General features: G+C 55.3%; 210 protein-coding genes and 44 pseudogenes (1 of these 254 cut by a window edge). 124 read left to right on the top strand and 130 right to left on the bottom strand.

Annotated elements, in window-relative coordinates; translation table 11 throughout:
- From RAE19_RS19175 to RAE19_RS19155, 5 genes and pseudogenes are all read right to left on the bottom strand, one after another.
- A protein-coding gene (locus tag RAE19_RS19175) for an ATP-binding cassette domain-containing protein (protein ID WP_313876424.1) crosses the window boundary here: on the bottom strand, positions 1-1,230 show its 5' portion. Its footprint begins 885 nt before the window's first position; only the first 1,230 of its 2,115 coding nucleotides appear in the window; it begins with the start codon at positions 1,228-1,230; the stop codon falls past the left edge of the window.
- Entirely contained in the window at positions 1,230-2,678 is a 1,449-nt protein-coding gene (locus tag RAE19_RS19170) for a TolC family protein (protein WP_313876423.1), read from the bottom strand. Before RAE19_RS19170 ends, RAE19_RS19175 begins: the two co-directional genes overlap by 1 nt.
- Positions 2,679-2,737: 59 nt before the next feature.
- Positions 2,738-2,934, bottom strand: a pseudogene (locus RAE19_RS19165) (transposase); the annotation flags it as partial.
- A 242-nt stretch (positions 2,935-3,176) separates the two neighbouring features.
- A pseudogene (locus RAE19_RS19515) lies at positions 3,177-3,383 on the bottom strand (integrase core domain-containing protein); the annotation flags it as partial.
- A gap of 626 nt (positions 3,384-4,009) precedes the next feature.
- Positions 4,010-10,372, bottom strand: a complete 6,363-nt coding sequence (locus RAE19_RS19155; protein WP_313876421.1) for an Ig-like domain-containing protein — start codon at positions 10,370-10,372, stop codon at positions 4,010-4,012.
- Positions 10,373-11,459: 1,087 nt separating this feature from the next.
- Here RAE19_RS19155 and RAE19_RS19150 point away from each other — a divergent pair.
- Together RAE19_RS19150 and RAE19_RS19145 are read left to right on the top strand one after the other, a co-directional pair.
- The gene (locus RAE19_RS19150; RefSeq protein WP_313876420.1) at positions 11,460-11,645 is read left to right on the top strand and encodes a hypothetical protein; all 186 of its coding nucleotides are present in this window, start codon (positions 11,460-11,462) and stop codon (positions 11,643-11,645) included.
- 724 nt (positions 11,646-12,369) lie between these two features.
- A pseudogene (locus RAE19_RS19145) lies at positions 12,370-13,456 on the top strand (IS3 family transposase).
- A gap of 60 nt (positions 13,457-13,516) precedes the next feature.
- Here RAE19_RS19145 and RAE19_RS19140 read toward each other — a convergent pair.
- The gene (locus RAE19_RS19140) at positions 13,517-14,209 is read right to left on the bottom strand and encodes a hypothetical protein (RefSeq protein WP_313876419.1); all 693 of its coding nucleotides are present in this window, start codon (positions 14,207-14,209) and stop codon (positions 13,517-13,519) included.
- Positions 14,210-14,797: 588 nt separating this feature from the next.
- Between RAE19_RS19140 and RAE19_RS19135 the strand changes: the two are divergent.
- A pseudogene (locus RAE19_RS19135) lies at positions 14,798-15,164 on the top strand (VapC toxin family PIN domain ribonuclease).
- Between the two features lie 423 nt (positions 15,165-15,587).
- On the opposite strand, the gene RAE19_RS19130 reads toward RAE19_RS19135, so the two are convergent.
- The gene (locus tag RAE19_RS19130; protein WP_313876418.1) at positions 15,588-16,511 is read right to left on the bottom strand and encodes a hypothetical protein; all 924 of its coding nucleotides are present in this window, start codon (positions 16,509-16,511) and stop codon (positions 15,588-15,590) included.
- A gap of 260 nt (positions 16,512-16,771) precedes the next feature.
- On the opposite strand from RAE19_RS19130, the gene RAE19_RS19125 reads away from it, so the two are divergent.
- A complete protein-coding gene (locus RAE19_RS19125) occupies positions 16,772-16,978 on the top strand; it encodes a hypothetical protein (protein ID WP_313876459.1) in 207 nt (68 codons plus the stop codon).
- A 130-nt stretch (positions 16,979-17,108) separates the two neighbouring features.
- Here RAE19_RS19125 and RAE19_RS19120 read toward each other — a convergent pair whose 3' ends face one another.
- The 5 genes from RAE19_RS19120 to RAE19_RS19100 form a co-directional block, all read right to left on the bottom strand.
- Entirely contained in the window at positions 17,109-17,909 is an 801-nt protein-coding gene (locus RAE19_RS19120; RefSeq protein ID WP_313876417.1) for a hypothetical protein, read from the bottom strand.
- A gap of 28 nt (positions 17,910-17,937) precedes the next feature.
- On the bottom strand, positions 17,938-18,882 hold the full coding sequence (locus RAE19_RS19115) for a CesT family type III secretion system chaperone (protein ID WP_313876416.1): 945 nt from the start codon (positions 18,880-18,882) through the stop codon (positions 17,938-17,940).
- A gap of 331 nt (positions 18,883-19,213) precedes the next feature.
- Complete coding sequence (locus tag RAE19_RS19110; RefSeq protein WP_313876415.1) at positions 19,214-19,630, bottom strand: hypothetical protein; 417 nt, start codon at positions 19,628-19,630, stop codon at positions 19,214-19,216.
- Between the two features lie 202 nt (positions 19,631-19,832).
- Complete coding sequence (locus RAE19_RS19105; protein ID WP_313876414.1) at positions 19,833-20,141, bottom strand: hypothetical protein; 309 nt, start codon at positions 20,139-20,141, stop codon at positions 19,833-19,835.
- A gap of 201 nt (positions 20,142-20,342) precedes the next feature.
- Positions 20,343-20,609 carry a hypothetical protein gene (locus RAE19_RS19100; RefSeq protein ID WP_313876413.1) on the bottom strand — a complete coding sequence of 89 codons (267 nt, stop codon included), beginning with the start codon at positions 20,607-20,609 and terminating at the stop codon, positions 20,343-20,345.
- A 425-nt stretch (positions 20,610-21,034) separates the two neighbouring features.
- Between RAE19_RS19100 and RAE19_RS19095 the strand changes: the two genes are divergently transcribed.
- Both RAE19_RS19095 and RAE19_RS19090 read left to right on the top strand, forming a co-directional pair.
- Positions 21,035-22,690: a hypothetical protein gene (locus tag RAE19_RS19095; protein WP_313876412.1), complete on the top strand. Its 1,656-nt coding sequence runs from the start codon at positions 21,035-21,037 to the stop codon at positions 22,688-22,690.
- 102 nt (positions 22,691-22,792) lie between these two features.
- Positions 22,793-23,889: pseudogene (locus tag RAE19_RS19090) on the top strand (IS3 family transposase).
- 331 nt (positions 23,890-24,220) lie between these two features.
- Here the strand turns inward: RAE19_RS19090 and RAE19_RS19085 are convergent.
- Both RAE19_RS19085 and RAE19_RS19080 read right to left on the bottom strand, forming a co-directional pair.
- Positions 24,221-25,207 carry a hypothetical protein gene (locus RAE19_RS19085; RefSeq protein WP_313876411.1) on the bottom strand — a complete coding sequence of 329 codons (987 nt, stop codon included), beginning with the start codon at positions 25,205-25,207 and terminating at the stop codon, positions 24,221-24,223.
- A gap of 11 nt (positions 25,208-25,218) precedes the next feature.
- Entirely contained in the window at positions 25,219-27,519 is a 2,301-nt protein-coding gene (locus RAE19_RS19080) for a hypothetical protein (RefSeq protein ID WP_313876410.1), read from the bottom strand.
- Between RAE19_RS19080 and RAE19_RS19075 the strand changes: the two genes are divergently transcribed.
- Complete coding sequence (locus tag RAE19_RS19075) at positions 27,518-27,892, top strand: hypothetical protein (RefSeq protein ID WP_313876409.1); 375 nt, start codon at positions 27,518-27,520, stop codon at positions 27,890-27,892. The genes RAE19_RS19080 and RAE19_RS19075 overlap by 2 nt on opposite strands.
- Positions 27,893-28,018: 126 nt before the next feature.
- On the opposite strand, the pseudogene RAE19_RS19070 reads toward RAE19_RS19075, so the two are convergent.
- From RAE19_RS19070 to RAE19_RS18945, 26 genes and pseudogenes are all read right to left on the bottom strand, one after another.
- Positions 28,019-28,314 (bottom strand): annotated as a pseudogene (locus RAE19_RS19070) (IS6 family transposase); the annotation flags it as partial.
- Between the two features lie 49 nt (positions 28,315-28,363).
- On the bottom strand, positions 28,364-29,413 hold the full coding sequence (gene sctU / locus RAE19_RS19065) for a type III secretion system export apparatus subunit SctU (protein WP_313876408.1): 1,050 nt from the start codon (positions 29,411-29,413) through the stop codon (positions 28,364-28,366).
- Complete coding sequence (sctT, locus tag RAE19_RS19060; RefSeq protein WP_313876407.1) at positions 29,410-30,195, bottom strand: type III secretion system export apparatus subunit SctT; 786 nt, start codon at positions 30,193-30,195, stop codon at positions 29,410-29,412. The genes sctU and sctT overlap by 4 nt, the downstream gene beginning before the upstream one ends.
- 6 nt (positions 30,196-30,201) lie before the next feature.
- Positions 30,202-30,474: a type III secretion system export apparatus subunit SctS gene (gene sctS / locus RAE19_RS19055; protein ID WP_313876406.1), complete on the bottom strand. Its 273-nt coding sequence runs from the start codon at positions 30,472-30,474 to the stop codon at positions 30,202-30,204.
- Between the two features lie 36 nt (positions 30,475-30,510).
- Complete coding sequence (gene sctR / locus RAE19_RS19050) at positions 30,511-31,158, bottom strand: type III secretion system export apparatus subunit SctR (RefSeq protein ID WP_313876405.1); 648 nt, start codon at positions 31,156-31,158, stop codon at positions 30,511-30,513.
- Positions 31,155-31,688: a type III secretion system cytoplasmic ring protein SctQ gene (gene sctQ / locus RAE19_RS19045; protein WP_313876456.1), complete on the bottom strand. Its 534-nt coding sequence runs from the start codon at positions 31,686-31,688 to the stop codon at positions 31,155-31,157. The genes sctR and sctQ overlap by 4 nt, the downstream gene beginning before the upstream one ends.
- Before the next feature lie 661 nt (positions 31,689-32,349).
- Positions 32,350-32,958, bottom strand: coding sequence for a hypothetical protein (locus RAE19_RS19040; protein WP_313876404.1), 609 nt, complete (start codon positions 32,956-32,958; stop codon positions 32,350-32,352).
- Positions 32,955-33,419 (bottom strand): hypothetical protein, encoded by a 465-nt coding sequence (locus tag RAE19_RS19035; protein ID WP_313876403.1) that lies wholly within the window; start codon positions 33,417-33,419, stop codon positions 32,955-32,957. Before RAE19_RS19035 ends, RAE19_RS19040 begins: the two co-directional genes overlap by 4 nt.
- On the bottom strand, positions 33,416-34,780 hold the full coding sequence (gene sctN / locus RAE19_RS19030; RefSeq protein WP_313876402.1) for a type III secretion system ATPase SctN: 1,365 nt from the start codon (positions 34,778-34,780) through the stop codon (positions 33,416-33,418). The genes RAE19_RS19035 and sctN overlap by 4 nt, the downstream gene beginning before the upstream one ends.
- The gene (locus RAE19_RS19025) at positions 34,774-35,793 is read right to left on the bottom strand and encodes an FHA domain-containing protein (RefSeq protein ID WP_313876401.1); all 1,020 of its coding nucleotides are present in this window, start codon (positions 35,791-35,793) and stop codon (positions 34,774-34,776) included. Before RAE19_RS19025 ends, sctN begins: the two co-directional genes overlap by 7 nt.
- A gap of 18 nt (positions 35,794-35,811) precedes the next feature.
- Positions 35,812-37,920: a type III secretion system export apparatus subunit SctV gene (gene sctV / locus RAE19_RS19020; protein WP_313876400.1), complete on the bottom strand. Its 2,109-nt coding sequence runs from the start codon at positions 37,918-37,920 to the stop codon at positions 35,812-35,814.
- A gap of 13 nt (positions 37,921-37,933) precedes the next feature.
- The gene (locus tag RAE19_RS19015; protein WP_313876399.1) at positions 37,934-38,260 is read right to left on the bottom strand and encodes a tetratricopeptide repeat protein; all 327 of its coding nucleotides are present in this window, start codon (positions 38,258-38,260) and stop codon (positions 37,934-37,936) included.
- A gap of 4 nt (positions 38,261-38,264) precedes the next feature.
- Positions 38,265-38,432 carry a hypothetical protein gene (locus RAE19_RS19010; RefSeq protein ID WP_313876398.1) on the bottom strand — a complete coding sequence of 56 codons (168 nt, stop codon included), beginning with the start codon at positions 38,430-38,432 and terminating at the stop codon, positions 38,265-38,267.
- A gap of 266 nt (positions 38,433-38,698) precedes the next feature.
- Positions 38,699-39,049 carry a hypothetical protein gene (locus tag RAE19_RS19005; protein WP_313876397.1) on the bottom strand — a complete coding sequence of 117 codons (351 nt, stop codon included), beginning with the start codon at positions 39,047-39,049 and terminating at the stop codon, positions 38,699-38,701.
- Positions 39,018-40,142, bottom strand: coding sequence for an HrpJ domain-containing protein (locus RAE19_RS19000; protein WP_313876396.1), 1,125 nt, complete (start codon positions 40,140-40,142; stop codon positions 39,018-39,020). The genes RAE19_RS19005 and RAE19_RS19000 overlap by 32 nt, the downstream gene beginning before the upstream one ends.
- A 154-nt stretch (positions 40,143-40,296) precedes the next feature.
- Positions 40,297-41,229 (bottom strand): hypothetical protein, encoded by a 933-nt coding sequence (locus RAE19_RS18995; protein WP_313876395.1) that lies wholly within the window; start codon positions 41,227-41,229, stop codon positions 40,297-40,299.
- 58 nt (positions 41,230-41,287) lie between these two features.
- Entirely contained in the window at positions 41,288-42,394 is a 1,107-nt protein-coding gene (sctE, locus tag RAE19_RS18990; protein ID WP_313876394.1) for a type III secretion system translocon subunit SctE, read from the bottom strand.
- Positions 42,391-42,849 (bottom strand): hypothetical protein, encoded by a 459-nt coding sequence (locus RAE19_RS18985; RefSeq protein ID WP_313876393.1) that lies wholly within the window; start codon positions 42,847-42,849, stop codon positions 42,391-42,393. Before RAE19_RS18985 ends, sctE begins: the two co-directional genes overlap by 4 nt.
- A 13-nt stretch (positions 42,850-42,862) precedes the next feature.
- Complete coding sequence (locus RAE19_RS18980; RefSeq protein WP_313876392.1) at positions 42,863-43,483, bottom strand: hypothetical protein; 621 nt, start codon at positions 43,481-43,483, stop codon at positions 42,863-42,865.
- 738 nt (positions 43,484-44,221) lie between these two features.
- A complete protein-coding gene (gene sctC, locus RAE19_RS18975) occupies positions 44,222-46,168 on the bottom strand; it encodes a type III secretion system outer membrane ring subunit SctC (RefSeq protein ID WP_313876455.1) in 1,947 nt (648 codons plus the stop codon).
- A gap of 146 nt (positions 46,169-46,314) precedes the next feature.
- On the bottom strand, positions 46,315-46,779 hold the full coding sequence (locus RAE19_RS18970; protein ID WP_313876391.1) for a CesT family type III secretion system chaperone: 465 nt from the start codon (positions 46,777-46,779) through the stop codon (positions 46,315-46,317).
- Between the two features lie 16 nt (positions 46,780-46,795).
- Complete coding sequence (locus tag RAE19_RS18965) at positions 46,796-47,074, bottom strand: hypothetical protein (protein WP_313876390.1); 279 nt, start codon at positions 47,072-47,074, stop codon at positions 46,796-46,798.
- Between the two features lie 29 nt (positions 47,075-47,103).
- Positions 47,104-47,337, bottom strand: a complete 234-nt coding sequence (locus tag RAE19_RS18960) for a hypothetical protein (protein WP_313876389.1) — start codon at positions 47,335-47,337, stop codon at positions 47,104-47,106.
- 29 nt (positions 47,338-47,366) lie between these two features.
- Positions 47,367-48,140 (bottom strand): type III secretion system inner membrane ring lipoprotein SctJ, encoded by a 774-nt coding sequence (sctJ, locus tag RAE19_RS18955; protein WP_313876388.1) that lies wholly within the window; start codon positions 48,138-48,140, stop codon positions 47,367-47,369.
- Positions 48,137-48,547, bottom strand: coding sequence for a hypothetical protein (locus RAE19_RS18950; RefSeq protein WP_313876387.1), 411 nt, complete (start codon positions 48,545-48,547; stop codon positions 48,137-48,139). Before RAE19_RS18950 ends, sctJ begins: the two co-directional genes overlap by 4 nt.
- Positions 48,544-48,879 carry a hypothetical protein gene (locus tag RAE19_RS18945; RefSeq protein WP_313876386.1) on the bottom strand — a complete coding sequence of 112 codons (336 nt, stop codon included), beginning with the start codon at positions 48,877-48,879 and terminating at the stop codon, positions 48,544-48,546. The genes RAE19_RS18950 and RAE19_RS18945 overlap by 4 nt, the downstream gene beginning before the upstream one ends.
- Positions 48,880-49,047: 168 nt before the next feature.
- On the opposite strand from RAE19_RS18945, the gene RAE19_RS18940 reads away from it, so the two are divergent.
- The 3 genes from RAE19_RS18940 to RAE19_RS18930 are packed head-to-tail and all read left to right on the top strand — an operon-like array spanning position 49,048 to position 50,512.
- On the top strand, positions 49,048-49,650 hold the full coding sequence (locus tag RAE19_RS18940) for a hypothetical protein (protein WP_313876385.1): 603 nt from the start codon (positions 49,048-49,050) through the stop codon (positions 49,648-49,650).
- On the top strand, positions 49,647-50,282 hold the full coding sequence (gene sctL, locus RAE19_RS18935; protein WP_313876384.1) for a type III secretion system stator protein SctL: 636 nt from the start codon (positions 49,647-49,649) through the stop codon (positions 50,280-50,282). Before RAE19_RS18940 ends, sctL begins: the two co-directional genes overlap by 4 nt.
- Positions 50,279-50,512: a hypothetical protein gene (locus tag RAE19_RS18930; RefSeq protein WP_313876383.1), complete on the top strand. Its 234-nt coding sequence runs from the start codon at positions 50,279-50,281 to the stop codon at positions 50,510-50,512. Before sctL ends, RAE19_RS18930 begins: the two co-directional genes overlap by 4 nt.
- Positions 50,513-50,660: 148 nt before the next feature.
- Here the strand turns inward: RAE19_RS18930 and RAE19_RS18925 are convergent.
- A pseudogene (locus RAE19_RS18925) lies at positions 50,661-50,834 on the bottom strand (transposase); the annotation flags it as partial.
- Between the two features lie 15 nt (positions 50,835-50,849).
- On the opposite strand from RAE19_RS18925, the gene RAE19_RS19510 reads away from it, so the two are divergent.
- On the top strand, positions 50,850-51,053 hold the full coding sequence (locus RAE19_RS19510; RefSeq protein ID WP_430962587.1) for an integrase core domain-containing protein: 204 nt from the start codon (positions 50,850-50,852) through the stop codon (positions 51,051-51,053).
- Positions 51,054-51,402: 349 nt separating this feature from the next.
- Positions 51,403-52,232: pseudogene (locus RAE19_RS18920) on the top strand (IS3 family transposase); the annotation flags it as partial.
- 25 nt (positions 52,233-52,257) lie between these two features.
- Here the strand turns inward: RAE19_RS18920 and tnpC (RAE19_RS18915) are convergent.
- The 3 genes from tnpC (RAE19_RS18915) to RAE19_RS18905 form a co-directional block, all read right to left on the bottom strand.
- Positions 52,258-53,859, bottom strand: a complete 1,602-nt coding sequence (gene tnpC, locus RAE19_RS18915; RefSeq protein WP_313872998.1) for an IS66 family transposase — start codon at positions 53,857-53,859, stop codon at positions 52,258-52,260.
- A gap of 69 nt (positions 53,860-53,928) precedes the next feature.
- Positions 53,929-54,276 (bottom strand): IS66 family insertion sequence element accessory protein TnpB, encoded by a 348-nt coding sequence (gene tnpB / locus RAE19_RS18910; RefSeq protein WP_313873004.1) that lies wholly within the window; start codon positions 54,274-54,276, stop codon positions 53,929-53,931.
- Positions 54,276-54,614: a hypothetical protein gene (locus RAE19_RS18905; RefSeq protein WP_313873005.1), complete on the bottom strand. Its 339-nt coding sequence runs from the start codon at positions 54,612-54,614 to the stop codon at positions 54,276-54,278. The genes tnpB (RAE19_RS18910) and RAE19_RS18905 overlap by 1 nt, the downstream gene beginning before the upstream one ends.
- An 88-nt stretch (positions 54,615-54,702) precedes the next feature.
- Between RAE19_RS18905 and RAE19_RS18900 the strand changes: the two are divergent.
- Positions 54,703-54,960: pseudogene (locus RAE19_RS18900) on the top strand (integrase core domain-containing protein); the annotation flags it as partial.
- 57 nt (positions 54,961-55,017) lie between these two features.
- Here RAE19_RS18900 and RAE19_RS18895 read toward each other — a convergent pair.
- The 6 genes and pseudogenes from RAE19_RS18895 to RAE19_RS18870 all read right to left on the bottom strand — a co-directional run.
- A pseudogene (locus RAE19_RS18895) lies at positions 55,018-55,524 on the bottom strand (IS5 family transposase); the annotation flags it as partial.
- A 557-nt stretch (positions 55,525-56,081) separates the two neighbouring features.
- Positions 56,082-57,458 (bottom strand): HD-GYP domain-containing protein, encoded by a 1,377-nt coding sequence (locus tag RAE19_RS18890; protein WP_313876382.1) that lies wholly within the window; start codon positions 57,456-57,458, stop codon positions 56,082-56,084.
- A gap of 179 nt (positions 57,459-57,637) precedes the next feature.
- Positions 57,638-57,994, bottom strand: a complete 357-nt coding sequence (locus RAE19_RS18885) for a response regulator (protein ID WP_313876381.1) — start codon at positions 57,992-57,994, stop codon at positions 57,638-57,640.
- A 16-nt stretch (positions 57,995-58,010) separates the two neighbouring features.
- Positions 58,011-58,685 (bottom strand): hypothetical protein, encoded by a 675-nt coding sequence (locus tag RAE19_RS18880; protein ID WP_313876380.1) that lies wholly within the window; start codon positions 58,683-58,685, stop codon positions 58,011-58,013.
- A gap of 506 nt (positions 58,686-59,191) precedes the next feature.
- Positions 59,192-59,569: pseudogene (locus RAE19_RS18875) on the bottom strand (transposase); the annotation flags it as partial.
- Positions 59,570-59,584: 15 nt separating this feature from the next.
- Positions 59,585-60,484: pseudogene (locus RAE19_RS18870) on the bottom strand (IS3 family transposase); the annotation flags it as partial.
- A gap of 113 nt (positions 60,485-60,597) precedes the next feature.
- On the opposite strand from RAE19_RS18870, the gene RAE19_RS18865 reads away from it, so the two are divergent.
- Positions 60,598-60,936 (top strand): hypothetical protein, encoded by a 339-nt coding sequence (locus tag RAE19_RS18865; protein ID WP_313873005.1) that lies wholly within the window; start codon positions 60,598-60,600, stop codon positions 60,934-60,936.
- 28 nt (positions 60,937-60,964) lie between these two features.
- Here the strand turns inward: RAE19_RS18865 and tnpC (RAE19_RS18860) are convergent, their stop codons facing one another.
- The 9 genes and pseudogenes from tnpC (RAE19_RS18860) to RAE19_RS18820 all read right to left on the bottom strand — a co-directional run bounded on the left by tnpC (RAE19_RS18860) (position 60,965) and on the right by RAE19_RS18820 (position 66,905).
- On the bottom strand, positions 60,965-62,566 hold the full coding sequence (tnpC, locus tag RAE19_RS18860) for an IS66 family transposase (protein WP_313872998.1): 1,602 nt from the start codon (positions 62,564-62,566) through the stop codon (positions 60,965-60,967).
- A gap of 69 nt (positions 62,567-62,635) precedes the next feature.
- Positions 62,636-62,983 carry an IS66 family insertion sequence element accessory protein TnpB gene (gene tnpB, locus RAE19_RS18855; RefSeq protein ID WP_313873004.1) on the bottom strand — a complete coding sequence of 116 codons (348 nt, stop codon included), beginning with the start codon at positions 62,981-62,983 and terminating at the stop codon, positions 62,636-62,638.
- Positions 62,983-63,321 (bottom strand): hypothetical protein, encoded by a 339-nt coding sequence (locus RAE19_RS18850; protein ID WP_313873005.1) that lies wholly within the window; start codon positions 63,319-63,321, stop codon positions 62,983-62,985. Before RAE19_RS18850 ends, tnpB (RAE19_RS18855) begins: the two co-directional genes overlap by 1 nt.
- A 51-nt stretch (positions 63,322-63,372) precedes the next feature.
- Complete coding sequence (locus RAE19_RS18845; RefSeq protein WP_313876379.1) at positions 63,373-63,750, bottom strand: IS66 family transposase; 378 nt, start codon at positions 63,748-63,750, stop codon at positions 63,373-63,375.
- A 27-nt stretch (positions 63,751-63,777) separates the two neighbouring features.
- Positions 63,778-64,152 carry a hypothetical protein gene (locus RAE19_RS18840; RefSeq protein WP_313876378.1) on the bottom strand — a complete coding sequence of 125 codons (375 nt, stop codon included), beginning with the start codon at positions 64,150-64,152 and terminating at the stop codon, positions 63,778-63,780.
- A gap of 156 nt (positions 64,153-64,308) precedes the next feature.
- Positions 64,309-64,653, bottom strand: a complete 345-nt coding sequence (gene tnpB / locus RAE19_RS18835) for an IS66 family insertion sequence element accessory protein TnpB (protein ID WP_313876377.1) — start codon at positions 64,651-64,653, stop codon at positions 64,309-64,311.
- Positions 64,654-64,927: 274 nt separating this feature from the next.
- Positions 64,928-65,113: an IS66 family insertion sequence element accessory protein TnpA gene (gene tnpA, locus RAE19_RS18830; RefSeq protein WP_313876376.1), complete on the bottom strand. Its 186-nt coding sequence runs from the start codon at positions 65,111-65,113 to the stop codon at positions 64,928-64,930.
- A gap of 406 nt (positions 65,114-65,519) precedes the next feature.
- Positions 65,520-65,846, bottom strand: a pseudogene (locus tag RAE19_RS18825) (transposase); the annotation flags it as partial.
- Positions 65,818-66,905, bottom strand: a protein-coding gene (locus tag RAE19_RS18820; protein ID WP_313873731.1) for an IS3 family transposase whose coding sequence is annotated in 2 segments (ribosomal slippage) — positions 65,818-66,644 and positions 66,644-66,905 — 1,089 coding nt in all. Because the reading frame shifts where the segments join, the coding sequence is not laid out codon by codon here. The gene RAE19_RS18820 and the pseudogene RAE19_RS18825, both read right to left, overlap by 29 nt.
- Positions 66,906-67,005: 100 nt before the next feature.
- Between RAE19_RS18820 and RAE19_RS19505 the strand changes: the two genes are divergently transcribed.
- The 6 genes and pseudogenes from RAE19_RS19505 to RAE19_RS18795 form a co-directional block, all read left to right on the top strand.
- A complete protein-coding gene (locus RAE19_RS19505; RefSeq protein ID WP_430962586.1) occupies positions 67,006-67,332 on the top strand; it encodes a type II toxin-antitoxin system MqsA family antitoxin in 327 nt (108 codons plus the stop codon).
- 275 nt (positions 67,333-67,607) lie between these two features.
- Positions 67,608-67,940, top strand: a complete 333-nt coding sequence (locus RAE19_RS18815) for a hypothetical protein (RefSeq protein ID WP_313876374.1) — start codon at positions 67,608-67,610, stop codon at positions 67,938-67,940.
- A 291-nt stretch (positions 67,941-68,231) separates the two neighbouring features.
- Complete coding sequence (locus RAE19_RS18810; protein ID WP_313876373.1) at positions 68,232-68,810, top strand: Panacea domain-containing protein; 579 nt, start codon at positions 68,232-68,234, stop codon at positions 68,808-68,810.
- Positions 68,811-68,823: 13 nt separating this feature from the next.
- On the top strand, positions 68,824-69,225 hold the full coding sequence (locus RAE19_RS18805; RefSeq protein WP_313876372.1) for a hypothetical protein: 402 nt from the start codon (positions 68,824-68,826) through the stop codon (positions 69,223-69,225).
- A 184-nt stretch (positions 69,226-69,409) separates the two neighbouring features.
- Positions 69,410-70,051 (top strand): glutathione S-transferase family protein, encoded by a 642-nt coding sequence (locus tag RAE19_RS18800; RefSeq protein ID WP_313876371.1) that lies wholly within the window; start codon positions 69,410-69,412, stop codon positions 70,049-70,051.
- A 162-nt stretch (positions 70,052-70,213) separates the two neighbouring features.
- Positions 70,214-70,609, top strand: a pseudogene (locus RAE19_RS18795) (IS110 family transposase); the annotation flags it as partial.
- On the opposite strand, the gene tnpB (RAE19_RS18790) reads toward RAE19_RS18795, so the two are convergent.
- Positions 70,606-70,935 (bottom strand): IS66 family insertion sequence element accessory protein TnpB, encoded by a 330-nt coding sequence (gene tnpB / locus RAE19_RS18790; protein ID WP_313876370.1) that lies wholly within the window; start codon positions 70,933-70,935, stop codon positions 70,606-70,608. The pseudogene RAE19_RS18795 and the gene tnpB (RAE19_RS18790) sit on opposite strands and share 4 nt — an antisense overlap.
- Positions 70,935-71,273, bottom strand: coding sequence for a hypothetical protein (locus RAE19_RS18785; RefSeq protein WP_313873005.1), 339 nt, complete (start codon positions 71,271-71,273; stop codon positions 70,935-70,937). Before RAE19_RS18785 ends, tnpB (RAE19_RS18790) begins: the two co-directional genes overlap by 1 nt.
- Positions 71,274-71,347: 74 nt before the next feature.
- Here RAE19_RS18785 and RAE19_RS18780 point away from each other — a divergent pair, with 74 nt between their 5' ends.
- Positions 71,348-71,944, top strand: a complete 597-nt coding sequence (locus tag RAE19_RS18780) for a Mu transposase domain-containing protein (protein ID WP_313876369.1) — start codon at positions 71,348-71,350, stop codon at positions 71,942-71,944.
- A 21-nt stretch (positions 71,945-71,965) separates the two neighbouring features.
- Positions 71,966-72,757 (top strand): IS21-like element helper ATPase IstB, encoded by a 792-nt coding sequence (istB, locus tag RAE19_RS18775; protein WP_313873002.1) that lies wholly within the window; start codon positions 71,966-71,968, stop codon positions 72,755-72,757.
- A 65-nt stretch (positions 72,758-72,822) separates the two neighbouring features.
- On the opposite strand, the gene RAE19_RS19500 is transcribed toward istB (RAE19_RS18775), so the two are convergent.
- The 5 genes and pseudogenes from RAE19_RS19500 to RAE19_RS18750 all read right to left on the bottom strand — a co-directional run.
- Entirely contained in the window at positions 72,823-73,068 is a 246-nt protein-coding gene (locus RAE19_RS19500) for a transposase (RefSeq protein ID WP_430962585.1), read from the bottom strand.
- Between the two features lie 180 nt (positions 73,069-73,248).
- Positions 73,249-73,572: a helix-turn-helix domain-containing protein gene (locus RAE19_RS18770; protein WP_313876368.1), complete on the bottom strand. Its 324-nt coding sequence runs from the start codon at positions 73,570-73,572 to the stop codon at positions 73,249-73,251.
- The gene (locus RAE19_RS18765; RefSeq protein WP_313876367.1) at positions 73,544-73,933 is read right to left on the bottom strand and encodes a type II toxin-antitoxin system RelE/ParE family toxin; all 390 of its coding nucleotides are present in this window, start codon (positions 73,931-73,933) and stop codon (positions 73,544-73,546) included. Before RAE19_RS18765 ends, RAE19_RS18770 begins: the two co-directional genes overlap by 29 nt.
- A 160-nt stretch (positions 73,934-74,093) precedes the next feature.
- Positions 74,094-75,437: pseudogene (locus tag RAE19_RS18760) on the bottom strand (transposase); the annotation flags it as partial.
- Positions 75,438-75,549: 112 nt separating this feature from the next.
- Positions 75,550-75,809 (bottom strand): annotated as a pseudogene (locus RAE19_RS18750) (transposase); the annotation flags it as partial.
- A gap of 237 nt (positions 75,810-76,046) precedes the next feature.
- On the opposite strand from RAE19_RS18750, the pseudogene istA (RAE19_RS18745) reads away from it, so the two are divergent.
- The 4 genes and pseudogenes from istA (RAE19_RS18745) to tnpC (RAE19_RS18730) form a co-directional block, all read left to right on the top strand.
- Positions 76,047-77,102 (top strand): annotated as a pseudogene (gene istA, locus RAE19_RS18745) (IS21 family transposase); the annotation flags it as partial.
- 74 nt (positions 77,103-77,176) lie between these two features.
- Complete coding sequence (locus RAE19_RS18740) at positions 77,177-77,515, top strand: hypothetical protein (RefSeq protein WP_313873005.1); 339 nt, start codon at positions 77,177-77,179, stop codon at positions 77,513-77,515.
- Complete coding sequence (tnpB, locus tag RAE19_RS18735) at positions 77,515-77,862, top strand: IS66 family insertion sequence element accessory protein TnpB (RefSeq protein ID WP_313873004.1); 348 nt, start codon at positions 77,515-77,517, stop codon at positions 77,860-77,862. Before RAE19_RS18740 ends, tnpB (RAE19_RS18735) begins: the two co-directional genes overlap by 1 nt.
- A gap of 69 nt (positions 77,863-77,931) precedes the next feature.
- A complete protein-coding gene (gene tnpC / locus RAE19_RS18730) occupies positions 77,932-79,533 on the top strand; it encodes an IS66 family transposase (protein ID WP_313872998.1) in 1,602 nt (533 codons plus the stop codon).
- Positions 79,534-79,565: 32 nt separating this feature from the next.
- Here the strand turns inward: tnpC (RAE19_RS18730) and RAE19_RS18725 are convergent.
- The 3 pseudogenes from RAE19_RS18725 to RAE19_RS18715 form a co-directional block, all read right to left on the bottom strand.
- Positions 79,566-80,708: pseudogene (locus tag RAE19_RS18725) on the bottom strand (IS30 family transposase); the annotation flags it as partial.
- A 58-nt stretch (positions 80,709-80,766) separates the two neighbouring features.
- A pseudogene (locus RAE19_RS18720) lies at positions 80,767-81,015 on the bottom strand (transposase); the annotation flags it as partial.
- Positions 81,016-81,209: 194 nt separating this feature from the next.
- Positions 81,210-81,344, bottom strand: a pseudogene (locus RAE19_RS18715) (transposase); the annotation flags it as partial.
- Positions 81,345-81,408: 64 nt separating this feature from the next.
- On the opposite strand from RAE19_RS18715, the pseudogene RAE19_RS18710 reads away from it, so the two are divergent.
- Together RAE19_RS18710 and RAE19_RS18705 are read left to right on the top strand one after the other, a co-directional pair.
- Positions 81,409-81,573 (top strand): annotated as a pseudogene (locus RAE19_RS18710) (transposase); the annotation flags it as partial.
- Between the two features lie 175 nt (positions 81,574-81,748).
- Positions 81,749-82,210 (top strand): hypothetical protein, encoded by a 462-nt coding sequence (locus tag RAE19_RS18705; RefSeq protein ID WP_313876366.1) that lies wholly within the window; start codon positions 81,749-81,751, stop codon positions 82,208-82,210.
- A 234-nt stretch (positions 82,211-82,444) separates the two neighbouring features.
- Here RAE19_RS18705 and RAE19_RS18700 read toward each other — a convergent pair.
- Positions 82,445-83,097: pseudogene (locus tag RAE19_RS18700) on the bottom strand (IS3 family transposase); the annotation flags it as partial.
- A gap of 99 nt (positions 83,098-83,196) precedes the next feature.
- Between RAE19_RS18700 and istA (RAE19_RS18695) the strand changes: the two are divergent.
- Both istA (RAE19_RS18695) and istB (RAE19_RS18690) read left to right on the top strand, forming a co-directional pair.
- Positions 83,197-84,270: an IS21 family transposase gene (gene istA / locus RAE19_RS18695; RefSeq protein ID WP_430962508.1), complete on the top strand. Its 1,074-nt coding sequence runs from the start codon at positions 83,197-83,199 to the stop codon at positions 84,268-84,270.
- On the top strand, positions 84,267-85,094 hold the full coding sequence (gene istB / locus RAE19_RS18690; protein ID WP_313873548.1) for an IS21-like element helper ATPase IstB: 828 nt from the start codon (positions 84,267-84,269) through the stop codon (positions 85,092-85,094). The genes istA (RAE19_RS18695) and istB (RAE19_RS18690) overlap by 4 nt, the downstream gene beginning before the upstream one ends.
- Before the next feature lie 105 nt (positions 85,095-85,199).
- Here the strand turns inward: istB (RAE19_RS18690) and RAE19_RS18685 are convergent.
- The 3 genes and pseudogenes from RAE19_RS18685 to RAE19_RS18675 form a co-directional block, all read right to left on the bottom strand.
- A pseudogene (locus tag RAE19_RS18685) lies at positions 85,200-85,394 on the bottom strand (IS3 family transposase); the annotation flags it as partial.
- A 96-nt stretch (positions 85,395-85,490) separates the two neighbouring features.
- The gene (gene istB, locus RAE19_RS18680) at positions 85,491-86,282 is read right to left on the bottom strand and encodes an IS21-like element helper ATPase IstB (RefSeq protein ID WP_313873002.1); all 792 of its coding nucleotides are present in this window, start codon (positions 86,280-86,282) and stop codon (positions 85,491-85,493) included.
- A gap of 21 nt (positions 86,283-86,303) precedes the next feature.
- The gene (locus RAE19_RS18675) at positions 86,304-86,771 is read right to left on the bottom strand and encodes a hypothetical protein (protein WP_313876365.1); all 468 of its coding nucleotides are present in this window, start codon (positions 86,769-86,771) and stop codon (positions 86,304-86,306) included.
- 111 nt (positions 86,772-86,882) lie between these two features.
- Between RAE19_RS18675 and RAE19_RS18670 the strand changes: the two genes are divergently transcribed.
- The 3 genes from RAE19_RS18670 to tnpC (RAE19_RS18660) all read left to right on the top strand — a co-directional run bounded on the left by RAE19_RS18670 (position 86,883) and on the right by tnpC (RAE19_RS18660) (position 89,239).
- Complete coding sequence (locus tag RAE19_RS18670; RefSeq protein ID WP_313873005.1) at positions 86,883-87,221, top strand: hypothetical protein; 339 nt, start codon at positions 86,883-86,885, stop codon at positions 87,219-87,221.
- Positions 87,221-87,568 (top strand): IS66 family insertion sequence element accessory protein TnpB, encoded by a 348-nt coding sequence (gene tnpB / locus RAE19_RS18665; protein WP_313873004.1) that lies wholly within the window; start codon positions 87,221-87,223, stop codon positions 87,566-87,568. The genes RAE19_RS18670 and tnpB (RAE19_RS18665) overlap by 1 nt, the downstream gene beginning before the upstream one ends.
- 69 nt (positions 87,569-87,637) lie before the next feature.
- Positions 87,638-89,239, top strand: a complete 1,602-nt coding sequence (tnpC, locus tag RAE19_RS18660; RefSeq protein WP_313872998.1) for an IS66 family transposase — start codon at positions 87,638-87,640, stop codon at positions 89,237-89,239.
- On the opposite strand, the gene istA (RAE19_RS18655) is transcribed toward tnpC (RAE19_RS18660), so the two are convergent.
- A complete protein-coding gene (gene istA / locus RAE19_RS18655; RefSeq protein WP_313876364.1) occupies positions 89,176-90,348 on the bottom strand; it encodes an IS21 family transposase in 1,173 nt (390 codons plus the stop codon). The two genes, tnpC (RAE19_RS18660) and istA (RAE19_RS18655), sit on opposite strands and share 64 nt — an antisense overlap.
- A 286-nt stretch (positions 90,349-90,634) precedes the next feature.
- Here istA (RAE19_RS18655) and RAE19_RS18650 point away from each other — a divergent pair, with 286 nt between their 5' ends.
- The 5 genes and pseudogenes from RAE19_RS18650 to RAE19_RS18630 all read left to right on the top strand — a co-directional run bounded on the left by RAE19_RS18650 (position 90,635) and on the right by RAE19_RS18630 (position 93,710).
- The gene (locus RAE19_RS18650) at positions 90,635-90,973 is read left to right on the top strand and encodes a hypothetical protein (protein ID WP_313873005.1); all 339 of its coding nucleotides are present in this window, start codon (positions 90,635-90,637) and stop codon (positions 90,971-90,973) included.
- On the top strand, positions 90,973-91,320 hold the full coding sequence (tnpB, locus tag RAE19_RS18645; RefSeq protein ID WP_313873004.1) for an IS66 family insertion sequence element accessory protein TnpB: 348 nt from the start codon (positions 90,973-90,975) through the stop codon (positions 91,318-91,320). Before RAE19_RS18650 ends, tnpB (RAE19_RS18645) begins: the two co-directional genes overlap by 1 nt.
- A gap of 69 nt (positions 91,321-91,389) precedes the next feature.
- Positions 91,390-92,991: an IS66 family transposase gene (tnpC, locus tag RAE19_RS18640; protein ID WP_313872998.1), complete on the top strand. Its 1,602-nt coding sequence runs from the start codon at positions 91,390-91,392 to the stop codon at positions 92,989-92,991.
- 54 nt (positions 92,992-93,045) lie between these two features.
- Positions 93,046-93,303: pseudogene (locus RAE19_RS18635) on the top strand (IS21 family transposase); the annotation flags it as partial.
- 20 nt (positions 93,304-93,323) lie between these two features.
- Positions 93,324-93,710: an ATP-binding protein gene (locus RAE19_RS18630; protein WP_313876363.1), complete on the top strand. Its 387-nt coding sequence runs from the start codon at positions 93,324-93,326 to the stop codon at positions 93,708-93,710.
- Here RAE19_RS18630 and RAE19_RS18625 read toward each other — a convergent pair.
- The 4 genes and pseudogenes from RAE19_RS18625 to tnpA (RAE19_RS18600) all read right to left on the bottom strand — a co-directional run bounded on the left by RAE19_RS18625 (position 93,680) and on the right by tnpA (RAE19_RS18600) (position 96,748).
- Positions 93,680-94,270: a plasmid pRiA4b ORF-3 family protein gene (locus RAE19_RS18625; protein ID WP_313876362.1), complete on the bottom strand. Its 591-nt coding sequence runs from the start codon at positions 94,268-94,270 to the stop codon at positions 93,680-93,682. The genes RAE19_RS18630 and RAE19_RS18625 overlap by 31 nt on opposite strands.
- A gap of 51 nt (positions 94,271-94,321) precedes the next feature.
- A pseudogene (tnpC, locus tag RAE19_RS19495) lies at positions 94,322-95,922 on the bottom strand (IS66 family transposase).
- Positions 95,923-96,008: 86 nt separating this feature from the next.
- Positions 96,009-96,356 (bottom strand): IS66 family insertion sequence element accessory protein TnpB, encoded by a 348-nt coding sequence (gene tnpB / locus RAE19_RS18605; protein WP_313876361.1) that lies wholly within the window; start codon positions 96,354-96,356, stop codon positions 96,009-96,011.
- Positions 96,353-96,748 carry an IS66-like element accessory protein TnpA gene (tnpA, locus tag RAE19_RS18600; protein WP_313876360.1) on the bottom strand — a complete coding sequence of 132 codons (396 nt, stop codon included), beginning with the start codon at positions 96,746-96,748 and terminating at the stop codon, positions 96,353-96,355. The genes tnpB (RAE19_RS18605) and tnpA (RAE19_RS18600) overlap by 4 nt, the downstream gene beginning before the upstream one ends.
- 109 nt (positions 96,749-96,857) lie before the next feature.
- On the opposite strand from tnpA (RAE19_RS18600), the pseudogene RAE19_RS18595 reads away from it, so the two are divergent.
- Positions 96,858-97,322, top strand: a pseudogene (locus tag RAE19_RS18595) (ATP-binding protein); the annotation flags it as partial.
- 181 nt (positions 97,323-97,503) lie between these two features.
- Here RAE19_RS18595 and trfA read toward each other — a convergent pair.
- The 4 genes from trfA to RAE19_RS18575 all read right to left on the bottom strand — a co-directional run bounded on the left by trfA (position 97,504) and on the right by RAE19_RS18575 (position 103,880).
- Positions 97,504-98,544 (bottom strand): plasmid replication initiator TrfA, encoded by a 1,041-nt coding sequence (gene trfA / locus RAE19_RS18590; protein WP_313876359.1) that lies wholly within the window; start codon positions 98,542-98,544, stop codon positions 97,504-97,506.
- A 1,823-nt stretch (positions 98,545-100,367) separates the two neighbouring features.
- On the bottom strand, positions 100,368-101,309 hold the full coding sequence (locus RAE19_RS18585) for a ParB/RepB/Spo0J family partition protein (RefSeq protein ID WP_313876358.1): 942 nt from the start codon (positions 101,307-101,309) through the stop codon (positions 100,368-100,370).
- A 109-nt stretch (positions 101,310-101,418) separates the two neighbouring features.
- Entirely contained in the window at positions 101,419-102,111 is a 693-nt protein-coding gene (locus RAE19_RS18580; protein WP_313876357.1) for an AAA family ATPase, read from the bottom strand.
- 1,361 nt (positions 102,112-103,472) lie between these two features.
- Entirely contained in the window at positions 103,473-103,880 is a 408-nt protein-coding gene (locus tag RAE19_RS18575; RefSeq protein WP_313876356.1) for a hypothetical protein, read from the bottom strand.
- A gap of 784 nt (positions 103,881-104,664) precedes the next feature.
- On the opposite strand from RAE19_RS18575, the pseudogene RAE19_RS18570 reads away from it, so the two are divergent.
- The 5 genes and pseudogenes from RAE19_RS18570 to tnpC (RAE19_RS18550) all read left to right on the top strand — a co-directional run.
- Positions 104,665-105,026, top strand: a pseudogene (locus tag RAE19_RS18570) (transposase); the annotation flags it as partial.
- 189 nt (positions 105,027-105,215) lie between these two features.
- Complete coding sequence (locus RAE19_RS18565) at positions 105,216-105,995, top strand: DDE-type integrase/transposase/recombinase (protein WP_313876355.1); 780 nt, start codon at positions 105,216-105,218, stop codon at positions 105,993-105,995.
- Positions 105,956-106,294, top strand: coding sequence for a hypothetical protein (locus RAE19_RS18560; protein WP_313873005.1), 339 nt, complete (start codon positions 105,956-105,958; stop codon positions 106,292-106,294). The genes RAE19_RS18565 and RAE19_RS18560 overlap by 40 nt, the downstream gene beginning before the upstream one ends.
- Positions 106,294-106,641, top strand: a complete 348-nt coding sequence (tnpB, locus tag RAE19_RS18555) for an IS66 family insertion sequence element accessory protein TnpB (protein WP_313873004.1) — start codon at positions 106,294-106,296, stop codon at positions 106,639-106,641. The genes RAE19_RS18560 and tnpB (RAE19_RS18555) overlap by 1 nt, the downstream gene beginning before the upstream one ends.
- Before the next feature lie 69 nt (positions 106,642-106,710).
- Entirely contained in the window at positions 106,711-108,312 is a 1,602-nt protein-coding gene (gene tnpC, locus RAE19_RS18550; RefSeq protein ID WP_313872998.1) for an IS66 family transposase, read from the top strand.
- On the opposite strand, the gene tnpB (RAE19_RS18545) is transcribed toward tnpC (RAE19_RS18550), so the two are convergent.
- From tnpB (RAE19_RS18545) to RAE19_RS18535, 3 genes are all read right to left on the bottom strand, one after another.
- On the bottom strand, positions 108,249-108,623 hold the full coding sequence (gene tnpB, locus RAE19_RS18545) for an IS66 family insertion sequence element accessory protein TnpB (RefSeq protein WP_313876354.1): 375 nt from the start codon (positions 108,621-108,623) through the stop codon (positions 108,249-108,251). The two genes, tnpC (RAE19_RS18550) and tnpB (RAE19_RS18545), sit on opposite strands and share 64 nt — an antisense overlap.
- Entirely contained in the window at positions 108,623-108,961 is a 339-nt protein-coding gene (locus RAE19_RS18540) for a hypothetical protein (RefSeq protein WP_313873005.1), read from the bottom strand. Before RAE19_RS18540 ends, tnpB (RAE19_RS18545) begins: the two co-directional genes overlap by 1 nt.
- 250 nt (positions 108,962-109,211) lie before the next feature.
- Positions 109,212-111,302 carry a phage integrase family protein gene (locus RAE19_RS18535; RefSeq protein ID WP_313876353.1) on the bottom strand — a complete coding sequence of 697 codons (2,091 nt, stop codon included), beginning with the start codon at positions 111,300-111,302 and terminating at the stop codon, positions 109,212-109,214.
- Between the two features lie 188 nt (positions 111,303-111,490).
- Here RAE19_RS18535 and RAE19_RS18530 point away from each other — a divergent pair, with 188 nt between their 5' ends.
- Together RAE19_RS18530 and RAE19_RS18525 are read left to right on the top strand one after the other, a co-directional pair.
- Positions 111,491-111,829 (top strand): hypothetical protein, encoded by a 339-nt coding sequence (locus tag RAE19_RS18530; protein ID WP_313876352.1) that lies wholly within the window; start codon positions 111,491-111,493, stop codon positions 111,827-111,829.
- A 72-nt stretch (positions 111,830-111,901) separates the two neighbouring features.
- Complete coding sequence (locus RAE19_RS18525; RefSeq protein ID WP_313876351.1) at positions 111,902-112,723, top strand: DUF6710 family protein; 822 nt, start codon at positions 111,902-111,904, stop codon at positions 112,721-112,723.
- An 11-nt stretch (positions 112,724-112,734) separates the two neighbouring features.
- Here RAE19_RS18525 and RAE19_RS18520 read toward each other — a convergent pair whose 3' ends face one another.
- The 4 genes and pseudogenes from RAE19_RS18520 to RAE19_RS19490 all read right to left on the bottom strand — a co-directional run bounded on the left by RAE19_RS18520 (position 112,735) and on the right by RAE19_RS19490 (position 115,450).
- Positions 112,735-113,271, bottom strand: a complete 537-nt coding sequence (locus RAE19_RS18520; RefSeq protein WP_313876350.1) for a hypothetical protein — start codon at positions 113,269-113,271, stop codon at positions 112,735-112,737.
- Positions 113,272-113,670: 399 nt separating this feature from the next.
- Positions 113,671-114,056 (bottom strand): annotated as a pseudogene (locus RAE19_RS18515) (IS30 family transposase); the annotation flags it as partial.
- A 252-nt stretch (positions 114,057-114,308) separates the two neighbouring features.
- Entirely contained in the window at positions 114,309-115,136 is an 828-nt protein-coding gene (gene istB, locus RAE19_RS18510; protein ID WP_313873548.1) for an IS21-like element helper ATPase IstB, read from the bottom strand.
- Complete coding sequence (locus tag RAE19_RS19490; RefSeq protein ID WP_430962584.1) at positions 115,133-115,450, bottom strand: hypothetical protein; 318 nt, start codon at positions 115,448-115,450, stop codon at positions 115,133-115,135. Before RAE19_RS19490 ends, istB (RAE19_RS18510) begins: the two co-directional genes overlap by 4 nt.
- Before the next feature lie 99 nt (positions 115,451-115,549).
- Here RAE19_RS19490 and RAE19_RS18500 point away from each other — a divergent pair, with 99 nt between their 5' ends.
- The 3 genes from RAE19_RS18500 (at position 115,550) to tnpC (RAE19_RS18490) (ending at position 117,906) form a co-directional block, all read left to right on the top strand.
- A complete protein-coding gene (locus tag RAE19_RS18500; protein WP_313873005.1) occupies positions 115,550-115,888 on the top strand; it encodes a hypothetical protein in 339 nt (112 codons plus the stop codon).
- Complete coding sequence (gene tnpB / locus RAE19_RS18495) at positions 115,888-116,235, top strand: IS66 family insertion sequence element accessory protein TnpB (RefSeq protein WP_313873004.1); 348 nt, start codon at positions 115,888-115,890, stop codon at positions 116,233-116,235. The genes RAE19_RS18500 and tnpB (RAE19_RS18495) overlap by 1 nt, the downstream gene beginning before the upstream one ends.
- A gap of 69 nt (positions 116,236-116,304) precedes the next feature.
- Positions 116,305-117,906, top strand: a complete 1,602-nt coding sequence (gene tnpC, locus RAE19_RS18490) for an IS66 family transposase (RefSeq protein WP_313872998.1) — start codon at positions 116,305-116,307, stop codon at positions 117,904-117,906.
- Here tnpC (RAE19_RS18490) and istA (RAE19_RS18485) read toward each other — a convergent pair.
- Positions 117,906-118,685 (bottom strand): annotated as a pseudogene (gene istA, locus RAE19_RS18485) (IS21 family transposase); the annotation flags it as partial. The gene tnpC (RAE19_RS18490) and the pseudogene istA (RAE19_RS18485) sit on opposite strands and share 1 nt — an antisense overlap.
- Before the next feature lie 114 nt (positions 118,686-118,799).
- Here istA (RAE19_RS18485) and RAE19_RS18480 point away from each other — a divergent pair.
- Positions 118,800-119,261, top strand: coding sequence for a hypothetical protein (locus tag RAE19_RS18480; protein WP_313876349.1), 462 nt, complete (start codon positions 118,800-118,802; stop codon positions 119,259-119,261).
- Between the two features lie 73 nt (positions 119,262-119,334).
- Here the strand turns inward: RAE19_RS18480 and RAE19_RS18475 are convergent, their stop codons facing one another.
- Both RAE19_RS18475 and RAE19_RS18470 read right to left on the bottom strand, forming a co-directional pair.
- Positions 119,335-120,399: an IS110 family transposase gene (locus RAE19_RS18475; protein WP_430962590.1), complete on the bottom strand. Its 1,065-nt coding sequence runs from the start codon at positions 120,397-120,399 to the stop codon at positions 119,335-119,337.
- 195 nt (positions 120,400-120,594) lie between these two features.
- Positions 120,595-121,989, bottom strand: a complete 1,395-nt coding sequence (locus tag RAE19_RS18470; protein ID WP_313876347.1) for a DEAD/DEAH box helicase family protein — start codon at positions 121,987-121,989, stop codon at positions 120,595-120,597.
- Between the two features lie 291 nt (positions 121,990-122,280).
- Here RAE19_RS18470 and RAE19_RS18465 point away from each other — a divergent pair, with 291 nt between their 5' ends.
- A complete protein-coding gene (locus tag RAE19_RS18465) occupies positions 122,281-122,640 on the top strand; it encodes a hypothetical protein (protein WP_313876346.1) in 360 nt (119 codons plus the stop codon).
- A gap of 124 nt (positions 122,641-122,764) precedes the next feature.
- Here the strand turns inward: RAE19_RS18465 and RAE19_RS18460 are convergent, their stop codons facing one another.
- The 14 genes from RAE19_RS18460 to RAE19_RS18395 form a co-directional block, all read right to left on the bottom strand.
- Positions 122,765-123,091, bottom strand: coding sequence for an XRE family transcriptional regulator (locus RAE19_RS18460; protein ID WP_313876345.1), 327 nt, complete (start codon positions 123,089-123,091; stop codon positions 122,765-122,767).
- Entirely contained in the window at positions 123,072-123,449 is a 378-nt protein-coding gene (locus tag RAE19_RS18455; protein WP_313876344.1) for a type II toxin-antitoxin system RelE/ParE family toxin, read from the bottom strand. The genes RAE19_RS18460 and RAE19_RS18455 overlap by 20 nt, the downstream gene beginning before the upstream one ends.
- 80 nt (positions 123,450-123,529) lie before the next feature.
- Positions 123,530-125,242, bottom strand: coding sequence for a phage integrase family protein (locus tag RAE19_RS18450; RefSeq protein ID WP_313876343.1), 1,713 nt, complete (start codon positions 125,240-125,242; stop codon positions 123,530-123,532).
- Positions 125,243-125,617: 375 nt separating this feature from the next.
- Complete coding sequence (locus RAE19_RS18445) at positions 125,618-126,055, bottom strand: hypothetical protein (RefSeq protein WP_313876342.1); 438 nt, start codon at positions 126,053-126,055, stop codon at positions 125,618-125,620.
- A gap of 164 nt (positions 126,056-126,219) precedes the next feature.
- Complete coding sequence (locus RAE19_RS18440) at positions 126,220-126,621, bottom strand: type II toxin-antitoxin system MqsA family antitoxin (protein ID WP_313876341.1); 402 nt, start codon at positions 126,619-126,621, stop codon at positions 126,220-126,222.
- A gap of 2 nt (positions 126,622-126,623) precedes the next feature.
- Positions 126,624-126,926 (bottom strand): type II toxin-antitoxin system MqsR family toxin, encoded by a 303-nt coding sequence (locus tag RAE19_RS18435; RefSeq protein WP_313876340.1) that lies wholly within the window; start codon positions 126,924-126,926, stop codon positions 126,624-126,626.
- 294 nt (positions 126,927-127,220) lie between these two features.
- Positions 127,221-128,429, bottom strand: coding sequence for a Tn3 family transposase (locus RAE19_RS18430; RefSeq protein WP_313876451.1), 1,209 nt, complete (start codon positions 128,427-128,429; stop codon positions 127,221-127,223).
- Between the two features lie 29 nt (positions 128,430-128,458).
- The gene (locus RAE19_RS18425; protein WP_313876339.1) at positions 128,459-129,442 is read right to left on the bottom strand and encodes a hypothetical protein; all 984 of its coding nucleotides are present in this window, start codon (positions 129,440-129,442) and stop codon (positions 128,459-128,461) included.
- A 111-nt stretch (positions 129,443-129,553) separates the two neighbouring features.
- A complete protein-coding gene (gene istB / locus RAE19_RS18420; protein WP_313876338.1) occupies positions 129,554-130,327 on the bottom strand; it encodes an IS21-like element helper ATPase IstB in 774 nt (257 codons plus the stop codon).
- A gap of 137 nt (positions 130,328-130,464) precedes the next feature.
- Entirely contained in the window at positions 130,465-132,066 is a 1,602-nt protein-coding gene (gene tnpC, locus RAE19_RS18415; protein WP_313872998.1) for an IS66 family transposase, read from the bottom strand.
- Between the two features lie 69 nt (positions 132,067-132,135).
- Positions 132,136-132,483, bottom strand: coding sequence for an IS66 family insertion sequence element accessory protein TnpB (tnpB, locus tag RAE19_RS18410; protein WP_313873004.1), 348 nt, complete (start codon positions 132,481-132,483; stop codon positions 132,136-132,138).
- Positions 132,483-132,821, bottom strand: a complete 339-nt coding sequence (locus RAE19_RS18405) for a hypothetical protein (protein ID WP_313873005.1) — start codon at positions 132,819-132,821, stop codon at positions 132,483-132,485. The genes tnpB (RAE19_RS18410) and RAE19_RS18405 overlap by 1 nt, the downstream gene beginning before the upstream one ends.
- On the bottom strand, positions 132,782-134,359 hold the full coding sequence (gene istA / locus RAE19_RS18400) for an IS21 family transposase (RefSeq protein ID WP_346432767.1): 1,578 nt from the start codon (positions 134,357-134,359) through the stop codon (positions 132,782-132,784). Before istA (RAE19_RS18400) ends, RAE19_RS18405 begins: the two co-directional genes overlap by 40 nt.
- A 158-nt stretch (positions 134,360-134,517) precedes the next feature.
- Positions 134,518-135,381: a DUF4158 domain-containing protein gene (locus RAE19_RS18395; protein WP_313876337.1), complete on the bottom strand. Its 864-nt coding sequence runs from the start codon at positions 135,379-135,381 to the stop codon at positions 134,518-134,520.
- 123 nt (positions 135,382-135,504) lie between these two features.
- On the opposite strand from RAE19_RS18395, the gene RAE19_RS18390 reads away from it, so the two are divergent.
- Entirely contained in the window at positions 135,505-136,035 is a 531-nt protein-coding gene (locus tag RAE19_RS18390) for an IS3 family transposase (protein WP_430962583.1), read from the top strand.
- 214 nt (positions 136,036-136,249) lie between these two features.
- Here the strand turns inward: RAE19_RS18390 and RAE19_RS18385 are convergent, their stop codons facing one another.
- Positions 136,250-136,480, bottom strand: a complete 231-nt coding sequence (locus tag RAE19_RS18385; protein WP_313876336.1) for a hypothetical protein — start codon at positions 136,478-136,480, stop codon at positions 136,250-136,252.
- Between the two features lie 92 nt (positions 136,481-136,572).
- On the opposite strand from RAE19_RS18385, the pseudogene RAE19_RS18380 reads away from it, so the two are divergent.
- A pseudogene (locus RAE19_RS18380) lies at positions 136,573-136,821 on the top strand (transposase); the annotation flags it as partial.
- Positions 136,822-136,879: 58 nt separating this feature from the next.
- A pseudogene (locus RAE19_RS19485) lies at positions 136,880-137,122 on the top strand (IS30 family transposase); the annotation flags it as partial.
- A 190-nt stretch (positions 137,123-137,312) separates the two neighbouring features.
- Here RAE19_RS19485 and tnpC (RAE19_RS18375) read toward each other — a convergent pair.
- The 3 genes from tnpC (RAE19_RS18375) to RAE19_RS18365 form a co-directional block, all read right to left on the bottom strand.
- Entirely contained in the window at positions 137,313-138,914 is a 1,602-nt protein-coding gene (gene tnpC / locus RAE19_RS18375; RefSeq protein WP_313872998.1) for an IS66 family transposase, read from the bottom strand.
- Positions 138,915-138,983: 69 nt separating this feature from the next.
- Positions 138,984-139,331 carry an IS66 family insertion sequence element accessory protein TnpB gene (gene tnpB, locus RAE19_RS18370; protein WP_313873004.1) on the bottom strand — a complete coding sequence of 116 codons (348 nt, stop codon included), beginning with the start codon at positions 139,329-139,331 and terminating at the stop codon, positions 138,984-138,986.
- Complete coding sequence (locus RAE19_RS18365; protein WP_313873005.1) at positions 139,331-139,669, bottom strand: hypothetical protein; 339 nt, start codon at positions 139,667-139,669, stop codon at positions 139,331-139,333. The genes tnpB (RAE19_RS18370) and RAE19_RS18365 overlap by 1 nt, the downstream gene beginning before the upstream one ends.
- Before the next feature lie 91 nt (positions 139,670-139,760).
- Between RAE19_RS18365 and tnpC (RAE19_RS18360) the strand changes: the two genes are divergently transcribed.
- Complete coding sequence (gene tnpC, locus RAE19_RS18360) at positions 139,761-140,579, top strand: IS66 family transposase (protein ID WP_313876335.1); 819 nt, start codon at positions 139,761-139,763, stop codon at positions 140,577-140,579.
- 187 nt (positions 140,580-140,766) lie between these two features.
- Entirely contained in the window at positions 140,767-141,045 is a 279-nt protein-coding gene (locus RAE19_RS18355; protein WP_313876334.1) for a hypothetical protein, read from the top strand.
- A gap of 374 nt (positions 141,046-141,419) precedes the next feature.
- On the opposite strand, the gene RAE19_RS18350 is transcribed toward RAE19_RS18355, so the two are convergent.
- Entirely contained in the window at positions 141,420-141,650 is a 231-nt protein-coding gene (locus RAE19_RS18350) for a hypothetical protein (RefSeq protein WP_313876333.1), read from the bottom strand.
- On the opposite strand from RAE19_RS18350, the gene RAE19_RS18345 reads away from it, so the two are divergent.
- The 33 genes and pseudogenes from RAE19_RS18345 to RAE19_RS18185 all read left to right on the top strand — a co-directional run bounded on the left by RAE19_RS18345 (position 141,649) and on the right by RAE19_RS18185 (position 179,514).
- On the top strand, positions 141,649-143,853 hold the full coding sequence (locus RAE19_RS18345; protein WP_313876332.1) for a type I secretion system permease/ATPase: 2,205 nt from the start codon (positions 141,649-141,651) through the stop codon (positions 143,851-143,853). The two genes, RAE19_RS18350 and RAE19_RS18345, sit on opposite strands and share 2 nt — an antisense overlap.
- A 35-nt stretch (positions 143,854-143,888) precedes the next feature.
- Complete coding sequence (locus RAE19_RS18340) at positions 143,889-145,370, top strand: HlyD family type I secretion periplasmic adaptor subunit (protein WP_313876331.1); 1,482 nt, start codon at positions 143,889-143,891, stop codon at positions 145,368-145,370.
- Positions 145,367-145,984 (top strand): hypothetical protein, encoded by a 618-nt coding sequence (locus tag RAE19_RS18335; protein WP_313876330.1) that lies wholly within the window; start codon positions 145,367-145,369, stop codon positions 145,982-145,984. The genes RAE19_RS18340 and RAE19_RS18335 overlap by 4 nt, the downstream gene beginning before the upstream one ends.
- Before the next feature lie 291 nt (positions 145,985-146,275).
- A complete protein-coding gene (locus RAE19_RS18330) occupies positions 146,276-146,824 on the top strand; it encodes a hypothetical protein (RefSeq protein ID WP_313876329.1) in 549 nt (182 codons plus the stop codon).
- Between the two features lie 665 nt (positions 146,825-147,489).
- Complete coding sequence (locus RAE19_RS18325; RefSeq protein ID WP_313876328.1) at positions 147,490-148,833, top strand: hypothetical protein; 1,344 nt, start codon at positions 147,490-147,492, stop codon at positions 148,831-148,833.
- A gap of 86 nt (positions 148,834-148,919) precedes the next feature.
- The gene (locus RAE19_RS18320; RefSeq protein ID WP_313876327.1) at positions 148,920-149,123 is read left to right on the top strand and encodes a hypothetical protein; all 204 of its coding nucleotides are present in this window, start codon (positions 148,920-148,922) and stop codon (positions 149,121-149,123) included.
- Between the two features lie 70 nt (positions 149,124-149,193).
- Positions 149,194-149,868 (top strand): hypothetical protein, encoded by a 675-nt coding sequence (locus RAE19_RS18315; RefSeq protein ID WP_313876326.1) that lies wholly within the window; start codon positions 149,194-149,196, stop codon positions 149,866-149,868.
- Positions 149,852-151,123 carry a hypothetical protein gene (locus RAE19_RS18310; RefSeq protein WP_313876325.1) on the top strand — a complete coding sequence of 424 codons (1,272 nt, stop codon included), beginning with the start codon at positions 149,852-149,854 and terminating at the stop codon, positions 151,121-151,123. Before RAE19_RS18315 ends, RAE19_RS18310 begins: the two co-directional genes overlap by 17 nt.
- Positions 151,098-152,185 (top strand): IS3 family transposase gene (locus RAE19_RS18305; protein ID WP_313873000.1). Its coding sequence is split into 2 segments (ribosomal slippage): positions 151,098-151,359 and positions 151,359-152,185, totalling 1,089 coding nucleotides; the frame shifts between segments, so codons are not numbered across the junction. The genes RAE19_RS18310 and RAE19_RS18305 overlap by 26 nt, the downstream gene beginning before the upstream one ends.
- Before the next feature lie 27 nt (positions 152,186-152,212).
- Positions 152,213-152,782 carry a hypothetical protein gene (locus tag RAE19_RS18300; protein ID WP_313876324.1) on the top strand — a complete coding sequence of 190 codons (570 nt, stop codon included), beginning with the start codon at positions 152,213-152,215 and terminating at the stop codon, positions 152,780-152,782.
- Between the two features lie 363 nt (positions 152,783-153,145).
- Positions 153,146-153,568 carry a hypothetical protein gene (locus RAE19_RS18295; protein ID WP_313876323.1) on the top strand — a complete coding sequence of 141 codons (423 nt, stop codon included), beginning with the start codon at positions 153,146-153,148 and terminating at the stop codon, positions 153,566-153,568.
- Positions 153,569-154,132: 564 nt separating this feature from the next.
- Positions 154,133-155,650, top strand: coding sequence for a calcium-binding protein (locus tag RAE19_RS18290; RefSeq protein ID WP_313876322.1), 1,518 nt, complete (start codon positions 154,133-154,135; stop codon positions 155,648-155,650).
- Positions 155,651-155,886: 236 nt separating this feature from the next.
- Entirely contained in the window at positions 155,887-156,330 is a 444-nt protein-coding gene (locus tag RAE19_RS18285) for a hypothetical protein (protein WP_313876321.1), read from the top strand.
- Positions 156,331-156,775: 445 nt separating this feature from the next.
- Positions 156,776-159,055 carry a calcium-binding protein gene (locus tag RAE19_RS18280; RefSeq protein WP_313876320.1) on the top strand — a complete coding sequence of 760 codons (2,280 nt, stop codon included), beginning with the start codon at positions 156,776-156,778 and terminating at the stop codon, positions 159,053-159,055.
- A complete protein-coding gene (locus tag RAE19_RS18275; protein ID WP_313873005.1) occupies positions 159,016-159,354 on the top strand; it encodes a hypothetical protein in 339 nt (112 codons plus the stop codon). Before RAE19_RS18280 ends, RAE19_RS18275 begins: the two co-directional genes overlap by 40 nt.
- Entirely contained in the window at positions 159,354-159,701 is a 348-nt protein-coding gene (gene tnpB / locus RAE19_RS18270; protein ID WP_313873004.1) for an IS66 family insertion sequence element accessory protein TnpB, read from the top strand. Before RAE19_RS18275 ends, tnpB (RAE19_RS18270) begins: the two co-directional genes overlap by 1 nt.
- Positions 159,702-159,776: 75 nt before the next feature.
- Positions 159,777-160,640: pseudogene (locus RAE19_RS18265) on the top strand (IS66 family transposase); the annotation flags it as partial.
- A gap of 97 nt (positions 160,641-160,737) precedes the next feature.
- Positions 160,738-161,811 carry an IS21 family transposase gene (gene istA, locus RAE19_RS18260; protein ID WP_430962508.1) on the top strand — a complete coding sequence of 358 codons (1,074 nt, stop codon included), beginning with the start codon at positions 160,738-160,740 and terminating at the stop codon, positions 161,809-161,811.
- The gene (gene istB / locus RAE19_RS18255; protein ID WP_313873548.1) at positions 161,808-162,635 is read left to right on the top strand and encodes an IS21-like element helper ATPase IstB; all 828 of its coding nucleotides are present in this window, start codon (positions 161,808-161,810) and stop codon (positions 162,633-162,635) included. Before istA (RAE19_RS18260) ends, istB (RAE19_RS18255) begins: the two co-directional genes overlap by 4 nt.
- Positions 162,636-162,743: 108 nt before the next feature.
- Positions 162,744-163,478, top strand: a pseudogene (gene tnpC, locus RAE19_RS18250) (IS66 family transposase); the annotation flags it as partial.
- A gap of 3 nt (positions 163,479-163,481) precedes the next feature.
- Positions 163,482-166,214, top strand: coding sequence for a calcium-binding protein (locus RAE19_RS18245; RefSeq protein ID WP_313876450.1), 2,733 nt, complete (start codon positions 163,482-163,484; stop codon positions 166,212-166,214).
- Between the two features lie 8 nt (positions 166,215-166,222).
- Positions 166,223-166,795, top strand: coding sequence for a toxin-activating lysine-acyltransferase (locus tag RAE19_RS18240; protein ID WP_313876319.1), 573 nt, complete (start codon positions 166,223-166,225; stop codon positions 166,793-166,795).
- Between the two features lie 52 nt (positions 166,796-166,847).
- Positions 166,848-168,035 (top strand): beta-ketoacyl-[acyl-carrier-protein] synthase family protein, encoded by a 1,188-nt coding sequence (locus RAE19_RS18235; RefSeq protein WP_313876449.1) that lies wholly within the window; start codon positions 166,848-166,850, stop codon positions 168,033-168,035.
- A 1-nt stretch (position 168,036) separates the two neighbouring features.
- On the top strand, positions 168,037-168,312 hold the full coding sequence (locus tag RAE19_RS18230; protein ID WP_313876318.1) for an acyl carrier protein: 276 nt from the start codon (positions 168,037-168,039) through the stop codon (positions 168,310-168,312).
- Positions 168,313-168,384: 72 nt separating this feature from the next.
- Positions 168,385-170,262 (top strand): hypothetical protein, encoded by a 1,878-nt coding sequence (locus tag RAE19_RS18225; protein ID WP_313876317.1) that lies wholly within the window; start codon positions 168,385-168,387, stop codon positions 170,260-170,262.
- 578 nt (positions 170,263-170,840) lie between these two features.
- A complete protein-coding gene (locus RAE19_RS18220; protein ID WP_313876316.1) occupies positions 170,841-171,671 on the top strand; it encodes a hypothetical protein in 831 nt (276 codons plus the stop codon).
- Between the two features lie 75 nt (positions 171,672-171,746).
- A complete protein-coding gene (locus RAE19_RS18215) occupies positions 171,747-172,676 on the top strand; it encodes a hypothetical protein (protein ID WP_313876315.1) in 930 nt (309 codons plus the stop codon).
- Between the two features lie 67 nt (positions 172,677-172,743).
- A complete protein-coding gene (locus RAE19_RS18210; protein ID WP_313876314.1) occupies positions 172,744-173,712 on the top strand; it encodes an IS5 family transposase in 969 nt (322 codons plus the stop codon).
- Positions 173,713-174,331: 619 nt separating this feature from the next.
- Positions 174,332-174,562 (top strand): annotated as a pseudogene (locus RAE19_RS18205) (transposase); the annotation flags it as partial.
- 96 nt (positions 174,563-174,658) lie between these two features.
- Complete coding sequence (istA, locus tag RAE19_RS18200; protein WP_430962508.1) at positions 174,659-175,732, top strand: IS21 family transposase; 1,074 nt, start codon at positions 174,659-174,661, stop codon at positions 175,730-175,732.
- The gene (gene istB, locus RAE19_RS18195; RefSeq protein ID WP_313873548.1) at positions 175,729-176,556 is read left to right on the top strand and encodes an IS21-like element helper ATPase IstB; all 828 of its coding nucleotides are present in this window, start codon (positions 175,729-175,731) and stop codon (positions 176,554-176,556) included. Before istA (RAE19_RS18200) ends, istB (RAE19_RS18195) begins: the two co-directional genes overlap by 4 nt.
- Before the next feature lie 134 nt (positions 176,557-176,690).
- A pseudogene (locus tag RAE19_RS18190) lies at positions 176,691-177,524 on the top strand (IS3 family transposase); the annotation flags it as partial.
- Positions 177,525-178,962: 1,438 nt separating this feature from the next.
- Positions 178,963-179,514, top strand: a complete 552-nt coding sequence (locus RAE19_RS18185; RefSeq protein ID WP_313876313.1) for an RNA polymerase sigma factor — start codon at positions 178,963-178,965, stop codon at positions 179,512-179,514.
- An 804-nt stretch (positions 179,515-180,318) separates the two neighbouring features.
- Here the strand turns inward: RAE19_RS18185 and istB (RAE19_RS18180) are convergent.
- Positions 180,319-180,861: pseudogene (gene istB, locus RAE19_RS18180) on the bottom strand (IS21-like element helper ATPase IstB); the annotation flags it as partial.
- 87 nt (positions 180,862-180,948) lie between these two features.
- Between istB (RAE19_RS18180) and RAE19_RS18175 the strand changes: the two are divergent.
- From RAE19_RS18175 to RAE19_RS18150, 6 genes and pseudogenes are all read left to right on the top strand, one after another.
- Positions 180,949-181,287, top strand: coding sequence for a hypothetical protein (locus RAE19_RS18175; RefSeq protein ID WP_313873005.1), 339 nt, complete (start codon positions 180,949-180,951; stop codon positions 181,285-181,287).
- Entirely contained in the window at positions 181,287-181,634 is a 348-nt protein-coding gene (gene tnpB / locus RAE19_RS18170; protein WP_313873004.1) for an IS66 family insertion sequence element accessory protein TnpB, read from the top strand. Before RAE19_RS18175 ends, tnpB (RAE19_RS18170) begins: the two co-directional genes overlap by 1 nt.
- A gap of 69 nt (positions 181,635-181,703) precedes the next feature.
- Positions 181,704-183,305 carry an IS66 family transposase gene (gene tnpC / locus RAE19_RS18165; protein ID WP_313872998.1) on the top strand — a complete coding sequence of 534 codons (1,602 nt, stop codon included), beginning with the start codon at positions 181,704-181,706 and terminating at the stop codon, positions 183,303-183,305.
- A gap of 20 nt (positions 183,306-183,325) precedes the next feature.
- A pseudogene (locus RAE19_RS18160) lies at positions 183,326-183,829 on the top strand (IS3 family transposase); the annotation flags it as partial.
- 39 nt (positions 183,830-183,868) lie between these two features.
- Positions 183,869-184,058: pseudogene (locus RAE19_RS18155) on the top strand (IS5/IS1182 family transposase); the annotation flags it as partial.
- A gap of 233 nt (positions 184,059-184,291) precedes the next feature.
- Positions 184,292-184,525: pseudogene (locus RAE19_RS18150) on the top strand (IS3 family transposase); the annotation flags it as partial.
- Between the two features lie 15 nt (positions 184,526-184,540).
- Here RAE19_RS18150 and RAE19_RS19480 read toward each other — a convergent pair.
- Entirely contained in the window at positions 184,541-184,804 is a 264-nt protein-coding gene (locus RAE19_RS19480) for a transposase (RefSeq protein WP_430962589.1), read from the bottom strand.
- 276 nt (positions 184,805-185,080) lie between these two features.
- Positions 185,081-185,794 carry a sensor histidine kinase gene (locus RAE19_RS18145; protein ID WP_313876312.1) on the bottom strand — a complete coding sequence of 238 codons (714 nt, stop codon included), beginning with the start codon at positions 185,792-185,794 and terminating at the stop codon, positions 185,081-185,083.
- 604 nt (positions 185,795-186,398) lie between these two features.
- Here RAE19_RS18145 and RAE19_RS18140 point away from each other — a divergent pair.
- The 8 genes and pseudogenes from RAE19_RS18140 (at position 186,399) to RAE19_RS18110 (ending at position 191,269) form a co-directional block, all read left to right on the top strand.
- Positions 186,399-187,073, top strand: coding sequence for a response regulator transcription factor (locus tag RAE19_RS18140; protein ID WP_313876311.1), 675 nt, complete (start codon positions 186,399-186,401; stop codon positions 187,071-187,073).
- 454 nt (positions 187,074-187,527) lie between these two features.
- Positions 187,528-187,676: pseudogene (locus RAE19_RS19475) on the top strand (IS5/IS1182 family transposase); the annotation flags it as partial.
- Between the two features lie 366 nt (positions 187,677-188,042).
- Positions 188,043-188,596 (top strand): annotated as a pseudogene (locus tag RAE19_RS18135) (TOTE conflict system archaeo-eukaryotic primase domain-containing protein); the annotation flags it as partial.
- Positions 188,593-189,219, top strand: coding sequence for a hypothetical protein (locus tag RAE19_RS18130; RefSeq protein ID WP_313876309.1), 627 nt, complete (start codon positions 188,593-188,595; stop codon positions 189,217-189,219). The pseudogene RAE19_RS18135 and the gene RAE19_RS18130, both read left to right, overlap by 4 nt.
- Before the next feature lie 134 nt (positions 189,220-189,353).
- Positions 189,354-190,136, top strand: a complete 783-nt coding sequence (locus RAE19_RS18125; RefSeq protein ID WP_313876308.1) for a DEAD/DEAH box helicase — start codon at positions 189,354-189,356, stop codon at positions 190,134-190,136.
- Between the two features lie 95 nt (positions 190,137-190,231).
- Complete coding sequence (locus RAE19_RS18120; RefSeq protein ID WP_313876307.1) at positions 190,232-190,792, top strand: KilA-N domain-containing protein; 561 nt, start codon at positions 190,232-190,234, stop codon at positions 190,790-190,792.
- Positions 190,793-190,814: 22 nt separating this feature from the next.
- A complete protein-coding gene (locus RAE19_RS18115; protein WP_313876306.1) occupies positions 190,815-191,066 on the top strand; it encodes a hypothetical protein in 252 nt (83 codons plus the stop codon).
- A complete protein-coding gene (locus RAE19_RS18110) occupies positions 191,063-191,269 on the top strand; it encodes a hypothetical protein (protein ID WP_313876305.1) in 207 nt (68 codons plus the stop codon). The genes RAE19_RS18115 and RAE19_RS18110 overlap by 4 nt, the downstream gene beginning before the upstream one ends.
- A gap of 87 nt (positions 191,270-191,356) precedes the next feature.
- On the opposite strand, the gene tnpC (RAE19_RS18105) is transcribed toward RAE19_RS18110, so the two are convergent.
- From tnpC (RAE19_RS18105) to RAE19_RS18095, 3 genes are all read right to left on the bottom strand, one after another.
- Complete coding sequence (tnpC, locus tag RAE19_RS18105) at positions 191,357-192,958, bottom strand: IS66 family transposase (RefSeq protein WP_313872998.1); 1,602 nt, start codon at positions 192,956-192,958, stop codon at positions 191,357-191,359.
- Positions 192,959-193,027: 69 nt separating this feature from the next.
- Positions 193,028-193,375 (bottom strand): IS66 family insertion sequence element accessory protein TnpB, encoded by a 348-nt coding sequence (gene tnpB, locus RAE19_RS18100; RefSeq protein ID WP_313873004.1) that lies wholly within the window; start codon positions 193,373-193,375, stop codon positions 193,028-193,030.
- Positions 193,375-193,713, bottom strand: coding sequence for a hypothetical protein (locus RAE19_RS18095; RefSeq protein ID WP_313873005.1), 339 nt, complete (start codon positions 193,711-193,713; stop codon positions 193,375-193,377). Before RAE19_RS18095 ends, tnpB (RAE19_RS18100) begins: the two co-directional genes overlap by 1 nt.
- Positions 193,714-193,960: 247 nt before the next feature.
- Here RAE19_RS18095 and RAE19_RS18090 point away from each other — a divergent pair.
- A pseudogene (locus tag RAE19_RS18090) lies at positions 193,961-194,455 on the top strand (Tn3 family transposase); the annotation flags it as partial.
- A 134-nt stretch (positions 194,456-194,589) separates the two neighbouring features.
- On the opposite strand, the gene RAE19_RS18085 reads toward RAE19_RS18090, so the two are convergent.
- From RAE19_RS18085 to RAE19_RS18075, 3 genes are all read right to left on the bottom strand, one after another.
- Positions 194,590-194,871 carry a hypothetical protein gene (locus tag RAE19_RS18085; RefSeq protein WP_313876304.1) on the bottom strand — a complete coding sequence of 94 codons (282 nt, stop codon included), beginning with the start codon at positions 194,869-194,871 and terminating at the stop codon, positions 194,590-194,592.
- Between the two features lie 146 nt (positions 194,872-195,017).
- Positions 195,018-195,518 carry a hypothetical protein gene (locus tag RAE19_RS18080; protein ID WP_313876303.1) on the bottom strand — a complete coding sequence of 167 codons (501 nt, stop codon included), beginning with the start codon at positions 195,516-195,518 and terminating at the stop codon, positions 195,018-195,020.
- Positions 195,519-195,529: 11 nt separating this feature from the next.
- The gene (locus tag RAE19_RS18075) at positions 195,530-195,928 is read right to left on the bottom strand and encodes a hypothetical protein (protein WP_313876302.1); all 399 of its coding nucleotides are present in this window, start codon (positions 195,926-195,928) and stop codon (positions 195,530-195,532) included.
- A 430-nt stretch (positions 195,929-196,358) separates the two neighbouring features.
- Between RAE19_RS18075 and RAE19_RS18070 the strand changes: the two are divergent.
- Positions 196,359-196,496, top strand: a pseudogene (locus RAE19_RS18070) (IS5/IS1182 family transposase); the annotation flags it as partial.
- 200 nt (positions 196,497-196,696) lie between these two features.
- Here RAE19_RS18070 and RAE19_RS18065 read toward each other — a convergent pair.
- Together RAE19_RS18065 and tnpB (RAE19_RS18060) are read right to left on the bottom strand one after the other, a co-directional pair.
- The gene (locus tag RAE19_RS18065) at positions 196,697-196,831 is read right to left on the bottom strand and encodes an IS66 family transposase (protein WP_313876448.1); all 135 of its coding nucleotides are present in this window, start codon (positions 196,829-196,831) and stop codon (positions 196,697-196,699) included.
- Positions 196,832-197,055: 224 nt separating this feature from the next.
- A complete protein-coding gene (gene tnpB, locus RAE19_RS18060) occupies positions 197,056-197,328 on the bottom strand; it encodes an IS66 family insertion sequence element accessory protein TnpB (protein WP_313876301.1) in 273 nt (90 codons plus the stop codon).
- A gap of 318 nt (positions 197,329-197,646) precedes the next feature.
- On the opposite strand from tnpB (RAE19_RS18060), the gene RAE19_RS18055 reads away from it, so the two are divergent.
- The 5 genes from RAE19_RS18055 (at position 197,647) to RAE19_RS18035 (ending at position 202,650) form a co-directional block, all read left to right on the top strand.
- A complete protein-coding gene (locus RAE19_RS18055; protein ID WP_313876300.1) occupies positions 197,647-198,582 on the top strand; it encodes a DNA-binding protein in 936 nt (311 codons plus the stop codon).
- A gap of 703 nt (positions 198,583-199,285) precedes the next feature.
- Positions 199,286-199,624 carry a hypothetical protein gene (locus RAE19_RS18050; RefSeq protein WP_313873005.1) on the top strand — a complete coding sequence of 113 codons (339 nt, stop codon included), beginning with the start codon at positions 199,286-199,288 and terminating at the stop codon, positions 199,622-199,624.
- The gene (gene tnpB, locus RAE19_RS18045) at positions 199,624-199,971 is read left to right on the top strand and encodes an IS66 family insertion sequence element accessory protein TnpB (protein ID WP_313873004.1); all 348 of its coding nucleotides are present in this window, start codon (positions 199,624-199,626) and stop codon (positions 199,969-199,971) included. Before RAE19_RS18050 ends, tnpB (RAE19_RS18045) begins: the two co-directional genes overlap by 1 nt.
- Positions 199,972-200,040: 69 nt before the next feature.
- Complete coding sequence (tnpC, locus tag RAE19_RS18040; RefSeq protein WP_313872998.1) at positions 200,041-201,642, top strand: IS66 family transposase; 1,602 nt, start codon at positions 200,041-200,043, stop codon at positions 201,640-201,642.
- A gap of 108 nt (positions 201,643-201,750) precedes the next feature.
- Positions 201,751-202,650, top strand: coding sequence for a tyrosine-type recombinase/integrase (locus RAE19_RS18035; RefSeq protein ID WP_313876299.1), 900 nt, complete (start codon positions 201,751-201,753; stop codon positions 202,648-202,650).
- A gap of 68 nt (positions 202,651-202,718) precedes the next feature.
- On the opposite strand, the gene RAE19_RS18030 is transcribed toward RAE19_RS18035, so the two are convergent.
- From RAE19_RS18030 to RAE19_RS18005, 6 genes are all read right to left on the bottom strand, one after another.
- Positions 202,719-203,960, bottom strand: a complete 1,242-nt coding sequence (locus RAE19_RS18030; RefSeq protein ID WP_313876298.1) for a cytochrome P450 — start codon at positions 203,958-203,960, stop codon at positions 202,719-202,721.
- Complete coding sequence (gene bioB, locus RAE19_RS18025; protein WP_313876297.1) at positions 203,957-204,991, bottom strand: biotin synthase BioB; 1,035 nt, start codon at positions 204,989-204,991, stop codon at positions 203,957-203,959. Before bioB ends, RAE19_RS18030 begins: the two co-directional genes overlap by 4 nt.
- Positions 204,992-205,018: 27 nt before the next feature.
- Complete coding sequence (bioD, locus tag RAE19_RS18020) at positions 205,019-205,744, bottom strand: dethiobiotin synthase (RefSeq protein ID WP_313876296.1); 726 nt, start codon at positions 205,742-205,744, stop codon at positions 205,019-205,021.
- Positions 205,741-206,970, bottom strand: coding sequence for an 8-amino-7-oxononanoate synthase (gene bioF / locus RAE19_RS18015; protein ID WP_313876447.1), 1,230 nt, complete (start codon positions 206,968-206,970; stop codon positions 205,741-205,743). The genes bioD and bioF overlap by 4 nt, the downstream gene beginning before the upstream one ends.
- Positions 206,936-208,312 carry an adenosylmethionine--8-amino-7-oxononanoate transaminase gene (gene bioA, locus RAE19_RS18010; protein WP_313876295.1) on the bottom strand — a complete coding sequence of 459 codons (1,377 nt, stop codon included), beginning with the start codon at positions 208,310-208,312 and terminating at the stop codon, positions 206,936-206,938. The genes bioF and bioA overlap by 35 nt, the downstream gene beginning before the upstream one ends.
- Before the next feature lie 128 nt (positions 208,313-208,440).
- Entirely contained in the window at positions 208,441-211,374 is a 2,934-nt protein-coding gene (locus tag RAE19_RS18005; protein WP_313876294.1) for a Tn3 family transposase, read from the bottom strand.
- 697 nt (positions 211,375-212,071) lie between these two features.
- On the opposite strand from RAE19_RS18005, the gene RAE19_RS18000 reads away from it, so the two are divergent.
- Positions 212,072-212,719: a hypothetical protein gene (locus tag RAE19_RS18000; RefSeq protein ID WP_313876293.1), complete on the top strand. Its 648-nt coding sequence runs from the start codon at positions 212,072-212,074 to the stop codon at positions 212,717-212,719.
- Positions 212,720-213,374: 655 nt separating this feature from the next.
- On the opposite strand, the gene RAE19_RS17995 is transcribed toward RAE19_RS18000, so the two are convergent.
- Together RAE19_RS17995 and RAE19_RS17990 are read right to left on the bottom strand one after the other, a co-directional pair.
- Entirely contained in the window at positions 213,375-214,514 is a 1,140-nt protein-coding gene (locus RAE19_RS17995) for a hypothetical protein (protein WP_313876292.1), read from the bottom strand.
- 613 nt (positions 214,515-215,127) lie between these two features.
- Positions 215,128-216,078: pseudogene (locus RAE19_RS17990) on the bottom strand (IS5 family transposase); the annotation flags it as partial.
- 133 nt (positions 216,079-216,211) lie between these two features.
- On the opposite strand from RAE19_RS17990, the gene RAE19_RS17985 reads away from it, so the two are divergent.
- The 13 genes from RAE19_RS17985 (at position 216,212) to tnpC (RAE19_RS17925) (ending at position 230,658) form a co-directional block, all read left to right on the top strand.
- On the top strand, positions 216,212-216,490 hold the full coding sequence (locus RAE19_RS17985) for a type II toxin-antitoxin system Phd/YefM family antitoxin (protein ID WP_313876291.1): 279 nt from the start codon (positions 216,212-216,214) through the stop codon (positions 216,488-216,490).
- Positions 216,490-216,810, top strand: a complete 321-nt coding sequence (locus RAE19_RS17980; protein WP_313876290.1) for a type II toxin-antitoxin system RelE/ParE family toxin — start codon at positions 216,490-216,492, stop codon at positions 216,808-216,810. The genes RAE19_RS17985 and RAE19_RS17980 overlap by 1 nt, the downstream gene beginning before the upstream one ends.
- Positions 216,811-217,085: 275 nt before the next feature.
- On the top strand, positions 217,086-219,677 hold the full coding sequence (locus tag RAE19_RS17975; protein ID WP_313876289.1) for a type I restriction-modification system subunit M: 2,592 nt from the start codon (positions 217,086-217,088) through the stop codon (positions 219,675-219,677).
- A 1-nt stretch (position 219,678) separates the two neighbouring features.
- Positions 219,679-220,860, top strand: a complete 1,182-nt coding sequence (locus RAE19_RS17970) for a restriction endonuclease subunit S (RefSeq protein ID WP_313876288.1) — start codon at positions 219,679-219,681, stop codon at positions 220,858-220,860.
- Between the two features lie 24 nt (positions 220,861-220,884).
- Complete coding sequence (locus RAE19_RS17965) at positions 220,885-221,889, top strand: virulence RhuM family protein (RefSeq protein WP_313876287.1); 1,005 nt, start codon at positions 220,885-220,887, stop codon at positions 221,887-221,889.
- An 8-nt stretch (positions 221,890-221,897) separates the two neighbouring features.
- Positions 221,898-222,203 (top strand): hypothetical protein, encoded by a 306-nt coding sequence (locus tag RAE19_RS17960; RefSeq protein WP_313876286.1) that lies wholly within the window; start codon positions 221,898-221,900, stop codon positions 222,201-222,203.
- A gap of 82 nt (positions 222,204-222,285) precedes the next feature.
- A complete protein-coding gene (locus RAE19_RS17955) occupies positions 222,286-222,624 on the top strand; it encodes a hypothetical protein (protein WP_313873005.1) in 339 nt (112 codons plus the stop codon).
- A complete protein-coding gene (tnpB, locus tag RAE19_RS17950) occupies positions 222,624-222,971 on the top strand; it encodes an IS66 family insertion sequence element accessory protein TnpB (protein WP_313873004.1) in 348 nt (115 codons plus the stop codon). Before RAE19_RS17955 ends, tnpB (RAE19_RS17950) begins: the two co-directional genes overlap by 1 nt.
- A 69-nt stretch (positions 222,972-223,040) precedes the next feature.
- On the top strand, positions 223,041-224,642 hold the full coding sequence (gene tnpC, locus RAE19_RS17945) for an IS66 family transposase (RefSeq protein WP_313872998.1): 1,602 nt from the start codon (positions 223,041-223,043) through the stop codon (positions 224,640-224,642).
- 16 nt (positions 224,643-224,658) lie between these two features.
- Positions 224,659-227,508, top strand: a complete 2,850-nt coding sequence (locus RAE19_RS17940) for a type I restriction endonuclease subunit R (RefSeq protein ID WP_313876285.1) — start codon at positions 224,659-224,661, stop codon at positions 227,506-227,508.
- 79 nt (positions 227,509-227,587) lie between these two features.
- A protein-coding gene (locus RAE19_RS17935) for an IS3 family transposase (protein ID WP_313873731.1) occupies positions 227,588-228,675 on the top strand; the annotation gives its coding sequence in 2 pieces (ribosomal slippage) (positions 227,588-227,849 and positions 227,849-228,675; 1,089 coding nt in all).
- 27 nt (positions 228,676-228,702) lie between these two features.
- Positions 228,703-228,987, top strand: coding sequence for an IS66 family insertion sequence element accessory protein TnpB (tnpB, locus tag RAE19_RS17930; protein WP_313872999.1), 285 nt, complete (start codon positions 228,703-228,705; stop codon positions 228,985-228,987).
- A gap of 69 nt (positions 228,988-229,056) precedes the next feature.
- A complete protein-coding gene (tnpC, locus tag RAE19_RS17925; protein ID WP_313872998.1) occupies positions 229,057-230,658 on the top strand; it encodes an IS66 family transposase in 1,602 nt (533 codons plus the stop codon).
- The last annotated feature ends 28 nt before the right edge of the window (positions 230,659-230,686 follow it).

The following is a 230,686-nucleotide window of genomic DNA, read 5'->3' as shown; positions in this document are numbered from 1 at the left end:
AACTGCTATAAGTCCACCTTGCGTTAAATCACCTTGGCCGACCACAAGTGCGCCAGCGGCAATTATAAGAACATATGACAGTTGATGAAATGTTGAGGCAACATGTTGATACCACTCAGTCGATTTCTTGATTGAAAACTCAGAATTTTGAGAATCAGCAGTTACCTTTAGCCATCGCGACAGCATTCGCCACCCACCCTGGCCGGCCTTTATTGTTTCAGCTCCTTCGACAGTCTCAACTAGTAGGCCCATCTTCTGATTCGTCGCTTGATATCCAATATGTGCCATTCGTGTACTCTCGTTAGACGACACAACCCCAAGGACAAGAGAAATGATTAAGAATGTGAGCGGAATGAAGACAAGTTTTCCACCAATAATCAGAATTGAAATAGCAAATACTAGGATGAAGGGCAGGTCAGTTAGTAACTGGGAGGATGTTCCTGTAAAAAATGTACGAACGCTCTCATAACCACGAAGCTGAGAAGCTAGCCCCCCAACGCTCTGAGGCAGTTGGTCTAGGCGTAGCGAGAGAAACCTGTTGTAAACATCTTTTGCTAGAGCTGAATCAATATCTGATGCCAATTCGGTGAACAAGTTAGACCTCACGTGTCTAACTATAAGCTCCAATATAATAGAAGCACAAACGCCTATTGTTAAAACTAATAATGTTGAGCTTGCACCAGTTGGTACCACACGATCATAGACATGCATGCTATACAGCGAAGTTGCAATAACAAGCACGTTAATTGTTAGCCCGGCAATTAAAAGACTGACAACCGATTTCTTGTTTTCTTTTAGCTTTTCACATACGAGTCTAAAAACACTACTCTTAGGTTTATCAATTTTGCTAATTTTTTCAAACAAAAAGCTCTTGAAAGATTTTTCATCGCTATAGCTGTTTAATGTCCAATTGTTAGATTGGAGTTCAATACACTCGACTATCCAATGGCCAATAGAATTGCGGCCTCTCAGTATTCCCCAACTGCCATCATTTAACTTGACTAAAAGTGGGACAAGCGTCTGATCTGGTTTTGGGATTAAACGTATTGATCCAAAGCCCATCCCATTTCCAATTGCACTAAGAAGGCTAGTTGGATCTCGCATCGTTTGATCCGTAAATGACTTTGAAACAACTTCTGTGAGTGCTACCGCATCAACCTCTACCTGCATGAGGTAGTACAGGCGCAACAAGGTGGGCAATAGTTCGCGGGGCATCTCTTCAACACGCATTATTTCTCTCCAAGTATGACCGCTGGTAAGCCATAAGTATTTACTGCAAGGCGCCACGAAAGGAGTGTTTGTGCCGCTTCGATTTCTGAACCTTGAGATTGATATTGCGCAGTCTCACGAGCGGCATTCATAACTTCTATCCATGACTTCCGGCCAGCTAAAAACTGCCGGGTATATGAATCCAATATACTTTCAGATATGATGATGGATGACCTAACTGCATTTAGACGTTCGGTCAACATACTTAATTGCAAAGAGTCATTCACTACCTCTTCTTGCACTAACAATTTGTGAGCATTTATCTCTTCACGAGCTGCTTCTCGCTGTGCTAATGCACCATTTATTGCAGCTTTATTTGATAGCCCTGGGTTTAATGAGCTCGAAAATCCGAGGAATGTACGTGTTGATGGGTCGGCATGAGGTATTGAATAGTTTCCAAACTGTCGCTCTATTCTTAAATAAACTTGAGGCCATAACTCTGCTTTTTTTTCTGCAACTGTTGCACTTATTATTTTCTCTTGTGCTTGCAAGCGTTCTAGTGTTGGGGAATTCATTACTGCTAATTGTTGAATAGCAGATACCGAGTCATATATAGGATAGGGTGAACTGCTAACAGCTTCCAATTCGGTGTTTTGTATTTCGCGGCCAAGTGCTAAAGAAATCTTGCTTTTTGCAGAATTAATTTGGCCTTTTATCATCGCTGCCTCTGCAGAGAGTGAATTCAGGCGTACTGAAACGACCGATCGATCACTTTCAGCGGAAGCCCCCAACTCCACACGTCGAATCAACTGCTTTTCGAGATTCTCGTGAATTTTGTAGCTTTGATTTACCACCTTTAGGCGCAGGTCTGCTGAAACCCAATCGCTGAACGCCTGTATGAGCTTCAAAGAAAGCTGCTTGCGGACCTCCTTTTCACTGGCCTTTGCTTGGGACATAGATGCCTCTGCTTTTTCAACACCTGCGCCAATTTTGCCCCCGGTCCAGACTGGCTGCTGTATTCGTAGTGTCGTGACTCGTTCATCACCTTGGTATGAGTAGTCTTTCTTTGCAGCACTAACGCCCTCAACCGAGAGTGAAGGCGTTGGGAAATACTGCCATTTAGCTATTTCAACGCCTGAACTACTACTCTCCAAGCTGGCACGCTGTGCCAGCAGAGCTGGGTGTTGAGATAATGATTCAATAATCAGCGCCTGCAAAGTTTCGGCTTGTGCTGTTGATACACTGAGAATCCATAAAGCTATTGCAGAATATTTCATATAGACACTCAAACCTTTTTCAGTATTTTCCCATCCACGCCGCTCAATTCCTTGCATAGTCTTGCATTTCGCTATGCAATAGCCCCTATAGAATTCATCACAAGCCAGCGCCCAGCGCTGATCTGCGTTTTGCAGACAGTTGAGGCTGTGGATTTCGGCCAATTTCTCAAATAAGATCGCAAAACCGCTCACCTCTAGCAGTCACAACAAAAGGTTAAGGCCTTTTTTGACGATCATCAGCGGCAGGCAGCGATGTTGTAACCTGCGGAGCGCAGCACCGCGTGCAGCGCATCTCCCTCTGTACCGATGAGATGGCACCGCTCCGTCCTGTGGTATTCCATCAGGTGCCCGATGATCGGCTCGATCGCTTGGCGGCGTTTGAGCAATCTGCACTCCTCATCAGTTGCCTCTTATCCTTGCCTCGGTGTTTGGTCTCGTCGTTCGGGCTCCATTTGGCTCGCAATGCGTGCAACTATGGTGCGTTGTCTGCAGCAACTTCGAATCCGTGGGGTGTTTGATGGCCTTGGTCTGCACCGTAGAGTCCACCACCACAGCGGCAAGTTCCTTTGGCGAGATCAGTTTCATGTTCACGGCCGCCGTGATGGTCTGGGCCAGCAACTCCTCCACACCGTCCTTATCCGACAGGCCACGGAATTTGACCAGGGTGGTAGATCGCGCGGGCGGTATACGTCTCACCCTGCTGTGGGGTCTGACATCGTTGTAGTCCTGCAACCAGATGCAGACAGCCGGGCACGCCTGCCGCAGCGTCTCAAACCGTTGATCGTTTAGGCTGTCGCTCCTGAACTTGCAGTTGAAGCTCTCGGTGTAGCCGTTTTGCATCGCCCGCCCTGGCCAGATCAAGATATTCCGGGTGCCGTAGTTGTTCGCCCGGACCATGAACGCCCGCTGGTGAGCTCTAGACCGTTGTCGGTGCATACCGCTTGCGGATAGCCCGACAAGCCTGCATGCGAGCCGCGCACTCAAATCGCATCGCTGGATCATCACATTCACAGGCGCCCGCCTGACTTGCGGTGCTAGTGCCTTACCCCGTAAGCGGTGTGCAGCGCGTGGATGTAAAGGTGCAACTCGACCAGCAGATTCTTGAGCTTGTTTTTTCTGTCACCAGCTGACGCACCCGTCTGGCATCGGGCAGGTCCAATCTGCCTTACTTGGCCCGCGAGATTGTAGAGCATGACCTCGCTGAAGCCCCCTTTTTGCGGCACAGCTTCTTGGCTAGATCGCTTCTTCACATCCAAATACCCTGGCGTTGTGAATCTGACTCTTAAGTAAGGTCCTATTCAAGTCTTGGTGACTCTGGCGAGGCGATGAAGCAAATTTATAGATTCCTAAAAATCCCGAACAACCCAAACTCCAATGTAAATCTTATATTTATACGCACACACATATAAATCGATAATAAATAGCAAGAGCCTAGATAACCGACCCCAACAGGAATCTGTCGGGCCGCATTCAACAAACTTTGAGGATGGCAACACACAACATATTATGCCCCGTGCGTCGCTTCACAACACCTGCAGAAAAACTACACCCTCCTTATAGTCATCGGGTGCATAATCGACCCCATAGTATCCCACGATATTGTGCGTATTATAATTAAGTCCAACAGTCGATGAGAGATATTGGCTGTAATCCCACATCCCTGCAACCCTGGGCATCCCCGCACTAAGTCTTAAATTATTGAGCGTACTCGACGAAATCATCTGGACGTTAAGGCCATCGATATTAAACATCGAATTTGAGTCGCTTATCACTGCGCCAGCACTACTACCAAAGAAGGTTTGCTCGATCCAATCCATTGATATGTTATCGTTACCTGCCGCTCCATCACCAGAGCGGTCCCAATAATAATAATTTCTACCTCCCAATTCTCTAATCAATTTTCCGTAAATTCCTAAATCAATCAATGGGTCACCGGCTTTAGGCATGGTAATCGTCACGGTGTTGCTTGAGGCTACAGACAAGTTGCCCGCACTATCTACCGTGTACAACTTATAGGAGCCATCAGACAAGCCAGCAGCAGCCAAGTTGGTGTTGCTGGCTGCTGCAGCAATGCTCACGCTGTTCCATAGGTTGTCTGCTGCACCGGTGATGCTTGAGAGGCCACTCACCGACACGGAGGTGTTGACCAAATAGGCTGTACCTGCTTCGCTGCTTTGTACAACTGCGGAACTTTTGTTGGACAGGGTAGCTGTTGTGACGCTCGCGATGGGGGCTGTCGTGTCGACCAAGTAGCCGGCGTTGTTAGCGACCGAAGTATGGCCAAGCGTAGCGCTGTTGCCCGCCGCATCCAAGATGGTGCCGCCGTTGAGAGCCAGGCTGTCGGCCGCAATGCTGATGCCGTCGGCATCGGTCTGCCCTGCCAAGATGGTGTAGGTGAAGGTCAGGCTGTTGGTGCCCGAGCCGCTTGCGTAGTTGGCCTGCACCGTGGTGCCGCCTATGTTGAGCCCTAACTGCGGTGTGCCCGTGACGGTCACCGCTTCACTGAGTCCCATTGTTACCGTGACTACATCACCGGCGTTGAGGGTGCTGTTTTGAATACCCGTGGAGGACGTGATCGCCACGCTGCTGACCGTGGGGGCTGTCGTGTCAATCTTCACGGCGTTGCTTGAGGCTACAGACAAGTTGCCCGCACTATCTACCGTGTACAACTTATAGGAGCCATCAGACAAGCCAGCAGCAGCCAAGTTGGTGTTGCTGGCTGCTGCAGCAATGCTCACGCTGTTCCATAGGTTGTCTGCTGCACCGGTGATGCTTGAGAGGCCACTCACCGACACGGAGGTGTTGACCAAATAGGCTGTACCTGCTTCGCTGCTTTGTACAACTGCGGAACTTTTGTTGGACAGGGTAGCTGTTGTGACGCTCGCGATGGGGGCTGTCGTGTCGACCAAGTAGCCGGCGTTGTTAGCGACCGAAGTATGGCCAAGCGTAGCGCTGTTGCCCGCCGCATCCAAGATGGTGCCGCCGTTGAGAGCCAGGCTGTCGGCCGCAATGCTGATGCCGTCGGCATCGGTCTGCCCTGCCAAGATGGTGTAGGTGAAGGTCAGGCTGTTGGTGCCCGAGCCGCTTGCGTAGTTGGCCTGCACCGTGGTGCCGCCTATGTTGAGCCCTAACTGCGGTGTGCCCGTGACGGTCACCGCTTCACTGAGTCCCATTGTTACCGTGACTACATCACCGGCGTTGAGGGTGCTGTTTTGAATACCCGTGGAGGACGTGATCGCCACGCTGCTGACCGTGGGGGCTGTCGTGTCGACCAAGTAGCCGGCGTTGTTAGCGACCGAGGTATGGCCAAGCGTAGCGCTGTTGCCCGCCGCATCCAAGATGGTGCCGCCGTTGAGAGCCAGGCTGTCGGCCGCAATGCTGATGCCGTCGGCATCGGTCTGCCCTGCCAAGATGGTGTAGGTGAAGGTCAGGCTGTTGGTGCCCGAGCCGCTTGCGTAGTTGGCCTGCACCGTGGTGCCGCCTATGTTGAGCCCTAACTGCGGTGTGCCCGTGACGGTCACCGCTTCACTGAGTCCCATTGTTACCGTGACTACATCACCGGCGTTGAGGGTGCTGTTTTGAATACCCGTGGAGGACGTGATCGCCACGCTGCTGACCGTGGGGGCTGTCGTGTCGACCAAGTAGCCGGCGTTGTTAGCGACCGAAGTATGGCCAAGCGTAGCGCTGTTGCCCGCAGCATCCACGATGGTGCCGCCGTTGAGAGCCAGGCTGTCGGTGGCAATGCTGATGCCGTCGGCATCGGTCTGCCCTGCCAAGATGGTGTAGGTAAAGGTCAGGCTGTTGGTGCCCGAGCCGCTTGCGTAGTTGGCCTGCACCGTGGTGCCACCTATGTTGAGCCCTAACTGCGGTGTGCCCGTGACGGTCACCGCTTGACTAAGTCCCATTGTTACCGTGACTACATCACCGGCGTTGAGGGTGCTGTTTTGAATACCCGTGGAGGACGTGATCGCCACGCTGCTGACCGTGGGGGCTGCCGTATCCACCACAACGCTCAGGTCGGCAGAGGAATCAGATACATTGCCCGCCGCATCGGTGGCTTTGACCGTGAGGGTGTGCGTGCCATTGACCAAGGCGCTGCCCGGGGTGGTGCTCCATTTGCCATCGCCACCGGCTTGGACCTCAGCTACTACGATGCTGCCGTCGTACAGCTCGACTCTGCTGCCGGCTTCGGCTGTGCCGCTGATGGTGGGGGTGTCGGCGTTGGTGATGCGGTCACTGTTGCTGATGCCCGTGTCCGAGGCTGCATCCAGCACCAGGGTGGGTGCCGCAGGTGCGGTGTTGTCCAGGGTGTAGGTCTGCGCGCTGCTGTAGCCGCCAACCAGCTCGATGCCTTTGAGGTTTTTGATGCCCGTGCCGCTGGCCTTGACGTCCAGGCGCACCGTGCCGTCACCACTGATTCCATTGATCACCACGATGTAGCCTGCATTTGTAGCTCCAGCGCTGACGCTAACGATGCTGGCGGCCGCGCTGCCGGTTGTGGTGAGCACGAAGTCGGCCACATCCACGCCGGTGACGGCTTCGCTGAAGTTGACGGTGTAGCTGAGCTGCGTCGCGCCTTTGGCAACAGTCTCAGAGGCGTTGTCTGCACGCACGATGCTGCTGACCGACGGCGCATTGACGACTTCAAAGCTCAGTGCCTGCAGCGCTTCGTTGCCCGCAGCGTCGGTGGCTTTGACGTTGATGTTGTAGGTGCCAGCACTCAGACCGGCACCGTCTTTGACTTTGAGGTCTGCGCCCACGATCTCGAACTGGCTGTTGTGCTCCCCGCCCGCAGCCAGTGTGTAGCTGATGGCTTGGGTGTCGCTGGCGCTCAGGCTGCCTACTGTGGCGCCGGTGGTGGCCGCCAGGGTGGCTATGATGGTTTTGCTCAGGGCCACCGCAGTGGGGCGTTCTGTATCTACCACAACGCTCAGGTCGGCAGAGGAATCAGATACATTGCCCGCCGCATCGGTGGCTTTGACCGTGAGGGTGTGCGTGCCGTTGGCCAGGGCGCTGCCCGGGGTGATGCTCCATTTGCCGTCGCCACCGGTCGTGGCGCTGCCCACTTGCGTGCTGCCGTCATACAGCTTGACGCTGCTGCCGGCTTCAGCCGTGCCGCTGATGGTGGGGGTGGCGTCGTTGGTGATGCGGTCGCTGTTGCTGCTGCCCGTGTCCGAGGCTGCATCCAGCACCAGGGTGGGTGCCGCAGGTGCGGTGTTGTCCAGGGTGTAGGTCTGCGCGCTGCTGAGGTATTGACTACCATCTTGCTTGGTCAGCCTGAATACTATGTTGTTGACACCGGAATTCAGAGTCACGCCCGTCCAAGTGATGGCGCGATCAGTGACCATGCTGTTTATTTTTTCCCAGGTAGCGCCGCTATTCACAGATCCTTCCAATGTGTCACCAGCAGAGATAACGGTGCTGAGCTTTGCACTGATGGTCTGGTTATTGACCGTTGTTACATAATCTGTGGAGAAACTGCCGGTGTCGTTTGACAATTGGACATCGCTTGCAGAAAACGCTGCGCCAGATACCAAGGTTTGAAGTTTGCTCAGACTGTTGATGGCGCTGCCATCATCAGCGCTGTTAGCGATTGCTTGACGCACTACCGCCAAGTTGTTGTCGGTGACGTCTTTGATGCCCAGCAGTTCCAGCTGCGCTTTGCTCAGCGTACTGGTGCCGCCCGCAGGCAGGGCCGCTGCCGTAAGCACGGCCTGCGCTGCATCCGCCAGCGCTCGCAGTTCGGCCACGCTGTCCACCGCGGCCAGGTTTTTGGCGTCGATCACGCTACCCAGCAGTGCCGCCTGAGTGACGGTAGTGACTTCGCTCACGCCTATCTTGCCGTAGTCCGCTAGGCTAGGTAGATTGGCAGCGTCTGTGTTGCCTGCCACCGCATCGGCCACGGCCAGCACTTTGCGGTAGGCATCGACAATGCCCTGTACTTCAGCGGCCGTGTCCTTGTTCGCACCGGGCAGTCCCTTGAGGGCATCGTTGATCGATGCAATGTTGCCCGCATCCACCCCCGTGACTGCCAGGTCTTTGTAGGTCTGCGTCGTAGGTGCGCTCTGTCCGTTAGCGCCGCTGTAGCTTTGCAAACCAGTCAGCACGCTTGCGACTTGCGTTGTCGTTGCACTCACCACGCTTTGCAGCTTGCTCAGGCTGTTGATGGCGCTGCCATCATCGGCGCTGTCAGCTATTGCTTGACGCACTGCTGCCAGGTTGTCCGCCGTAACGCCCTTGATCCCCAGCTGCTCGAGCTGGGCCATGCTCAGCGAGGCTCCATTGGCCGACGCTGCCGCCTCCAATACGGCATTGGATGCAAGCGCCAACGCCTTGATCTCTGACACCGTATCCGCATCAACCTTGTTCTTGCCGTCGATCACGCTGCCCAGCAGCGCTGCCTGAGTGACGGTAGTGACTTCGCTCACGCCTATCTTGCCGTAGTCCGCTAGGCTAGGTAGATTGGCAGCGTCTGTGTTGCCTGCCACCGCATCGGCCACGCCTAGCACTTTGCGGTAGGCGTCGACAATGCCCTGCACTTCAGCGGCCGTGTCCTTGTTCGCACCGGGCAGTCCCTTGAGGGCATCGTTGATCGATGCAATGTTGTCCGCATCCACCCCCGTGACTCCGATGTCCTTGTATGTCTGAGTCGTAGGTGCGCTCTGTCCGTTAGCGCCGCTGTAGCCTTGCAAACCAGTCAGCACGCTTGCAACTTGCGTTGTCGTTGCACTCACCACGCTTTGCAGCTTGCTCAGGCTGTTGATGGCGCTGCCATCGTCGGCGCTGTTAGCTATTGCTTGACGCACTGCTGCCAGGTTGTCCGCCGTAACGCCCTTGATCCCCAGCTGCTCGAGCTGGGCCATGCTCAGCGAGGCTCCATTGGCCGACGCTGCCGCCTCCAATACGGCATTGGATGCAAGCGCCAACGCCTTGATCTCTGACACCGTATCCGCATCAACCTTGTTCTTGCCGTCGATCACGCTGCCCAGCAGCGCTGCCTGAGTGACGGTAGTGACTTCGCTCACGCCTATCTTGCCGTAGTCCGCTAGGCTAGGTAGATTGGCAGCGTCTGTGTTTCCTGCCACCGCATCGGCCACGGCCAGCACTTTGCGGTAGGCGTCGACAATGCCCTGCACTTCAGCGGCCGTGTCCTTGTTCGCACCGGGCAGTCCCTTGAGGGCATCGTTGATCGATGCAATGTTGTCCGCATCCACCCCCGTGACTGCGAGGTCTTTGTATGTCTGCGTCGTAGGTGCGCTCTGTCCGTTAGCGCCGCTGTAGCTTTGCAAACCAGTCAGCACGCTTGCAACTTGCGTTGTCGTTGCACTCACCACGCTTTGCAGCTTGCTCAGGCTGTTGATGGCGCTGCCATCATCGGCGCTGTTAGCTATTGCTTGACGCACTGCTGCCAGGTTGTCCGCCGTAACGCCCTTGATCCCCAGCTGCTCGAGCTGGGCCATGCTCAGCGAGGCTCCATTGGCCGACGCTGCCGCCTCCAATACGGCATTGGATGCAAGCGCCAACGCCTTGATCTCTGACACCGTATCCGCATCAACCTTGTTCTTGCCGTCGATCACGCTGCCCAGCAGCGCTGCCTGAGTGACGGTAGTGACTTCGCTCACGCCTATCTTGCCGTAGTCCGCTAGGCTAGGTAGATTGGCAGCGTCTGTGTTGCCTGCCACCGCATCGGCCACGCCTAGCACTTTTCGGTAGGCGTCGACAATGCCCTGTACTTCAGCGGCCGTGTCCTTGTTCGCACCGGGCAGTCCCTTGAGGGCATCGTTGATCGATGCAATGTTGCCCGCATCTATCCCCGTGACTCCGATGTCCTTGTATGTCTGAGTCGTAGGTGCGGTTCCGCTATTACCCGCTCCCCCTCCTATCAACTTAAAGCTATCTTGTGCTCCTGGCAAAGAAGCGAGCGCTTCAGAAGACAGGTTACGAATCAGACCAGACCCAACAAGTGCATCAATTTGGACGGTTGAAAGAGACGCAGCTTGAGTTGCAGTCATGCCCGATATGCCCGCTCCAATAGACAACAGTTTCGAACTGGACAAGCTTGACATTGCAACAGGGGGGATCCAACCAATTTGTTGCGCAGTCATCAGTGAAAGCTGAGTTGACGTGAGGCCCGCAACATCTTTCGGCAAAGCTGAGACCAAATCTTGCTGCCCAAGAGATTTAACATCACCAGCCCAACCGGGGGCAGAAGTGCTAGAAGCTTCAGCGAAATTAAACTGGGGCCTAACCACGTTGTAAATGTCAAGCCCTAACTTCGCCCCGACTGTATCTGCTCCTTGAAGCAAAATCCTCTGCACATTGTTGCTCACCGTCGGAACGACACTAGAGGAAATACCATTTGCAACCGCCGCTACTGTAGCCTCCATTCCTACCAAGTTTTGATCGGCTCCGGAAAGAGCGGCAAGTGCATATCCGTATTTTTTTGACTCGGCCTCTGCTGAGGAAAAATTAACATCATTAACAGCTACCGGCTTTACCCTCACAATATCAGTGAGACCAAAAACTGTTGCAACCCTTGAGTTTATAGAGTTGACTGAAGCTACATCCAACCCCGAACCCCCCGGGGCTTTACTTTCAGTAAACAACTGGCGGACAGCGATTTCTGTAATCGGGGTAATAACCAACGTGTGCTGCCCAGCCCCGTTGATAACCGCTGCCGCACGTAAATTCACCGACAAATCGATTGGCAGCTTACTTGCTTCATCCAAATAGTCCGCTCCGGCATCATCGCTATCAATAACCTTAGCAATCACCACACCTGTGTAATTCGCATCAAAGCGAACAGAAAAAGTGCCATCACTATTCACCTTTACTCGAGCCAATTCGCCATTATTATCGGCTCTCGACACCACAACTGTGAGTTGATTTCCAGCTACGACAGGTCCAGCAACGATAGAACCATTAAGAGTAACGACTCCTGATGCCGACTCAGCTGTGGATGGCGTATTCTTTGTGGCATTCATCACAACAGCGGTCGCTGAAAGAATACCTAAGCCACCGGATAAAATACCTAGGCCTGAGGAGGCATTAGAAACAACATTGCTAGCAATTTCTAGAGAATCTATTTCTGAAGCAATATTTGGAATAGCAGCAATTGGAGATGAGCCAGCGCTTGATGGAGAGGCCTCCATCATTTGACCAAAGCTTTCTGTATTACCTTGATCATCAATTGATAAGATGGGATCCGATTTTGCGGGAGTACCCAACTGGCTATACGACTCAAGATGGTTAGAAGTTACAGCTTCAGTCTCTAGATTTGCGCTACTATCTAAAGCGGCTCGCTGGTCTGCGGCAGAATATTCTGGGGGGTCGAGTTCAGCGTTTCTACCAAACTCCAAAGGCTCAAGATTTTCTCGATGAGCATCTTCATTCTGTAAGTTGCGTTCACTCTTTTTATTTCGTATCCGCCGATTTCCAAGTTGGACCAAGTCTTGAGCATTTTTATCAATCGCTGCATCAATATGATTTGTTGAAGGTTTTGCCTTTGCCGAATTCAATTTTTTCATATTAGCGCTCCTAGATATTTACGGCTTAATAGTAGCCTTGTTGCGAATAAATTCCTTTCAATTCCTTGCTTTTTTTGCGTTCATCAAAGGCAATGAAATATTTATGCCTATCACGATTTCCTCAATTTTTTCGAATGCAACTCCTCACGAGGCTGACGTGTGGTCAGGCCAGTTGTGACGAGGGAATACCCCATCTGATTCTGTGAGGCCGGCACGTGATTTCTGCCTGTCGCTCGCTATTGGGCAAAGACCGATTGCGCATGTGATTCAGAATCAGACGGGCGTGTTCTCGGGTAATCCTCCCCTAGAACCCAAGGGCTAAGAAGTAGAATTTTTTCCAACGGAAGAGGTTCTACATGAGGAAGTCAAAGTTCACCGACAGCCAGATCATGGATGCGGTCAAACGGGTCGAAGCGGGCTTTGCGGTGCCCGACATTTGCCGGGAGCTGGGCATCAGCACCGCGACGTTTTACAAGTGGCGATCCAAATACGGCGGCATGGACGTGTCGATGCTGGCGCGCATGAAAGAGCTGGAAGACGAGAACCGGCGGCTCAAGAAGATGTACCTTGAGGAAAAGCTCAAGGCCGAGATCGTGGCGGAGGCGCTTGAAAAAAAGTGGTGAGGCCATCTCGCAGACGGGAGATGGCCCAAAAGGCTGTGACAGAACGCGGTGTGTGTATACGGGTGGCGTGCCAGGCGTTTGGCATCAGCGAATTGTGCTACCGCTACGAGCGCAAGCTCGATGCCGAGAACGCCGAGGTGGCCAGTTGGCTGATGAGGCTAACAGACAACCACCGCAGTTGGGGCTTTGGCCTGTGTTTCCTGTACCTGGGCAACGTCAAGGGCTTCAAATGGAGCCACAAGCGTGTGTACCGCATCTACAAGGATCTGGAGCTCAATTTGCGGATCAAGCCCCGCAAGCGGCTGGTGCTGGAGAAACCTGAGGCGCTGGCGGTGCCACAGGGCATCAACCAGGTGTGGACGATGGACTCTATGCACGACCAGCTCGAAGACGGCAGAACATTTCGGTTGTTCAATGTCATTGACGACTTCAATCGCGAGGCCATTGGGATAGAGGTCGATTTCTCTCTGCCCTCGGAGCGGGTGATTCGGGAACTCAAGCAGATCATCTCGTGGCGCGGCAAGCCGCAGGTGATTCGGTGTGACAACGGCCCGGAATACATCAGCTCAGCGATCCAAAACTGGGCGATTGAATGGGGCATCAGACTGGAATACATCCAGCCGGGCAACCCACAGCAAAATGCTTATGTTGAGCGGTTCAACAGGACGGTCAGATACGAATGGTTGTCACAGTACTATTGGCATGACTTAGCAGAGTCCAGGACTTTGCAACGAAGTGGATGTGGTCTTACAACCATGACCGACCCAATATAGCCTTGGGCGGATTTACACCAAAGCAGCGACTGGCCATGACTGTGTAACGTTTCTACTTCTGCGATCTCCTGCAAAAGAGGGGGGTGACCTATACCTCTCGTAGTTTATCAAAAATTTTGAAAATTTGAAGAGGTTGCTTGCAAGCCTATAAACTTGAATTCAGATTGGACTGATAAAAATGCACTGCATAGTGATGGATCAATGGACTCGCCAAAGGCTGCCATAACACCATCTACAGCATTTTTGTGACGTACTTCTATTGAGCCAAACCCCTCTCTGAAAATATCATCATAACAAACTAGCATTGGAAACAATGCTGCAAGTAAGTGCATACTTTGCCTTTCAGATTCCTTCAAATTAATAGAGTATTTAAAACTACCACGGACAGCGTGCAACGCATGAAGTGCAACTGAACAATGCTTGTTCAAATCAACTTCCGCGCCCTGTTTAATTTGAACTTGACTGCTAGATTCATCATACTGTAATTTCGAATTATCCAAGGGCAAGTCGATAGACTTCGGATAAGAGCAGCTCGTTAACAGAAAATCTAAGCGCAAATCATGAATTAATGCCATCCTTCCTATATTTTCCACTGAAGCATCTAAACAATCTTGAGAGTCAATATTGAGTACTGATAGGATCGAGCGGGTGTACTGCCTGATACGGTCTGCCCGACATACAGTCGAAGACCGATCTGGAAATAATACAGCGAACAATAGTTTTTCCAAAAACCGGTCATGCTTGATTAATTTCTGGGTATCGAAACTATCAGCATTGAAATCAATATTTATGTTTTGCATTATATGACTTCCAATATAAATTTTATTTACATTGAAAATATTAAGCGGAATGACTGTAAGTTATCTTTCAAAAGCTTTCATTTTGTGATTTGAATTGGCTTTCGCGTAGATATTCAGACCATATTCAAGATTCATTTATATATGATAATTGCTCATTCCTAGATTCTATTTTCTCACAAATGGCCACTGTATTGCAGTAAATTTGGATCTATGGATGCACGGCGGATTTGACGATGAGCAGTTCATCGGGTTTATCAAGCAGGCAGGAGTCGACATGTCATTGGCCCATTATTCAAGCGGCAGCCATACCGATCGCCAGTACCCGCAAGCGCTGCTGCGTACCCGACCTGAAGTTTGTTGACATGACCGACGACTGCTTCCAGCCCATCAGAGACATTCACGGGCGAGGTCCAGCCAGCCGTTTCAATCCCCCAATGAGTAGGCCAATTCAGTGGCATTGACTGATTGCTGACCTGGCGGGTTTGTATTGGATTTACTGGCCTACTTTGGGCTGGAATGAATGGTCGGGTTTGGATTGGAATGGATGGCGGCATTCGCCGGAATACGCAATCCGTTAAAATTTGATCGATGCTCTTCGATAGCAACGTCGTTTCCTAAGCGATAAACCAGAGCTGCACCTGTCCGTGCGGGCCTGGCTGACAAGCAAGCCGCTGCATCGCTGTACCAGTCCAGCGTGACGCTAGCCGAGCTGTTATTTGGCATCGCTGCACTTACGGCTTGCAAGCGCAAAGACGTGCTGGCACAAACCCTAGACGGTCTGATGGGGTTTTGCAGTGATCGGGCCGTGATGGCAAAGAACTGCGGCCGGGGATTTCCAACACCCGACAGCTACATTGCAGCGATTGCGGCCTCGCGGGGCTTCATCGTGGCATGGCGCGACACTGCCCCCTATGAGGTAGTAAGTGTATCCGTTATCAATCCGTGGGCAGTGTGAGCAATACATATCGATTGAGAACTCTCTATCTGGATGTAGCGCCCGCGGTATGGCGCCGCTTCGACACCTATGCAACGTAAAACTCTCCCAGTTGCAATGCTACATCCAGGGAGTTATGGGCTTGGAACTGATGCACTTGTTCTCGTACCAGGACGGGCGCGGCAGCAGCTGCAAGATCGACAGCACGTCGCGGTTGAGCGATGTCTGCCGCGTCGGCGCGGCGCTGACCTAAACCTATGACTTTGGCGGCAAATGGGAGCACTTAGTGAGGGTCGAGGAGGGCTGATCAACAGGCCGACTCCGTAACTCTTTTTAGCCTCGGCTCCACTATCGCAACAAAAACGGTGTTCCGGATTTCGAGAAAACGGTGTAGGTGGAAGATCTGCCGATGCCGGAATGAATTGCGACCGCTTCGCGGCATTGTCAAAACTTCGGGCGCATCGAAGCCGTCTTGGACGAAGGAGTTGCTTGGCTAGCGGGACTGACATCCCACCGTTCGAGATCGCCCCAACTCTTGCCAACTGACAGAAAGCCTTTAACCAATTGGCCTTGCGGGAGATTTTCCAAATCAAATTTGGTCCCGTTATGCGTGAAATACCTGTATTTGTCGAAGGTCTCATCGCCAAAGATATCGTTCATCAACTCTTTGAACACGTGAGGCACAGTCGGGGCAGTGTTCATCTCCGTTAGCTTGCCTTGCACTGCGTTATGTACGGCCTGAGTTACAGAAAAGCAGGTCAGGGCGTGAAACCCCTCAGAGTCGGCCTTCCCATCAAATCCGTAAGGATGTTCACAGCTCTCATCGCTAAGCGATGCCGCCATTCTTACATTTTCGGGAGACGGGCAGGTCCGTAAGGCCACGTTCGGCAAGCCATATTTCAACATTGATTGAAGAACGGGTGGGGGTTTTCCGTTGAATTCCGCACGACTGTCGAAAGTATCAAACACTCTTCCTCGACTCTCCTTTCCACGTGGGATGCTTTCCTGATGTGCAAACCCAATATTCAGCACTCCATTCTGCCCGCGCCAAACCGTGGCCAGAGCAACATGATTTACGTCACCATATGCTTTGCGAAAACGAAAGATTAATTCACACCCAGTATGGGACTTCGGCAAATCCGCGATCTTATCGTTGATGGCTACGGTCAAATCCAGAGCCCATCGATCGTTCTCTTTTGCTTGCAGGCCTGAATGCGTCGAGTCGAAGTATTCGCGAAAGACAGAATCCTTCTTGAACGCGCCAATGACTTCGTCGACCGTTACAGGGGTAAGCGGCCCAAGTGAAGACTCAGATGTTGTTACGGCAACATTAACAAGTTGATTTTTAATCAACGAAATGCTGTTCATAGTACGTAAGCCCTTTTTCCTTTCCCCAATCAATGACCTTGCCCTCGTTTCGTGTAGCTCTTAGCCCGACGATTGCGCAGCCTTTTTACGCTGTGCCTCGTAGCAGCATTGCTCGAACTGCATCGGGTGGGATAGCCCCGCGACGAATGCAGCCGGCAGAAATTCTAGACTGCCATCTAGACCATGACAGCCTGTCTGGCCTGCACCCTTTTAAGAGCCCCGTATCCAGCAGCGCACCGACAAGTCCCTCAAGTGCATGCATGCGCTGGACTTTGCTCAAGGACACGGCCAAGCTCAAGTCCGAGGCGGCTGCCGATCCGGACGCGCTGATCGCCAAGATGATCCGCACTCTCCTGGAGGCAATCAACGGCCTTTTCCAGGCCGCCAAGCGCCACGCTCGCGGCTTCACCTGCATCGCCACTATAAGAACGGTCAACATCCTGGACCAGTCAGCCAATACAACTTAAGTACGGGATAAAGGGCCTTGAATTGCATTGAATAAACTTCAAAACATTACCCACTCGAGCGGCGAACTCAGCGCGAGAGTTCTCGCGCTGAGCTCTCATAGCTCATTAGCGGCTGTATTTCTTGCTCAAGTTAATCAATAACATTTAAATCTTCGGGTGCACTGTTGCGCTCAGTATTAAATCGTGGTGGATTTGTAGCCTGATTGTCTAACTTGGCGTCATGGTTTTGTTTGTTAAGGAATTCCTGGCTACTTTCATAAAGATTATATCCGGAAGCCATTATCCCCACCACTACGGTATAGGGCACCATAATTGCCATGGCAGCCAATTCGAAAGTTGATAATTCACCTTTTGCTAGCAAACTGGCATTAACACCCATCAGTACTTTCGTTAATCCCCACCCTCCAATTCTTTTGGCGATTTCGCCTTTGCCACACGCCTGCGAGATGAAGGCTGCGCCCATCAAAAAAGGAGTAATAATCATATTGCCTAGGGCGATAAAAGGAGTTGCAAAAATTGTAACTATGGCACCAAATAAGGCCGAGAGAAAAGGATGCCGTTGAGTAAATGGAAGCTGTGTCGAGCCACAGACACTCGAAGCAAACTCGTTGCTAATTTGATTATTATTTTTCAGGAGGGAATCTGATTTCCCATTTTCTACGATCGATTGTTTGTGCACTTTAATATCAACCCGATCTGCATCGATCGACGAATCTTTCAATTCCTTGTTATTGCCAATATGTCTCGCTTGTAAATAATTTCGTTGACGTATAACAAAACGAATAGAGTCATTAATGCTCTCGCAAACTTCAACATTCTCGTTACTGCGATTTGGGCTTCTCGTAATAAAGGCATCGCCAGCAGAAACATCTTGGTTGGGCTCTGGAACTTGAGGTAAGCTAACCAGCACCGGATTAAGTGTCGTTGACATCATAATAATCCTTTTAAAGTTAAAAAAATCATCCAACCGATCTCTGGCGCACCTTTGATGCGCCGCTATGAGGTGGACCTTTCTGTAGCGCTGCTTCAGCTCGCCCAATCGCAGCACGCGCCTCGCTCCAAAAATTCTTCGCATTCCCGGCGATAGCTTGCAGCAACTCGACAAATTCCTCAGCGTTCACCTCGGCGGGAAGATCCTGCTGCAATGTCAGCACCACCGCATCCCGATCGGGATGCACACTGAACAACACCCGGCCAGTCAACCCCACCACAAAGTTATTCCACAACAACCCTTGCCATAGCGTTTCGCGCGAGGTAACGATATCCATGCCCAAATCGATTCGCACTTCGAAGCGCCCGGCTGCGGCTTTGTCATGCCGCAACAGCATGTCGACACCGTCAACGGCCAACATATCCCCGTCATTGAGCAAATGATCTCGCTCCGTCAAACCGACATGAGTGCAAAATGCCTCGATCAACGCCTCCCAACTAGCCGCCTGCGGCTGAGCAGGTAACACGACACGCTGTAGCGAAACCAGCGACAGTATTTCGGCAACCGGTCGACGTGAGGGCAGCACCCGCCAATACGCCTCGGTACAGGCAACGAGATTGCGCAACCAGCTTGCCAATGCCGCGCCGGTGGTTTGCACATCATAGGGATATTGCGCAGTGACAGTGACATGGTCCCCTTCGGGCGTCAGGCTCCAGCCCACGGTGCCGTTCGCTCCCCATTCAAAGTTACTGACCAGCAGTCGATACCACATCCATTCCCGCTGATCCTTGTCTAGCGCGCCCATATCCAGACGTGCCTGAATGACGTCCGATTCGGACATTTCGTCGTAGTGCAGCAGCAGGTCATGTCCGCCGACGCGCAGCAAGCCCGTCTCAAGCAGTGTCGCGGCATCAGGCAGGCCAAGGTGCTCGCACATCTGTTTTAGTAGTCTGGCGTATTCCAATTGCTTCATGTCATGCTTTCTTTTGGTACCGTGAGTGAACCCTCCGGCCTGAAAAGTTCAGAAAATCTGACCGAAGGTGACTCAAGCAGCAATGTCAAGACGCTGGTGCAGATTTCTCCGGCCTCATATCCTGCTCAACGTCGGCGCGTGTCAAGGTAGCTGTCGCCTCAGTCATGCAGCCCTCTGCTGAATATGTTGATCGCTGACATTCATGTTGACGACCGCCTCCCGCTCAGGGCTGCATGACTGAGACGATAACTACCTTGACATGCGCCGAGTCGGGCGCTCTTCTTTCGGAGCTTTTTTAAGGTTGTCAGTATTTTCAACAGTCCCGCCATTGTCAGTGGCGGTTTTGCATTTTGTCGAAAGCTTTCTTTGCTGCGTTCACTCCCATGTGTACGGGACCGAAGAATGGTATTGCCATGACAGCCATTTCCCCACTTGACATGTTATCTTTTTCCATTTCATCGGCAAGGTAACCCGCCAGGTATTTCATGAACGGAAGGGCTCCAATCCGTTTGGCGAGTTCGCCTGAACCACACGCCTTCGAGACGATGGCTGCGCCTATTAAAAATGGAGCAACAACATTATTGGCTGCGAATGCAACAACTCCAACGAAACCACTCAATAATCTCGCAATAACAGGATGCCGTTGGGTAAATGACTGACTTGCAGCCTTTTTGACCACCTGAGCAAACTTAATGCTAGGGTTATTGCTATTCTCCATTTTTTGCCTCTTCCCGCCCAGAATTGCCATTGGAATTTTATTGTTAATATTATTCCTTAACTCGGCGGGACATCTAAAAGAATTACCCGGTTTGTTTTCGTTGTTACTTGAAAATTTAGGGAAGTTACTCCCCTCTGCTCCTGTAGGTTCAAATAGCGATCTCTGAAGATTTAATTTACTTCCTGATGAAAACCTATGTAGACTCATTCAAATCCTTATTTTTAAAATAAAATCATCCAACCGATCTCTGGCTCACCTTTGATGCGCCGCTATGAGGTAGGCCTAGCTGTAGCGCTACTTCAGCTCGCCCAAACGCAGCACGCGCCTCGCTCCAAATATTCTTCGCATTCCCGGCGATAGTTTGCAGCAACTCGACAAAATCCTCAGCGTTCGCCTCGGCGGGAAGATCCTGCTGCAATGTCGGCACCACCGCATGCCTATCGGGATGCACACTGAACAACACCCGGCCACTCAACCCCAGCACAAAGTTATTCCACAACAACCCTTGCAATAGCTTTTCGCGCGAGGTAACGATATCCATGCCCAAATCGATTCGCGCTTCGAAGCGCCCAGCGCGAAACCAGCGACAGTATTTCGGCAAGCGGTTGCTGTGAGGGCAGCACCCGCCAATACGCCTCGGTACAGGCAACGAGATTGCGCAGCCAGCCCGCCAATGCCGCGCCGGTGGTTTGCACATCAAAGGGATATTGCGCAGTGACAGTGACATGGTCCCCTTCGGGCGTCAGGCTCCAGCCCAAGAGCCGTTCGCTCCCCATTCAAAGTTACTGACCAGCAGCCGATGCCACATCCATTCCCTCTGTTCCTTGTCTAGCGCGCCCATATCCAGACGTGCCTGAATGACGTCCGGTTCGGACATTTCGTCGTAGTGCAGCAGCAGGCCATATCCACCGACGCGTAGCAAGCCCGTCTCAAGCAGTGTCGCGGCATCAGGCAAGCCAAGGTGCTCACGCATCCGTTTCAGCAGTCTGGAGGATTCCAATTGCTTCATGTCATGCTTTCTTTTGGTACCGTGAGTGAACCCTCCGGCCTGAAAAGTTCAAAAACTCTGACCGAAGGCGACTCAAGCAGCGATCTCAAGACGCTGGTGCAGATTTCTCCGGCCTCATATCCTGCTCAGCGGACACTATGCGTCGCCGACCGACGACAAGACCATCGATCCCGACGCTATAAGCGTTGTAACCACATAAGGGATGTAAGCCACGCAGTATGAAAAGAGCCGATAAAATGCACATAGACCGTGTCCTGAGATACGGGGGCAAGATCATCAATCCCCAATCAGCACAGAAATCAGTTGACCTTAAACCCCGGACTTCATCAATTTGATTGGTACGGCAGAAGGAGGGAGGTCAACTTTACTAAATATAAAAAAGGTGTGCGCAAACTCGAGCCCGCGCCGAAGTCTACGGAAAAGAAATGAACCGCATTAACTCCAGCCTGCCTATTCGCTTGCCCTCGTCGCATGCGCCGTTGACCCTTCAAGGCAGGGATGATGTTTACTATGCCATCATGAAGGAATTAGAGAACTTCATTAGCACAACGAGCGGACTCCGTCAAGGGCTGCAGGACAATTGCAACATTGACTTGTGGCTTGCCGAAGTTCCAGCGCTACCTAATGAACAGATCCATAGTTTGGCCGAGAAGCTTCTAAAAAAAATTGATGAAATACCAGAAAGCAGTAAGAGCAACATGGTGGATATCAAGCTCAAGCTCGCTGAAGTCGAGAAGAAAACACAAGCGCCGCTGGATCCGCAAAGCCCAACCGAGGTAAATAATGTTATCCAGATGACTATAAAACGTCACAAACCTGATTTCTTAGCGATTCGCAAGTGTTTTGGGGACGAGAATCGGAAAAACGCCGATGCCAACGAAAATGACCACCAAAAAATAGAATGGGTTGCCACGAAGCCAGCCCAAAAAAGCGAAAGTCCTCTAGTTCTGGTGCCCCTGGAGAAAAACTCCTACCCCCGATCACTTTCGTCGAAAACAGAGGCACTGCTGAAGCTATGGCCGAGGGAGATAAAAAACCTCGAAAAACTCGCCGACTTCATCACACCTATCGCCACCGATATCAAATTGCTACTGCAAATCAAGCCCCGCTTTGAACAGGACAACCTCTTCTCTGAACTGGACACATTCATAGAAAAAATCGAAAAACTGTCTGAGAAAAACCCGATTCAATATAACAAGCTTCGGTCAGAGATAAGCGAAAAAATCGGTCTTCAAGAATTTTTGAGATGGCTCTCGGATCCATCGAAAAGAAAGAGAGATATTGCCAAGTCTATTTTCATGCCATGTCCTAAAATGAGTACTGCGTTCTTTCAACACTGTATCGATCTGGCAAAAGACAGAAATAAATTCCAAGAACTAAGAGAGCTCTTTTCCTCATTCAAAGGATTGTTCTCGTACTATAAGTTCGAGGACCAAGACCTGAAATTTTCGCATCGCTTAATTCAAAAATTGAAGGACTCGGGATGCTTTTCAGAGGGAGAAACGGCTAATATATTGAATGCACTGCGTGCATTTGTAGTGACAATGGACTTTTACAATTGTGCTGCTGGAGCTCCCGAATCTACGAAAAGCGAATTCTTAGAGTCATTCCCGTTACTAAAAGAGATAAGCGAAATTCCTGACCACTATAGCAAAACGGACATTTTTGGCTGGCTCCACTTGAGCGTCCTTTCCGTCAAGGGCGAAAATGAGGAAACCGACAAGGGCATCGACGTTTTGTTAAAGATAATTCGATCACGTGGACCGATTCAAACTGGAATACTTTTGGGAGCCATGCAGAAACCCTCTATAGAATTATTTTTCGGAAAGGAGGCCCCATCGGAGAGAACGATTGTCGCACTCAAAGACATCATTTGTTCAAAGGATTCAAACGACGTTTTTCAAGCACTCAAAAACACGTTAAATCATTTTCCCGAAGTAAAAGATGCCGTGCTCGATGACCGCGGCGGCCTGTACACAATAGCGAGACTTGCGTTGGAGGTCTGGATCCAGCATGAGCCAATCAAAAGCAAGGCCAAGCCCGGGAAATCATACTTTCACGGCGTCCTAATAGATGCTTGAATATCTCGGGAAAAGCCGACTCAATGCCGTTTAGACTGTGAAGCCTCCTTGAAAGCTTGAGCCACTCAGAAGTAGAGAAAATCCCCCTAACGGAGTCTCTACGTGAAGAAATCAAAGTTCAGCGAAAGTCAAATCGTCGGCATCTTGAAAGAGGTCGAACTGGGAGCCAAGGTCGGTGAGACTTGCAGGAAGCACGGCGTCAGCGAACCCACCTACTACAAGTGGAAGAATCAGTTCAACGGGATGACCGTCCCGCATCTTTCTCAGTTGCGAGAGCTGCAGGAGGAGAACGCCAAGCTTAAGCGCATGTATGCCGACCTTGCACTCATGCACCATGCGTTGAAGGACGTCGTTGACCGAAAGCTCTGACCCCGCAGCGTCGGATTGATGTGGTGCAAACGCTCATGGCCGACCATGGCATGAGCCAACGCAAAGCCTGTGTTGCCAGTGGCATTGCCCGCTCCACACTGCGCTATTGCCACAAGCAAATCGATGACTCCGGGGTCATCCAGTTCATGCAGACCTATATGGCTACCAATCCACGGCATGGTTTTGGCCTGCTTTACGCAAGCGCCCGCCATCAGAACCAGCCCTAGGGCAAGACAGTGTTGTGGCGGGTGTATTGCCAGCTCCATCTCAACCTACCACGGCGAGGCAAGAAGCGGCTGCCTGCGCGCATCCGCCAGCCTCTGGAGGCGGGAAAGCAGCCCAATCAGGGTTGGAGCTGTGACTTCATGTCCGATGCTTTGTGGTCGGGCCGCAGGTTCCGCACCTTCAATGTCATCGATGAGTTCAACCGGGAAGCGTTGCGAATCGAGATTGACACCAGCTTGCCCGCTGGGCGGGTCATACGGGCTTTGAACGAGTTGGTGGAGGTGCGTGGTGCGCCGCTGTCTATCCGCATGGACAACGGCCCGGAGTTCATTGCCCATGCGCTGGCCGATTGGGCCAAGACCAGAGGCATCGTCCTCAATCACATCCAGCCTGGAAAGCCAACCCAGAATGCCTATGTGGAACGATTCAACCGGACGTATCGCACCGAAGTACTGGACTGCTATGTCTTTGATTCCTTGCAAGAGGTCAGGGACATGACGGCGGACTGGCTGCATCGCTACAACCACCACCGGCCCCATGAAGCCTTGGGGTCAGTTCCTCCAGTTGAATACCGTGTGACAAAATTCCCCAACCTCTACTTCTGAGTGGTTCAGGAATTCGAGGAGGCTTCAACTGGAACTCGACCTCACACAAGATGCAGGATAACACCAAAGCGATTGCAATGATTACCGATCGCACAGGGATGCGCTGGCGTACATTCGCTATCGTGTGATGCGGCACGTCAGCTCCGGCGGGGGGCACCCGAGTAGTGGCACCCCTTCGGCCGAGGATGTTGCCGAAGTGGGCCCCTCCCGCAGGCGCTGGCCTACAATTTGGCGGGGCTACTCAATCGAGCAGTGCCGTGTATCAGGCGGTGTCGCTCAGAGCATTAAGGAATCGATGGACGATTGCCGTTTTCAGCTGTGAATCTAGCCGTTAAGCCGAGACCATTTTTGGCAAACTATCCAAGATCTTATTATTCAGCTTATCCCAAAAGGCCTCATCCCGTATCTTCGCAATTTTTTCCAGAAGACTGAGATCTCCATTCTTCGCTACATTTTTCAGAATAATCAGCGTCTCAAGGGTGGGTTTTTCCAGGCCGTAGGTCACGAACTGGTTATAAATCCAATAGTCCCCAACTGGATCATTCTTCTTGAGAGCGCTGGTCAGGCGTGATGTATTCATGGAAGCTATCTCATTGACCTTCTTCACGAACGACTTGTAAGAATCTGCTTTGCTCAACCAGTCATAACGCTTTTCCATTTCTTTGAAAACCTCAGTCCGCAACTCAGTTCGAGAATTCAGAAACTTTGCCGACCAGAAGGGGTTAGCGGCCAATTTATTACCTGTCTTCAGGTTATCGAACTCCCATTTAATGGCCCTGATGTTTTTGGCACGTGCCTTTTTATTATTGTATTCAAGCGCAGCGCGATAATGATCAAGCCGATCTTTCAATTCAAGCGGCAACCCCAGCTCCATTACATTGACCTCTATATTGTAATTGCGCGCGATTTTTTCCAGCGAGAAAAATTCTGTCAGTTGCGTGACGAAGCGTGAAGAGTCATCTTCCCTCCACTTTGTGTGGTCTTTCAGAACAGATGCTGTGCTTTTCAATTCCTCTTTCGCGACATTCAGCCTATAGTTAAGACAAGTCATCTCTGGGCCATCGGCTGAGAGATCATTGCGTTTGAGTGCCGTCTCCAGTTTCCCCGGCGTTCGATACAAGTCAAGCCTATCCGCAAGTTTCGACAGATTGGTCTCTTCTCCTGTGCCAATGAGCTTGTTCGTCCAATAGGTGAGTGCAGCAATATAAGCTGGTTCGTTGCTGTGATTGGCGCGCAATTGCTTGGCCATGGAGGCCGAAAACGAGTTGATGGGTGAACCTTGGCCCAGACACCGTTTCACCAGCTCTTCGACGATCACGCCTTTCTCGTTCAGGTAGTAACCAAAAAAGCCGAGCACGCCCCCCCTTTGCCGGGTCCAAGTCCGCGTTCGTGCAATTTCCTGCGCGAGAGCTCTTTGGCCAGCGCCAGGGTATGCTTAACATCTTCGGGATTGCCAAGACTGCATCTGATTCGCAGTTCGCGGAGAGCCGCGAGCTGGACAACGTCGTGTGGGTAGCTGCCATTGGTAGGGTACTTATGCAGAGAAGCAATCACTTTTGTCAGTGTCTGGCCCTGAAGCTTCTTAGAGACGAGCAGAAACTTATGAACCTTTCCCAGGATCGCATCCATTTCTTTGGCCGAGAGCGAACGGAAATCGCCTGTGACGTCGAGCATCTGATTGAATTTTTTTTGCTCTTCATTATTCATTTGATCGTGGGTCTTCTGCAGGAAATCATTCATCACATTGAGAAGCGGGGCTTTGTCCTGCTCCAAAGTTGCCTTGTAAACCGCCATAAAATTCCCGATGGTATTGACGTCCAAGGTAGTTTTGCTCACGTGGTCCCGTAAAGCTGCCTTGATGCCCTCTTTGTGCTTGCAATTTTCATCAATCGCAAAGCGGACTTTGAGTACATCTTTGCACGCAAGTGTCATTGGATCCTTCTTGAGAGAATTCAGACATCTCTGGATAGCGTCAACCTTCATTCCATTGATCAAGGCGGCAACGGCCGCACTCGCCTTCTCCTGCGTCATCGTAGTCTCGCGTCGTGATTTCAACAGTCTCCATGCATCATCCGGCCCAGAAAGTGGCACACCATCCTCGAGATTCAGTGACTTCTGCATGTAAGACTTGAACCCTTGTTCATCCCAGAGCTCACGTATGAGCTCCAGCGTCAGCTTGGATTTGCCAGGATCACCCATGTCTGAGCCCGTTTTCAGGTGTCTGCTCCAGTGCGGCAGATCCTTAACGGTTTTTTTGGCGATATGTTCAACACTAAGTTCTTTCAGCTCCTTGTGATCCAACCACGCTTGTACAACGCGCAGCCTCTCCTCCGCAGTTTTGGACTGTGCATAAACGTTGCTCAACGCAACCTGATCTGGCACCGTGATGCCGCGGGAAGGTACGAGGTATTTGGCCAGCTCATTGACATCAACGGGTTCCGAATTGACAACGCCGTCGGGAATGCCCAGTTTCACCAACATTTCAATTGTTTCTCCTCTTGTAACTGGGTTATTGAGCTTTACAGAGAAGTTTTGGGCGATCTCCTGGATCGATGGAAGGCTTTTATCCGTAGGAAGTCCGGGAATACCACTCGGATTATCGTTGACGGCGCTTATAGCTCTATACGTCTTGTCGAATGTATTCTGTGCATTCCGCACGAGGGTGGCACGAATATTGGCCCACAGCAGAAATGCACCCCCAGTCAGCCCTGCAACAAGATATGCGATACCCGCGGAAGCGCCTCCTGCGACAATGATCAATGCAGCCACAGCCGCCCCCAAGCCAATGCATCCGTTTCCCAGCCTGAAGCCGCCATGCAATTTGAGTAATTTGGCAAGATCGAGCTGTAAGTCTCGCAAGTTTTGGCGATGCCTGATCAATGACTCCAACTCCGGAAATTTATTGAAATAATCCGCAAACACATGCTTATCAAAATCCTCAGCCTCCTTCAAGGCTTTCGCGGCATTCGTCCCATCAATAAGCTCGGCAACCCCTTGAACGAAGCCCGTAATGCCAGAGATCGCGCTTAAAGTCCCGCCGATAAATGGAACAACCTCGACGAAATTTTTGGCGGTGGACAGCAGCTTTGTCTTGTCACCGAGGATGAATTTCGCCAATACAATTAACGCATGACCAGTACCCACAACTCCCCCGCCCACATCGCGCACTAACGCCATCCACTCCCGAATCTTTAATTTATCGGGAAGGAGGTTTAAGAACGTTTCACGCTTTTCTTTCTCCAAGGCTTCAACTATTGATATAGCGCTCTTAATCTCATTAATCTCCTCTTGGCTGAGATCAGATTCCTTGACAGATTCCTTGAGCTCCGTAAGTGCACATTTTGCCCATATAGCATTCAAGTAAACGAGGCAGTCTGACCGTTCATTATCTTTTATCTTGCCAGCTTTGATGTAGTCTTGATAGGTAAGAATGCCATCAAAAATCCGTGCGTGCCCAACGATCCAAGGAAAAATTGATGTTGCTGATGGAGGTTCATTCCCTGCCCATAATACGTCTGATGAAGATAAAGTCCCTGGAAGCGAGGCCAAACCCCAGGCCCCGTAAAAGGGTTGTGGAGGCATAAACAAGTCCGATGTGCTTTTCACATCAGGTTGGCGGACGTGTCTCATGATCAGATTCACTTTATCCAAGATAGTGGACGGTACTACTTGGGAAGGTACTACTTGGGAAGGTACTACTTGGGGAGGTACTACTTGGGGAGGTACTACTTGGGAAAGTAATCTCCCTGGGTTGAACTTGCGTGAGCTTGGAAAAAATTCCTTGGCTTTTTTTGCCCCTGAGAATGGGTCTGGATCATTTTTAATGTCTGAAACATTTTTAAAGTTTATTTCGTCATTTCCCGGCTCATCTGGTATTTCGCTATTAACAGGTCGCAACTCAACTGCAGATCGCGGCCTCGGCATTACGTTGATCGTGGAGCATGGAAAGTATGTGCTAGGGCTTATTGAACGTGGCATGAATTGTCCTTTGATTAGACATTAGGATGTGTGAGTCTTCGAGATTAGTGGAGATGGTTCGTCCACAAGTTCATTGGTAGACATGAGTGTTTACCCCGATCAGAGATACACCGATCTATCCACGAGACAATGAAGGCACTGGTAGATGAGCCTGGCCTGAAACCTTGATGCAGGCTTCGTCCATGCGCCAGCTTCTACCCACGGGGCGCTTTCGTCGGGGGAACATGGCGTCCAGAACTGGCAGCACATTGATCGCCCAGCGGTGAACCGTGACGTGATCCACAAAAACACCGCGCTCCAGCAGCATGTTCCTCGATATGACTGAGGCTCAGCGGGTAAGCCGCATTCCAGCGCACACAGGTCAGCATCATCCTAAGATGGGTAGTGCAACCGTTTGAGCAACTTGCGCAGGGTGCTGCTGATCAGACCTTGGCAAATATCAAGCATGGGCAAGATAGTCGTTTGCGCTTATTGCGGCAGTGCCGCACTTTACGCGTCATGGCTGAGGCCGTTCGGCTGGCGCAACGTCTTTCACCGCCTTCAGCACGTCGATCACCAATTCAAAGAGGTGTGCGGGCACGAAGTCGTCCACATCCACCTGGGCCGTCAGCGCTCGGGCCAGCGGAATGTGCTGGATGATGGGCACGCCTTCGCGGCGGGCCTCGGCAACAATGGCCTGGGCATTCAGGCCCGCGCCCTTGGCCAGTACCTGGGGCAGTGGGGTTTCGTCCTCCACGTACAACAGCGCCACGGCCAGGTGCGTGGGGTTGGTCACCACCACCGAGGGCTTGCGTTTTCCTCCGGGGCCGTTCACGATCTCCTGGTGGAACGAGCGCCGCTCGCTCTTTATCTCGGGCGCGCCTTCGGACTCCTTGTGCTCGCGCTTGACTTCGTCCTTGGTCATCATCTGTTGGCGGGTGAACAACCTGCGCTGGATGATCATGTCGAAACCCGCGATGACGGTAAAAACAATGGCCGTTGACATCAGCAGCGACTTCATCAGCAGGCCAAAACCCGCCATCACGGGGTGAATGCCGGCACCAGCCAGCAGCATAAGCGTGCCGAGGTTGTCGTGCACCAGCTTCCATACAACCCCGGTAAGGAGCAGCACCTTGACGATGGATTTCAACCCTTCGATGGCATTGCGCGCGGAGAAAATATTCTTTACGTTGGCGATCACATCCATCTTCTGGAAGCTGAACTTCATCTTCTCCGGCGCAAAGATGGGACCCGCCGTCATGAACTCGCCAAAGATGCCGACCACGATGACCACCAGCATCCATGGCAACAACACGGCAATGAGCTGGCTGGCAGCCAGCCGCAAGAAGTCGGGAAGCACTTCGCGAAACGGGCCATTCACGTGCGCACCTGACCACTCGAGCATGAAGAGAATCGAATCGATCAGCTCTTTCGCAGAAAACAACAGGTAGCCTGCACAGGCCCAGATCATCAGGGCCTTGGCCGCATCTTTGGAATGGGCAACGTCGCCCTTCTCGCGCGCATCGGTCAGGCGCTTTTTGGTGGGCTGTTCGGTTTTTTCACTCACCGCGCCAGCCTGCCGAGATCGGGAAGAATCACCGCCATTGCGCGCGCATGGTCGCCGAGGTACCCCATGAGCGTGGCGAGGTACAGCGTCAGCACGAACAGCGCAATACAGGCTTTCACGGGCATCGCAAGAAAGAACACCGGCAACTGCGGCGCAAACATGCTGACGATGGCCAGGCCAATTTCGGCCAGCAACATGGCGATCATCGCGGGCGCAGCCAGCATCACCGACAGGCGCATCATTGCGTCGAACAGCTTCAGCCAGTGCTCCGGAAAGCCAGCGTCCAGCGTGGGCCAGGTCGCCGCCAGCGGCCACACGGTGTAGCTCGCGTAATATGTATCCAGCACCGCGTTAGCGCCGCCGTGCAACAGGAACAGCACCAGATACAGCTGCAGCAGGATAACGCCCAGGGGCGACGTCTCGTTGCCCGTGATCGCATCGGTCGAGTTGCCCACGGTGGCGCCGTATTGGTTGGAGATGATGAAGCCGATCGCCTCCGCCGCCCAGAACGGCAGTGCAATGGCCCAGCCTATGCATAAGCCGATGAAGACTTCCTTGAAAAACAGCCCGAGAAAGAGGGTGTCGGCTGAAATGTTCTGGCTGTACTGCGACATGAGCATGGGCAGCGCCGGAAAGGTGAACGCCATGGCGATTGCCACGCGCATCAGCGCTGAGCTGGCCTGTTTGGAGTAGTAGGGCAACAGGGACAGCAGCGCCACGAGGCGGGCCATGCCAAGCATCAGCCCGAGAACGGCCCCTTGTACCTCTTGCATGCCCAGCATACAGCCCTACCTTCCTATGACCGGGATAAGGTCGAACAACTGGCGCGTGTACTGCAGGAGTTCACTGCCGATCCAGTTCAGCGTGAGCGCAAGCGCCACGGCGGTGGCAATCAGCTTCACTGCATAGCCCAAGGTCTGCTCTTGGATCTGTGTCAGGGCCTGAATCACTGCCATCAGGGTGCCAACGATGGCGGCGGCGGCCACCATCGGCATCGACAACACCAGACTGAGGTAGAGCCCCTTGACGGCGAGGGCAACCAAGTCAGCAGCTTGGATCATGTGGCCTCCGCGGCTATTGCGGCGATGAAGGCGAGCCTAGGCATACGACAGCACCAGTCCATGCAGCAGACGCGTCCAGCCGTCCACCATGACAAACAGGAAGAGCTTGAGCGGCAGCGAGATTGTAGAAGGCGACACCATCATCATGCCCAGCGCCAACAGCACGTTGGAGACGATCAGGTCGATCACCACGAACGGCAGGTACAGCAGAAAGCCTATCTCGAACGCCGAAGTGAGTTCCCCCACGACGAAGGCTGGCAGCAGGATCAGGAAATCAGTATCGCGCACGCGCGCGGCCTGCCCGGGCGGCCACATCTTCTGCGTGGCCTGCAGGAAGAAGGCCCGCTGGTCGGGCTTGCTGAATTTAACCAGGAACTGACGCATCGGCTCCGAGCCGACGTCTGCCGCTCTGATCATGGCCCCGATGTTGGCCAGCGGCGCTTTCTCGCTGCGCAGCCGGTCGGCAGTGTCTTGCACGACAGGCGCCATTACGTAGAGGGTGAGAATCAGCGACAGCCCATACAGCGCCACATTGGGTGGTACCTGCTGCACGCCCAGTGCATTGCGCACCAGCAGCATGACTGTGGAGATCTTCAGGAACGCTGTGCCCACCACCATCAGCAGCGGCACAACTGACAGCATCGCCACTAGGACGACGAGCGATAGCGGATCAGAGCCGTTCATACGCGGGGCGGAACGATTCGCGTCACGGCAACCCCGATGCGTCCGTCGATCTCGACAATTTCCCCTTCGCCCACGCGCAGCCCGTTCACCCGCAAGTTCACGCTGCCCTGTGGCGAAAGCCCCAGGTCGAACACATAGCCGGCGCTGATGGTGGTGAGTTCCTGCAGCGTGAGGCTGTGCTCGCCCAGATCGAAAGTGAGGCGCACCGGCAGGTCACCAAATTCACCTACATTCCATGACCCGGCACCGGGGGCACCACCTGTCGCTGGATTGACGTCCAGATCATTTTCATCGCTGAGTCCGCCCCCACTGAATGTCTCTTCCGGTAGATTCTGTTCCATTTTTTGCAGTCCTTTCACCCTAATGTGTTGGTTCTCTTCGTCGAGTACACCTTCGTAGCCCAAGCGAGAGCCCCCATGTGACCCCACACGCACACTGACGCGGCTTTTCGCCTTCTGCGCCCACCAGCAATCAGGCAGCAAAACGTCCTCATTCCTGAGGTCCCGTAGCTCGCTGAGTGGAAGATCCACCCAACCAAGTTCAAATGCAACCGGCACTGGCAGCCCCCCCACTTCGCCAGTTGGCTCCACGTCATCTCATTGCGCGCCGGTGAAACACTCAGCGGAGAGAAGTTTCCCGGGTCGACTCCGTCGGCGTTCACCAGCCAATCGAGACAGTTCACCTCGCCACCGTCTTCGAGCGTGACGCTCAACCTCACCGCGAACAGAGGCCCAGCGAGCGCCCGAGCGTCTTGCATCGCCTGAAACCGGACAGGCCCGAGGTGTGTATTCGCAGGCGCCTTGCTCAAACGGTCTGTAGCGTCCTGCAACAAGGCCAACGCCACCGCGGGCGGCAGGGCCTCCCATAACACCACACCGTGGTGACCGCCCAGCGCGGCTTCTGCCCCCAGGTAGGTCAGACCGAGATAACCTGCCACCCCGCGCCAGTGCATGCTGGCGAGCAGGTCGTAATGGCATGACGCGGATTTGTCGACCCATTGCACCCCGGCGACGCGCACCTGTGCGGACACGCCGAACCAGTCTAGCCCCCATGGGGGTTGCCCGCCAAGCGCATTGGCCAGGGCCACCGCGCGCGCGTTCAATCGGCGCACGTTCAACCGATGCTCAACAGACGCCCTTCCGCCTCGATCCTGCGGAGCAGGCACCAGGTCGTTCGGCGCATCCAGCGTGGTCAAACCAAAGGCTCCTGAATGTCCAGCTGCACGTCACGCCCGGTGAGTCCAGATATGCGTCCAACGAGCGCCTCGTGGTTACGGCCGAACCATTCACGCTCGGAAGCGCTGTCGCTCTCGCAACGCACCTCGAGCCGATGGTTGTCGCCCGTGCGCACCCGCAAGCGCGTGCGCACAAAAAATGTGGAACCCAGCTCCACCTGGTATTCGCTGCTGCCTTGGGTCATGCTGGCCTTCAGCCCAGCATCCACTGCTGCACGGGCCAGCGTGTCCAGACGCACGCTGTCCTGCATCCGTGCCTGAACGGCGTCCGCATCCACCACGGGCTCACTGGGCAGGGTGCGGGCCAAGGCGTCCGTGGGCAAAGCATTGTCCTGACAGATCATCGGGGCGGCCGCCTGCAGCGCAGGTTCCGGCTCCCTCTGGCGCAGCAGGTCCATCAACTCGAAGGCCCCGCCGATTGCGGTCTGCGCCAGCATCTCTTCATCATGGCGGCGCTGCAGCTGCTTCTTGAAACTGCGGGCCTTGTCATCGTCGGCGACGTCGCGCTGATGCAGTTCGCGCGCTCGCTGGGTGCGGGCCTCGGTGCGTTGCGCCTCAACTTTCATGTTCTTCTCCTTGGAATGTCTTCCAGCTCAAGCTCTTCGCGGTAGAGCAACTCAACGTTTCGCTCTTCGCGCTTGAGTTGCACGATGATGTCGAACTTCTCCACCTGGGCGGCTTGCATACGCCATGCCCGCACAGCCTCTTGCGTGCGCAGGGTAGCCGCAGCCACATCGATCTCGGCAGCAACCACAGCCTCCCTGGCTGCAACCACGGCTTCCTTGGCCGCAATCAGTTGGTGCTGTGCGCGCCCAATTTCGGGGCGTTTCACCGCACTCGCGAACAACACCGCATCGACGTCGCGTTTGACCTGCAGCCCGTGCTCACGCGCTTGCACCTCCGCACGTTGTTGCTCAAGCAGCACCGTTTCGAATTGCGTCTGCGCAGCGCGCGCGTCCTTCAACGCGGCCTCCCGTGTGCTCAGCCGACGCCGATGCAGTTTGTCGATTTCAAAGAGTTTCTTCATGCTGCGGCCGCTCCCAGCTGCCTGAGCATTTCGGCGGCGCTGGTGTACTCGGAAGGACGCTGGCACAGGAACGCCCGGATGTCGGCCATGCGATCAATGGCATGGTCGGCCAGCGCGTCGGAACCCCGCTTGTACTCGCCCAGGCGTACCAGCAGTTCGACCTCGTCATGCTTGGCCATCAGTGCACGCACGGCCTCCGCCCCACGGCGGTGGTGTTCGCTGATTACCGAGTTCATCACACGGCTCACGCTGGCCAGTACATCCACCGCTGGATATTGCCCCGCAGCCGCCAGCTTGCGCGACAGCACGATGTGACCGTCCAGGATGGATCGGCTCTCATCCGCCACCGGCTCGTTCATGTCGTCGCCTTCCACTAGCACGGTATAGATGGCGGTGATAGAACCACGCTCGTTCATGCCCGCGCGCTCCAGCAGACGGGGCAACATCGCAAACACCGATGGGGGAAAGCCTCGGCGTGTGGGTGGCTCACCAGCCATCAGGCCGATCTCGCGCTGCGCCCTTGCAAGTCGTGTCAGCGAATCCATGAGCAGCAGCACGCGCATGCCTCGGTCGCGGAAGTATTCGGCGATCGCGGTGGCCACGAAACCCGCTTTCAAGCGCTCCATCGGGGCTTTTTCGGAGGTGCTGCACACCACGACCGCGCGCTTCATCCCCTCAGCCCCGAGTTCGCGCTCAACAAACTCACGCACCTCACGACCGCGCTCACCGATCAAAGCAATCACGGTGACATCCACCTCGGCATTTTTCGCCAACATGCCCATCAGCGTGCTCTTACCACAGCCCGCGGCCGCAAATATGCCAAGGCGCTGCCCCTCACCACAGGCAAGCATGCCGTCCAGCACCCGTACACCCATGTGCATCGGGCGGTCAATCATGCGCCGCTGTAAGGGGTGTGGTGCATCAGCATAGACGGGGTAGAAGGCCTCTGCTTGTGGCAGGCTTCCCCCGTCTAAAGGGCGACCGAAGCCATCGACAACCCGACCCAGCAAACCCATTCCCACGCTCACCTTGTGGGCATGACCAGCCGGTATGACAATTGTGCTGGACGACACGCCGCGCATGTCGCCCACGGGCGCCGGCAATGCGTCACCATCACTGAAACCGATGACTTCCGCTTCCAGGCGAAAGACCTCGCCAGGCGTGTGCAGCACGCACATCTCACCGATGCGGGCGCTGGAGGCCGTCGCACGAATGACTGTACCCAGCACTTCCTTTACGCGGCCGCGCACACTGACGATTGAGGCCGTCTCCAGAGCGTCATTGAGCGACGCAGCAAATGCCAGAGGCTTTCGCAAGAGCGAATTCGCATGGACCCGTTCTGCATCGGAGCCATTCAGCATGGTAATTCGACGTCATAGCGCCCCCGCAGTCGCAACCGATTCGCAGATACTCTTTCGAGTTTGTAGCCCATTTGACTCGCACCTTCGAAAAACTTGATGCCCTTTTCGGTGGTGATGCTGGACAGGTTTCCACACGCCACTTGCCGGACCACGAAGGGCAATCGGGCCAAACCTTCCGCCGATGTGGTGTTGCGGTCTGGCTGTTCCGGAACATCGGTCACATGAGCTAAGGCGTGGTGAGTGTTTCTCAAGGGAAACCCCAAAGTCGGCCGATCGGGAACGGATTCAATCGACGCTGCAGCCGCAGGCGGCAACAAAAGGAGCTCCTGTGAGGGCGGCTTCAGCAGAGGTTCCACTGCAGCAACCGGCGGCGCGAAAGACGGGCTCGCATCAGGGTTCACAGACCTCGAAGCAGGGTCGAGCTGAGGATGAAAGAAAGACTCCATAGACAGCGTTCGCATGTTAGAAAAGTATTCATGGCCAAATTTGATCCAGACCTGCGACCCCAGCCCTGCGAGAACACACAAGACGACGGACGCCCCCGTCCCGATCAGCCACAGCCTCCTTCTCGAGGGGGCGTTCATCTGCACGGAAGGGCTGGGCGCTAGCACTCTTTGCTCTTCCTCCGCACCACCGATCACAGAAACATCCGGGATCATGAAACCCTGTGGCGGGACCAACCACGAGTGATTTTCCGGCCATGCACGGTTTTGATGGTCAACGACCAACCAGATATCGCCTATATGGAATGGAACGCCCGGTGCCAGCATAAAAGGCTCGCTCAAACTGTCACCGGAGGCGATGCCACAACCCGGCTGGCCGGGCTTCAGACGCAATTGCATCCCTTCCAACACGATCTCCATGGCCTGCGGATCGATACGCGGGCCGACCAGAACGATGTCGCACGCCTCGCTGCTGCCCAGCACATGCCGCCCCTCGGTAAGGGTCAGGCGTGCACCTGCCTGCAGGCCCGCCAGCACCCGAAGCTCGATCGATCCAGTCATTTCTTCCATGGGCCGGTGTTCCTGCATTTATCCGAACTCAATGCGGGCGAGCGGTTGCACGCTAATTTCCGGTGACAACTCCTGGTACGACAGCACCGCCACTTCATACAGTTCTTCTTCGATCATCTTGCGCACATAGCGCCGGATGTCCATGCTGGTCAGGATCACGGGCTTGTGGCTGATGGCGGACAGGTCGCCCACCGTCGCTCGGATGCGGTCCACGATGTCGCTAGTCACCGCTGCGTCGAGTGCCAGGTAGCTCCCCATCGAGGTCTGGCGGATACCGTTGCGGATGACATCCTCGCCTTCCGGCGAGATCAGGTACGCGGCCAGCATCAGTTGCTTGTCGGCGAACTGGTGCGAAATTTGGCGCTTGAGCGCCGTGCGCAAGTGCTCCGTCAGCAGCACCACATCACGCTCCTTGGCGCCCCACTCCACCAAAGCTTCGGCGATGGCGCGCAGGTTGCGCACCGAAACCCCTTCGCTCACCAGCCGCTGCAGCACGTCGGCCATCCGCTGACCGGGCACCACACGGTGCAGCTCAGTGATGAGGTCGGGATAGTCCGCCTGCATCTGCGACACCAGGAAATGTACTTCTTGGATGCCAATGAACTCCCGTGCATGGCGCTGGAGCGTCAGCCGCAGGTGGTGCGCCAGTATCTGCATCGTGTCCAGTGACTGGATGCCGTATTCGCGCAGCTGGGCCGCCCCTTGCGCTGGCGTCCATAGGGTGGGAATGTTGGGCAGAAACGGTGCAGCCTCCTCAATATGAATGTCCAGGGCTTCCAGATTCTCCGGGGCCTCACGCACCAGCAGATGCCCAGGACGCAACAGCCCATGCGCAGCGGAAATCTCGTGTACAAGGATCTGGTACGCGTTGCGGGCCAGGCCCTTGTTGTAGCGAAGATGCACAGCCGGCAGTGGAACGCCAAGCTCTAAATAAGTGTCTTCGCGCACTTTCTGCAGCGCGGGGATCAGCACCTTCGCGTCAAGCGTTTGCTCGAGTTCGTGTGCCAGATCCAGCACCAATGGCATGGTGGGCGTGTAGGAAGCGGCTGACTTCTCCTCGGCATCACCCTGGTCCTTGGATGCCCCCGCACGCGCAGTGGGACCGGCGGTTCGATCAGCAGGCGTTGCCACGCCATTCAGTCCACGGCGCAACAACACAAACCCGACCCCGCCTGCGAATAGGGCCAGCACCATAAACACCGAGCCCGGCATGCCCGGGATCAGGGCAAAGCCCAGCATGATGGCGCCGGCCACCAGCAGCGCATTGGGCTGTGCCAGTATCTGCTCCGCAATGTCGCGGCCCACGTTGCTTCGCCCACTGTCCTCGCTGGTCACGCGCGTCACAATCATGCCGGCGGTGATGGAAGTCAGCAGCGCCGGAATCTGGGCGATCAGTCCTTCGCCGATGGTGAGCACAGAGTAGATCGTCATGGCCTCGCTCGCCGACAGGCCGCGCTGCATAGTGCCGATCAGCAGCCCGCCTCCCAGGTTCACGACGACGATGATGATGGAGGCAATGGCGTCTCCTTTCACGAACTTCACGGCGCCATCCATGGCCCCGTAAAGCTGGCTCTCTTTCTCCAGCCGTGTGCGGCGGCGCCTCGCTTCATTCATGTCGATAGCGCCAGCACGCATGTCCGCGTCGATGGACATCTGCTTGCCGGGCATGGCGTCTAGCGAAAACCGCGCAGCCACTTCTGCCACCCGCTCGGCGCCCTTGGTGATCACGATGAACTGCACGATGGTGAGAATAAGGAACACCACCAGTCCCACCACCAGATTCCCACCTACCACGAAATTGCCAAAGGCCTCGATGATGTGCCCCGCATCGGCCTGCAGCAGGATCAGACGCGTGGTAGCGATCGACAGCCCAAGACGGAACAGGGTGGTGATCAGCAACACCGAAGGAAACGATGTGAATGCCAGCGGGCTGGGCAGGTACATCGCCACCATCAGCAACAGCGCCGACACCGCGATGTTGATGGCCACCAGCACATCGACCAGCAAAGTGGGTAATGGCAAAACCAGCATGAACACCACGGCCATGAGGATGACCGCAAGCACCAGGTCGGCGCGACGGGCAGCAACAGCAATGAAGCGCTGAAGGGATGACAGAGCGTTTTCCATGGACAACCCAGCGTCAAGGCAGTGCCTTGCGGCACTCCCTGTATTTGTTGAACGCCAGGCGAGCGTCGTCCATATGCCCCAAGCGCGCCAAAGCCCTGCCGCGCAGAAAATGGGCGACCGGATCGTGCGATGACTCCAGCACGCTGAGTGTGGCAGCGGCATCGGCTGGCCTGCCACATCCCAGCTGGGCATTCGCTAGTGCCAGCCGCAGCTCGCTGCTCGCGGGCATCAACTTCACCAGTAACTCGAACAGAATAGAAGCCTCCTGATGGCGTCCACAAGAAAGATGGCGCCATGCCAGCACAATGACGGCCTGGGCTTGCGATAGATCAAAGGTCATCACGTCACACCCCGAGCAGTGCGTTTCGTCCCTGCAAGACCACGCGGTAACCGGTCAATGCATGGCTCAGCACGCGCACGGCATCGGCCTGCACCGGGTCAGCTTCCAGCTGTGTGATCGCGGAACGCAATCCGCTGAGGTGTTCGGCCTGAGAAGCGGGCGGTCGTGACAACAGTCTGCCCTCCAGTTCCGCTAACATCCGGTCTTCGATCCAGCCTCGCCCCAGACCAGCGTCCGCCGGGCTGCCCACGGCCGACTGGCCGGCGGGCCCCTGCGCAACGCCTGGCGACACGGTAGCACGGGAATGCGCGCTCTCGGGCAGCCCGGAGGCTCTCTCCCGGCCCCTCCGCGACCCCGCGGCCAAATATGGCAACCGGGAAACGACCCAGTTGATCGCGGGACCGATGCCGACAGGGTTCGAAACGGGGCCCGTCATGTTCAGCAACAGGCTACAGCAAACCGCAGCAGATCGGCGCGCGCGCTGTCCACAGCGCTGGCCGTGAGACAGCAACGCTCGAGGCGGATGGTCAGCAGCAGTGAATCGGCACACACGCCAACGGCCACTGCGACACGCTGGGGTCCGCGCAGGTTGGCCTTTTCAAGGGCACTGCACGCCACAGCCATAAGATTTGGGGCGTTCGATATGACGCGTGTAAGAGTCAGGTCTTCATGATCGCGCGCCTCCAGAATAGTCCACCCGGCGGCATCCTCATCCAGGCGAACACAAAGCGCACCAAGAAAAAACAGATCGGGCGGTTCAGGTGGGGGACTGCGGTGATTCATCTGCATCTCCCAGAATCATGGTGTCGAGTAGGCTGGCCAGCACCTGGTCGGCATTGAGTTTGTGATCGCCGTCAGGGAACAGGCGCTCGGGCACTTGCCGCAAGATGGCCTTGAGGCCATGCAGGAACACAAGAACGCGCTCGGGCTCGTTCAGGCTGCCAGCGGCGGACAATTCCCCTGCGGACTTTTTGGCTCCATCTGACGCATAGCCAGAGGCCAGCGCATCACCGTAGGTCGAAGCGGAATGCTCCGGCTCCAGGTTCATCCCGTACTGGTACAGGAGGGATCGAACATCGCCCAGCGTCAACCACTGCGACACCCATTCGGCGAGATCGCCCAGCAGCGAAGCGCCCTCGTCTGCATCGGCTGCGCCTGCCCCATCCAGGCTGGAACGGCTGCTCTGCGGGTGACCCCGCCTGCGCAAGCGTGCACGGCGACCCAGGTCGCGGCAGTTCTTGAGGAAAGGCAACAACGCCCCCATAAGGAAGAGTTCATGCAAGATGGCTTGCAACCGTTCGGTGGGCAGCGACGGGCGGGCCGCCCCCATGTCGGCACCCAGCGCACGGCGCAAGCGCTCAACCGCAGCCTCGATGTTGTCGCCATAGCGTTCCAGCAGCAACGACAGCGTGCGCGACACCGTGCCGCCGTCCAGCACCGCATCGTGGTAAGCCTTGCGGTCCTTCGCACCGCGATCATCGGCGTCCGCGAGTGCCGGGGCGATGTTGACATCGGCACGGATTCGAACCCCATTACGCGCCCACAACACGTCGATGCGATCGCGCAGCACCTCCAGCGCGGGATTGCTCTCGCCCTGCTCTTCGCCCTGGGCCAGTGCATGTGACAGCAACAAAAACTGTTCCGTGGAGCCATTGATGGACTTCAGCGCCAGCTGCAGGGAGCCCGGATGGCGCGCAGATTCCAGCAATTGCGCGGCAAGACGGCGCGCGTCATTCTTCTTGTGCTGTGGGTCGTGCCACAGCACCTCCAGCATCGCTTCAATCTGCTCTACGCGGCGCAGCGCGGGCGATTCGTAAGGCAGTAGCGCACGCTCTTGCAGCGAACGCTCCTGCCGGCGGGCCTCAGAAAAGAATTGCGCCATCTCCTCCGCCATATTGGTGAGAGAGTCGGCCGGCGGCGTGTTAGAACCACGAGAAAGCAGGGAAGCCTGCTGAGCCAGCTCGGCAGCACGCGTCCATGAAGTGGTTAGTGAGTGAGTGCCGAGCATACCCATGGCTCCAGACTGGTCCGGCAGATCAGACGTTTTGCGCGGTGTTCATGTTGACTTGGTGTTCGCTGTCTATTTTCGACTTCAACTGATCCAGCAATTGCCTTACCATTTCGGCCAGACCGCGCTCGAACTCTTGGTTGTTTTGTTGAGCGCCTTGCAGATACTTCTCCATGGCCTCTATCAGCATCTTGTCTTTCTCTACCCCTGAAGAGTAGTACTTGCAAATACTCTCCAAGAGCTCGCCGAGATTCTTGGTAAATGCGGCCCACCCCGTCCACTTGTCAGCGTTAGCTTGACTTTCCCTGAAGTTAACGCTTTTTGTTATGTCCGATTTCTCCATGACACGCTGATTTGCCAAATCGAATTCTTGCTGGGCCTCTTTGACTTTGGCGTTGGCGTCGGCTTTTCCAGCCTCATCAGCAGCATTAGCAGCAGCACTTCTCGCATCCGTGAGCTTATTTTCGGCTGTTTTTGCATTTTCCAAGGCGGCTTTCATCCCCTGCGCTTCGGATTTCAGCGCCTGCAGGGACTTGCAAGCGCTGTACACCTGCATGCCACCCGACACAATACCCGCCCCTCCTTTTACCAGGCCGCCAATGAACTCTGCCAATGCCGAACTCAACATTTTGACTGCGGCGAGTTCCACCATGCGCATCATGCTCATCACGGTAAACGTATTGTGTTCGCGGGCGGCCAATCTGGACATGGTGAAAATTTCTAGATACTCACCCATCAAGACTTCTAGGTCCGCCATCAACTGCTGTTTGGGACTCAACCGGATGCCGGTCGCAGCACTTACGGAGGAGGCTGTTGGCTTGTCCACATAGGTCGGCGTACTTGCCGTAGCAGAACCGTTGAGACTTCCAGGCGACACACTAGGCGACACACTGGCGAGAGGTTCATTGTCACGTACCTGCGCAGTCAATGGAGGTACGAGCGTCCCGGTGATGGTGTTCATGTGGTTCCCCTAAGTCAAGGAATAAGAAATCGTGAAATCTTGGGTGATCATGGTGGGTTCACGCGGAAATGCTCTTGTTCAGCGCATCCTCGCTGCTCAGCAGCTTCTGGCGTTGCTGCAAGAAGGTGTCCAGTTCATCCCGAAAGCCCTGAAGGTCGTCAGCGTATTGCTTGGCCTTTTCTGCAAGGAAATCCAGGAAGGATTGGCTTTGCATTTCCAGGGTCTGGACCTCGGCGAGCTCCATGTTCTCTTTTGCAGAAACGATGTTTGCGCTGCCCGATGCGATGGCTGTCAGACCCGACAAGAGGGTCACGAGCGCCTGCAGAGACTTGACCACGGCGTCTGTGGAAGCCTTGAGTGCGGAGGCGGCGAAACCTCCACCAACCGCGCCCATGACCGCGGTGACGATCTGAATCGCGAGGCCCAGCCATTTTCGAACGTCTTCCACCACCTGGGCACCATGCCCAGCCTTCTTCATCATGGCCGCAACAAAGCCAGCCAAGCTGATGTCAGGCCCGCCACAATGCTGGGAAATGGAACTGGCAATTTCCATGACCGTCAGCACAAGGGCCACGATGGTCAGGACCGCCAGGCCGACCTGCCCCGTAGCCAGCAGGGCAACCGTTGACAGCACAAGGGCAACCGCAGCGAAAATCTGCGCGATCCAGCCAAAGATCTTCGAAAGGATGCCAGCGGAGGCGGCTTCGGACGCTTCCTGGATGGCCTCCTTGCGGACCTTCTGAATGCTCTCCGCCTGCATCTTCTGCTTGTCGCGGGCGTAAACCAGCCCATCCCGCACGGTTTCGATGACATCATCCTTCGTCATGGAGCCGTTGCGGAAGGCGGTAGACATCTTGAACTCCAGGGATTTCGTCAACCCCAGCAAGAAATCATTCAACGCTGAGCCCTGCGAAAGGAGTGAGGTCGAAGTACTAGCTGGCACAGGCTCGCTGGAGTTAAAGTTCTTCGCTACCGGCGCACTGAGTGCCGGCTTCGATTCGGGACTAGGGGCGAGTTTGGGCGAGGCCGGCGCATCAATGACGGTGTCGTTGGGAAGGGGGGCGGGCGTGATGCCTGCATTCACGGAGTGTTGTCCGACATCTGGGTTGTTGTTTGGCAACCGTGATGGGTTCAGGCTATTGTTGGCGTAGTTGACAGTGTTCATGGCATGGATTCCTTTGAGTGCATCTTCTTTGCTGCGGACTTGACAATACCCAGCGCTTGGCTGCGCATGTCGGCATGGGCCTCGGAACCGGCGGTTTCGTCCAGAAAGGTTTGCGCCGCCTCACTGGCCTGCATCCACCCGCCCACACCCATGAAACATTGGGCGAGGTAAAACAGAATCGTGGCGTCTTCCGGCTGAAGGCTGTAAGCGGTGGCATAGCCCATGGCAGCTTGCTGGTACTTGCCACTGAGTTGCATGCACGCTGCCACACCTTTGAAGAACCGGGCCTGTGAAGGATCGATAAATATCAACCCTAGCAAGGTCATTGCAGCCGGCATGTAACGCCCTTGCGCGTAGTCGCCCATGGCGGCGGCGTAAAGGCGTTCCACCTCCCCGACCGTTCTGGGCCGGGAAGCCAGGGTTTCTGCAGGAGTGGGAGCGAGCGGCATAGCCATTCCAGCCATTCATTCAGCCAGGGAAGTTTCTCAACACGCTGGCCCCGACGTCGTAACTGTTCTTCAGGAGCGTGGACAGGAACTGCGTCGTGCTTTCAATCTTTGAACGCAGCGACTGCAGCGTCAGGTTGTCTTGGGAAGTGATTGAATTCAGCGCTGTAATGGCCGACTTGATGGACTCCGCCTGCTGATCAAGGTAGGTAAACACCTGCTTGCCCGTCAGATTGTTGCTGCCTGCTTTAACCCGCCAGACCGTTCCTCCCGCTTTTTTCAGATCAAAGTAGGACGGTCCACCCAATTTAGGATCAGCATCAATTGAATACTCGCTTTCAGCTATTTTTTCCATATCAGGGAAAGGCGGAACAATCGAATCATCAAAGGTTATGATGGTTTTGTATTCAGCACTGTCAGAATTCGGATCTTTAATTGATCTTGCTGCGTTCTGCATCACTTTGAGTCGCTCCTTCAACACGTCGGTTTGCTTGCGATCTTTATCCATCTTGCCGAGCAGTTCGGCTTGCAAGAACTCCAGATCTTCAATGAAGGATTTTGCTAATTCGATGACAAGCAATTCATTTTTCAGCCCGATATTTCGAACTGTGCCAATGGAATTAAGAGCCGCAGCGACAGACATATAAATCTCCTTTGTATTGGTGTAAAAAAAGAACTGACTGACAGTACCACTTGGGGTTTAGACAAATCTGCGCGGGTGTCTTCGTGCTCTGATTGGCCGAGGCTTGTTGTCCGTGTCAGCTTCTTGAACGGACTGAGACCGCGCCGCACGCATGCCTTGCAACACATCCAGCTTGGCTTGCGCGTGGGCACCAGATGACACTTCGCTCATCAGTGCAAACAATTTTTCTGCATTGCGGTGCAACTCTGTTGAGCGCTTCGCGGATGCGCGAATGTAGTGATCCTCTGGCATGGCTGCAGGGTCAGCGGGCATTGGCGGTGATGTCTGGGCCATGCTTCAATCTCCAATAAGGTTGTACATGTGAGTGGGCACGCGAAATAGAAAAGTTCAGTCCATTGAGCCTATGGAAAACCCCTACCCTTTCTGTCGAGGCGCAGCAAGGGCTGCACTTTCTCCATGTTGTTTTGTTGGTTTCTGTGTCGCGACCACCAATCAGCAAGCACTGGCCTTTCAGGATCGTGGCCTGCTTCGTACTATCAAGCGCTTGATTAATGGGTAGGCCGTCCTCACAAAGCTCTTTCTCGAACGATTAGCCAGCGGCCGCCTGAGTTGCTCAACTCCAATATTTTTACGTTAGTAGCGTTGATACCGTCAGATTCATAAGACTGCTCGAATCTGACATGAGCACCTGACTGCTTCAGCTCAACCTGGAGTTGGCTTACTCGAACGCGAATGAACTTACGCTGCTCGATGCGGATGCGACGATCCTTGGCCCAGTCTTGGCGTGATTGACCGTTCAGCCGGCGTAAAGTCGGCCGAGTATGCATCCAGATAACGGGTGATATCGCGCCTGCTCCAAGCTTCAGCCCACGCGGTAATCGCGCGCCGGATGGCTGCGGTCTCCGCCTCCTGAGTGCTGTTCTCGAGCCCGTCAGCAGTGCTTGACAGGGTTGGCGTTGGCGTTGGCGTTGGCGTTGGCGTTGGCGTTGGCGTTGGCGATGGCGATGGCGATGGCGATGGCGATGGCGATGGCGATGGCGATGGTGGTAGTGATAGTGATGGTTGTGGCTCAGGCTTGGCTACCAGGGGCTGCAAGGTCATGGCCTCAGTCGGGATCTGCGCAGATCGAGCCACCGCGAGGTTGGGGGCGCCCATCGAGACAATGCGTGGCGTGATCAAAAACATGCGCTTCCTGCGCTGCTGATCCACCCGGGTGGAACGAAACAACGCGCCCAGCTTGGGTATATCTCCCAGGAGCGGGACTTTCTCCATGCTGTTTTGCTGGGTTTCTGTGTCGTAACCGCCAATCAGCAAGCTCTGGCCCTCCAGGATCGTGGCCTGCGTGCTGATGGTGGTGCGCTGAACCACGGGCAGATCCAGGCCGGTGCGGTCCACCAGAGCCCCGTCTTCGATGTCTATGACAAGCTGAATCTCTGTCTGGCCAGCCTCAGTGGTGACGATGCGCGGCGACACCTTGAGCATGACGCCCACTGTGACGGGCGTGAGATTGGCCACGCGTTCGCCAGTCACCTTTGTATAGAAGGTCTGGCTCAGGTCTATCAAGGCGCTTAGGTTGTCGGACGTGAGAATGGAGGGCTTTCCCGCCACATAGGCATCGCCTGTGGTTTCCAGGAAGCGTATGCGGGCGAGCAACGCAGACGCTTGATCGGCCACTACCGTGGTCGCTGTGGCGGCGCCCCGGTAGCCCAGCGACAGCACGCCAGGCGCTACCGGCTGAGTGGCGACGCCGAAGCCCGCGCTAACGTTGCGGAGGTTCGCGCTCCAGTCAATTCCCAGCTCTTCCAGGCGCGACTTGTTGACATCTATGGTGATGGCCTCAATCTCAACCAAGCCAACAGGCGTGTCCAGTGCAGCAATAAGGGCCTGGTAGCCTGCAATCAGATCGGCAGGGCCTTTCATCACGATCGCATTAAGTCGAACGTCGGCCTCGATGGTGACCCCCCGGCCCGAGAGCAACTGGGGCCGGCCGGGTGCTGTGGTTTCGGCGGCACTGACAGGTAGGGTGGACGTTTCGCCCTGCCCCCCTGCGGCACCCGCATCGGGGCTCGAACCGGAAGGCGGGCTTGCGGCCCCGCCGCCTCCGATGGAAGGCGCCGGCTTCAAGGACTCAAGCCGAGAAGCACTGTCCTGCCCATTCGCATTTTTCACCAGCACATCGGAGCGGCTGCCACCCAACGCTTGCAGCAAGCTCTTAATGCCAGGAATGAGGGTGGTCTTGTCGCGAACGGTGACCTGGCGGTCTTCGACGTTGGCATATTTCAACTTCCACACCACCATTTGCTGCCCGGTGGGTGCGGCCTGCACCGTGCGCATGGTTTTGGCAACCAGGTCGAGGTAAGCCGGTGGCCCTGTGACCACCACCATACCCTGTTCCGGCAAGGTAGCCCAGCCAAAGCGCTCATCCAATACCTTCAGGTCCAACAGGGCACGCTTCAGTCCTGGGATGGACTCGCGCGAAATGGCATGTGCCTGCGTGTCCCGTTCGGTCACGCGCGTCACGTGAACGGTGCCTGCGTAGTAAAACCAGTCCAGACCTGCAGAGGCCGTCACCGTGTTCAGGAACTCGGACGCTGATGATGCGCCCAGCCTGCCACTCATGCGAGTGGCAATGCCGGTGTCCATCTGAAGTTGTATGCCGAAGTTCGAACAGAACTCGGTCAGCATCTTCACGAGGGGGGTGTCATTCGCATGGTAGGCATACGAACTGCTGTCAAACGGAAGAGGTGAGGCGTCTGACCGAGGCATGAACCCCGTCGCCGCACACAGTACCAGCGCAGCCGCCAGCTTCGCGCAAAAACGGCCTTCCCCGTTCATGGTTTAAGCGCGGATCGCAATGCGGGCTGCACCCGCATGGCTTGGCGCACCGCTGTGGCCGACTTGGCTACGGGGTTGATCGCACTCCCCCAGTCATCGACCGAATTGAGGAAGTGCTCTAGCGCGGAAAGCGAGGCCGCAGGCCCTGCCCGGTCGGGCACCGCACACTGCAGGACAAGTGCATCGGCAAACAGACACAGCGTGTCGTGCCGAATCTGCATTCGCGACGTTGAAAACCGTAACGCCCTTTGGATGAGTGCGGAGCGGGCCGCGACAGATTCGGGCAAGACGGCCAGCGTTACTTCAAGCACCAGACGTCCATCTGGCAAAGCATGAATGTCCAGCCGCCGGCCACCGTCGTAGCTCAGTGAATAGCGGCCATCGGCACGGCACTGTGCCTGTGCGACGCCAAATTTCTCCAGCGCCCGAAACAGATTGGTGATGGCTTGCGTATGGCGCATTCAATGCTGCAGTGTTTCAAGCCACGTTTTTGAGCACGGAACTGACCATGTCGCGCAGCGACTTCATAAGCTCCGATGTCAGCTGGGTGGTTTCAGCCATTTCTGCCGTTTCACGCTGCACCACCAGCAAGTCCTGGCTGGACATATCACCCTGGCCTTGTATTTGCTGCAAGCGATCACGAAAACGCTCGGAAATGGTCTGCAGCATGGGCGTGAGCACGCTGTAGACAGAACCAATGTTCACGCCAGCGCCCGCAGGAGAAGTCGTGGAATCGTAGGTATTGAAAAGTGCCATGATCAAATAGTGGGTGGGTTGAAGGGGTACTACCGACGTGACGGGGCAAGGACCTGATGAGCCGCATCTATTGCAGACTTCAACAGCTTCAGCCCCATGTATTGCTTGGAATTCGCGCGCAGCATGGCGCGCTCGACCTCGAGGCTTGCATGGGCAATTTCTCGAGCCAGTTGCGCGCGGCGGCCGGGCGTCACGGGAAAAATATCTCCTGCACGCCCGGGCAATGACGGCAACAGCAGCGGGTCAGCGCGTTCATCGTCCATGGTCAAGCGTCCTCCTCTGAAACCATGCCTCATCCGTTGCGCAGGCGCATGAGCTGACGTATAGCCATGGCAACGCCGGCCACGAAGCCTGCCGCCAGCAAGCCAAGGAGCACCCAGATAGCCGTGGCCGACCCCGGGTCAACCTTCATGAACAACACCTTGGAAAAGGCGGTGCCATGCGCCTCGTTCCCCGCTTCACCATTAGCCACAGGCACCAGTGCCACGGCGACACGCTCCAGGGACAACCCCGGAATGCCGCTCGCCACCAAGGCCCGCACCGGCACCACGACGTTTTCCACCCCGTATCCCTTGCGAAACTTCAGAAAGACCGAGGCCGAGGATGGCGTGGAGGGGTCCATGGGTCCGATTCGTTCGGGCAGCACGACGTGCACACGGGCCGCGACCACCCCGTCGATTGAAGTCAGTGTGTGCTCCAACTCCTGCGCCAGCGCATACAGATACCGCGCCCGCTCCTCCAATGGTGAGGAGATGAGGTTTTCTTTCTTGAACACATCACCGAGCTTGGCACGCCGCTCGCGCGGCAAACCGTTCTGGCGCAGGATTTCCAACGCCTGCGCCACCGAGCCCGACTCAACCATGATGCCGCGCCCCGTTTTGCTGGTCGTCTTGGTGGCGGAAATGTTGGCTTCAAGCAAAAGCCCGAGCACTTCATTGGCCTCGGCGTCGTTCAGTTCGCTCACCAGATTGATGGAAGCAGAGCAAGCAGCCAGAATGCCCGCGACCGCCACCCCCAAAAGGGGCCGCGTCCAATGCGCTAGGGTCTGCCAGGCTTTTTTGATCATTGTGTGTGGGATAGCTGATCTACGGTTTTAGCGGCCTGCTTGCCCAGCAGAGAGGCATACTCGACCTGCAATGTGAACATCTGCAAATGCATTTGCCTCTGGAGCAGATCGACGCTGTTGAAACCAATGGACGGATTGATCGGCGCCAGCACGCTCTTCCAGTGATCCTCCGCGCCCCGACCCATTTGCCCTATCGACTTCAAGATGGCATCACCCATAGTGGGAGGACGGTCAGAAACAAGAGCAGTCGAAACGCCGGTGGCAGGGGAGCCCGAGCGCATGCGGTCTGCATACATGGCAGCAAACGAAACAGCATCCGCATTATTCGCACGTCTTGGTCCCGATGCTTTCTGTAACAAGTCCGAAGACGGCGCTTGATCCACAGCAGGGTTGCTCAATAGACTCATGACGAAGCTCCATTCCGCAAAACAATATCCAGCAGCTCGATCAACGCTCGACTTTCAGGCACCTTTAGCAAACCTTGCGCCACCTCGGCAGCGGCAGCTTCGAACCTCGACTGGAGCAACTCAATCAACGCTAGCCCCACGTAAGGAAACTCACTCTCCGATCGAAATTCCTTGAGCACCGAGAAAATTTGATGCGCCCTCGGCCAATCTTTTTGATCAATGGCCAGAAAGCCGACCTCAGTCAACAACCTAGCCAACCCTGGGGCAAGCACACCCGCCACGCACAATGCCTCAATGTTCCGGGTGGGATGAGCTATCTTTACGTTGTACATGAGCTGCAAAATTGAAATTCACGATGTGAGTGGGAAGGGATGAAACGAAAGTTCAGCAGGGGCGCCATTTTTTTATTTTTAGTTTCTTCTGTTGCACGGATAAACTCCAGTGTTGCAGGTAACCACTCATTTTTGAAGCCCGTTTCTAGCTCTACTTGTCACAGCTCCATGTCTCCTGCTGCCCCTCACCATATTCACGGCATTGACACCAACCGACTGAGCGAGCGCGCTCGCCAGCTGTTGTTGAAAGTCACATTTCCCGCAGAACGCGGGGCAGACACTCCAAACCTTGGGCACTCCTATGTCCTGGCCTGGACACTGCTCTCCATACCTGTAACGCGCTTGCAGCGATTCGCCGACCACGTGGGTGTATTGGGTGCGGCGGCCACCTTGCGCAAGGTGCTGGATGGAAGGCGCATGGCCATCTTCCGTGAAAAGCTGGGGCAAGAGCTGTACCTTTTCGGCATGCTGCGCGCACCCCTCGTCGGCATGTTGGCCGTTCCGCCATACTGGTTCGAAGACCCGGAGCAAGCGGGCACAGCCGTGCGCGAAGCTGGCAGGGCCGCATTGCACGCCTATTGCCATGGCATTGAATGCGACCATCCAATGCTCGCCGCGCGCTTGTCCGCCCGGCTAAATACATTCGATCGCGACGCGTCGACCCCTCGTCTACTTGTGATGGCGCCCAGTGGCGCCCTCTTGCAGCGTGTGCTGCGGGAAGCCGAGCCCATTCTGGCGGGTGCGCTCGATGCCCCCGGAGAGGCGGCATGAAATCGGGAAAGATCATTCGTCGCGAGGATGCCAGCTGCCTGCGTCTGGCATCCAGCATTTTGACCGATGCGAAAGCAGAAGCTGCGCAATTGCTGGAAGCGGCGAACCATCAGGCAACCGAGCAGGCTGAGAATATCCGCCGCGAAAGTGCAGAAGCTGCCGCCCAGGAAAAATCCCGCCTCCTATTGGAGGCCATCGCCATTCGGGATGCATACATGGCAGACATCGAGCAGGAACTCGTGAGCGTCGTCATCAATGCGGTTCGGTCGATCTTTTCTCAGTACAGCGACCATGAACGCGCCACACTGGCCGTGGGCAAGGCGCTCAAAGCCCTACGCCAGGAAACGCAGGCCACGCTGCACGTTCATCCGAACCACTACGATGCCCTCTGCGCAGCTGTCACCGACCTGCTGCGAGAATCACCGCCGCTACAAACGCTGGTTGTGGAAAGGGACTCACGCCTCAAACCCGGCGCGTTCATACTGAGTAGCGACATGGGACTGGTTGAAACAGATTTCGAATCCCAGCTGCGTGCCATCGAGAATTCGTTGACCCGCAGCGTCATAACCTCGAGCGAGGCCGGTTCTGGAATTCCGGGGCGATTCACATCGTCGGAGGATCTGAAGCGTTGATCGTTCCCGGTGTCGTCAAAGCTTGGGAGTCATTGGGTGCGTTGGCCAAACTCAATCCCAATGATCCGAAAGCAGCCTGGCTTGGGCCCTTTGAGCAAAGTCGTGAAGGCTTGGTGCTAGGTGAAGGAGCGGCATGTCTTGTGCTGGAGAGTGAGAGCCACGCGCAAGCGCGAGGTGCCCAGATACTGGCCCATTGCTTGGGCTATGCCCAGGTGAATGATCCTGACTAGGGAATCCTCCCCTTTTGCAAGGGTCGTAGAAGTAGAAACGTTACGCAGCCATGGCCAGTCGCTGCTTTGGTGTAAATCCGCCCAAGGCTATATTGGGTCGGTCATGGTTGTAAGACCACATCCACTTCGTTGCAAAGTCCTGGACTTCTTCTTTCATGCGCGCCATCATCGGCACGTCCATGCCGCCGTATTTGGCTCGCCACTTGTAAAACGTCGCGGTGCTGATGCCCAGCTCCCGGAAAATGTCGGGCACCGCAAAGCCCGCTTTGACCCGTTTGACCGCATCCATGATATGGCTGTCGGTGAACTTTGACTTCCTCATGTAGAACTTCTTCCGTTGGAAAAAATTCTACTTCTCAGACCTTGGGTTCTAGGGGACGATTACCTGCATGCCCGTGTAATCCTAGAAACCTGGAGAAAGGAATACAACGAGCAAAGACCGAAGAGCTCACTGAGCAGCCTAACACCGGTATCCTGTAGAAAAACACAACTACAGCAAACAATTAAATTAACAACGGCCTACACAGCCCAGCGCTACTGATAATGGGACGTTGACTAGACGGTGTTATGGCGCGTGTACTGCCAAGCCAAACTAAATCCGCACCCGGCTGGGTGCGAAGAAACTACACAGACCCAACAGGCAGCCCCCCTCCAAGCGAGTCAGCAGCTCAACAACGGCCAAATTGTCACTAAATGCCGAACGCGTGATGGTCAGCGGGTTGGTCTGTCACCTTCAATATTATTGACGAATTCAAACAGAAAAGTCTACGCACTGAGATTGATACCACCTTGCCCACTACTCTGGGGAGGGTCTGCACAAAAGCGACGTCCCCCCATATTTGAGTAGCAAATGATGTTGGAGTCCAATCCCATACGACAGGAGATTGGACGTGAAGAAGAGATTTACGGAAGAACAAATCATTGGCTTCCCTCGGGAAGCCGAAGCGGGTCTGGCGGTGGCGGAGCTTTGCCGCAGGCATGGCTTCTGCGGGGCCAGCTATTACCTCTGGCGCAGCAAGTTTGGCGGCATGAACGTATCCGATGCCAAACGCCTCAAAGAGCTGGAGACCGAAAACGCACGTCTAAAGAGGCTGTTGGCCGAAGCTATGCTGGAGAACGAGGTGACGAAAGAAGCCTTGATAAAAAAGTGGTGAGCGCACCGGCCAGACGTGAACTGGTGCGCCACATGGTCAGCCATGGACTGAGCGAGCGTCGCTCCTTGCGCGTTATTGGCATGAGCGCGAGTGCCTACCGTTATGAGCCAGCTCAGGATCGCAACTGCGCACTCAAGGAAAAGATCATCGCCTTGGCCCAGCGGCATCGCCGCTACGGTGCAGGCATGATCTATCTGAAGCTGCGCCAGGCCGGTGAACTGGTCAACCACAAGCGCGTGGACCGGCTGTACGCCGAAGCAGGCTTGCAAGTGAAGAAGCGCAAGCGCAAGAAGATCCCACTGGCAGATCGGCATCCATTGGAGCGCCCCACGGCAGCTAACCAAGTGTGGTCGATGGACTTCGTGTTTGACCGCACGGCAGAGGGGCGCAGCATCAAGAACCTGACGGTAGTGGATGACGCAACCCATGAGGCCGTGGCGATCGTGCCGGAGCGTGCATTGGGCGGGAATCAGCTCGTACGCATCCTGGAGCAACTGAGCACCACGCGAGGCTTACCCAAAGCAATCAGGGCCGACAACGGGAAAGAGTTCTGCAGCCGGGCCGTAACCGGTCACTGTCCGGCGTTATTGCCTACGTTACCAAACCGTGTAATGGTGAACGCAATGGATTCTCGGCGAAGTGCTGCTTCCATTGACGAGGCGTCAGTTCTGAAACTCTGGAGGCGGGGTGGTGGCCTACGCGTTGCAAGACATCAACCAGGTAGGTGTAGGGGTCAATGTCATGTAAACGGCATGTCACGATCAGGCTCTGCATGATGCCCGCGCGCTTGGCGCCCACCTCCGTCCAGCAGAATAACCAATTGCGCCTGCCCATTGGTATCGCGCGCAAGGCGCGTTCCAGATGGTTCGTATCCATGGCCACATCCGCATCGCCCAGAAACACCTGCAGTTGCGCGCGGCGCTCGCGTGCATAGGCCAATGCCTTGGTCAACGGATTGCTGGGCAGGAAGCCTTGCCGCTCGAACTGCAAATCCACCCATTCAAAGAAGTTCTGCACCAGCGGTTTGCTGTGGCTTAGACGGTGCTCTCGTTTGGCATCCCCGTAGAGGTCACGTTCACGAATGGCTTCTTCCTGGGCGTAAATCTCGCCAATTTGCTGCAGCGCCTGGCCAGCGGCCTGTGGCTCGGCCCCTAGAGCTTCAAAGAAGCCACGCCTGCAGTGCGCCCAGCATTGGGCATGCGTAATGCCGGTCTTGGCAGCGTAACGTGCATAGGCCTCATAGCCGTCAGTGAGCAACACGGCATCTGTGGCCCCTGGCAGCCCCAATGCCTGCTGTACGTGCTCGTGGCGGCGCGACTCGAAATAGGCAAAGCACACCTCATCGAGTTCGCCGTACACAGGCCAGAAGTAGGCCGCCTTCATCTTGCCGGGCCCACTGCGCCCGGCCTTGATGGGGGTCTCGTCCATTGCCTTGACCCGGCTGTTGCGGATCGACTCGAGCTGCGTGTCGTAAATCGGCTCCAGCAGGGAAATGGTCTTTTGCGCCAGTTGCGTCAGCCACGCCCGGCTGAGTTTGAAGCCCGCTTGGCTCAGGCGCTGGTGCTGCCGGTACAGCGGAATGTGCCAGGCAAACTTGTCAACAACAACGCCTGCGAGCAAGCTCACGTCAGCGCGGCTGCCCTCAATGATGCCTGTTGGCGCGCCCGCACAGTGCAGGGTTTGCGTGTCGTGGCGCTTGATGACAGAGCGCACATACTTCAGCACCACATAGGCACCGGGGCGCTGTGCCAAGCGGTGGCTGACCTTCTGGCTGACAACCTCGTACTGATCGGGCGAGAGGTCTTTGGTCTCGGGGTTGGCCAGCTCGATGGTGTGCACGGGCACCTTGGTTTCGTCAAAGAACGATGCGGGCGTGCCCTCGTCGGCAAAGTTGCTGCGGGGTTTGCGTCGCTGGTGTGCAGGGATGGTGTTGGAGTCGGAGTCGGCTTCGGGCGCATCAGTGGCAGGGAGGTCGCCCAGGAGTTGCCCCAGGTGCATTTGCTGCGCATCGGGCAAGGGTGCAAAGCGCTCGCTCTTCTTGCCAAAGAGTTGGCGTTTGAACCATTCGAGCTGCTGCTCCAGCGCGCTGATGCTGGCGGCCTGTGCTTGCAGTGTCTGCGCGATGCTCTGCGGCGACAGCCCCATGACCGTTTCGACGGTAAATGTGGGAGTGCTGGTATTGGGCATCGACATGGGCCTTATCTTGCGGCCTTTAGGGACAAAGCAAAAGAGTGCTTCTCCGGATTGAAAATGGGCACATCGTCACCTCCGCGCAGGGTGTTGGTAGCGTTTGTGGCGTCGGCGCACTTCGATGCCTTCGAGCATCAGTTTGAGCGCCGTGCAGTCGATCTCGCCACTGCCGCCTTGAACGCCTTTACGGGAGAACTTGCCGCTCTCCAAACGCTTGCACCACAGGCACCAGCCGCTGCGGTCAAAGTACAGCACCTTCATCTGTGTTTGCCGCCGGTTGATGAAAACAAACATGTGTCCGGCCAGCACATCCACTTCAAACCCCTGGCGTGCCAGAGCGTACAAGCCGTCGTAGGACTGGCGCATATCGGCAGCTTGGCCATACAGGAACACGCGAATGCGGCCCTCGGGAAAGAACATTACCGGCGTACCAGATGCAAACTCATGCCCGAGCCGAGTTCGATGCGTAACTCCATGGCTCCATTGCCGCTGCCGTGCACTCCAGCAAGGTCGCCCAGATCAACGAACGCCGCCTTCGGCACGGTGGTGGGGGCTACCTTGTTCGTTCGCAGCGGGGACGCGATTCCCCTCTGTTTATTCCTAAGCGTGCGTCGGCGAGCAAGGCTGCTGCGACTGATGCCTTCGCGGCTGCAAAATTCATCTATCGTCAATCCAGCGCGGTCAAAACGATCCAGTACCTCAGCCCAAGTCTGTTCACTCAACACTGCACGCCTGAGCACGCTCTGCGTCTCTTCCATATCCGACCCCGTCCTGTTTGTTGATCAGGGCGCATTCTTTGGTACCTGCAATCAGTTCGCAAGAACGCCGGACAGTGACCGGTTACGCCGGGCCATGCTGACATGGGCCCATGCACGGGGTGTTCAGTTATTTCTGATCGAACCCGGCAAGCCCAACCAGAACGCCTATATCGAATCATTCAACGGGCGATTCCGCGATGAATGCCTGAATGAGCACTGGTTCACCAGTCTGCCGCATGCCCGTGTGATCGTTGAAGCATGGAGGAAGGAATACAACGAGGAGAGACCGAAGAGATCACTGGGCGGACTGACACCGGCCGCCTATGCAAAAACACTGATTCAGAAACCAGTTAAATTAACCCCGGACTCCAAACCCAAGTGCTACTGAAACTGGGGGACGTCGCTTCTTGGCCTGGTGCATCTCGGGGTCTCGCTCGCCCTCTTTGTTCTTGGTCGAGCTGGGCGCGGCGATCAAGGTGGCATCGACCACCGTGCCAGTCTTGAGCATCAGGCCCTTCTTGGCCAGCGTGGCGTTGATGGCGGCCATGATCTGAAGGCTCAGATCGTGCTCTTCGAGTAGGTGGCGAAAGCGCAGGATGGTGCTCTCGTCAGGCAGGCGGCTCAGGCCCGGGTCAAGCTGGGCGAACTGGCAGTAAAGAGGCACGTCGTGCAAGGCCTCTTCCATGGCCGGATCGCTCAGGCCGAACCACTGTTGCATGAAGTGAAGGCGCAGCATGGTCTCCACGGCAAAGGGCGGCCGGCCTGTCTTGCCAGACGGCGCGTGCGGCTGGATCAGCCCCACCAATTCCGCCCAAGGAACCACCAGGTTCATCTCGTCAAGGAACTCACGCTTGCGAGTGCGCTTGGTGGCCAACTCGAAACCAGCTGTGGCAAGGCTTTGTTGTTTCATGACCGTTTAACGCATGAGCTCGCCATCGGCTGACTTATGCAGACCTTCCCTAGTCATCAGGCCATTTAACGACCTCGTAGTGTCGCGCAATGCACAGCTGAACATCCCTCAGGACAGATGCCTTTGAATTAATTGAATATGGGCTGGCAGAATAGACTAAGACCAAGTGTGTAGACCCGATCACACCCAGTCTCGCAGGCCCACACAGAACGCATATGTCGAGATATATCAACAGGATATTACAGCACAGAAGCGCTGAACGTTTGGAATTTGATTTAATGACAGCGGGAGGACCTACGACTGTAAACTGATTGCGGCGCAACAGGCACTTGGGTCAGTTGTTCGGGTCAAAGCCAATGTAACAAATTTCTAGGCGCATCCTACTGGGAATTTAAGAAATAAAAATCACTCTACCTCAGTCTAGTAAAGCGTAATTGCACGCAAGGACTCAGAGAAATTTCACATGGGGCCTCAAAATACACAAATACCAACGGTAGGATAAATACAAAAGTCAGCAGAAATGATCCGATAAAGGGCTTGATATTTTACAAATCTCATTACCGCAATCTTTGATTCAGAGCCGATGTAGGCATAAAAGCGGGAAGGTCACTCAAGAATCTCAACGCAACATTCGCGGCCCTACTATTATGGCATGCCTTAAAAATATCTAATTTGTCGAGATGCTCTTCAGTCTCAATATAGTTACTGCTATGCCTAAGATCATATAGTTCAACTAACGCTCGATGAGTCGGCCCGAAAGTTATTGGAACATCATCGGCAAGTAAAGGGAGAACCACATCCGATATCGGGCTGAATGCAGAGGATGATTCGGAAAGAATCGCCAAAATATAGGGAAGCGATTCAACATGCAAGGAATCCAGTTTTATCTTCACATCTTTAAGTAAGAGTTCTGGTTTAAAGATGATTTCATTTGATAGAAAAGACTTGCTAGCACCTTGTGAGCAGGAATTTGGATTTTCACTAAAATAGCGGATTTCGTCTTCCACTTCAATAAATGCATGAATTACTTCTGGATCGTACATTGAGCCCGAACGTTCAATTAGTACATCTAGCGCACTATCATGTGTCAAGCTTTGGCCTCTAAGGCAGCTAAAAGTCGCAATGTCATATGCTTCTGCAACTGCCAAAATTCGAGCTGTGATCGGTATAAATTCCCCACTTAAGCCAAACGGATAACCAGAGCCATCCCATAACTCCCGATGAGAACTAATAATTTCCTTTGCTAACCTAAAAAAACCTAAGTTGAAACCAAGACAACTTTCAACCTCCTCAAAAAGATCTAGCCCGAGTAGCGGATAGGTCTTCAATAGACTCGACTCGTTGGGTGTAAGCGGCTGCGTTTTATTGATAATGTCATTTGATATGCAGGCTATACCCACATTGTACAACGGAACAAGTTTAGACAAAAAATCAACATTACAAAGACTAAGAGATTCTTTATACTTCTCGTTCCCACTTAATTGATTTGCCAAAGTTTTTACATATTGCTGCAGTCTTTGATGTTTCTGGAAACAAGGATCGATGAGCAATAGAATTGAAGGTAAAAGAGCCTGTATAATTGAAGCTATCGCTTCCGCGCTTTCGCTCCAATGTGAAGTAGGTTCATTTGCAATATAGTTATTTGATGCATTTGATATACTCACCAAATAATTCTGCATTATGCGAGAGCAAATTTGCGCAGTATATATACCTCTTTCGCTTGGTTTAAAACCAAATATATTCTTGTAGCTCACTGCGTTGGAGCCCCCAACCTGACCTGTAATGCAGCCACCATAAACAGATCGATTTCGAGCGGGCAAACTCGACTTTAAATCGCGCTGATTGCCTGTATTTGGATAATCATCTTTTTTCGCATGAATTTGACTCGTAGAATTGATACTACTCGCGCCAGAGGCAAAAAATGGATCAGACATAAATAAGCTAAACAAAAAATCTTAATATGGTTGAGAACTTCCTTAAATGCAAAGGATGGCAGACTTCCCCATCATCTGAATCTTCATATTCATATTCATATTCATATTCATATTCATATTCATATTCATATTCATATTCACAGCAGAATTTTTGCATAAATATCATGATTTGTTGCGATTCAACCCGCACTTAGCCAATGAAGGATTTTTTTTGTATCAAAGGGTTTGGAGAAATAAGCATCTGCACCATATTTCTCGCCAACCTTGATATCTTTTTCTTTATCTCGTACGGTAACCATAGCAACCAATATATCTTTTAGGACTGGATCGGTTTTAATGGAGTTCAATACGTCCAAACCATCTAGCTCTCCCGTCATCATGATATCAAGCAAGACGGCGTATGGCTTTTCACGCTTAATTATTTCTAGTGCCTGAATGCCATTACACGCTTCAAATACCTCATAACCAGCCACAAGGTGAATTGAAAGGAGTTTGCGATTTATCTCTTTGTCGTCGACAAGCAGAACTTTTTTCATTTTTCCTATCCTTCCTTTAGATTTCTCGATCAGCCAGATTTAGTGCAATCTCATTTAAATACTCTATCTCTTGCCGAGATAATGAAAATGTTATAGGGAGATCCGAGTTAATACCTGAATGTACATTGACTCCACCGGTTGGTTTCAGCACGGTGTTTCTTGGCTTACTTAAAGAATCATTAATTTTCAAATAATTGCAAATTGGCAACATTAACAAAAACGAATAAATATCCGAGCGAGGACAGTTACCAACTCTACATTTGAGCACCTCAAGCTGTCCTCCATGCAGATTTGTTATCAGGCTTGCTAAATCCAGCAATATGGTGGAATTTAAGTGCGGTAACACCTGCAATTCAGGCTCACCAATTTGCTTTAGACGATCTCCTCCTCCGACATTACCGCTCAATGCAACAAATTTTTTATCGCCTGGCAGCATTTCTACGTCTATTTTAAGCGGTAGATTTCCAGTTGGAAATGAATCAAATAAAATCTGAAGAGCTATTTTCAACAAACCATATTTGCTTTTAATATAAATTGGACCATCTTGATTACAAGCACTGTGTCGGCAAAGTTTAATTTCTCTATGCCGCAACAGCTGCTCTTTAATTGCAGACTCAATCAAGTCAATCAACGAAATAGACTCGTCATAGTAATCAAAAGTTTCAAGCAAATTTAATTTTGAAAATTCCATTTTTGTAGTTTTAGGCTTCCTGCATTAATCTTTGATGCTCACACATAATTATCTGACTTACCCAAAGTCAAATTAGATCTGCCTAGATAAATTTGGGCTACTGGACATGCTGCACGCATGTGTTATAATATCATTTTTAGCCAATATAAATATACTATATTCGTCATTTTAAAGCTTGCAATTTCTTTCATTCTTTGAGATTTTAAAAGTTAATTTTTTGCCGATTTTTAAGAACTGCAAGTTTTAATTACGAGATTAATTTGTAAATTAAAATTTACATGCCGAAAGTAACTACACTGAAATCTAGGTATTTGAAAAATAATTAGCCCCGCAAAACCTCCTCAACTCGCATGGATGTTAGGGAGGGTCTGCACAACAGCCTCAGGAGCTGCCGTTGAGGGGGACTTGTTCACATGATGAAACCGCCGCCGAATTTGGCGTCAATTTCCCCTTCTACGGGCATGTTTTAGCCCCCATTCGGGCTCTTGCCCGAATTGCGGGCGCACTCATGCCTGCAGGTCCTGCAAAATTCGTTTGCCCACCATCCACAGGTTCGATAGCGCGAACAGCGTGACCAGTTGCGCTGTGTTCTTGGCCAGACCCCGGTAGCGCACCTTGACGTGGCCAAACTGGCGCTTGATCACTCGAAACGGATGCTCGACCTTGGCGCGCACGCTGGCCTTGAGCTTTTCAGCTTGCTCAAGCAAGGCACCCCAGCCAATGCTGGCCAAGGCACGACGCTTGCCCGGACGCATGGCCACTTGCCACTGGACAGCGGTGGCCTCCGGGCGCTTGCCGGCACCCTGGTAGCCCGCATCGGCAAACACCACGCTCTCCTGGCCATGCAGCAGACCATGGCCTTGTGTGACATCGCTCACGCTTGAATCGCCCCGGATTTACTAGACACCTCCGAGCCGTTGGAAATAGCGTTTCTCGAACTCTACCGGCGAGATGTCGCCAGCGGTATTGTGCCGACGCTTGGGGTTGTAAAACATCTCGATGTAATTGAAGACATCGGCCCTAGCGTCTTGCCGGGTGAGATAGATCTGACGGCGAACGCGTTCGCGCTTGAGCAACTGGAAGAAGCTCTCGGCCACCGCGTTGTCATGGCAGTTACCTCGCCGACTCATGCTGCTGATCAAGTTGTGATCGCGCAAAAAGGTTTGCCAAGCATGTCCTGTGAACCGGCACCCTTGATCTGAATGCACCAGTACCGATTCCTGGGGCTGTCGGCGCCACAGCGCCATCAAGAGTGCATTGAGCACCAAGTCTGTATCTATTCGACTGCCCATGGACCAGCCAATGACCTGTCTGGAGAATAAATCGATCACCACGGCCAAGTACAGCCAGCCTTCATGTGTACGGATGTAGGTGATGTCCGTGACCCAGGACCTATTGGGCTGATCCGGGGTGGACTGCCGATTCAGGTGATTGGGGGCAACCACAGCAGGTTTGCCGCCGCGTGCACTTGAGCGGCGCCGGTACCCTGTTTGTGAGCGTATACCTTCGCAGCGCAACAGTCGGGCAACACGGTGCTTGCCGCATTGCTCGCCCAGGTCGCGCATATCCAGCGTGAGTTTGCGATAGCCGTAAACGCAGCCGCTCTCCAGCCAAGCCTGCTTGAGTAGCCCCAGCAGGCGTTGGTCATCTCGACGCTTCTCACCGATGGGTTCACGCCTCCATGCGTAGTAGCCGCTGGGATGCACATCCATCACCGCACACATCCTGCGCACGCTATGGGCACGTTCGTGGCGCTGGATAAACGCGTACCTTACCCGGATAGCTTGGCAAAGTACGCGGCCTTGGATTCAACCGGTCATTGCAACGTAACCGGTCACTGTCCGGCGTTCTTGCGAACTGATTGCAGGTACCAAAGAATGCGCCCTGATCAACAAACAGGACGGGGTCGGATATGGAAGAGACGCAGAGCGTGCTCAGGCGTGCAGTGTTGAGTGAACAGACTTGGGCTGAGGTACTGGATCGTTTTGACCGCGCTGGATTGACGATAGATGAATTTTGCAGCCGCGAAGGCATCAGTCGCAGCAGCCTTGCTCGCCGACGCACGCTTAGGAATAAACAGAGGGGAATCGCGTCCCCGCTGCGAACGAACAAGGTAGCCCCCACCACCGTGCCGAAGGCGGCGTTCGTTGATCTGGGCGACCTTGCTGGAGTGCACGGCAGCGGCAATGGAGCCATGGAGTTACGCATCGAACTCGGCTCGGGCATGAGTTTGCATCTGGTACGCCGGTAAGTAACCGGTCACTGTCCGGCGTTATTGCCTACGTTACCAAACCGTGTAATGGTGAACGCAATGGATTCTCGGCGAAGTGCTGCTTCCATTGACGAGGCGTCAGTTCTGAAACTCTGGAGGCGGGGTGGTGGCCTACGCGTTGCAAGACATCAACCAGGTAGGTGTAGGGGTCAATGTCATGTAAACGGCATGTCACGATCAGGCTCTGCATGATGCCCGCGCGCTTGGCGCCCACCTCCGTCCAGCAGAATAACCAATTGCGCCTGCCCATTGGTATCGCGCGCAAGGCGCGTTCCAGATGGTTCGTATCCATGGCCACATCCGCATCGCCCAGAAACACCTGCAGTTGCGCGCGGCGCTCGCGTGCATAGGCCAATGCCTTGGTCAACGGATTGCTGGGCAGGAAGCCTTGCCGCTCGAACTGCAAATCCACCCATTCAAAGAAGTTCTGCACCAGCGGTTTGCTGTGGCTTAGACGGTGCTCTCGTTTGGCATCCCCGTAGAGGTCACGTTCACGAATGGCTTCTTCCTGGGCGTAAATCTCGCCAATTTGCTGCAGCGCCTGGCCAGCGGCCTGTGGCTCGGCCCCTAGAGCTTCAAAGAAGCCACGCCTGCAGTGCGCCCAGCATTGGGCATGCGTAATGCCGGTCTTGGCAGCGTAACGTGCATAGGCCTCATAGCCGTCAGTGAGCAACACGGCATCTGTGGCCCCTGGCAGCCCCAATGCCTGCTGTACGTGCTCGTGGCGGCGCGACTCGAAATAGGCAAAGCACACCTCATCGAGTTCGCCGTACACAGGCCAGAAGTAGGCCGCCTTCATCTTGCCGGGCCCACTGCGCCCGGCCTTGATGGGGGTCTCGTCCATTGCCTTGACCCGGCTGTTGCGGATCGACTCGAGCTGCGTGTCGTAAATCGGCTCCAGCAGGGAAATGGTCTTTTGCGCCAGTTGCGTCAGCCACGCCCGGCTGAGTTTGAAGCCCGCTTGGCTCAGGCGCTGGTGCTGCCGGTACAGCGGAATGTGCCAGGCAAACTTGTCAACAACAACGCCTGCGAGCAAGCTCACGTCAGCGCGGCTGCCCTCAATGATGCCTGTTGGCGCGCCCGCACAGTGCAGGGTTTGCGTGTCGTGGCGCTTGATGACAGAGCGCACATACTTCAGCACCACATAGGCACCGGGGCGCTGTGCCAAGCGGTGGCTGACCTTCTGGCTGACAACCTCGTACTGATCGGGCGAGAGGTCTTTGGTCTCGGGGTTGGCCAGCTCGATGGTGTGCACGGGCACCTTGGTTTCGTCAAAGAACGATGCGGGCGTGCCCTCGTCGGCAAAGTTGCTGCGGGGTTTGCGTCGCTGGTGTGCAGGGATGGTGTTGGAGTCGGAGTCGGCTTCGGGCGCATCAGTGGCAGGGAGGTCGCCCAGGAGTTGCCCCAGGTGCATTTGCTGCGCATCGGGCAAGGGTGCAAAGCGCTCGCTCTTCTTGCCAAAGAGTTGGCGTTTGAACCATTCGAGCTGCTGCTCCAGCGCGCTGATGCTGGCGGCCTGTGCTTGCAGTGTCTGCGCGATGCTCTGCGGCGACAGCCCCATGACCGTTTCGACGGTAAATGTGGGAGTGCTGGTATTGGGCATCGACATGGGCCTTATCTTGCGGCCTTTAGGGACAAAGCAAAAGAGTGCTTCTCCGGATTGAAAATGGGCACATCGTCACCTCCGCGCAGGGTGTTGGTAGCGTTTGTGGCGTCGGCGCACTTCGATGCCTTCGAGCATCAGTTTGAGCGCCGTGCAGTCGATCTCGCCACTGCCGCCTTGAACGCCTTTACGGGAGAACTTGCCGCTCTCCAAACGCTTGCACCACAGGCACCAGCCGCTGCGGTCAAAGTACAGCACCTTCATCTGTGTTTGCCGCCGGTTGATGAAAACAAACATGTGTCCGGCCAGCACATCCACTTCAAACCCCTGGCGTGCCAGAGCGTACAAGCCGTCGTAGGACTGGCGCATATCGGCAGCTTGGCCATACAGGAACACGCGAATGCGGCCCTCGGGAAAGAACATTACCGGCGTACCAGATGCAAACTCATGCCCGAGCCGAGTTCGATGCGTAACTCCATGGCTCCATTGCCGCTGCCGTGCACTCCAGCAAGGTCGCCCAGATCAACGAACGCCGCCTTCGGCACGGTGGTGGGGGCTACCTTGTTCGTTCGCAGCGGGGACGCGATTCCCCTCTGTTTATTCCTAAGCGTGCGTCGGCGAGCAAGGCTGCTGCGACTGATGCCTTCGCGGCTGCAAAATTCATCTATCGTCAATCCAGCGCGGTCAAAACGATCCAGTACCTCAGCCCAAGTCTGTTCACTCAACACTGCACGCCTGAGCACGCTCTGCGTCTCTTCCATATCCGACCCCGTCCTGTTTGTTGATCAGGGCGCATTCTTTGGTACCTGCAATCAGTTCGCAAGAACGCCGGACAGTGACCGGTTACTCTGGCGCTGACCGGCGCCCAAATAGGCCCACAGCCTGCTGGTGTGCGTGGTGTCCTTGTTGGCATCACGCAGTCGCACCGTGGTGTCGTCGCTATGCAGGCGTGGTGCCGACAAGGTGTGCGCAATCAGCGGCGCCCGCAGGACCTCGAGCAACTCGGCACTGCCAAGCTTCCAGTCATCCAAGGTGGAGCGCGGCACGGGAAAACCATGGCGTCCAAAAATCATGGACTGGCGGTTCAGCGGCACGTGGTCGGCAAAGGTGGCCGTCAGTATCTGTGCCAGCAGGCTGGCGTCGGCATTGCACTTGGGCAATGGCGATGGTTGTGCATAGGCCGTGCGCACCGTGCTCTGACCGTCCTTGGTGCAGGCTTACTTGATGCGGGCATGCTCCAGCACCACCAATCGTGCTGGTGTGTACTGCAGGGTTTCGCTCACTTCCTCGCCGATGGGTTTTACGCTATCGAACTCGGCCATCTGTTGGTCATCGAGGTGGTACTCGATGCGTTGGCGTGGCAGGTCCTTTGGCAATGCAGGGCGGCCCTTGCGTTGGCGCTCGTACGAAATATTTTGCTTGACCACGGGTGGTAGTGGCAAATCGAGTATCTCGGCGAAGAGATCGGTCTGCGTGCTCAGGTGTTCACTGCTGGAGACAAACTGGGCATGACGCAGCTTCAAGATCTGCTGATGCATGGCCTCAATGGCGGCGCCATATTGCGCATGCAGTTTGACCAGGAGCCCCTTCAAAACTGCACAATCATCAGGCAGTATGTCGACGTTCAAAGGAGCCAGAGCGAGCAACTCCTATTAACGTTTTAGGAGTGCAGACGTTGACGAAATCAGAGGAGAAATCGGCAATAAAACACGCTGTGTCAGAGAGCGGAAATTACCCGCCCAAACGGCTCAACTGACGCGCGTTGCGTTCACCGTTTTGAAGCAGCTTTGCGCAATCGGCATGCCCTCCATCCAAGCCGACAACTGCGCCATGTTCAGGCCTGCCTTGGCGATCTCGCCGGGGTGTGCAAAGCGCGCACCTTCCAGGCGCTTGTACCAAAGTGCAAAGCCGGTGCGGTCCCAGTAGAGGATCTTGACGCGGATGCGGTGGCGGCACAAAAAGACAAAGAGATGGCCCGAAAGCGGGTTGGCGTTTAACAGGGGCTCCACCAGAACGGCCAGTGCATCAATAGACTTGCGCATGTCCACCGGATGCTCGCAGATCCATGCGCAGGTATTGGAGTTCACCAGCATGGCCAGCCCTACCGAAAGCCGCCGCTGCTCAGGCGCTCGGTGATGATGCGCATGACACGATCGGCATAGTGGCCGCTGAGGACCACATCAACGCCACCGAGTTTGATGGCTATCTTGGCGTCGTTGCAGTGATGTTCGGCATCACTTCACGTTGCAAGCGGAGCCGGCGCAGTGGCCGCACTGGCCTGCACCGACTCCAGCGGCACAGCCAGGAAACCGGGCAGCGATTGGGTCTCTGGCTGGGGTGCTGGCATTGCGGACTGCGCCTGCTGCTTCAACGCCTTGCGCCATTGGAAAAGGTCGCCTTAGCAAACCCGCGCTCAAGACAGAACTGGCTCAGGCTGAGCCCTGAAGTCTCTTGATCACGCACTGCTTGTTGCCAGAATTCTTTGCCATGCCGGATCAATGGTGTGCTGGGCCGGCGCTGGGCGACTTCAAAAAAGTTGGGGATTGGTTGCATGTGGCTGACGATGCCAGCGATGGTCTACCGCCGCAAGATGGGGATTCCCGGCCAGTTAGGCTAAATACGCCCATCCCCTCTACAGGGACTTCCAGTTAAGTCAAGAGCGGTATTTTTCTAACTCTCGCAAACCGATATTGGAAATATGACCAGTTAACGTTTGCTCTGGAGCGACACCAAGCAAGGACAGACTGCACATCTACAGGCGGGCTTGTTTCGGTGAGTTTCACCGAGGCCCCAGATACGAACCGCTCAGCAGGACTCCATTCGAAAAGCGTGATCAGGCACTGCCTGCCACTGAGGGAATGTCGAGTTCATCTGCTGCCGGTCTGACCTGTGGTGAGCATCTTCGAGCGCACGTCTGTTGGCTAAAAATCAACATGTTGGTTGCGTGATCTAGCTGTGCCTACGCGGCTGACACCGCACCTGGATAGGTTGGGACGTGATTGGGGTCGAACGTTGTTCCCCTTGTCAACACGCTCCAAAGTATTCTGGCGTTTTTGTTGGCCAGCGCGACGACAGTCTTTTGCCAGCCAATGCGCTCCTTGAGTTGCAACAACCACTTACTGATTCGGTCACTGCGCTTGCCTGCACTCATGACGGCGGACTTCGCGCCCTGAATAAGCAGGGTTCGCAGGTAGGTGTCGCCTCGCTTGGTGATGCGGTAATCCCCCCAATTTCCACCGGACCTAAAAGTAGAACGGTTATGCAGCCATGGCCAAGTGCTGCATTGGGGTGAAACCGCCCAGGGCCATATTCGGGCGGTCGTGATTGTAGGACCACATCCACTGCGTGGCGAAGTCCTGAACTTCTTCAATACTGGACCAGTAATACTGGGATAGCCATTCGTATCGAACAGTCCTGTTAAACCGTTCGACATAGGCATTCTGCTGTGGCTTGCCCGGCTGGATATATTCAAACCGGATGCCCCATTCCTCGGCCCAGTTCTGGATGGTGCCACTGATGTTCTCGGGCCCGTTGTCACATCGAATCACTTGCGGCTTGCCACGCCAGGAAATGATCTGCTTCAATGCTCGGATCACCCGCTCCGACGGCAGCGAGAAGTCCACCTCAATGCCCAGCGCCTCACGGTTGAAGTCGTCGATGACATTGAACAAGCGCAGGTTACGGCCGTCCTCCAGCTTGTCGTGCATGAAGTCCATCGACCAGACCTGATTGATGGCCTCTGGCACAGCCAAAGGCTCGGGCTTCTCACGCACCAAGCGCTTCCTAGGCTTGATACGTAGGTTCAACTCCAGCTCACGATAGATGCGGTACACGCGTTTATGGTTCCACCCGAAACTCTTCACATTGCGCAGATACAGGTAGCACAGGCCAAAGCCCCAGTTGCGGTGGTTGTCCGTCAGCCGCATCAACCAATCAGCGATGAGTTCATTCTCAGCGTTTTGCTTGGACTCGTAGCGGTAGCAGGATTCGCTGATTGAGAACACGGAACAGGCGACCCGTATGGCAAGCCCACGCTGCTGCACGACTTCTTTGGCCATCTCGCGCCGGCGAGACGGCCGGCTTACTTTTTTGCGAGGTACTCGTTGGCGATCTCGGCCTTGAGTTTCTCTTCCAGATACATCTTCTTAAGCCGCCGGTTCTCGTCTTCGAGTTCCTTCATGCGGGCCATCATGGATGTGTCCATGCCACCAAACTTGGCACGCCACTTGTAGAACGTGGCGGTGCTGATCCCCAACTCACGACAGATATCAGGAACCGGCAAACCGGCTTCAACACGCTTCAATGCAGCCATGATCTGGCTATCCGTAAATCTCGACTTCTTCACGTAGAACTTCCTTCTTAGAAAATTCTACTTCTCGGTCCTTTGGTTTATCGGGGGGATTACCATGCTGTCTCGCGCAGTATGAAAAAGCCCGTTTTCGCGCGTGAAAGTTGCTCAATTGTCAGCGGAAGTGGTTAGTCCTGGCGAAAGTGGCCTGGCCAGAAAGGGCCGACTTTCGCGCGCGAAAGTGACTCCTAAGCCTCCCGACGAAAGGTATTGCCACAGTTGCGGAATCGGGTTCTTTGTTGCTAATACGCGTGATTGGGTTTATCGGTGGGAGGAATACGAGACGGTTATTCCGTCTGTTTCAGGGATGTTCTGTCCTGCGTGTGGCGATGTATTCACCCAGGGTGAGCACACGGCCCGTTTGGAGGGTTTACAAACCGAGTTCCGAAAGAAGATGGTTAAGGAACGTCAATCGCGGCAGTGACTTTCGCGCGCGAAAGTGGTTACTTCATTTCTTTCTTTCTTTCTTTCGTTATGCAGGGGCTCCCATCGGGTATGTGACTTTCGCGCGCGAAAGTTGGTTTTCGCGGCGACTACAAATGGTTGCGCCTTTGTAAGTTCCGATTCGAGAGGCAGAAAGGGAATTGTTGTTTACTGGACGTCATGGAGCGTGGGTCGTACAATGGATCCGTTAGTCTTAGGACTTGCGGGCGAGAGCTTCCCCCTAGGGACGTACGATAGTTTTGGAAAGCCCGCCTTGTGTGGGCTTTTTCCATAACGGTGTGGTTTCCAACTGTGCAGGTTGCACTGCAAACTCTCGTCTCTGACTTTGGTAGCAAGGAATACATGAGAGATCGTGACCATGGCCAAGCAATGACCGAGATGTACAAGAATGACCCGGCATTTGCGGTTCTGTCCCTTCAGCAGGCGGTTGCAGACGGTACTCTTTCGGATATTTACTTGCTTGCGCAACATCTTCCTTGCCGTGAAAAGCTTTTCGAGGTTTTGGCCGCCTATGGCCCATCTTTCGCGTTGACTGACGCTGACCGGGTTACGCTTTATTCACGCTTGGTTGAACTTCAATTGCTTTAGTTCGCGGCGACACTGGTCGCGTACCCTTCCCATTTCTCGCGTCCTGAAAGACAAACAGGGTCTTTGCGTACCAACCATGCCACCAGAGCCCATGTAGCGGTGAACAGTCCGGGGGACTGTTCATGAAGGCGGTAGCGTGAAGAAAATCGGCCTAAGCCGATTTCAGGCGTATCCCGCCTGAAAGCATGGGCGAACCAGAAACCGTTGAGCAAGTATTTGACATGTCGAGGTCTTAGCTGTACACTTAAACAGTACCCATTGGGTAGATTTCTAGACGACAATATATCCATCATGGCACTTGCTCCACTTTTTGATGAACGCCGTGCGGCTGAAGCTGCTGCGTTTCTGCTTTTTCGCGCGGGTGGGCGCTTGCCTTTGATCAAATTAATTAAGTTGATGTATTTGTCTGAACGACTGTCTTTGCAGCGTTACGGTGAGCCTATCACTGGTGATCGTCTTGTTGCTATGCCGAATGGCCCCGTGCTATCCATGACTTATGAGCACATTAATGGTGCCCGTCTTTCGATAGAAGGTGGCTGGGAGACTTGGATTGCTGATCGCGCAGGTCATGAAGTTGCTCTTCGAGATGAGAGCAAAATTCGCTCCCCTGAGCAAGATTTATTGAGGCTGAGTGACAGCGATCTCGAAGTTCTTGGTGAGACTTGGAATGAATTTGGTCACTGGGATCGTTGGGATTTGGTTAAATACACTCATTCAGATGCTTGCCCTGAATGGGAAGATCCTGACGGTTCAAGTCGACCCATTGCTTACGATGTGTTGTTCACCAAGTTGGGCTATTCCCAAGACCAAGCATCTTCTTTAATGAATCGACTTGCAGAGCAGCGACAGTTGAACGCTGCAATGTGCTGAACATATCCTGCTGATGGCTGAGTGGCAGTCTTCTCCAGGGCATACTTTACTTGTGCCCTCCGGGCCATCGGGCCTTCATCTCTTTGTCTTGATTTTGGGGCCTGTTGTTGTGCCCTCTTACGGTACGGCTCCGCAATTGTCTATTGTTAGTGCGACGAGTATTCGCGATGGCATTCCTCACGATCCGGCCTGTGAGCTTTATCCTGGCGAACATCCGTTTATTCAGCACCCAAGCTACATTGCCTATCGCCATTTGCGCATTGATAGTGCAGCGCACGTTGAGAAGATGATTTCAAGTGCTATGTGGGCACCCCACGAGCCGTGTGCAGACGTTTTGTTGCAACGAATAGTTGCTGGTGTTTGCAAGTCCAAGCTCACACCTCGCGAGTTCAAGCAGTTGTTTGGCTGTTTTTAGAACTGCATGCGGTTATTGATACGACTGTCAACCAATCGTCAACAGCATAGCTGGATAAAGCATATTTAATGCGGGCTTTTGGCCTCGAAAGTGCTTGATTTGCTGGGTATAGCAGGTGCAATGCAGGTCTATCGCACGGATTGGCTCTCCCGACATTCACCACGGTCCTTACCGCAAACAGAATATGACGACTCCGTTCACGCCAACTGGCATCACCTTATTCGGCAATCGTGAATCTGACCATAGCAACAAGGTACGTCTGGCACTGATTTTCGGACAGGTTCAACACGACGATGTTCATGTCGATATCTCTTTGCCGCATGAACAGCGACCAGAGCTATTTCGTACTTTGGCGCGCTTCAATGAGGTGCCGGTGCTGGTATGGGGAACCGAGAGTTTTGTGCAATCCGACACTATCTTGTGCTTGCTCGCCGAGAGGCTGAAATGCATGGGTGGCGAGAATCCACAGCGCATGGCGCGTGTGCGCGAATGGCTTTTTTGGGAAGCAAACCGTCTGGGCCTATCGTTGCCCAACCTCCGGTATGCACGCCAGTTCGCTCCGCAAGAGTACCCCAGTGGTACGCAAGAATGGCTGCTGGCACGGTATCAGCGAGATATACAGCGACTTGAAGCCGAACTGAGCGACGGACGAGCATTTATTCTCGACGAAAATTTGTCAGTGGCCGATTGCGCCCTCTGTGGATACCTGTTCTGGGCTGACGAAGTCGGACTCACGGTTCCTCCACACGTACGCGCTTGGCTGCAGCGTATTCAAAAGCTACCGGGCTGGCTGCCTCCAAGGGAGCTGATGAGCGCAGCGCTTTAGCCGGTTCTGAGCGCACTGGTCGCAAAAGACCCCTTTCTTTCAGAGGGGGAACCAGCTCGTTTTACCTTTTCGAATATGAAGGGACTTCCGCGATTGCACTGGCGCAACAAGATAGCCAAGATCGGGATGTAGTGTCCATTCATCAACTGAAAGGGGTATCCAATGAACGAAATTTCGCATGCAGTCATTGTGCGGGTCGGTGTTGACCTTTCCAAGAAATACTTCCAAGTGCATGCCGTCACCCAGCTTGGGGAGGTCACGTTGGCCAAGGCATATTCTCGGGATAGGTTCTTCTCCTGGTGCTCAGATTTGCCCTCAGGCTGCTTGGTGGCAATGGAGAGCTGTGGAGGTGCACATCACGTCGCACGTCGCCTTCGTACCATGGGTTTAGATGCCAGACTTATTGCCGGAAGTTTCGTTACACCCTACCGTATGGCAGGCAAAAGCGGGAAGAATGACGCCAACGATGCGGCAGCGATTTGCGAGGCAGCCGGTCGTCCGCAGATGCGCTTCGTGCCTACAAAGACCTGCGAGCAGCAAGGGCAGTTGGCCGTTCATATATGTTTGTGGCGTCGGCGCACTTCGATGCCTTCGAGCATCAGTTTGAGCGCCGTGCAGTCGATCTCGCCACTGCCGCCTTGAACGCCTTTACGGGAGAACTTGCCGCTCTCCAAACGCTTGCACCACAGGCACCAGCCGCTGCGGTCAAAGTACAGCACCTTCATCTGTGTTTGCCGCCGGTTGATGAAAACAAACATGTGTCCGGCCAGCACATCCACTTCAAACCCCTGGCGTGCCAGAGCGTACAAGCCGTCGTAGGACTGGCGCATATCGGCAGCTTGGCCATACAGGAACACGCGAATGCGGCCCTCGGGAAAGAACATTACCGGCGTACCAGATGCAAACTCATGCCCGAGCCGAGTTCGATGCGTAACTCCATGGCTCCATTGCCGCTGCCGTGCACTCCAGCAAGGTCGCCCAGATCAACGAACGCCGCCTTCGGCACGGTGGTGGGGGCTACCTTGTTCGTTCGCAGCGGGGACGCGATTCCCCTCTGTTTATTCCTAAGCGTGCGTCGGCGAGCAAGGCTGCTGCGACTGATGCCTTCGCGGCTGCAAAATTCATCTATCGTCAATCCAGCGCGGTCAAAACGATCCAGTACCTCAGCCCAAGTCTGTTCACTCAACACTGCACGCCTGAGCACGCTCTGCGTCTCTTCCATATCCGACCCCGTCCTGTTTGTTGATCAGGGCGCATTCTTTGGTACCTGCAATCAGTTCGCAAGAACGCCGGACAGTGACCGGTTACGTTTGGCAGTGCGTGACGCTGCACCGCGACTGCCACGTCAAGTTTGACTACAAGCTGTATTCCGCCCCCTTTGCGCTGGTGGGCAAAGAGCTGTGGCTACGTGCCACCGATAACTGCGTGACTTCGTTTGATGACTACCGATTGGTGGCAACCCATGCGCGGGGACAGCGTCCCGGTGAACGCCTCACGACCAAAGACCACTTGCCACCCGAGGCACAACTCTTCTTTGCCCGTGACCGCGAGTGGCTGGGTACCCAAGCGCTGCAAATCGGACCGTACTGTCAGCAGGTTATTGACTGGCTACTGAGTGACCGGATTCTGGAGCGATTGCGCGCAGCTCAGGGTGTGATTGGTCTGGCAAAGACCTACAGCGCCCAGCGTGTTGAGCTCGCCTGCCGACGTGCCATGGCCCACAACAGTCCGTATTACCGCACTGTCAAGACCATCCTGAGCAGTAATTCCGACCGGCTACCGATGCCTGATCACAGCATCGTGCCTACCTATGCAAAGGCCCGGTTTGTCCGCGACGCCGCAAGCCTCTTCACCCCCGATACCCACAACCCGCAGCAGGATTTGCTGCATTAACTATCCAGGAGACCATCCCAAATGACACCCATCCCCGAACTCGTTCCACATCTCAAGCAGTTGCGCTTGTCCGGTATTCTGGATTCGCTGGACGCCAGAAACCGCCAGGCGATTGAATCGAAGTTGGCCTATACGGAGTTCCTGGCCATCCTGATGGGCGATGAAGTGGCCCGCCGGGAGCAGAACAGTTTCAGTACCCGCCTGCGCCGGGCCCAGTTCCGCTCCACCAAAACGCTGGAGCAGTTTGACTTCGAGCGGCTACCCCAACTCAACCGCGCGCTGGTGCATGACCTGGCCACCGGGCGCTACGTGCGGGAGTGTTCTCCGGTATTGATTGTTGGCCCTAGTGGAACCGGCAAGAGTCATCTTGCGCAGGCCTTGGGCCATTGTGCGATCCGTCAGGGCGTGGATGTGCTGTTTACCAACTGCTCGGCACTCACGCAGTCACTGCACGCCGCGCGCGCCACCAACGCCTACGAGCGCAAGCTGCAGACCTTGAGTCGCATTCCGGTACTCATCATTGATGACTTCGGACTCAAGCCTCTGCGTGCGCCGGCCGACGAAGACCTGCATGAACTCATTGCCGAGCGCTACGAGCGCACTGCCACCATCGTCACCAGCAATCTGGACTTTACTGAATGGGATCAGGCATTCCCAGTCAACCCGCTCTTGGCATCCGCAACCTTGGACCGCTTACGTCACAACGCATACTGCCTGGTGCTTGATGGCCAGTCCTATCGGGCGCCACGCCAGATGCCGACCACCATGCCGACAAAAACAAAGAATTCAACGCAACAAAAAGACGTCAAATAAAGGCAAAATCCATACCCGAGTGATGTCCGTCAGACACCCTCCGGCTGGTCTCTATATGCCGAAAATCACTGGCTCCTATATGCCGCAAAGTGACAGGCGGTAACGCGCGGGGGAATAATGACGTCGATTTGCGTATCGCGTTGGGCAATCCGCTCGTAGGTTGGCTCGCCGTCATATGCACCGTCGGCGGTAACAGAGGCGACTTCGTGCTCGATCTGATCAAGCAGTGGACCAACCTGAGATGGGTCATCGACATCCTGGCCAGTCAAGACCGACGCCTCGATGTGCCCCGTGTTGGCGTCCACTGCCAAGTGCAGCTTTCACCATCTACGTCGCGACTCTTGTCCGTGCTTTTTCTGCAGCCATTCGCCTGCGCCGAACAGGCTAAATGTGCCCATCCCCCGAAAATCGGACACTTTGTAAAGTTCAATGCTTCCGAAAGAACTTGGACTCCCAATGGCAGTCTCGTCACGTTTGCAGCCACCCGGAATTTACGCCAGCACATCCAGTCCGTGTTTCTGAACGACCGCCAATAATTTGAGCGCCATACCGCTGGGTTGTTTGCTGCCCGCCTCCCACTTTTGAACAGTGGATTCGCTAGTGTTGAGGTATCTTGCAAAAACGGGCTGGCTTACATGCGCCTGCTCGCGAATTCGTTTGATCTGGGTTGGGGCCAGAGTTCTTGGCATGGTCAAACATGTTTCATCAAACTGGCGCATGGTCGTTTGATCGATGGCGCCAATCTTTCGCAGCGCAGCAGCGGAGGCATGGATTGCAGCAAAGGCATCACTTTTGAATTTCTGTTTTGTCGTCATGGCAAATCTCCACAAAATCTCCGCTAACAAGCAACTGCCCAACCTGGCGCTCTGTCAGACCCGCATAGCTGCTGGCCAGCAGGCGAAAAGCAAGCAACTCATCGTTCTCGATATTTTTCCGGTCCTTCTTGGCAAACAAGTACTCGTAGATCCAATATTTCCCGCCCTTGGCCAAAATGATTGACCGGTGCAGGTTGCTATTGAGTCGCTTCTTGAAAACGCCGCCACCCAAGTCATCGACCTGACCCAACAGAACCTGTTGGATAGCCACACAAAGCTCAACGTCCTTGATCTTGGCCTTCTTCGCATCTTTAGAGAATCTGGCGGTCTTGAAGGTGCGATTCGACTCGTTGGATGACATGACAAAGTGTAGCACCAGGTGACACCAATTGCAAGGCCAGGTTAAATCATCAAGCCGCGCTCAAATGGGTCAACAACAACGCTGGCCACGCCAATTTATCGGCCATTAGAGGCGAATATCCCGTTGAGGGCCGGATGGGCATTCAATCAAAGAGATCCCCTTGCCCAGGTTGCGTGGCGTTGCTCCAGGACACCGGCGACATGCCCTGGATGAACGCGATGGCGTCCAAGTCCCCGGCGGCCACCTTCTGTTCATAGACCTTGGACAGTAACGCCGTGTTGTAGTAGATGACTGCGTTGGCAATCAGCCGCGCGCAGTCGTTCCAAACCTGCTGCTCAGTTTCCGTCTGTACCTTGAACTTTCCGCCATTGATGAAGGCCACTGCGCGGCGGAACCGGTGATAGGCCTCGCCCCGGTTGAGTGCCTTTTGTACGCTCTGGCGCAGTTCGACATCGTCAATAAAGTCCAGAATGTAGATGGTCCGCAGAATGTTGTCCAACTCCCACAGGGCCTTTTTGGTGTTGTTTTGCCGGGCGTAGCTGCTCAGCTTGCGCACGATGGTGGCTTGGGTCGTGTCCTTTTGCGCGAGGGATGCCATGATGCGCTGGATATTTGGCCATTCGCTGATGATCAGATCGGCATTGACCTTAGTGCTTGGTCGAATCAACATGTCTGCCGGGTACTGGCTGAGCAAGTTGAACCCCACCAGGGATGCAGTTTTCTTTTGGATTGTCTTGTATCGCGGGGCAAAACCGTAGCCGTATGCGTAGAGAAAAAAGAAGTTGACCTGGTTGGTGCCGTGCGTATCGGCCGAGTGGCGCGTGGGTTTGATGTCCGACGTGTTGTTGTACAGCAAATCGAACAAGAAGCGGCTTTCGTGTTCGTGGGTACCGATGATCCGGGCGTTGATGGGCACATGGTTGGCAACCACCGTGCAGGCGCTAACACCCTTGTCCAGGCCAAAATACTTTGGCGCATGTCGGGCATTGAAGGTGTTGATCTGGGTCTCGAAACGCTGGCCATCGCTGCTGGAATGCAGCGCTTCGCGGATGTTGAAGAGCTTGAAGGCCGGCAGCGCGGCCGTGGCGTTGCTGATGGCGTCATTGGCGGCATGTACGGTTTCCGGACGCCGATAGCTGCGGGCGGTGGTAATCAGGGATGCGTGGCTCAAGCCAGAAACCTCCGCCATCTTGCCCAACCCCATGTTGGTGCCGAACGCCACCACGCAGGCGAGAAATTCGCGAAGGTCCGGTGCATGCTTGAGGGAGCGATTCAGAACATGCTCGAAGGCATCCAGAAAATTCGTATTCCCATTCACAAACCGCAGCAGTTGAGCAACGGGAATTCCTGGCAATTGGTTGCAAAACGGGCTATTGCAGGTCTCCGGCGCCGTCGGGTATATCAAGGATCACCGCTTCTTCTCGCCTTGACCGACAACCTTGATGTTCGCATTGACGCAGGAGGCCACGCGCTGATTGACCTCGACGAACCGCGTTTCGAGCTTGGTGGGCAGTCTGGACGATTTGGTCGAGCAGTTCCACGTTGAGCGCACTGGTCTGGCTCACATGGCGGTAGGTGTCACGGCTTAGCCCCACAAGGGCACAGGCGTGGCGTTAGGACATGCGGTGATCAGTCACCATGCTCCGAATAGCCTCGCGTTTGACTTGTGGGGCTAGCGCTTTGTGCCAAAGACGCTCTTGAGGGCATGGATGTCCAGATGCGCTTCGGCCAGCAGTCGCTTGAGCTTGCCATTCTCCAACTCCAATTCACGCAGCCGTTTTGCCTCGCTGGCGTCCATGCCACCGTACTTGGAGCGCCACTTGTAGAAGGAAGCATCACTGAAACCGTGTTTGCGCCCAAGTTCCTTGATCGGCATGCCTGCTTCGGCTTGCCGCAGATGGGTATTTCGGACGAACGTGAACAGCCATTTCGGGCAACGTGAACGGGCGTTTTGATAGCTTGCAGCTAAGGATTTCGGCATCGTGAACGTTGATTTCGGAGTCGTGAACAGCGAATGTGGCGCAGGCGTATGCCTGCATAGAAGTGGGGACTGAAGTTGCGCAAATGAGACCACCCTGGCGGGTAGGCTGCCTGATTTTTGACAGGAGGCCGGATGCCCGCCCGAAAGATCGCGATGCGCAAAGTTAAAGAAACATTGAGATTGAGCCTGGAGTGCAGGCTACCCTACGATCAGATATCCCAAGCCCTGGGACTGTCCAAAGGCGTCATCTCCAAATACATCCGTCAGGCTCTTGCAGCAGGACTGGATTGGAGTGCCATAGAAACCTTGGATGAGGGAGAGTTACACCGCAAATTGCGGGGCCAGCAAAGTGAGCCCGTTGTCTTTGTTGCGCCTGACTACGCACGGGTGCACTTGGAGCTGCGCGGCAAAGGCGTTACGTTGATGCTGCTGTGGCAAGAATACTGCGCCAAGTGGGCCGAAGACACCCAGGTCAGGCCTTAACAGTACACCCAATTCTGCGAGCACTACCGCCGGTTTGCCAAGACACTGAAGCGCTCAATGCGCCAAGTGCATCGCGCCGGAGAAAAACTGTTCATTGACTACGCTGGCCCGACCATTGTGCTGGCCGAGGGTGGTAAAGCCAATATCTTCGTGGCCGCCTTGGGCGCCTCAGGTTACGCCTTCGCGTGGGCGACACCTGCACAGACCACGGCAGATTGGCTGGAGGGGTGTGTCAAGGCGCTGACCTTCTATGGTGGAGTGCCGCAGCTAATCGTGCCGGACAACCCGCGCGCAGTGATTGCGCAGGTCAGCCGTTACGAGCCCCGAGCTACTGACACCGTGCTGGACTTTGCATGCCATTACGGCTGCAGCGTACTACCTGCGCGTGCCTACCACCCGCAGGACAAGGCCAAAGTCGAATCCACGGTCAAGATTGTTGAGCGCTGGATATTGGCGCGACTGCGGCATCAATCGTTTCGTAGCGTCACTGAGGTCAACGCAGCCATTGCCCCTTTGCTGGAGTATCTGAACAACAAACCGTTTCAGAAGCTACCCGGATGCCGGGCAAGCGCGTTTACCGCCCTGGATGCGCCAGCATTGATGGCCCTGCCGCCTGAACCGTTTGAGCTTGCGGTATTCAAGACGGTCAAAGTACACATTGACTATCACGTCGAGTTTGAAGGCCACCGCTATGTAACCGGTCACTGTCCGGCGTTCTTGCGAACTGATTGCAGGTACCAAAGAATGCGCCCTGATCAACAAACAGGACGGGGTCGGATATGGAAGAGACGCAGAGCGTGCTCAGGCGTGCAGTGTTGAGTGAACAGACTTGGGCTGAGGTACTGGATCGTTTTGACCGCGCTGGATTGACGATAGATGAATTTTGCAGCCGCGAAGGCATCAGTCGCAGCAGCCTTGCTCGCCGACGCACGCTTAGGAATAAACAGAGGGGAATCGCGTCCCCGCTGCGAACGAACAAGGTAGCCCCCACCACCGTGCCGAAGGCGGCGTTCGTTGATCTGGGCGACCTTGCTGGAGTGCACGGCAGCGGCAATGGAGCCATGGAGTTACGCATCGAACTCGGCTCGGGCATGAGTTTGCATCTGGTACGCCGGTAATGTTCTTTCCCGAGGGCCGCATTCGCGTGTTCCTGTATGGCCAAGCTGCCGATATGCGCCAGTCCTACGACGGCTTGTACGCTCTGGCACGCCAGGGGTTTGAAGTGGATGTGCTGGCCGGACACATGTTTGTTTTCATCAACCGGCGGCAAACACAGATGAAGGTGCTGTACTTTGACCGCAGCGGCTGGTGCCTGTGGTGCAAGCGTTTGGAGAGCGGCAAGTTCTCCCGTAAAGGCGTTCAAGGCGGCAGTGGCGAGATCGACTGCACGGCGCTCAAACTGATGCTCGAAGGCATCGAAGTGCGCCGACGCCACAAACGCTACCAACACCCTGCGCGGAGGTGACGATGTGCCCATTTTCAATCCGGAGAAGCACTCTTTTGCTTTGTCCCTAAAGGCCGCAAGATAAGGCCCATGTCGATGCCCAATACCAGCACTCCCACATTTACCGTCGAAACGGTCATGGGGCTGTCGCCGCAGAGCATCGCGCAGACACTGCAAGCACAGGCCGCCAGCATCAGCGCGCTGGAGCAGCAGCTCGAATGGTTCAAACGCCAACTCTTTGGCAAGAAGAGCGAGCGCTTTGCACCCTTGCCCGATGCGCAGCAAATGCACCTGGGGCAACTCCTGGGCGACCTCCCTGCCACTGATGCGCCCGAAGCCGACTCCGACTCCAACACCATCCCTGCACACCAGCGACGCAAACCCCGCAGCAACTTTGCCGACGAGGGCACGCCCGCATCGTTCTTTGACGAAACCAAGGTGCCCGTGCACACCATCGAGCTGGCCAACCCCGAGACCAAAGACCTCTCGCCCGATCAGTACGAGGTTGTCAGCCAGAAGGTCAGCCACCGCTTGGCACAGCGCCCCGGTGCCTATGTGGTGCTGAAGTATGTGCGCTCTGTCATCAAGCGCCACGACACGCAAACCCTGCACTGTGCGGGCGCGCCAACAGGCATCATTGAGGGCAGCCGCGCTGACGTGAGCTTGCTCGCAGGCGTTGTTGTTGACAAGTTTGCCTGGCACATTCCGCTGTACCGGCAGCACCAGCGCCTGAGCCAAGCGGGCTTCAAACTCAGCCGGGCGTGGCTGACGCAACTGGCGCAAAAGACCATTTCCCTGCTGGAGCCGATTTACGACACGCAGCTCGAGTCGATCCGCAACAGCCGGGTCAAGGCAATGGACGAGACCCCCATCAAGGCCGGGCGCAGTGGGCCCGGCAAGATGAAGGCGGCCTACTTCTGGCCTGTGTACGGCGAACTCGATGAGGTGTGCTTTGCCTATTTCGAGTCGCGCCGCCACGAGCACGTACAGCAGGCATTGGGGCTGCCAGGGGCCACAGATGCCGTGTTGCTCACTGACGGCTATGAGGCCTATGCACGTTACGCTGCCAAGACCGGCATTACGCATGCCCAATGCTGGGCGCACTGCAGGCGTGGCTTCTTTGAAGCTCTAGGGGCCGAGCCACAGGCCGCTGGCCAGGCGCTGCAGCAAATTGGCGAGATTTACGCCCAGGAAGAAGCCATTCGTGAACGTGACCTCTACGGGGATGCCAAACGAGAGCACCGTCTAAGCCACAGCAAACCGCTGGTGCAGAACTTCTTTGAATGGGTGGATTTGCAGTTCGAGCGGCAAGGCTTCCTGCCCAGCAATCCGTTGACCAAGGCATTGGCCTATGCACGCGAGCGCCGCGCGCAACTGCAGGTGTTTCTGGGCGATGCGGATGTGGCCATGGATACGAACCATCTGGAACGCGCCTTGCGCGCGATACCAATGGGCAGGCGCAATTGGTTATTCTGCTGGACGGAGGTGGGCGCCAAGCGCGCGGGCATCATGCAGAGCCTGATCGTGACATGCCGTTTACATGACATTGACCCCTACACCTACCTGGTTGATGTCTTGCAACGCGTAGGCCACCACCCCGCCTCCAGAGTTTCAGAACTGACGCCTCGTCAATGGAAGCAGCACTTCGCCGAGAATCCATTGCGTTCACCATTACACGGTTTGGTAACGTAGGCAATAACGCCGGACAGTGACCGGTTACATTGCAACGCTGCAGTTAGTGTATCTGCCGGACAGCTGTACCCCAAGGTTTTTCGAGGCCTTCCATTTAGCTTGGATGCCACTTCGTTGAGTTGTTCCTGGCTGTAGATGGATAGATTGCTACCCTTTGGGAAATACTGACGTAACAGGCCATTGGTGTTTTCGTTACTACCGCGTTGCCAAGGACTGCGGGGATCGCAGAAATACACCTGCACATTGGTTGCCACTGTGAATCGCTTGTGCTGGGCCAATTCACTACCTCTATCCCAGGTCAGCGTACGCATGATCTCTTTGGGTAATTGTTGAACTTGGGCTGTCAGCGCGTCAACTACGTTGGTTGTGTCTTTGCCTTTGAGCTTGACTAACATGACAAACCGCGAGTGCCGTTCCACCAATGTGGCAATGTGACTGTTCCCGGAGCCTGTTATGAGGTCACCTTCCCAGTGACCAGGAATCGCGCGATCCTCCACGGTTGCTGGACGCTCATGGATAGAAACCGCATCAATGATTTGCCCTCTGGGTCGCCCTTTTGTACTGAAAGCTTGGCTTCTTCGCATCATCCGGCGACTGCGGAGGTGGTTTACCAGCTCACGCTTGAGCAAGCCTCGTGTTTGAATGAATAGGCTGCGGTAAATCGCTTCGTGTGACAACTGCATATTGGAATCATCCCCATGAAACCTTTGAAGCCAGCCACTGACTTGTTGAGGCGACCAGTCTTGTTGCAACTTTCCGGCAACAGCTTCGCGCAATGGTAGATGGGTAGCTAGTTTGCATGCCTTGGGTCTGCACGCCTGCTTGGTCGCTCGAGCGTCCGCAGTCGCCGCTCGATAAACGGAGTCACCACCATTGCGTTTAACTTCGCGACCTACTGTAGATGGCGCAACACCAATAAGTAGAGCGATGCTCCGCAAAGACCTTCCCAAGGCCAATCCGCGCGATATTTCCTCACGCTGAGCAAGTGAAAGATGTCGCTCCGCGCGCTGGCGGCTTGGTGGGGAAATCCCTCCTCGATGTGAGAGGTATGTATGTACTGAACCGGGAGCCTTGCTCAGAGCGATTCCAATATCCTTAATGCTGCTTCCCGCCTTCCACATCTGCCACAAACGATGGCGTTGCTCCCAAGTTAAGCCTCTTTGCACTGAACTCATTGCAGACCCTTATCAACATAATTTGAATCATGTTGCATTGACCAGTTGAATCCAAGGCGGCTTTTTTTAAGATGTCGCGCTCCTCGCTCACCCGCTTGAGCTCGGCCTTGAGTCTGCGCAGTTCCTCCGTTTGGGACAACTGCTCCTTGTGCTGACCAGGAGGCAATTGCTGCTCTTTGATCCACTTGTACAGACTGTGCTGACTAACACCCAATCGGGCGGACACCTCGGCTACTGAATGGCCGCGCTGCGTGATCTGCTTGACCGCTTCGATCTTGAATTCTTCGGGAAATCTCTTCTGACTCATATCACCTCCTATTAGGCCTCACGTTTGAGGCTCAGAGGTGTCTACATATTCCGGGGCGATTCAAGAAGCTGTGGCTTCTTTGTGCTCTATATGACTTGAACTTACGGGCGTTACTGCAAGGAATTCCAAACATGCAGCATTGCCAGCTTCGCTTGGTCGTTTGATAATTGATTTATTTATTTTGCGCGGACTGAGTATTGGCTTTTCCACTTGTAATAGGTGGGCTTGCTGACTCCGTGCTTCCCGCACGTCTCACCGACCCGGGCTCCTATTTCGACCCCTTTCAAGATGCCGACGGTTTGGCTTTCGCTGAACTTTGATTTCTTCACGTAGAGACTCCATTGGTTGGAATTCTCTACTCCCGACTGGCTCAGGTTTTCAAGGGGGCTTCACGGGCAAGCGATTTCGATGGTGGCTAGGGTATTGAATATTGCGAAGGCAAGTTTGAGACTTTGGGTACGCCAGGATCAAGGTGGCGATCTGGGCAGTGTTGGAATGAGATCGGGACCTTCAGTGGTCACCCCCGAAGAGATGCAGCTTGCCCGGCTGAGGGCAGAGGCAACAGCTCATCCAAAAATTTACAGGGGACCACATTTCCTTTTGGAGTTAACGGTCGAACCGTAGACTCGACTTGAGTTGGTAAGAAGCTCTGCAAGCAATTCGTAATCTCTATTTATGAATTTTCCGGATATTCAGGCCAAAATGCCAGTACCAGATCAAAGGAAATTTTGCGATGACCCCTCAGGATAGCGAGCGCTATGGGCAAGTAGACGCCGATGCTCACCAAACGACGCTGGATTTACTGAAAGAGGTAGCTGACTACTTGAACCGTTTGCCTAAACACCCAATGACTCACAGCATATTACAGAAGGTCCGTTCTCACTTGGACAACCCAAGCGCAAAGGCACAAGAAGGACGGTTAGCCATGCTTGCTAAAGATCAGGTAATGAGTTCAAAAGTTAAGTCGGGCAATGGATTCAAAGGCGCATCACAATACACGCCAACTGGGTTGCCTATCATTTCTGCGAGGTTGCTCTATCCAACTCTACAACTGGAGTCACCCGCAGTACAGGAGCTGCTCGATGCAAGAGAGCCGCTGAAGGCGGAACGCCTCTGTACGGCAATTGGACGTGACATCGCTGGTGGAGTGTCAATTCACCTTTCATCCATTCGCCCAAAACTTGACCACGTTTGATCTGATCTCGAAGACGTAAAAAATACCAACCCCATGAACGAAAATTCTTAAGGTAATCGACCAAAAGGTAATTTGGATCACGATTACCAGCTGGATGATCAAGTCAATCATTAATAAACACCACCGTACTCCAGATCCACCGAAATCACTTAAGTCTTTGGGGTTGGAGTGTTGGCGCCGATGGAATCTTGATAATGACCTTGCCCCTGAATTGTGTAGCTCTTAGCTCTGCGATTACGCGGCCTTTTTACGCTGTGCCTCGTACCAGCGGGTTTCGAATTGCATTGGGCTGAGGTACCCCAGGCTCGAATGCAGTCTGGAGTGATTGTAAAAAGCAATCCAGTTCAGCACCGCATCCATTGCCTGTCTACGCGTGGCGAATTTCTGACCATAAATGCACGCTGCCTTCAGGCGCCCCAGAAACTTTCCGTCGGTGCGCTATCCCAACAATTGCCCTTACGGCTCATCGATGAGCGGATCTTGCATTTCTCCAATGCCTCTTGGAATTCGTGGCTGCAATATTGGCTTCCCCTATCGCTGTGGAATATGAGTCCAGGCGCCGGCTGACGCCGGAACCAGGCCATTGCCAGTGCGTCCTTCACCAAATCTGCCTGCATATTGGGCTTCATGCTCCAGCCCACCAGTTGTCGGCTGTGCAAATCGAGAACGCCTGCCAGATACAGCCATCCCTCATCGGTGGCCAGGTAGGTGATATCGCCAGACCACACCTGATTTGGCTCAGGTGGGTTAAACCGGCGCTGAACCAGGTCAGGGGCCACCGGCAAGTGGTGTTTGCTGTCGGTGGTCACCACATATTTGCGCTTGGTCTTGGCCTTGATTCCATGACGCTGCATCAGCACGCGCACGCGCTCTTTGCCAACCCGGATGCTGTCACGCGCAGTATGAAAATGACACGAGAACGCGGTGAGGAATTGATACACCTCGACTAACGTGCCAAGCCATCCGAACCATGGATGGGACTGGCAATGATTACGAACGAGGAGTACATGGAACTCAAGGTATTAAGGAAACACAGGCTGAGCTTGCGCGAGATATCGGTGCAAACTGGTATGGCAGTCAACACGGTGCGTAAGTATTTGGAGGGTGGTCCGCCGGCCATGAAGAAACTGCCGGCATGTAAGAGCAAGCTCGATCCATTCAAGGACTACCTGGCTGGACGTATTCAGGCGGCCAAGCCTGATTGGATTCCAGCAACGGTGCTGCAGCGTGAGATTGCCGCACAGGGGTATACGGGCTCCGTGCGCATCCTGCAGGAGTACCTCAAGGAGTTGCGTCCACAGGCGCGCCCGGATCCGGTTGTGCGGTTCGAGACCCAGCCCGGTGAGCAAATGCAGATGGACTGGATCGAGTTCCGCAAGGCTGGGCATAAAGACGGCATGTTGGCGGCGTTTGTGGCAACGCTGGGCCACAGCCGGGCGACCTTCGCGGAGTTCGTCACAGACATGAAGCTGGAGACACTACTGGCGTGCCATGTCAGGGCGTTCGAGAGCTTTGGTGGAGTCACCCGTGAAGTGCTGTACGACAACATGAAGACCGTCATCCTCAAGCGTGACGCCTACGGCAAGAACCTGCACCAGTTCCAGGGTGCCTTTGCTGACTTTGCGCACCACCATGGCTTTGTGCCGCGGGTGTGCAAGCCCTATCGGGCCAAGACCAAGGGCAAAGTCGAACGCATGAATGGCTACATCCGGCGCAGCTTCTGGGTGCCATTGGTGGCGAGTATGAAGCAGCAAGGCTTGGTGGTGGACGCGGACACAGCCAATCGGGAAATGCGCACCTGGCTGCGTGACGTTGCCAATGTGCGGATCCACGGAACCACTGGGTGTGTGCCGGCACTGGCTTTGCAAACTGAGCGCGCACATCTGCTGGCCATCCCCAGCGCCTACAGTGGGCGAACAGTGCGTCAATTACAAAAAGTCACCGGTAGCGGCGCAGCAGTCCGGCCAATTCCAGCCGCGGCATGGCGAGGCCTGCAGCATCCTCTGGCGATGTATGACACGCTGGTGCACAACCAAGCCTCAGCAGGAGGACGACCATGAGCCTGCAAATGGAAAGACTGCGTGAACTGTGTGATCAGCTGCGCCTGCTCAACTTACCCGATCAGCTTGCCCACTTGGGGCAAATGGCGGCCAAGAAAGAGCTGGGGTACCTGGAGTTCCTGGAGCAAGCCTTGCGTGGCGAGGCTCTGGCCAGGGTGGAGAGAACGCGCGCCATGCTCACGCGCATAGCGGGCTTCCCCGCCATCAAGACGCTCGATGAGTTTGACTTCCAGTTTGCCAGCGGTGTGCCCAAAACTCTGGTGCAGGAGCTTGGCAGTCTGGCCTTCGTGGAGCGCAGCGAGAACGTGGTCTTGCTGGGCGCCAGTGGGGTGGGCAAAACCCACTTGGCCATCGCCTTGGGCTACAGGGCAACCCAGGCTGGAATCAAGACGCGTTTCATCACGGCGGCAGATCTGCTGATGACACTGAGCACGGCACTACGGCAGAACACCCTGGAAGAGGCTATCAAACGCATCGTGCGTCCCTACCGGCTGTTGATCATTGACGAAGTCGGGTACCTACCCATGAATCGGGAACAGGCGAATCTTCTGTTCCAAGTCATTGCCAAACGCTATGAAGTGGGAAGTCTCATCCTGACCTCCAATCTGCCGTTTGGGCAATGGGACCAGACATTTGCAGACGATGCAACGCTGACAGCGGCGCTACTTGACCGACTGCTCCACCACGCCCATGTGGTCCCGATCTCAGGAGACTCCTATCGCCTGAAAGATAAGCGGCGTGCCGGTGTGATTGCCGCCAGCAGCAATGCCCTACTCAAACGAAAACGCAGTCACCTTGATACACAGGAGGAGCAAGCAGCCTAGAGGCGCCAAGCAAAGACAAAACAACCAATCACCCCACATAACGGTGTATCAAATCCACGCCGCGTTTGCGTTCCACAGTTGTATCAAATCGAGACTGCGTTTGACAATGCCACGTGCCAGCAACTCTTTGTGCATGCGCGGCCAGCCATATTCACCTTTGACCTCGGCCTGTATTGCCCGCATGTGGGCAAGCAAGGCTTTATCACTGTGGCGTGCGCCAGGCCTTGGGGTTTGCGATTGACTGCGCCGCAGCCAGTTGAAGTACCCACTGGCACTTATTTCCCGCACCTCACAAACCATGTGTCACTTTGCGGCATATAGGAGCCAGTGATTTTCGGCATATAGAGACCAGCCGGAGGGTGTCTGACGGACATCACTCGGGTATGGATTTTGCCTTTATTTGACGTCTTTTTGTTGCGTTGAATTCTTTGTTTTTGTCGGCATGGTGGTCGGCATCTGGCGTGGCGCCCGATAGGACTGGCCATCAAGCACCAGGCAGTATGCGTTGTGACGTAAGCGGTCCAAGGTTGCGGATGCCAAGAGCGGGTTGACTGGGAATGCCTGATCCCATTCAGTAAAGTCCAGATTGCTGGTGACGATGGTGGCAGTGCGCTCGTAGCGCTCGGCAATGAGTTCATGCAGGTCTTCGTCGGCCGGCGCACGCAGAGGCTTGAGTCCGAAGTCATCAATGATGAGTACCGGAATGCGACTCAAGGTCTGCAGCTTGCGCTCGTAGGCGTTGGTGGCGCGCGCGGCGTGCAGTGACTGCGTGAGTGCCGAGCAGTTGGTAAACAGCACATCCACGCCCTGACGGATCGCACAATGGCCCAAGGCCTGCGCAAGATGACTCTTGCCGGTTCCACTAGGGCCAACAATCAATACCGGAGAACACTCCCGCACGTAGCGCCCGGTGGCCAGGTCATGCACCAGCGCGCGGTTGAGTTGGGGTAGCCGCTCGAAGTCAAACTGCTCCAGCGTTTTGGTGGAGCGGAACTGGGCCCGGCGCAGGCGGGTACTGAAACTGTTCTGCTCCCGGCGGGCCACTTCATCGCCCATCAGGATGGCCAGGAACTCCGTATAGGCCAACTTCGATTCAATCGCCTGGCGGTTTCTGGCGTCCAGCGAATCCAGAATACCGGACAAGCGCAACTGCTTGAGATGTGGAACGAGTTCGGGGATGGGTGTCATTTGGGATGGTCTCCTGGATAGTTAATGCAGCAAATCCTGCTGCGGGTTGTGGGTATCGGGGGTGAAGAGGCTTGCGGCGTCGCGGACAAACCGGGCCTTTGCATAGGTAGGCACGATGCTGTGATCAGGCATCGGTAGCCGGTCGGAATTACTGCTCAGGATGGTCTTGACAGTGCGGTAATACGGACTGTTGTGGGCCATGGCACGTCGGCAGGCGAGCTCAACACGCTGGGCGCTGTAGGTCTTTGCCAGACCAATCACACCCTGAGCTGCGCGCAATCGCTCCAGAATCCGGTCACTCAGTAGCCAGTCAATAACCTGCTGACAGTACGGTCCGATTTGCAGCGCTTGGGTACCCAGCCACTCGCGGTCACGGGCAAAGAAGAGTTGTGCCTCGGGTGGCAAGTGGTCTTTGGTCGTGAGGCGTTCACCGGGACGCTGTCCCCGCGCATGGGTTGCCACCAATCGGTAGTCATCAAACAAAGTCACGCAGTTATCGGTGGCACGTAGCCACGTAACCGGTCACTGTCCGGCGTTCTTGCGAACTGATTGCAGGTACCAAAGAATGCGCCCTGATCAACAAACAGGACGGGGTCGGATATGGAAGAGACGCAGAGCGTGCTCAGGCGTGCAGTGTTGAGTGAACAGACTTGGGCTGAGGTACTGGATCGTTTTGACCGCGCTGGATTGACGATAGATGAATTTTGCAGCCGCGAAGGCATCAGTCGCAGCAGCCTTGCTCGCCGACGCACGCTTAGGAATAAACAGAGGGGAATCGCGTCCCCGCTGCGAACGAACAAGGTAGCCCCCACCACCGTGCCGAAGGCGGCGTTCGTTGATCTGGGCGACCTTGCTGGAGTGCACGGCAGCGGCAATGGAGCCATGGAGTTACGCATCGAACTCGGCTCGGGCATGAGTTTGCATCTGGTACGCCGGTAATGTTCTTTCCCGAGGGCCGCATTCGCGTGTTCCTGTATGGCCAAGCTGCCGATATGCGCCAGTCCTACGACGGCTTGTACGCTCTGGCACGCCAGGGGTTTGAAGTGGATGTGCTGGCCGGACACATGTTTGTTTTCATCAACCGGCGGCAAACACAGATGAAGGTGCTGTACTTTGACCGCAGCGGCTGGTGCCTGTGGTGCAAGCGTTTGGAGAGCGGCAAGTTCTCCCGTAAAGGCGTTCAAGGCGGCAGTGGCGAGATCGACTGCACGGCGCTCAAACTGATGCTCGAAGGCATCGAAGTGCGCCGACGCCACAAACGCTACCAACACCCTGCGCGGAGGTGACGATGTGCCCATTTTCAATCCGGAGAAGCACTCTTTTGCTTTGTCCCTAAAGGCCGCAAGATAAGGCCCATGTCGATGCCCAATACCAGCACTCCCACATTTACCGTCGAAACGGTCATGGGGCTGTCGCCGCAGAGCATCGCGCAGACACTGCAAGCACAGGCCGCCAGCATCAGCGCGCTGGAGCAGCAGCTCGAATGGTTCAAACGCCAACTCTTTGGCAAGAAGAGCGAGCGCTTTGCACCCTTGCCCGATGCGCAGCAAATGCACCTGGGGCAACTCCTGGGCGACCTCCCTGCCACTGATGCGCCCGAAGCCGACTCCGACTCCAACACCATCCCTGCACACCAGCGACGCAAACCCCGCAGCAACTTTGCCGACGAGGGCACGCCCGCATCGTTCTTTGACGAAACCAAGGTGCCCGTGCACACCATCGAGCTGGCCAACCCCGAGACCAAAGACCTCTCGCCCGATCAGTACGAGGTTGTCAGCCAGAAGGTCAGCCACCGCTTGGCACAGCGCCCCGGTGCCTATGTGGTGCTGAAGTATGTGCGCTCTGTCATCAAGCGCCACGACACGCAAACCCTGCACTGTGCGGGCGCGCCAACAGGCATCATTGAGGGCAGCCGCGCTGACGTGAGCTTGCTCGCAGGCGTTGTTGTTGACAAGTTTGCCTGGCACATTCCGCTGTACCGGCAGCACCAGCGCCTGAGCCAAGCGGGCTTCAAACTCAGCCGGGCGTGGCTGACGCAACTGGCGCAAAAGACCATTTCCCTGCTGGAGCCGATTTACGACACGCAGCTCGAGTCGATCCGCAACAGCCGGGTCAAGGCAATGGACGAGACCCCCATCAAGGCCGGGCGCAGTGGGCCCGGCAAGATGAAGGCGGCCTACTTCTGGCCTGTGTACGGCGAACTCGATGAGGTGTGCTTTGCCTATTTCGAGTCGCGCCGCCACGAGCACGTACAGCAGGCATTGGGGCTGCCAGGGGCCACAGATGCCGTGTTGCTCACTGACGGCTATGAGGCCTATGCACGTTACGCTGCCAAGACCGGCATTACGCATGCCCAATGCTGGGCGCACTGCAGGCGTGGCTTCTTTGAAGCTCTAGGGGCCGAGCCACAGGCCGCTGGCCAGGCGCTGCAGCAAATTGGCGAGATTTACGCCCAGGAAGAAGCCATTCGTGAACGTGACCTCTACGGGGATGCCAAACGAGAGCACCGTCTAAGCCACAGCAAACCGCTGGTGCAGAACTTCTTTGAATGGGTGGATTTGCAGTTCGAGCGGCAAGGCTTCCTGCCCAGCAATCCGTTGACCAAGGCATTGGCCTATGCACGCGAGCGCCGCGCGCAACTGCAGGTGTTTCTGGGCGATGCGGATGTGGCCATGGATACGAACCATCTGGAACGCGCCTTGCGCGCGATACCAATGGGCAGGCGCAATTGGTTATTCTGCTGGACGGAGGTGGGCGCCAAGCGCGCGGGCATCATGCAGAGCCTGATCGTGACATGCCGTTTACATGACATTGACCCCTACACCTACCTGGTTGATGTCTTGCAACGCGTAGGCCACCACCCCGCCTCCAGAGTTTCAGAACTGACGCCTCGTCAATGGAAGCAGCACTTCGCCGAGAATCCATTGCGTTCACCATTACACGGTTTGGTAACGTAGGCAATAACGCCGGACAGTGACCGGTTACGTAGCCACAGCTCTTTGCCCACCAGCGCAAAGGGGGCGGAATACAGCTTGTAGTCAAACTTGACGTGGCAGTCGCGGTGCAGCGTCACGCACTGCCAAACGCCCAAGTCCGGCGCCTGCGGTGGAAGCGGCTTGAGCAAGGCCCGCTCCAGCGCAAACAAATCCATGGGCTGCTGGCGGGTGGTGCCGTGAATGCGCACACCGGCTTCCTGCAATACCCACGCCTGCGCCTGTGCATTAAGGTCCGCCAGATCACGGAATTCGCGGGTAGACAGGAAGTTACGCTTGACGTATTTGACGCCCGACTCCACGATACCCTTCTTCTGCGGATCGTGCGGCGGGCACGGGTCAATCTTGAATTCATAACCTTCAGCGCACTCGGCATAGGAGCGCTGCACCTGCGGGTCAAATCGGCAAGCCTTGATGATGGCGCACTTGGCGTTGTCGATGATCACGCGCTCGGGCACACCGCCAAACCACTCAAAGGCACGGCGGTGGCAGCCCAGCCATGTGGCCACCGTTTGGTCCCAGACGAATTCCACATACTGATGGCGGCTGTGACACAAGGTCATAACAAAGGCCCAGGTGCGCCTACGCTGTCCATCCGGATGCACCAAAAATGGCCCCGCGCCAAAGTCAACCTGAGCGGCTTCGCCGGGCTTGAAGCTCAGTCTCACAGTGAGATCGGTACGCGGCTGTGCCTTGGCAATGTCACGCATGATGCGATAGACAGAGGAGTAGCTGCCGCAGAACTGGTGCTCGCGCACCAACGCGGCATGAATGGCTACGCCCTCAACCCCGGCAGCCATCCAGCGCGCCACTTGTTCGCGCCATGGGTGGGCTTTGGAGACCGTGCTGGATGGGCGCTTGGCCGCTGCGCACAGACTCAGGGCAATAACTTCGGGTTCGGGCAGCGGCAGCTCAGCCTCCAACCAGCCCAAGCTGCGGGCGTGTTCGCGAAAGCTCGCCACCTTGACCCGGCCCATAAGGCCCAGACGCGCGATCTCGCGATCGCCGTCACCGGCGCGTAGTCTGATTAAAACGTTTCTGTATTCATGCATCTCGATCTTTCTGCGACCCATCCGTTACTCCTGAACAAAAAATTCAGAAGGTAACGACAGTTACGTCGCGTTCGAGATGCCCGTCCAATCCCCCGGCTGGCTCCTATATGACGAAAACCAAATGGCCTATATGTGCCGAAAACGCTCTGGCTCCTATGTGCCGAAAACCAATTGGCCTGTATGTGGTGAAAAGTGACACCATGCCAACGGGCCATTGCCTCGTAACCGGTCACTGTCCGGCGTTCTTGCGAACTGATTGCAGGTACCAAAGAATGCGCCCTGATCAACAAACAGGACGGGGTCGGATATGGAAGAGACGCAGAGCGTGCTCAGGCGTGCAGTGTTGAGTGAACAGACTTGGGCTGAGGTACTGGATCGTTTTGACCGCGCTGGATTGACGATAGATGAATTTTGCAGCCGCGAAGGCATCAGTCGCAGCAGCCTTGCTCGCCGACGCACGCTTAGGAATAAACAGAGGGGAATCGCGTCCCCGCTGCGAACGAACAAGGTAGCCCCCACCACCGTGCCGAAGGCGGCGTTCGTTGATCTGGGCGACCTTGCTGGAGTGCACGGCAGCGGCAATGGAGCCATGGAGTTACGCATCGAACTCGGCTCGGGCATGAGTTTGCATCTGGTACGCCGGTAATGTTCTTTCCCGAGGGCCGCATTCGCGTGTTCCTGTATGGCCAAGCTGCCGATATGCGCCAGTCCTACGACGGCTTGTACGCTCTGGCACGCCAGGGGTTTGAAGTGGATGTGCTGGCCGGACACATGTTTGTTTTCATCAACCGGCGGCAAACACAGATGAAGGTGCTGTACTTTGACCGCAGCGGCTGGTGCCTGTGGTGCAAGCGTTTGGAGAGCGGCAAGTTCTCCCGTAAAGGCGTTCAAGGCGGCAGTGGCGAGATCGACTGCACGGCGCTCAAACTGATGCTCGAAGGCATCGAAGTGCGCCGACGCCACAAACGCTACCAACACCCTGCGCGGAGGTGACGATGTGCCCATTTTCAATCCGGAGAAGCACTCTTTTGCTTTGTCCCTAAAGGCCGCAAGATAAGGCCCATGTCGATGCCCAATACCAGCACTCCCACATTTACCGTCGAAACGGTCATGGGGCTGTCGCCGCAGAGCATCGCGCAGACACTGCAAGCACAGGCCGCCAGCATCAGCGCGCTGGAGCAGCAGCTCGAATGGTTCAAACGCCAACTCTTTGGCAAGAAGAGCGAGCGCTTTGCACCCTTGCCCGATGCGCAGCAAATGCACCTGGGGCAACTCCTGGGCGACCTCCCTGCCACTGATGCGCCCGAAGCCGACTCCGACTCCAACACCATCCCTGCACACCAGCGACGCAAACCCCGCAGCAACTTTGCCGACGAGGGCACGCCCGCATCGTTCTTTGACGAAACCAAGGTGCCCGTGCACACCATCGAGCTGGCCAACCCCGAGACCAAAGACCTCTCGCCCGATCAGTACGAGGTTGTCAGCCAGAAGGTCAGCCACCGCTTGGCACAGCGCCCCGGTGCCTATGTGGTGCTGAAGTATGTGCGCTCTGTCATCAAGCGCCACGACACGCAAACCCTGCACTGTGCGGGCGCGCCAACAGGCATCATTGAGGGCAGCCGCGCTGACGTGAGCTTGCTCGCAGGCGTTGTTGTTGACAAGTTTGCCTGGCACATTCCGCTGTACCGGCAGCACCAGCGCCTGAGCCAAGCGGGCTTCAAACTCAGCCGGGCGTGGCTGACGCAACTGGCGCAAAAGACCATTTCCCTGCTGGAGCCGATTTACGACACGCAGCTCGAGTCGATCCGCAACAGCCGGGTCAAGGCAATGGACGAGACCCCCATCAAGGCCGGGCGCAGTGGGCCCGGCAAGATGAAGGCGGCCTACTTCTGGCCTGTGTACGGCGAACTCGATGAGGTGTGCTTTGCCTATTTCGAGTCGCGCCGCCACGAGCACGTACAGCAGGCATTGGGGCTGCCAGGGGCCACAGATGCCGTGTTGCTCACTGACGGCTATGAGGCCTATGCACGTTACGCTGCCAAGACCGGCATTACGCATGCCCAATGCTGGGCGCACTGCAGGCGTGGCTTCTTTGAAGCTCTAGGGGCCGAGCCACAGGCCGCTGGCCAGGCGCTGCAGCAAATTGGCGAGATTTACGCCCAGGAAGAAGCCATTCGTGAACGTGACCTCTACGGGGATGCCAAACGAGAGCACCGTCTAAGCCACAGCAAACCGCTGGTGCAGAACTTCTTTGAATGGGTGGATTTGCAGTTCGAGCGGCAAGGCTTCCTGCCCAGCAATCCGTTGACCAAGGCATTGGCCTATGCACGCGAGCGCCGCGCGCAACTGCAGGTGTTTCTGGGCGATGCGGATGTGGCCATGGATACGAACCATCTGGAACGCGCCTTGCGCGCGATACCAATGGGCAGGCGCAATTGGTTATTCTGCTGGACGGAGGTGGGCGCCAAGCGCGCGGGCATCATGCAGAGCCTGATCGTGACATGCCGTTTACATGACATTGACCCCTACACCTACCTGGTTGATGTCTTGCAACGCGTAGGCCACCACCCCGCCTCCAGAGTTTCAGAACTGACGCCTCGTCAATGGAAGCAGCACTTCGCCGAGAATCCATTGCGTTCACCATTACACGGTTTGGTAACGTAGGCAATAACGCCGGACAGTGACCGGTTACACCGCTATAGCGTTCCACATGCACTGGTGGGCCAGACGCTGGAGCGCCAGCGCCACCCTGAACATGCCTACCGGGCCTGCTTGGGTTTGCTCTCCCTGGGGCGCCGATACGGCCATGCCAGGCTGGAAGCGGCGAGCTTGATGGCGCTGCAGTTGGGCACCTGCAAATACAGCCATATCCGCGACATCCTGGTCAACCGCGGGGATCAGTTGCTTAAGACCGAGGCCCCCGAGTGGAGCAGCCCGGCACATGCTCACGTGCGCGGGCCTGGCTATTACCAATAGAGACGAATGGAGAGAACCCCATGATGATGAATACGACATTGGCCCAACTGCGTGAATTGAGGCTGGAGGGCTTGGCCACGGGGCTGCAGGAGCAGCTCAGTCAAGCAGGCGTGGCGGCCATGAGCTTTGAAGAGCGGTTGGCGCTATTGGTAGACAGGGAGGTGCACTGGCGCAATGACAAGCGCCAAACCCGCCTGTTGAAACAGGCTAGGCTGAAGTATCCGCAAGCGGCTATCGAAGACATTGACAGCCGCGCCGGGCGCGGCATTCAACGCAGTGCAGTGATGAGTCTGGCCCTGGGCGGGTGGGTGCAAAGCGGACATGCTGTGCTGATTAGTAATAGCTCGGTGACTACCGTACTTGACGGCGCCGGCAATCAGATGCTGATGACGTCCAGGCGTTCCTGAGCTTGCATCGGGTCAAACTCACGGGGATCGAATTTCCCACCACAGTGATCCATCATGGACTGGTGTTCCGGGTGCTGTGGGTCACGGATGGCTTCCAGGAATTCTTCATAGCCTGGTGCACCGCCAATGTCCTCTGGTGGGCAGGCGTTTGCACCGGTGATGCACATTGCCGTTTCCAGTGGCACACCCAGATCCACGATGCGCTCCAGTTTGACCTTATGGGCCCAGAAGTCGCCATAGTCATAGACCCAGGTGAATGAAGCTGAACCTGCCAGGGCTTTCACCAGGGATACGCGGGACTCATCCTCCACGCCGGATTCCAGTTCCTCGTCTGCATCACCATAAATCGCGTCAACGAAGTTGAATTCATGCAGGTGCCCACCCTGCCAGCCCATCACCGCCAACAGGATGTGATGCAGCCTGGAGAGCTTGATGGTGCTGGGAACGGCGATACGTCGCCACACGGCAGGCTTTACGCCTTTGAGTTCCACCCGGAGTTGGTAGGACTTCGTGGACCGGGAACGGGACTTTGCAGGGAGTTTAAAAAGCTGTGCAGTCATGCGATTGATTCTCGCATTCGTGGCGCTTCACCGGCAACGCCAGAATTTCTCTCAGGCCACCAAAGGCATGGGTTCGACCACACTGCGCCCGAGGTGCTTGGACACCGCCCAGGGCAGTAGCTCATCGATCCGGTTGATCGGATGGGCGGCAATGCGCTCCAGCACATAGCGCAAGTAGGCTTGCGGGTTGATTCCGTTCAACTTTGCCGTGCCAATCAGCGAGTAGATCACTGCGGCCGTATGGCCACCGCCATCAGAACCAAAGTGCAAATAGTTTTTGCGGCCAAGAGCGCAGCCTCTAAGGGACCGCTCTGCGATGTTGTTGTCCGCCTCGATGCGGCCATCATCAAGGAATCGCATCAACGCCCGCCAGTTGCTCAGGCTGTAGCCGATTGCTTGCGCCATGGGTGATTTGGCCGAGATAAGACCGAGTGCTGCCTGCAGCCACTCGTGCATTTCCTCCAGCACCGGACGCGTTCTCAGCTGCCTTTGACTTCTTCGCAGCTCCGCGCTCTGTCCTCGGATGTCAGACTCCACCGTATAGATTCTGGCAATGCGTTGCAATGCCTGGTGCGCCAAGGTGCCGGGTAAAAGCTCCTGTTGTTTATGGACTTCGAAGTATTTCCGCCTCGCGTGCGCCCAGCATGCAGCTTCAATCACGCGCCCATCGTTAAAGAGCGAGTTGTACCCGGCGTACGCATCTACCTGCAGCACACCGCGAAACCCCTTGAGGTGCTGCCTGGGGTGTTCGCCTCGACGGTCTTCTGAGTATTGGAACCATACAGCTGGATGCGCATCGTCTCCCCAGTCACGATCATCCCGGACATACGTCCAGAGCCTGCCAGGTGAGCCCGCCCTTTGCCTGCGCCTAGTGCCCGTGTCGGGGTGTCATCGCTGTGGACCTTGTAGCCTTTCAGCACATAACGCCCTAGAGCCTGAGCCAGGGGCGTGATCAGTGCCGCACCGTTGCCCACCCAACCACACAGGGTGGAAGGCGACAGGATAACGTCTTCGCGCGCACTAATCTGGCTTTGCCGGTACAGGGGGCAGTGGTCGGCGTATTTGCTGACCATCACATGGGCAATCAAACCGGCGCCGGCCATGCAACGATCAATCGGACGGGCTGGTGCTGCCGCCTGGGTCACCGTGTGGCATTGGGTGCAGGCAAACTTCGGGCGGATGTGGCGAATGACTTTGAAGCTGCCGGGTTCATAGTCCAGCACCTCAGAGACGTCCTGTCCAATTTGCTGCAGGCCCGTTCCACATGCACCGCATTTGCAATCAGCGGCGCATGCGCTGTGGACCACGTCTTCGCGTGGAAGATGCTCAGGCAATCCAGGCTGTGCTGGCTTTGCGGATTTCGTACGGCGCTTCTTGCGCTCACCATCAAGGTCAGCAACATTGCTGCCAGTCGCATCACCATTTGTGTCTTCACTCAGGGCGATAACCGGAACCACTGGTGCGAGGGCTGCGCTCAACAGTTCGAGTTGGGATTGGGCTGCATCCATTTTCTCGCTGGAGCGCCCGTACCGCATGCGCCTGAGGTGGGTGAGTTCCACTTTCATCTTCTCATTGGCCAGACGCAAAGCCCGTATTTCCAGGTCACGCTGCTTGAGGCTCTCGATGGTTTGCAGCTGCGTGTCTGAACTCATGGGACACCACTTTGCCAGCGAAATCCTCAACGCAACAGAGGACTTTCACTGTCAACCGATTACCCCATTTGTGCAGTAAAAACCGCCTACATTGCGAGCGTCGGTTGGGTCGTGCGAACCGGCATTCGCCAGTCAATTCCTTCGAGCAGCATGGACAGTTGTGCCGGTGTCAGCACCACTGAGCCACTCAACGCCTGTGGCCATATGAAGCGGCCTTTTTCCAGCCGCTTGGCAAACAGGCACAAGCCCTGTCCATCCCACCAGAGTAACTTCACGAGGTCACCGCGCCGCCCCCGGAACACAAAGACATGGCCGCTAAAAGGATCTTGTTCCAGGGCGCCTTGCGCAAGGGCGGCCAGACCATCAAAGCCACGACGCATGTCGGTGAGGCCTGCAGCCAGCCAAATCCGCGTTCCCGCGGGCAAGCCAATCATGCGCAATCCCGAAGTGCCAACAGGACGCTGCGCACATTGACCGGATCAACGCAGCCACGCAACAGCACGCGGGCACCACCAATTTCGACCTCAATGACACCCTCTTTACGCGCAGATCTTTCGGGCTCAGGTGTCGGCACCGTTAAAGGCGATTCTTGAGGATCAACGGACACCGGCAGCAGCACTGGTAGATGCATCGCCCGCGGAGGACGCCTGCGATCAAGTTTGGCCTTGCGCCACTTGAATACCAAGTTGGCATTGACGCCATGCTCCAGCGCCACTGCGGCCACCGACGCGCCAGGTTGCTCGACCAGCTCAAGAATCTTGCGCTTGAAGGCAGCACTGTGCCTGCGCTTTGTAGTAATGACCGGGGACAAATTCAACTCTTGCATGGTGTGCACTCTGGCCAGTTAAGTGCACACCTCCAATGGAGTGCAACTGCTGCCCATACTGCCCACCAGCTCAGGTCTGCGCAAGAACGGTATTCGCCGAGCTATTACGCTGATTACGGGGCCGACCGGGGCGGGTAAATCCTGGCTGGCATGTGCGTTGGCCCAACATGCGTGCCGGCGGGGCTTCAGTGCCCACTACCAGCGGGTGCCACGACTGGGGGAGGAATTGCGTATCCGCCATGCCAACGGCACGTTTGGCAAGTGGCTCGATCAGATCCGCAAAACCGATGTCCTGCTGCTCGATGACTGGGGCATGACGGCGCTGGACAGCCAGAGCCGGGCGGACTTGCTGGAGATCATTGATGACAGGACATCAAGTCGGGCCACGATCATTACCAGTCAGTTGCCCATTGAGCATTGGCACGAGTGGATTGGTGACCCGACAGTGGCCGATGCGATGCTGGACCGGTTAATGGAGAACCATCATCGCTTCACGATCACGGGTGAGTCGTTGCGAAAGAAACCTGCACCCGGAAAAGGCAAAACCGCCAACGCTGAGTCCGCGGCGGGTTGATTAAGAAAAGCCCCAATCAACCAACCTGACAAGGAGTCACTCTGCCGAAAAACCACCTCGGCCTAAAATAATAGAGCGCAATATCAGTCCCTCACTGCCGCTGCGTTCATATTGACCGGAATCGCCGTTCATCGTCGCCTGAATACACAAGGAAGGCCGTACTGAGACGTTGAGCGATTTACTACGTTACTTTTTTCTTCGTTGTTATACGAGGCTTCTTTACCGCCGCAAGGCGTGGCTTGGAATACTTTGTTACTCGAACCATGTCGTTCACGACCGTGAAGGATTCCAGCAAGTCGCGCTCCTGGAGGTGCATCAATGCGGTCTTGAGGTTGCGTCGGAAGCTACTCAATGAATCTTTAGATCTGCACAGCTCGTGCAGACGAGAAACAGCGTTTGGAAGTGGGTCGCCCCGGTGGGAGAAGTAGAAGGCGTGCAACCACTGTGCGAGCTTGGCGCGGGGTCCGATCCGCTTACGCTCTTCCCATTGCAGAAAGGTCGTAGTGTCTTCCATAAACAATGCGGATATGCGCGGCTCAAATCGAACCATCCACTTTGTATCGCCATCTTCTGAATTGGCATCGGTGAACGCATAGTCACGAATCAACGATCCGGTATAGGCTGACTCATTGCCTTTGGCCGAGATAGATATCGCTGTCACTTTCAATCGTTTGATTGCGTCTTTGACTTTCTTGTAGCTATCGGAATGCAGACGCCAGCCGCAGTCGGTGACGATCTGATATCCGGTGAAGAAAATGCCTTCGGATAAGGGCTTGTTTCGAGCCAAGTTTATCAATGCCATCCAGACGGTGAGGTCTGACTGATGAAGCTCTTCGCCTCGATAGAGTACGTCCAGATTGGAGAGCGAGGCAATTTTTAGGTCAGGTATGAACTCGCGCTGAAGACCGCTGTTCACGGTGAATAGCCCCGAGCGGATGAAATGGTTTGGTACAGCTCTATTTTCATCGTCCCACAACGGCAGAACGGCTTGCAATACTCGTTGCTCGATACTCGCACTGCTTGGAACCCTTCGGACAACCACTTCCTCTGCAGTCTCAGCCTCCAATGCTTTTTTGGCTTTCTCAACCCGTTTCGCTAAAAAGTCTTTGCTTTTATCCGAGATCTCAGCAACTGAACGGGGCTTGGTTGCTGGTTTCAGTGCTGATTTTGTCGCTTCCTTTTTTCCAGATGCATTAACAGCCCTTGCAATATGTGCTTGCATCGTGTCTTCGGGAAGTAGATCTGCTAGGGCTCGCATGGCATCCGGATTTGTTACGTCTGTGGATTAGATGCATCAAAACCTTATGCGTCAAGCGGCAGTATTAGCGGAGCAGCACGTTTTTTCTTTGGCTTTGAAAATTTATAAAGTGGCTGTTTGGGATCAATAACCTCATCGGAGGGGCATCGCAAAGACTTTAAGAAAGACTTTAAGAAGACTTAGGAGGTTGCAAACGCCCTATTCATGCGGATTTCAAGAGGTTTTGAGTGTTGATCCGCTATTAGCTAAGCGTCGTATCGCTATTAGCGGAACAGCACAGCGCTATTAGCGGAATGACACACCGCTAATAGTCGCCCCCCACTTATCCACAGCTAGCTCATTAAATCATTAGCGGAGCAACACGCTTCCGCCCTATTTCCTTCTGTTAAGTTAGCGCTTGCTCATTGTACAGGCATCGTCAGCAAAGGACTTACCGATGTCGGTTGGCGCTATCGTGTTGTACCGCTAATAGTTTGATTGTTTTTTAATCACACCCTGCTCTTCACCGAAATTTGGCATCCCATCGCCGGCTCTTTCAGCGACTTATTTCTATTAGCGGTACAACACGACTGATTGGTCCTCCATTTCTCTCTATCTAAAACGCACTTTGTTTGGATCCTGGCCGCACTCATCCCGCTGCACGTGGTGAATGAACAAACTATTAGCGCTGCAACACGATAGAGTGGGACTGTCTCTTTTATATGTTAGTGCTTACCCTCTTGGGAAAGCTCTTCCATAAATGTGTTTTTTGAATTCGTTTCTTAAATCGTGTTCGTCCGCTAATACAAGTGCTTAATCTCTCTGCGTCCTGACTTTTGATGTGTTCTTGCATCTGAAAGTGACTTTTAACCAGTACGGTCTATTAGCGGAACAACACGGCTTATCGTGTAAGCCCTTTATTCGTAGGCCTTCCAGTCGGTTTGCCTTGAGATCGCTATGGCGCAGACTATTAGCGGAACAACACGATCTTGATCTACGGGCCGCTAGTCATGCTTTCCCTTGGATTCAGATGATGATAAGTTACTTTTTGCATTGAAGTTAGTGGTCGCTATCGCTAAAGCTGTTTATTTGTAATGGCTAATTCCTGAGAGTGTGCAAAATCGTGTTCGTCCGCTAATACTTGGGGGCACTGCATATCTCCTTCCCGAGCTATGACACCGTTTCAATGCGTTGAACCATGACACTCTGGGTAGCTGTGGACGTTGTACTCATGATTTATTAGCGGAACAACACGTTTTTCCTTGGAGGCGCCTATCCATGGGGGTTCAGGACTCCCACTCTGCCCATCCGCGGCGTCGAAGTATTAGCGGAACAGCACGCCAGCTATGGGGTCAGGCCCTGATTCAGGCCACTACTATTAGCGGAACAACACGTTTTGGCATCCAACGCCGTCAGCTTTGCTTCGCGCCTCGTGTGATGGGCTGAATAAAGGGCAAAAGTATTAGCGGTACAGCACGTTCTTGAGCGTAAACGTCACAACAAGGCGAGTTTCGTGTGCGTATGGTGATTAGAAATCGGTCCGGATCTATTAGCGGAACAACACGTTTGTGCCTTTTTCACTCAGTCTTGTGACCGCGAGACGTCGGGGTGTGCTGATTAACAGTATTAGCGGAGCAACACGACACCAGCTGGAGTGCTTATATCCATTAGCGTTCTCACCCAGACAGGAACTTCAAGTGCTCAAGATCCGTATTAGCGGTACAGCACGTTTTCCACTCTGGAGCTGATTGTTTCCAGATGAAAAAAAGCCACCCGAGGGTGGCCTTTTGGATAGGGGCGTTAAACCCTCAGTTCGCCTTTTGCTCGCTCAGCGCTTTCTTGATCAGTTCTTCCAACTCGGTGACCTTCTCCGGTGCCAGGCCGGTGAACGACAGATCGAGCTGGCCGCGCTGTGGAAACACTTTCAACGTGCCCGCAATGCCGCCGTAGTTGATCGCGTTTGTGAGAGGCTGTAGACGGGTTTTTGGGCCATCCATGCGCTTTTTGATCAAGGCCTCGACCTGGCTACGGCTCAGGTCGCCCTTGGTGGCCATATCCACGATCTCTTCAGCGATCTTTTCGCACTCTTCGGCTCCACGCTCTTGAACCACTTTGGCTTCGAAGATTTGGCTGACCGCATACGCCATGGCCCATCCACTTGTAGACGGATGCTCCACCATCGTCTTGATCAGCCGTTCTGGGATGCGGGTAATGCCCAGTATTTTCGATACCTGTGGTGGCTTCACGCCCAACCGTGTTGCCAGTTCTTCCTGCGTCCGATAGACGCCGCGATCGAGCAATTCTTTCCACTTGAAGGCGTCATCAATGCCACTTTGAGCGCTGCGATGCAGGTTGATCAAGCGTGACTGCTCGTACTCTTCCGCTTCTGTTTCTGGCTCTGCAATGATCTTCACTTCCAGCGTGTAAATGCCAGCCATGGCCGAGGCCTGCAGGCGCTTACCGCCATCTGTCAAAACGACCTTCCCGTCTTTGACGTACCCAAGCGCAGGCTGCAATTGCTTGTTCTGGATCAGGCTCTCAGTCGTTTCTTCCAGATCCGCTGCCGTGTAGTAAATCCGAGCGTTGTTCTTGCTGCGAATGATGCGCTGGTGCGGAATGATGTAGTTCTGACCGATGACGAAATCCTCACCCTCCAAGGCGAGCTTTGCGGCTTGGAAGCCTAGCGCCCGTTCACCCGGCATAGCTTGAGGCGGTGTCGTGGCGGTAGTTGCTACAGGCAATGTGCTCAAGGCGCGTTCCATCTGCTCATGGTCGGTGCTGCGCCCAATGGTCGGTACAACGATTGCCGGGATAACTACTGCGCTTGGACGGCGTGGGGGCATCACAGGCCCTTTTGGTTTATTTGCCATTCTTGGCCTCCTTCTGGAACTTGTCGTAAATGCTGAATGCTTCGTTGAAAAACGCCACGAACTCAGCCTCTGCTTTGCGTCGTTGAGCTGGTGCCATTTCCATGATGGTTCGGCCCAACTTGTCAGCGTCACGGTAGATTTTTCGCTCGCACAGCACGGAGTTCATCACAGCCACTTCAGGTGCGTACTGACGCAAGGCATCAATGGCTTCCTGTGCTTCGGTGGAGTTGCTACTTGCGGGTGCGCGGTTGTAGACGAACGTGAGGGGAATCTTGCCGTTTTTGTGCTTATGGTTAGCGCTTGCGAAGGCTTCGATCAAGTTGATATTTGAGTCAGCCTCTTTCTGGCTTGGCCCAGTCGGGGCGATCCACAGGTCAACGATACGAGCCATCTCAATCAGGCGCTTGTAGTCACCGGCGCCCACATCAACCACCACGATGTCATACACCTTGGCGAGGTTGGGGATGTTCGCGGTTGGGTCGATGGCCTGATTCATGATCGTGACATCGCTGGTCAGTCCCATGCTGGACCGCAACTGGCCCCACATACATGTGTTGTTGGACTCATCTGTATCGACCAAAGCCACTTTTGATTTTGTGACCTGAGCAATGAGATGGGCCAATGTGATGGCAATCGTGCTTTTGCCGACGCCGCCTTTTTCGTGTCCGACCATCAAGATCATCGAATTGCACTCCTTTTGATGAAATGCGGGTCACGCCGCATTAGTATTTAATTAAGATTGACAGGAATAATAAAGATTTGACTAAGTATTGTCAATAGCTGAAAGCATTAGACGGCTGCAATTTACTTGCTGTTCACTGCCCAGTGTGGCTTGCTGGATCAGTCGATATTGGTTGTCACAGCTGCGTCCAATGTTCTCGGGCTTGCAGTTATCCGGTCACCGAGAAATTTCGCTGGAGAAAGTTAGATCGCTCCAGGGCTTCCAAGCCCTTGTAATCAAAGTTTCTCGAGGGAAATATTTAGGGCAAGACCGTGCCTTGAACATCTATGGCATCCGATTTGTAAAGTATTCGTAAAAGTGAATTTGCTTCCTTCCTGAGGTATTGAGAATAAGTCGGGGGTTTGCTGAGCAATTTTTTGGGGAGTGTGCCTTTGGTTCCAATACTTCCCTGGAGAAAGTTCGCCCGCCTTTCGCTTGGGTGTGGAGAGTGGCGCAGGTTCATTTTTTAAGGGCGAGCATCCGGTCATGGCGCTGGATGTTTCTCTGGAGAAAGATTGGAAGTTGGTTTTGCCGGATAGAGGATTTCAGTTTGTTGGTTTCTGGAGTTGCATATTCCGGACTGATCTCTTGGTCTCAAGCTCTAGAGCGCAAAAGCCCTTTGCTTTTTTGGTCTTATTGCTACTTGCGGCATGGGCAAAACTTTCTCTGGGGAAAGTCTTCTTGCCCGTGATTCGATGCGTGAAGTGGTGAAAACTTTCTCTAGAGAAAGTTGGGTTGTGAAGGTGGTCCTGTAGCCATTCGAGATTGGGTGTGGGTTTCTATGCAGTGAAATCAGTGAAGGCCTCATGCCGTCAACCAGTTCAGATCCCCAATCAGTCCCGTATGTTTTGCGTTATTGAATCAGTCATCGAGCCGGTATTCATCAAGCCTAGCAGGCGCGGGGTCCAGCTTTTCGCACAAGCGCGTGAAGTAATGAGTGTGTGGAGTCATTTGCTGGTAGTTACCAATCATCGAGCTCGGGATGATCACAATTCCATATTTCGAAAGGAGCCTCGTCATGAGGCATCACGCTGAAGTTTGTGTTGCAGTAGCGGTCAATTAGTGCCGCCATCCCTAAGTTGACCTAAAAGGACTTACCTTCTTCAGGCTACGCGATTCGCTTACCATCAATTTTCATGTGGGCAATCAGCCGATCAGGCGAGCGATGCCAATTCCACCTTTCTGCTGCAGATGAACGCAGGCCGGCTATAGGTACATCCTTGTCAAATGTGCGAATTCAGACTATCGCACCTCACCATCCCCTCAGCTTTAGGCACATTCTTAATGGTTGAAATCATGTAGTGGAAACCCAATTGCTTGATTTAGTACCAAACATGTAGGGGTCGAAATCCACCGTTTGCAAAGAGGTGCAAGCTCCATATGGAGTCAATTGGGATTGCAGCGTGTTCGTTTGCATGCACAAACTGAGGTGCTGACTTGTGTAAGTTGTCCGCACTACATGGTGACTTGCCGATGGTGGTGTCTGCTTCACGAAACACTGCAAGTTTGCGATCCATCTCATCGGACATAAGCAGGTAAGCCAGAAGGCGCCGACAAATCGACAAGTCATATCCGTCAGGATGCACAGCAAGCTTGCCACTATCACTGATGACGTACCCGTCAACAACACGCTTTGACGTATCCAACTGCGTCGCATTGAGGTAGTTCCGGAAGTTGTCCAAGCCGCGTAACTTGGCGTACTTATCATTGGCGTCAAGCATCGAATCCATGATGCAATCCGTTTCGCCATTGAAAGCGTATGCGAAACTTCCGGAGAGATCCCCGTTTGACCTCATCTTTAAGCCTAGTATGAACATATTCCAGGTGCCAAGGTTCCCGGCGCAATAGATATCCAGCATCCCTCGAGAAGGGTCTCCTTCAACGTATGAAGTGAATGGAGTCTGAGCGCTCTCAAAATACTAAATGAGAAAATCCTAGACATCTAACTCAAGCCAGTCTGTAATCAGCGAGAGCGTGAGGTATCCAGATGGATCGCGATTTGGCACAGCGGCCTATTTGCATTGCGCATAGAGATTCAGCACGCCTTAGACTCATCGAAGTGGGCGCCAAGCATCGATTTGGTTTCACTGCGACAGGTGGCTTTAACTTTGTTGCTGAACGCCTTCAAGGTTGCTGCTGGGGAGGCTGTGCTAACCGGTCAGAAATGTAGCAACTCTCGCCAACAACTCGGGGCCGGAAGCTACGTCCTGTCGTTGACGCCACAAACTTTGTTGCGCGGTGAAGCCCAACCAGATCGGCTTAGACTGGCAACTCGAGAGCGGTGGTTCATCAGGCGATGCTGTCGTGTGATCCTGACAGCAATTCTTCAATTGCCAGGTTCTCCGCACAAGTGCGGCTGTTACTTATGAAGTGAACGACTTGCTGCATACCACGGGTTGCACAACAGCCAATATGCTTTAAGGCAGGATAGGGTCGTGGCCGTCGAATCCTTGAATCGCCCCGGAATATGTAGACACCTCTGAGCCTCAAACGTGAGGCCTAATAGGAGGTGATATGAGTCAGAAGAGATTTCCCGAAGAATTCAAGATCGAAGCGGTCAAGCAGATCACGCAGCGCGGCCATTCAGTAGCCGAGGTGTCCGCCCGATTGGGTGTTAGTCAGCACAGTCTGTACAAGTGGATCAAAGAGCAGCAATTGCCTCCTGGTCAGCACAAGGAGCAGTTGTCCCAAACGGAGGAACTGCGCAGACTCAAGGCCGAGCTCAAGCGGGTGAGCGAGGAGCGCGACATCTTAAAAAAAGCCGCGTACTTTGCCAAGCTATCCGGGTAAGGTACGCGTTTATCCAGCGTCACGAACGCACCCATAGCGTGCGCAGGATGTGCGCGGTGATGGATGTACACCCTGTCACTTTTCACCACATACAGGCCAATTGGTTTTCGGCACATAGGAGCCACCCCGTTTTCGGCATAAACGAGCCAGAGCGTTTTCGGCACATATAGGCCATTTGGTTTTCGTCATATAGGAGCCAGCCGGGGGATTGGACGGGCATCTCGAACGCGACGTAACTGTCGTTACCTTCTGAATTTTTTGTTCAGGAGTAACGGATGGGTCGCAGAAAGATCGAGATGCATGAATACAGAAACGTTTTAATCAGACTACGCGCCGGTGACGGCGATCGCGAGATCGCGCGTCTGGGCCTTATGGGCCGGGTCAAGGTGGCGAGCTTTCGCGAACACGCCCGCAGCTTGGGCTGGTTGGAGGCTGAGCTGCCGCTGCCCGAACCCGAAGTTATTGCCCTGAGTCTGTGCGCAGCGGCCAAGCGCCCATCCAGCACGGTCTCCAAAGCCCACCCATGGCGCGAACAAGTGGCGCGCTGGATGGCTGCCGGGGTTGAGGGCGTAGCCATTCATGCCGCGTTGGTGCGCGAGCACCAGTTCTGCGGCAGCTACTCCTCTGTCTATCGCATCATGCGTGACATTGCCAAGGCACAGCCGCGTACCGATCTCACTGTGAGACTGAGCTTCAAGCCCGGCGAAGCCGCTCAGGTTGACTTTGGCGCGGGGCCATTTTTGGTGCATCCGGATGGACAGCGTAGGCGCACCTGGGCCTTTGTTATGACCTTGTGTCACAGCCGCCATCAGTATGTGGAATTCGTCTGGGACCAAACGGTGGCCACATGGCTGGGCTGCCACCGCCGTGCCTTTGAGTGGTTTGGCGGTGTGCCCGAGCGCGTGATCATCGACAACGCCAAGTGCGCCGTAACCGGTCACTGTCCGGCGTTCTTGCGAACTGATTGCAGGTACCAAAGAATGCGCCCTGATCAACAAACAGGACGGGGTCGGATATGGAAGAGACGCAGAGCGTGCTCAGGCGTGCAGTGTTGAGTGAACAGACTTGGGCTGAGGTACTGGATCGTTTTGACCGCGCTGGATTGACGATAGATGAATTTTGCAGCCGCGAAGGCATCAGTCGCAGCAGCCTTGCTCGCCGACGCACGCTTAGGAATAAACAGAGGGGAATCGCGTCCCCGCTGCGAACGAACAAGGTAGCCCCCACCACCGTGCCGAAGGCGGCGTTCGTTGATCTGGGCGACCTTGCTGGAGTGCACGGCAGCGGCAATGGAGCCATGGAGTTACGCATCGAACTCGGCTCGGGCATGAGTTTGCATCTGGTACGCCGGTAATGTTCTTTCCCGAGGGCCGCATTCGCGTGTTCCTGTATGGCCAAGCTGCCGATATGCGCCAGTCCTACGACGGCTTGTACGCTCTGGCACGCCAGGGGTTTGAAGTGGATGTGCTGGCCGGACACATGTTTGTTTTCATCAACCGGCGGCAAACACAGATGAAGGTGCTGTACTTTGACCGCAGCGGCTGGTGCCTGTGGTGCAAGCGTTTGGAGAGCGGCAAGTTCTCCCGTAAAGGCGTTCAAGGCGGCAGTGGCGAGATCGACTGCACGGCGCTCAAACTGATGCTCGAAGGCATCGAAGTGCGCCGACGCCACAAACGCTACCAACACCCTGCGCGGAGGTGACGATGTGCCCATTTTCAATCCGGAGAAGCACTCTTTTGCTTTGTCCCTAAAGGCCGCAAGATAAGGCCCATGTCGATGCCCAATACCAGCACTCCCACATTTACCGTCGAAACGGTCATGGGGCTGTCGCCGCAGAGCATCGCGCAGACACTGCAAGCACAGGCCGCCAGCATCAGCGCGCTGGAGCAGCAGCTCGAATGGTTCAAACGCCAACTCTTTGGCAAGAAGAGCGAGCGCTTTGCACCCTTGCCCGATGCGCAGCAAATGCACCTGGGGCAACTCCTGGGCGACCTCCCTGCCACTGATGCGCCCGAAGCCGACTCCGACTCCAACACCATCCCTGCACACCAGCGACGCAAACCCCGCAGCAACTTTGCCGACGAGGGCACGCCCGCATCGTTCTTTGACGAAACCAAGGTGCCCGTGCACACCATCGAGCTGGCCAACCCCGAGACCAAAGACCTCTCGCCCGATCAGTACGAGGTTGTCAGCCAGAAGGTCAGCCACCGCTTGGCACAGCGCCCCGGTGCCTATGTGGTGCTGAAGTATGTGCGCTCTGTCATCAAGCGCCACGACACGCAAACCCTGCACTGTGCGGGCGCGCCAACAGGCATCATTGAGGGCAGCCGCGCTGACGTGAGCTTGCTCGCAGGCGTTGTTGTTGACAAGTTTGCCTGGCACATTCCGCTGTACCGGCAGCACCAGCGCCTGAGCCAAGCGGGCTTCAAACTCAGCCGGGCGTGGCTGACGCAACTGGCGCAAAAGACCATTTCCCTGCTGGAGCCGATTTACGACACGCAGCTCGAGTCGATCCGCAACAGCCGGGTCAAGGCAATGGACGAGACCCCCATCAAGGCCGGGCGCAGTGGGCCCGGCAAGATGAAGGCGGCCTACTTCTGGCCTGTGTACGGCGAACTCGATGAGGTGTGCTTTGCCTATTTCGAGTCGCGCCGCCACGAGCACGTACAGCAGGCATTGGGGCTGCCAGGGGCCACAGATGCCGTGTTGCTCACTGACGGCTATGAGGCCTATGCACGTTACGCTGCCAAGACCGGCATTACGCATGCCCAATGCTGGGCGCACTGCAGGCGTGGCTTCTTTGAAGCTCTAGGGGCCGAGCCACAGGCCGCTGGCCAGGCGCTGCAGCAAATTGGCGAGATTTACGCCCAGGAAGAAGCCATTCGTGAACGTGACCTCTACGGGGATGCCAAACGAGAGCACCGTCTAAGCCACAGCAAACCGCTGGTGCAGAACTTCTTTGAATGGGTGGATTTGCAGTTCGAGCGGCAAGGCTTCCTGCCCAGCAATCCGTTGACCAAGGCATTGGCCTATGCACGCGAGCGCCGCGCGCAACTGCAGGTGTTTCTGGGCGATGCGGATGTGGCCATGGATACGAACCATCTGGAACGCGCCTTGCGCGCGATACCAATGGGCAGGCGCAATTGGTTATTCTGCTGGACGGAGGTGGGCGCCAAGCGCGCGGGCATCATGCAGAGCCTGATCGTGACATGCCGTTTACATGACATTGACCCCTACACCTACCTGGTTGATGTCTTGCAACGCGTAGGCCACCACCCCGCCTCCAGAGTTTCAGAACTGACGCCTCGTCAATGGAAGCAGCACTTCGCCGAGAATCCATTGCGTTCACCATTACACGGTTTGGTAACGTAGGCAATAACGCCGGACAGTGACCGGTTACGTTTGAGCGCCGTGCAGTCGATCTCGCCACTGCCGCCTTGAACGCCTTTACGGGAGAACTTGCCGCTCTCCAAACGCTTGCACCACAGGCACCAGCCGCTGCGGTCAAAGTACAGCACCTTCATCTGTGTTTGCCGCCGGTTGATGAAAACAAACATGTGTCCGGCCAGCACATCCACTTCAAACCCCTGGCGTGCCAGAGCGTACAAGCCGTCGTAGGACTGGCGCATATCGGCAGCTTGGCCATACAGGAACACGCGAATGCGGCCCTCGGGAAAGAACATTACCGGCGTACCAGATGCAAACTCATGCCCGAGCCGAGTTCGATGCGTAACTCCATGGCTCCATTGCCGCTGCCGTGCACTCCAGCAAGGTCGCCCAGATCAACGAACGCCGCCTTCGGCACGGTGGTGGGGGCTACCTTGTTCGTTCGCAGCGGGGACGCGATTCCCCTCTGTTTATTCCTAAGCGTGCGTCGGCGAGCAAGGCTGCTGCGACTGATGCCTTCGCGGCTGCAAAATTCATCTATCGTCAATCCAGCGCGGTCAAAACGATCCAGTACCTCAGCCCAAGTCTGTTCACTCAACACTGCACGCCTGAGCACGCTCTGCGTCTCTTCCATATCCGACCCCGTCCTGTTTGTTGATCAGGGCGCATTCTTTGGTACCTGCAATCAGTTCGCAAGAACGCCGGACAGTGACCGGTTACTTTCCAACGGCTCGGAAGTGTCTAGTAAACCCGGGTCGATTCAAGATTACTTGATGATTCATTCAGATAATCGTGACTCGCTAAATGCTGTAGCAAGTGGAGCTAGTGAGAAAGTATTGTCGTCATATTGGGCGTAGGTCCTTAAAGCCGCCCGATACTTAAATCTAAACACTTCGCCGCTTCATAAGCTTCACCGCATCGATCTTTCTCGCTAACTCCTGAGTCGAGTAAATGGAAGTCGTATCGATAGAGGCGTGTCCTGCCAGTTCGCTCACCACTTCAATCGGAACGCCATCAACCAATGCCTGTCGAACAAAGGTGTGTCGCATCCAGTGGGTAGAAGCTTTAAGGAATCTGGCTTGTTCTAAACCTGCCTCATGGCAGAGATACGAGATCTTGTTGAAGAAGCGTTTGAGAACTGCATAGATTCCGGAGGCCGATAGTGGTAAGCCACGCTTCGTCGAGACGGCGGCCACGTGTGTAGCGCCTGTGCTGGATTGGTGCCACTTCGGTACTGATGCGTGCAAGGTGCGGATCAGGGGAAGTTCACCCGCATCTACCAGTTGCTTGTCCTCAGCTAAGAATTCTTTCGCGTGTTGGGAGATAAGCGCAACTATGGAGTCCTTCAGCGGGATTTCACGGATCTTATTACGCTTGCCTGTGACAGTAAGTACCCAGGTGGGTGGCTGGTCAGGAAGATTTTCAAGGCGAAGATCTTTGTATCGCGCATTCGCTAATTCATCTAAACGCACGCCGCTCGTAACCAATAGCTCAAGAATGCAACGTAGACGATGAGACTCCGGAGAAGAGGGTAGGGTGCTTAAGTTCTGCAGCACAAAGGCCCACTCTGCTTCGGTAAAGCTGCGGCGGATGTCCACTTTAGACACAGGTAGATCAAACGACTTCATCAGCGCCCGGAAGGGATTGGCTACTAGGTAGCCGGCATCCATCAGTCCGGTGAACAGCGTCTGCAGAATGACCAATGCTTGCTTCTGCGAAGCAGGGGAGGGCTGTCCTCTAAATGCGCGCCACTGGGGTTCGGATCGCAGGACGGGCTGGGAGTGGATCCAAGACGCCGGGACTGCTTTCAAAAACTCCCGGTAGCGTTGGCAATCAGGGGCGGTGACGGAGCTGATAGGTTTGCGCAGATCCTGGGCACACCAGAGGACAAATCTCTCGATCTCTTTGCGATAGCTGCGCTGGGTGGAGGGCTTCTCGTTGTAACGACTCAGCCACGCGGCGATAGCTTCTCCATCATTGCCAGCGCCCAGTGTGTTGGCCATGTGGCTGCGAAACACACCGATTTCTCCGGTGAGGGTGGGGGTGAGCGCGATGCGCTGGAGTTCGCGGTCGATTAGGGTGAGGGTGCCGGAGGTACTGCCTGAAGGGGAGGGGAGGGCAGGGGAGGGGGACCCTGAAGAGTTAACTTTGGGGGACTGCAGGGCGGTCAGGGATTTAGGTTGGAGGGCCGTGGCTTGGATAGCCATGCGCAGCTGTTCTTGCTGGAGTTGCAGCCAGTAAACCACCTGTCCTGCTCTCAATGCACCAAAGCCTTCAATGCGCCCGTGCCAGCGGTAGCCATAGACATTAATGAAGTTCACCAAGTCTTTGAGAAGCAGCAGTCCCACATTGCGCAGGCGTTTGACCACCGGGCGAGCGAACCAGAGCTCCAGCTTGTCTTCGGCTGTGGGCTGGATGGCAAGTAATGATTCCAGGTGGTTGAGGGCGCGCACCTGTTCGGCGGAAGGGTCCTTGAGATGGGAGCCGGCCTCCAGAGCATCGGCATTGTCTAGTCCGAAGGCGGCCTTGTATTCGTCCAGCAGCTCGGCTTCCGAGTACATGTTGGGGTCCATGCCTTCTTGCTCCACCCATTCCTCCAGAGTTGGCAGCTGCACGGCTGCGACCGGTTTTGCCTGGCTGCGCAGTACGTCCAAGGAGGCATGCAGGCCCGCGTGTTTGGGCAGTCCAAGGTCAAGGTTGCGTCCAGCTTCGATGATCTGCTGGAGCAAGGCATCCTTGCGGTTCTGGACGTAACGCAGATCGGTGGTGCTATCCGCCCAGGCGAGGTAGCGGTCAAAAGACTGGCGCAGATCCAATCCGAGCAAAGCGGAGCGCACGAAGGCGAAATGGTGCACTCCTAAAGAGCGAGGGTCCTTGATGACCTTGGACTTGGACCCTGGGGGGCGGCCGCGGCGCTTGGGCACTGGGCTGTGAAACAGCGGGTCTGCAGAGGGAAAAGCGGTGGAAACTGCCATGAGCGCGACCTCGTATGTCTGGGAAATGGCGACTTAGACTAATTTATATCACGCCATGATTATAAGGATAATCACGACGTGGTTACTTTCAAATAGATGGAAGAGGCTCGGGGGAGGGCGGTACTGCCTAGAAACGGCACAATGGCCGCAGGTGGATAAGAGTGAGACGACCAGTGCTGTAGAGACATATGCAAACACACCAAGAACAAGCCGCAGGATGGATCGAACGTAACCATACGCTGATGGCGTGGGCGGTCAGGAGCCAGGATCGCAAGGCCACTTACATCGGAAGCCTCCAGCGTGAGCAGACCGGCTTGAAGTGCGACTGCGTGTGCCCATCCTGTGGCGGTCGTCTGCAGGCGATCAATGCGGGAAAGCCGATCCCCACGGTGCCAGTCGGTAAAACCATACGCCCCCACTTCCGGCATGACGCGGGGCAGCAATACGAGAGCTGCCTCATCAAAATGTCGCAGATCGTCGCCTTGCAATTGCTATTGCAAGAGAAAGCCATTTACCTTCCCCCGTAGACGGTCAGTTTCCCAGTTGTTGGCGCAAGCGGTCAGATTTACACCGGAACGTCTCACTGCGATGGTCTAACCATGGATGTCGCGGCAAGGGAATGGATCGATGAGCACGAAGCCAAGATCACCCTACAGGACGGGCGTGTGGTGTGGTTGAGATTATTCGGCACAGTCTCCAGCAATCCCGCCCAACCAGGCGAAGCGGTGATCACGCATTTGCCATTCAGCAATAAACCATCAAAAGCAAGCCTTGAGCGGCAAGCAGAGTTCACCAATTTAATGGAACTCGCGCAGGATGTTGCAGCCCGCGATCCCCGCGGTTTGCTGGATCTTGTGCGGCTCTATACAAGGCCTATCCAGACAGAGCTACTTCTGTCTTGTGCCAAGAGCCCACCTCATGGAGGCAAGGCTGACATAGCCCCTCACCAGTTATTTATGCCTCGTGTGCCTCTGGTGCTTACAAGCCACTCACAATATCCGCAACTGGATGAGACTCAATTCGAAGTTGATTTGGCCAAGGATCCCATCTTGCCAGGCCCCTGGTATCGGGAACGATATGCCAAGGCACTCTCAGAGGTAGGCAGTGGAAAGAAGTCCGGTGCTTGGGAACAAGACAGGAATCATTCGGTTGCTGCAATTCTTCCGTGGGGAATCGCTTGTGTGTTCGGTGGAAACCACTCGATTGCTGCTGGGATCCTCTCCGGTGAAGGCGTAGTCACTCCATGTGAGGCATGGGATATGAGCGGCTTACGGGCCAAGGTACGCTGTGACGGAATTCACTATGTTGAAATCGAAACTGGCAAACCGATCTGCAAAATGCACGATCCGAAGATGGGCGCCGTTTTTGAGATCGGCCGACTGTTGGAACAGCACCAAATCAAACCTCTACGTCGGCTCTAAAGGACCTCTCGCTACACTTCGGTTATGCCGTCCTCGCTTGGAGTAGCCGCAGCGGAGATAGTCGGCGGCATTACTTTCATTGCCTGTGCGGCAAGAAAAGCCGCTCCGACAAGCAAGCGTGGACTTGGTCTTCCAGGGTATTTTCCGAGCGGGTCACCATCAACGGTCCCTTCTTTGTAATACAAAGAAGTCACAGAAAAGTGGACGGGTTGTTCTTTGTCCTGTAACTGCAAAATCAGCAATGCGCTTGGCGTCACGTGCAAGTTGATTTTCAGCTTACCTTTTTCTTCAGATAGGTGAATTTTTCCAGGTTGCCCAAGTTTTTCCCAAACGAGTTGAGCGACTGGTTTTTTTTGCTTGGCGACCCACACGCCATGACGTTTAAGTATGTGCACTGTGCCGTATGCAGCAGTTCCTACTTTTAACCAGATAGGGGTAGCATCAGGTACATTGCTTAGCAATCCACTTGGAAAGGTACCGAAAACGGGAGAGCCGTCTACGAGCCATTTATCGTCTTGAGAGTGTCCTGTCTGAGTGAAAATTGGCATTCTTGACTGAAAGCATAGGGTTGTCGTATACTCATCTTACCGAAGACGATATGTCTGCCGATTTTGGCCTGAAGGCACGACATTGCAGCGGTAGGTGGGGCCTCAGACAACCACCTGGACGGGGATCATGATTCATTTCATGTACGGTATTTGAAAAAATACTGCGGGCGCCGTCTAAGAAAAAGGACCTTTTCACCAAAGGTCCTTTTTTTTGCACTCAGCAATGCATGACGCTTTGAAACTCCTGCATTGTTGAGCTTCCGTCACCTAGCCCTACCCACCCACCTGCCAAGGGCGTCATGAAAACGTGGTTTGCGCCTGAAGAGTGTCCTGCTTGAGTGAGTATGGACAAGCAGCTTGCACCTCTCGCATGAGCGAGCCAAATTGGGGTCCTTGGATTCAACCGGTCATTGCAACGCTGCAGTTAGTGTATCTGCCGGACAGCTGTACCCCAAGGTTTTTCGAGGCCTTCCATTTAGCTTGGATGCCACTTCGTTGAGTTGTTCCTGGCTGTAGATGGATAGATTGCTACCCTTTGGGAAATACTGACGTAACAGGCCATTGGTGTTTTCGTTACTACCGCGTTGCCAAGGACTGCGGGGATCGCAGAAATACACCTGCACATTGGTTGCCACTGTGAATCGCTTGTGCTGGGCCAATTCACTACCTCTATCCCAGGTCAGCGTACGCATGATCTCTTTGGGTAATTGTTGAACTTGGGCTGTCAGCGCGTCAACTACGTTGGTTGTGTCTTTGCCTTTGAGCTTGACTAACAAGGGTAATCTCGGTTTAGGTGCAAATAGTAACGGTAAGGTGCAAGGGTTTACCCTTGGTTTTTATGGCAACAATGGACAATGTGGCCTCCCAATCGAGTCACCAATGGCGGAAATTAACTTGGCTTAAACTGCGTCCGCAATTCGTCCGAGCTATATGTCAAACGCAGTCTCGATTTGATACAACTGTGGAACGCAAACGCGGCGTGGATTTGATACACCGTTATGTGGGGTGATTGGTTGTTTTGTCTTTGCTTGGCGCCTCTAGGCTGCTTGCTCCTCCTGTGTATCAAGGTGACTGCGTTTTCGTTTGAGTAGGGCATTGCTGCTGGCGGCAATCACACCGGCACGCCGCTTATCTTTCAGGCGATAGGAGTCTCCTGAGATCGGGACCACATGGGCGTGGTGGAGCAGTCGGTCAAGTAGCGCCGCTGTCAGCGTTGCATCGTCTGCAAATGTCTGGTCCCATTGCCCAAACGGCAGATTGGAGGTCAGGATGAGACTTCCCACTTCATAGCGTTTGGCAATGACTTGGAACAGAAGATTCGCCTGTTCCCGATTCATGGGTAGGTACCCGACTTCGTCAATGATCAACAGCCGGTAGGGACGCACGATGCGTTTGATAGCCTCTTCCAGGGTGTTCTGCCGTAGTGCCGTGCTCAGTGTCATCAGCAGATCTGCCGCCGTGATGAAACGCGTCTTGATTCCAGCCTGGGTTGCCCTGTAGCCCAAGGCGATGGCCAAGTGGGTTTTGCCCACCCCACTGGCGCCCAGCAAGACCACGTTCTCGCTGCGCTCCACGAAGGCCAGACTGCCAAGCTCCTGCACCAGAGTTTTGGGCACACCGCTGGCAAACTGGAAGTCAAACTCATCGAGCGTCTTGATGGCGGGGAAGCCCGCTATGCGCGTGAGCATGGCGCGCGTTCTCTCCACCCTGGCCAGAGCCTCGCCACGCAAGGCTTGCTCCAGGAACTCCAGGTACCCCAGCTCTTTCTTGGCCGCCATTTGCCCCAAGTGGGCAAGCTGATCGGGTAAGTTGAGCAGGCGCAGCTGATCACACAGTTCACGCAGTCTTTCCATTTGCAGGCTCATGGTCGTCCTCCTGCTGAGGCTTGGTTGTGCACCAGCGTGTCATACATCGCCAGAGGATGCTGCAGGCCTCGCCATGCCGCGGCTGGAATTGGCCGGACTGCTGCGCCGCTACCGGTGACTTTTTGCAATTGACGCACTGTTCGCCCACTGTAGGCGCTGGGGATGGCCAGCAGATGTGCGCGCTCAGTTTGCAAAGCCAGTGCCGGCACACACCCAGTGGTTCCGTGGATCCGCACATTGGCAACGTCACGCAGCCAGGTGCGCATTTCCCGATTGGCTGTGTCCGCGTCCACCACCAAGCCTTGCTGCTTCATACTCGCCACCAATGTAACCGGTCACTGTCCGGCGTTCTTGCGAACTGATTGCAGGTACCAAAGAATGCGCCCTGATCAACAAACAGGACGGGGTCGGATATGGAAGAGACGCAGAGCGTGCTCAGGCGTGCAGTGTTGAGTGAACAGACTTGGGCTGAGGTACTGGATCGTTTTGACCGCGCTGGATTGACGATAGATGAATTTTGCAGCCGCGAAGGCATCAGTCGCAGCAGCCTTGCTCGCCGACGCACGCTTAGGAATAAACAGAGGGGAATCGCGTCCCCGCTGCGAACGAACAAGGTAGCCCCCACCACCGTGCCGAAGGCGGCGTTCGTTGATCTGGGCGACCTTGCTGGAGTGCACGGCAGCGGCAATGGAGCCATGGAGTTACGCATCGAACTCGGCTCGGGCATGAGTTTGCATCTGGTACGCCGGTAATGTTCTTTCCCGAGGGCCGCATTCGCGTGTTCCTGTATGGCCAAGCTGCCGATATGCGCCAGTCCTACGACGGCTTGTACGCTCTGGCACGCCAGGGGTTTGAAGTGGATGTGCTGGCCGGACACATGTTTGTTTTCATCAACCGGCGGCAAACACAGATGAAGGTGCTGTACTTTGACCGCAGCGGCTGGTGCCTGTGGTGCAAGCGTTTGGAGAGCGGCAAGTTCTCCCGTAAAGGCGTTCAAGGCGGCAGTGGCGAGATCGACTGCACGGCGCTCAAACTGATGCTCGAAGGCATCGAAGTGCGCCGACGCCACAAACGCTACCAACACCCTGCGCGGAGGTGACGATGTGCCCATTTTCAATCCGGAGAAGCACTCTTTTGCTTTGTCCCTAAAGGCCGCAAGATAAGGCCCATGTCGATGCCCAATACCAGCACTCCCACATTTACCGTCGAAACGGTCATGGGGCTGTCGCCGCAGAGCATCGCGCAGACACTGCAAGCACAGGCCGCCAGCATCAGCGCGCTGGAGCAGCAGCTCGAATGGTTCAAACGCCAACTCTTTGGCAAGAAGAGCGAGCGCTTTGCACCCTTGCCCGATGCGCAGCAAATGCACCTGGGGCAACTCCTGGGCGACCTCCCTGCCACTGATGCGCCCGAAGCCGACTCCGACTCCAACACCATCCCTGCACACCAGCGACGCAAACCCCGCAGCAACTTTGCCGACGAGGGCACGCCCGCATCGTTCTTTGACGAAACCAAGGTGCCCGTGCACACCATCGAGCTGGCCAACCCCGAGACCAAAGACCTCTCGCCCGATCAGTACGAGGTTGTCAGCCAGAAGGTCAGCCACCGCTTGGCACAGCGCCCCGGTGCCTATGTGGTGCTGAAGTATGTGCGCTCTGTCATCAAGCGCCACGACACGCAAACCCTGCACTGTGCGGGCGCGCCAACAGGCATCATTGAGGGCAGCCGCGCTGACGTGAGCTTGCTCGCAGGCGTTGTTGTTGACAAGTTTGCCTGGCACATTCCGCTGTACCGGCAGCACCAGCGCCTGAGCCAAGCGGGCTTCAAACTCAGCCGGGCGTGGCTGACGCAACTGGCGCAAAAGACCATTTCCCTGCTGGAGCCGATTTACGACACGCAGCTCGAGTCGATCCGCAACAGCCGGGTCAAGGCAATGGACGAGACCCCCATCAAGGCCGGGCGCAGTGGGCCCGGCAAGATGAAGGCGGCCTACTTCTGGCCTGTGTACGGCGAACTCGATGAGGTGTGCTTTGCCTATTTCGAGTCGCGCCGCCACGAGCACGTACAGCAGGCATTGGGGCTGCCAGGGGCCACAGATGCCGTGTTGCTCACTGACGGCTATGAGGCCTATGCACGTTACGCTGCCAAGACCGGCATTACGCATGCCCAATGCTGGGCGCACTGCAGGCGTGGCTTCTTTGAAGCTCTAGGGGCCGAGCCACAGGCCGCTGGCCAGGCGCTGCAGCAAATTGGCGAGATTTACGCCCAGGAAGAAGCCATTCGTGAACGTGACCTCTACGGGGATGCCAAACGAGAGCACCGTCTAAGCCACAGCAAACCGCTGGTGCAGAACTTCTTTGAATGGGTGGATTTGCAGTTCGAGCGGCAAGGCTTCCTGCCCAGCAATCCGTTGACCAAGGCATTGGCCTATGCACGCGAGCGCCGCGCGCAACTGCAGGTGTTTCTGGGCGATGCGGATGTGGCCATGGATACGAACCATCTGGAACGCGCCTTGCGCGCGATACCAATGGGCAGGCGCAATTGGTTATTCTGCTGGACGGAGGTGGGCGCCAAGCGCGCGGGCATCATGCAGAGCCTGATCGTGACATGCCGTTTACATGACATTGACCCCTACACCTACCTGGTTGATGTCTTGCAACGCGTAGGCCACCACCCCGCCTCCAGAGTTTCAGAACTGACGCCTCGTCAATGGAAGCAGCACTTCGCCGAGAATCCATTGCGTTCACCATTACACGGTTTGGTAACGTAGGCAATAACGCCGGACAGTGACCGGTTACCCACCAATGGCACCCAGAAGCTGCGCCGGATGTAGCCATTCATGCGTTCGACTTTGCCCTTGGTCTTGGCCCGATAGGGCTTGCACACCCGCGGCACAAAGCCATGGTGGTGCGCAAAGTCAGCAAAGGCACCCTGGAACTGGTGCAGGTTCTTGCCGTAGGCGTCACGCTTGAGGATGACGGTCTTCATGTTGTCGTACAGCACTTCACGGGTGACTCCACCAAAGCTCTCGAACGCCCTGACATGGCACGCCAGTAGTGTCTCCAGCTTCATGTCTGTGACGAACTCCGCGAAGGTCGCCCGGCTGTGGCCCAGCGTTGCCACAAACGCCGCCAACATGCCGTCTTTATGCCCAGCCTTGCGGAACTCGATCCAGTCCATCTGCATTTGCTCACCGGGCTGGGTCTCGAACCGCACAACCGGATCCGGGCGCGCCTGTGGACGCAACTCCTTGAGGTACTCCTGCAGGATGCGCACGGAGCCCGTATACCCCTGTGCGGCAATCTCACGCTGCAGCACCGTTGCTGGAATCCAATCAGGCTTGGCCGCCTGAATACGTCCAGCCAGGTAGTCCTTGAATGGATCGAGCTTGCTCTTACATGCCGGCAGTTTCTTCATGGCCGGCGGACCACCCTCCAAATACTTACGCACCGTGTTGACTGCCATACCAGTTTGCACCGATATCTCGCGCAAGCTCAGCCTGTGTTTCCTTAATACCTTGAGTTCCATGTACTCCTCGTTCGTAATCATTGCCAGTCCCATCCATGGTTCGGATGGCTTGGCACGTTAGTCGAGGTGTATCAATTCCTCACCGCGTTCTCGTGTCATTTTCATACTGCGCGTGACAACCTACATACCGCGCCTATGAATGTCCAGCATCTACTGCCAAGGTTAACGCTTCACCGTCAGTTTGCCGAAGACCTTTGGGCGGCCAAGGCACCCTGCTTTGCATTGGGCATGGTGGAGGAGCGCCAAGAGCCGATGGGCCTGTTGGCACTGCGTCCACCCAAGGCCATGCCGAAGGAAGCCATGGCCTTGGGCTTCAATTTGGCTAAATACGCCCATCCCCTCTACAGGGACTTCCAGTTAAAGCAAGAGCGGATTTTTTTCTACCTTTTCGCATTCCCACATTTGAAATCTGACCAGTTGACGTTTGCTCGGGAGAGATACCAAGCAAGGACAGACTGCACATCTACAGGCGGGCTTGTTTCGGTGGGTTTCACCGAGGCCCCAGATACGAACCGCTCAGCAGGACTCCATTCGAAAAGCGTGATCAGGCACAGCCTGCCACTGAGGGAATGTCGAGTTCATCTGCTGCCGGTCTGACCTGTGGTGAGCATCTTCGAGCGCACGTCTGTTGGCAAAAAATCAATATTTTGGTTGCGCGATCTGACTGTGCCTAGGCAACTGACACTGCACCCGGATAGGTTGGGACGTGATCAGGGTCGAACGTTGTTCCCCTTGTCAGCACGCTCCAAAGTATTCTGGCATTTTTGTTGGCCAGCGCTACGACCGTTTTTTGCCAGCCAATGCGCTCCTTGAGTTGCAGCAGCCACTTGCTAATGCGGTCGCTACGTTTGCCTGCACTCATGACGGCGGACTTCGCCCCCTGAATGAGCAGGGTACGCAAGTAGGTGTCGCCACGTTTGGTGATGCCACCAAGCTTGGCTTTGCCTCCCGTTGAATTCTGACTCGGCGCCAGGCCAAGCCAGGCCCCGAATTGCCTGGCACTGTGGAACTGGGCGAAATCGCCCACCGTCGATACCAGTGCGGATGCCGTCAGCGGACCTATCCCAAGCAATTGGGCGGCCTTCTTTGCCTGCTCATCACTCTTGACGTGGGCGCAGATCCGTTCGTCGCACCAGGCTATTTCCTTGTCAAGTTCTGTGTAGTGTGAATTCGCACGGTCAAGTGCTAAACGCGCCACCGTTGGCAACTCGTTGCTGGCGTCCTCAAGGACCTCTTGTATCGCCCCTCTTAACGCTTCTGGACTTTGGGGGAACACCAAACCGAATTCAGTGAGGAGTCCGCGAATGCGATTGAGGCAGGCCGTCCGTTCTTCCTTGTAGCCTTCACGCAATCTGTGAACGGCCAACTGCCCTTGCTGCTCGCAGGTCTTTATAGGCACGAAGCGCATCTGTGGGCGACCGGCTGCCTCGCAAATCGCTGCCGCATCGTTGGCGTCATTCTTCCCGCTCTTGCCTGCCATACGATAGGGCGTAACGAAACTGCCGGCAATAAGTCTGGCATCCAAACCCATGGCACGGAGGCGGCGTGCGACGTGATGCGCACCTCCACAGCTCTCCATTGCCACCAAGCAGCCTGAGGGCAAATCTGAGCACCAGGAGAAGAACCTATCCCGAGAATATGCCTTGGCCAGGGTGACATCCCCAAGCTGCGTGATGGCGTGCACTTGGAAATACTTCTTGGAAAGGTCAACACCGACCCGAACAATGGCCGCCAGTGAAATGTCGTTCATGGGATACCCCTTTCAGTTGATGAATGGACTCGACATTCCGATCTTGGCTAACTTGTTGCGCCAGGGCAATCGCGGAAGTCCCTTCATATTCGAAAAGGTAAAACGAGCAGATTTCAGAGCCAGGAGGGGGACAAAAGCGTCGAATCTAGATGTGACAACAGATTCTGGCCAACTTTTTCGTTATAGGGAACCAAGGCGTAACTGCTGTTGATCGAAATCCATTTGATACCCCATCGCCCGATAACCTCGCTGCCTCTTTTCCCACATCCTGTAGAGTTGCGGATGATCCTGTTCGACGTAGTCGTAAATCAAGATGTCGCTCTTGTCCGCATGGTCACGGTGTAGGCGTCCGGCGTATTGCTGCAGCGTTCCTGTCCATGAGATCGGCAGCGTCAGGATCAGCGTGTCCAACGGCGCATGATCAAAACCCTCGCCGACCAGTTGGGCGCTGGCTAACAGTATGTGCGGTGCGTCGTGGGGCAACTCCGCCAGGGCCTTGATGATCGCCTGGCGTTCCTTTGTCTTCATGCGACCGTGCAGCATGAAGCATGGGAACTCGACATGCGCCAGTTGCGCGTGCAACAGGTCAAGGTGTTCCGTCCTTTTGGTCAGCAGCAGCACCTTACGCCCGTTTTTCAAGGCAGTGGTCGCATCGGCGACGATACGTGCGTTTCGATGGGCGTCCACGGACAGCAACCGTATGACCTCTTGAATACTGGCGTTCGACGGAATGGCCGGAGTTGGAAGATGACGGACCCGAACCATTAACTGATCTGGTACATGTGCCGGACGTTTTGCAATATGCCTGACGGGGCCCGACTGCATGAAAATGATCGGATGGTGCCCGTTACTGCGAACAGGGGTGGCACTGAGCCCCAGGACGTAGCGTGAGTTGGCCTGCTTCAATACCGCCTCGAATGTTGCGGCCGTTAAATGATGCGCCTCGTCAATTATTACCTGCCCGTATTGGCTAAACAGTTCGGGCAGATCGTCACGGCGCGCAAGGCTTTGAATGACTGCAATATCGAGCATGCCGGTGGGCTTCTTTTTCCCGGCACCGATCAGTCCAATTTTTTGGTCGTCCAATCCAACGAAACTACCAAGCCGCTCATGCCATTGCCGCATAAGGTCGGCGCGGTGCACAATCACCAAGGTACTAACCTTTCTCTTGGCGATAACGGCTGCTGCGGTGACCGTCTTTCCAAACGCGGTGGGAGCAATGAGCATGCCGAAATCATGTTTTGTAATAGCTTCGAGGGCTTCCTGCTGATCCGGACGCAGCACGCCATTGAACGTCGCGTTCATTCGTTGCCCCACCGAACGCGCGTCCTCGAGACGGAGTTCAATTCTATTTGTAGCGAGCAAGGCCTCGACGTCGCTCAGACAACCTCGCGGCAACGACAGGAATTTTTCGTGGTTTTCTGCGCGACTGATGATCCGGGGTGTGTTCCATGTGGACCTGAGCCCGGCCTGAAGTTTGTAGAACTCCGGATTTTGGAACGCTGCAACACGGATTAGGCGGTTCATCAAGGGTTGTGGAAGGCTGGCCTTTTCGATAAACAATTGGGCGGCCATTGTTGCCTTCACCGCTGTCACTTTTCACCACATACAGGCCAATTGGTTTTCGGCACATAGGAGCCACCCCGTTTTCGGCATAAACGAGCCAGAGCGTTTTCGGCACATATAGGCCATTTGGTTTTCGTCATATAGGAGCCAGCCGGGGGATTGGACGGGCATCTCGAACGCGACGTAACTGTCGTTACCTTCTGAATTTTTTGTTCAGGATTAACGGATGGGTCGCAGAAAGATCGAGATGCATGAATACAGAAACGTTTTATCCAGAAACAGACGCAGGACCCCGACGCTTTGCTGACCTGGGTGTGCCGTGACCATGTGGACTGTCTGGACCCCCGAAAAGACCCCTTGGAGTTAACGCCCAGAGGTGCCCAGGCACCGCAAGACAAGAATCGCGACGAGCGCCTGGCCATCGCCCAATTGCTGGATGCCAAAATGCTTGAGTTTGAACGCACCGACAATGGCAACCAGTTGGAGTTGTTGGCCCAGATGGCCCCCTATATGGAGCTGTTTCAACAATTGATGCAGTCGGCGCAGAAAGAAGAGATGAACGTCCTGTGCGAGGCGCACCCGGAGCTTGATCGCTTTGTCCAACTGTTGGCGCATATTGCCCAAGGCATCCAGTCGGGGGCAATCACCGTGCCGCGTTAACTACGCATGCCCACATGCATCACTCAAATTCATCCTGTTTTGGCAGCCGTCTGAAATTTCCGCCGGTTTGGGCGTGGAACCCCATCTAGCAAATTGGGGGGGCAGGACGTGGCACCCGGAAAAGTCACGCTACCGCAGCGGACCCAAGGTCACCAAAGTTGCTTATTTTGACCGCGCCATCCGGAAAGCGCGCAATCACGTCCAACTGCCCACCCATCGCTTCAATGTGACTGCGCAGCGTTGATAGATACATGTCCGTGCGTTTTTCCATTTTGGCGATAGATGGCTGCTGGACGTGCAACACCTCGGCCAGCATCTTTTGGGACAGGCCACGGGCTTGCCGTAATTCGTTGAGTGGCATTTCGGCAAGCATCGCTTGTGCCTTAACCGCTGCCCTCGCTTGGGCCTGGGGCGCCATGCGCGAGCGCAAGTCAGAGAATTTGTTTGCCATTTATCAGTCCTTCCTTCCGAAGTTGCTCTATGTGTTCATCGTAGAGTCCGTCCGCAATCGGGATGTGTACGTCATACCACCGGTCGTCCCCAGTCTTATCGCCTCCGATCAGCAGGATGGCCGACCGTCTAGGGTCAAACGCATATAGAGTTCGATACGGTCGCCCATCGTGCTGCGTGCGCAATTCACGCATATGGCTGTGTTTCGATCCGTTAATCCCGCTGCTGTGAGGAAACCCCAAATTCGGGCCTCGATCCTCCAGCAAGCGCACGGATGCATCCAGAGACTCTTGTTCATCTTCAGACAGACCGTTCCACCACTCGCCGAATTCGTCTGTGTACTCAACATCCCAAATCATGCGACAAGTATAGCCTCCATGGAATATTCCGTCAATGGAATAAAGCAGAGCTAAAAGAACGCGCTATCCTGCCCATCCCTTTATGACCGCGCCCCAAACGCATCACCCATCTGCCTAGCCCGTTTGACCTCATCGGTGTGCAGGTAGATCGACGTTGTGGCCACCGACGCGTGGCGCAAATTGTCGCGCACGGTGGTCAGTTCGGCACCGCGCGCCAAAGCATGCGTGGCGTGCGTGTGCCTCATCCAATGCGGACTGGCTTTGCGCAGCTTTTCCGCAGTGGCAGGTGCCTCCTTTTCGATTGCAGTCGCTACCGTGGTGAAGAATCGTTTCATAAGGCTCCAGACCCTGGTGGCGGTGATGCCCGATTTTCCGTCTGGGTCGCCCAGGTCGGCAATCAAGGGGGTGGAAGGCTCCCAATGCGCTGGCGTAATGGGCAAACCCCGTTGCATCAGCGAGTGGTCCAACGCGGAGCGCACCAGCGGCGGCAGTGCAACTTTGCCCGACTTGCTGCCCTTTCCAACCAATTTGATCCAGTGGTCGCCATGCGAATCGACTTCGATTTGTCCCAGTTTGGCGCCGACCAGCTCGCTGACCCGCAGTCCCGTGGCATATGCAAAGTCCAGCACAAAGCGCAAACGCTGCGCCGCCGGTACCTGCCAACCATAGGTCCATTCCAGCCCGTCGGCCACCGCACGGATGATGGCCCATTCCCCTTCAGAGAACACCCGCCCCGTATCCATAGGTGCCGCGTGCGAAGCACCACGCACTTTGACCCCAGAGAATGGGTTGGCCAACACATAGCGCTGCTCCATGAGCCAGCGAAACATGGCACCAAGGACCGCCAAGGCATAAGCCACAGAGCGGGGTGCCAAACCGCCCACAAAGGGTTTCCAGTCCGGTGATGTTCGCGCCTGGGGTGGGCCAATCCACCGCCTGGCCGGTGTCGGGTGCCGCAGAAACGCCCGGTAAGCAATGGCGTCTTCCGTGTTCAGGGAAGATAGTGCTTTGCCGCGTTCGACGATGGCCCACAGGATCAGTCGCTCGGCCTCTTTTCTGTAAGCACGCTGGGTGGCGGCCGCCTCGTGCAAGGACAGCCAAGCCTGGACAGCTTCGTAGTCATTGGCAGAATTCAGCGTGCAACTCTCAGGTGGCGCACGAAAGGTCCCACGGGAACCATCCACCTCACCGGGCACCACGAGCATCTCCCAGGGCTGCACTTCCTGCTGGGCATTGCGAACGATCAGGGCACGAGCGCGCTCAACAAGCTGCGGGTGCTGGGAAAAGAAGGCCTCAATCTGCCGGGCACCAGTCACTCCCAGCCCAGGTACAGCCACCCACCAGCGCCGCCGGCGCGGTACGCGCACAGTTAGGTCGGCCAGGGTGTCGATGCCATGGGCTTTCAAGGACCGCACCGAGCGCTCAGACAGCCACAAACCGATATCGTCGGTGATTTGCGGCGCTGGCGGGGTAATGGTGCGCAGCAGTTCAATGGCGGCAACAGCCGCGCGGCTGTGCTGGATGCGTTTCTGTTCGGAATGCTCAAAGGCACTGGCAAGATCCTCGCGTCTACGAAGCCTTGCAAGGGTCGCCAGCTTCCTGCGGATGTTCCCTATTTGAGATCGTGAAGACTGCCCCGAAAGCCGTTGGTCACCCAGATACTGGTCAACAGCATCCCGGGTGGACATTCCTGAGTACCAAGCGCGCAGGGCGGCAAGCTCAGCCGTTCGCGGAAATCCATCGATTTCTGGGCCATTTGTTTTTGCCAAACTGGCTACCTCGTACTTTTGCATTTATTGAGTTTATGACTAAATTGAATCTAGCGTGGTAATAATTGTTATCTCGATAGCACGCATTTAAAGCAGCCTTTTTACACCCAACTTGGGATGCTTCCTCTTCAAAAACGGTGCGAAATCTCAACCAAGATACGCAATTGACGGGTGTGGTTCGACTTTGTGCGTAACCACAGAACAGAGCCACCAATTCCAAACCCCGCCCTCATTCCAGTGCAAACCAGGGCACTTTTCTGGTCCTAAACCTACCAAAAACACCGAATTGGACTGCGTCTTTGACCGTCTCTTTCAGGCTGAAAGCGGTCTTTACGTTTTAGATGGCAGGCAAACAATGGCGGCCATAGGCGGACAAAAGTACCAAGGCGCGGCCCGCCACTATTTGTCCTCTCGATTGAAAGGTTGGGCATCCCCCTTTGACCTCACACTCCATTCGCTCCAGTATCTATCACTGGCTGAGACCAGAGACTCGTAGCTAACCTCAACTTCAGACGGCAGCATGACACGCATAGCATCGTATTCAAGCTCAAGAGTCCCCATAACGCAATCGAGAAGTAGCGGCTGCTCGGAGGTGACATAAAGAATTTCAGGCATTCGCTCTTGTATCTTTGTTATGTCTTGACTTGGCTCCTCGTCGTACTCGCTATAGACAACCTTGGTGTGACCCGTTAGTTCAATTCGGAATGAAGTTCCAGGCTCATCGAACATTCCGCGTAGATACTCAATCTCGACCTCAAGCATTAACGTTCCGGGAACGCTGTCGTCAATGTACTTGAGCACGCCGTCGTGAAAAACACCCCAGATATCGCGCTTCATCTAAGGCCTAACGAGTAATGTATGAAAACGTCATCGGACTCCTACAACTGAGCATGCCGCTGGATGACCGCTTCCGCTGCAGTGCCGGTCTACGATCTTCTCCATTGCGGACCTTCATCTCCAGCAGGTAGGGTGTACGCAACTATGACCGCCCCCAATCGAAGTTAGGCCGCTCTAACTTCGTTGAGCAGATCAGGGTGACGCTCAAGCACCTTGAGCAACTTAACGAGGGCCAGCGGAGGCTTGGTCTTGCCGTTTTCGTAACGAGAAAAGGCATTGACCCCACCACCGAATATTTCAGCTGCCTGGCGCTGGTCTAGGTCGAGCCGCTTGCGCATGGTGGCAATGTAGGCGGGATCGACATAGGCCGCGTTTACCTGGCGCTGAAACTGGCCCAGCATTTCGCTGTAGCGGTCACCGTGTTCACGGTTCAGTACCACCTCACCGCAGGCTGGGCAAAAGTCACCCGTCACCGCTGGTATGGTGGCGGATTCGCCCTTGTAGGTATAGGGCATATCGCGGGTGTCGTGGATCAGTTCGGCGGCACCGCAGCATGGGCATTTCATGGTCACAGCTCCTTGAAAGAAACAATTAAAACGTCATCAATAACGGTCAGCTTCAAGTACACATCGGTACTATTGGCTATCTTGGTGTGGTACACGTCCTGCCAAATTCGGTGATCGGCATGGGTTGTCATGCTCTTGTAGAAGTCGGCGGATGTGAGCGACATGACAACTGCGCACATCCCAGCCAGGTCATTGATACCCAAATCACGCGCACCGCTGAAGGCGCTTGCCGTTGCACGAACCATTCCAGCGGCAACCAAGGCCTGAACGACTGGCAGCTTGCAGTGAAGGGTGCCCTTTTCCATACTGCAATTATAACCCAATAGGTTAATTGAGCAATTGGGTTAGTTCCGGGGGTTTTGTGGCTTATGGCTTAGAACGCCAATAGCGCGTTCAAAAAGCCACAAAAGTGCGCTTTTGGATCGCCACAAACACGCGCCGGTTTACGTGCAAATCGTATCGGTAAGCAATGCTCAGTCTTTCAAAATCAACAACTTACAACGTGCCGCTTTTTGGATGGTGCCGGTTTGCGTGCAGATAGTAACGCTAAGCACCGATCACAACGTTGGGCTTCTGCCAGCCAAAATGTGGACAACTTACTAGAACGGCGCGACTTGGGTTTTCTTTTTCGTCGTGGGCATGCGCTGCAACAAGTCATCCAGGAATCGTTCTAGCTCGAAGGCAATGGTTCCCCGGAAATTGATGTGGCTAAAGTGCACAGGCCCCATGCGGCGCACCCAGTTATCGTCAATGGGTTGTCTTCTGGCCTTCCAGTCATCCACCACTTGCTGCATTTTCATGGTGTTCCAGGCAATGATGGCGTTCGTCAATAGCGTATGGGCACCAGAAATCGCCCACAGCTCATCGCGCCTGCGTCCACGTTGGGTTCCTATGCGGCCCTGGTGAACAGCGCGCTGCAACTGGTGGACAGACTCGCCACGATCCAGCAGTGCATGCATCTCCCGGCGGAATTCTGGTTTGCTGAAATAGTCGCACAGAAAAATGGTGCGCAGCAGTTTGCCAATCTCGTCAGCGGTGGAATGCAACTTGTCCCCCTTGGCTGCACTGCCAAGCCTTTGCAGCCCTTCTCTGGCGGTGAGCCGCCCCTCGCGAATCGATGCCACAAACCGCAGAAATGTATCCCAGCCGACTTTGACCTTTTTAGGGCTGACTTTTCCTGTTCTCAAGCGCTCCAGTGACTCCGGCAGCTTGATGGAAGGCGGCAGGTACAGCATGCGCTCAGAGATTTGGCGCAACCTCACACAGAGGTCAAACTGCAAAAACTTTGCCACCGACATGGCCGCATTGGTGTACCCGTGGGTGTCGACTGCCAGCAGTGACAACTTGATTTGGTCCTCCCGTCGGGTCGCGTTATGGCTTTCCACGCCGTGGACTGCGCTGGCAGCCTGCCGATCATTGAGAACGATGGGCTGGTTGTAAAACAGCCCATATGAGTCCCGCACATGCGTATAGATACCAATACCTGGTTGCTTGCGGCGATATTCCATACGCGCCACATGTAAATGGCGCGACGTGTCCATCGTCATCGAATCGGCCGATGCCTTGTCACCGTCGCCCCATAACTTGGAGATGTCCATGGATTGCTGAAAATCCAGAATCCGTTCATTGGCCTTGGCCAAACGCCCCTGGCTCTCCATCGCCCGCATGGCAGATGCTATTTGCGACACCTGCACGCCAGGGATCATCTGTGCCACGCCCCTTGCGTCGTTGTCCGTCCCGTGTGCCAGCAGGGCACCATACAGTGCCGTCAACTCCTGTGCGGTCTTCGCCTTGCGCCCCAGCAACACCTCGCTAAAACCTGACCTGGCGTCAATTTCTACCAGCAGTTGCCCGTGCTGAACCGGGCCGATGATTTCAAAGATGGAATCCCCCGTTCGGGCGACTTCGGGCTCAACGTCCAAGGCAACAATGGCCGGAATGTGCAAATGTCCTTGTCCGTCAATCGTGACACGCCCTTCATCCACGGCGGTGGCGAGTTCAGAGAGGGAGTGCTGAACTTTTTCACAAAGTCGGGCAAGGATTTTTCCGGATCAGCTGTCAGGCTCATGGCGCTTAGGAAACCGCCGCGCATGGCCTGCCAATCTGAGATTGGAATGAGCTGCTCTTCGCGATCCCGGTGCTTGCGGCTGTGTGCAAGCCACAGTTTTCCGCCCTTGATCTCTTTGCGTACCGAGGACATGACACAGGCCTTGAGCGCTGCCAATGCCTTCTTGCGGTCCGGTAACTGTAGCATCGCACGCCAATTCGGCGCAGCCAGCGAGATGTCAAAGTCGCCAGGCAGTTCACCAACCCGGCGCTCAACCAGGTCGCGCAGAATTTTGACCTGTTTGAGTACGGTGTTATTGTCGTCACCCCGTACATCGAACACACCCATGGCATTGACCAAGGCAGAAATCCGGTGCGACTCATCCTCAACAAGTGATTGACGCACCAAAGATGCGCGACTGTCCTCGACGGTGTGCGGCTCGTTGGTGATCAGCTCCTTTATTGCGGCTACCTTTTGCTTGTCGGATAATTTCCCATCATAGAGAACAGCTTTGAGCTTCACACGCTCGGCGCGAAGGTCGGTGGATCTGCGGACTTGCAGTTTCTCGGCATGGTTGGATGCAAAGCGGTAAATGTCATTTAGCCTTCTGCCGGTGATGTCCGCGGACACGTCGGTCAGCTCGTACAACAGAGTATGCAGAAAGCAGCACAGCTCTAGTGCCTTGCGATCAGGTGCCAGGCGTTCGGTGTCATAGTGCGTATTTCGGCGAAGATGAACGGCGATTCCGGGATCGTGAACATGGATTCCGGCCAATATGAACGCAGCGGCAGTGAGGGACTGATATTGCGCTCTTTTATTTTAGGCCGAGGTGGTTTTTCGGCAGAGTGACTCCTTGTCAGGTTGGTTGATTGGGGCTTTTCTTAATCAACCCGCCGCGGACTCAGCGTTGGCGGTTTTGCCTTTTCCGGGTGCAGGTTTCTTTCGCAACGACTCACCCGTGATCGTGAAGCGATGATGGTTCTCCATTAACCGGTCCAGCATCGCATCGGCCACTGTCGGGTCACCAATCCACTCGTGCCAATGCTCAATGGGCAACTGACTGGTAATGATCGTGGCCCGACTTGATGTCCTGTCATCAATGATCTCCAGCAAGTCCGCCCGGCTCTGGCTGTCCAGCGCCGTCATGCCCCAGTCATCGAGCAGCAGGACATCGGTTTTGCGGATCTGATCGAGCCACTTGCCAAACGTGCCGTTGGCATGGCGGATACGCAATTCCTCCCCCAGTCGTGGCACCCGCTGGTAGTGGGCACTGAAGCCCCGCCGGCACGCATGTTGGGCCAACGCACAGGCCAGCCAGGATTTACCCGCCCCGGTCGGCCCCGTAATCAGCACAGCATGTCCGCTTTGCACCCACCCGCCCAGGGCCAGACTCATCACTGCACTGCGTTGAATGCCGCGCCCGGCGCGGCTGTCAATGTCTTCGATAGCCGCTTGCGGATACTTCAGCCTAGCCTGTTTCAACAGGCGGGTTTGGCGCTTGTCATTGCGCCAGTGCACCTCCCTGTCTACCAATAGCGCCAACCGCTCTTCAAAGCTCATGGCCGCCACGCCTGCTTGACTGAGCTGCTCCTGCAGCCCCGTGGCCAAGCCCTCCAGCCTCAATTCACGCAGTTGGGCCAATGTCGTATTCATCATCATGGGGGTCTCTCCATTCGTCTCTATTGGTAATAGCCAGGCCCGCGCACGTGAGCATGTGCCGGGCTGCTCCACTCGGGGGCCTCGGTCTTAAGCAACTGATCCCCGCGGTGTAACCGGTCACTGTCCGGCGTTATTGCCTACGTTACCAAACCGTGTAATGGTGAACGCAATGGATTCTCGGCGAAGTGCTGCTTCCATTGACGAGGCGTCAGTTCTGAAACTCTGGAGGCGGGGTGGTGGCCTACGCGTTGCAAGACATCAACCAGGTAGGTGTAGGGGTCAATGTCATGTAAACGGCATGTCACGATCAGGCTCTGCATGATGCCCGCGCGCTTGGCGCCCACCTCCGTCCAGCAGAATAACCAATTGCGCCTGCCCATTGGTATCGCGCGCAAGGCGCGTTCCAGATGGTTCGTATCCATGGCCACATCCGCATCGCCCAGAAACACCTGCAGTTGCGCGCGGCGCTCGCGTGCATAGGCCAATGCCTTGGTCAACGGATTGCTGGGCAGGAAGCCTTGCCGCTCGAACTGCAAATCCACCCATTCAAAGAAGTTCTGCACCAGCGGTTTGCTGTGGCTTAGACGGTGCTCTCGTTTGGCATCCCCGTAGAGGTCACGTTCACGAATGGCTTCTTCCTGGGCGTAAATCTCGCCAATTTGCTGCAGCGCCTGGCCAGCGGCCTGTGGCTCGGCCCCTAGAGCTTCAAAGAAGCCACGCCTGCAGTGCGCCCAGCATTGGGCATGCGTAATGCCGGTCTTGGCAGCGTAACGTGCATAGGCCTCATAGCCGTCAGTGAGCAACACGGCATCTGTGGCCCCTGGCAGCCCCAATGCCTGCTGTACGTGCTCGTGGCGGCGCGACTCGAAATAGGCAAAGCACACCTCATCGAGTTCGCCGTACACAGGCCAGAAGTAGGCCGCCTTCATCTTGCCGGGCCCACTGCGCCCGGCCTTGATGGGGGTCTCGTCCATTGCCTTGACCCGGCTGTTGCGGATCGACTCGAGCTGCGTGTCGTAAATCGGCTCCAGCAGGGAAATGGTCTTTTGCGCCAGTTGCGTCAGCCACGCCCGGCTGAGTTTGAAGCCCGCTTGGCTCAGGCGCTGGTGCTGCCGGTACAGCGGAATGTGCCAGGCAAACTTGTCAACAACAACGCCTGCGAGCAAGCTCACGTCAGCGCGGCTGCCCTCAATGATGCCTGTTGGCGCGCCCGCACAGTGCAGGGTTTGCGTGTCGTGGCGCTTGATGACAGAGCGCACATACTTCAGCACCACATAGGCACCGGGGCGCTGTGCCAAGCGGTGGCTGACCTTCTGGCTGACAACCTCGTACTGATCGGGCGAGAGGTCTTTGGTCTCGGGGTTGGCCAGCTCGATGGTGTGCACGGGCACCTTGGTTTCGTCAAAGAACGATGCGGGCGTGCCCTCGTCGGCAAAGTTGCTGCGGGGTTTGCGTCGCTGGTGTGCAGGGATGGTGTTGGAGTCGGAGTCGGCTTCGGGCGCATCAGTGGCAGGGAGGTCGCCCAGGAGTTGCCCCAGGTGCATTTGCTGCGCATCGGGCAAGGGTGCAAAGCGCTCGCTCTTCTTGCCAAAGAGTTGGCGTTTGAACCATTCGAGCTGCTGCTCCAGCGCGCTGATGCTGGCGGCCTGTGCTTGCAGTGTCTGCGCGATGCTCTGCGGCGACAGCCCCATGACCGTTTCGACGGTAAATGTGGGAGTGCTGGTATTGGGCATCGACATGGGCCTTATCTTGCGGCCTTTAGGGACAAAGCAAAAGAGTGCTTCTCCGGATTGAAAATGGGCACATCGTCACCTCCGCGCAGGGTGTTGGTAGCGTTTGTGGCGTCGGCGCACTTCGATGCCTTCGAGCATCAGTTTGAGCGCCGTGCAGTCGATCTCGCCACTGCCGCCTTGAACGCCTTTACGGGAGAACTTGCCGCTCTCCAAACGCTTGCACCACAGGCACCAGCCGCTGCGGTCAAAGTACAGCACCTTCATCTGTGTTTGCCGCCGGTTGATGAAAACAAACATGTGTCCGGCCAGCACATCCACTTCAAACCCCTGGCGTGCCAGAGCGTACAAGCCGTCGTAGGACTGGCGCATATCGGCAGCTTGGCCATACAGGAACACGCGAATGCGGCCCTCGGGAAAGAACATTACCGGCGTACCAGATGCAAACTCATGCCCGAGCCGAGTTCGATGCGTAACTCCATGGCTCCATTGCCGCTGCCGTGCACTCCAGCAAGGTCGCCCAGATCAACGAACGCCGCCTTCGGCACGGTGGTGGGGGCTACCTTGTTCGTTCGCAGCGGGGACGCGATTCCCCTCTGTTTATTCCTAAGCGTGCGTCGGCGAGCAAGGCTGCTGCGACTGATGCCTTCGCGGCTGCAAAATTCATCTATCGTCAATCCAGCGCGGTCAAAACGATCCAGTACCTCAGCCCAAGTCTGTTCACTCAACACTGCACGCCTGAGCACGCTCTGCGTCTCTTCCATATCCGACCCCGTCCTGTTTGTTGATCAGGGCGCATTCTTTGGTACCTGCAATCAGTTCGCAAGAACGCCGGACAGTGACCGGTTACCCCGCGGTTGACCAGGATGTCGCGGATATGGCTGTATTTGCAGGTGCCCAACTGCAGCGCCATCAAGCTCGCCGCTTCCAGCCTGGCATGGCCGTATCGGCGCCCCAGGGAGAGCAAACCCAAGCAGGCCCGGTAGGCATGTTCAGGGTGGCGCTGGCGCTCCAGCATCTTGCTCACTACCCCGGCCGTGGCCACGCCGATTTGCTCGCCCCAGGCCAGAAGCCGCTCCGGACTCCACTGTGCATGCGCCCGGTGTGCCTCTGGCATGTGTTCACCCGTCGTGGTGAAGCCGCCCCGGCGAGCGCTTCTGAGGTGGCTGCACACCCGCTGGCCCCGGTTCAGAATCTCCAGTGTGGTGCGGGTCACCCGCAGCTCCAGCGTCTGGCCCACCAGTGCATGTGGAACGCTATAGCGGTGGCCTTCAAACTCGACGTGATAGTCAATGTGTACTTTGACCGTCTTGAATACCGCAAGCTCAAACGGTTCAGGCGGCAGGGCCATCAATGCTGGCGCATCCAGGGCGGTAAACGCGCTTGCCCGGCATCCGGGCAGCTTCTGAAACGGTTTGTTGTTCAGATACTCCAGCAAAGGGGCAATGGCTGCGTTGACCTCAGTGACGCTACGAAACGATTGATGCCGCAGTCGCGCCAATATCCAGCGCTCAACAATCTGGACCGTGGACTCGACTTTGGCCTTGTCCTGCGGGTGGTAGGCACGCGCAGGTAGTACGCTGCAGCCGTAATGGCATGCAAAGTCCAGCACGGTGTCAGTAGCTCGGGGCTCGTAACGGCTGACCTGCGCAATCACTGCGCGCGGGTTGTCCGGCACGATTAGCTGCGGCACTCCACCATAGAAGGTCAGCGCCTTGACACACCCCTCCAGCCAATCTGCCGTGGTCTGTGCAGGTGTCGCCCACGCGAAGGCGTAACCTGAGGCGCCCAAGGCGGCCACGAAGATATTGGCTTTACCACCCTCGGCCAGCACAATGGTCGGGCCAGCGTAGTCAATGAACAGTTTTTCTCCGGCGCGATGCACTTGGCGCATTGAGCGCTTCAGTGTCTTGGCAAACCGGCGGTAGTGCTCGCAGAATTGGGTGTACTGGTAAGGCCTGACCTGGGTGTCTTCGGCCCACTTGGCGCAGTATTCTTGCCACAGCAGCATCAACGTAACGCCTTTGCCGCGCAGCTCCAAGTGCACCCGTGCGTAGTCAGGCGCAACAAAGACAACGGGCTCACTTTGCTGGCCCCGCAATTTGCGGTGTAACTCTCCCTCATCCAAGGTTTCTATGGCACTCCAATCCAGTCCTGCTGCAAGAGCCTGACGGATGTATTTGGAGATGACGCCTTTGGACAGTCCCAGGGCTTGGGATATCTGATCGTAGGGTAGCCTGCACTCCAGGCTCAATCTCAATGTTTCTTTAACTTTGCGCATCGCGATCTTTCGGGCGGGCATCCGGCCTCCTGTCAAAAATCAGGCAGCCTACCCGCCAGGGTGGTCTCATTTGCGCAACTTCAGTCCCCACTTCTATGCAGGCATACGCTTGCGCCACATTCGCTGTTCACGACTCCGAAATCAACGTTCACGATGCCGAAATCCTTAGCTGCAAGCTATCAAAACGCCCGTTCACGTTGCCCGAAATGGCTGTTCACGTTCGTCCGAAATACCCAATAGGGTGGACGATTGACTACCGCCTGGCTGTATGCCTCTCTGCGGGCAGGGGGAATGGCAGACAGATCCCATTCATGGACTTGCAGCGTTTTGAGGTAGGCCACCTTTTGGATAGTTTCATTCAGCGTCCTTGGGCCGTGCTTGGCGGGGGCGGTTCGCAGCCATTCCAACACTGACGCGCCAGTTGGGCCCCTGCGCTTCGAAAACATCCTGGACATAACGATGTCTAAATTGCGACGTGGCACACTTTGGCGCACCGTTGCAATGGCGACGTCGTCTTGGGCGGCAAACGCTTGCCGAGCTTGGTCCCGCAAGGTGCGGTCACCCGGCAACACATATTGGTTTTCGAACAGCCACACCTCGGCCGACTTCACCAAATCGTGTATCGATACTGCTGACTTGGAAAGGTGGGCCAAGACGTCGGTGACTTTATGCTGATCTTCTTGACCCAGTGCCTTATAGCCAGCGTAGTTGCGCGCCCAACGCTGGTGTTCAAACCGCGTAGTTGGCCGGGAATAAAGCGTTTTGAGCGACGCAATCTGTATCATTGCAGCGTTGACTCCAATCCTCTTGGACAGCGACTGAAGAAGCAGCCGAGGAAGGCCGGTGAACGAATCAAGAGATCGGCCAGTGGCACGCAGACTTACCAACAGAATGGCAGCACCGAGGCGGCCAATGCCACGGAAGTTCGACCGGATTTCCTCAACATCAGCGTCGCTGAGGCTGAAGTCTTCGTCAATCTCGTTTTGTGAAATGGATTTGGGCAGGCTTGTTTGACCGACAAACCGAAGGCGGTAACTTGGCAAATTCTGTCTCCGACGTCATAGCTCCCTGCGTGCAACGCCGACTATGACATCAGTTCAAGGCAGTGGGGCAATCGTAAACGCACCATAGTCCGTCGCCACCAATGAAAGCAAGGGTTAACCCTTATGCCTTACCGATACGATTTGCACCTAAACCGAGATTACCCCAATCAGGGTTGGAGCTGTGACTTCATGTCCGATGCTTTGTGGTCGGGCCGCAGGTTCCGCACCTTCAATGTCATCGATGAGTTCAACCGGGAAGCGTTGCGAATCGAGATTGACACCAGCTTGCCCGCTGGGCGGGTCATACGGGCTTTGAACGAGTTGGTGGAGGTGCGTGGTGCGCCGCTGTCTATCCGCATGGACAACGGCCCGGAGTTCATTGCCCATGCGCTGGCCGATTGGGCCAAGACCAGAGGCATCGTCCTCAATCACATCCAGCCTGGAAAGCCAACCCAGAATGCCTATGTGGAACGATTCAACCGGACGTATCGCACCGAAGTACTGGACTGCTATGTCTTTGATTCCTTGCAAGAGGTCAGGGACATGACGGCGGACTGGCTGCATCGCTACAACCACCACCGGCCCCATGAAGCCTTGGGGTCAGTTCCTCCAGTTGAATACCGTGTGACAAAATTCCCCAACCTCTACTTCTGAGTGGTTCAGGAATTCGAGGAGGCTTCAGATCGTCTGAATCAGAATATGGAGCATGCCGCTATGCCAGACGCGGATTGTGAAGGGCCTACTCGTGGACTTCGGACCGCCGTCTATTCGGGCCAAACGAGAGTTGTGGCTTGCGCAGGCGGTCGTGCCGCTTTGAAGTACTGTATTGAATGCGCTTCAAGACTAGACCAATCTAAATGGCGATTCGTCAGCGGGATGGTGACTCTTTTGAAAAGAATTCTTCAGTGGTTTCAGGCACATCAGAATTAGCAGTACTGTTTGATGCCATCAGCTTACTTTGACTTGCAAGGAGCTTTTCATAAAGCCCTGCCAGTGCGGCCATTGGAACTTCAGAGGCAACAATGCCCACTACTCCACTTGAGGTCGTTACCTTTGTGAATGCTCGTTTCTCTTCAAAGTTAGTAATTTTTGATGCCATGAACGAATGATAAAAGCAGAACTACCCATTGAATCGACCCGGATTATGTAGACACCTCTGAGCCTCAAACGTGAGGCCTAATAGGAGGTGATATGAGTCAGAAGAGATTTCCCGAAGAATTCAAGATCGAAGCGGTCAAGCAGATCACGCTGCGCGGCCATTCAGTAGCCGAGGTGTCCGCCCGATTGGGTGTTAGTCAGCACAGTCTGTACAAGTGGATCAAAGAGCAGCAATTGCCTCCTGGTCAGCACAAGGAGCAGTTGTCCCAAACGGAGGAACTGCGCAGACTCAAGGCCGAGCTCAAGCGGGTGAGCGAGGAGCGCGACATCTTAAAAAAAGCCGCCTTGGATTCAACTGGTCAATGCAACATGATTCAAATTATGTTGATAAGGGTCTGCAATGAGTTCAGTGCAAAGAGGCTTAACTTGGGAGCAACGCCATCGTTTGTGGCAGATGTGGAAGGCGGGAAGCAGCATTACGGATATTGGAATCGCTCTGAGCAAGGCTCCCGGTTCAGTACATACATACCTCTCACATCGAGGAGGGATTTCCCCACCAAGCCGCCAGCGCGCGGAGCGACATCTTTCACTTGCTCAGCGTGAGGAAATATCGCGCGGATTGGCCTTGGGAAGGTCTTTGCGGAGCATCGCTCTACTTATTGGTGTTGCGCCATCTACAGTAGGTCGCGAAGTTAAACGCAATGGTGGTGACTCCGTTTATCGAGCGGCGACTGCGGACGCTCGAGCGACCAAGCAGGCGTGCAGACCCAAGGCATGCAAACTAGCTACCCATCTACCATTGCGCGTAACCGGTCACTGTCCGGCGTTATTGCCTACGTTACCAAACCGTGTAATGGTGAACGCAATGGATTCTCGGCGAAGTGCTGCTTCCATTGACGAGGCGTCAGTTCTGAAACTCTGGAGGCGGGGTGGTGGCCTACGCGTTGCAAGACATCAACCAGGTAGGTGTAGGGGTCAATGTCATGTAAACGGCATGTCACGATCAGGCTCTGCATGATGCCCGCGCGCTTGGCGCCCACCTCCGTCCAGCAGAATAACCAATTGCGCCTGCCCATTGGTATCGCGCGCAAGGCGCGTTCCAGATGGTTCGTATCCATGGCCACATCCGCATCGCCCAGAAACACCTGCAGTTGCGCGCGGCGCTCGCGTGCATAGGCCAATGCCTTGGTCAACGGATTGCTGGGCAGGAAGCCTTGCCGCTCGAACTGCAAATCCACCCATTCAAAGAAGTTCTGCACCAGCGGTTTGCTGTGGCTTAGACGGTGCTCTCGTTTGGCATCCCCGTAGAGGTCACGTTCACGAATGGCTTCTTCCTGGGCGTAAATCTCGCCAATTTGCTGCAGCGCCTGGCCAGCGGCCTGTGGCTCGGCCCCTAGAGCTTCAAAGAAGCCACGCCTGCAGTGCGCCCAGCATTGGGCATGCGTAATGCCGGTCTTGGCAGCGTAACGTGCATAGGCCTCATAGCCGTCAGTGAGCAACACGGCATCTGTGGCCCCTGGCAGCCCCAATGCCTGCTGTACGTGCTCGTGGCGGCGCGACTCGAAATAGGCAAAGCACACCTCATCGAGTTCGCCGTACACAGGCCAGAAGTAGGCCGCCTTCATCTTGCCGGGCCCACTGCGCCCGGCCTTGATGGGGGTCTCGTCCATTGCCTTGACCCGGCTGTTGCGGATCGACTCGAGCTGCGTGTCGTAAATCGGCTCCAGCAGGGAAATGGTCTTTTGCGCCAGTTGCGTCAGCCACGCCCGGCTGAGTTTGAAGCCCGCTTGGCTCAGGCGCTGGTGCTGCCGGTACAGCGGAATGTGCCAGGCAAACTTGTCAACAACAACGCCTGCGAGCAAGCTCACGTCAGCGCGGCTGCCCTCAATGATGCCTGTTGGCGCGCCCGCACAGTGCAGGGTTTGCGTGTCGTGGCGCTTGATGACAGAGCGCACATACTTCAGCACCACATAGGCACCGGGGCGCTGTGCCAAGCGGTGGCTGACCTTCTGGCTGACAACCTCGTACTGATCGGGCGAGAGGTCTTTGGTCTCGGGGTTGGCCAGCTCGATGGTGTGCACGGGCACCTTGGTTTCGTCAAAGAACGATGCGGGCGTGCCCTCGTCGGCAAAGTTGCTGCGGGGTTTGCGTCGCTGGTGTGCAGGGATGGTGTTGGAGTCGGAGTCGGCTTCGGGCGCATCAGTGGCAGGGAGGTCGCCCAGGAGTTGCCCCAGGTGCATTTGCTGCGCATCGGGCAAGGGTGCAAAGCGCTCGCTCTTCTTGCCAAAGAGTTGGCGTTTGAACCATTCGAGCTGCTGCTCCAGCGCGCTGATGCTGGCGGCCTGTGCTTGCAGTGTCTGCGCGATGCTCTGCGGCGACAGCCCCATGACCGTTTCGACGGTAAATGTGGGAGTGCTGGTATTGGGCATCGACATGGGCCTTATCTTGCGGCCTTTAGGGACAAAGCAAAAGAGTGCTTCTCCGGATTGAAAATGGGCACATCGTCACCTCCGCGCAGGGTGTTGGTAGCGTTTGTGGCGTCGGCGCACTTCGATGCCTTCGAGCATCAGTTTGAGCGCCGTGCAGTCGATCTCGCCACTGCCGCCTTGAACGCCTTTACGGGAGAACTTGCCGCTCTCCAAACGCTTGCACCACAGGCACCAGCCGCTGCGGTCAAAGTACAGCACCTTCATCTGTGTTTGCCGCCGGTTGATGAAAACAAACATGTGTCCGGCCAGCACATCCACTTCAAACCCCTGGCGTGCCAGAGCGTACAAGCCGTCGTAGGACTGGCGCATATCGGCAGCTTGGCCATACAGGAACACGCGAATGCGGCCCTCGGGAAAGAACATTACCGGCGTACCAGATGCAAACTCATGCCCGAGCCGAGTTCGATGCGTAACTCCATGGCTCCATTGCCGCTGCCGTGCACTCCAGCAAGGTCGCCCAGATCAACGAACGCCGCCTTCGGCACGGTGGTGGGGGCTACCTTGTTCGTTCGCAGCGGGGACGCGATTCCCCTCTGTTTATTCCTAAGCGTGCGTCGGCGAGCAAGGCTGCTGCGACTGATGCCTTCGCGGCTGCAAAATTCATCTATCGTCAATCCAGCGCGGTCAAAACGATCCAGTACCTCAGCCCAAGTCTGTTCACTCAACACTGCACGCCTGAGCACGCTCTGCGTCTCTTCCATATCCGACCCCGTCCTGTTTGTTGATCAGGGCGCATTCTTTGGTACCTGCAATCAGTTCGCAAGAACGCCGGACAGTGACCGGTTACCCACGGTGCAACTGCGCGATGCCAGCAAGGACACCACGCACACCAGCAGGCTGTGGGCCTATTTGGGCGCCGGTCAGCGCCTGAATCACAAGGGCCAATGTGTGGAGCACCCACCCTCAGTCGTCTTTGAATTCACTAGGACACGTCAGGGTATCCATCCGCAGCGGTTCCTGAAGGACTACCGCGGTTACCTGCAGATTGATGCCTATTCTGGCTATGACGCCTTGCTCAAATCCGGTGACATCGTGGCCGTTGGTTGTATGGCTCATACCAGACGCCATTTCTTTGAGGTGGCCCGCAAAGACCCCAACCCGCAGGGGTTGGCTGCACAGGCGCTGGCCTGGATTGCCAAGCTCTACGAGATCGAATCGCACATCAAGGACCATCCACCCGACAAGAAGCTGCTGACCCGGCAAACCCAGTCGCGCCCCGTACTCGAACAATTCCATGGGTGGCTTGTTGGTCACGCCCCTGGCATTCCGGCACGCAGCAAATTGGGACAGGCCTTTGGCTATGCCTTGCGGCAATGGGAAACCTTGGCGCGGTACACCGAAGACGGCATCCTGATGCCAGACAACAACCTGATCGAGTCGGCCATACGTCCAGTTGCTGTTGGAAGACGCTCATGGTTGTTCCCGGGTGCTGAGCGCGGTGGCCATGTCACCGCCACCATGTACTCGCTCATCGGCACCTGTCGCCTCAATGGGGTGGAGCCCTATGCCTGGCTTTGCGATGCTCTCAAGCGCCTGCACAACCACCCTGTGACTAAACTAGCCAAATTGCTGCCGTTCAACTGGAAACGGCAATCCATCACTCAAACTTGACAGCCCGCCTCGGGGCTGCGCGGAGCACTTCAATGGACTGGCACAACTTGATGTCTACTCTGGCCACCCAGGCCACCGACTTGGAGCTGCTGCAGCTTCAAACCGCAGTGGAACATCTGCTCTCGCAACCCGCCAGCAGCTTCACGTCGGCCAGACAGTTCAATATCTCGACGTGCACGACAGCCGCATGCATGCCGCCAAGGTCATTGAGTTCAAGCCTGACCAACTGATGGTTCATGCATCCCATGACGGAAAGTACAAATGGATTCGCTACGCAGCCGTTGGGCTGGACCCTTCAGTAAAGGTAGCGCAGCAGCCCAAAGAAGTCCTGCCACGAAGAGAAGACTTTGCTCTGGGCGACACGGTGAGTTTCGACGGGCGTGACTTGATCAGGAAGTTCGGCAAGATCTCACGGATCAATCAGAAGACTGCATCCATCGTCTGCGAGGACGACCATGAGTGGTGAGTCTCCTTTGCCCTGCTTCAGCGCGTCATGAATGTGTAGCCGATCGGCGTAGCGAACTGCGCTAATCCGCGCAAGATGGGGATTCCCGGTCAGTTACTCTGCAACGCACTCACGGACCGCCCGGCAAGGGTGCTTAGCTGCCGGCTCCTGTTTGGGTGTCGTTTGCCAATATGGACCAGCAGTCATCTTCGTGCCCATCATTGAGCCCTACTTAATCTGACGCAGTTCATGCGCCCAACGCTTTGAACGATGCCTGTGGGAGCTATGGGAGCGATTGGGATCGTTGTTTGGAACAAATTTCTTCTGACCGGAATTCGCAAGATTCTGAAAGTTTGCATTCAAAAAAACTAGTAAAACTCTCGGACCAGAGAGTGCTAGGCGGTCAAGTCGCAGTCCGTAAACGGGGAGAGCATGTTCATTCCAAATTTCAGTGCGCGCTCAGTCGCACCAATCATTTCGTCGGGTCGGGTCGCCTTTGGCATTGTTTCTACAAAGCCAATTTGTTTTTGACGAACCCGAGGCTCGCGCCACACACTCATTCCCTGCTGATCAGCCGTTGAATTGTCGGGAGCAGCTTTGGGTTCAATGGCAGAGTCAGTAGTCATGGGTTCGGCGCGCCAGCCGATGGAACTTCTGTGCATGGTCGCGCGCCTGCACGGTGTTGCTGTGGACGCTGCCTCCCTCTCTCACCAATTGGCACTGACAGAAGACACCCAAGTAGACTTTGATTTGCTGCGTCTGGCAGCACAAAAGCTCAATCTCAAGGCGCGGGTGGAGTCTGTTGCTCTTCATCGCTTGCGTTACACACCACTTCCTGCGTTGGCCCAACTGGCGGATGGCTCTTGGGCTATGGTTGCAGCGGCGAATGAAAACCAAGTCCTGGTCCAACATTCCGCCCATAAAGCGATGGGTGCTGGAACTGTGGCAGGCGCAGTCCCTGCAGATGACCTGCCAGTGCGCATGACGCATGCTGAGTTTGCGCAAGCGTGGCTAGGAGAGGTAGCGCAATCCTCAGAGAAACCCAGCGGCCAGATGCTACTCGTCGCCAGCCGTGCGTCATTGGTAGGCGACATCGCCCGATTCGATTTCAGTTGGTTCATTCCCAGTCTGGTCCGCTATCGCCGCCTCCTGGGTGAGGTGCTGGGCGCATCGGTCGTGTTGCAGCTGTTTGCTCTGGTCACACCCTTGTTCTTTCAAGTGGTGATGGACAAGGTGCTGGTGCACCAAGGCCTTTCTACCTTGCATGTTCTGGTCATCGGCTTGGTGGTGATCTCCCTGTTCGAGAGCGCTTTGAACTTCATGCGTTCGTATGTGTTTGCTCACACTACCAGCCGAATTGATGTGGAGTTGGGTTCCCGGTTGTTTCGCCACTTGCTGCGCTTGCCTTTGGCCTGGTTTCAGGCGCGACGAGTAGGAGATTCGGTAGCCCGTATCCGCGAGCTGGAAAGCATCCGCAGCTTTCTGACCGGACAGGCCTTGACGGTGGTGTTGGACGTGGTTTTCTCAGTCGTCTTCATCGCCGTCATGCTCTGGTACAGCGTGCAGCTCACCACCATCGTCCTGCTGAGCATCCCCTGCTATGTGGCTTTAACGGTCATGATCGTTCCCCCACTGCGCCGCCGTCTGGATGAGAAGTTCGCCCGCGGCGCAGAGAACCAAGCCCTTCTGGTGGAAACCATCACCGGTGTTCAAACCGTCAAGGCCTCTGCCTTGGAGCCCATGATCGCCAAGCGCTGGGATGACCAATTGGCGGCCTACGTGTCCGCCTCTTTCCGTACCCAGACTTTGGCAAGTGCGGGTCAAGAGGGCATCGGCCTGATCGGCAAGCTGGTGACTGCCTCGACCCTGTTCTTCGGGGCACAACTGGTCATGGCCGGTGAGCTCACCATGGGGATGTTCATCGCCTTCAACATGTTTGCCGGCCGGGTAGCCCAGCCCATCATGCGCATGGCCCAGTTGTGGGCGGATTTTCAGCAAGTGGGGATTTCGATGCAGCGACTGGGCGACATCCTCAATGCCCCAGCAGAGGTGCCGCCCAGTGTGGCGGCTCAGTTACCCAAGTTGATTGGACGCATCACCTTTGACCACGTGAACTTTCGATATCACGCGGATTCCAGCTTGGTACTACGGAATGTGCAATTGGACATTGCCCCCGGCCAGGTCATCGGCATTGTGGGTCGCTCAGGGTCAGGTAAATCCACCCTGACCAAGCTGGTGCAACGCCTGTATGTGCCAGAGCAAGGTCGGGTGCTGATCGACAACGTGGATATCGCGCAGGTCGATGCCGCCCAGATCCGCCGTCAGATCGGTGTGGTCCTGCAGGACAACTGGCTGTTCAATCGGTCTGTCAGAGAAAACATCGCCATCAGCCAACCTGCAGCCTCCATGGACCAGATTGTCTATGCAGCCAAGTTGGCGGGCGCCCATGGGTTCATCAGTGAGCTACCCCAAGGCTATGACACCCTGGTCGGGGAGCAAGGCAGTAGCCTCTCCGGTGGGCAAAAGCAACGCTTGGCTATTGCACGTGCATTGTTTTCCAACCCCCGCATCCTAATATTTGATGAGGCCACTAGTGCGCTGGACTATGAGAGCGAGCAGATCCTGCAACGCAATATGTCCGCCATCTGCAAGGGACGCACCGTCCTCATCATTGCCCACCGCCTCAGTGCGGTACGCCATGCCAACGCCATCGTGGTGCTGGACAAAGGACGCGTAGTAGAAGGCGGAACCCACGACGAGCTGCTGGCCAAACCGTCGCTGTATGCCCGTTTGTGGGGTATGCAATCTGGTCAGGAAGTCCATGCATGAGAACTCCTGGTTGGATGCAAGGAGTGATAGACCGGTTGTCTGTTCTTAAAGCCTTGATGAAGCGCTACCAGCAAGTGCTTCAACTGGCATGGGCGGCCCGTCATGAAATAGCGGGACCGGAACGACTGGCGAGTGAACGTGCCTTTATGCCAGCAGCTCTCAGCTTGCAGGAAACCCCGCCCCACCCAGCACCCCGGCGCATCATGGTCATCATCTGTACCTGTGTGGTGGCAGCCCTGATCTGGGCAGCTTTCGGCAAGATCGATGTAGTGGCTTTGGCGCCCGGGCGTGTCATCGTCAGCGAACGCAGCAAGGTCATACAACCCCTGGAGGCGGCTACTGTCCGGGCCATCCATGTCCAGGATGGTCAAGAAGTACAAGAGGGCCAGCTCTTGATTGAGCTGGATAGCACGCAAGTTGGGGCTGAGCATTCACAGAACAAGCAACAGTGGCTGGCGGCGAACTCCGAGAAGCTCCGCAGTCACAGCTTGCAACTGGCATTGAACTCAGGCGTTCAGCCTGCAATAGCCGAGCAGCAAAGCTCCCTGTGGTGCGCAGCCACCAAGATCGAAAGCTGCGAGCCATGGCAGACCTTGCGCCAGCAGTTGCAAACCGAATGGCAGGACATACGCAGCAAGCGGGAAAGACTTGCTGCCACCGTCCAGACCCGGGATAGCCAAATCCAGGTCAGCAAAGCTGCGATCAACCGCTTGCAGTCATTGCTAGTCACCCTGAACCAGCGGGAAGTGGACTATGCAGCACTGGCCCAACAAGGATTTGTGAGCCAGCACGGCCTGCAAGACAAAACCCGGGATCGCCAGGACATAGACAACGAACTATTGAGAGTGCGTGCAGAACTGACTACCGCCATGTCAGCGCACCAAGAGGCGCTCAAAGAACAAAACGCCTACCTGGCAGAGATCCAGAAGAGCCTGGCGCAACGCCAATTCACTGCTCAGCAAGAGATTGAACGATTGGCCCAGGAGCAGGTGAAGTCGCAACAGCGCCTTGAACTGCTCCAACTGCGTTCACCGGTCAAAGGAACCGTCCAGCAACTGGCCGTCTTTACCGCGGGTGGAGTTGTCACGCCAGCACAAGCCCTGATGGTGATCGTGCCGGCAGCCCACGACATCAGCGCAGAAGTCATGGTGGCCAACAAAGACATCGGGTTCATCCATGCCGGCCAAAAGGTGCGCATCAAGCTGGAAACCTTCAACTTCACCCGATACGGAACGATTGAGGGTGAAGTGACCTGGGTAAGCGCAGACGCATTAACCCGTGACCCACAAAACTCCAATTCAGCGAATAACCCAGCGAGTAACGGGCAAGCACCGCTGGCTTACTTTCCGGCGCACGTGAAATTGAATAAACAGACCATCGATGTCGAGGGGAAAACCATGCCGGTCACCCCTGGGTTAAACATTACTGCAGAGATTAAGACAGGTCGGCGCACGGTATTGGATTACTTGCTGAGTCCGATTCAGAAAACGATTGATGAGAGTGCGGGGGAAAGATGAAAGACAACCTAGATATGAAAACTGTCGCTGCTCAAGAAAAGCCATCTTGGAGTATTCGAATGACCAGCTGGAAATTGAATCAGTTCAGAGTCATTAACTTCAGCGTCTGGCTGGGTTACTTGGTATTGGCAACCAACTTATTAAGTCCGGAATGGGCCAGTCAACCCGCCGTCAAGGCAGCAGTGGCAGCGATGGCGCAGTGGATTCCGATGCTTGACAGTATTCGCGCAATACCCGGCGTAAATGATTGGATACGTACTTTCTATGCGGGAGTATGGCTTTTAGCACCATTCTTTATTTTGTCCGGTTGGTACATGCGCAGACAGGAGTGCAAAGAGAAACAGGAGATGGCACGCACCTTTTCCGACTTGACGCTGGGCTTTGGTGTGTTGCTGGTCTACCCATTAGGCATTTGGATAGTCTTTTTTTGGCCAATACCGGATATCAATGGCTGGCGAGATCGAAGCGTTTCCAGTGGAGTAGTTGGTATCGCACACACGGTATTCATCATGTGTGGCTATTTCTGGGCGTGGGGGCTTGTCGGCAGAAGTATCTACACCCGCCTTCGTTTTGGCCACGTAAACGAATTCCTAGCCAAATCGACAAACAATTAATTTACAGATATCCATTTTTCAATTAAGTTAAGCGAGATAAGCATGGCTGATCAAGGAAATTCCAATGCGACGACTTCTGCCAGCGTTAAAGAGTTTATTACTTGGGTCTCAAACGACTGGGCGCGGTGAATGACGCGCACTGGCGGGCTGTGGCATGACACGAAGTCAATCGGTCAGAAACTAATTGCTGAAACAGCTTCCAGGGATGATCAATGAAATTACGACGTGTGCGTAATTAGTCTCTTTAGAAAAGTGTTGAAAAACTATGTTGTTCAAGAATTGATTTTTAAAATGAAAAAAGACTCCTTTCCAATGCCCGTCACCTATTGGTTATGGCAGGCAATTATTTACTCATGTTTTTGTTTGATTATGTTTTTTGTGCCTCGGCTCAATCCCGAAGGCGTTAAATGGACATCGGAATATGTAGATATTATGAAAGATGTAGTTCCAATGCTTGCTCATTTGGCTAGTCTTCCAGATGGCAGTTTCAATATTCAATTCTATTTTTCTGCAATTTGGATGTTGGCGCCTTTATTGGGTTTTTCTGCTGTGTTTCTTGCAACGTTTAACTCGGAAGTGCAGAAAACCAAGAAAATTAGACTCTCGAGTTCATTCACGGAATTCCTCAAAGGTTTTATTGCCTTTTCTTTTGGTCTTGGAGTTCTTATTTTCTGGCCTATTAATTCAAATCAAATTTCTTGGCGTGATGAAGGATTGGTTGGATCTGAAGTTGGAGTGTTTTTCTTTGGATTGATGATTGTTTGGACTACAACGTTGCTTGGTGTATATGTCCATCATTTTTTTGAGCGACTCAAATACTCAATAGATAGCAAGTCTTAGTATTGCTCAGGCGATAGTTATTTGAAAAACTTATAAGATGATTGGATCTAGAAATGAATTATGCAGTTAAAAATCACTCAAATAATCAATCAGTAGGTTCGAATGTTGCGAAGCCTATTTCAGACTTCGTGACTTGGGTTGGTGACGGATACACCAATGCAGAAAAAGGTGCTTACAACATAGCAAAAGACACCTACAACACTACCGTGAGCGTTGCGTACGATGGATTTTCAAAGATGGCTGGTGCAGTAACTCCACCGAGATATTCGGCAGCAGCTGGGGGTTGGGTGGGAACTTGGGATGGCGGAAAAGCTGGCGCAGTGCTTGCGCGAGTTGGCTATGTTTTGGGGTGTGCAGCTGATGCTGGCGAGGCTGTTGCTAACATAAATACTGGTATGTATAAAGACGCTGCGGTTAATGGTACCGCATGCATTGGAGGAGTAGTTTTTGGTGGCATAGGCGGAACGGCGGGTTCTGTAGTGCCATTTGTTGGTACTACTGCTGGCGGGCTTGTGCTTGGTTACGCAGGCGGTAAGGCCTCAGAATATATTGCTGGCAAGCTTCTTCCAGATAGTTGGAATAAAGGCGATAAAAATGCACCTGCACTAAGTTTCTCGGCAGACTATCCAAACTACACGACGAATGAAGAGCAACGGCTGTTGAGAATGGGGGCAAATGCAGCTGAAGCAGCTGCGCAGGCCAAAGCAGAAAAACAAGAACGCGGCAACCGCCTCCTCTCTCAAAGCATCATCAGCGCTGCGAACTACACCAATCTGAGTCTGCAGCAACAGATGGAGCAAAAGGTCGACACCAGCAACCAAAGCTTGTCCGAGGTAAGTCGCCTGGCTCGCGCAGAAAGCAGTGCAACAGCAGCAAAGGCTGCAGCCGATGCTGCGGCCGCCTCTCAGGCAGCCGCAGCAGCTGCACAAGCAGCGCGTGATGCTTTCCGCGCCAGCGAAACAGAGTACACAAACTCACAAAGTAGCAGTAGCAGCAGTAACTCAGGCTGGAGTGGGTGGAGCAGTGGGTCAGATCAGAGCTCTGCAGAATCCGCGCGATTGAGCCGAAGTGGGTCAACTGGTGATCCCATCTTCATCGACCTCGATGGCAACGGCATAGAGCTCTATTCCCGCAACAACAGCCCCGCACAGTTCGACTTCGACGACGACGGCTACGCAGAAACCACCGCCTGGGCAGGCCCCCAAGACGGCATTCTGGTCATCGACGAAGGCAACGACAACCAAATCACCCAAAGCAAAGAAATCGCCTTTGCCAAATGGACTGCCGCAGAAGGCGACACCGACCTCGAAGGGCTGGCCGCCACCTTTGACAGCAACCACGACGGCGTGCTGGATGCCCGGGACGCGCGTTATGCAGACTTCAAGGTCTGGAAGGACGCCAACTCCAACGGAGTGGTCGACACCGGAGAAATGCAAACCCTGGCCCAAGCCGGCATCAAGAGTTTCAACCTCAAGGTCAAAGACGGCACCAAGCTCAGTCTGGATGACGGCAGCGTCATCCACGGCCTCTTCGACATCCAGCGTGCAGACGGCAAGATGATCCAAGGTGCAGACGTATCTCTTGCCTACAACGACCTGGGCTACCGCACCCGTACCGATGCAGCAGGCAACACGGTGGTCGAGTTTGAGAGCGGCAGCGCCCTGCACTACCGCAACATCGGCGCCACCGAAGGCAACGCCAACTTCCATCTGGGCACTGACACCGACGCCAAACTGTGGGTGGGCGCCAGTGGCAATGCCGGTGCCAACGTATTGAACGCCAGCAGTAAAACCACGGAAGTCTTGTTGGATGGTGGTGCAGGTAACGACACCCTGCTGGGTGGCTCGGGTGACGACATCCTTGTGGTGCTGGACAACAGCCAGTTGAACCTGAGTTTTGCTACAAAAACAGTAGCCGCTCACGCAGATGACATCAGCGCTAGAGGCCGATTTGACCCTAAAACAAGGCGGTATGCGGTGAATGACGATCACTGGCGGGCTGTGGCATGACAAGACAGTTTTGCTGTGAATTGCCTCCTCACACTATCTACGCATTAACCCACCCCCCGCAAAACACCAATTCTGAGAACAGCCCGATGAGTAACGGACATGCAGCGTTGGTTTATTTCCCGGCGCACGTGAAACTGAATAAGCAAACCATTCATGTGGAGGGAAAAACCATGCCGGTCACACCGGGGTTAAACATTAATGCAGAGATTAAGACAGGACGTCGGACGGTATTGGATTACTTGTTGAGTCCGATTAAGAAAACGATTGATGAGAGTGCGGGTGAAAGATGATGGACTGTACTATAGATCTACTTATGAACGAGAACATGTAATGCCAATAACTTTGTTTGGAGGTTTTTAAGTGCCTCAGAAATTAAACAGCAAGGCTGATTTATCCGTTAATGAAGGAAGCGAGCGCACCTCATTTTTAAGGAAAGTATTCAGCAGTAACTGGTGGTGGTATGGGCAAGTGAATCCAGACCCAACAAAACCACCCGCACCTGAGGCTCGACCGAGGCTCTGGAGAAACTATTTATGGCCAGGGATCATAGCTTGGGCAGTGCTTCTTTTCTTTCCAACGACCAGTTCGCTGTTGAATTATGAAATTCCCGACGAACGAGATTTTCTGACTCTTCGTGGAGAGGTGGTTGAGACTAGTCTAAGAAGTCCGCATATGAATATCAAGTTAAACGATGGGCATATTCTAAAGGCAGAGTTTCCGGTTCAAATTAATTTACTTCGTGGCGTCACAACTGAATTGTTTAAGGAGCCGGTCCATAAGTTGGTGTTGACTTGTAAAAATATAGTTGTGTCTGGTGTATATCTCCGATACCTGCCAGTCGATCGATTTCGAATTTGGGACTTTAGTTGTGAAAACGGTGCATTCTTTGTACCTAAAAGTGAGATAAAGAAAAAATGGCTAGCGGGTCGTTTGGGCATGCATCTCTACATCGTTGGCCTCTGCTGGATATTCCTCCCGCTATTCTTGTTCACTTATTACCTTAAAGAGAGAAAGAATTATGTCTTCAAAAACTGATTATGTTATTTCGTTTGGCACTTTGTATGTCAATATCGGTAATACTGCAGCGACTTCATTTGACCAACAAGGAAAGCCAAATTATGTGAATCTAGGACTGGGACTAGCACAAACTAGCCACTCCATTGCAGATTTAACCACTAAACCTTTGCAATCAACTAGTGGCATGTGGGGAAAAGGGGTGCCCGGTGTAGGTGCAGTGCTTGGTGTGGCAAGCCTAACTACGATTGATACCAACAAATCTTTCAGTCTCGGTGACTATGCCAATATCACTGGCGGTACGGCTGGCGTTCTGGGTTTTGGCGCTGCAGTACTCAATTGGCCAACAACAGCTGCTGTACTTGGCGTAGTTGGAATGGGTGCTGGCGGGGTGCAGTTATATGACGCAGTTAAAAACCCTCCGCAAGTCGGCTATCTGGGGAAGAGCTACAACGATCCTCGCAGATTGGACGCTTCACAGCCTGCGGCGGTAATTGACCGTCCTTATAGAACATTCGCTGATGATGTTGCAGCTCGTAAGTTGGCAAATCAACAAACTGCAATGGGACAGGTCTTGGATCAGGAGGAAAAATCCTCTCTTAGCTCCGCCATTGATGTAAGCGAATCTAGCAAACGCTCCCAGGCAAAAATTGAGTCTGATAGAAGAGCCGCTGAAGCAAAAGCGGCAGCTGAAGCCCAAGCGAGGGCCCTAGTTGAAGCCTTCAGGGCCAGTGAAATCGCATACACCAACTCCAGCAGCAGCTGGAGATCCGAATCTAACGAATTCGGTGGCTACAACGGTTGGGCAGGCAATACGACCGAGGGTAGTGGTTTTGGCATGGGTGAGCACGGTGGAAGCCTTGCACCGATCATCATTGACTTGGATGGCAACGGCATTGACCTCTATCTCAACGGCCATAGTTCAGCCTGTTTTGACGCAGACGACGACGGCTACGCAGAAACCACCGCCTGGGCAGGCCCCCAAGACGGCATTCTGGTCATCGACGAAGGCAACGACAACCAAATCACCCAAAGCAAAGAAATCGCCTTTGCCAAGTGGACAGCCGCAGAAGGCGACACCGACCTCGAAGGGCTGGCCGCCACCTTTGACAGCAACCACGACGGCGTGCTGGATGCCCGGGATGCGCGCTATGCAGACTTCAAGGTCTGGAAGGACGCCAACTCCAACGGTAATCCCCCCGATAAACCAAAGGACCGAGAAGTAGAATTTTCTAAGAAGGAAGTTCTACGTGAAGAAGTCGAGATTTACGGATAGCCAGATCATGGCTGCATTGAAGCGTGTTGAAGCCGGTTTGCCGGTTCCTGATATCTGTCGTGAGTTGGGGATCAGCACCGCCACGTTCTACAAGTGGCGTGCCAAGTTTGGTGGCATGGACACATCCATGATGGCCCGCATGAAGGAACTCGAAGACGAGAACCGGCGGCTTAAGAAGATGTATCTGGAAGAGAAACTCAAGGCCGAGATCGCCAACGAGTACCTCGCAAAAAAGTAAGCCTGCCGTCTCGCCGGCGCGAGATGGCCAAAGAAGTCGTGCAGCAGCGTGGGCTTGCCATACGGGTCGCCTGTTCCGTGTTCTCAATCAGCGAATCCTGCTACCGCTACGAGTCCAAGCAAAACGCTGAGAATGAACTCATCGCTGATTGGTTGATGCGGCTGACGGACAACCACCGCAACTGGGGCTTTGGCCTGTGCTACCTGTATCTGCGCAATGTGAAGAGTTTCGGGTGGAACCATAAACGCGTGTACCGCATCTATCGTGAGCTGGAGTTGAACCTACGTATCAAGCCTAGGAAGCGCTTGGTGCGTGAGAAGCCCGAGCCTTTGGCTGTGCCAGAGGCCATCAATCAGGTCTGGTCGATGGACTTCATGCACGACAAGCTGGAGGACGGCCGTAACCTGCGCTTGTTCAATGTCATCGACGACTTCAACCGTGAGGCGCTGGGCATTGAGGTGGACTTCTCGCTGCCGTCGGAGCGGGTGATCCGAGCATTGAAGCAGATCATTTCCTGGCGTGGCAAGCCGCAAGTGATTCGATGTGACAACGGGCCCGAGAACATCAGTGGCACCATCCAGAACTGGGCCGAGGAATGGGGCATCCGGTTTGAATATATCCAGCCGGGCAAGCCACAGCAGAATGCCTATGTCGAACGGTTTAACAGGACTGTTCGATACGAATGGCTATCCCAGTATTACTGGTCCAGTATTGAAGAAGTTCAGGACTTCGCCACGCAGTGGATGTGGTCCTACAATCACGACCGCCCGAATATGGCCCTGGGCGGTTTCACCCCAATGCAGCACTTGGCCATGGCTGCATAACCGTTCTACTTTTAGGTCCGGTGGAAATTGGGGGGATTACCCAACGGAGTGGTCGACACCGGAGAAATGCAAACCCTGGCCCAAGCCGGCATCAAGAGTTTCAACCTCAAGGTCAAAGACGGCACCAAGCTCAGTCTGGATGACGGCAGCGTCATCCACGGCCTCTTCGACATCCAGCGTGCAGACGGCAAGATGATCCAAGGTGCAGACGTATCTCTTGCCTACAACGACCTGGGCTACCGCACCCGTACCGATGCAGCAGGCAACACGGTGGTCGAGTTTGAGAGCGGCAGCGCCCTGCACTACCGCAACATCGGCGCCACCGAAGGCAACGCCAACTTCCATCTGGGCACTGACACCGACGCCAAACTGTGGGTGGGCGCCAGTGGCAATGCCGGTGCCAACGTATTGAACGCCAGCAGTAAAACCACGGAAGTCTTGTTGGATGGCGGCGCCGGTAACGACAGCCAGTTGAATCTGAGTTTTGCTATCAAAACAGTAGCTGCTTGTGCAATTGATATGGGCGCTAGAGGCCGATTTGACCTGCAAACAAGACTGAATGCCGTGAATGACGAGCACTGGCGGGCTGTGGCATGACAAAACGGTCTTGCAGTGAATTGACCTAGGCTACTGCCTACGCATTAATCCAACCTCCGCAAAACTCCAATTCAGCGAATAACCCGGCGAGTAACGGACAGGCACCACTGGCTTACTTTCCAGCGCATAGGAAACTGAATGAGCAGAGCCTCGATGTTGAGGAGGAAACCATGCCAGTGACACCAGGATTAAACATTACTGCAGAGATTAAGACTGGACGTCGGACGGTATTGGATTACTTGTGGAGTCCGATTCAGAAAACGATTGATGAGAGTGCGGGGGAAAGGTAATTGCTTGAGTCGAAACTTTTGTAAGAGTTATCTAAGTCATCTTTACCGATCATTTTATTTTTTGGGGCGGCAAATGGTTAATACACTAGTTATATGCGCAGTGATATTTGGATTAAGTGCTTGCAATTTCAACTCCGAAGAATCTCCTCAAGTGGGGGCTGCAGTTGAAGATGTGCAACTGGTCCTGTACTTCAGTGACGGAGATTTTGATTGGAAAGGAGTTGGAGACTGGGTATTAATCAACAGTGGAGAAACTCTCCAAATAGATCGAAAAAAAATTACTCCTGCGCAAGAATTAGTCACAGATAACTGGAATGACGTATTTCTGCCCGCTAGAAAGAGTCCCCTTCTGGGGAAAAGCGAAAAAATGCAATTAGATAGGTTAAATGGCATTGCTTGCCTTAAAGAACAATGTGCTTTTTTATATGCGGTTTGTCCAAAGCACGAACAATTAGCACGCGGTGAAAAATGTACTACCTATTCGTTTAAGAAGTAATCTAAGGAGAAAATGATGGCAGAAGTCGGCGTGAGGATAGTCTATTCTGGGAATAATAGTATTCCCGGCCATATGTACACCGTGTTTAAAGATAATGAAGGTAATGTTACTACCTACGGCCATTATCCCGAGAAAATGATTTACGGAGTAACTAGTGGTCCCGGTGGCGTTCGTGTTGATCAAGATAATGATGAACATGAGGCGAGATCTGGTAACCCGGGGACCAACGGAGTGCCTGATGTCGCCCGAAACTTCCCAGTATCTGATACCGATTTTCAAAGAGCTTTAAACTTCGCGAGGGAAGCGGCAGAGCAACGCGGAGATGTATCGAAATATTGGGGGCAATATGATGCGTTCGCACGTTCATGTGTTGACTTCACATGGAACGTAATGCGGCAAGCGGGGCTAGACAAAAGTTCATGGTTTGAGGGATACCCTCTTCCAAGTTGGAATAAAAAAGCTGTCGACAACGCATATTTTGAATTTTTCAGTCGAGATGAATTCAACCTTGAATTGAGAAGAAAACCTGCGCAGGACGAGGCCTCAGTCAATCTAAGGCCAACCATGAAGGATGACCCGCGAAACGTAGAAACTATTGCAGCTAAGGCCCATGCAGCTGCGCAGGCCGAAGCAGAAAAACAAGAGCGCGGCAACCGCCTCCTCTCTCAAAGCATCATCAGCGCTGCGAACTACACCAATCTGAGTCTGCAGCAACAGATGGAGCAAAAGGTCGACACCAGCAACCAAAGCTTGTCCGAGGTAAGTCGCCTGGCTCGCGCAGAAAGCAGTGCAACAGCAGCAAAGGCTGCAGCCGATGCTGCGGCCGCCTCTCAGGCAGCCGCAGCAGCTGCACAAGCAGCGCGTGATGCTTTCCGCGCCAGCGAAACAGAGTACACAAACTCACAAAGTAGCAGTAGCAGCAGTAACTCAGGCTGGAGTGGGTGGAGCAGTGGGTCAGATCAGAGCTCTGCAGAATCCGCGCGATTGAGCCGAAGTGGGTCAACTGGTGATCCCATCTTCATCGACCTCGATGGCAACGGCATAGAGCTCTATTCCCGCAACAACAGCCCCGCACAGTTCGACTTCGACGACGACGGCTACGCAGAAACCACCGCCTGGGCAGGCCCCCAAGACGGCATTCTGGTCATCGACGAAGGCAACGACAACCAAATCACCCAAAGCAAAGAAATCGCCTTTGCCAAATGGACTGCCGCAGAAGGCGACACCGACCTCGAAGGGCTGGCCGCCACCTTTGACAGCAACCACGACGGCGTGCTGGATGCCCGGGACGCGCGTTATGCAGACTTCAAGGTCTGGAAGGACGCCAACTCCAACGGAGTGGTCGACACCGGAGAAATGCAAACCCTGGCCCAAGCCGGCATCAAGAGTTTCAACCTCAAGGTCAAAGACGGCACCAAGCTCAGTCTGGATGACGGCAGCGTCATCCACGGCCTCTTCGACATCCAGCGTGCAGACGGCAAGATGATCCAAGGTGCAGACGTATCTCTTGCCTACAACGACCTGGGCTACCGCACCCGTACCGATGCAGCAGGCAACACGGTGGTCGAGTTTGAGAGCGGCAGCGCCCTGCACTACCGCAACATCGGCGCCACCGAAGGCAACGCCAACTTCCATCTGGGCACTGAAACCGACGCCAAACTGTGGGTGGGCGCCAGTGGCAATGCCGGTGCCAACGTATTGAACGCCAGCAGCAAAACCACGGAAGTCCTGTTGGATGGCGGCGCTGGTAACGACAGCCTGCTGGGAGGATCGGGGGACGACATCTTGCTCGGTGGTGAAGGTGCAGACCAACTGCAAGGCGGTGCGGGCAACGACCAACTGTTTGTAGACGGCGCGGACCTTGCAGCTTTATCTGCGCTCACAGGCACCGCCAAGTCCACCCGCATCAATGGTGGCGATGGCTATGACAGCCTCGTGGTGCTGGATAACAGCCAGTTGAATCTGAGTTTTGCTATCAAAACAGTAGCTGCTTGCGCAATTCATATGTGCGCTAGAGGCCGATTTGACCTGCAAACAAGACTGAATGCCGTGAATGACGAGCACTGGCGGGCTGTGGCATGAGCAGTGACGGCCAGCCTCCGCAAATACACGCACCGACCGCAATGTCCAAACGCAATGACCAATCGCATTGGTGGCGAAAACTATTCAGCAGTAATTGGTGGTGGTATGGGGAAATAGATCCTGACCCAGCGTGTCTCCCGTCTCTTGAGAAGCGTCCAAGGTTGTGGCGGCCGCGAGTGTGGTGTGGATTTTTGGTGTGCTTGATAGGGGTATTTGCACCAACATTGAGCTCGCTAATGAACTATGACGTTCCCGTAAAACAAGACCTACAAACGCTGTATGGAGAGGTAATCACAACCAATGTGCGAAACCCTCATATGCAAATCAGGCTCACAGATGGAGAAGTTGTTGACGCTGAGTTTCCTGTCTTTGTTACCTATTTTGGAGGCTTCAAAACGAGGCTGTTTGAAGAGCCTGTCCACAAGATAGTTTTGACTTGCAAGCAGGTGGTTGTTTCTGGGAATTATTTGCGCTTTGTACCATTCAAGCGATTTCGCATATGGGACTTCAGCTGTGCAAACGGTGCGTTTTTCGCACCGCGGAGCGAAGTACAGAAGAACTGGACGTACGGACGCTTTAAAACCCATGCGGCAATAGCAGCACTTTGTATCTTCGGTTTCTTGCTTATGCTATTTGAACGTTTCTTACGAGAAAGGAAAGATCATGCCTCCAAAAACTGATGCCGTTGTTGCGGGTGGTTCCATATTTGTTAATGCCAGCAATGGGGCGGCAACTGCTTTTGACAAACAAGGAAACCCTAGCTACGTAAATATTGGACTAGGTACTGCGCAGACAGTGCATGCCTCATTTGATTTGGGTACCAAATCGTTGCAAGCATCAAATGCGGTTTGGAGCAGGGGTGTGCCAGCTGTGGGGGCGCTGCTCGGGGTGGCCAGTTTATCGACATTAGACAGTGAGAAAAAGTGGGGTACCGGCGATTGGGCAAATGTAGTTGGTAGTGGGACTTCTATTCTTGGACTCGGTGCTGCTGTCCTTGGGGCACCAGTAACGGGCACCGTGTTGGGGGTTGTCGGTCTAGGTGCTGGCGGCGTGCAGTTATATGACGCGGTTAAAAATCCTCCACAAGTCGGCTATCTGGGGAAGAGCTACAACGATCCTCGCAGATTGGACGCTTCACAGTCTGCAGCAGTGATTGATCGACCGTATAGAACATTTGCCGAAGATGCGGCTGCACGCAAGCTGGCAAGCCAGCAAACTGCAATGGGACAGGTCTTGGATCAGCAGGAAAAATCCTCTCTTAGCTCCGCCATTGATGTAAGCGAATCTAGCAAACGCTCCCAGGCAAAAATTGAGTCTGATAGAAGAGCCGCTGAAGCAAAAGCGGCAGCTGAAGCCCAAGCGAGGGCCCTAGTTGAAGCCTTCAGGGCCAGTGAAATCGCATACACCAACTCCAGCAGCAGCTGGAGATCCGAATCTAACGAATTCGGTGGCTACAACGGTTGGGCAGGCAATACGACCGAGGGTAGTGGTTTTGGCATGGGTGAGCACGGTGGAAGCCTTGCACCGATCATCATTGACTTGGATGGCAACGGCATTGACCTCTATCTCAACGGCCATAGTTCAGCCTGTTTTGACGCAGACGACGACGGCTACGCAGAAACCACCGCCTGGGCAGGCCCCCAAGACGGCATTCTGGTCATCGACGAAGGCAACGACAACCAAATCACCCAAAGCAAAGAAATCGCCTTTGCCAAGTGGACAGCCGCAGAAGGCGACACCGACCTCGAAGGGCTGGCCGCCACCTTTGACAGCAACCACGACGGCGTGCTGGATGCCCGGGATGCGCGCTATGCAGACTTCAAGGTCTGGAAGGACGCCAACTCCAACGGAGTGGTCGACACCGGAGAAATGCAAACCCTGGCCCAAGCCGGCATCAAGAGTTTCAACCTCAAGGTCAAAGACGGCACCAAGCTCAGTCTGGATGACGGCAGCGTCATCCACGGCCTGTTCGACATCCAGCGTGCAGACGGCAAGATGATCCAAGGTGCAGACGTATCTCTAGCTTACAACGACCTGGGCTACCGCACCCGTACCGATGCAGCAGGCAACACGGTGGTCGAGTTTGAGAGCGGCAGCGCCCTGCACTACCGCAACATCGGCGCCACCGAAGGCAACGCCAACTTCCATCTGGGCACTGAAACCGACGCCAAACTGTGGGTGGGCGCCAGTGGCAATGCCGGTGCCAACGTATTGAACGCCAGCAGCAAAACCACGGAAGTCTTGTTGGATGGTGGCGCTGGTAACGACACCCTGCTGGGAGGGTCGGGGGACGACATCTTGCTCGGTGGCGAAGGCGCAGACCAACTGCAAGGCGGTGCGGGCAACGACCAACTGTTTGTAGACGGCGCGGACCTTGCAGCTTTATCTGCGCTCACAGGCACCGCCAAGTCCACCCGCATCAATGGTGGCGATGGCTATGACAGCCTCGTGGTGCTGGATAACAGCCAGTTGAATCTGGTGGCCGATGACATCAATGTTGAGTCGGTGTTGGCAGGCAGTGCCAATGACGGCATTACGGGTAAGAACAATGCCGTGAACTATGTGTTCGACGGTGGCACAGGCAATGACACCTTGATCACGGCTGGTGGCGAAGACGTCTTGTTAGGTGGCGCCGGAAACGACACCCTCAAATCAGGTGCAGGCGCTGACGTGTTGTCCGGTGGCGCGGGTACCGACCGTCTAGAGGGTGGAGCCGGTGACGACGTGTACGTGCTCAACCGTGGCGATGGTGCTGACCGGATCCTCGATTACGCAGAAGACTGGTACAAAGAGAAATACAGTTATCAGGAGCAAGTCTCCTACAGCGAGCAGTACAACTATTACGAAAGCGTCTACCGCGGCGACGGCAAGAGCGGCAGCTACGTCAACGAACTGCGCAGTGGCTACCGGGCGGCCACTCGCATGGAGAACCGCGTGGGCTACCGCGACGTCTTTGGCGAAGTCGATGGTGGCATTGACACCCTGCAGTTCGGGCTGGGCATCTCGGTGCAGGACCTGGTTTTGTCCCGCGTGGGCGAGGACATGGTGGTTGCCTTGCGCGCAAGCGACAACGAGAACGCCCTGTCTGCAGACAGCGTGACCATAGAAGGCTGGGCAGATACCAAGAACCGGATTGAGAACTTTGCGTTTACCGATGGCAACCTGCTGGACTTCAGCCAGATCGTCAACGCCCAAAGCGGCATGGGTGCCAATGACACCTTGAGCGGCACAGCGGATGGTGACTTCATGTCTGGTGGTGGCGGCAACGACACCCTGACCGTAACCGGTCACTGTCCGGCGTTCTTGCGAACTGATTGCAGGTACCAAAGAATGCGCCCTGATCAACAAACAGGACGGGGTCGGATATGGAAGAGACGCAGAGCGTGCTCAGGCGTGCAGTGTTGAGTGAACAGACTTGGGCTGAGGTACTGGATCGTTTTGACCGCGCTGGATTGACGATAGATGAATTTTGCAGCCGCGAAGGCATCAGTCGCAGCAGCCTTGCTCGCCGACGCACGCTTAGGAATAAACAGAGGGGAATCGCGTCCCCGCTGCGAACGAACAAGGTAGCCCCCACCACCGTGCCGAAGGCGGCGTTCGTTGATCTGGGCGACCTTGCTGGAGTGCACGGCAGCGGCAATGGAGCCATGGAGTTACGCATCGAACTCGGCTCGGGCATGAGTTTGCATCTGGTACGCCGGTAATGTTCTTTCCCGAGGGCCGCATTCGCGTGTTCCTGTATGGCCAAGCTGCCGATATGCGCCAGTCCTACGACGGCTTGTACGCTCTGGCACGCCAGGGGTTTGAAGTGGATGTGCTGGCCGGACACATGTTTGTTTTCATCAACCGGCGGCAAACACAGATGAAGGTGCTGTACTTTGACCGCAGCGGCTGGTGCCTGTGGTGCAAGCGTTTGGAGAGCGGCAAGTTCTCCCGTAAAGGCGTTCAAGGCGGCAGTGGCGAGATCGACTGCACGGCGCTCAAACTGATGCTCGAAGGCATCGAAGTGCGCCGACGCCACAAACGCTACCAACACCCTGCGCGGAGGTGACGATGTGCCCATTTTCAATCCGGAGAAGCACTCTTTTGCTTTGTCCCTAAAGGCCGCAAGATAAGGCCCATGTCGATGCCCAATACCAGCACTCCCACATTTACCGTCGAAACGGTCATGGGGCTGTCGCCGCAGAGCATCGCGCAGACACTGCAAGCACAGGCCGCCAGCATCAGCGCGCTGGAGCAGCAGCTCGAATGGTTCAAACGCCAACTCTTTGGCAAGAAGAGCGAGCGCTTTGCACCCTTGCCCGATGCGCAGCAAATGCACCTGGGGCAACTCCTGGGCGACCTCCCTGCCACTGATGCGCCCGAAGCCGACTCCGACTCCAACACCATCCCTGCACACCAGCGACGCAAACCCCGCAGCAACTTTGCCGACGAGGGCACGCCCGCATCGTTCTTTGACGAAACCAAGGTGCCCGTGCACACCATCGAGCTGGCCAACCCCGAGACCAAAGACCTCTCGCCCGATCAGTACGAGGTTGTCAGCCAGAAGGTCAGCCACCGCTTGGCACAGCGCCCCGGTGCCTATGTGGTGCTGAAGTATGTGCGCTCTGTCATCAAGCGCCACGACACGCAAACCCTGCACTGTGCGGGCGCGCCAACAGGCATCATTGAGGGCAGCCGCGCTGACGTGAGCTTGCTCGCAGGCGTTGTTGTTGACAAGTTTGCCTGGCACATTCCGCTGTACCGGCAGCACCAGCGCCTGAGCCAAGCGGGCTTCAAACTCAGCCGGGCGTGGCTGACGCAACTGGCGCAAAAGACCATTTCCCTGCTGGAGCCGATTTACGACACGCAGCTCGAGTCGATCCGCAACAGCCGGGTCAAGGCAATGGACGAGACCCCCATCAAGGCCGGGCGCAGTGGGCCCGGCAAGATGAAGGCGGCCTACTTCTGGCCTGTGTACGGCGAACTCGATGAGGTGTGCTTTGCCTATTGTCACGCGCAGTATGAAAATGACACGAGAACGCGGTGAGGAATTGATACACCTCGACTAACGTGCCAAGCCATCCGAACCATGGATGGGACTGGCAATGATTACGAACGAGGAGTACATGGAACTCAAGGTATTAAGGAAACACAGGCTGAGCTTGCGCGAGATATCGGTGCAAACTGGTATGGCAGTCAACACGGTGCGTAAGTATTTGGAGGGTGGTCCGCCGGCCATGAAGAAACTGCCGGCATGTAAGAGCAAGCTCGATCCATTCAAGGACTACCTGGCTGGACGTATTCAGGCGGCCAAGCCTGATTGGATTCCAGCAACGGTGCTGCAGCGTGAGATTGCCGCACAGGGGTATACGGGCTCCGTGCGCATCCTGCAGGAGTACCTCAAGGAGTTGCGTCCACAGGCGCGCCCGGATCCGGTTGTGCGGTTCGAGACCCAGCCCGGTGAGCAAATGCAGATGGACTGGATCGAGTTCCGCAAGGCTGGGCATAAAGACGGCATGTTGGCGGCGTTTGTGGCAACGCTGGGCCACAGCCGGGCGACCTTCGCGGAGTTCGTCACAGACATGAAGCTGGAGACACTACTGGCGTGCCATGTCAGGGCGTTCGAGAGCTTTGGTGGAGTCACCCGTGAAGTGCTGTACGACAACATGAAGACCGTCATCCTCAAGCGTGACGCCTACGGCAAGAACCTGCACCAGTTCCAGGGTGCCTTTGCTGACTTTGCGCACCACCATGGCTTTGTGCCGCGGGTGTGCAAGCCCTATCGGGCCAAGACCAAGGGCAAAGTCGAACGCATGAATGGCTACATCCGGCGCAGCTTCTGGGTGCCATTGGTGGCGAGTATGAAGCAGCAAGGCTTGGTGGTGGACGCGGACACAGCCAATCGGGAAATGCGCACCTGGCTGCGTGACGTTGCCAATGTGCGGATCCACGGAACCACTGGGTGTGTGCCGGCACTGGCTTTGCAAACTGAGCGCGCACATCTGCTGGCCATCCCCAGCGCCTACAGTGGGCGAACAGTGCGTCAATTACAAAAAGTCACCGGTAGCGGCGCAGCAGTCCGGCCAATTCCAGCCGCGGCATGGCGAGGCCTGCAGCATCCTCTGGCGATGTATGACACGCTGGTGCACAACCAAGCCTCAGCAGGAGGACGACCATGAGCCTGCAAATGGAAAGACTGCGTGAACTGTGTGATCAGCTGCGCCTGCTCAACTTACCCGATCAGCTTGCCCACTTGGGGCAAATGGCGGCCAAGAAAGAGCTGGGGTACCTGGAGTTCCTGGAGCAAGCCTTGCGTGGCGAGGCTCTGGCCAGGGTGGAGAGAACGCGCGCCATGCTCACGCGCATAGCGGGCTTCCCCGCCATCAAGACGCTCGATGAGTTTGACTTCCAGTTTGCCAGCGGTGTGCCCAAAACTCTGGTGCAGGAGCTTGGCAGTCTGGCCTTCGTGGAGCGCAGCGAGAACGTGGTCTTGCTGGGCGCCAGTGGGGTGGGCAAAACCCACTTGGCCATCGCCTTGGGCTACAGGGCAACCCAGGCTGGAATCAAGACGCGTTTCATCACGGCGGCAGATCTGCTGATGACACTGAGCACGGCACTACGGCAGAACACCCTGGAAGAGGCTATCAAACGCATCGTGCGTCCCTACCGGCTGTTGATCATTGACGAAGTCGGGTACCTACCCATGAATCGGGAACAGGCGAATCTTCTGTTCCAAGTCATTGCCAAACGCTATGAAGTGGGAAGTCTCATCCTGACCTCCAATCTGCCGTTTGGGCAATGGGACCAGACATTTGCAGACGATGCAACGCTGACAGCGGCGCTACTTGACCGACTGCTCCACCACGCCCATGTGGTCCCGATCTCAGGAGACTCCTATCGCCTGAAAGATAAGCGGCGTGCCGGTGTGATTGCCGCCAGCAGCAATGCCCTACTCAAACGAAAACGCAGTCACCTTGATACACAGGAGGAGCAAGCAGCCTAGAGGCGCCAAGCAAAGACAAAACAACCAATCACCCCACATAACGGTGTATCAAATCCACGCCGCGTTTGCGTTCCACAGTTGTATCAAATCGAGACTGCGTTTGACACCTATTTCGAGTCGCGCCGCCACGAGCACGTACAGCAGGCATTGGGGCTGCCAGGGGCCACAGATGCCGTGTTGCTCACTGACGGCTATGAGGCCTATGCACGTTACGCTGCCAAGACCGGCATTACGCATGCCCAATGCTGGGCGCACTGCAGGCGTGGCTTCTTTGAAGCTCTAGGGGCCGAGCCACAGGCCGCTGGCCAGGCGCTGCAGCAAATTGGCGAGATTTACGCCCAGGAAGAAGCCATTCGTGAACGTGACCTCTACGGGGATGCCAAACGAGAGCACCGTCTAAGCCACAGCAAACCGCTGGTGCAGAACTTCTTTGAATGGGTGGATTTGCAGTTCGAGCGGCAAGGCTTCCTGCCCAGCAATCCGTTGACCAAGGCATTGGCCTATGCACGCGAGCGCCGCGCGCAACTGCAGGTGTTTCTGGGCGATGCGGATGTGGCCATGGATACGAACCATCTGGAACGCGCCTTGCGCGCGATACCAATGGGCAGGCGCAATTGGTTATTCTGCTGGACGGAGGTGGGCGCCAAGCGCGCGGGCATCATGCAGAGCCTGATCGTGACATGCCGTTTACATGACATTGACCCCTACACCTACCTGGTTGATGTCTTGCAACGCGTAGGCCACCACCCCGCCTCCAGAGTTTCAGAACTGACGCCTCGTCAATGGAAGCAGCACTTCGCCGAGAATCCATTGCGTTCACCATTACACGGTTTGGTAACGTAGGCAATAACGCCGGACAGTGACCGGTTACCCCTGACCGGCGGTGCCGGTAAAGACATTCTGGTGGGTGGCACCGGCGATGACCGGCTGGACGGCGGAGCAGACAAGGACTTCTTGTTTGCCGGTGCAGGCAATGACACCTTGATCGGTGGTGACGGAAACGATTATCTGATCGCCGAAGCCGGCAACGATGTGCTGGAAGGCGGCGACGGTGACGACGTGCTGGTCGGCATGGATGGCAACGACACCTTGCGCGGTGGTGCGGGCAAAGACATGTTGCTGGGCGGTGCCGGGGCTGACTTCCTGCAAGGTGGTGGCGGTGACGACACCTACTTCTACTTCCGTGGGGACGGCAAGGATGAAATCTTCGACAACGCGGAACACCAAGAGGTGTACTACGAAACGGTATATGCGGGGCACTACGACGAAAGGTATGCCAAGGGAGGCAATTGGGTGTTCCACTTCCGCACCGACACAAAGGTCCGGACCGTACAGGACGACGGTGGCAAAGACAGCCTGCAGTTCGGCCAAGGCATCGTACTGGATGATTTGTTCTTTGCGATGTCAGGCGCTGACTTGGTGGTGGGCTTGCGCGAAGAGGCCAACACCTTGCTCGCTGATATGGATGACCAAGTGACCGTCAAACAGTGGAGCAATGCCAAGAACCGTATTGAGACCTTCGGGTTCGCTGATGGTTTGACCCTGAATATGAGCAACATCGATCAAGTTGCCAGTGGCTATGGGGCCAATGACACCCTGACGGGGCATGCGGGTGGCGACTTGCTCTCCGGTGGTGCAGGCAACGACACCCTCAACGGTTTGGCCGGCAATGACTACCTGATTGGTGGCGTAGGCAACGATCAGCTGAATGGGGGCGACGGCAATGATGACCTGTTTGGTGGTGCGGGAGATGACACTCTGGAAGGTGGCGAAGGCGTGGACTACCTGATCGGTGGCTCCGGGGCTGACACCATCAATGGTGGCAACGGCAACGATGTGATCACCGGTGGTCTGGGCAACGATATCTTGAACGGTGGGCGGGGCAACGATGTGTACCACTTCAACCGCGGTGATGGCAGGGACACCATCAATGAAGCGGCATTGGGTACCGAAACAGTGCAACAGTCTTACACCTATACCGAACAGGTGCAGCGGACCCAAACTGACGGCAAGAGCAGCTACCAAGTTTGGGTAAACGAGACCCGTACTGGCTATCGCAGCGTGCTGCGAGCCGTAGACGGTGGCGAAGACACCCTCCAGTTCGGTCGCAACATTGACATCTCCGACATCATGCTCTCGCGCAACGGAAGCGATATGGTGATCTCTCTGCTTCCGCTCACAGGAACGGAAGTCACTGACAGCATCACGATCAAGGGTTGGAATACCCCTGAGTACCGGATTGAGAACCTGCGTTTCATCAACGACTTCGCGGTCGACATTGGCGATATCGCCGATGCCCGCAAAGGTACCGTCGGTAACGACGTCTTGACCGCAGATGCCAACGTGGCCACCTGGCTGGGCGGCGGTGCTGGTAACGACACTCTGACTGGCTCGTCAGCCGCAGATATCTTGCACGGCGCTGCCGGTGCGGACACCTTGAACGGTGGTGCTGGAGATGATGTGTACATCTTTGGTCGTGGGGATGGTAAGGACACCCTGAATGACAGCGGAAGTGCTGGCATCGGGACGGACAAGACCCGCCCGGGCGGTGACAAGCTGCTGTTTGGCAGCAACATCACCATGGAAGACCTGGTGCTCAAGCGCTCTGGCGAAGACATGGTGGTTTACCTGCGGGATCGCAACAACCCGGAAGGTGTCTTGTCGGCATTGACCGACTCGGTAACCATGAAGAACTGGTCGAACACCAACAACCGGGTGGAAGTGTTCCAGTTCTTTGATGGCAAAGACTTTGATGTCTCCGGAATCACCAACACCTATCTGGGCCAGGACGGTGCGGACACCGCGGACACCTTGACTGGCTCCGCGGGTGCGGACTGGATGGATGGCTTTGCAGGCAATGACACCCTGCGCGCAGGTGCTGGCAAAGACTTTGTACAGGGCGGCTCGGGCAACGACTCCATCTTCGGTGAAGCCGATGACGACTTGCTATCCGGCGGTCTGGGCAATGACACGGTGTACGGTGGAACAGGCAACGACATCGTGGTCGGTGACGCTGGCAACGACTCCCTGTTTGGCGACGAAGGCCGTGATGTGCTGGCTGGCGGTAAAGGAGACGACATCCTCAACGGCGGCGCGGGCGATGATCTTCTGATGGGTGATGCGGGCAATGACACCTACCAAGCGAGTGCCGGGTTTGATACCTACCGCTTTGGTTTTGGAGACGGAAACGACACCTATATCGGTAGCGAACAAGCCGACATCAATGGAACTGATGTGATCCAGCTCGAGGACGGGGTGACCAAAGAATCTCTCTGGTTCGAGCGGGTGGGCAACGACTTGACCATGCGCTTGCTGGGTGCGACGGACACCATGACCTTCAAGAGCTGGTACTACAGCGACGACGCCATCAAGCGTGCACAGACCGACACTGCGCAGCGCTACGTGTATGGCTTTGAAGTGGGCGGAGAGCTACTGACCTACAACAAGGTGCAAACCTTGGTGAATGCGATGAATGGATTCACGCCCAATGACGGTCAGTCCGCCTATGGCGTGAATGCGGTTGAGTTGCCGGGCAGTGTGCGCTCTGCCGTGAACTCGGCCTGGGTTGCTGCCGCCTAAGGAGACTTATGAAGCAGAACACCGCGACTACCGCGGGCGCAGCAGCGCCTGCTGTTCAGGCCGACTCCACCAACATGACGATGTTGGGGGAGATCGTGTGGCTGATGGCGCACTCTCCGTTGCACAAGGGTTGGCGCATGGCCAGCATCTTTCAGTGGGTGGTGCCGGCCTTGATGCACAAGCAGTGCCGTCTATACCGCCGCGACGGACGGCCTGTGGCTTACGTGGCTTGGGCCCGTATGTCCAAGGAAGTAGAAGAAGGCTATGTGCTCAATCCCCGCAGCCTGAACCCCAAGGACTGGACCAGCGGCGAGCGTGGCTGGATCGTGGACTGGATCGCCCCCTTCGGTGACAGCGCATTGGTCATGAAAGACCTGCGCGAAGGCTTGTTCAAAGACGAGGTAGGACGGGCATTACGCGTGAAACCTGGGTCTGATGAGATGCAGATCATCTACATCCACGGAGCACAGGCCACTGCTAAAGCCCAGAATCCGAAACTGAATCCTCCCGTGGATCTGGAGGGAGCGTCAAAGCGCGCAGAGCATCGAGCGCAGTTGAACACTCCGGCTCAGGTAGGTTGATTCCTTGAGTACCACGTTAAGTCGCCCCGTCGTCGTTACGGGCTGGGGCGCTGTGTCTGCGTATGGTTGGGGTGTCCAGTACCTTGCTCAGGTGTTTGCTGGTAAAACGGCCATCTCTCGCCACCGACTATGTGAACTCCCGGGTGCGACGGATCTCTGGGCTGCCAAGCTCCCACAAGGTCTGCCAGAAGGGCAGTTTGACCGACGGGTTGAGGATGCGGACCGGGTGACCCAAATGTCCGTGTTCTCGGCTCAACAGGCGGTACAGATGGCGGGCTTGGATCCGCTTGGGGTCGGGATGTTGGCTTGGGGTACCGGCTTCGGTGGTGCAGCCACTCTGGATGATGCCTACCAACGTCTGTACCTTGGCAGACAGGACCTGTCCGGCAGGGTGTCTCCCTTGACCGTTCCCAAAGCCATGAGCCATGCCAGCGCAGCGGGTATCGCATCATGGGCGAAGCTGAGTTGCCCGGTGATGACCTATTCCAACGCGTGCGCATCTTCGGCTGTGGCCATTGGTGAAGCCATGCTGGCCATTGCCCAAGGACGTTGCGACGTGGCGATCGTGGGTGGCTCCGAAGCTTTGATCGTTCCGGGTGTCGTTAAAGCTTGGGAGTCATTGGGTGCGTTGGCCAAACTCAATCCCAATGATCCGAAGGCTGTTTGGCTCGGACCCTTTGAGCAAAGTCGTGAAGGCCTGGTGCTAGGTGAAGGTGCAGCCTGTCTTGTGCTGGAGAGTGAGAGCCACGCGCAAGCGCGTGGTGCCCAGATACTGGCCCATTGCTTGGGCTATGCCCAGGTGAATGATCCTGACTGCGTCACGCACCCCCATGCTGAACCGCAATTACGTTCCATGTACGCCGCACTCCAGCAGGCAGGCGTCCAGACGGATGAGGTGACTTATGTCAACGCGCATGCCACCGGAACAAAAGCGGGTGACGCTTCAGAGATCGAAGCACTCAACGCTTTGTTTGACAAAACGCAAGCTTTGGTGAGTTCTACCAAGGGAGCTACAGGACACTTGATGGGTGCCGCCGGTGCCATGGAAGTCATTCTCTCCATCAATGCATTGCGCCTCAAGAAGTGCCCCCCGAATTTGGGAGTCCAGAAGTTGGACTCCCAAATTCGTTTCAAGGCACCTCTAAAGGCCACGGCGTTGCCGCTATCAGGTGTCTGCCTTTCGAATAGTTTTGCCTTTGGAGGAACGAATATTTCTCTCGTATTCAAAGCCCATGAATGAAATGTCCACAAACCTTACCCGCGACGCGCTTGCCAGGCTGATTTGCGAAACTTTGGCCAAGCGCCTGAAAAAACCAGTCGAAGACATCAGCTTGCAGACCCGCTTTGAGACCCTGCAGATGGACTCATTGGACCTCGCGGAGATGTTCTTTCTGCTGGAGGATGAACTCAAGATGACCATCCCCTTGGACCAGGGCGTGCAGCTTGCATCCATCCAAGACGTCTTAGAGCTGATCCTCTGCTCTATGCAGGTGCCACCTGTTCAAGAAAACGCCTAAGTCACCAAATCATCCCTTCGTTGCTGGAAACCACCTTCAGCAAATCAATACACACATTGCCTAGTTACCAAAATGTTTTCTTCTATCCCCAAGCTCCAAACCTTCGCTTTGACCTCTATAGCGGTCGCACTACTGACCGCCTGTGGTGGAGGTGGCGGTGGAGGAGGAAGTTCTGCATCAAGCGTCCTGTCCGGCATGGTTATCGATGGCTACATTGAAGGCGCCAAAGTTTGTCTGGATGTCAATTCCAACGGGGTATGTGATGCGGGGGAACCGACTGCCACCACTGACAGCGCTGGCAAATACCAACTCTCTCCCGGTAGCATTGATACCACAGGACTGAATGTCATCGCCGAGATTTCTGATTCCGCCAAAGACTCCGATGACGGTGGTCTGACCTTACTGGCGGCCGGCAAGTCGGCATACACCATGGCATCGCCCGCTTCGGAGTCAGCAGTAGTGACGCCCATCACCACGCTGATTGTGGGCAAGGTCAAAACAGACAACCTGTCCACAGCCACGGCAAAAGCGCGTGTGCTGGAAGAACTGGGATTGCCCTCAGACACCAACCCTTATGCAGACCATGTGGCGGCCGGAAACACCATGGTTCATGGTGCTGCACGCCAACTCGCAGCACAACTTCAGCAGGCGCAAAAGGACTTGCCTGTGGGGACCACCCCCCAGGAACGCCTGACAAAACTGCACGATGCGATCAAGGCGATGCAAGACGCAGCCGGATCTATTGCCCTGGAGTCTCAGGATGCAAATCCCCTGAACATGCCGCTCACGCTATCTTCAGTGGCGACAGGCCGCTTGTTCGCTTACAAAATGCCCAGCGCCATGGGCAAGCAAATCAACGCTAGCGCCATGCTGTTCACGCCGAAGTCTGTCATGCCACCCGGCGGCTGGCCACTGGTCGTGTTTGGGCATGGAACAGTAGGCGTTGCCAAAGACTGCGCCCCCAGTGTCACCATGAAGGCCACAGGAAACTGGGGGTATGCGGGTGTGGTGGCGCAGCTGATTTCGCAAGGATATGTTGTAGTTGCCCCGGACTACGAGGGCTTGGGAAGCACCGCCATGGGAGTCGATGCAGGACATCCCTATCTCGATCTCGGGAGTGCTGGTCGATCCATGGCCTTGGCTGCGGTTGGGGCCAAAAAACTGATGACAACACAACTCTCCGGAGCCTGGGCTACGCTGGGTCATTCACAGGGCGGGCATGCAGCCTTGGCTGGCGCACAGTTTGCGGGATTGGCTAAGAAACAAGAGGCTAGTCTTACCTACAAGGGCGCTGTTGCCATCGCTCCGGCATCCAATTTGAAGGCATCACTCAATGCCATGTGGTCAGGCATTCAGACTAACTCCCAGAATCCGGTGAACTACACCACAGGTTACGAGGCAGTAGGGATCAGTAACTTCTATGCGGCCTACGTCGTCAAGGGAACCCAGAGCACGCCGTCATCCGTGACGCCGAGCACTGTCTTTGGCCCCCGTATGCTGGCTGTCTATAACGCCAAAGTGGCCTCCGAATGCTTTACGGAGTTCAGCACTTCGATCTCGAACGATGTCGGCACCTACGCAGTGACGAATGGTGCGACACCTGCGGCCTACACAGGGGTTATCAATTCAGCGATCAATACAACCTATATCGCTGGTGTGTTGAATAGCAATGAACCGGGACAAATGAAACTGCCCGGCAACACCTTGTTGGTTCAAGGCGCTGCAGACACGACCGTGCTTCCATCAAGTACCCAAACCTTGCTGACAACGATGCAATCCAAGGGCTCACAGGTCACATTGAGTCTCCACAGCGGAAACACTGCCACCCATGGTGGCGTGCTCGGAATCCCCGCCGCGCAGACGGCGATCACAAATCACCTGATCGCCATATTTGCGAATGAGCCCAAAGAAAAGAAAACCCTTTTTAGCAGCGGTTTTGTATTTGACTAGGTGGTGTCAAACGCAGTCTCGATTTGATACAGCGGGGGTGCGGCGTCAAACTTGGACTGCCTGGAGGTGAAGCCAAGTTGGGCACGGGGGGAGGCAGGCAAGGCCAAAAGCCATAACCCTGCCGCACAAGCATAGTGAAGCGTGCCGCGCATGGCGGCATGCATTCATTACTACGACGAAGTCAACGAAGACCGATAACCTGGAAACGGTTCAATCGCATGGCCGTGAACTATCTTCCCCGAGTCCGGAATATGCACCCGCACCCCGAGGAACGCTTCTTCGCATCAAATAACCACCAAAACCTCAATGGGTTGGTGCAGGTACGCTAATGAAGCTTTTAGGAGGCAGGCCGCTGCCGAGGACGGTTCTGCTGAACTTTGATTTTTCGGCGACTGGGGAAATTTGTTATTGCGACAGAACTTTTTCACAGGTACCGCTCACTCAATAACCACGCAGCACGGTGCTGGACTCTTCAGCTGATTGTTAACACATAAATCGATTGACGCTGGCTGCGTCAGAAAAGACGACCGCAGGCGAAGTTGCATCTCTTGCCCCAGACTAAATCAAATGGAGATTCTATGCCTAATTTTCCTGAACCCAATTTTAAATTGCGCAAAACAACCGTTATTCCAAGTGACACCCAACCGGAAAACCCACAGATCATACCGGACATACCGGGCATACCGGACATACCGGACATGCTCGAAATCGGACTGGAAGACCCGAGCTATCACCAAAAACTAGAAGAACTGATCAAGAAAAGCGAACTGACCCAACTCGAAGCTCTCGAAGTCCCAGACACTGAATTGAATAGTATAGCAGGTCTTTGCCTTCGGTTTTCCGAAAGCCACCCCCAGGCGATCGGTTCACTGCTATGGGCTCACCAAAATCTCCGCACAGAGACCTTGACACTGTTGGATGCCAACCCGAATATTTCGGAGAGCGCGCAGCTCAGTTTGGCCAAATGTTTCCTCAATGCTGGATTTCGCATTCAGGACCATTTGGGGCTTTCCAAAATAGTCACTGACTTCCTCGAGGAACGCAAAAAACAAACCGATACATACTGGGAAAATAAAACATGTAAACACCAGAGCGATAGCGCATATAGGCGCAAGCCTTTTGGAAAAGACCCAGATGCTTTTAAAAGAGGCGATCCCTTTTTTAGCAATAAGCAAAAATACTCCCTGGATAACTTCAACGGTAAGCTCGTTCCACCTAGAAGTAAAGAACCCATGGTATGCAGGCATTTGGAGCAGGCAGCACAGAAAGATACGAAGGATTTCCTCATCAACATCAAGAATAAGAATGTGAGTAACTTCACATACGATAATCTGGAAAAGCTTTCAGAGCGGAGTGAATTCACCTCGATCATCTTCAGTCCAGGTAACTTCGGTAAACTCATGAACTGACTTGCGCAACGATTGGAGCCCGGCAAAGAACAGTCGTTTTCAGTCACGTACCATACCAGTGGTGGCTGTCATGCGATGAGGGTTTTTCTTAAGCACCTGGACGATGGGAGGATCTATCTGGGTCTCTACGAACCAAATGTTTCAGCGAATGTTAGCCATCTAAAGGTTTTTCCTGAACAGATTGTCGATTTAGACTTCGACAAATTTGATTTCCATGGAGTGCGAATCTGTAACGGTGCGGGCGTGTTGAGTCTCTTTGTACCTAAGGAAGACAAAGACTGGGCAAGAACGTGTGTTGGACACTTCGTCGATCCAGATCTTACGAACCAAGTTTTCTGCCTCTCTGAGGCGCTTACCACGAACAACATCCTGGAAGTGCAGCGCGTGATGGTCATTTTTGGGTTAAAGAAGCCGAAGTTCGGAAAGAAAGGTCTCGAGATACTGGGGTTTGGTTTGTACATGGCACTGCAGAACGGCCATCACTCCGCGGTGAAGGAGTTCCTGTCCGGCCTTAAGGATTTGGGCCTGAGCCAAGAGCAGATCGCCGAGATCGTTTCCGCCAAGACGCGCGAAGGCACTCCTGGGCTCTACATGGCACTGAAGAGGCGCAATTACGACACGGTTAAGAACTACCTGGACGGAATTAGGGACTTGGTTAATAACAAGGTAATTTTATTTGATCGTGCCAGATTGCTGTTGATTGAGGACCACAGGGGCCGCACGAACATCAGAGCAATGGTCAAAAGCAGAAACAATGTGGTTGTTCAGGCGCTGGCCAAGTTAGTTGGAGAGATGTCAACGCACGCTAATTGGGAACAAGCGAAGGAGCTGCTGGGTGATCTGGACAGTGTCAAGGGAGCGAAGCGCTGGTATCGCCTCCGGAATTGGAAGAACTTCGGGTCCTACGACTATCTGCTACGAAATATAGGCATGAAAGACGCACTCACTGAATTCCAAAAAGCAGAGAAATGTTTAAATGAAAAATCTCTCAGACCTAAGCCGTGATCGGTAATCGTCCCCTAGGGAAGGTCTGCATAAGTCAGCCGATGGCGAGCTCATGCGTTAAACGGTCATGAAACAACAAGGCCTTGCCACAGCTGGTTTCGAGTTGGCCACCAAGCGCACTCGCAAGCGTGAGTTCCTTGACGAGATAAACCTGGTGGTTCCTTGGGCGGAATTGGTGGGGCTGATCCAGCCGCACGCGCCGTCTGGCAAGACAGGCCGGCCGCCCTTTGCCGTGGAGACCATGCTGCGCCTTCACTTCATGCAACAGTGGTTCGGCCTGAGCGATCCGGCCATGGAGGAGGCCTTGCACGATGTGCCGCTGTACTGCCAGTTCGCCCAGCTTGACCCGGGCCTGAGCCGCCTGCCTGACGAGAGCACCATCCTGCGCTTTCGCCACCTACTCGAAGAGCACGATCTGAGCCTTCAGATCATGGCCGCCATCAACGCCACGCTGGCCAAGAAGGGCCTGATGCTCAAGACTGGCACGGTGGTCGATGCCACCTTGATCGCCGCGCCCAGCTCGACCAAGAACAAAGAGGGCGAGCGAGACCCCGAGATGCACCAGGCCAAGAAGGGCAACCAGTGGTACTTCGGGATGAAGGCGCACATTGGCGTGGATGCCGACTCGGGCTTGGTGCATAGCGTGATCGGCACGGCTGCCAACGTGAGCGATGTCACACAAGGCCATGGTCTGCTGCATGGCCAGGAGAGCGTGGTGTTTGCCGATGCGGGCTACCAGGGTGCCGGCAAGCGCCCGGAGGCCACCGCTGTCCAGTGGCAAGTGGCCATGCGTCCGGGCAAGCGTCGTGCCTTGGCCAGCATTGGCTGGGGTGCCTTGCTTGAGCAAGCTGAAAAGCTCAAGGCCAGCGTGCGCGCCAAGGTCGAGCATCCGTTTCGAGTGATCAAGCGCCAGTTTGGCCACGTCAAGGTGCGCTACCGGGGTCTGGCCAAGAACACAGCGCAACTGGTCACGCTGTTCGCGCTATCGAACCTGTGGATGGTGGGCAAACGAATTTTGCAGGACCTGCAGGCATGAGTGCGCCCGCAATTCGGGCAAGAGCCCGAATGGGGGCTAAAACATGCCCGTAGAAGGGGAAATTGACGCCAAATTCGGCGGCGGTTTCATCATGTGAACAAGTCCCCCTCAACGGCAGCTCCTGAGGCTGTTGTGCAGACCTTCCCTAGGACAGCATTACAAGCTCGGTCCGAATTGGAGGGGAACTTGGCGAGCCAGAGAATACCGTCATCAGTGCGAACGGAAGCTTTAGGGCGCGCGCCGCCGGCGCTCCCAAGATTCCCGAAGTACATGGCGAGGTCCTTCCCGACGTACTCCTCATTTTCTATGCGGTCCGCTGCTTCCAGAAGGCGCGCCAGGTCCGTCTCAACTGATACCGGTGCCGTGGCCTTGGAATCCCGCGCGAGGCGCACATCTAAGGCGCCCACCCGGTCTGAGCCCGCTTCCAAGAGGTATGCCACCTCAGGCAACTTGTTCGCAGCTACCTTGAGCTTGTTCTCAATGACCCTACGTCCCCACGAATCCGGTGCCGCGTCGCGGATACCTCCGAACTCCGTGAGTCCCGCCAAGACAAAGCGCGGTAATCCCCCCGATAAACCAAAGGACCGAGAAGTAGAATTTTCTAAGAAGGAAGTTCTACGTGAAGAAGTCGAGATTTACGGATAGCCAGATCATGGCTGCATTGAAGCGTGTTGAAGCCGGTTTGCCGGTTCCTGATATCTGTCGTGAGTTGGGGATCAGCACCGCCACGTTCTACAAGTGGCGTGCCAAGTTTGGTGGCATGGACACATCCATGATGGCCCGCATGAAGGAACTCGAAGACGAGAACCGGCGGCTTAAGAAGATGTATCTGGAAGAGAAACTCAAGGCTGTCACGCGCAGTATGAAAATGACACGAGAACGCGGTGAGGAATTGATACACCTCGACTAACGTGCCAAGCCATCCGAACCATGGATGGGACTGGCAATGATTACGAACGAGGAGTACATGGAACTCAAGGTATTAAGGAAACACAGGCTGAGCTTGCGCGAGATATCGGTGCAAACTGGTATGGCAGTCAACACGGTGCGTAAGTATTTGGAGGGTGGTCCGCCGGCCATGAAGAAACTGCCGGCATGTAAGAGCAAGCTCGATCCATTCAAGGACTACCTGGCTGGACGTATTCAGGCGGCCAAGCCTGATTGGATTCCAGCAACGGTGCTGCAGCGTGAGATTGCCGCACAGGGGTATACGGGCTCCGTGCGCATCCTGCAGGAGTACCTCAAGGAGTTGCGTCCACAGGCGCGCCCGGATCCGGTTGTGCGGTTCGAGACCCAGCCCGGTGAGCAAATGCAGATGGACTGGATCGAGTTCCGCAAGGCTGGGCATAAAGACGGCATGTTGGCGGCGTTTGTGGCAACGCTGGGCCACAGCCGGGCGACCTTCGCGGAGTTCGTCACAGACATGAAGCTGGAGACACTACTGGCGTGCCATGTCAGGGCGTTCGAGAGCTTTGGTGGAGTCACCCGTGAAGTGCTGTACGACAACATGAAGACCGTCATCCTCAAGCGTGACGCCTACGGCAAGAACCTGCACCAGTTCCAGGGTGCCTTTGCTGACTTTGCGCACCACCATGGCTTTGTGCCGCGGGTGTGCAAGCCCTATCGGGCCAAGACCAAGGGCAAAGTCGAACGCATGAATGGCTACATCCGGCGCAGCTTCTGGGTGCCATTGGTGGCGAGTATGAAGCAGCAAGGCTTGGTGGTGGACGCGGACACAGCCAATCGGGAAATGCGCACCTGGCTGCGTGACGTTGCCAATGTGCGGATCCACGGAACCACTGGGTGTGTGCCGGCACTGGCTTTGCAAACTGAGCGCGCACATCTGCTGGCCATCCCCAGCGCCTACAGTGGGCGAACAGTGCGTCAATTACAAAAAGTCACCGGTAGCGGCGCAGCAGTCCGGCCAATTCCAGCCGCGGCATGGCGAGGCCTGCAGCATCCTCTGGCGATGTATGACACGCTGGTGCACAACCAAGCCTCAGCAGGAGGACGACCATGAGCCTGCAAATGGAAAGACTGCGTGAACTGTGTGATCAGCTGCGCCTGCTCAACTTACCCGATCAGCTTGCCCACTTGGGGCAAATGGCGGCCAAGAAAGAGCTGGGGTACCTGGAGTTCCTGGAGCAAGCCTTGCGTGGCGAGGCTCTGGCCAGGGTGGAGAGAACGCGCGCCATGCTCACGCGCATAGCGGGCTTCCCCGCCATCAAGACGCTCGATGAGTTTGACTTCCAGTTTGCCAGCGGTGTGCCCAAAACTCTGGTGCAGGAGCTTGGCAGTCTGGCCTTCGTGGAGCGCAGCGAGAACGTGGTCTTGCTGGGCGCCAGTGGGGTGGGCAAAACCCACTTGGCCATCGCCTTGGGCTACAGGGCAACCCAGGCTGGAATCAAGACGCGTTTCATCACGGCGGCAGATCTGCTGATGACACTGAGCACGGCACTACGGCAGAACACCCTGGAAGAGGCTATCAAACGCATCGTGCGTCCCTACCGGCTGTTGATCATTGACGAAGTCGGGTACCTACCCATGAATCGGGAACAGGCGAATCTTCTGTTCCAAGTCATTGCCAAACGCTATGAAGTGGGAAGTCTCATCCTGACCTCCAATCTGCCGTTTGGGCAATGGGACCAGACATTTGCAGACGATGCAACGCTGACAGCGGCGCTACTTGACCGACTGCTCCACCACGCCCATGTGGTCCCGATCTCAGGAGACTCCTATCGCCTGAAAGATAAGCGGCGTGCCGGTGTGATTGCCGCCAGCAGCAATGCCCTACTCAAACGAAAACGCAGTCACCTTGATACACAGGAGGAGCAAGCAGCCTAGAGGCGCCAAGCAAAGACAAAACAACCAATCACCCCACATAACGGTGTATCAAATCCACGCCGCGTTTGCGTTCCACAGTTGTATCAAATCGAGACTGCGTTTGACAAGGCCGAGATCGCCAACGAGTACCTCGCAAAAAAGTAAGCCGGCCGTCTCGCCGGCGCGAGATGGCCAAAGAAGTCGTGCAGCAGCGTGGGCTTGCCATACGGGTCGCCTGTTCCGTGTTCTCAATCAGCGAATCCTGCTACCGCTACGAGTCCAAGCAAAACGCTGAGAATGAACTCATCGCTGATTGGTTGATGCGGCTGACGGACAACCACCGCAACTGGGGCTTTGGCCTGTGCTACCTGTATCTGCGCAATGTGAAGAGTTTCGGGTGGAACCATAAACGCGTGTACCGCATCTATCGTGAGCTGGAGTTGAACCTACGTATCAAGCCTAGGAAGCGCTTGGTGCGTGAGAAGCCCGAGCCTTTGGCTGTGCCAGAGGCCATCAATCAGGTCTGGTCGATGGACTTCATGCACGACAAGCTGGAGGACGGCCGTAACCTGCGCTTGTTCAATGTCATCGACGACTTCAACCGTGAGGCGCTGGGCATTGAGGTGGACTTCTCGCTGCCGTCGGAGCGGGTGATCCGAGCATTGAAGCAGATCATTTCCTGGCGTGGCAAGCCGCAAGTGATTCGATGTGACAACGGGCCCGAGAACATCAGTGGCACCATCCAGAACTGGGCCGAGGAATGGGGCATCCGGTTTGAATATATCCAGCCGGGCAAGCCACAGCAGAATGCCTATGTCGAACGGTTTAACAGGACTGTTCGATACGAATGGCTATCCCAGTATTACTGGTCCAGTATTGAAGAAGTTCAGGACTTCGCCACGCAGTGGATGTGGTCCTACAATCACGACCGCCCGAATATGGCCCTGGGCGGTTTCACCCCAATGCAGCACTTGGCCATGGCTGCATAACCGTTCTACTTTTAGGTCCGGTGGAAATTGGGGGGATTACCCTTCCTCAAATACCGCACGTTCCTGCGTAGCCGTGTGCCTAAGCCGATTTGCAAAAGTACTCGCCAGCTCTTGACGGGTGAGGAGCACCCGCATTGGCTGACGATGCTGGGTTTTGGCCCCCTGATGCCTCAGCAAGGCTGACCCATTGCAGGTCGACGAGCCTGCCGCCACTCCATCGTGCCGAACGATAAATCTCGAAATCCTTACGGAGAAACGATCACGTCTGTGTTAGCCGAAACCCGCAATTTTGAAGCACACCTTAAATAGCATACCGCAAGGATATGAAAGGAATGAGACGGTATGAATGAAACAATATCAAACAAAGTTTAGGAGCCTATATGAAATGTTCCGCAACAGTTTTATGGATTCTTGGTGCATCTATAGTACATGCCGAAAATCATCAGACACTAATTATTGAATCATTTTCTCGACGCCTAGCACCGACAGCACAACGTGCCAGCTTGGGAAGTAGTAGTTCAAGCCTTGAAATAACTAAATGGCAGTATCTCCCAAAGCCTTCGCTCTCAGTTGAGAGCGTTAGTGCTGCGAAGAAAGACTAATCATATCAAGTAGATGAACAAGTTACTAAATTAAGGATGCAGCAACAAGTCTGGACTAGGGGGTGGATTGCCGCCAGAGTTAAAGACTCACACACCCTCTTTCGGCTAAAGCCGAAAAAATCAAATTCGTTACTAACTAACAAAGTAACGCATATCAATGCCTCGAATCGATTAACCAATTTAATGATTGCAGCAATTTCATAAATTATTTGAAAAAGACACAGATCAGAAAAATATGTCTTGCTATTTACCAAGTAAATATGTCTAGAACAGTTAACACAACACGACCAGAGCTCATCCTTGGGCGAAACGAGCCTAGCAATATTCTTGCTTTGCGCCTTGGAGACGGGGTGTTGAGCACAGCCTCCAAGTCGGGCATTACCCGCCTTTCACCAAGGTCGGAGGGCCCGACACACATAACCAGTCGTGAATTTGCTGAAGCCTGCGCGAGTGAACGTATTCACCAACTTCTTACGCAAGGGAAACCGAACGGCTTGGCTTTGTTATTTTATCTCGTCGATAACGCCAATCTTTGTGTAGTTTGCTCATGCAATCGACTCGCCCGGCAATGGAGCAAATTAAACAGCTTGATTCGGTTCCTGCGGCGCCACCAATTCGTCTTGGATGAATTCACAGTGTCACTTAGTAAAGCTACTGATCAAAGTGAATTTATTGATCGACAGTTGCCAACGCTCACAGAAATCAAATTCGTCTGACGTACTCAATAATGGATTTGCAATGACCTCTACTCACGCTCGACCTCGCCATCTTCGCCACGCTTGTGCTTGGTAGCGTCAAGGTATCTCTACTACATGCTCACCGCGGAGAGGCGTCAAATGAAAAACGATGATACTTTCGTTACAGGTCAGGAAGTTAATGTTGATGCGATTGTCAATATTGCGATTACAAAGTATTCGAAGTTACAGCGATTCTTACGGCGCTTCGAACGGGACCCATTCCTTGTGGAAGATCTTGTTCAGGATGTCTTTGTCGAGCTGATCAAGTCTGCTTCACGATATGAGGGCAGATCGAATCCTGAAACTTGGATATTTGGTGTTGCCGCCAACTTGGGGCGAAGTCATAGGGCAAGCATGTCCATGAGCCGATTCTGCGGAAGAGAGGTGCAAATGGATGAAGAAGATATTGAGCTGCAGCATGTTGATATGAGTTTTATGGATAATTTAATTGCAACTGAGCGCTTGCGCCAGGTTCAGGCAGAGGTCGAAACAATGTCACCATCCCTTCAAATGACGTTTGAGTCGATATTCGTATACGATTTGACTTATCAGCAAACCGCAGATTTTCTGAACGTGCCTATTGGCACGGTTCGATCCAGGGCCTCCCGTTTGCGGGAATTATTACAACCGCGAGATCCGGAATTTCACTAGTTGCTCGATAAAGACGGCTGGCGGACTGTTGGGGAGATTGTTGGGTTCTCTCGCATAAGAACTGAACGACAACAACGGTTTTCAGGCTAGTTTTCGCATTTATTTTGGATTGTCAGCCTGTTTTCGTAAGTTGTTTCGCTCCATCGGTTTGAGGGTGTTGGGGTTGAGGAGTTTTTGCGGGGCCGACTACCTAGTCCGCACTGAATAGCACCTAACTACTTGATTCATCAAGGGATTGCGCTGATTCGGTGGGCTGGTATTTGCAAGACAATAAGTCCCGAGCATTAGATTTCTTGCAAATTCCAGCGAGGTTTTGATGGGCCCCACGCCGCAAACACCCCAAACTGACGAGATGTTCCGTCACCCGCCTGGACGAACAGCTCAAGATGATCCACCCGCTGATTCGCCTCTAATTGTTGACGCCACTCAGGATTTGGCAGGGAGAGCCGAGATTGGCTGACAGTGGCTTAAGCTAACAGAGGCCGCAATATGTCTAGTTATTTAGCAATTGATGGACTGTCAATGTACTTCGGCACACTCTGTCAATTCAGGACTGGCGCCAACAAAACAGGCTAGGCTGAAGTATCCGCAAGCGGCTATCGAAGACATTGACAGCCGCGCCGGGCGCGGCATTCAACGCAGTGCAGTGATGAGTCTGGCCCTGGGCGGGTGGGTGCAAAGCGGACATGCTGTGCTGATGTCAAACGCAGTCTCGATTTGATACAACTGTGGAACGCAAACGCGGCGTGGATTTGATACACCGTTATGTGGGGTGATTGGTTGTTTTGTCTTTGCTTGGCGCCTCTAGGCTGCTTGCTCCTCCTGTGTATCAAGGTGACTGCGTTTTCGTTTGAGTAGGGCATTGCTGCTGGCGGCAATCACACCGGCACGCCGCTTATCTTTCAGGCGATAGGAGTCTCCTGAGATCGGGACCACATGGGCGTGGTGGAGCAGTCGGTCAAGTAGCGCCGCTGTCAGCGTTGCATCGTCTGCAAACGTCTGGTCCCATTGCCCAAACGGCAGATTGGAGGTCAGGATGAGACTTCCCACTTCATAGCGTTTGGCAATGACTTGGAACAGAAGATTCGCCTGTTCCCGATTCATGGGTAGGTACCCGACTTCGTCAATGATCAACAGCCGGTAGGGACGCACGATGCGTTTGATAGCCTCTTCCAGGGTGTTCTGCCGTAGTGCCGTGCTCAGTGTCATCAGCAGATCTGCCGCCGTGATGAAACGCGTCTTGATTCCAGCCTGGGTTGCCCTGTAGCCCAAGGCGATGGCCAAGTGGGTTTTGCCCACCCCACTGGCGCCCAGCAAGACCACGTTCTCGCTGCGCTCCACGAAGGCCGTAACCGGTCACTGTCCGGCGTTCTTGCGAACTGATTGCAGGTACCAAAGAATGCGCCCTGATCAACAAACAGGACGGGGTCGGATATGGAAGAGACGCAGAGCGTGCTCAGGCGTGCAGTGTTGAGTGAACAGACTTGGGCTGAGGTACTGGATCGTTTTGACCGCGCTGGATTGACGATAGATGAATTTTGCAGCCGCGAAGGCATCAGTCGCAGCAGCCTTGCTCGCCGACGCACGCTTAGGAATAAACAGAGGGGAATCGCGTCCCCGCTGCGAACGAACAAGGTAGCCCCCACCACCGTGCCGAAGGCGGCGTTCGTTGATCTGGGCGACCTTGCTGGAGTGCACGGCAGCGGCAATGGAGCCATGGAGTTACGCATCGAACTCGGCTCGGGCATGAGTTTGCATCTGGTACGCCGGTAATGTTCTTTCCCGAGGGCCGCATTCGCGTGTTCCTGTATGGCCAAGCTGCCGATATGCGCCAGTCCTACGACGGCTTGTACGCTCTGGCACGCCAGGGGTTTGAAGTGGATGTGCTGGCCGGACACATGTTTGTTTTCATCAACCGGCGGCAAACACAGATGAAGGTGCTGTACTTTGACCGCAGCGGCTGGTGCCTGTGGTGCAAGCGTTTGGAGAGCGGCAAGTTCTCCCGTAAAGGCGTTCAAGGCGGCAGTGGCGAGATCGACTGCACGGCGCTCAAACTGATGCTCGAAGGCATCGAAGTGCGCCGACGCCACAAACGCTACCAACACCCTGCGCGGAGGTGACGATGTGCCCATTTTCAATCCGGAGAAGCACTCTTTTGCTTTGTCCCTAAAGGCCGCAAGATAAGGCCCATGTCGATGCCCAATACCAGCACTCCCACATTTACCGTCGAAACGGTCATGGGGCTGTCGCCGCAGAGCATCGCGCAGACACTGCAAGCACAGGCCGCCAGCATCAGCGCGCTGGAGCAGCAGCTCGAATGGTTCAAACGCCAACTCTTTGGCAAGAAGAGCGAGCGCTTTGCACCCTTGCCCGATGCGCAGCAAATGCACCTGGGGCAACTCCTGGGCGACCTCCCTGCCACTGATGCGCCCGAAGCCGACTCCGACTCCAACACCATCCCTGCACACCAGCGACGCAAACCCCGCAGCAACTTTGCCGACGAGGGCACGCCCGCATCGTTCTTTGACGAAACCAAGGTGCCCGTGCACACCATCGAGCTGGCCAACCCCGAGACCAAAGACCTCTCGCCCGATCAGTACGAGGTTGTCAGCCAGAAGGTCAGCCACCGCTTGGCACAGCGCCCCGGTGCCTATGTGGTGCTGAAGTATGTGCGCTCTGTCATCAAGCGCCACGACACGCAAACCCTGCACTGTGCGGGCGCGCCAACAGGCATCATTGAGGGCAGCCGCGCTGACGTGAGCTTGCTCGCAGGCGTTGTTGTTGACAAGTTTGCCTGGCACATTCCGCTGTACCGGCAGCACCAGCGCCTGAGCCAAGCGGGCTTCAAACTCAGCCGGGCGTGGCTGACGCAACTGGCGCAAAAGACCATTTCCCTGCTGGAGCCGATTTACGACACGCAGCTCGAGTCGATCCGCAACAGCCGGGTCAAGGCAATGGACGAGACCCCCATCAAGGCCGGGCGCAGTGGGCCCGGCAAGATGAAGGCGGCCTACTTCTGGCCTGTGTACGGCGAACTCGATGAGGTGTGCTTTGCCTATTTCGAGTCGCGCCGCCACGAGCACGTACAGCAGGCATTGGGGCTGCCAGGGGCCACAGATGCCGTGTTGCTCACTGACGGCTATGAGGCCTATGCACGTTACGCTGCCAAGACCGGCATTACGCATGCCCAATGCTGGGCGCACTGCAGGCGTGGCTTCTTTGAAGCTCTAGGGGCCGAGCCACAGGCCGCTGGCCAGGCGCTGCAGCAAATTGGCGAGATTTACGCCCAGGAAGAAGCCATTCGTGAACGTGACCTCTACGGGGATGCCAAACGAGAGCACCGTCTAAGCCACAGCAAACCGCTGGTGCAGAACTTCTTTGAATGGGTGGATTTGCAGTTCGAGCGGCAAGGCTTCCTGCCCAGCAATCCGTTGACCAAGGCATTGGCCTATGCACGCGAGCGCCGCGCGCAACTGCAGGTGTTTCTGGGCGATGCGGATGTGGCCATGGATACGAACCATCTGGAACGCGCCTTGCGCGCGATACCAATGGGCAGGCGCAATTGGTTATTCTGCTGGACGGAGGTGGGCGCCAAGCGCGCGGGCATCATGCAGAGCCTGATCGTGACATGCCGTTTACATGACATTGACCCCTACACCTACCTGGTTGATGTCTTGCAACGCGTAGGCCACCACCCCGCCTCCAGAGTTTCAGAACTGACGCCTCGTCAATGGAAGCAGCACTTCGCCGAGAATCCATTGCGTTCACCATTACACGGTTTGGTAACGTAGGCAATAACGCCGGACAGTGACCGGTTACTTTGGCTGTGCCAGAGGCCATCAATCAGGTCTGGTCGATGGACTTCATGCACGACAAGCTGGAGGACGGCCGTAACCTGCGCTTGTTCAATGTCATCGACGACTTCAACCGTGAGGCGCTGGGCATTGAGGTGGACTTCTCGCTGCCGTCGGAGCGGGTGATCCGAGCATTGAAGCAGATCATTTCCTGGCGTGGCAAGCCGCAAGTGATTCGATGTGACAACGGGCCCGAGAACATCAGTGGCACCATCCAGAACTGGGCCGAGGAATGGGGCATCCGGTTTGAATATATCCAGCCGGGCAAGCCACAGCAGAATGCCTATGTCGAACGGTTTAACAGGACTGTTCGATACGAATGGCTATCCCAGTATTACTGGTCCAGTATTGAAGAAGTTCAGGACTTCGCCACGCAGTGGATGTGGTCCTACAATCACGACCGCCCGAATATGGCCCTGGGCGGTTTCACCCCAATGCAGCACTTGGCCATGGCTGCATAACCGTTCTACTTTTAGGTCCGGTGGAAATTGGGGGGATTACCCACCGATTCGAAGTTGCTGGAGACGGCACGCCAGAAGTTGGTGGTGGCTGCCAAGGACGCGGGCATCGATCTCAAGCAGACCTTTGCCAAAGAAGGACGGCTCTTGCGTTTCAAGGCCGGTCGCTATGCCCACGCCAAACAGTTCAAACGCATGGGCCGCGCCATCAAACGCCAGCGCACCATTGTTGCGCGCATCGCCTGCCAGATGGAGCGTGGTGCCAACGCCCTGAGCCAGGCGGTGCGGGACGCCTTGCAGGGCAGTCTGGCCAAGGCGCGCCAGATTGTTGCCCAGGCAGCCTCTCGCAAGAACTATGGCTGCCGCTTGAATAATGGGTGGAAATTACAAGCGGCATTGACAAGGAGAGGATTACCAGTCGAGGTGTATCAACTCCTCACCGCGTTCGCGTGTCATTTTCATACCGTCAGCAGCATGAGTCGGCGAGGTAACTGCCATGCAGTGGCTGAGAGCTTCTTCCAGTTACTCAAGCGCGAACGCGTTCGCCGTCAGATCTATCTCACCCGGCAAGACGCTAGGACTGATGTCTTCAATTACATCGAGATGTTTTGCAACTCCAAGCGTCGGCACAATGCCGCTGGCGACATCTTGCCGGTAGAGTTCGAGAAACGCTATTTCCAACAGCTCGGGAGTGTCTAGTAAATCCGGGTGGATTCAGGTCATTACAGATGTGTTTTTCTCACCGAACTTAGCACGCCATCTGTAAAACGTAGCACTGCTGATACTCAACTCCCGACAAATGTCGGGAACTAGCATTCCTGCCTCACAAGCTTCGATGCAGCCATCATCCTGCTGTTCGTAAACCTCAACTTCTTCTGGCAGAGCTTCACTCTCGGGAAATTTTATTTCTCGGTACTTTGGTTTAGCATGAAAACTGCCGAAGTAAGTAAATACTTTATCAGAGCCATTGCAGTACACAAACAATACAATCTATCAATTTATTGGAAATGTGAATAGCACAAAGCATTTGTCACGACTAACTTTAGGAGGAAAGCTCATAACAAACCGTTGCCCGATGAATATTTCAAACTTAGTGCATTAATGGTCTTAAAACGCTGAAAGTGAACGAGGATTAAGCTTTAATCTCAATTGACTCCACAGTTCAACGTTGAATTACACGAGGCAACCACATTTGGACCGAAAATCCAACGCCTTGGTTATTAAAAGCTTCAACAACCCCCCCCTGCCTTTCAATCATTTCACGCGCAAGGGCCAATCCCAAGCCGTCGCCGAGCGAAGTATTCGAGTTTTCCCCCGAAAATTTTGCTCAAATAAGAATGGAAAATCTTTATCAGAAACACCTGGGCCATCATCAGACACCTCCAAAATAAAACCACCATCGTCAAGTCGACCATTAAAATTGATGTTGGTACCAGCCGGAGTATATGTAACGGCGTTGCATGCAAATGCACGTAGAGCTAACGAGGTAAGTACCGGATCACATAAAATCGTATCCGGTAAATCTTCGAGGTTCATGTGAAATTTGTGTCGTGTAGAAATAGATCTAGCTGCATCGTGTGCTTCATAGACCATATTACAGACATCTGCTTCTTCTCTCGATACTCCAGCTGGATTTCCAAAGCAATTTATCGCGCTTAAGCAGGTCTGAATTAAATTTATCAATTGATCGACTGTTCTCCTAATTCGATTGCAGCGCATACGTAAAGCTTCGGCACTTGTTGGTAAATCCAACTCTATATTCATTGCCATGGAATCCACAAGGGACAATGGTGTTCTCAACTCATGTGACAACATTCGAGTCAGGGACTTTTGATATTGACGTGTCTGCCAAATCAAATTCGAAGCATCCTCAAGGCGAACAAGAGCATCAGTCAATTCTTCTGTTCTCTTTGATAACTGAAGCTCTAGTTCAGCATACTTAACTTTAATAGTTTCAATTTCTTCCATACCCTATCCATTTATTGATCGATTGAGAGTCGATGCTTATTAAGCCAATTTTCGAAAAATATCAAATGAATCATAAGTTGAAATTTAGGTATTGGAAATATACAAATACAATATTATCATAGCAACAAAGGTAACTAAATACCTATTATTATTCCCGCGGGCGGAAAGCTGAGCCAATTTTAATCAAAGTCCGACATGCCAATTAAATGAAATATACAAAATATGCATCAAGACTAGTAGTCTATTTTTGTGGCATGTAATTCAACGCAAATCAAGGTCTTGGCAGAGATCATTCGTTAATTATTGAATAATGTTTGATATTCAAATTCTGCTTAATGGGGAATTTGGATGATGGGCACTATTTGCTTAAAAGCAAACCATGCGCATGCAGTAGATATAATCTGTTCCGTGAATATCGCACAAATGAAAAATAGTGTATATTGACTGTATTTATAGATATCTACATAAAGGTAGTTGATTTTATAAAAAATATAGATCATTTACGGCGTAAACGCAAGAATTTGCAAGAATTTGCAAGAAATCTTTAAAAAAAATTTTAAAACTAGCTGGTTATTTTTTGCTCCATTTTTCTTGGTAAGAGGCTATGATTATTGCAATTGTTGAAGATCATGCAGAGCTTAGGTGCGAGTTAGTTTATTATTTAACAAGGCATGGGCACAGTGTTTTTGGGTTGTCGAACTCGCTAGAGCTTGATTCTTTGGTTAAGAATACAGTTCCAGGTTTGCTTTTTATTGATATTGGGCTTCCAGGTGAAAGCGGAATTGAGATAGCTCGTAGATATAATAGTACATCTGGTCTGAGCATCGTAATGCTGACGGCGTGCTGCGATGTTGAGTCACGTGTACGCAGCTTTGAAGCCGGAGCAGACACTTTTCTTTCAAAACCAGTGAGTTTCAGAGAGCTTGATGCTGTTATTCACAGAGCTGAATCCAGAAGAAACGCCACATCCAGTATTAGTTGTTGGCAACTTTTTCCGATAGAAAAACTTCTGGTTTCGCCTAACGGGCACAAAATCTCCTTGACACTTACGGAATCCAGATTAATGAAAGAGCTATTCAGTCAACCAGAAAAAATCGCAAGTAGAAAATCTCTTGTTACTGCACTTGGCGCTAACTTTATGGTTTACGACGATCGAAGGATTGAGGTTTCTATCAGTAGGCTTCGTAAAAAAATTGAAGTTATTTCGGGCTTAAAGGCTCCAATTAAGTCCGTACGTAATATTGGTTACGTGCTCGAAAGCTCTTGTATTTTGCGTTGATACAAACAAAATTTGAATCGTATCGTGACGCCTTGCAAAAATAGCGTGAGCAATATCTAATATCTAATATCTAATATCTAATATCTAAAGTTGAAATTTTAACTTAGAGTCTCCATTTGCCAGTGACTTCGTCGGCAAGCTTTTTCCCTATGCTGAGCAGGCAATCTATTTATTTGTTTTGTGTATTAGATTTCTTGATAGAATTTTTTGTAAAGAGGTAATTTATCGATTTTTTATCTGGTCAGTATAGGAAAATACCTCGTGCTCCTTGGAAAAACAACAAAGTTGTGCTTAGGTGAGCGTAATGTGCGCGCGGTGATTCGGGGTAGTACCTGTTATCCAATGGGTCGTGGGTATTCCGCACGAATGTGGACAGTCATTCCGGGCAACGTGAACAAGCGTGTTGATAGCTTGCTGTGGAGGATTTCGGCATCGTGAACGCTGATTCCGGTGTCGTGCAACCTACGCCAAAGAGGGCCAACTGCTGAGCTACATAGCGGGCCGCTACGCCCACGCTCGCCAGTACAAGCGCAGCGCAAAGTTATCCAGCGCCAGCGCACCATCGTGGGCCGCTTGCAGCGTGAAGTGGGCCGCAAGATGAGCGCCCTGGGCCTGATCTTGCAGACGGCCAGCAAGGGGTCGTCTCAGAAAACGGGAAAATCGTACGTTAAGCTGATCAGACTGTCAAAATGAAGGAGCCAGATTGCCTGCTCGCGATGAACTGGCCACATTACGAGCCGAAAATGCCCGCCTGATCACGCTTCTCGAATCGCATGGGATTGAGTGGCATCAACCGCAGACAGTTAGTCCGGTGCCTGTGGCGCATGCCTCAGAACCGTCTAGGCTTTCCCCCGCGGAGAAGGTCGCGCTGTTTCGTCGCCTGTTTCGCGGGCGCGCAGATGTTTACCCGTCCTCTGGGAGGGCAAGACCTCAGGTAAGTCTGGCTATTCACCGGCCTGTGCAAACGAACGGCGTGCCGGCGTATGCCAGAAGCGCCGCATCAAGTGCGGAGACTGTAGCAACCGCCTGCTGATTCCCCTTTCAGATGGGGTGATTTCAACCACTTGGCAGGCGAACACACGGTCGGGGTTTATCCGCTCTTAGACGACGACAGCTGCTACTTTCTCGCGGTCGACTTCGACGAGGCTGATTGGCGAGACGATGCCCGGGCATTCATCCAGTCGTGCCAAGCGCTTGGTGTGCCCGCGGCGTTGGAGATTTCACGCTCTGGCCAAGGTGCCCATGCTTGGGTGTTTTTCGGCGACCGCGTTTCGGCCCGTGATGCACGGCGACTCGGCACCGCCATCATCAGCCATACCTGCTCGCGCACCCGACAACTGAAGCTGGAATCCTACGATCGACTTTTCCCAAATCAGGACACCATGCCCAAAGGCGGGTTCGGCAACTTGATCGCTTTGTCATTGCAAAAAGGGCCAAGGGAACAAGGGTTCAGCGCTTTCGTCGATGCTAACCTGCACCCTACGCTGATCAATGGGCGTTCCTTGCGTCCATCCAGCCGATGAGCGCACACGACATCGAGCCGACGATACTGCAAGCCACGGGCGGCATCCATCCGTTGGATGTCACTTTCATTGACGATGAAGATTTGGCCACCCCCAAGAAGCAGAAAACCCCACGCTCCAGAAAGCTGGACGCCCCGATGCCCAAGTCGTTGACTGTGACGCTGGCCAATCTGATTTATTTCGAAAAGACTCAACTGCCGCAAGCGTTGGCCAACCGCTTGATTAGACTGGCGGCGTTCCAGAACCCCGAGTTCTACAAGGCGCAGGCGATGCGAGTCTCTTTGTGGGACAAGCCACGTGTTATCGGTTGTGCTGAGAGCTACCCCCAGCACATCGCCCTGCCACGCGGATGTCTGGATGCCGCGCTGTCCTTGCTTCGAGACAACGGCATTTATGGAGATCTGAGGGGTGAGCGCTTCGGTGGCGAAGCCCTTGACGTGTCTTTCGCTGGCAGCCTTCGCCTTGACCAGGAAGCGGCCATCGCGGGAATGCTTCCCCACGATGCAGGGGTGCTGTGCGCACCAACCGCATTTGGCAAGACGGTCACTGCTGCTGCGATGATCGCGCGGCGTGGGGTTAATACCCTGGTGTTGGTGCATCGCACGGAATTGCTCAAGCAATGACAAGAACGCTTGCAGGCTTTTCTGGGTGTAGGCAAGGGGGTGATCGGCACTATTGGTGGTGGAAAGGCAAAACCGCCAGGCAAGATTGACATTGCCGTGATGCAGTCCTTATCCCGTCAGGGGAGGTCAATCCGTTGGTCGAAAACTACGGGCAAGTCATTGTCGATGAGTGTCACCATGTCGGAGCGTTTTCCTTTGACGCCATCTTGAGGCGCACCAAGGCGAAATACATCCGGGGCTTAACTGCCACGCCGATCCGCCGTGATGGGCAGCAGCCGATCATCTTCATGCAGTGTGGGCCAATCCGCTACACAGCGGCGCAGCCGACCGGTGCTCCACACGACCTGGAGGTGGTGCCATGCCCATGCCATGGACGGCTAGATTTGCCTGCCGATGGCGGCATTCAGGATGTCTTTCGTCATCTGGCCAACGATCGGGATCGCACAGTCGCCATCGCTGTGGAGGTCCGGGATGCAGTCACACGGGGTCGCAAGGTGTTGGTTTTGACCGAGCGCACAGAGCACCTTGATGCCATCAAAGGAGTACTCGACGATCTTCAGCCGCCACCATTCGTCTTGCATGGGCGAATGTCCGGGAGGCAACGTGCTGCTCTGGTGGCAGATCTGGATGCGCTGCCGCCCAACGCACCGCGCGTCCTGCTTTCCACCGGAAAGCTGGTTGGTGGGGGCTTTGTCCACCCACCGCTCGACACCTTGGTCCTGGCCATGCCAGTGTCCTGCAAGGGCACGTTACAGCAGTATGCGGGGCGCCTGCACCGTGAACACGCGGGCAAGACCGATGTGCGGATCATCGACTTTGTGGATACCGGCCATCCGGCGCTACTGCGGATGTGGGACAAACGGCAAATTGGGTATCGGGCGATGGGCTATCGGCTTCAACAATCAGCAGCTTGGTAGGCGTAAGACCCGAAACTTGCATCGATGAATCTAAGATAATGACAATTATCTTAGATTAAATTTTGCCGTCAAAATTGCTCTTTGCCACCAAATTCATGACCAAAACTCGCAGCCTGAGTGTCCAAGGCACTCCAGTCACCTTCATTACCCGCCATGAGCAGGACTACATCTCGCTGACCGATATGGTCAAACGCTTTGGCGACGAGAGCGTCCCCTACGGCTGGCTGCGCAACCGAAACACCGTTGAGTTTCTGGGCGTGTGGGAGCGGATCAACAACCCTGCCTTTAAACCTCTCGAATTCGAGAGGTTTAAATCCCAAGCCGGACTGAACAGCTTTTCGCTGTCGCCCTCCAAATGGGTTGAGGCCACCGGAGCGATTGGCTTGTATGCCAAAGCCGGGCGAGGTGGCGGCACCTACGCGCACCGTGACATCGCTTTTGAATTCGGCTCGTGGCTTAGTCCTGAGTTCAAGCTCTACCTGATCACGGAATTCCAGCGTCTCAAGGACGAAGAGGCCCGTGCAGCCTCTGTTGAGTGGAATTTCCAACGCACCCTGGCCAAGGTCAACTACCGTATCCATACCGACGCCATCAAGGAGCACTTGGTGCCCCGCCAGTTGACCAAGGCTCAAAACGGCCACCATCTACGCCAGTGAGGCCGACCTGCTGAATGTGGCCATGTTCGGCGTGACCGCGGCTCAATCGCGTGAGGCCAATCCCAAAGCTGCGGGCAACATGCGCGATGCGGCCACACTGGAGCAGTTGATCGTGCTGTCCAACATGGAGAGCATCAACGCCGTGCTCATCCATCAGGGCATAGCGCCCTCCGAGCGCTTGAAGCAGCTCAATGCGATTGCCATCACGCAGATGCGCTCGCTGATCGCGTTGGAGTCGGTCAAACAACTGGGCACTCCATCGCGTTTGCCATGATGGCCACCAAGCCTGCTTATGTACGCCGTCTTGGACTAAACCATTTCGCCCATCTGCGTGCGGTGGCAGAAGGCTTGCCCGTTTTGGATGCGGCCAAGCGCTACCTAGGTGTGGAGCACGGCCACCAGGTCAAAGTTGCTCATATGGAGACTCGCGATGCCGTGCGAGCAGTGGCCCGCCGATGCGATCTCTGGCTGGTTTGACAACATCACCGCCGCCAAACTGCTCAGCGCTGACATGGTGATCCTGGCGCAATTGCAAGGTAACCGGTCACTGTCCGGCGTTATTGCCTACGTTACCAAACCGTGTAATGGTGAACGCAATGGATTCTCGGCGAAGTGCTGCTTCCATTGACGAGGCGTCAGTTCTGAAACTCTGGAGGCGGGGTGGTGGCCTACGCGTTGCAAGACATCAACCAGGTAGGTGTAGGGGTCAATGTCATGTAAACGGCATGTCACGATCAGGCTCTGCATGATGCCCGCGCGCTTGGCGCCCACCTCCGTCCAGCAGAATAACCAATTGCGCCTGCCCATTGGTATCGCGCGCAAGGCGCGTTCCAGATGGTTCGTATCCATGGCCACATCCGCATCGCCCAGAAACACCTGCAGTTGCGCGCGGCGCTCGCGTGCATAGGCCAATGCCTTGGTCAACGGATTGCTGGGCAGGAAGCCTTGCCGCTCGAACTGCAAATCCACCCATTCAAAGAAGTTCTGCACCAGCGGTTTGCTGTGGCTTAGACGGTGCTCTCGTTTGGCATCCCCGTAGAGGTCACGTTCACGAATGGCTTCTTCCTGGGCGTAAATCTCGCCAATTTGCTGCAGCGCCTGGCCAGCGGCCTGTGGCTCGGCCCCTAGAGCTTCAAAGAAGCCACGCCTGCAGTGCGCCCAGCATTGGGCATGCGTAATGCCGGTCTTGGCAGCGTAACGTGCATAGGCCTCATAGCCGTCAGTGAGCAACACGGCATCTGTGGCCCCTGGCAGCCCCAATGCCTGCTGTACGTGCTCGTGGCGGCGCGACTCGAAATAGGCAAAGCACACCTCATCGAGTTCGCCGTACACAGGCCAGAAGTAGGCCGCCTTCATCTTGCCGGGCCCACTGCGCCCGGCCTTGATGGGGGTCTCGTCCATTGCCTTGACCCGGCTGTTGCGGATCGACTCGAGCTGCGTGTCGTAAATCGGCTCCAGCAGGGAAATGGTCTTTTGCGCCAGTTGCGTCAGCCACGCCCGGCTGAGTTTGAAGCCCGCTTGGCTCAGGCGCTGGTGCTGCCGGTACAGCGGAATGTGCCAGGCAAACTTGTCAACAACAACGCCTGCGAGCAAGCTCACGTCAGCGCGGCTGCCCTCAATGATGCCTGTTGGCGCGCCCGCACAGTGCAGGGTTTGCGTGTCGTGGCGCTTGATGACAGAGCGCACATACTTCAGCACCACATAGGCACCGGGGCGCTGTGCCAAGCGGTGGCTGACCTTCTGGCTGACAACCTCGTACTGATCGGGCGAGAGGTCTTTGGTCTCGGGGTTGGCCAGCTCGATGGTGTGCACGGGCACCTTGGTTTCGTCAAAGAACGATGCGGGCGTGCCCTCGTCGGCAAAGTTGCTGCGGGGTTTGCGTCGCTGGTGTGCAGGGATGGTGTTGGAGTCGGAGTCGGCTTCGGGCGCATCAGTGGCAGGGAGGTCGCCCAGGAGTTGCCCCAGGTGCATTTGCTGCGCATCGGGCAAGGGTGCAAAGCGCTCGCTCTTCTTGCCAAAGAGTTGGCGTTTGAACCATTCGAGCTGCTGCTCCAGCGCGCTGATGCTGGCGGCCTGTGCTTGCAGTGTCTGCGCGATGCTCTGCGGCGACAGCCCCATGACCGTTTCGACGGTAAATGTGGGAGTGCTGGTATTGGGCATCGACATGGGCCTTATCTTGCGGCCTTTAGGGACAAAGCAAAAGAGTGCTTCTCCGGATTGAAAATGGGCACATCGTCACCTCCGCGCAGGGTGTTGGTAGCGTTTGTGGCGTCGGCGCACTTCGATGCCTTCGAGCATCAGTTTGAGCGCCGTGCAGTCGATCTCGCCACTGCCGCCTTGAACGCCTTTACGGGAGAACTTGCCGCTCTCCAAACGCTTGCACCACAGGCACCAGCCGCTGCGGTCAAAGTACAGCACCTTCATCTGTGTTTGCCGCCGGTTGATGAAAACAAACATGTGTCCGGCCAGCACATCCACTTCAAACCCCTGGCGTGCCAGAGCGTACAAGCCGTCGTAGGACTGGCGCATATCGGCAGCTTGGCCATACAGGAACACGCGAATGCGGCCCTCGGGAAAGAACATTACCGGCGTACCAGATGCAAACTCATGCCCGAGCCGAGTTCGATGCGTAACTCCATGGCTCCATTGCCGCTGCCGTGCACTCCAGCAAGGTCGCCCAGATCAACGAACGCCGCCTTCGGCACGGTGGTGGGGGCTACCTTGTTCGTTCGCAGCGGGGACGCGATTCCCCTCTGTTTATTCCTAAGCGTGCGTCGGCGAGCAAGGCTGCTGCGACTGATGCCTTCGCGGCTGCAAAATTCATCTATCGTCAATCCAGCGCGGTCAAAACGATCCAGTACCTCAGCCCAAGTCTGTTCACTCAACACTGCACGCCTGAGCACGCTCTGCGTCTCTTCCATATCCGACCCCGTCCTGTTTGTTGATCAGGGCGCATTCTTTGGTACCTGCAATCAGTTCGCAAGAACGCCGGACAGTGACCGGTTACATTGCAAGAACGCATTGCAACTGGTGGCCGCTGGTGGCGGCAATTGCCTAGCATTGGCCGCACCAAGGCGCAGCGCATCGCTGCTCACCTGAGCATGCTCATGGCAGAACTGAGGTTGCCCCTGAGAGATGGAGTTCTTAGCTCTTGTACAAATGAGACAGCAGGGTTCGGTGACAGCCTCGTTGATGCTGCGCAAGCTCTGCAGCTACCCGCGTCAGAACGGGTTGGCCATTGCCCTGCGTGAGTTGGGGCGCATTGAGCGCACGCTGTTCATCCTAGACTGGCTGCAAAGCGTCGAATTGCGCCGCCGTGTGCATACCGGGCTGAACAAGGGTGAGGCGCGCAATGCGCTGGCTCGCGCTGTGTTCTTCAACCGACTTGGTGAAATCCGTGACCGCGGCTTCGAGCAGCAGTGCTACCGGGCCAGTGGCTTGAACCTGGTGACTGCCTCCATCGTACTGTGGAACACGGTCTATCTGGAGAGGGCCGCAAACGCTTTGCATGGTCACGGCATGGCCATTGATGACACGCTTTTGCAGTACCTGTCGCCGCTGTGCAGGGAGCACATCATCCTGACCGGCGATTACCTCTGGCGCAGCAGCGCCAAAATCGGTGCAGGCAAGTTCAGGCCGCTACGACCACTGAAACCGGCTTAGCGTACGATTTTTTCCGTTTTCTGAGGCGACCCCAGCAAGTAGAACCCCGGCAAGCTAGGTAAGCTCTACAGCTGGCATGCGCCGGAATTTGAATGCATCTCCAAGGGTAAAAGCCGTACCGCGGCAAGTTCAAGTCACTGACCGAGCAAGAAAAGAAGATGCTCAAGCGCCGGCAAGCCATTGACCCGATCATCGGCCACCTCAAAGCGGACCACCGGATGAATCGCTGCCACTTCAAAGGCGTGGACGGTAACAGTTTGCACGCCGTGCTGTGCGAGCCGATCTGCAACATTCGCTGGTTGCTGCGGATGATCGTCAAAAAATGATTGGGCCATTTTTTTACGGCTGTTGCAGGCTGCGGGCAGGATCGATTTCACCGATTTGCAGCGCAAATTATGAGGAATCTTAACCGTCAATCCGAGAAACTCCGGTCTCATGAACTCGCTGGTGGGCTGAAAGTGGATCTTTCAGGGACGACCACTTAGCAGTAAAAAACGACAGATCTCGGTTGTGTTAAATATCTACCTTTTAGAATGTGAAAGAATGAGCGGCTTTCCTGAGTTCAACGTTGAACTGCCCGCATAAAAATCGCATCGCCGATCTTTGAGAAAACCTGCTCATAGGTCCTGACGTCAAGCACCACACTTTCATCGGTTGACTGCTGTCCTTGAATTGAACTGCTCACGCGCCTTTCTACAAAAGTAAGGCGAACGCGCGTTTGCTTGGAGTGAAATTCTTCAGTTGTTGCAGTGACGTAAGTCCTCACTTCGTTGCGCAGACCTGCCACAGATACGCCTAGACCAATGCTGCTCCAAGTTTCTGCTTTTATCGGTGACTGAGCGGTAATTACACCAGACTCAAGACTTGCTGACTGAATAACGTAACCAAGATCCTGTAAAACTGATAAAATTGAACGGAATGCTAACGGGCGGTCTGCTTCAAAGACTCGGGCTTGTATAGCCTGAATTTCAAGCGCAGACTTTTCGTCTGAAGAATCTAGCGTTATACATCCAGGCAGTAAACTTGAAGCAAAAATGAAAGAAAAAATGGCGAGTTTTCTCATGTAGGTAAATATTAAAATGAAGAAGTTCTAGAATAGAATGAGCTAACGCGTTTGACTCCTTCAATCATGCGGAACTTAATAATGAGGGTCATAGTGCGGCTGCTTTGCTCAAAACCTGAAATATTTTTAGTTCCCCCAAGGACAATGATGGTCCCCAAAATATTGCTGCTACTTGAGTTTGCAAGGGTAGCATTGTGCTGATACGTCCATACCTCTTCGCCCTCGCTGTTTACAGTGACTAAATTTGGAGCTCCGAAAGCCTCTAAAACTTCTGCTTGATTAGTCTCGTTACTTTTAAGCGCCATCTGCACCTGGCCTATCGTGAGGCGGCTCCTCTCACTAGGCTCGATTGATGCTTCGTTGCTTGTAGCACATCCCGCCAAAAACACAACAAAGGCCCAGACTTGCAACTCCCATCTGCGCATGTAACACCTCTTGACTAAATTGCTTGAGAAAATATAAACACGATGCGACATAGGCAACAACCCCACCAAAAAAAGTATTGAATACCTTTCTTGATTCAATTTGCATAAGTTTACTCAAAAAGTATGTCAACTTGAAATTTTCTTCTTTCCAAATCTTGCATTTATGCATGTGTCGAAAACGGTGCAGTGTGGTATTTCGATATTAAATATATCAAGCAAAAATCTTCTACTCCGAATGCCACTTGCCGCGAAAATTTTTTGGGTTTCTTCGAACTATCCCACAAGAAAATCGCAATCAAGTAAATTTGTTTTACTAAGTAGGTTCTCATATCTTGTCGGCCCCGCAAAACCTCCACAACCTGCATGGATGCTAGGGATGGTCTGCACAAGTTAGCGCTTTGACCGCTAACGACAAATGAAACAGCAAAGCCTTGCCACGACCGGTTTCGAATTGGCCACCAAGCGCACGCGCAAGCGTGAGTTCCTTGACGAGATAAACCTGGTGGTTCGCTGGACGGAGTTGGTTGGACTGATCCAACCGCATGCGCCTGCGGGGGTAATCCCCCCGATTTCCACCGGGCCTAAAAGTGGAAAGGTTATGCAGCCATGGCCAAGTGCTGCATTGGGGTGAAACCGCCAAGGGCCATATTCGGGCGGTCGTGAGTGTTGTCAATGCCGCTCGTAATTTCCCCCCTTGGTCCATTATTCAAGCGGCAGCCATACCCCGGGGTGCGGATCATGGTGGCTGCGCGCCTAGGCCGAGACATAGGCCTTGCGCATCATGCCCGCGCTGGGATCGAGCAGCGACACCTGTGTTTCGTCGGCATGTAGCACCAAGGCGCTCAGAATGAAGTGCCGCAGTGCTTCGTACAAGGGCACAAGGGCCAGACGGGCATCGCGCAGCGCAATCTCGCGGGCTTACGTTGTAACTGTACGATCAGCGCCACCACCTCCGCAGTGACCTGGGTTAGATCAATGGAAGGGGCGCAATTGCTGGACATGGTGCAATGATGCCCGAGTCAAAACGTTCAGACTATTAGCGAATGCGATGTCAACGAATCCAAGCGCAGCTGCGGTGATAGCACCCCTCCATCAGGTGCGGTTGATGACGCTCAATTCCTCCAGTCGCTGCCATGGAAGACCCAGCACCAGAGCGTCAAATTGCTGGCGACTGAGCTGCAGTGCAGGCGCCGGTTGGCGCACCACACACCAAAGCCGTCATGCACCAGCAGCTTGATGCGACTGGCCCGAGCATTGGCAAACAAGTAACCGTGATGGGCCTGCGCCTGGCCCAAAGTGTTGACCACTACGCTGAGCAACCGGTCGGCTCCGGCACGCATGTCCTGCGAATGCGTGCACAGCCACAGCGCGTCGATACGGATCATGCGCGAGCCACCGTACCGGCCAGTGAGGGGTCCCCTTGTTTTTGATGCGATTTAGGACGTTTGGGAAGCCCCTATTCATGCGGGTTTCCAGACCATGACCTTTCGTAACCCGCATGGATACTGGGTTCTCTGACCCCCTCCAACCTCCGTTTTTGTAGCCTTTTCAGGCCCTACCTGGCCGGATGAGCGACGTCTAACTCGGTTCAACGCTCCAATAGCTCTGATAATAATGATTATCAGCGATGAAGGCTTTAAATTGATCGTTAAAACGGGTAACTAACGTTAGACTAAACCGTTATACAAGTCTGTTTTTACGCTATGCCCCGTCCTTCTATTGCCACCCCTGCCCAAGTGCGCGAAACCATCAGTATCCTGTTGCGCGAGTCAGGACTCTCCAGTGGAGCGTCGTCAATCTCCTTTCGCAGAGCCGTCTCGGTGCGCAAGGTGCGCGAACGCCTGGGAGGTGGCAACCCGGCCACCATCGCCCACGAAATCAACGCCGTTGAAAAAGACTTCATCGGATCGGACGCCCAACAGTTGTCCATCCCGGACTTACCTGCTGACATTGCCGCACTCATGGCGCAGTTGTGGCAGGCCGCAGTAGGGGTTCAGCTCACAGAAGTCCTTCAGCTCAAAAAAGATGCCCACAGCATCGCCGATGCCGCCAAGAGTGCTCTCGTGGAAGAGCAACTGCGCAACCAGGTTCTGCTGCAGGAACTCGCGGAAATGCGCTCGGCCACCGCTGAGCACAATGCCCAATTGGCCCAGGCCACGTCGCAAATGGCAGTACTTGCCGACCAGAACGCCGGACTTCAAAGAGAACTGGACGCCAGCCGGGAGCGCGAAGCTGCGCTGCAGGCGGCCCAGCAGTCGCTTGCGACAGAACAGACCGGGGCAATAGCCGCCGCGCGCGAACGCTACGATGGCCTGTCCAAGCAACTGTTACAGGAAACCGCTCAGCAGCGCCAGGCCGCGCAGGTCGAAGTCACGCGCATGACAACCCAAGCCAAGTTTGCCGAAAAGCGTGAAGCGTCTCTATCAGGGCGCATCGAGCAGCTGGAGGCCGATTTGCTGGAGGTGCGTAGCCAGCGCGACAAGGCGGCCGGCGAAGTTTCGGCCCTCAAATACATCAACACCTCTCTCAAAATCCAGGTGGACGAGTTTCTCAAGGCCCGCACCGGCGAGAAGGTTTTAGTCGTTCCGCCGAACCAGTCCAAGCGGCGCGCATCCGCCAAAGGTCCTGGACGTGATTAAACGGCCGATTGCTCTGTGCCATGCGTAAGATGCAGGATGTGGGCCAGAAGGGCCATGTAGTATTTGACCATGCAGCGACTGCAGCACGGGCGGTAGCGGCAACGCTTTGGGTGGACCATGGCGTCATACCTGCGCAGGCAGTCCCAGACGATCCGGAACTGGCCGCCCCCTACCTTGCCAGTGCATTGATACATCCCGTGTACGAGCGCTGGAATTGGCAGCGCTTGATCCAGGTATATGGGGCACTGCCGGATGCTCGGCGCGCCAAGCCACGGGTTTGCAAGCTCCTGATTGATGCGCAATCTGTTGTGGAATACTGGCAGAAGGGCAAGTTGCATGTGGTGCACGCCCAGGAGGCCCCAGATCCAAAGGCCATTGTCCTGGCGGTGCTCAAGTCACACAAGACACGCTTCAAGCTAGCGAACGTGCATACCCTATCAGCAGCAGACCAGGTCCCTGCGGATACCCAGCCTGTTCCATTTGCGCCACCCGTGCGTGCGTGGTTGCAAAGGACGGGACGGCTTTTTAATCCCCATGAACACACCAACACCTTGGGGGCGGTGGATGACTACGCGGCGCTGGGGGCGTTTTTGCGCGAACGCACGCAACGCTCCAGGGTAACCGGTCACTGTCCGGCGTTCTTGCGAACTGATTGCAGGTACCAAAGAATGCGCCCTGATCAACAAACAGGACGGGGTCGGATATGGAAGAGACGCAGAGCGTGCTCAGGCGTGCAGTGTTGAGTGAACAGACTTGGGCTGAGGTACTGGATCGTTTTGACCGCGCTGGATTGACGATAGATGAATTTTGCAGCCGCGAAGGCATCAGTCGCAGCAGCCTTGCTCGCCGACGCACGCTTAGGAATAAACAGAGGGGAATCGCGTCCCCGCTGCGAACGAACAAGGTAGCCCCCACCACCGTGCCGAAGGCGGCGTTCGTTGATCTGGGCGACCTTGCTGGAGTGCACGGCAGCGGCAATGGAGCCATGGAGTTACGCATCGAACTCGGCTCGGGCATGAGTTTGCATCTGGTACGCCGGTAATGTTCTTTCCCGAGGGCCGCATTCGCGTGTTCCTGTATGGCCAAGCTGCCGATATGCGCCAGTCCTACGACGGCTTGTACGCTCTGGCACGCCAGGGGTTTGAAGTGGATGTGCTGGCCGGACACATGTTTGTTTTCATCAACCGGCGGCAAACACAGATGAAGGTGCTGTACTTTGACCGCAGCGGCTGGTGCCTGTGGTGCAAGCGTTTGGAGAGCGGCAAGTTCTCCCGTAAAGGCGTTCAAGGCGGCAGTGGCGAGATCGACTGCACGGCGCTCAAACTGATGCTCGAAGGCATCGAAGTGCGCCGACGCCACAAACGCTACCAACACCCTGCGCGGAGGTGACGATGTGCCCATTTTCAATCCGGAGAAGCACTCTTTTGCTTTGTCCCTAAAGGCCGCAAGATAAGGCCCATGTCGATGCCCAATACCAGCACTCCCACATTTACCGTCGAAACGGTCATGGGGCTGTCGCCGCAGAGCATCGCGCAGACACTGCAAGCACAGGCCGCCAGCATCAGCGCGCTGGAGCAGCAGCTCGAATGGTTCAAACGCCAACTCTTTGGCAAGAAGAGCGAGCGCTTTGCACCCTTGCCCGATGCGCAGCAAATGCACCTGGGGCAACTCCTGGGCGACCTCCCTGCCACTGATGCGCCCGAAGCCGACTCCGACTCCAACACCATCCCTGCACACCAGCGACGCAAACCCCGCAGCAACTTTGCCGACGAGGGCACGCCCGCATCGTTCTTTGACGAAACCAAGGTGCCCGTGCACACCATCGAGCTGGCCAACCCCGAGACCAAAGACCTCTCGCCCGATCAGTACGAGGTTGTCAGCCAGAAGGTCAGCCACCGCTTGGCACAGCGCCCCGGTGCCTATGTGGTGCTGAAGTATGTGCGCTCTGTCATCAAGCGCCACGACACGCAAACCCTGCACTGTGCGGGCGCGCCAACAGGCATCATTGAGGGCAGCCGCGCTGACGTGAGCTTGCTCGCAGGCGTTGTTGTTGACAAGTTTGCCTGGCACATTCCGCTGTACCGGCAGCACCAGCGCCTGAGCCAAGCGGGCTTCAAACTCAGCCGGGCGTGGCTGACGCAACTGGCGCAAAAGACCATTTCCCTGCTGGAGCCGATTTACGACACGCAGCTCGAGTCGATCCGCAACAGCCGGGTCAAGGCAATGGACGAGACCCCCATCAAGGCCGGGCGCAGTGGGCCCGGCAAGATGAAGGCGGCCTACTTCTGGCCTGTGTACGGCGAACTCGATGAGGTGTGCTTTGCCTATTTCGAGTCGCGCCGCCACGAGCACGTACAGCAGGCATTGGGGCTGCCAGGGGCCACAGATGCCGTGTTGCTCACTGACGGCTATGAGGCCTATGCACGTTACGCTGCCAAGACCGGCATTACGCATGCCCAATGCTGGGCGCACTGCAGGCGTGGCTTCTTTGAAGCTCTAGGGGCCGAGCCACAGGCCGCTGGCCAGGCGCTGCAGCAAATTGGCGAGATTTACGCCCAGGAAGAAGCCATTCGTGAACGTGACCTCTACGGGGATGCCAAACGAGAGCACCGTCTAAGCCACAGCAAACCGCTGGTGCAGAACTTCTTTGAATGGGTGGATTTGCAGTTCGAGCGGCAAGGCTTCCTGCCCAGCAATCCGTTGACCAAGGCATTGGCCTATGCACGCGAGCGCCGCGCGCAACTGCAGGTGTTTCTGGGCGATGCGGATGTGGCCATGGATACGAACCATCTGGAACGCGCCTTGCGCGCGATACCAATGGGCAGGCGCAATTGGTTATTCTGCTGGACGGAGGTGGGCGCCAAGCGCGCGGGCATCATGCAGAGCCTGATCGTGACATGCCGTTTACATGACATTGACCCCTACACCTACCTGGTTGATGTCTTGCAACGCGTAGGCCACCACCCCGCCTCCAGAGTTTCAGAACTGACGCCTCGTCAATGGAAGCAGCACTTCGCCGAGAATCCATTGCGTTCACCATTACACGGTTTGGTAACGTAGGCAATAACGCCGGACAGTGACCGGTTACGCTCCAGGCACACTTGGCGGGCGTACACCAAAGAGCTAGAACGCCTAGTTGCCTGGTGCCAGAAGAAGCAACTGGGGCCGATGTCAGATTTGACCCGCCAGGACTTGCTTCAATACAAGTCGCAGCTGCAAATAGTGCCGCCCGCCAGTACACAAATGGCACCATCCACATCCAAGGTGGCCGGATCCGAGAGAACGCAGGCACGCTCCATTGCCGTGGTGGCAAGTCTCTACCGGTACTGGCACAACACTGGGTACTTGCAGGGCAACCCTGCGGCGGGTCTTACCGGTGGATCCAGGGCGCAGGCCGGATTTGCTCCCGCACGCATGGTGAGTTCGGAACTGCTAGTGCGGTGCGATGCATGGGTAAACAGCAGCCTGCAGACGCCGCAAGCGGTGGATGTTGCCGCGTTGCGCCGCTGTGCAATCTGGCATCTCTTTCGATTCAGTGGTGCTCGACTGGCTGAGTTGGCATGGAATCCATCACTGTGCCTGCCACGCATAGAGCACGACCGAGCGGGCGCCATGACGCTGACGGTCGTTGGCAAAGGCAGCAAGGTCCGCCAGATCCCTTTGCCCTCGATTTGCAAGGACTCTTTGCTGAAATACCGCGAGGCTCGTGGCTTGCCTGAGCGGCCCGATGAGCTTGAACAAGTCCCCCTTCTGCATGGAGAAAAGTCTGGATACCTGGGTGCTCGCGGACTCTATGACGAGGTCAAGGCGGTACTGATGGCAGTGGCCACGGAGATTGCCCAAAGTGATCCGCAGGGTAGTGCCTTGCTGCGTACCGTATCCCCGCACTGGTTGCGCCATGCCTATGCCAGAACGTTGGTGGTGGAAAAACGGATCCCGTTGCCTGCGGCGCAGGCACTGCTGGGTCATGCCTCGGTGCAGACAACAGCCGCTTACGCCAAGACGGATTTGGCGCAGTTGAGGGAGTTTGTGGAAGCAGGATTTACGGAACCATTGAAATCGGCATAAGCTCAACACAGCGCTAAGGTCAGTGAAAGGCGATCTACGATATGTGCAACTAGGCCAAACAACTACGACTATTGGCCACTGCGCACCGGCAGCATGACAAGACCTCGGTAAGCTGGATTGCTACCCCACTGGGGCACCGTGCTGGCGAATAGCAGATTTGGATGTAGAGTGAGCAAGCGGCGCAGCACCACCTCCGCCTCCAGGCGGGCCAGAGCGGCGCCCAGACACACATGCGCTCCAGAGCCGAATGACAGTGCACCGGGATCCGCCCGTTGTATGTCCAAGGTGTCCGGCTGCACATGGCGTGCCGGATCACGGTTGGCTGCGCCTATTAGCGCAATCACCAAATCGCCCCGACACAGCCTTTGGCCGTGCAGTGTCAGATCGGTGACGACCCGTCGGCCGGTGTACTGCACTGGGCTGTCAAAGCGCAGCAGTTCGCGCACCGCGTTCGGCACCCGATTCGGGTGCTGGCGTAGAAGTTGCCACTGCTGCGGATGGCTTAGCAGCGCCTGGATACCGTTGCCCAGCAGATTGCGGGTGGTTTCATGTCCGGCAAACAACAGCATGGCGCATTGCGCCAGCAACTCGGCCTCTCCGCGCAGGTCGCCACCGTCTGCGGCACGCAGCAACGCACTCAGAAGATCATCGCCCGCTGACTTCCGTCGCGTAGCAAGCTGGTCCTGCAGATAGCGTGTCATGGCCAGCAGGCTGCTCTGAGCCTTGCGTGCCTGCTCACGCGTCGGGTCGGGCGCGCCGATGAAAACGGCCAGGTCGTCCGACCACGCCATTACTTCATCGCGGTCTGCCCCTTCAATCCCGAGAATGCGCGAGATCACGCGCACGGGCAAGGGTCTGGCCACTTTCTCGATGAAGTCAAAAGACGCTTCCTGCTCCAAACCCTGCAGCAGTTCTGTTGCAATGCGCTCGATTCCAGGGCGCAGACGGGCCAACGCATCGGGCCGGAATGCAGGTTGCATTACGGCACGTAAACGTGCATGGTCACCGCCATCCAGAAACAGCAAGGCGCGCGCAAACAACTTTTGAAACCCAGCTAGCTCTCCACGCTCCTGCGCCACATCGTTGACCCAACCACCGGTGCGTTGTGCCGAGAAGCGTGGATCACGCAGCACCGCCTCGACATCAGCATGCCGGGACAGCAACCAGGCGCCACCAAAGAACTCCTCGCTCCAATGGATGGGGCCCGCTTCCCGCAGCGCCCGGTAGGCTGGATACGGATCTGTCAGAAAGGCGGCGCTGACGATGGGGCGTTCGTGGTGGACTACAGACGGCGTTAGTACGGCATTCATGCGGCTTCGGTCGGGCGTGCCGCCGGCCTTTCGCCTAGCACGCGCAGACCCAGGCGCGCGAGCAGTGCCCGGTCCCGTTCGGCCTGCGGGTTGCTGGTGGTGAGCAGCCTGTCGCCATAGAAGATGGAGTTGGCACCCGCAGCAAAGCACAGGGCCTGTAATGCTTCGTCCATCTGCTCACGTCCTGCGGACAGACGCACCATGCTGCGTGGCATAGTGATGCGCGCCACCGCTATGGTGCGCACGAACTCAAACGGATCGATGGGCGCAGCACCCGCCAAGGGTGTGCCTTCAACCGCGACCAGGTTGTTGATAGGCACCGACTCCGGGCAGGGATCCAGATTGGCGAGCTGCGCAATCAGCCCAGCGCGTTGCAGACGGCTCTCGCCCATGCCCACAATCCCGCCACAGCAGACGTAGATGCCCGCCTGGCGTACATGGTCCAGCGTATCGAGCCGCTCCTGGTAGGTGCGGGTGGAGATGATGTTGCCGTAGAATTCGGGGGAACTGTCCAGGTTGTGGTTGTAGTAGTCCAGGCCGGCATCCTTCAATGATTGCGCCTGCGACCCATCCAGCATACCTAGGGTCATGCAAGTCTCCAGGCCGAGCGAGCGTACCGAACGCACCATCTCTGTGACCTGCTCCATGTCGCGCTCTTTTGGACTGCGCCATGCCGCGCCCATGCAAAAGCGCGTGGCGCCCTGGGCCTGGGCCGCCCTGGCCGCCTCCACCACCTCATCCAAAGGCATCAGTTTGCTGGCGGGCAGTCCCGTGTCGTGGTGTGCGGACTGGGGGCAATAGCCACAATCTTCACTGCATCCCCCGGTCTTGATGGAAAGCAACGTGGATAGCTGCACTTCATTGGGATCAAAGGTGTCGCGATGCACCTGCTGTGCACGAAACATCAGGTCCATGAACGGCAAGGCGAACAGGGCTTCCACTTCAGCCACGCTCCAGCGCACTGGCTGGTCCGGTTGCGCAAGCGCACGATTTCGCAGGCCAGAAATGTCGATGGGACTCACTGTATTCATCTCTGCACTTTCAAAAAATAGAAGAATTCACTTGCCAAAAACGGCCTGAAGACCGGTATCCACCAGGTGTGCCCGCACTGAAGCGGCGCTGGCATCCGCCAGGCGCGGCACCAGGCCCAGACAGGGCGTCCGGAATTGCTGCCCAAGGCTTTCGCGCAGGCAGGCGACATTGTCGTCCAGCGAGGGCATGTCGGGCTCCAGCACATTGCCAATCCAGCCCACCAGACGCAGGCCGCGATGCACAATGGCCTCGGCACTGAGCAAGGTATGGTTGATGCACCCCAGACGCAACCCTACCACCAGCACCACCGGCAGACCAAGGTCGCTGGCCAGATCTGCCGTGTCCCAGCCAGGCGCCAGTGGCACACGAAACCCACCAACGCCTTCCACCACCAGCACATCGGAACGCGACGCCAATGCCTGCGCACTGCGCAAGATGACGTTCCGTTCGATGACGCGACCTTCGCGTTGCGCCGCGATGTGGGGCGCACAAGCCGCTTCAAACTGATATGGTCCTACATCCGCATCCGTCAAGCCTGGCGAACTGGCCTGGCGCAAGGCGCGCACATCTTCATTGATGTATTCATCATTTATCCATTCCATACCGGCGGCCACCGGCTTCAGCCCGGCACTGCGCCAGCCCTGTTGTGCACACCAGTGCAGCAACCCCGCGCTGATGCAGGTCTTGCCAACGCCGGTGTCGGTGCCTGTGACAAAGCAGCCGCGCACAGACGGCAAGAACGGCTGGCTCATGGCAGATCCTTTGCAGCCTGGTCCAAGGCGTCCAGCAGACGGCTTACATCCTCTGCGCTATGCGTCGCACACAAGGTGATACGCAGCCGCGCGGTGTTGACCGGCACGGTGGGCGGCCGGATGGCAGGCACCCACAGACCCCGGGCCTCCAGCGAAGCGGCCAGTGCCAGTGCGTCGGCGTTGCTGCCAACAATCAGCGGCTGGATGGCAGTCGCCGATTCAGGCAACTGCCAACCCCGGTCTGCATACCGGGCCACGCAGGCCGACAAACCTTCACGCAGCTGGACAATGCGCTGCTGCAAGTCGGCACGGCGTCGCATGCCATCCTCGCCCGCCACCAGGGCCAAACTGGTACGCAGCGCATGCGCGATGGCAGGTGAACTGGCCGTGCTGTAGATATACGTGCGCGCGGTCTGAACCAGCCATTCGATGACGGTCGGGTGCGCGGCAACAAAGGCACCAGAGAGCCCTGCAGCCTTGCCCAGCGTGCCCATGTAAATAATGCGATCGCTGCACAAACCAAAATGCGCCAGGCTGCCCTGACCCCGGGGCCCGAGCACACCGAAGCCGTGGGCGTCATCAACGATCAGCATGGCGTCGTGCTGTTCGGCCAGTGCCAGCAGCGCGGGCAAATCCGCCATATCACCGTCCATGCTGAAAACGGCGTCGGTCACTATCAGCTTGATCGGCGTGCTGCACTGCGCCAGTTGGTGCGCCAGCACGGACAAATTGCAGTGCGCGAAGCGCTGCAGATCGGCCTTTGCCAACCGCGCTCCGTCAATCAGTGAAGCGTGGTTCAGCTTGTCGGCAAACAATGTCGCCTGCGCATCACCCAGCGCCGTGAGCAGCGCTAGGTTGGCCATGTAGCCGGTGCAGAACGTCAGCACACCTGCCTGCGGAATATACGGCCCCATCCATTCGGACAGTTCCTCCGCCAGTGCGGCATGGGCACGCGAATGTCCACTGACCAGATGGGAGGCCCCGCTGCCCGCACCATAGCGGCGTGCACCGTCTGCCAATGCGTCACCCAGCGAGGGATGGTTGGCCAGGCCCAGATAGTCGTTGCTGCAAAAGCCCAGCAAATTGCGCTCAGGCGCATCGCCTCCTGCGCGGCTGCCGCTCACGCGTTGCAATGGGGCACAGGGTGATTCGGCAATCACGCAGCGGCGACGCAAGGCCCTTGACTCCAGGTCAAGCAGTTGCCGGTACAAATGGTCTATCAGCATCAGGGAGGGGTTGTTGGAGCACGTCATCCAGTGTGGCTATGACCTCGTGTGCCAACCAGCTTGACAGTTCATCATCGAGTACATACGGTGGCATCAGATAGACCGTACGCCCGATCGGGCGAATCAGCAATTCGTGCGCGCGCCCGGCCAGATGGAAACGCTCGGCAAAGCGCACCCCGGCGTCACTTTCGCGCACATCAAAGGCCCAGATCATGCCCAGATGCCGGAAATGTTCGATACGCGGGTCCTTGCGCAGCGGTGCCAGAGCGCGGTCAAGGTCCAGCGCACGCTGCGCATTGGTTTGCAGCACCTGGTCTACCTCGAACCGGTCCAGAACCGCCAGGGCAGCGCGGCAGGCCAAGGCGTTGCCGCTGTAGGAATGGGAATGCAGAAAGCCGCGTGCCACCTCATCATCGAGAAAGGCCGCATAGATGAAGTCACGCGACAGCACTAATGACAACGGCAGGTAACCTGCGGTAATGCCCTTGGACAGGCACACGAGGTCCGGCCAGATGGGCGGATCGCCCGGCAAGGCGGCCTGCTCAAAGGCGAAGAAGGTGCCGGTGCGGCCACAGCCCACCGCAATCTCGTCTGCAATCAAATGGATCTGGTAGCGGTCGCACAGCGCACGCACCGCACGCAAATAGGCCGGGTCATGCATCACCATGCCGCTGGCACCCTGCACCAGCGGCTCCAGGATGAAGGAGGCAATGTGTTCATGCCGTGCCTCGAACAAACGCTCAAGGTCTTGCACTGCACGCAAGGCTACATCGGCATCAGACTCATCCGGTCCGGCCTGGCGCGCATCGGGCGACATCACCTGGTGCGCACGCAGCAGCAGGGGGTCGTAGGCATCACGAAACACCTTCACGTCGGTCACGGCCAAGGCACCCAGGGTTTCACCATGGTAGCCCTGCCGCACGCACACAAACTCCTGCTTGGCCGGGCGCTCGCTATTGCGCCAGTAGTGAAAACTCATCTTCAAGGCTATTTCCACCGCCGAGGCACCGTCACTGCCAAAGAAGCAGTGGCCCAGTACGCCGCCTGTCATAGCAGACAGCCGCTCGGCAAGCTCCACTGCGGGCGCGTGGGTGCAACCAGCCAGCATCACATGGGGCAGACTGTCCAGTTGGTCACGCAGTGCCGCATTGATGCGCGCATCGGCATGCCCAAACAAGTTGACCCACCAGGAGCTGTTGGCATCAAAGTAGCGACGCCCCTGGTCATCAAACAACCAGGGCCCCTGGCCACGCTGGATGGCCAGGGGTGGACTGTGTGCAGCGCGCTGCATCTGCGTACACGGATGCCATATCGCGTGCAGGCTTCGGTCGGCAAGATTCATGAGAAAGTTTTATTGGCTGATCAATGCAAAATTGAACAGTGTTGGCAAATTGGGTTCACTTTTACACTTGGGGAAGGTCCTTGTGAAAACTCAAGCAGTTGCGATTTTAGGGGCCCATCTAAGGGCCGTCAGGCAGTACGCCGCCTACTCAAGTCCTTGATATTCACTGAGCTTGGCAATATCCGCAGAGCAAACTTTTCCACCGGAAAATCCAACGTCCCCCGCAGATTGATTTCTGCAATGTTGGTAGGTGAAACGCTGCGCGCATCAGCGATCAATAGCTCACCGCCCGCGGCCTTGATCGCGTCCCAAGCGGTCTGCATATGACCCGCGTTCCAGGCCATCACGCAGTTGGACAGGAGGCTCAGTGCCGAAGACACCGCCGCCATGGAATCCATGCGCTTTGATAGCGCAGCCGGAATCTTGCCTGAGTGGATGGCGTGCTGCAGTGTGTGGGTGGACTCCCCCCGGTTGAGGGCATGCCGAATCTCCGATCTGAAAGCCGCATTGAGCAGGTAGTCCACCTTGAAAATCGTGCACAGCATCTTGCCGAATTGCACACCACCGTCATACACGGACTGGCCACGGGCTGCGGACCCAAACCGTGTCAAGGCTTGGACAGCACTGCACTGACCACTGCGAATGGACGCCGCTATGCGCACCAGCTCATCAAAAATCCCCTCCATCGCGGAAAGCTCCAGGTTGCAAGCCATAACCGGATCCAGCACGTTCGGCACGATGGTTCCCTTGAGCGCAAATAGCTTGCGGTGTTTGATGTCTGCCAGGGCCGGACATAGATCAAATCCAAGCAACTTGGCTACTGCCATGGCAAAGTCCGTGTAACCGTGGGTGTCTACAGCCAACTGACCTACATCTTCCACTGCGCTTTGACGCACCACCCCTTCGATGGCCACACCGGCCTGGCGCTCATTGAGCACGATGGGCTGGTCATACATGATTCCCCAGCCATCGCGCACGTGGGTGTAGATACCAACGGACGCTGTTTTGCGTCGTGGGTCAACGCGTGACTGCCAAATGGCGCGCTCCGTCTCTAAACTCATCATGTCCGAGGACGCCAGATCAGAGCGTCCCCAGTGTTTGGCAATCTCAAAGCGGTGCAGGTACTGCAGCATGGCATCACTGGCCTCACGCATCCTGCGCTCATCACTCAGCCGTTTCATGGTTTGGCGTACCGCCTCCACCGGCAACTCCGGAATCATGCGCGACACATCAGCTGCAGACATGGATGTGCCGTGGGCAAAGACGGCCGCGTAGACCATCAGCAATTCACGCCGGCTGTTGGGCTCTCTACCCAGGAGAATCCAGCTGAATCGCACGGCACTGTCCATTTCCAGCACGATCTCGGGTAACTGGCCCGGGGGCCTGCCCTCATAGAGCGTGCGGCGCAACGCGGCCACCCGGATATCTTCTGGGCTTGCGGGAGACTTTTCCTGATGAATGCCCTCGGAATCCACCCGAATTTGTCCAGAAGCTGCGGCAGTTGCGAAGTCCTGTAGCCGCTTATGCAGGTGTTCTGCCAAGGGCTCCAGGGTTTCCTTGGGGTCTTTGGACAGGCCCAACTGGGCGTAATGCATGTCACGCGTCTTTTTCCAATCCTCCTTGGATATGAAAAGTGTTGCTTGGCTGCGAAACACAAAGCTGTGCTCCAGATACACCGAGCCGTTGCGAAGAGACAGGCGAAGGGCAAACAGGGTTGCCCATTCCAAGGCACTCAGTGCTTTCTTGCGGTCAGTGCCGGCAATGACCTTCTGCCAGCGGTTACCCAGTTTGAGGTCCGGGGCGGTGGCCAGTGTAGTGACACGGTTGGCGTATGTATTATGCAATATTTCCAGGGCTTGAATGACCGGGTGATCCCCTTGGGCAGCCAGGGGCAATGTAAGCAGCCTAGCCAGCAAGGCGCGCGCCTGTGCCGGATGATCAATCAGATGGGCCCTTGCCAAAGCAGAACGGCTTACTTTGGTATCGGTCAGCGTGGCCGTTGCCAGCTCGACCAATTGGGCCCTGAGATCTTCATGCGAGAGATCTTCCTGGCGGGCCAGTTTGCGCACATTCAGAGCAAACTCGTGCAGCTTGGCCTGGGCATCCGCATAGGTGGGCATTGTTTCCCGTGCGGCATCGTTGGCCGTCTTACGGATCCATCTGCGCAACATAAGTAACAGTTGGTCCGACGAAGTGCACAGGGCATAACGCAGAAAACAGGCAACTTCAAGGCTGCGCCGCGTGGCGGTAATGCGTTTGCTCACCGAGGGTGCGCGGTGTGCGCATCGTCTGGCGTAGTGACGCACGGCAGCGTCGTTCACGCTGGAAGGCCAGTTTTCTGCAACGCCCATGGCACGTAAATGGTCCACTTTGTCAAAGAACTGGGTGATCTGAACAGTGGATTGCTTTAATGGTGCCGCCCATAACCAAGTTTGCAATGGCGTGCCGTCCTGGGTTTTGGAGTTCAGGGCGGCTTCCCAGGTCTGCAGCTTTTGCTGTCCATACCGCAGTTCAAGGGCTTTCAGAAGTTGCGCTTCGTGATCACGCTGGGCGGTAGCTATCAGGCTTTTGAGTTCCCGCGGCGCAATCTGCAGAATGCGATGGTCATAGAGCCAGCGCTTCAGCGCTGGAAGAAGTGATGTTTGGTCCGAGCGACTAACAAGCGTTTCGCGCAACCAGCGCACCACATAGCGCCGCTGATGCTCAGTCATTTGCTGGAAGCCAAGGGCTCTGTAAGCCTGCTGCTGGTGCTCGGAAAGGGTCCGAATGCGGTCAATGTAGAGGGAGCGCAGCGTGCCCATTGCCGGCGGATCTATTCCGATTTGAGCTCCAAGGTGGCTCCAAAGCATTTTGGGGATTCTGTCCACGGCGTCCAGGGTGCGCCCACTCATGCGGATGAATCCCATATGCAAGGCCAACCCGAACCTATGCAGGGGCTTGCGCAAAGACCGGACCGTGGCCAGTTCTGCCGCACTGTAGGAGAAAAAGGTCGTGAGTTCGAATTCGTTCAGGCCAGCCGGGATGTCACGCAATCCCAGGTACGGCGATCTCCAGTGCTCCAACGGGAATCCTTGTTATTGTTTTTAAGCTGGGCATTATGCGACAGCCCGATCATGGAAATCTTAGGGAATATCAGATTCCGGGATTGGCGCCAAATTTCCCGAGCGTAGACTTTATGCGGTTCGCCGAAGGGAGGGGGTCAGAGACTCCAGTATCCATGCGCGTTGCAAGAGACCGACCTCTGGAAACCCGCATGGATAGGGACTTCTGAAACGTCCTAAATCGCACCTAAAACAAGACCACCCCAGTGAGTGTGTCAGTAAGTCGCAGCCGATGGGGCGCTGCCACGGGGGCAGTTCAGTTTGATTTGCAGGGTGTCCAGATGGATGTCCTGAGTGCCCGACGACAAATCGCGTTCAGGGCCACTAGCTCCCGGGCCGACCGGCGGGAATTGTATGGGTGTAACCGGCGATCGAGTCGATCGGACCGCCGCCGGCAGAGGCAGCCCAGCTCGTTTGACGTCAATGCCGGCCAGCCACTTGTGCGCAACATTGGCGCTGATTCGGTAATCCAAGTTTTTCGGTCACTAGCATGACCCCATACACAAATTTTCTAATGGGCCAGAAAATTAATTCTCGTGGCCCTAAAATATCTTCTTGGTGCATCCTTGGCGGCCTGCGCCAGGACCACTCTGCCCCCATTTAGCCCACCCGCGGTCTCTTTACCCGAGAATCCGGGCTATTCACCCACTACTTTGCCATGCTTTCAATAGGTTCTATTCCCTCGCTTTATGTGCCGCCATCAACGCCAGACGAACGAAAAAAAATCATCGTTAAATTTCAACAATATATTGCTGAACTAATAAGCTCCAACTCAAAATCAACAATTTCTTCCGATGCGATAAAAAATATCAGATCCTCCGATGCCCAGTGCTGGCTCCTGGATAACCGAAATAAAATTCGTGACCGTATCGATGTTGTTACCGCGATCACTTTGCTCGATTTCTATGGGGATGCGCATCTTTTTAAGATATATGCAGTTCAATCACCCGGATTGGCCGCGTATGCCCTGTTATCGAGAAATTCTGAGAAAAAGGGCACATTGGATGAGCAGGTTCTCAACGCAATTGCTGAAGCTGTTCTCGAAAAAGGTCATCTATTTGGCCTTGAGATAGAATCAATGGCCAAAATGGTTTATACTTGTGCTGGCGCTGTCTGTCAAGTACTGCTAAAAGCAACAGTGACTGAGAATATACCCGCTGGCCATCCGGTTGGGAACGCGTTGGCAAAATTTTGCCCAAAAGTTAAGCGCAATTCGTTGGACCAGCAGTCTGTAAACAAGCTTGATCAATTGAAAGCTGAAAATAATTTACGCGGTGAAGTTGCAAGGCTAATCGAGCTGTATTGATCGAAATGGCACTTACTTGGCCAACAGGCGGTCATCCCGGCCTTGAGCCGGGATAATCCATGCCATATGTTCAACCGTACAGGCCCGCGAAGCATGGATTGTGGGTCAAGACCGTAATGACAACTTCAGGCGTCCGCTACGTTCTGCTTGTTATCCTGACTCAAGGCCCAGAACACGTTTCTCAGTATCCGCGGCTTAGGAAAGTGCCATTCATATTGATCAGGCTAACCGTGGATATTGTCTCATGAGCCGTGCGTTATAGGCGCCCTTCCTGCCAGAGTCGACGCATTGCCGCAACACTGACCATGTAGTCAAGCGTCATCTGAGGCGTCAGCATTTCCAAAAGGAGTTCGCTATAAAAGGCGACTTCGCCCGTCGCGGGATCCAAGCCAAAGGTAGAGCCCCCCCTGGCACATAGTGCTCAAAATTAAACCGAAGCAAAGCTACATATGCTTTCAGGGGTGAGTAAGAAGGCGCCGGGCCAAACCTACAACGAAAGACCGAGCGACTCGACATAGTCGGCGCACAAAAGATTTCAATGGGACATTCGTCGATGATGAAGGACGCCTTGCATTCCGGTAAGGCCCCGGCGTTGACCGTTGTCGACTGCCCAATTAAAGCCGCTACTTCCATTATGTAATCGGAAAATTTGAAATTAGACTGCATTCCGGACATCCTCCTTATTTATGTTTATCTCCATCTTCGTGAACACATCTCCAGCGTTGACTAACGCTGCACGCGATGCCGTGAAGGTGTTCATGATATTGGCGTAAAAAGAAGAATTGGTGTCCACGCCGATAGCGGTCGCAAATTGGTTTGCAGCTACTCTCATTGTGGTGTTGTTGGTAATTTCTTTACAGTTATCCCCTTTCGGTTCTGCCTTCACAACTTCCGGAAAGAAGAATTTTTTTGTGACATTGCCAAAGAAGGCGTCCGCCGCCTCAACTCCGCTGCGCACGGAAGCAACTTTCAGCGACTCCCCCAAAAATTGACCCCAAGTCGCATTCTTGTCTTTGAGGAGGGGGGCGCCAAATTCAACCATAGGCGCATTGACACCTATTGACAAAGCGCCGTAGAGACCAGTATTGACCCCCAAACGTTTAATCGCTTTGCCGTTATACGCAGGGTTACCATCAACTAAACTCACCACTTCAGGCGCTCCGTTGAGGCTCGGCGTCCATTTTTTCAGAAAACCGTTAAGGGAGTCGCGCGTCACGGCATTAACCGTGGTCCCGATTAGAGTGATTGCCCTTTTTGTCATATCGTCAGGCTTGTCCATATAATATCGAAAGCCGAGCGCGCCAGGCACCGCCCCCACGATAGCACCTACCGAGCCGAAGATAACACGTCCTGCTGGTCCGCAACAAGCGCCAAGGCGTTGGCCTTGATATGCGGCGCAGCCGAAATTAATTGCCGTAATAATGCCGGTGAGTGGTATTGCCGCTCCGGGCGACCCCGCGAGCATGTACCTGAGCGCTGTCTGCACACCGATGGCAACAGATGACGCGCCAAAGGTCGCAGCAACATCCTTCAGTGCTTGCTTAACCGCTACCTTCGTCACTTCACACCAAGTTGCGCCGGACCCATTTTCAAGTTGCTCGGCCATGCCCTTCAGATTATCTATGACCTCCACCTCAGGATTGACTGAACCCCCCTGATTACGCACCTCAAGAACAGTATCGGCGTTAATAAACCCGTCATCGAACTCAATTGCTGTGCCTAGATTAGTAAAAGCCGGATCACCAACAGCCGGACGAACATAAGAATTCGCTGGTGTTAAACTATTAGCGTTCATAAAAAACTCCTTAGTTAGATTACGTAAGAATCACACATCATTTACCTCCTTGCTGGCGATCTCGTGGGATATGCCAATCCGTCAGCCGGAAACTGGAGTGCAAACGGCGGACCCAGTGGCGAACCGGCGCCGCATCAGGTGCATCCCCCACATCGCTATCTAGCGGCTGCGGGGTCTCTCACGCAGCCAACTAGCACGGGCTCGACGACTTTGAGTAACGACTTGCACGGCACAACCTATTCACTTACTCGGGGAATACCTCCCGACCCGCCTTCTTCCTCTTGCCAAGCATCCGCGAAACTGATCTGATTCATCGCTCTTGCTCCTTAGTTCTGTTCCTTGGCTGACGCTTCGGGGCACTTACGGTCAAATTGCTTAGGTGCTTAGTGAGCGGTAGGACGTGTAAAGTTCAGGTTCCGTTCCGCAACGCCCATACAGCAACTGGAAATTCGTTTAAGGACTCAACCCTGCCCCCTCCCCACAACCCGCGTGAATGCTAGGGATGGTCTGCACAACCACCGCCCGGACATCGGTTTAAGTCCAAGTGTTCGCATAATGAAAATTGGGTCGAATTTGCCGGCGATTTCGCCTTGTATTGGACTGCCAAGCCCTGCAAAATTCGTTTACGCACTATCCAAAGGTTCGACAGAGCAAACAGGCTCACCAATTGCGCCGTGTTCTTCTTCAGGCGCCGGTAGCGCACCTTGGTATGGCCGAACTGGCACTTGATCACCCGAAACGGACACTCGACCTTGGCCGGCACACTGGCCTTGAGCTTCTCTGCTTGTTCCGGCAGCGCGCCCCAGACCGTGCTTTTTTGTGCCCGGCGCTTGCCTGGGCGCATCGCTACTTGCCACTTCACGCCCGTGGCCTCTGTCCGCTTGTCCGCACCTTGGTGGCCTGCGTCAGCAAACACCACGGCTTCTTGTCCGTGCAGCAGCCCATGGCTTTGGGTGACGTCGTTGACGTTGGCGGCCGTGCCAATGACGCTGTGCACCAAGCCTGAGTCAGCATCTACCCCAATGTCCGCCTTCATCCCGAAGTACAACTGGTTGTCCTTCTTGGTCTGGTGCATCTCGGGGTCTCGCTCGCCGTCTTTGTTCTTGGTCGAGCTGGGCGCAGCAATCAAGGTGGCGTCCACCACCGTGCCCGTCTTGAGCATCAGGCCCTTGGAGGCCAGTGTGGCGTTGATCGCGGCCATGATCTGTTGGCTCAGATCGCCCGCTTCAAGCAAGTGACGAAAGCACAGGATGGTGCTTTCGTTGGGCAGGCGGCTTAGGCCAGGATCGAGTTGAGTGAACTGGCAGTAAAGAGGCACGTCGTGCAAAGCCTCTTCCATGGCCGGATCGCTCAGGCCGAACCACTGTTGCATGAAGTGGATGCGCAGCATGGTCTCGACTGCAAACGGCGGCCGTCCCGTCTTGCCCGCAGGCGCATGCGGTTGGATCAGTCCAACCAACTCCGTCCAGCGAACCACCAGGTTTATCTCGTCAAGGAACTCACGCTTGCGCGTGCGCTTGGTGGCCAATTCGAAACCGGTCGTGGCAAGGCTTTGCTGTTTCATTTGTCGTTAGCGTCCCAAGCGGTCAAAGCGCTGACTTATGCAGACCATCCCTAGCGATTCAGTTTTGGGATGCGCGCTTGACTTTGACCAAATTCGGCACTAAATTCAGACCCATCAACATCAAAAGATCGCTATGCTGTCCGCCGCCAACATCAAATCCATCTCCTACCTGAAAAGCCATGCAGCTCAGATCTCCGAAGACCTGGAAATGAACGGCACGCCTTTTTTCATCACCCAGAATGGCGAAGCCAGCATGGTGGTTGAAAGTGTGAAATGCTTTCAGGAAAAGGAAGCGCTCATCGCCGCCTTGAAAATCATCGCATTGGGTGAGAAAGACCGCTTGCAAGGCAAAGGCATTTCCGTTGCCGAGTCACGGACGCAACTGGCAGCAGCTCGCCAACGCCGCAAGTAATGTCGATCATCATTCTTCCCGATGCACAGGAAGACTTGCTCTCGCTTCAAGAGTACATGCTCAATAAGTGGAGCGAGACTGACTGGCTCAATGCCGAAAACGAAATATTCGAAAAGCTGGCGCTGGTTGACACTGGACTTTTGACTGGGCCGCCCGTCCAGGAACTTGCCTCCGTTGGCATCTTTGAGTACCAAAATGTCTTTACGTCACACCACAAGCTGGTCTATCGGCGAATCGACAGGGACGTTTACGTGTACCTCATTGCTTCGCACCGACAGGATTTCCCGACGCTATTAGTGAGACGACTTCTGAAAGTTTGACACCTCATTGACGTGACATCGCATGCTCAAAATGCGGCAGAGACTCCCGCTCCAGCAGCACCCTCGCCAGGCATTGTGGACTACTGCCCACCCTATGATGGGGTCTGGGGAATTGGAGACAACATGACCTGCATCCAAAATTATCTAAACCCTTTTGAATTCCGCGAAACCACCAACAACACACCAAGTCACGGAAACGAGAAGGGGCAACAGTTTAAGCACCTATCCCGCCGCCTCGCCGATGGCATAGCAACAAGTACTCATTCTTTTCCACCATGAACAAACAACAACTAGCCGCCAAAATCTGGGAATCGGCTAACCAGATGCGGTCGAAGATTGAGGCCAACGAATACAAGGACTACATCCTCGGCTTCATCTTCTACAAATACCTCTCCGACAAACTGGTGCGCGTTGCCAAAAGCGAAAACTTCAGCGACGAAGACCTCCGCGCCCTGCCAGAAGACGATACCGAAGCCGTTGACCACATTAAGGGCAAGATCGGCTACTTCATCGCCCACCAACACCTGTTTTCTACGTGGCTAGAGCTCCAAGGCGACTTCAACGTATCCCATGTGCGCGATGCCTTGTCTGCTTTTGGTCGCCTCATTCACCCCAACCACAAGCGCCTTTTCGATGGCATCTTCAAAACCCTTGAAACGGGTTTGAGCAAGCTAGGCGACACGGCCGCCAAACAAACTAAGGCCATAGCGGAGCTGATTCAGCTCATCAAAGACATCCCGATGGATGGCAGGCAGGGCTACGACGTGCTGGGCTTTGTTTATGAGTACCTCATCAGCATGTTTGCTGCCAATGCGGGAAAAAAGGCGGGCGAGTTTTACACCCCGCACGAGGTCTCTGTGCTCATGTCCGAGGTCATTGCCCACCATCTGAAAGACCGCCAGACCATCCAGATATACGACTCCACCAGTGGATCGGGCTCGCTATTGCTCAACATAGGCCAGTCCATTGCCAAGCACATGGCGGACAAAAACAACATCCGCTACTACGCCCAAGAGCTCAAAGAAAACACCTACAACCTCACCCGCATGAACCTCATCATGCGCGACATCCTGCCCAACAACATCGTCACCCGCAACGCCGACACGCTAGAAGATGATTGGCCCTACTTTGACGACCAAGATCCCGTCAACACCTACGACCCACTGTACCTAGACGCCGTGGTCTCCAACCCGCCTTACTCACAAAAGTGGGACCCGCAGCACAAAGACGCCGACCCTCGCTACGCCCGCTTTGGCCTGGCACCCAAGTCCAAGGCCGACTACGCTTTTTTGCTGCACGACCTCTATCACCTCAAGCCCGACGGAATCATGGCCATCGTCTTGCCGCACGGCGTGCTCTTTCGGGGTGGCGAAGAGGGTGCCATCCGCAAGCAGCTGATTGAAAACAACCACCTGGAGGCCATCATCGGCCTGCCGGCCAACATCTTCTTTGGCACTGGCATCCCCACCATCATCTTGGTGCTGCGGCAAAAGCGCGAGAGCAGCGATGTGCTCATCGTCGATGCATCCAAGGGCTTTGCAAAAGAAGGCAAAAGCAACAAGCTGCGCGCGTCTGACGTCAAAAAAATCACCGATACCGTCAATAGCCGCACCAGCGTGCCGCGCTACAGCCGCCTTGTGCCCAAAACCGAGCTACAGGCCAACGACTACAACCTCAACATCCCGCGCTATGTGGATTCATCTGAGCCCGCCGAGAGCTGGGATTTGTATGCCTCCATGTTCGGCGGCATCCCCGTGAGCGAGTTGGACAGCTTGGCAGAATTTTGGCAAGCCTTCCCCAGCCTGCGCGCCGCCCTGTTTGCCGACAATGGCACGCCCTACGTGGCACCCAAGGTGCAAGACTTGGCCGCCGCCACCCGCGCACACCCTGAGGTAGCAAATTTCGGCCAAGCTTTCACCACCGCATTTGCCGACATCACCCTCTGGCTGCGCCAAGCGCTGCTGGCGCACATGCTCACCCTGCACATACCTCAGCAGGAGGCGCTGATCAGCGCAGAGTTGTTTGCACGCTTGGCCAATGTCGGCTCGGTGCCGCTCATAGACCGCTACCACGCCTACCAAATCCTGGCCGACCACTGGCAGCCTATCGCAACCGATCTGGAAATCCTGCAAACCGAAGGCTTTGATGCCACCCGCGTGGTAGACCCCCACATGGTCACCAAAAAGAAAGACGGCAAAGACGCAGAGGTGCAAGACGGCTGGAAGGGCCACATCATGCCCTTTGAACTGGTGCAGGCCACCTACCTCACACAAGAGCTAGACGCGCTGCGCAAGCAAGAGGCTCGCCTTGGCGAAATTACTGCCTCCATAGACGATGCCTTTGATGGCCTGAGCGAGGAGGAGAAGTCCAACGACACCGTGAACGACGCAGGCGACAAGTTTGTCAGCGCCGCCGTCATCAAAGAAGCCAAGGCCTTGCAAGCAGAAGCAGAAAAGCCCGGCAACTTTGATCCCGAATCGTACGAGGCCAAAATCATCCAAGTGGCCGACTGGCTGGCAGAAGAGAAAACGCTCAAAGCCACCATCAAGCAAGTCGCCGCCGCCCTGCACCTGAAAACCAAGGCGACTATCGAAGCCTTAAGCGACGCGCAGGTGCACGAGCTGCTGGAGCGCAAATGGATCAGCCCCCTGGTGGACGAACTGCACAGCCTGCCCGATCAGCAGATTGATGGATTAATCAGCAAGCTGGAAGCCCTGGTGCAAAAGTACCAAATTACCTATGCCGACAACGCCCGCGACATCCAGCGCACCGAAACCGCGCTGGCAGGGATGATTGAGGAGTTGGATGCCAATGAGTTCGACCTCAAAGGCCTCGCTGAACTAAAAACTTTGCTCGCAGGAAACTGAGATGAGCGAGCAGCAAAGCAGCAAATTGCCGCAGATTCGGTTTAAGGGATTTGAGGCGAAATGGGTAGAAAAAAAACTTGGCGATGTTGCGACATTTCTTAATGGGCGCGCGTACAGCCAAAATGAGTTATTGAGCAAGGGACGGTATAAGGTTCTCCGTGTTGGAAACTTTTACACCAACTCATCTTGGTATTACTCAGACATGAATCTCGCCGAGAGGTTTTATGCAAACAAAGGAGACCTTCTTTACACTTGGTCGGCGAGCTTTGGGCCTCATATCTGGGAGGGTGACAAGGTAATTTATCACTACCATATCTGGAAAATTGAGCTGTCTGAAGTACTCACCAAGTCATTTACGTTGCAGCTTCTAGAGAACGATAGGAAACGAATACTCGATAACAGTAATGGCTCAACAATGGTGCACATTACAAAAGAGGGTATAGAAGGTAAAAGCGTAGTCATACCGCATCCAGCAGAACAACAAAAAATCGGCAAATACTTTCAGGAGCTTGATGGCCTGATTCGTCTGCACCAACGCAAGCATGACAAGCTGGTGACGCTGAAAAAAGCGATGCTCCAAAAGATGTTCCCGCAACCCGGTGCCACCACGCCAGAGATTCGTTTTAAAGGGTTTCAGGGGGATTGGGTGGAGAAGAAGCTGGGGGAGGTTGGCGCGTTTAATCCCAAAGAAGCACTTCCCGAAATATTTGAGTATGTGGATTTGGAATCGGTTGTTGGAACTGAAATGGTTAACCATAGAACCGAAACAAGGAAAACAGCCCCCTCACGGGCGCAACGCTTGGCACGGCAAGGCGATTTGTTTTTCCAAACCGTGAGACCTTATCAAAAAAACAATTATCTTTTTACCCTGCCGTTTACGAACTACGTTTTTTCAACTGGATACGCACAAATACGGCCATTTGACGATGGCAGTTTTCTTCTGGGACTGATGCAACGTGATCATTTTGTAAAAGTGGTTTTGGATCATTGCACTGGAACGAGTTACCCCGCGATAAACGCTAATGTTTTAGCGGACATCTTCGTAATGGTTCCCACCCCAGAAGAACAACAAAAAATCGGCACCTATTTCCGCACACTGGACGAGCTGATTTCTCAACACGCCACCCAGCTCCAAAAGCTCCAGCAGATTAAATCCGCCTGCCTAGAGCGAATGTTTGTCTAGCGCGCCGCATCCACAGGTTTCCCCATGCTCATTCTCTACACCACGGACGACGGCAGAAGCCAAATCCAGCTTCGCAGCAAGGACCAAACCGTGTGGCTCACGCAGCGCGAGATGGCGGAGCTTTTTGATGTCAGCACGGACAACATCGGCCTGCACCTGAAAAACATTTTTGAGGACACCGAACTCAGTCGCGAAGCAACTACCGAGGAATCCTCGGTAGTTCAAGTCGAGGGGGCGCGCGAGGTGCAGCGCCCGGTCACGCTCTACAACCTAGACGCTATTTTGGCCGTGGGCTACCGGGTGCGCTCACCGCGCGGGGTGCAGTTCCGCCGCTGGGCGTCGACCATCCTCAAGGAATTCCTGCACAAGGGCTTTGTGATGGACGACGAGCGCCTGAAGAACCCCGATGGCCGCCCAGACCACTTCGACGAGATGCTGGCGCGCATTCGCGACATTCGGGCCAGCGAGAAGCGCTTTTACCAAAAGGTGCGCGATCTGTTCGCCCTGAGTAGCGACTATGACAAGACGGACAAGGCCACGCAGGTGTTCTTTGCCGCCGTGCAAAACCTGCTGATCTACGCCGTCACCCAAAAAACTGCCGCCGAGCTCATTACCGCGCGGGCCCAAGGTGACGACCCGCACTTTGGGCTGCTGCACTGGCAGGGGGCCAAGGTGCGCAAGGCAGACATTTTGGTCGCCAAAAACTACCTGACCGAAGACGAGATAGACACCCTGAACCGCTTGGTGGTCATCTTCCTAGAAACCGCCGAGCTGCGGGCCAAAAGCCGACAAGAGACGCGCATGGCTTTTTGGAAGCAAAACGTGGATCAAATCATCACGTCCAACGGTTTTCCGCTGCTCACCCATCTGGGCACCATTAGCCATGCGCAAATGGAGAGCGCAACCAGCGCCCTTTATGCGGACTACGACCAGCGCCGCAAGACCATTGAGGCGCAGGAGGCCGATCTGCAGGATGAAGTCACGCTCAGAGCGCTGGAGCAAAAAATCAAAGACCGCCCACATTCTTGATGGATCGCATGACCACCTTTGCCAAAGAATCTGAATTTGAAGCCGCTGTAATTCTCGAGCTACGCCAGCGTGGCTGGGGCGACGCGCCTGTGTTGAAGAACCCCAGCGAGGCAGACTTGTTGGCAAACTGGAAGCGCATTCTTTTTGAAAACAATCGCGGCCAAGACAGGTTGAACGAAGTGCCGCTGACCGACGGCGAAATGCAGCAGGTGATGGAGCAGATCACCGCGCTGCGCACACCGCTCAAGCTCAATGGGTTTATCAACGGCAAAACAGTGGCTATCACGCGCGACAACCCAGCCGATGCACTGTAACCGGTCACTGTCCGGCGTTCTTGCGAACTGATTGCAGGTACCAAAGAATGCGCCCTGATCAACAAACAGGACGGGGTCGGATATGGAAGAGACGCAGAGCGTGCTCAGGCGTGCAGTGTTGAGTGAACAGACTTGGGCTGAGGTACTGGATCGTTTTGACCGCGCTGGATTGACGATAGATGAATTTTGCAGCCGCGAAGGCATCAGTCGCAGCAGCCTTGCTCGCCGACGCACGCTTAGGAATAAACAGAGGGGAATCGCGTCCCCGCTGCGAACGAACAAGGTAGCCCCCACCACCGTGCCGAAGGCGGCGTTCGTTGATCTGGGCGACCTTGCTGGAGTGCACGGCAGCGGCAATGGAGCCATGGAGTTACGCATCGAACTCGGCTCGGGCATGAGTTTGCATCTGGTACGCCGGTAATGTTCTTTCCCGAGGGCCGCATTCGCGTGTTCCTGTATGGCCAAGCTGCCGATATGCGCCAGTCCTACGACGGCTTGTACGCTCTGGCACGCCAGGGGTTTGAAGTGGATGTGCTGGCCGGACACATGTTTGTTTTCATCAACCGGCGGCAAACACAGATGAAGGTGCTGTACTTTGACCGCAGCGGCTGGTGCCTGTGGTGCAAGCGTTTGGAGAGCGGCAAGTTCTCCCGTAAAGGCGTTCAAGGCGGCAGTGGCGAGATCGACTGCACGGCGCTCAAACTGATGCTCGAAGGCATCGAAGTGCGCCGACGCCACAAACGCTACCAACACCCTGCGCGGAGGTGACGATGTGCCCATTTTCAATCCGGAGAAGCACTCTTTTGCTTTGTCCCTAAAGGCCGCAAGATAAGGCCCATGTCGATGCCCAATACCAGCACTCCCACATTTACCGTCGAAACGGTCATGGGGCTGTCGCCGCAGAGCATCGCGCAGACACTGCAAGCACAGGCCGCCAGCATCAGCGCGCTGGAGCAGCAGCTCGAATGGTTCAAACGCCAACTCTTTGGCAAGAAGAGCGAGCGCTTTGCACCCTTGCCCGATGCGCAGCAAATGCACCTGGGGCAACTCCTGGGCGACCTCCCTGCCACTGATGCGCCCGAAGCCGACTCCGACTCCAACACCATCCCTGCACACCAGCGACGCAAACCCCGCAGCAACTTTGCCGACGAGGGCACGCCCGCATCGTTCTTTGACGAAACCAAGGTGCCCGTGCACACCATCGAGCTGGCCAACCCCGAGACCAAAGACCTCTCGCCCGATCAGTACGAGGTTGTCAGCCAGAAGGTCAGCCACCGCTTGGCACAGCGCCCCGGTGCCTATGTGGTGCTGAAGTATGTGCGCTCTGTCATCAAGCGCCACGACACGCAAACCCTGCACTGTGCGGGCGCGCCAACAGGCATCATTGAGGGCAGCCGCGCTGACGTGAGCTTGCTCGCAGGCGTTGTTGTTGACAAGTTTGCCTGGCACATTCCGCTGTACCGGCAGCACCAGCGCCTGAGCCAAGCGGGCTTCAAACTCAGCCGGGCGTGGCTGACGCAACTGGCGCAAAAGACCATTTCCCTGCTGGAGCCGATTTACGACACGCAGCTCGAGTCGATCCGCAACAGCCGGGTCAAGGCAATGGACGAGACCCCCATCAAGGCCGGGCGCAGTGGGCCCGGCAAGATGAAGGCGGCCTACTTCTGGCCTGTGTACGGCGAACTCGATGAGGTGTGCTTTGCCTATTTCGAGTCGCGCCGCCACGAGCACGTACAGCAGGCATTGGGGCTGCCAGGGGCCACAGATGCCGTGTTGCTCACTGACGGCTATGAGGCCTATGCACGTTACGCTGCCAAGACCGGCATTACGCATGCCCAATGCTGGGCGCACTGCAGGCGTGGCTTCTTTGAAGCTCTAGGGGCCGAGCCACAGGCCGCTGGCCAGGCGCTGCAGCAAATTGGCGAGATTTACGCCCAGGAAGAAGCCATTCGTGAACGTGACCTCTACGGGGATGCCAAACGAGAGCACCGTCTAAGCCACAGCAAACCGCTGGTGCAGAACTTCTTTGAATGGGTGGATTTGCAGTTCGAGCGGCAAGGCTTCCTGCCCAGCAATCCGTTGACCAAGGCATTGGCCTATGCACGCGAGCGCCGCGCGCAACTGCAGGTGTTTCTGGGCGATGCGGATGTGGCCATGGATACGAACCATCTGGAACGCGCCTTGCGCGCGATACCAATGGGCAGGCGCAATTGGTTATTCTGCTGGACGGAGGTGGGCGCCAAGCGCGCGGGCATCATGCAGAGCCTGATCGTGACATGCCGTTTACATGACATTGACCCCTACACCTACCTGGTTGATGTCTTGCAACGCGTAGGCCACCACCCCGCCTCCAGAGTTTCAGAACTGACGCCTCGTCAATGGAAGCAGCACTTCGCCGAGAATCCATTGCGTTCACCATTACACGGTTTGGTAACGTAGGCAATAACGCCGGACAGTGACCGGTTACGATGCACTGCACTTTGGCAAAGAGGTGAGCCTAAAAATTTACGACCGTCACGAGATAGCCGCCGGGCAAAGCCGCTACCAAATAGTGCAGCAGCCACGCCATGCTCGGGGCTCGCCGCTGCTCAATGACCGGCGGGGCGACCTGGTGCTCCTCATCAGTGGCATGCCGGTGATTCACATTGAGCTCAAGAAAAGCGGCGTGGCGGTTAGCCAGGCCTACAACCAGATACAAAAATATTCGCGCGAGGGTATTTTTACGGGCATTTTTTCGCTCATCCAGATATTCGTGGCCATGGAGCCCGCCGAGGCGCTTTACTTTGCGAACCCAGGGCCAGATGGCAAGTTCAACAAAGACTACGCCTTTCACTGGGCGGACTTCAACAACGAGCCTGTCAACGACTGGAAGAGCTTTACGGCAAGCGTGCTGTCCATCCCCATGGCGCACCAGCTCATTGGCTTTTACACGGTGGCTGATGAGTCAGACGGCGTGCTCAAGGTGATGCGCAGCTACCAGTACTACGCTGCGCACGCCATTTCAGACAAAGTGGCCAAGACAGATTGGAAAAACCCCAACCGCCTGGGCGGCTACATCTGGCACACCACCGGCTCGGGCAAGACGATGACAAGTTTCAAGTCAGCGCAGCTCATCGCCAACTCCAAGGACGCAGACAAGGTCGTCTTTTTGCTGGACCGCGTAGAGCTAGGCACCCAAACGCTGCAGGCCTACCGCAGCTTCGCAGGCGATGGCAATGCGGTGCAGGCCACGGAATACACCGCCATGCTCATCAAGAAGCTCAAGAGCACGGACCCCGCTGACACCCTGATCGTTAGCTCCATCCAAAAGATGAGCAAGCTCAAGGACGAGGAGGATGGCCTCAAAGCGCATGATCTGGAAACCATGCGCGCCAAGCGCATTGTGTTCATCATTGATGAATGCCACCGCAATACCTTTGGCGACATGCTCATTGATATCAAAGAGAGCTTTTCGGGCGCGGTGTTTTTCGGTTTCAGCGGCACACCCATCCAGCGGGAGAACGTGCGCAAGGACAACACCACCACCGATGTCTTTGGCGATGAGTTGCACCGCTACAGCATTGCCGACGGTATACGCGACAAAAACGTACTGGGCTTTGACCCCTACCAAGTGCTGACCTACCGCGACCGCGATTTGCGACAGGCTGTCGCGCTGAGTAAAGCCAAAGCTGCAAATCCAGCGGAAGCCTTTGCAAATGCCAAAAAGAAAGCGGTTTTCAATAGTTACATGAACGATGTGCCCATGGCGGGGCACCGGGATGGTGCTGGCCTTTATCAACCCGGCATAGAAGACCACTTGCCCAACACCCAATACAGCCTCGCCGGGCACCACAACGCCGTGGTGCAAGACATTGCCGACAATTGGCTCACCCTGAGCCAAGGCAGTAAGTTCCACGCAATTTTTGCCACCAGCAGTGTGTCGGAGGCTATTGCCTACTACCGTCTGATAAAGGTGAAGTGCCCGCAGTTAAACATCACCGCGCTGTTTGATCCGCATATCAGCGATGAAGACGGTGGTGGCGATCCGGTGTTTAAAACCAATGGCCTGGTGGAGATTTTGCAAGACTACAACCAAGCGTATGGCCAAAAGTTTGACCTGGGCAGCCATGCCAATTTCAAGCAAGACCTTGCCGCGCGCCTTGCGCACAAGGTGCCCTACATTCGCATCGAGGCCGAGCCACACAAGAGGCTAGACCTGCTGATTGTTGTGAACCAGATGCTCACCGGCTTCGATTCGAAGTGGGTGAACACGCTCTACCTCGACAAGCTCTTGACGTATGAGAACATCATTCAGGCGTTTTCGCGCACGAACCGCCTCTTTGGGCCAGACAAGCCGTTTGGCACCATTCGCTACTACCGCAAGCCGCATACCATGAAGCGCAACGTGGCCGCTGCCGTAAAGCTGTATTCAGGCGACAAACCCATTGGCCTGTTTGCTGACCGCTTGCCCCACAATTTGGAGCGCGTGAATGCCAGCTTTGCGGAAATAAGCGCCATATTCAGCGCAGCAGGCATTCAAGATTTCATGAAGCTGCCAGACGACCTGACCGAGCGCGCCGCCTTTGCTAAGACCTTCCAAGAGTTCAACAAAGTGCTGGAGGCAGCCAAGATTCAGGGATTCAATTGGGAGCAGGCGATTTATGAGGGCGACGAGACAAACGAGACGGTAGCACTTGCACTGACCCAGCACCAATACCTGACTCTTTTGCAGCGTTACAAAGAACTTTCCGCAGGAGCTGAGGGCGGCGGTGGTGGCGAGAGCATTCCGTTCGAGATTGATAGTCACATTACTGAGATTGACACCGGCAAGATAGATGCTGACTACATGAACTCGCGCTTTGACAAATATCTTAAAGTCTTGCAAGGTGGCGATGTGCAAGCCAAAGAAGCCACCTTGGCCGAGTTGCACCGCTCGTTTTCATCGCTGTCCCAAGAAGAGCAAAAAATCGCAGAGATTTTCCTGCACGACATTCAGCGTGGCGACGTGCAGATAGACACGCACCGAACCTTCCGCGACTACTTGGCTGTCTATCAAGCCCATGCCAAGAATGTGCAAATCGACAAGCTGGTGGCTTTGGTGGGTGTAAATAAAGCAAAACTCGTCGCACTAATGAACACGCATGTAACGCCAGCCAATCTCAACGAATTTGGTCGCTTCGACGATCTGAAAGCAACCGTCGATCAGCAAAGGGCTAAAACATATTTCGAAGGCTTGGAAAGTAAGGCGCTACCCTTATTCAGGGTCAACATCAGAGCTGCGAAGCTCCTTCAGGATTTCATCATCCAAGGGGGGATTGTTGTCTAACTTTTCCTACGAGGCGTTGGTAATCCCCCCGATAAACCAAAGGACCGAGAAGTAGAATTTTCTAAGAAGGAAGTTCTACGTGAAGAAGTCGAGATTTACGGATAGCCAGATCATGGCTGCATTGAAGCGTGTTGAAGCCGGTTTGCCGGTTCCTGATATCTGTCGTGAGTTGGGGATCAGCACCGCCACGTTCTACAAGTGGCGTGCCAAGTTTGGTGGCATGGACACATCCATGATGGCCCGCATGAAGGAACTCGAAGACGAGAACCGGCGGCTTAAGAAGATGTATCTGGAAGAGAAACTCAAGGCCGAGATCGCCAACGAGTACCTCGCAAAAAAGTAAGCCGGCCGTCTCGCCGGCGCGAGATGGCCAAAGAAGTCGTGCAGCAGCGTGGGCTTGCCATACGGGTCGCCTGTTCCGTGTTCTCAATCAGCGAATCCTGCTACCGCTACGAGTCCAAGCAAAACGCTGAGAATGAACTCATCGCTGATTGGTTGATGCGGCTGACGGACAACCACCGCAACTGGGGCTTTGGCCTGTGCTACCTGTATCTGCGCAATGTGAAGAGTTTCGGGTGGAACCATAAACGCGTGTACCGCATCTATCGTGAGCTGGAGTTGAACCTACGTATCAAGCCTAGGAAGCGCTTGGTGCGTGAGAAGCCCGAGCCTTTGGCTGTGCCAGAGGCCATCAATCAGGTCTGGTCGATGGACTTCATGCACGACAAGCTGGAGGACGGCCGTAACCTGCGCTTGTTCAATGTCATCGACGACTTCAACCGTGAGGCGCTGGGCATTGAGGTGGACTTCTCGCTGCCGTCGGAGCGGGTGATCCGAGCATTGAAGCAGATCATTTCCTGGCGTGGCAAGCCGCAAGTGATTCGATGTGACAACGGGCCCGAGAACATCAGTGGCACCATCCAGAACTGGGCCGAGGAATGGGGCATCCGGTTTGAATATATCCAGCCGGGCAAGCCACAGCAGAATGCCTATGTCGAACGGTTTAACAGGACTGTTCGATACGAATGGCTATCCCAGTATTACTGGTCCAGTATTGAAGAAGTTCAGGACTTCGCCACGCAGTGGATGTGGTCCTACAATCACGACCGCCCGAATATGGCCCTGGGCGGTTTCACCCCAATGCAGCACTTGGCCATGGCTGCATAACCGTTCTACTTTTAGGTCCGGTGGAAATTGGGGGGATTACCGTACGCTCTGGCACGCCAGGGGTTTGAAGTGGATGTGCTGGCCGGACACATGTTTGTTTTCATCAACCGGCGGCAAACACAGATGAAGGTGCTGTACTTTGACCGCAGCGGCTGGTGCCTGTGGTGCAAGCGTTTGGAGAGCGGCAAGTTCTCCCGTAAAGGCGTTCAAGGCGGCAGTGGCGAGATCGACTGCACGGCGCTCAAACTGATGCTCGAAGGCATCGAAGTGCGCCGACGCCACAAACGCTACCAACACCCTGCGCGGAGGTGACGATGTGCCCATTTTCAATCCGGAGAAGCACTCTTTTGCTTTGTCCCTAAAGGCCGCAAGATAAGGCCCATGTCGATGCCCAATACCAGCACTCCCACATTTACCGTCGAAACGGTCATGGGGCTGTCGCCGCAGAGCATCGCGCAGACACTGCAAGCACAGGCCGCCAGCATCAGCGCGCTGGAGCAGCAGCTCGAATGGTTCAAACGCCAACTCTTTGGCAAGAAGAGCGAGCGCTTTGCACCCTTGCCCGATGCGCAGCAAATGCACCTGGGGCAACTCCTGGGCGACCTCCCTGCCACTGATGCGCCCGAAGCCGACTCCGACTCCAACACCATCCCTGCACACCAGCGACGCAAACCCCGCAGCAACTTTGCCGACGAGGGCACGCCCGCATCGTTCTTTGACGAAACCAAGGTGCCCGTGCACACCATCGAGCTGGCCAACCCCGAGACCAAAGACCTCTCGCCCGATCAGTACGAGGTTGTCAGCCAGAAGGTCAGCCACCGCTTGGCACAGCGCCCCGGTGCCTATGTGGTGCTGAAGTATGTGCGCTCTGTCATCAAGCGCCACGACACGCAAACCCTGCACTGTGCGGGCGCGCCAACAGGCATCATTGAGGGCAGCCGCGCTGACGTGAGCTTGCTCGCAGGCGTTGTTGTTGACAAGTTTGCCTGGCACATTCCGCTGTACCGGCAGCACCAGCGCCTGAGCCAAGCGGGCTTCAAACTCAGCCGGGCGTGGCTGACGCAACTGGCGCAAAAGACCATTTCCCTGCTGGAGCCGATTTACGACACGCAGCTCGAGTCGATCCGCAACAGCCGGGTCAAGGCAATGGACGAGACCCCCATCAAGGCCGGGCGCAGTGGGCCCGGCAAGATGAAGGCGGCCTACTTCTGGCCTGTGTACGGCGAACTCGATGAGGTGTGCTTTGCCTATTTCGAGTCGCGCCGCCACGAGCACGTACAGCAGGCATTGGGGCTGCCAGGGGCCACAGATGCCGTGTTGCTCACTGACGGCTATGAGGCCTATGCACGTTACGCTGCCAAGACCGGCATTACGCATGCCCAATGCTGGGCGCACTGCAGGCGTGGCTTCTTTGAAGCTCTAGGGGCCGAGCCACAGGCCGCTGGCCAGGCGCTGCAGCAAATTGGCGAGATTTACGCCCAGGAAGAAGCCATTCGTGAACGTGACCTCTACGGGGATGCCAAACGAGAGCACCGTCTAAGCCACAGCAAACCGCTGGTGCAGAACTTCTTTGAATGGGTGGATTTGCAGTTCGAGCGGCAAGGCTTCCTGCCCAGCAATCCGTTGACCAAGGCATTGGCCTATGCACGCGAGCGCCGCGCGCAACTGCAGGTGTTTCTGGGCGATGCGGATGTGGCCATGGATACGAACCATCTGGAACGCGCCTTGCGCGCGATACCAATGGGCAGGCGCAATTGGTTATTCTGCTGGACGGAGGTGGGCGCCAAGCGCGCGGGCATCATGCAGAGCCTGATCGTGACATGCCGTTTACATGACATTGACCCCTACACCTACCTGGTTGATGTCTTGCAACGCGTAGGCCACCACCCCGCCTCCAGAGTTTCAGAACTGACGCCTCGTCAATGGAAGCAGCACTTCGCCGAGAATCCATTGCGTTCACCATTACACGGTTTGGTAACGTAGGCAATAACGCCGGACAGTGACCGGTTAC

Source organism: Rhodoferax potami (assembly GCF_032193805.1).
GTDB lineage: Bacteria > Pseudomonadota > Gammaproteobacteria > Burkholderiales > Burkholderiaceae_C > Allorhodoferax > Allorhodoferax potami_A.
The sequence above is the reverse complement of the archived record's forward strand: the minus strand, read 5'-3'. Positions and strand labels throughout refer to the sequence as shown.

Coding starts and splice junctions, on each gene's coding strand:
- RAE19_RS19140 (WP_313876419.1), bottom strand. CDS start 14,209: ATGCAAAACATAAATATTGATTTCAATGCTGATAGTTTCGATACCCAG.
- RAE19_RS19130 (WP_313876418.1), bottom strand. CDS start 16,511: ATGAACAGCATTTCGTTGATTAAAAATCAACTTGTTAATGTTGCCGTA.
- RAE19_RS19125 (WP_313876459.1), top strand. CDS start 16,772: ATGCGCTGGACTTTGCTCAAGGACACGGCCAAGCTCAAGTCCGAGGCG.
- RAE19_RS19120 (WP_313876417.1), bottom strand. CDS start 17,909: ATGTCAACGACACTTAATCCGGTGCTGGTTAGCTTACCTCAAGTTCCA.
- RAE19_RS19115 (WP_313876416.1), bottom strand. CDS start 18,882: ATGAAGCAATTGGAATACGCCAGACTACTAAAACAGATGTGCGAGCAC.
- RAE19_RS19110 (WP_313876415.1), bottom strand. CDS start 19,630: ATGGCAATTCTGGGCGGGAAGAGGCAAAAAATGGAGAATAGCAATAAC.
- RAE19_RS19105 (WP_313876414.1), bottom strand. CDS start 20,141: ATGGATATCGTTACCTCGCGCGAAAAGCTATTGCAAGGGTTGTTGTGG.
- RAE19_RS19100 (WP_313876413.1), bottom strand. CDS start 20,609: ATGAAGCAATTGGAATCCTCCAGACTGCTGAAACGGATGCGTGAGCAC.
- RAE19_RS19095 (WP_313876412.1), top strand. CDS start 21,035: ATGAACCGCATTAACTCCAGCCTGCCTATTCGCTTGCCCTCGTCGCAT.
- RAE19_RS19075 (WP_313876409.1), top strand. CDS start 27,518: ATGATCAGATTCACTTTATCCAAGATAGTGGACGGTACTACTTGGGAA.
- RAE19_RS19080 (WP_313876410.1), bottom strand. CDS start 27,519: ATGAGACACGTCCGCCAACCTGATGTGAAAAGCACATCGGACTTGTTT.
- sctT (WP_313876407.1), bottom strand. CDS start 30,195: ATGCTGGGCATGCAAGAGGTACAAGGGGCCGTTCTCGGGCTGATGCTT.
- sctS (WP_313876406.1), bottom strand. CDS start 30,474: ATGATCCAAGCTGCTGACTTGGTTGCCCTCGCCGTCAAGGGGCTCTAC.
- sctR (WP_313876405.1), bottom strand. CDS start 31,158: ATGAACGGCTCTGATCCGCTATCGCTCGTCGTCCTAGTGGCGATGCTG.
- RAE19_RS19040 (WP_313876404.1), bottom strand. CDS start 32,958: ATGAAAGTTGAGGCGCAACGCACCGAGGCCCGCACCCAGCGAGCGCGC.
- RAE19_RS19035 (WP_313876403.1), bottom strand. CDS start 33,419: ATGAAGAAACTCTTTGAAATCGACAAACTGCATCGGCGTCGGCTGAGC.
- sctN (WP_313876402.1), bottom strand. CDS start 34,780: ATGCTGAATGGCTCCGATGCAGAACGGGTCCATGCGAATTCGCTCTTG.
- RAE19_RS19025 (WP_313876401.1), bottom strand. CDS start 35,793: ATGGAAGAAATGACTGGATCGATCGAGCTTCGGGTGCTGGCGGGCCTG.
- sctV (WP_313876400.1), bottom strand. CDS start 37,920: ATGGAAAACGCTCTGTCATCCCTTCAGCGCTTCATTGCTGTTGCTGCC.
- RAE19_RS19015 (WP_313876399.1), bottom strand. CDS start 38,260: ATGACCTTTGATCTATCGCAAGCCCAGGCCGTCATTGTGCTGGCATGG.
- RAE19_RS19005 (WP_313876397.1), bottom strand. CDS start 39,049: ATGCAGATGAATCACCGCAGTCCCCCACCTGAACCGCCCGATCTGTTT.
- RAE19_RS19000 (WP_313876396.1), bottom strand. CDS start 40,142: ATGGCGCAATTCTTTTCTGAGGCCCGCCGGCAGGAGCGTTCGCTGCAA.
- RAE19_RS18995 (WP_313876395.1), bottom strand. CDS start 41,229: ATGAACACCATCACCGGGACGCTCGTACCTCCATTGACTGCGCAGGTA.
- sctE (WP_313876394.1), bottom strand. CDS start 42,394: ATGAACACTGTCAACTACGCCAACAATAGCCTGAACCCATCACGGTTG.
- RAE19_RS18985 (WP_313876393.1), bottom strand. CDS start 42,849: ATGGCTATGCCGCTCGCTCCCACTCCTGCAGAAACCCTGGCTTCCCGG.
- RAE19_RS18980 (WP_313876392.1), bottom strand. CDS start 43,483: ATGTCTGTCGCTGCGGCTCTTAATTCCATTGGCACAGTTCGAAATATC.
- sctC (WP_313876455.1), bottom strand. CDS start 46,168: ATGCTGACCGAGTTCTGTTCGAACTTCGGCATACAACTTCAGATGGAC.
- RAE19_RS18970 (WP_313876391.1), bottom strand. CDS start 46,779: ATGCGCCATACGCAAGCCATCACCAATCTGTTTCGGGCGCTGGAGAAA.
- RAE19_RS18965 (WP_313876390.1), bottom strand. CDS start 47,074: ATGGCACTTTTCAATACCTACGATTCCACGACTTCTCCTGCGGGCGCT.
- RAE19_RS18960 (WP_313876389.1), bottom strand. CDS start 47,337: ATGGACGATGAACGCGCTGACCCGCTGCTGTTGCCGTCATTGCCCGGG.
- sctJ (WP_313876388.1), bottom strand. CDS start 48,140: ATGATCAAAAAAGCCTGGCAGACCCTAGCGCATTGGACGCGGCCCCTT.
- RAE19_RS18950 (WP_313876387.1), bottom strand. CDS start 48,547: ATGAGTCTATTGAGCAACCCTGCTGTGGATCAAGCGCCGTCTTCGGAC.
- RAE19_RS18945 (WP_313876386.1), bottom strand. CDS start 48,879: ATGTACAACGTAAAGATAGCTCATCCCACCCGGAACATTGAGGCATTG.
- RAE19_RS18940 (WP_313876385.1), top strand. CDS start 49,048: ATGTCTCCTGCTGCCCCTCACCATATTCACGGCATTGACACCAACCGA.
- sctL (WP_313876384.1), top strand. CDS start 49,647: ATGAAATCGGGAAAGATCATTCGTCGCGAGGATGCCAGCTGCCTGCGT.
- tnpC (WP_313872998.1), bottom strand. CDS start 53,859: ATGTCGATGCCCAATACCAGCACTCCCACATTTACCGTCGAAACGGTC.
- tnpB (WP_313873004.1), bottom strand. CDS start 54,276: ATGTTCTTTCCCGAGGGCCGCATTCGCGTGTTCCTGTATGGCCAAGCT.
- RAE19_RS18905 (WP_313873005.1), bottom strand. CDS start 54,614: ATGGAAGAGACGCAGAGCGTGCTCAGGCGTGCAGTGTTGAGTGAACAG.
- RAE19_RS18890 (WP_313876382.1), bottom strand. CDS start 57,458: ATGTCTGATCCATTTTTTGCCTCTGGCGCGAGTAGTATCAATTCTACG.
- RAE19_RS18885 (WP_313876381.1), bottom strand. CDS start 57,994: ATGAAAAAAGTTCTGCTTGTCGACGACAAAGAGATAAATCGCAAACTC.
- RAE19_RS18880 (WP_313876380.1), bottom strand. CDS start 58,685: ATGGAATTTTCAAAATTAAATTTGCTTGAAACTTTTGATTACTATGAC.
- RAE19_RS18865 (WP_313873005.1), top strand. CDS start 60,598: ATGGAAGAGACGCAGAGCGTGCTCAGGCGTGCAGTGTTGAGTGAACAG.
- tnpC (WP_313872998.1), bottom strand. CDS start 62,566: ATGTCGATGCCCAATACCAGCACTCCCACATTTACCGTCGAAACGGTC.
- tnpB (WP_313873004.1), bottom strand. CDS start 62,983: ATGTTCTTTCCCGAGGGCCGCATTCGCGTGTTCCTGTATGGCCAAGCT.
- RAE19_RS18850 (WP_313873005.1), bottom strand. CDS start 63,321: ATGGAAGAGACGCAGAGCGTGCTCAGGCGTGCAGTGTTGAGTGAACAG.
- tnpB (WP_313876377.1), bottom strand. CDS start 64,653: ATGCTGGTGAACTCCAATACCTGCGCATGGATCTGCGAGCATCCGGTG.
- tnpA (WP_313876376.1), bottom strand. CDS start 65,113: ATGCAACCAATCCCCAACTTTTTTGAAGTCGCCCAGCGCCGGCCCAGC.
- RAE19_RS18810 (WP_313876373.1), top strand. CDS start 68,232: ATGGCACTTGCTCCACTTTTTGATGAACGCCGTGCGGCTGAAGCTGCT.
- RAE19_RS18805 (WP_313876372.1), top strand. CDS start 68,824: ATGGCTGAGTGGCAGTCTTCTCCAGGGCATACTTTACTTGTGCCCTCC.
- RAE19_RS18800 (WP_313876371.1), top strand. CDS start 69,410: ATGACGACTCCGTTCACGCCAACTGGCATCACCTTATTCGGCAATCGT.
- tnpB (WP_313876370.1), bottom strand. CDS start 70,935: ATGTTCTTTCCCGAGGGCCGCATTCGCGTGTTCCTGTATGGCCAAGCT.
- RAE19_RS18785 (WP_313873005.1), bottom strand. CDS start 71,273: ATGGAAGAGACGCAGAGCGTGCTCAGGCGTGCAGTGTTGAGTGAACAG.
- istB (WP_313873002.1), top strand. CDS start 71,966: ATGACACCCATCCCCGAACTCGTTCCACATCTCAAGCAGTTGCGCTTG.
- RAE19_RS18770 (WP_313876368.1), bottom strand. CDS start 73,572: ATGACGACAAAACAGAAATTCAAAAGTGATGCCTTTGCTGCAATCCAT.
- RAE19_RS18765 (WP_313876367.1), bottom strand. CDS start 73,933: ATGTCATCCAACGAGTCGAATCGCACCTTCAAGACCGCCAGATTCTCT.
- RAE19_RS18740 (WP_313873005.1), top strand. CDS start 77,177: ATGGAAGAGACGCAGAGCGTGCTCAGGCGTGCAGTGTTGAGTGAACAG.
- tnpB (WP_313873004.1), top strand. CDS start 77,515: ATGTTCTTTCCCGAGGGCCGCATTCGCGTGTTCCTGTATGGCCAAGCT.
- tnpC (WP_313872998.1), top strand. CDS start 77,932: ATGTCGATGCCCAATACCAGCACTCCCACATTTACCGTCGAAACGGTC.
- RAE19_RS18705 (WP_313876366.1), top strand. CDS start 81,749: ATGACCCCTCAGGATAGCGAGCGCTATGGGCAAGTAGACGCCGATGCT.
- istA (WP_430962508.1), top strand. CDS start 83,197: ATGATTACGAACGAGGAGTACATGGAACTCAAGGTATTAAGGAAACAC.
- istB (WP_313873548.1), top strand. CDS start 84,267: ATGAGCCTGCAAATGGAAAGACTGCGTGAACTGTGTGATCAGCTGCGC.
- istB (WP_313873002.1), bottom strand. CDS start 86,282: ATGACACCCATCCCCGAACTCGTTCCACATCTCAAGCAGTTGCGCTTG.
- RAE19_RS18670 (WP_313873005.1), top strand. CDS start 86,883: ATGGAAGAGACGCAGAGCGTGCTCAGGCGTGCAGTGTTGAGTGAACAG.
- tnpB (WP_313873004.1), top strand. CDS start 87,221: ATGTTCTTTCCCGAGGGCCGCATTCGCGTGTTCCTGTATGGCCAAGCT.
- tnpC (WP_313872998.1), top strand. CDS start 87,638: ATGTCGATGCCCAATACCAGCACTCCCACATTTACCGTCGAAACGGTC.
- istA (WP_313876364.1), bottom strand. CDS start 90,348: ATGGGTCGCAGAAAGATCGAGATGCATGAATACAGAAACGTTTTAATC.
- RAE19_RS18650 (WP_313873005.1), top strand. CDS start 90,635: ATGGAAGAGACGCAGAGCGTGCTCAGGCGTGCAGTGTTGAGTGAACAG.
- tnpB (WP_313873004.1), top strand. CDS start 90,973: ATGTTCTTTCCCGAGGGCCGCATTCGCGTGTTCCTGTATGGCCAAGCT.
- tnpC (WP_313872998.1), top strand. CDS start 91,390: ATGTCGATGCCCAATACCAGCACTCCCACATTTACCGTCGAAACGGTC.
- RAE19_RS18630 (WP_313876363.1), top strand. CDS start 93,324: ATGATGATGAATACGACATTGGCCCAACTGCGTGAATTGAGGCTGGAG.
- RAE19_RS18625 (WP_313876362.1), bottom strand. CDS start 94,270: ATGACTGCACAGCTTTTTAAACTCCCTGCAAAGTCCCGTTCCCGGTCC.
- tnpB (WP_313876361.1), bottom strand. CDS start 96,356: ATGATTGGCTTGCCCGCGGGAACGCGGATTTGGCTGGCTGCAGGCCTC.
- tnpA (WP_313876360.1), bottom strand. CDS start 96,748: ATGCAAGAGTTGAATTTGTCCCCGGTCATTACTACAAAGCGCAGGCAC.
- trfA (WP_313876359.1), bottom strand. CDS start 98,544: ATGCAAGCACATATTGCAAGGGCTGTTAATGCATCTGGAAAAAAGGAA.
- RAE19_RS18580 (WP_313876357.1), bottom strand. CDS start 102,111: ATGATCTTGATGGTCGGACACGAAAAAGGCGGCGTCGGCAAAAGCACG.
- RAE19_RS18575 (WP_313876356.1), bottom strand. CDS start 103,880: ATGGATTCGATGCTTGACGCCAATGATAAGTACGCCAAGTTACGCGGC.
- RAE19_RS18565 (WP_313876355.1), top strand. CDS start 105,216: ATGGGTCGCAGAAAGATCGAGATGCATGAATACAGAAACGTTTTAATC.
- RAE19_RS18560 (WP_313873005.1), top strand. CDS start 105,956: ATGGAAGAGACGCAGAGCGTGCTCAGGCGTGCAGTGTTGAGTGAACAG.
- tnpB (WP_313873004.1), top strand. CDS start 106,294: ATGTTCTTTCCCGAGGGCCGCATTCGCGTGTTCCTGTATGGCCAAGCT.
- tnpC (WP_313872998.1), top strand. CDS start 106,711: ATGTCGATGCCCAATACCAGCACTCCCACATTTACCGTCGAAACGGTC.
- tnpB (WP_313876354.1), bottom strand. CDS start 108,623: ATGTTCTTTCCCGAGGGCCGCATTCGCGTGTTCCTGTATGGCCAAGCT.
- RAE19_RS18540 (WP_313873005.1), bottom strand. CDS start 108,961: ATGGAAGAGACGCAGAGCGTGCTCAGGCGTGCAGTGTTGAGTGAACAG.
- RAE19_RS18535 (WP_313876353.1), bottom strand. CDS start 111,302: ATGGCAGTTTCCACCGCTTTTCCCTCTGCAGACCCGCTGTTTCACAGC.
- RAE19_RS18530 (WP_313876352.1), top strand. CDS start 111,491: ATGCAAACACACCAAGAACAAGCCGCAGGATGGATCGAACGTAACCAT.
- RAE19_RS18525 (WP_313876351.1), top strand. CDS start 111,902: ATGGATGTCGCGGCAAGGGAATGGATCGATGAGCACGAAGCCAAGATC.
- RAE19_RS18520 (WP_313876350.1), bottom strand. CDS start 113,271: ATGCCAATTTTCACTCAGACAGGACACTCTCAAGACGATAAATGGCTC.
- istB (WP_313873548.1), bottom strand. CDS start 115,136: ATGAGCCTGCAAATGGAAAGACTGCGTGAACTGTGTGATCAGCTGCGC.
- RAE19_RS19490 (WP_430962584.1), bottom strand. CDS start 115,450: ATGAAGCAGCAAGGCTTGGTGGTGGACGCGGACACAGCCAATCGGGAA.
- RAE19_RS18500 (WP_313873005.1), top strand. CDS start 115,550: ATGGAAGAGACGCAGAGCGTGCTCAGGCGTGCAGTGTTGAGTGAACAG.
- tnpB (WP_313873004.1), top strand. CDS start 115,888: ATGTTCTTTCCCGAGGGCCGCATTCGCGTGTTCCTGTATGGCCAAGCT.
- tnpC (WP_313872998.1), top strand. CDS start 116,305: ATGTCGATGCCCAATACCAGCACTCCCACATTTACCGTCGAAACGGTC.
- RAE19_RS18480 (WP_313876349.1), top strand. CDS start 118,800: ATGAATGTCCAGCATCTACTGCCAAGGTTAACGCTTCACCGTCAGTTT.
- RAE19_RS18470 (WP_313876347.1), bottom strand. CDS start 121,989: ATGGCCGCCCAATTGTTTATCGAAAAGGCCAGCCTTCCACAACCCTTG.
- RAE19_RS18460 (WP_313876345.1), bottom strand. CDS start 123,091: ATGGCAAACAAATTCTCTGACTTGCGCTCGCGCATGGCGCCCCAGGCC.
- RAE19_RS18455 (WP_313876344.1), bottom strand. CDS start 123,449: ATGATTTGGGATGTTGAGTACACAGACGAATTCGGCGAGTGGTGGAAC.
- RAE19_RS18450 (WP_313876343.1), bottom strand. CDS start 125,242: ATGCAAAAGTACGAGGTAGCCAGTTTGGCAAAAACAAATGGCCCAGAA.
- RAE19_RS18445 (WP_313876342.1), bottom strand. CDS start 126,055: ATGAAGCGCGATATCTGGGGTGTTTTTCACGACGGCGTGCTCAAGTAC.
- RAE19_RS18440 (WP_313876341.1), bottom strand. CDS start 126,621: ATGAAATGCCCATGCTGCGGTGCCGCCGAACTGATCCACGACACCCGC.
- RAE19_RS18435 (WP_313876340.1), bottom strand. CDS start 126,926: ATGGAAAAGGGCACCCTTCACTGCAAGCTGCCAGTCGTTCAGGCCTTG.
- istB (WP_313876338.1), bottom strand. CDS start 130,327: ATGATGATGAATACGACATTGGCCCAACTGCGTGAATTGAGGCTGGAG.
- tnpC (WP_313872998.1), bottom strand. CDS start 132,066: ATGTCGATGCCCAATACCAGCACTCCCACATTTACCGTCGAAACGGTC.
- tnpB (WP_313873004.1), bottom strand. CDS start 132,483: ATGTTCTTTCCCGAGGGCCGCATTCGCGTGTTCCTGTATGGCCAAGCT.
- RAE19_RS18405 (WP_313873005.1), bottom strand. CDS start 132,821: ATGGAAGAGACGCAGAGCGTGCTCAGGCGTGCAGTGTTGAGTGAACAG.
- istA (WP_346432767.1), bottom strand. CDS start 134,359: ATGCCCGCCCGAAAGATCGCGATGCGCAAAGTTAAAGAAACATTGAGA.
- RAE19_RS18390 (WP_430962583.1), top strand. CDS start 135,505: ATGCCTTACCGATACGATTTGCACCTAAACCGAGATTACCCCAATCAG.
- RAE19_RS18385 (WP_313876336.1), bottom strand. CDS start 136,480: ATGGCATCAAAAATTACTAACTTTGAAGAGAAACGAGCATTCACAAAG.
- tnpC (WP_313872998.1), bottom strand. CDS start 138,914: ATGTCGATGCCCAATACCAGCACTCCCACATTTACCGTCGAAACGGTC.
- tnpB (WP_313873004.1), bottom strand. CDS start 139,331: ATGTTCTTTCCCGAGGGCCGCATTCGCGTGTTCCTGTATGGCCAAGCT.
- RAE19_RS18365 (WP_313873005.1), bottom strand. CDS start 139,669: ATGGAAGAGACGCAGAGCGTGCTCAGGCGTGCAGTGTTGAGTGAACAG.
- RAE19_RS18355 (WP_313876334.1), top strand. CDS start 140,767: ATGCATGCCGCCAAGGTCATTGAGTTCAAGCCTGACCAACTGATGGTT.
- RAE19_RS18345 (WP_313876332.1), top strand. CDS start 141,649: ATGGGTTCGGCGCGCCAGCCGATGGAACTTCTGTGCATGGTCGCGCGC.
- RAE19_RS18350 (WP_313876333.1), bottom strand. CDS start 141,650: ATGACTACTGACTCTGCCATTGAACCCAAAGCTGCTCCCGACAATTCA.
- RAE19_RS18335 (WP_313876330.1), top strand. CDS start 145,367: ATGAAAGACAACCTAGATATGAAAACTGTCGCTGCTCAAGAAAAGCCA.
- RAE19_RS18330 (WP_313876329.1), top strand. CDS start 146,276: ATGAAAAAAGACTCCTTTCCAATGCCCGTCACCTATTGGTTATGGCAG.
- RAE19_RS18325 (WP_313876328.1), top strand. CDS start 147,490: ATGGGGGCAAATGCAGCTGAAGCAGCTGCGCAGGCCAAAGCAGAAAAA.
- RAE19_RS18320 (WP_313876327.1), top strand. CDS start 148,920: ATGAGTAACGGACATGCAGCGTTGGTTTATTTCCCGGCGCACGTGAAA.
- RAE19_RS18310 (WP_313876325.1), top strand. CDS start 149,852: ATGTCTTCAAAAACTGATTATGTTATTTCGTTTGGCACTTTGTATGTC.
- RAE19_RS18295 (WP_313876323.1), top strand. CDS start 153,146: ATGGTTAATACACTAGTTATATGCGCAGTGATATTTGGATTAAGTGCT.
- RAE19_RS18290 (WP_313876322.1), top strand. CDS start 154,133: ATGAAGGATGACCCGCGAAACGTAGAAACTATTGCAGCTAAGGCCCAT.
- RAE19_RS18285 (WP_313876321.1), top strand. CDS start 155,887: ATGAACTATGACGTTCCCGTAAAACAAGACCTACAAACGCTGTATGGA.
- RAE19_RS18275 (WP_313873005.1), top strand. CDS start 159,016: ATGGAAGAGACGCAGAGCGTGCTCAGGCGTGCAGTGTTGAGTGAACAG.
- tnpB (WP_313873004.1), top strand. CDS start 159,354: ATGTTCTTTCCCGAGGGCCGCATTCGCGTGTTCCTGTATGGCCAAGCT.
- istA (WP_430962508.1), top strand. CDS start 160,738: ATGATTACGAACGAGGAGTACATGGAACTCAAGGTATTAAGGAAACAC.
- istB (WP_313873548.1), top strand. CDS start 161,808: ATGAGCCTGCAAATGGAAAGACTGCGTGAACTGTGTGATCAGCTGCGC.
- RAE19_RS18240 (WP_313876319.1), top strand. CDS start 166,223: ATGAAGCAGAACACCGCGACTACCGCGGGCGCAGCAGCGCCTGCTGTT.
- RAE19_RS18230 (WP_313876318.1), top strand. CDS start 168,037: ATGTCCACAAACCTTACCCGCGACGCGCTTGCCAGGCTGATTTGCGAA.
- RAE19_RS18225 (WP_313876317.1), top strand. CDS start 168,385: ATGTTTTCTTCTATCCCCAAGCTCCAAACCTTCGCTTTGACCTCTATA.
- RAE19_RS18220 (WP_313876316.1), top strand. CDS start 170,841: ATGCCTAATTTTCCTGAACCCAATTTTAAATTGCGCAAAACAACCGTT.
- RAE19_RS18215 (WP_313876315.1), top strand. CDS start 171,747: ATGAGGGTTTTTCTTAAGCACCTGGACGATGGGAGGATCTATCTGGGT.
- RAE19_RS18210 (WP_313876314.1), top strand. CDS start 172,744: ATGAAACAACAAGGCCTTGCCACAGCTGGTTTCGAGTTGGCCACCAAG.
- istA (WP_430962508.1), top strand. CDS start 174,659: ATGATTACGAACGAGGAGTACATGGAACTCAAGGTATTAAGGAAACAC.
- istB (WP_313873548.1), top strand. CDS start 175,729: ATGAGCCTGCAAATGGAAAGACTGCGTGAACTGTGTGATCAGCTGCGC.
- RAE19_RS18185 (WP_313876313.1), top strand. CDS start 178,963: ATGAAAAACGATGATACTTTCGTTACAGGTCAGGAAGTTAATGTTGAT.
- RAE19_RS18175 (WP_313873005.1), top strand. CDS start 180,949: ATGGAAGAGACGCAGAGCGTGCTCAGGCGTGCAGTGTTGAGTGAACAG.
- tnpB (WP_313873004.1), top strand. CDS start 181,287: ATGTTCTTTCCCGAGGGCCGCATTCGCGTGTTCCTGTATGGCCAAGCT.
- tnpC (WP_313872998.1), top strand. CDS start 181,704: ATGTCGATGCCCAATACCAGCACTCCCACATTTACCGTCGAAACGGTC.
- RAE19_RS18145 (WP_313876312.1), bottom strand. CDS start 185,794: ATGGAAGAAATTGAAACTATTAAAGTTAAGTATGCTGAACTAGAGCTT.
- RAE19_RS18140 (WP_313876311.1), top strand. CDS start 186,399: ATGATTATTGCAATTGTTGAAGATCATGCAGAGCTTAGGTGCGAGTTA.
- RAE19_RS18130 (WP_313876309.1), top strand. CDS start 188,593: ATGAGCGCACACGACATCGAGCCGACGATACTGCAAGCCACGGGCGGC.
- RAE19_RS18120 (WP_313876307.1), top strand. CDS start 190,232: ATGACCAAAACTCGCAGCCTGAGTGTCCAAGGCACTCCAGTCACCTTC.
- RAE19_RS18115 (WP_313876306.1), top strand. CDS start 190,815: ATGTTCGGCGTGACCGCGGCTCAATCGCGTGAGGCCAATCCCAAAGCT.
- RAE19_RS18110 (WP_313876305.1), top strand. CDS start 191,063: ATGATGGCCACCAAGCCTGCTTATGTACGCCGTCTTGGACTAAACCAT.
- tnpC (WP_313872998.1), bottom strand. CDS start 192,958: ATGTCGATGCCCAATACCAGCACTCCCACATTTACCGTCGAAACGGTC.
- tnpB (WP_313873004.1), bottom strand. CDS start 193,375: ATGTTCTTTCCCGAGGGCCGCATTCGCGTGTTCCTGTATGGCCAAGCT.
- RAE19_RS18095 (WP_313873005.1), bottom strand. CDS start 193,713: ATGGAAGAGACGCAGAGCGTGCTCAGGCGTGCAGTGTTGAGTGAACAG.
- RAE19_RS18080 (WP_313876303.1), bottom strand. CDS start 195,518: ATGAGAAAACTCGCCATTTTTTCTTTCATTTTTGCTTCAAGTTTACTG.
- tnpB (WP_313876301.1), bottom strand. CDS start 197,328: ATGATCCGTATCGACGCGCTGTGGCTGTGCACGCATTCGCAGGACATG.
- RAE19_RS18055 (WP_313876300.1), top strand. CDS start 197,647: ATGCCCCGTCCTTCTATTGCCACCCCTGCCCAAGTGCGCGAAACCATC.
- RAE19_RS18050 (WP_313873005.1), top strand. CDS start 199,286: ATGGAAGAGACGCAGAGCGTGCTCAGGCGTGCAGTGTTGAGTGAACAG.
- tnpB (WP_313873004.1), top strand. CDS start 199,624: ATGTTCTTTCCCGAGGGCCGCATTCGCGTGTTCCTGTATGGCCAAGCT.
- tnpC (WP_313872998.1), top strand. CDS start 200,041: ATGTCGATGCCCAATACCAGCACTCCCACATTTACCGTCGAAACGGTC.
- RAE19_RS18035 (WP_313876299.1), top strand. CDS start 201,751: ATGTCAGATTTGACCCGCCAGGACTTGCTTCAATACAAGTCGCAGCTG.
- RAE19_RS18030 (WP_313876298.1), bottom strand. CDS start 203,960: ATGAATGCCGTACTAACGCCGTCTGTAGTCCACCACGAACGCCCCATC.
- bioB (WP_313876297.1), bottom strand. CDS start 204,991: ATGAATACAGTGAGTCCCATCGACATTTCTGGCCTGCGAAATCGTGCG.
- bioD (WP_313876296.1), bottom strand. CDS start 205,744: ATGAGCCAGCCGTTCTTGCCGTCTGTGCGCGGCTGCTTTGTCACAGGC.
- bioF (WP_313876447.1), bottom strand. CDS start 206,970: ATGCTGATAGACCATTTGTACCGGCAACTGCTTGACCTGGAGTCAAGG.
- bioA (WP_313876295.1), bottom strand. CDS start 208,312: ATGAATCTTGCCGACCGAAGCCTGCACGCGATATGGCATCCGTGTACG.
- RAE19_RS18000 (WP_313876293.1), top strand. CDS start 212,072: ATGCTTTCAATAGGTTCTATTCCCTCGCTTTATGTGCCGCCATCAACG.
- RAE19_RS17995 (WP_313876292.1), bottom strand. CDS start 214,514: ATGAACGCTAATAGTTTAACACCAGCGAATTCTTATGTTCGTCCGGCT.
- RAE19_RS17985 (WP_313876291.1), top strand. CDS start 216,212: ATGCTGTCCGCCGCCAACATCAAATCCATCTCCTACCTGAAAAGCCAT.
- RAE19_RS17980 (WP_313876290.1), top strand. CDS start 216,490: ATGTCGATCATCATTCTTCCCGATGCACAGGAAGACTTGCTCTCGCTT.
- RAE19_RS17975 (WP_313876289.1), top strand. CDS start 217,086: ATGAACAAACAACAACTAGCCGCCAAAATCTGGGAATCGGCTAACCAG.
- RAE19_RS17970 (WP_313876288.1), top strand. CDS start 219,679: ATGAGCGAGCAGCAAAGCAGCAAATTGCCGCAGATTCGGTTTAAGGGA.
- RAE19_RS17965 (WP_313876287.1), top strand. CDS start 220,885: ATGCTCATTCTCTACACCACGGACGACGGCAGAAGCCAAATCCAGCTT.
- RAE19_RS17960 (WP_313876286.1), top strand. CDS start 221,898: ATGACCACCTTTGCCAAAGAATCTGAATTTGAAGCCGCTGTAATTCTC.
- RAE19_RS17955 (WP_313873005.1), top strand. CDS start 222,286: ATGGAAGAGACGCAGAGCGTGCTCAGGCGTGCAGTGTTGAGTGAACAG.
- tnpB (WP_313873004.1), top strand. CDS start 222,624: ATGTTCTTTCCCGAGGGCCGCATTCGCGTGTTCCTGTATGGCCAAGCT.
- tnpC (WP_313872998.1), top strand. CDS start 223,041: ATGTCGATGCCCAATACCAGCACTCCCACATTTACCGTCGAAACGGTC.
- tnpC (WP_313872998.1), top strand. CDS start 229,057: ATGTCGATGCCCAATACCAGCACTCCCACATTTACCGTCGAAACGGTC.